224 protein-coding genes and 1 pseudogene (2 of these 225 cut by a window edge) are annotated in these 223,144 nt (G+C 64.6%); 103 read left to right on the top strand and 122 right to left on the bottom strand.

The genetic code is table 11. The annotated features are described in order from the left end of the window. Positions 1-835, bottom strand: partial view of an MBL fold metallo-hydrolase gene (locus RX330_RS21505; protein ID WP_317239725.1) — the 5' portion only. The gene continues 41 nt to the left of window position 1, outside the view; 835 of the gene's 876 nt are visible here — the first part of the coding sequence; its start codon is at positions 833-835; the stop codon falls past the left edge of the window. A 140-nt stretch (positions 836-975) separates the two neighbouring features. Between RX330_RS21505 and RX330_RS21510 the strand changes: the two genes are divergently transcribed. Further along, positions 976-1,959 (top strand): glycerophosphodiester phosphodiesterase family protein, encoded by a 984-nt coding sequence (locus tag RX330_RS21510; RefSeq protein WP_317239726.1) that lies wholly within the window; start codon positions 976-978, stop codon positions 1,957-1,959. On the opposite strand, the gene RX330_RS21515 is transcribed toward RX330_RS21510, so the two are convergent. Then, positions 1,956-3,578 carry an ABC-F family ATP-binding cassette domain-containing protein gene (locus tag RX330_RS21515; RefSeq protein WP_317239727.1) on the bottom strand — a complete coding sequence of 541 codons (1,623 nt, stop codon included), beginning with the start codon at positions 3,576-3,578 and terminating at the stop codon, positions 1,956-1,958. The genes RX330_RS21510 and RX330_RS21515 overlap by 4 nt on opposite strands. A gap of 323 nt (positions 3,579-3,901) precedes the next feature. On the opposite strand from RX330_RS21515, the gene RX330_RS21520 reads away from it, so the two are divergent. The 5 genes from RX330_RS21520 to RX330_RS21540 all read left to right on the top strand — a co-directional run bounded on the left by RX330_RS21520 (position 3,902) and on the right by RX330_RS21540 (position 8,688). Continuing rightward, positions 3,902-5,029, top strand: a complete 1,128-nt coding sequence (locus tag RX330_RS21520; protein WP_212085939.1) for a TRAP transporter substrate-binding protein — start codon at positions 3,902-3,904, stop codon at positions 5,027-5,029. Positions 5,030-5,140: 111 nt separating this feature from the next. Beyond that, positions 5,141-5,743, top strand: a complete 603-nt coding sequence (locus RX330_RS21525) for a TRAP transporter small permease subunit (protein WP_212085943.1) — start codon at positions 5,141-5,143, stop codon at positions 5,741-5,743. Next, positions 5,740-7,089, top strand: a complete 1,350-nt coding sequence (locus RX330_RS21530) for a TRAP transporter large permease subunit (protein WP_212085945.1) — start codon at positions 5,740-5,742, stop codon at positions 7,087-7,089. Before RX330_RS21525 ends, RX330_RS21530 begins: the two co-directional genes overlap by 4 nt. Before the next feature lie 31 nt (positions 7,090-7,120). After that, entirely contained in the window at positions 7,121-8,521 is a 1,401-nt protein-coding gene (locus tag RX330_RS21535; RefSeq protein WP_317239728.1) for an amidase, read from the top strand. Next, the gene (locus RX330_RS21540; RefSeq protein WP_212085949.1) at positions 8,518-8,688 is read left to right on the top strand and encodes a hypothetical protein; all 171 of its coding nucleotides are present in this window, start codon (positions 8,518-8,520) and stop codon (positions 8,686-8,688) included. Before RX330_RS21535 ends, RX330_RS21540 begins: the two co-directional genes overlap by 4 nt. Before the next feature lie 218 nt (positions 8,689-8,906). Here the strand turns inward: RX330_RS21540 and RX330_RS21545 are convergent, their stop codons facing one another. After that, positions 8,907-9,611, bottom strand: coding sequence for a hypothetical protein (locus RX330_RS21545; protein ID WP_212085951.1), 705 nt, complete (start codon positions 9,609-9,611; stop codon positions 8,907-8,909). Between the two features lie 338 nt (positions 9,612-9,949). Between RX330_RS21545 and RX330_RS21550 the strand changes: the two genes are divergently transcribed. Continuing rightward, positions 9,950-10,408, top strand: coding sequence for a hypothetical protein (locus RX330_RS21550; RefSeq protein WP_317239729.1), 459 nt, complete (start codon positions 9,950-9,952; stop codon positions 10,406-10,408). Here RX330_RS21550 and RX330_RS21555 read toward each other — a convergent pair whose 3' ends face one another. The 4 genes from RX330_RS21555 to RX330_RS21570 all read right to left on the bottom strand — a co-directional run bounded on the left by RX330_RS21555 (position 10,409) and on the right by RX330_RS21570 (position 13,898). Then, on the bottom strand, positions 10,409-11,230 hold the full coding sequence (locus RX330_RS21555) for a tetratricopeptide repeat protein (RefSeq protein ID WP_317243943.1): 822 nt from the start codon (positions 11,228-11,230) through the stop codon (positions 10,409-10,411). 32 nt (positions 11,231-11,262) lie between these two features. Continuing rightward, entirely contained in the window at positions 11,263-11,946 is a 684-nt protein-coding gene (locus tag RX330_RS21560; RefSeq protein WP_317239730.1) for a substrate-binding domain-containing protein, read from the bottom strand. An 18-nt stretch (positions 11,947-11,964) separates the two neighbouring features. After that, positions 11,965-12,666, bottom strand: a complete 702-nt coding sequence (locus RX330_RS21565; protein ID WP_317239731.1) for a GrlR family regulatory protein — start codon at positions 12,664-12,666, stop codon at positions 11,965-11,967. A gap of 197 nt (positions 12,667-12,863) precedes the next feature. Further along, the gene (locus tag RX330_RS21570) at positions 12,864-13,898 is read right to left on the bottom strand and encodes a glutamine synthetase beta-grasp domain-containing protein (protein WP_212085976.1); all 1,035 of its coding nucleotides are present in this window, start codon (positions 13,896-13,898) and stop codon (positions 12,864-12,866) included. Between the two features lie 540 nt (positions 13,899-14,438). Between RX330_RS21570 and RX330_RS21575 the strand changes: the two genes are divergently transcribed. From RX330_RS21575 to RX330_RS21585, 3 genes are all read left to right on the top strand, one after another. Continuing rightward, a complete protein-coding gene (locus RX330_RS21575; protein WP_317239732.1) occupies positions 14,439-14,639 on the top strand; it encodes a DUF2735 domain-containing protein in 201 nt (66 codons plus the stop codon). Positions 14,640-14,914: 275 nt separating this feature from the next. Next, positions 14,915-15,658, top strand: coding sequence for a tyrosine-protein phosphatase (locus RX330_RS21580; protein ID WP_317243944.1), 744 nt, complete (start codon positions 14,915-14,917; stop codon positions 15,656-15,658). Between the two features lie 23 nt (positions 15,659-15,681). Then, the gene (locus RX330_RS21585) at positions 15,682-16,362 is read left to right on the top strand and encodes an SDR family oxidoreductase (RefSeq protein WP_317239733.1); all 681 of its coding nucleotides are present in this window, start codon (positions 15,682-15,684) and stop codon (positions 16,360-16,362) included. Here RX330_RS21585 and RX330_RS21590 read toward each other — a convergent pair whose 3' ends face one another. Next, entirely contained in the window at positions 16,363-16,710 is a 348-nt protein-coding gene (locus tag RX330_RS21590) for a GrlR family regulatory protein (RefSeq protein WP_212085985.1), read from the bottom strand. It abuts the gene before it with no gap. A gap of 140 nt (positions 16,711-16,850) precedes the next feature. On the opposite strand from RX330_RS21590, the gene RX330_RS21595 reads away from it, so the two are divergent. Further along, positions 16,851-17,537, top strand: a complete 687-nt coding sequence (locus RX330_RS21595; RefSeq protein ID WP_212085988.1) for a DUF2161 domain-containing phosphodiesterase — start codon at positions 16,851-16,853, stop codon at positions 17,535-17,537. A gap of 94 nt (positions 17,538-17,631) precedes the next feature. Beyond that, positions 17,632-17,937, top strand: a complete 306-nt coding sequence (locus tag RX330_RS21600; protein WP_212085992.1) for a hypothetical protein — start codon at positions 17,632-17,634, stop codon at positions 17,935-17,937. Positions 17,938-18,016: 79 nt separating this feature from the next. Here RX330_RS21600 and RX330_RS21605 read toward each other — a convergent pair whose 3' ends face one another. The 7 genes from RX330_RS21605 to RX330_RS21635 all read right to left on the bottom strand — a co-directional run bounded on the left by RX330_RS21605 (position 18,017) and on the right by RX330_RS21635 (position 24,662). Next, positions 18,017-18,628 carry a GNAT family N-acetyltransferase gene (locus tag RX330_RS21605; protein ID WP_317239734.1) on the bottom strand — a complete coding sequence of 204 codons (612 nt, stop codon included), beginning with the start codon at positions 18,626-18,628 and terminating at the stop codon, positions 18,017-18,019. A gap of 151 nt (positions 18,629-18,779) precedes the next feature. Continuing rightward, entirely contained in the window at positions 18,780-19,181 is a 402-nt protein-coding gene (locus RX330_RS21610) for a PaaI family thioesterase (protein WP_212085998.1), read from the bottom strand. A 273-nt stretch (positions 19,182-19,454) separates the two neighbouring features. Continuing rightward, entirely contained in the window at positions 19,455-20,657 is a 1,203-nt protein-coding gene (gene kynU / locus RX330_RS21615) for a kynureninase (RefSeq protein WP_317239735.1), read from the bottom strand. 19 nt (positions 20,658-20,676) lie between these two features. Then, complete coding sequence (kynA, locus tag RX330_RS21620; protein WP_317239736.1) at positions 20,677-21,516, bottom strand: tryptophan 2,3-dioxygenase; 840 nt, start codon at positions 21,514-21,516, stop codon at positions 20,677-20,679. 36 nt (positions 21,517-21,552) lie between these two features. Further along, entirely contained in the window at positions 21,553-22,362 is an 810-nt protein-coding gene (locus RX330_RS21625) for an alpha/beta hydrolase (RefSeq protein ID WP_317239737.1), read from the bottom strand. Between the two features lie 243 nt (positions 22,363-22,605). Beyond that, positions 22,606-23,883 carry an ArgE/DapE family deacylase gene (locus RX330_RS21630; protein WP_317239738.1) on the bottom strand — a complete coding sequence of 426 codons (1,278 nt, stop codon included), beginning with the start codon at positions 23,881-23,883 and terminating at the stop codon, positions 22,606-22,608. Between the two features lie 53 nt (positions 23,884-23,936). Beyond that, the gene (locus tag RX330_RS21635; RefSeq protein ID WP_317239739.1) at positions 23,937-24,662 is read right to left on the bottom strand and encodes a pyridoxamine 5'-phosphate oxidase family protein; all 726 of its coding nucleotides are present in this window, start codon (positions 24,660-24,662) and stop codon (positions 23,937-23,939) included. Between the two features lie 75 nt (positions 24,663-24,737). On the opposite strand from RX330_RS21635, the gene RX330_RS21640 reads away from it, so the two are divergent. Beyond that, the gene (locus tag RX330_RS21640; RefSeq protein ID WP_317239740.1) at positions 24,738-26,210 is read left to right on the top strand and encodes a PLP-dependent aminotransferase family protein; all 1,473 of its coding nucleotides are present in this window, start codon (positions 24,738-24,740) and stop codon (positions 26,208-26,210) included. Positions 26,211-26,277: 67 nt separating this feature from the next. Further along, on the top strand, positions 26,278-26,523 hold the full coding sequence (locus RX330_RS21645; protein WP_212087300.1) for a DUF6719 family protein: 246 nt from the start codon (positions 26,278-26,280) through the stop codon (positions 26,521-26,523). A gap of 12 nt (positions 26,524-26,535) precedes the next feature. Here RX330_RS21645 and RX330_RS21650 read toward each other — a convergent pair whose 3' ends face one another. From RX330_RS21650 to RX330_RS21660, 3 genes are all read right to left on the bottom strand, one after another. Then, positions 26,536-26,898 (bottom strand): hypothetical protein, encoded by a 363-nt coding sequence (locus RX330_RS21650; RefSeq protein WP_212087302.1) that lies wholly within the window; start codon positions 26,896-26,898, stop codon positions 26,536-26,538. Positions 26,899-26,932: 34 nt separating this feature from the next. Then, a complete protein-coding gene (locus RX330_RS21655) occupies positions 26,933-27,097 on the bottom strand; it encodes a hypothetical protein (RefSeq protein ID WP_212086048.1) in 165 nt (54 codons plus the stop codon). Between the two features lie 628 nt (positions 27,098-27,725). Continuing rightward, a complete protein-coding gene (locus RX330_RS21660) occupies positions 27,726-28,274 on the bottom strand; it encodes a CreA family protein (RefSeq protein WP_212086051.1) in 549 nt (182 codons plus the stop codon). Between the two features lie 208 nt (positions 28,275-28,482). Between RX330_RS21660 and RX330_RS21665 the strand changes: the two genes are divergently transcribed. The 4 genes from RX330_RS21665 to RX330_RS21680 all read left to right on the top strand — a co-directional run bounded on the left by RX330_RS21665 (position 28,483) and on the right by RX330_RS21680 (position 32,471). Further along, on the top strand, positions 28,483-30,051 hold the full coding sequence (locus RX330_RS21665; protein ID WP_317239741.1) for a L,D-transpeptidase: 1,569 nt from the start codon (positions 28,483-28,485) through the stop codon (positions 30,049-30,051). A gap of 99 nt (positions 30,052-30,150) precedes the next feature. Continuing rightward, entirely contained in the window at positions 30,151-30,720 is a 570-nt protein-coding gene (locus RX330_RS21670; protein WP_317239742.1) for a glutathione peroxidase, read from the top strand. A 166-nt stretch (positions 30,721-30,886) separates the two neighbouring features. Next, positions 30,887-31,912: a polysaccharide deacetylase family protein gene (locus RX330_RS21675; RefSeq protein WP_212086059.1), complete on the top strand. Its 1,026-nt coding sequence runs from the start codon at positions 30,887-30,889 to the stop codon at positions 31,910-31,912. A gap of 7 nt (positions 31,913-31,919) precedes the next feature. Then, positions 31,920-32,471 (top strand): dihydrofolate reductase, encoded by a 552-nt coding sequence (locus RX330_RS21680; RefSeq protein ID WP_317239743.1) that lies wholly within the window; start codon positions 31,920-31,922, stop codon positions 32,469-32,471. Positions 32,472-32,473: 2 nt separating this feature from the next. Here RX330_RS21680 and RX330_RS21685 read toward each other — a convergent pair whose 3' ends face one another. Beyond that, positions 32,474-32,926 carry a DoxX family protein gene (locus tag RX330_RS21685; protein ID WP_317239744.1) on the bottom strand — a complete coding sequence of 151 codons (453 nt, stop codon included), beginning with the start codon at positions 32,924-32,926 and terminating at the stop codon, positions 32,474-32,476. 293 nt (positions 32,927-33,219) lie between these two features. Next, on the bottom strand, positions 33,220-35,529 hold the full coding sequence (locus RX330_RS21690) for an NADP-dependent malic enzyme (RefSeq protein ID WP_212086075.1): 2,310 nt from the start codon (positions 35,527-35,529) through the stop codon (positions 33,220-33,222). Positions 35,530-35,773: 244 nt separating this feature from the next. On the opposite strand from RX330_RS21690, the gene RX330_RS21695 reads away from it, so the two are divergent. Then, entirely contained in the window at positions 35,774-37,735 is a 1,962-nt protein-coding gene (locus RX330_RS21695; protein ID WP_317239745.1) for a hypothetical protein, read from the top strand. A 140-nt stretch (positions 37,736-37,875) separates the two neighbouring features. Here RX330_RS21695 and aspS read toward each other — a convergent pair whose 3' ends face one another. After that, entirely contained in the window at positions 37,876-39,648 is a 1,773-nt protein-coding gene (gene aspS / locus RX330_RS21700) for an aspartate--tRNA ligase (protein ID WP_317239746.1), read from the bottom strand. A 196-nt stretch (positions 39,649-39,844) separates the two neighbouring features. Here aspS and RX330_RS21705 point away from each other — a divergent pair, with 196 nt between their 5' ends. The 7 genes from RX330_RS21705 to rnd all read left to right on the top strand — a co-directional run bounded on the left by RX330_RS21705 (position 39,845) and on the right by rnd (position 47,344). Then, positions 39,845-41,317, top strand: a complete 1,473-nt coding sequence (locus RX330_RS21705) for a protein adenylyltransferase SelO (RefSeq protein ID WP_317239747.1) — start codon at positions 39,845-39,847, stop codon at positions 41,315-41,317. A gap of 19 nt (positions 41,318-41,336) precedes the next feature. Then, positions 41,337-41,594 (top strand): hypothetical protein, encoded by a 258-nt coding sequence (locus tag RX330_RS21710; RefSeq protein ID WP_212086089.1) that lies wholly within the window; start codon positions 41,337-41,339, stop codon positions 41,592-41,594. A 141-nt stretch (positions 41,595-41,735) separates the two neighbouring features. Further along, entirely contained in the window at positions 41,736-42,584 is an 849-nt protein-coding gene (locus RX330_RS21715) for a phosphodiesterase (protein ID WP_212086092.1), read from the top strand. A 1-nt stretch (position 42,585) separates the two neighbouring features. Then, positions 42,586-43,536, top strand: coding sequence for a carbohydrate ABC transporter permease (locus RX330_RS21720; RefSeq protein WP_317239748.1), 951 nt, complete (start codon positions 42,586-42,588; stop codon positions 43,534-43,536). After that, positions 43,533-44,402, top strand: coding sequence for a carbohydrate ABC transporter permease (locus tag RX330_RS21725; RefSeq protein WP_317239749.1), 870 nt, complete (start codon positions 43,533-43,535; stop codon positions 44,400-44,402). Before RX330_RS21720 ends, RX330_RS21725 begins: the two co-directional genes overlap by 4 nt. Before the next feature lie 11 nt (positions 44,403-44,413). Next, positions 44,414-45,745 (top strand): ABC transporter substrate-binding protein, encoded by a 1,332-nt coding sequence (locus tag RX330_RS21730; protein WP_317239750.1) that lies wholly within the window; start codon positions 44,414-44,416, stop codon positions 45,743-45,745. A gap of 447 nt (positions 45,746-46,192) precedes the next feature. Continuing rightward, positions 46,193-47,344 (top strand): ribonuclease D, encoded by a 1,152-nt coding sequence (rnd, locus tag RX330_RS21735; protein WP_317239751.1) that lies wholly within the window; start codon positions 46,193-46,195, stop codon positions 47,342-47,344. Positions 47,345-47,535: 191 nt separating this feature from the next. Here rnd and RX330_RS21740 read toward each other — a convergent pair whose 3' ends face one another. The 5 genes from RX330_RS21740 to RX330_RS21760 all read right to left on the bottom strand — a co-directional run bounded on the left by RX330_RS21740 (position 47,536) and on the right by RX330_RS21760 (position 51,097). After that, the gene (locus tag RX330_RS21740) at positions 47,536-48,918 is read right to left on the bottom strand and encodes an aspartate aminotransferase family protein (protein ID WP_212086104.1); all 1,383 of its coding nucleotides are present in this window, start codon (positions 48,916-48,918) and stop codon (positions 47,536-47,538) included. A 164-nt stretch (positions 48,919-49,082) separates the two neighbouring features. Next, positions 49,083-49,253 carry a hypothetical protein gene (locus RX330_RS21745; protein ID WP_212086107.1) on the bottom strand — a complete coding sequence of 57 codons (171 nt, stop codon included), beginning with the start codon at positions 49,251-49,253 and terminating at the stop codon, positions 49,083-49,085. A 30-nt stretch (positions 49,254-49,283) separates the two neighbouring features. Beyond that, the gene (locus tag RX330_RS21750) at positions 49,284-49,847 is read right to left on the bottom strand and encodes a cysteine hydrolase family protein (RefSeq protein WP_212086110.1); all 564 of its coding nucleotides are present in this window, start codon (positions 49,845-49,847) and stop codon (positions 49,284-49,286) included. A 25-nt stretch (positions 49,848-49,872) separates the two neighbouring features. Further along, on the bottom strand, positions 49,873-50,493 hold the full coding sequence (locus RX330_RS21755) for a GNAT family N-acetyltransferase (RefSeq protein ID WP_212086113.1): 621 nt from the start codon (positions 50,491-50,493) through the stop codon (positions 49,873-49,875). Further along, a complete protein-coding gene (locus tag RX330_RS21760) occupies positions 50,480-51,097 on the bottom strand; it encodes a hypothetical protein (RefSeq protein ID WP_212086116.1) in 618 nt (205 codons plus the stop codon). Before RX330_RS21760 ends, RX330_RS21755 begins: the two co-directional genes overlap by 14 nt. Before the next feature lie 71 nt (positions 51,098-51,168). Between RX330_RS21760 and RX330_RS21765 the strand changes: the two genes are divergently transcribed. Then, entirely contained in the window at positions 51,169-52,209 is a 1,041-nt protein-coding gene (locus RX330_RS21765) for a LysR family transcriptional regulator (protein ID WP_212086119.1), read from the top strand. Positions 52,210-52,284: 75 nt separating this feature from the next. Here the strand turns inward: RX330_RS21765 and RX330_RS21770 are convergent, their stop codons facing one another. Next, positions 52,285-53,433, bottom strand: coding sequence for an autotransporter outer membrane beta-barrel domain-containing protein (locus RX330_RS21770; RefSeq protein WP_317239752.1), 1,149 nt, complete (start codon positions 53,431-53,433; stop codon positions 52,285-52,287). Positions 53,434-53,811: 378 nt separating this feature from the next. Between RX330_RS21770 and RX330_RS21775 the strand changes: the two genes are divergently transcribed. Continuing rightward, positions 53,812-54,018 (top strand): cold-shock protein, encoded by a 207-nt coding sequence (locus RX330_RS21775; protein ID WP_007591938.1) that lies wholly within the window; start codon positions 53,812-53,814, stop codon positions 54,016-54,018. A gap of 91 nt (positions 54,019-54,109) precedes the next feature. Here the strand turns inward: RX330_RS21775 and purN are convergent, their stop codons facing one another. Together purN and purM are read right to left on the bottom strand one after the other, a co-directional pair. Further along, a complete protein-coding gene (gene purN / locus RX330_RS21780; RefSeq protein WP_317243945.1) occupies positions 54,110-54,763 on the bottom strand; it encodes a phosphoribosylglycinamide formyltransferase in 654 nt (217 codons plus the stop codon). Between the two features lie 14 nt (positions 54,764-54,777). Next, on the bottom strand, positions 54,778-55,851 hold the full coding sequence (gene purM, locus RX330_RS21785) for a phosphoribosylformylglycinamidine cyclo-ligase (protein ID WP_317239753.1): 1,074 nt from the start codon (positions 55,849-55,851) through the stop codon (positions 54,778-54,780). Positions 55,852-56,008: 157 nt separating this feature from the next. On the opposite strand from purM, the gene RX330_RS21790 reads away from it, so the two are divergent. From RX330_RS21790 to ppx, 4 genes are all read left to right on the top strand, one after another. Continuing rightward, positions 56,009-56,551, top strand: coding sequence for a CDP-alcohol phosphatidyltransferase family protein (locus tag RX330_RS21790; protein WP_212086128.1), 543 nt, complete (start codon positions 56,009-56,011; stop codon positions 56,549-56,551). A gap of 111 nt (positions 56,552-56,662) precedes the next feature. Next, positions 56,663-57,340 (top strand): DnaA ATPase domain-containing protein, encoded by a 678-nt coding sequence (locus RX330_RS21795; protein ID WP_317239754.1) that lies wholly within the window; start codon positions 56,663-56,665, stop codon positions 57,338-57,340. Positions 57,341-57,481: 141 nt separating this feature from the next. Further along, positions 57,482-59,674, top strand: coding sequence for an RNA degradosome polyphosphate kinase (locus RX330_RS21800; protein WP_317243946.1), 2,193 nt, complete (start codon positions 57,482-57,484; stop codon positions 59,672-59,674). Between the two features lie 15 nt (positions 59,675-59,689). Then, a complete protein-coding gene (ppx, locus tag RX330_RS21805; protein ID WP_212086134.1) occupies positions 59,690-61,192 on the top strand; it encodes an exopolyphosphatase in 1,503 nt (500 codons plus the stop codon). A gap of 36 nt (positions 61,193-61,228) precedes the next feature. Here the strand turns inward: ppx and RX330_RS21810 are convergent, their stop codons facing one another. Genes RX330_RS21810 through RX330_RS21820 form a run of 3 tightly spaced genes read right to left on the bottom strand, consistent with a single transcriptional unit; the run spans position 61,229 to position 63,593 of the window. Next, entirely contained in the window at positions 61,229-62,605 is a 1,377-nt protein-coding gene (locus RX330_RS21810; protein ID WP_317239755.1) for a sensor histidine kinase, read from the bottom strand. After that, positions 62,602-63,267, bottom strand: coding sequence for a response regulator transcription factor (locus RX330_RS21815; protein ID WP_317239756.1), 666 nt, complete (start codon positions 63,265-63,267; stop codon positions 62,602-62,604). The genes RX330_RS21810 and RX330_RS21815 overlap by 4 nt, the downstream gene beginning before the upstream one ends. Then, positions 63,267-63,593: a PepSY domain-containing protein gene (locus RX330_RS21820; protein ID WP_317239757.1), complete on the bottom strand. Its 327-nt coding sequence runs from the start codon at positions 63,591-63,593 to the stop codon at positions 63,267-63,269. Before RX330_RS21820 ends, RX330_RS21815 begins: the two co-directional genes overlap by 1 nt. A gap of 133 nt (positions 63,594-63,726) precedes the next feature. Between RX330_RS21820 and RX330_RS21825 the strand changes: the two genes are divergently transcribed. From RX330_RS21825 to RX330_RS21845, 5 genes are all read left to right on the top strand, one after another. Beyond that, positions 63,727-64,002 carry a PepSY domain-containing protein gene (locus RX330_RS21825; RefSeq protein ID WP_317239758.1) on the top strand — a complete coding sequence of 92 codons (276 nt, stop codon included), beginning with the start codon at positions 63,727-63,729 and terminating at the stop codon, positions 64,000-64,002. An 11-nt stretch (positions 64,003-64,013) separates the two neighbouring features. Continuing rightward, positions 64,014-64,577: a cytochrome b/b6 domain-containing protein gene (locus RX330_RS21830; protein ID WP_212086168.1), complete on the top strand. Its 564-nt coding sequence runs from the start codon at positions 64,014-64,016 to the stop codon at positions 64,575-64,577. A gap of 146 nt (positions 64,578-64,723) precedes the next feature. Then, positions 64,724-65,857 carry an efflux RND transporter periplasmic adaptor subunit gene (locus RX330_RS21835; RefSeq protein ID WP_317239759.1) on the top strand — a complete coding sequence of 378 codons (1,134 nt, stop codon included), beginning with the start codon at positions 64,724-64,726 and terminating at the stop codon, positions 65,855-65,857. Further along, positions 65,858-68,932 carry a CusA/CzcA family heavy metal efflux RND transporter gene (locus tag RX330_RS21840; protein WP_317239760.1) on the top strand — a complete coding sequence of 1,025 codons (3,075 nt, stop codon included), beginning with the start codon at positions 65,858-65,860 and terminating at the stop codon, positions 68,930-68,932. Next, entirely contained in the window at positions 68,929-69,240 is a 312-nt protein-coding gene (locus tag RX330_RS21845) for a DUF3240 family protein (protein WP_317239761.1), read from the top strand. Before RX330_RS21840 ends, RX330_RS21845 begins: the two co-directional genes overlap by 4 nt. A 5-nt stretch (positions 69,241-69,245) precedes the next feature. Here RX330_RS21845 and RX330_RS21850 read toward each other — a convergent pair whose 3' ends face one another. Both RX330_RS21850 and ndk read right to left on the bottom strand, forming a co-directional pair. Next, positions 69,246-70,109 carry a TerC family protein gene (locus tag RX330_RS21850; protein WP_317239762.1) on the bottom strand — a complete coding sequence of 288 codons (864 nt, stop codon included), beginning with the start codon at positions 70,107-70,109 and terminating at the stop codon, positions 69,246-69,248. Between the two features lie 45 nt (positions 70,110-70,154). After that, the gene (gene ndk, locus RX330_RS21855; protein ID WP_018456271.1) at positions 70,155-70,577 is read right to left on the bottom strand and encodes a nucleoside-diphosphate kinase; all 423 of its coding nucleotides are present in this window, start codon (positions 70,575-70,577) and stop codon (positions 70,155-70,157) included. A gap of 310 nt (positions 70,578-70,887) precedes the next feature. Between ndk and RX330_RS21860 the strand changes: the two genes are divergently transcribed. The 3 genes from RX330_RS21860 to RX330_RS21870 all read left to right on the top strand — a co-directional run bounded on the left by RX330_RS21860 (position 70,888) and on the right by RX330_RS21870 (position 73,466). Beyond that, positions 70,888-71,151, top strand: a complete 264-nt coding sequence (locus tag RX330_RS21860; RefSeq protein ID WP_317239764.1) for a sulfur globule protein precursor — start codon at positions 70,888-70,890, stop codon at positions 71,149-71,151. A 222-nt stretch (positions 71,152-71,373) separates the two neighbouring features. After that, positions 71,374-71,547 carry a hypothetical protein gene (locus RX330_RS21865; RefSeq protein WP_317239765.1) on the top strand — a complete coding sequence of 58 codons (174 nt, stop codon included), beginning with the start codon at positions 71,374-71,376 and terminating at the stop codon, positions 71,545-71,547. Positions 71,548-71,603: 56 nt separating this feature from the next. After that, on the top strand, positions 71,604-73,466 hold the full coding sequence (locus RX330_RS21870; protein WP_317239766.1) for an ABC-F family ATP-binding cassette domain-containing protein: 1,863 nt from the start codon (positions 71,604-71,606) through the stop codon (positions 73,464-73,466). A gap of 136 nt (positions 73,467-73,602) precedes the next feature. Here the strand turns inward: RX330_RS21870 and RX330_RS21875 are convergent, their stop codons facing one another. Further along, positions 73,603-74,568, bottom strand: coding sequence for a tripartite tricarboxylate transporter substrate-binding protein (locus RX330_RS21875; protein ID WP_317239767.1), 966 nt, complete (start codon positions 74,566-74,568; stop codon positions 73,603-73,605). Positions 74,569-74,743: 175 nt separating this feature from the next. On the opposite strand from RX330_RS21875, the gene RX330_RS21880 reads away from it, so the two are divergent. Both RX330_RS21880 and RX330_RS21885 read left to right on the top strand, forming a co-directional pair. Further along, complete coding sequence (locus tag RX330_RS21880; protein ID WP_317239768.1) at positions 74,744-75,871, top strand: helix-turn-helix transcriptional regulator; 1,128 nt, start codon at positions 74,744-74,746, stop codon at positions 75,869-75,871. A gap of 100 nt (positions 75,872-75,971) precedes the next feature. Continuing rightward, complete coding sequence (locus tag RX330_RS21885) at positions 75,972-76,943, top strand: Bug family tripartite tricarboxylate transporter substrate binding protein (RefSeq protein WP_212086203.1); 972 nt, start codon at positions 75,972-75,974, stop codon at positions 76,941-76,943. 122 nt (positions 76,944-77,065) lie between these two features. Here RX330_RS21885 and RX330_RS21890 read toward each other — a convergent pair whose 3' ends face one another. Further along, entirely contained in the window at positions 77,066-77,530 is a 465-nt protein-coding gene (locus RX330_RS21890; RefSeq protein ID WP_317239769.1) for a MarR family winged helix-turn-helix transcriptional regulator, read from the bottom strand. 97 nt (positions 77,531-77,627) lie between these two features. On the opposite strand from RX330_RS21890, the gene RX330_RS21895 reads away from it, so the two are divergent. Beyond that, positions 77,628-77,996, top strand: coding sequence for an antibiotic biosynthesis monooxygenase family protein (locus tag RX330_RS21895; protein WP_317239770.1), 369 nt, complete (start codon positions 77,628-77,630; stop codon positions 77,994-77,996). 25 nt (positions 77,997-78,021) lie between these two features. Continuing rightward, the gene (locus tag RX330_RS21900; protein ID WP_212086212.1) at positions 78,022-78,495 is read left to right on the top strand and encodes a hypothetical protein; all 474 of its coding nucleotides are present in this window, start codon (positions 78,022-78,024) and stop codon (positions 78,493-78,495) included. A 101-nt stretch (positions 78,496-78,596) separates the two neighbouring features. Here RX330_RS21900 and RX330_RS21905 read toward each other — a convergent pair whose 3' ends face one another. The 3 genes from RX330_RS21905 to RX330_RS21915 form a co-directional block, all read right to left on the bottom strand. After that, positions 78,597-79,082, bottom strand: a complete 486-nt coding sequence (locus RX330_RS21905; protein WP_317243947.1) for a hypothetical protein — start codon at positions 79,080-79,082, stop codon at positions 78,597-78,599. A gap of 165 nt (positions 79,083-79,247) precedes the next feature. After that, complete coding sequence (locus RX330_RS21910) at positions 79,248-79,700, bottom strand: DNA polymerase III subunit chi (protein ID WP_317239771.1); 453 nt, start codon at positions 79,698-79,700, stop codon at positions 79,248-79,250. A gap of 6 nt (positions 79,701-79,706) precedes the next feature. Beyond that, positions 79,707-81,206, bottom strand: coding sequence for a leucyl aminopeptidase (locus tag RX330_RS21915; protein WP_212086218.1), 1,500 nt, complete (start codon positions 81,204-81,206; stop codon positions 79,707-79,709). A 338-nt stretch (positions 81,207-81,544) separates the two neighbouring features. On the opposite strand from RX330_RS21915, the gene lptF reads away from it, so the two are divergent. The 9 genes from lptF to RX330_RS21960 all read left to right on the top strand — a co-directional run bounded on the left by lptF (position 81,545) and on the right by RX330_RS21960 (position 91,695). Continuing rightward, the gene (gene lptF, locus RX330_RS21920) at positions 81,545-82,711 is read left to right on the top strand and encodes an LPS export ABC transporter permease LptF (RefSeq protein ID WP_317239772.1); all 1,167 of its coding nucleotides are present in this window, start codon (positions 81,545-81,547) and stop codon (positions 82,709-82,711) included. Continuing rightward, on the top strand, positions 82,708-83,805 hold the full coding sequence (lptG, locus tag RX330_RS21925; protein WP_212087315.1) for an LPS export ABC transporter permease LptG: 1,098 nt from the start codon (positions 82,708-82,710) through the stop codon (positions 83,803-83,805). Before lptF ends, lptG begins: the two co-directional genes overlap by 4 nt. Further along, positions 83,805-86,294, top strand: a complete 2,490-nt coding sequence (locus RX330_RS21930; RefSeq protein ID WP_317239773.1) for an LPS-assembly protein LptD — start codon at positions 83,805-83,807, stop codon at positions 86,292-86,294. The genes lptG and RX330_RS21930 overlap by 1 nt, the downstream gene beginning before the upstream one ends. A 69-nt stretch (positions 86,295-86,363) precedes the next feature. Then, the gene (locus RX330_RS21935) at positions 86,364-87,299 is read left to right on the top strand and encodes a peptidylprolyl isomerase (protein WP_212086224.1); all 936 of its coding nucleotides are present in this window, start codon (positions 86,364-86,366) and stop codon (positions 87,297-87,299) included. Next, the gene (gene pdxA, locus RX330_RS21940) at positions 87,299-88,315 is read left to right on the top strand and encodes a 4-hydroxythreonine-4-phosphate dehydrogenase PdxA (RefSeq protein WP_317239774.1); all 1,017 of its coding nucleotides are present in this window, start codon (positions 87,299-87,301) and stop codon (positions 88,313-88,315) included. The genes RX330_RS21935 and pdxA overlap by 1 nt, the downstream gene beginning before the upstream one ends. Then, a complete protein-coding gene (gene rsmA, locus RX330_RS21945) occupies positions 88,315-89,172 on the top strand; it encodes a 16S rRNA (adenine(1518)-N(6)/adenine(1519)-N(6))-dimethyltransferase RsmA (RefSeq protein ID WP_212086228.1) in 858 nt (285 codons plus the stop codon). The genes pdxA and rsmA overlap by 1 nt, the downstream gene beginning before the upstream one ends. A 93-nt stretch (positions 89,173-89,265) precedes the next feature. Continuing rightward, the gene (locus RX330_RS21950) at positions 89,266-90,324 is read left to right on the top strand and encodes an alcohol dehydrogenase (protein WP_212086230.1); all 1,059 of its coding nucleotides are present in this window, start codon (positions 89,266-89,268) and stop codon (positions 90,322-90,324) included. A 78-nt stretch (positions 90,325-90,402) separates the two neighbouring features. Beyond that, a complete protein-coding gene (locus RX330_RS21955; protein ID WP_212086244.1) occupies positions 90,403-90,639 on the top strand; it encodes a hypothetical protein in 237 nt (78 codons plus the stop codon). Between the two features lie 336 nt (positions 90,640-90,975). Next, on the top strand, positions 90,976-91,695 hold the full coding sequence (locus RX330_RS21960; protein ID WP_212086247.1) for a Crp/Fnr family transcriptional regulator: 720 nt from the start codon (positions 90,976-90,978) through the stop codon (positions 91,693-91,695). 12 nt (positions 91,696-91,707) lie between these two features. Here RX330_RS21960 and RX330_RS21965 read toward each other — a convergent pair whose 3' ends face one another. After that, complete coding sequence (locus RX330_RS21965; protein ID WP_317239775.1) at positions 91,708-92,448, bottom strand: Crp/Fnr family transcriptional regulator; 741 nt, start codon at positions 92,446-92,448, stop codon at positions 91,708-91,710. A gap of 157 nt (positions 92,449-92,605) precedes the next feature. Between RX330_RS21965 and RX330_RS21970 the strand changes: the two genes are divergently transcribed. Further along, positions 92,606-92,794: a hypothetical protein gene (locus tag RX330_RS21970; protein ID WP_317239776.1), complete on the top strand. Its 189-nt coding sequence runs from the start codon at positions 92,606-92,608 to the stop codon at positions 92,792-92,794. A gap of 17 nt (positions 92,795-92,811) precedes the next feature. Then, entirely contained in the window at positions 92,812-93,513 is a 702-nt protein-coding gene (locus tag RX330_RS21975) for a Crp/Fnr family transcriptional regulator (protein ID WP_317239777.1), read from the top strand. Between the two features lie 40 nt (positions 93,514-93,553). Here the strand turns inward: RX330_RS21975 and RX330_RS21980 are convergent, their stop codons facing one another. Both RX330_RS21980 and RX330_RS21985 read right to left on the bottom strand, forming a co-directional pair. Then, a complete protein-coding gene (locus RX330_RS21980) occupies positions 93,554-93,775 on the bottom strand; it encodes a hypothetical protein (RefSeq protein WP_317239778.1) in 222 nt (73 codons plus the stop codon). 93 nt (positions 93,776-93,868) lie between these two features. Continuing rightward, positions 93,869-94,477, bottom strand: coding sequence for a cupin (locus RX330_RS21985; protein ID WP_317239779.1), 609 nt, complete (start codon positions 94,475-94,477; stop codon positions 93,869-93,871). A 1,103-nt stretch (positions 94,478-95,580) separates the two neighbouring features. On the opposite strand from RX330_RS21985, the gene RX330_RS21990 reads away from it, so the two are divergent. Further along, entirely contained in the window at positions 95,581-96,822 is a 1,242-nt protein-coding gene (locus RX330_RS21990; protein ID WP_317239780.1) for a hypothetical protein, read from the top strand. Here the strand turns inward: RX330_RS21990 and gmk are convergent. The 9 genes from gmk to RX330_RS22035 all read right to left on the bottom strand — a co-directional run bounded on the left by gmk (position 96,755) and on the right by RX330_RS22035 (position 105,390). Next, the gene (gmk, locus tag RX330_RS21995) at positions 96,755-97,414 is read right to left on the bottom strand and encodes a guanylate kinase (protein WP_317239781.1); all 660 of its coding nucleotides are present in this window, start codon (positions 97,412-97,414) and stop codon (positions 96,755-96,757) included. The genes RX330_RS21990 and gmk overlap by 68 nt on opposite strands. A gap of 3 nt (positions 97,415-97,417) precedes the next feature. Then, positions 97,418-98,305 carry a YicC/YloC family endoribonuclease gene (locus RX330_RS22000; RefSeq protein ID WP_212086262.1) on the bottom strand — a complete coding sequence of 296 codons (888 nt, stop codon included), beginning with the start codon at positions 98,303-98,305 and terminating at the stop codon, positions 97,418-97,420. 115 nt (positions 98,306-98,420) lie between these two features. After that, entirely contained in the window at positions 98,421-99,701 is a 1,281-nt protein-coding gene (mltG, locus tag RX330_RS22005; protein WP_212086267.1) for an endolytic transglycosylase MltG, read from the bottom strand. 124 nt (positions 99,702-99,825) lie between these two features. After that, positions 99,826-101,091, bottom strand: a complete 1,266-nt coding sequence (gene fabF / locus RX330_RS22010) for a beta-ketoacyl-ACP synthase II (protein ID WP_317239782.1) — start codon at positions 101,089-101,091, stop codon at positions 99,826-99,828. A gap of 109 nt (positions 101,092-101,200) precedes the next feature. Next, positions 101,201-101,440, bottom strand: coding sequence for an acyl carrier protein (locus RX330_RS22015; RefSeq protein WP_008130699.1), 240 nt, complete (start codon positions 101,438-101,440; stop codon positions 101,201-101,203). A gap of 315 nt (positions 101,441-101,755) precedes the next feature. Beyond that, entirely contained in the window at positions 101,756-102,493 is a 738-nt protein-coding gene (fabG, locus tag RX330_RS22020) for a 3-oxoacyl-[acyl-carrier-protein] reductase (RefSeq protein ID WP_212086272.1), read from the bottom strand. Between the two features lie 11 nt (positions 102,494-102,504). Continuing rightward, on the bottom strand, positions 102,505-103,464 hold the full coding sequence (fabD, locus tag RX330_RS22025) for an ACP S-malonyltransferase (RefSeq protein ID WP_212086276.1): 960 nt from the start codon (positions 103,462-103,464) through the stop codon (positions 102,505-102,507). A gap of 190 nt (positions 103,465-103,654) precedes the next feature. Further along, the gene (locus tag RX330_RS22030; RefSeq protein ID WP_317239785.1) at positions 103,655-104,680 is read right to left on the bottom strand and encodes a fatty acid desaturase family protein; all 1,026 of its coding nucleotides are present in this window, start codon (positions 104,678-104,680) and stop codon (positions 103,655-103,657) included. A 2-nt stretch (positions 104,681-104,682) separates the two neighbouring features. Continuing rightward, positions 104,683-105,390 carry a TetR/AcrR family transcriptional regulator C-terminal domain-containing protein gene (locus RX330_RS22035; RefSeq protein WP_317243948.1) on the bottom strand — a complete coding sequence of 236 codons (708 nt, stop codon included), beginning with the start codon at positions 105,388-105,390 and terminating at the stop codon, positions 104,683-104,685. A gap of 336 nt (positions 105,391-105,726) precedes the next feature. Here RX330_RS22035 and rpsF point away from each other — a divergent pair, with 336 nt between their 5' ends. The 4 genes from rpsF (at position 105,727) to rplI (ending at position 108,230) form a co-directional block, all read left to right on the top strand. After that, positions 105,727-106,230, top strand: coding sequence for a 30S ribosomal protein S6 (gene rpsF, locus RX330_RS22040; protein ID WP_212086282.1), 504 nt, complete (start codon positions 105,727-105,729; stop codon positions 106,228-106,230). Positions 106,231-106,235: 5 nt separating this feature from the next. Next, entirely contained in the window at positions 106,236-106,475 is a 240-nt protein-coding gene (gene rpsR, locus RX330_RS22045) for a 30S ribosomal protein S18 (RefSeq protein WP_007592020.1), read from the top strand. Positions 106,476-106,606: 131 nt separating this feature from the next. After that, positions 106,607-107,584 (top strand): hypothetical protein, encoded by a 978-nt coding sequence (locus RX330_RS22050; protein WP_317239786.1) that lies wholly within the window; start codon positions 106,607-106,609, stop codon positions 107,582-107,584. Positions 107,585-107,630: 46 nt separating this feature from the next. Continuing rightward, a complete protein-coding gene (rplI, locus tag RX330_RS22055; RefSeq protein ID WP_212086288.1) occupies positions 107,631-108,230 on the top strand; it encodes a 50S ribosomal protein L9 in 600 nt (199 codons plus the stop codon). Between the two features lie 136 nt (positions 108,231-108,366). On the opposite strand, the gene RX330_RS22060 is transcribed toward rplI, so the two are convergent. From RX330_RS22060 to RX330_RS22070, 3 genes are all read right to left on the bottom strand, one after another. Further along, the gene (locus RX330_RS22060) at positions 108,367-108,834 is read right to left on the bottom strand and encodes a PaaI family thioesterase (protein ID WP_317239787.1); all 468 of its coding nucleotides are present in this window, start codon (positions 108,832-108,834) and stop codon (positions 108,367-108,369) included. Positions 108,835-108,845: 11 nt separating this feature from the next. Continuing rightward, positions 108,846-109,442, bottom strand: a complete 597-nt coding sequence (locus RX330_RS22065) for a TetR/AcrR family transcriptional regulator (RefSeq protein ID WP_317239788.1) — start codon at positions 109,440-109,442, stop codon at positions 108,846-108,848. Between the two features lie 108 nt (positions 109,443-109,550). Next, complete coding sequence (locus tag RX330_RS22070; protein WP_317239789.1) at positions 109,551-110,483, bottom strand: hypothetical protein; 933 nt, start codon at positions 110,481-110,483, stop codon at positions 109,551-109,553. A 278-nt stretch (positions 110,484-110,761) separates the two neighbouring features. Here RX330_RS22070 and RX330_RS22075 point away from each other — a divergent pair, with 278 nt between their 5' ends. The 3 genes from RX330_RS22075 to alr all read left to right on the top strand — a co-directional run bounded on the left by RX330_RS22075 (position 110,762) and on the right by alr (position 115,604). Continuing rightward, positions 110,762-112,012, top strand: a complete 1,251-nt coding sequence (locus tag RX330_RS22075; RefSeq protein WP_317239790.1) for a cyclopropane-fatty-acyl-phospholipid synthase family protein — start codon at positions 110,762-110,764, stop codon at positions 112,010-112,012. A 759-nt stretch (positions 112,013-112,771) separates the two neighbouring features. Continuing rightward, positions 112,772-114,280 (top strand): replicative DNA helicase, encoded by a 1,509-nt coding sequence (locus tag RX330_RS22080; protein WP_212086310.1) that lies wholly within the window; start codon positions 112,772-112,774, stop codon positions 114,278-114,280. Between the two features lie 64 nt (positions 114,281-114,344). Then, positions 114,345-115,604 (top strand): alanine racemase, encoded by a 1,260-nt coding sequence (alr, locus tag RX330_RS22085; protein ID WP_410707031.1) that lies wholly within the window; start codon positions 114,345-114,347, stop codon positions 115,602-115,604. 67 nt (positions 115,605-115,671) lie between these two features. On the opposite strand, the gene RX330_RS22090 is transcribed toward alr, so the two are convergent. Then, the gene (locus RX330_RS22090; RefSeq protein ID WP_212086312.1) at positions 115,672-115,890 is read right to left on the bottom strand and encodes a hypothetical protein; all 219 of its coding nucleotides are present in this window, start codon (positions 115,888-115,890) and stop codon (positions 115,672-115,674) included. A gap of 40 nt (positions 115,891-115,930) precedes the next feature. On the opposite strand from RX330_RS22090, the gene RX330_RS22095 reads away from it, so the two are divergent. Next, complete coding sequence (locus RX330_RS22095) at positions 115,931-116,701, top strand: exodeoxyribonuclease III (RefSeq protein WP_317243950.1); 771 nt, start codon at positions 115,931-115,933, stop codon at positions 116,699-116,701. A gap of 114 nt (positions 116,702-116,815) precedes the next feature. On the opposite strand, the gene RX330_RS22100 is transcribed toward RX330_RS22095, so the two are convergent. From RX330_RS22100 to RX330_RS22120, 5 genes are all read right to left on the bottom strand, one after another. Beyond that, positions 116,816-117,187, bottom strand: a complete 372-nt coding sequence (locus RX330_RS22100; RefSeq protein ID WP_317239791.1) for a hypothetical protein — start codon at positions 117,185-117,187, stop codon at positions 116,816-116,818. 27 nt (positions 117,188-117,214) lie between these two features. Next, a complete protein-coding gene (locus RX330_RS22105; RefSeq protein ID WP_317239792.1) occupies positions 117,215-120,334 on the bottom strand; it encodes an efflux RND transporter permease subunit in 3,120 nt (1,039 codons plus the stop codon). Positions 120,335-120,343: 9 nt separating this feature from the next. Continuing rightward, positions 120,344-121,957 (bottom strand): efflux RND transporter periplasmic adaptor subunit, encoded by a 1,614-nt coding sequence (locus tag RX330_RS22110; RefSeq protein WP_317239793.1) that lies wholly within the window; start codon positions 121,955-121,957, stop codon positions 120,344-120,346. A gap of 129 nt (positions 121,958-122,086) precedes the next feature. Continuing rightward, positions 122,087-122,518, bottom strand: a complete 432-nt coding sequence (locus RX330_RS22115; protein ID WP_317243951.1) for a hypothetical protein — start codon at positions 122,516-122,518, stop codon at positions 122,087-122,089. 169 nt (positions 122,519-122,687) lie between these two features. Continuing rightward, complete coding sequence (locus RX330_RS22120) at positions 122,688-123,464, bottom strand: potassium channel family protein (RefSeq protein WP_212086330.1); 777 nt, start codon at positions 123,462-123,464, stop codon at positions 122,688-122,690. Positions 123,465-123,898: 434 nt separating this feature from the next. On the opposite strand from RX330_RS22120, the gene RX330_RS22125 reads away from it, so the two are divergent. The 16 genes from RX330_RS22125 (at position 123,899) to RX330_RS22200 (ending at position 138,565) form a co-directional block, all read left to right on the top strand. Further along, positions 123,899-124,639 carry a FadR/GntR family transcriptional regulator gene (locus tag RX330_RS22125; RefSeq protein ID WP_317239794.1) on the top strand — a complete coding sequence of 247 codons (741 nt, stop codon included), beginning with the start codon at positions 123,899-123,901 and terminating at the stop codon, positions 124,637-124,639. Positions 124,640-124,693: 54 nt separating this feature from the next. Continuing rightward, complete coding sequence (locus RX330_RS22130) at positions 124,694-125,593, top strand: NAD(P)-dependent oxidoreductase (RefSeq protein ID WP_317239795.1); 900 nt, start codon at positions 124,694-124,696, stop codon at positions 125,591-125,593. Positions 125,594-125,603: 10 nt separating this feature from the next. Continuing rightward, positions 125,604-126,287 carry an amino acid ABC transporter permease gene (locus RX330_RS22135; protein ID WP_317239796.1) on the top strand — a complete coding sequence of 228 codons (684 nt, stop codon included), beginning with the start codon at positions 125,604-125,606 and terminating at the stop codon, positions 126,285-126,287. A gap of 7 nt (positions 126,288-126,294) precedes the next feature. Continuing rightward, positions 126,295-126,963 carry an amino acid ABC transporter permease gene (locus tag RX330_RS22140; RefSeq protein WP_212086342.1) on the top strand — a complete coding sequence of 223 codons (669 nt, stop codon included), beginning with the start codon at positions 126,295-126,297 and terminating at the stop codon, positions 126,961-126,963. A gap of 1 nt (position 126,964) precedes the next feature. Then, positions 126,965-127,723 carry an amino acid ABC transporter ATP-binding protein gene (locus RX330_RS22145; protein ID WP_212087356.1) on the top strand — a complete coding sequence of 253 codons (759 nt, stop codon included), beginning with the start codon at positions 126,965-126,967 and terminating at the stop codon, positions 127,721-127,723. A gap of 18 nt (positions 127,724-127,741) precedes the next feature. Next, a complete protein-coding gene (locus RX330_RS22150; protein WP_317239797.1) occupies positions 127,742-128,536 on the top strand; it encodes a transporter substrate-binding domain-containing protein in 795 nt (264 codons plus the stop codon). A gap of 69 nt (positions 128,537-128,605) precedes the next feature. Beyond that, a complete protein-coding gene (gene rpiB, locus RX330_RS22155; RefSeq protein ID WP_212086348.1) occupies positions 128,606-129,052 on the top strand; it encodes a ribose 5-phosphate isomerase B in 447 nt (148 codons plus the stop codon). 10 nt (positions 129,053-129,062) lie between these two features. Further along, positions 129,063-129,980, top strand: a complete 918-nt coding sequence (locus RX330_RS22160; protein WP_317239798.1) for a ribokinase — start codon at positions 129,063-129,065, stop codon at positions 129,978-129,980. A gap of 59 nt (positions 129,981-130,039) precedes the next feature. Continuing rightward, the gene (locus RX330_RS22165) at positions 130,040-130,759 is read left to right on the top strand and encodes a sulfite exporter TauE/SafE family protein (RefSeq protein WP_317239799.1); all 720 of its coding nucleotides are present in this window, start codon (positions 130,040-130,042) and stop codon (positions 130,757-130,759) included. Between the two features lie 38 nt (positions 130,760-130,797). Further along, a complete protein-coding gene (locus RX330_RS22170) occupies positions 130,798-131,208 on the top strand; it encodes a hypothetical protein (protein ID WP_212086358.1) in 411 nt (136 codons plus the stop codon). 71 nt (positions 131,209-131,279) lie between these two features. Continuing rightward, positions 131,280-132,725 carry a DNA repair protein RadA gene (gene radA, locus RX330_RS22175; protein WP_317239800.1) on the top strand — a complete coding sequence of 482 codons (1,446 nt, stop codon included), beginning with the start codon at positions 131,280-131,282 and terminating at the stop codon, positions 132,723-132,725. Between the two features lie 168 nt (positions 132,726-132,893). Then, complete coding sequence (locus tag RX330_RS22180; RefSeq protein WP_063194108.1) at positions 132,894-133,523, top strand: CvpA family protein; 630 nt, start codon at positions 132,894-132,896, stop codon at positions 133,521-133,523. Between the two features lie 27 nt (positions 133,524-133,550). Beyond that, on the top strand, positions 133,551-135,074 hold the full coding sequence (gene purF / locus RX330_RS22185) for an amidophosphoribosyltransferase (RefSeq protein WP_317239801.1): 1,524 nt from the start codon (positions 133,551-133,553) through the stop codon (positions 135,072-135,074). 126 nt (positions 135,075-135,200) lie between these two features. Continuing rightward, positions 135,201-135,941, top strand: coding sequence for an SDR family NAD(P)-dependent oxidoreductase (locus tag RX330_RS22190; protein ID WP_317239802.1), 741 nt, complete (start codon positions 135,201-135,203; stop codon positions 135,939-135,941). A gap of 79 nt (positions 135,942-136,020) precedes the next feature. After that, positions 136,021-137,169: a hypothetical protein gene (locus tag RX330_RS22195; protein ID WP_317239803.1), complete on the top strand. Its 1,149-nt coding sequence runs from the start codon at positions 136,021-136,023 to the stop codon at positions 137,167-137,169. Between the two features lie 169 nt (positions 137,170-137,338). After that, complete coding sequence (locus tag RX330_RS22200; protein ID WP_212086391.1) at positions 137,339-138,565, top strand: ABC transporter substrate-binding protein; 1,227 nt, start codon at positions 137,339-137,341, stop codon at positions 138,563-138,565. Positions 138,566-138,745: 180 nt separating this feature from the next. On the opposite strand, the gene RX330_RS22205 is transcribed toward RX330_RS22200, so the two are convergent. The 9 genes from RX330_RS22205 to RX330_RS22245 all read right to left on the bottom strand — a co-directional run bounded on the left by RX330_RS22205 (position 138,746) and on the right by RX330_RS22245 (position 148,652). Next, entirely contained in the window at positions 138,746-140,002 is a 1,257-nt protein-coding gene (locus RX330_RS22205) for a TCR/Tet family MFS transporter (RefSeq protein ID WP_317239805.1), read from the bottom strand. Further along, positions 139,999-141,384, bottom strand: coding sequence for a ribosome biogenesis GTPase Der (gene der, locus RX330_RS22210; RefSeq protein WP_317239806.1), 1,386 nt, complete (start codon positions 141,382-141,384; stop codon positions 139,999-140,001). Before der ends, RX330_RS22205 begins: the two co-directional genes overlap by 4 nt. 104 nt (positions 141,385-141,488) lie before the next feature. Continuing rightward, on the bottom strand, positions 141,489-142,031 hold the full coding sequence (locus RX330_RS22215; RefSeq protein WP_317239807.1) for a hypothetical protein: 543 nt from the start codon (positions 142,029-142,031) through the stop codon (positions 141,489-141,491). A 44-nt stretch (positions 142,032-142,075) separates the two neighbouring features. Continuing rightward, on the bottom strand, positions 142,076-142,735 hold the full coding sequence (locus RX330_RS22220; protein ID WP_317239808.1) for a tetratricopeptide repeat protein: 660 nt from the start codon (positions 142,733-142,735) through the stop codon (positions 142,076-142,078). A gap of 165 nt (positions 142,736-142,900) precedes the next feature. Beyond that, a complete protein-coding gene (locus tag RX330_RS22225) occupies positions 142,901-144,493 on the bottom strand; it encodes a class I adenylate-forming enzyme family protein (protein WP_317239809.1) in 1,593 nt (530 codons plus the stop codon). Positions 144,494-144,565: 72 nt separating this feature from the next. Next, complete coding sequence (locus RX330_RS22230; RefSeq protein ID WP_317239810.1) at positions 144,566-145,150, bottom strand: NnrU family protein; 585 nt, start codon at positions 145,148-145,150, stop codon at positions 144,566-144,568. Between the two features lie 118 nt (positions 145,151-145,268). Next, positions 145,269-145,844: a hypothetical protein gene (locus tag RX330_RS22235; RefSeq protein WP_317243952.1), complete on the bottom strand. Its 576-nt coding sequence runs from the start codon at positions 145,842-145,844 to the stop codon at positions 145,269-145,271. Positions 145,845-145,998: 154 nt separating this feature from the next. Then, positions 145,999-146,994, bottom strand: coding sequence for an ABC transporter substrate-binding protein (locus RX330_RS22240; protein ID WP_317239811.1), 996 nt, complete (start codon positions 146,992-146,994; stop codon positions 145,999-146,001). Positions 146,995-147,032: 38 nt separating this feature from the next. Next, positions 147,033-148,652, bottom strand: coding sequence for a peptide chain release factor 3 (locus tag RX330_RS22245; protein WP_317239812.1), 1,620 nt, complete (start codon positions 148,650-148,652; stop codon positions 147,033-147,035). A gap of 157 nt (positions 148,653-148,809) precedes the next feature. Between RX330_RS22245 and sugE the strand changes: the two genes are divergently transcribed. Further along, on the top strand, positions 148,810-149,124 hold the full coding sequence (gene sugE, locus RX330_RS22250) for a quaternary ammonium compound efflux SMR transporter SugE (RefSeq protein WP_317239813.1): 315 nt from the start codon (positions 148,810-148,812) through the stop codon (positions 149,122-149,124). Here the strand turns inward: sugE and RX330_RS22255 are convergent. The 7 genes from RX330_RS22255 to RX330_RS22285 form a co-directional block, all read right to left on the bottom strand. Then, positions 149,117-150,124: an inorganic phosphate transporter gene (locus RX330_RS22255; RefSeq protein ID WP_212086428.1), complete on the bottom strand. Its 1,008-nt coding sequence runs from the start codon at positions 150,122-150,124 to the stop codon at positions 149,117-149,119. The two genes, sugE and RX330_RS22255, sit on opposite strands and share 8 nt — an antisense overlap. Before the next feature lie 99 nt (positions 150,125-150,223). Next, positions 150,224-150,868 (bottom strand): DUF47 domain-containing protein, encoded by a 645-nt coding sequence (locus tag RX330_RS22260; protein WP_212086431.1) that lies wholly within the window; start codon positions 150,866-150,868, stop codon positions 150,224-150,226. Positions 150,869-151,022: 154 nt separating this feature from the next. Then, complete coding sequence (locus RX330_RS22265) at positions 151,023-151,991, bottom strand: branched-chain amino acid ABC transporter permease (protein ID WP_212086435.1); 969 nt, start codon at positions 151,989-151,991, stop codon at positions 151,023-151,025. Between the two features lies 1 nt (position 151,992). Next, positions 151,993-152,856: a branched-chain amino acid ABC transporter permease gene (locus RX330_RS22270; protein WP_008551982.1), complete on the bottom strand. Its 864-nt coding sequence runs from the start codon at positions 152,854-152,856 to the stop codon at positions 151,993-151,995. 67 nt (positions 152,857-152,923) lie between these two features. Continuing rightward, on the bottom strand, positions 152,924-154,141 hold the full coding sequence (locus RX330_RS22275; RefSeq protein WP_317239814.1) for an ABC transporter substrate-binding protein: 1,218 nt from the start codon (positions 154,139-154,141) through the stop codon (positions 152,924-152,926). A gap of 40 nt (positions 154,142-154,181) precedes the next feature. Further along, complete coding sequence (locus RX330_RS22280) at positions 154,182-154,928, bottom strand: ABC transporter ATP-binding protein (RefSeq protein ID WP_317239815.1); 747 nt, start codon at positions 154,926-154,928, stop codon at positions 154,182-154,184. Next, positions 154,921-155,676: an ABC transporter ATP-binding protein gene (locus RX330_RS22285; protein WP_212086462.1), complete on the bottom strand. Its 756-nt coding sequence runs from the start codon at positions 155,674-155,676 to the stop codon at positions 154,921-154,923. The genes RX330_RS22280 and RX330_RS22285 overlap by 8 nt, the downstream gene beginning before the upstream one ends. A gap of 342 nt (positions 155,677-156,018) precedes the next feature. Between RX330_RS22285 and RX330_RS22290 the strand changes: the two genes are divergently transcribed. Continuing rightward, positions 156,019-156,660: a hypothetical protein gene (locus tag RX330_RS22290; RefSeq protein ID WP_212086464.1), complete on the top strand. Its 642-nt coding sequence runs from the start codon at positions 156,019-156,021 to the stop codon at positions 156,658-156,660. Between the two features lie 3 nt (positions 156,661-156,663). Here RX330_RS22290 and RX330_RS22295 read toward each other — a convergent pair whose 3' ends face one another. Next, on the bottom strand, positions 156,664-157,020 hold the full coding sequence (locus tag RX330_RS22295) for an ArsC family reductase (RefSeq protein WP_317239816.1): 357 nt from the start codon (positions 157,018-157,020) through the stop codon (positions 156,664-156,666). Positions 157,021-157,124: 104 nt separating this feature from the next. Between RX330_RS22295 and RX330_RS22300 the strand changes: the two genes are divergently transcribed. Then, entirely contained in the window at positions 157,125-157,496 is a 372-nt protein-coding gene (locus RX330_RS22300; RefSeq protein WP_317239817.1) for a tRNA-binding protein, read from the top strand. A gap of 7 nt (positions 157,497-157,503) precedes the next feature. Here the strand turns inward: RX330_RS22300 and RX330_RS22305 are convergent, their stop codons facing one another. The 7 genes from RX330_RS22305 to RX330_RS22335 form a co-directional block, all read right to left on the bottom strand. Next, entirely contained in the window at positions 157,504-158,208 is a 705-nt protein-coding gene (locus RX330_RS22305; protein ID WP_317239818.1) for a glutathione S-transferase family protein, read from the bottom strand. 88 nt (positions 158,209-158,296) lie between these two features. Next, entirely contained in the window at positions 158,297-158,443 is a 147-nt protein-coding gene (locus tag RX330_RS22310; RefSeq protein WP_212086476.1) for a hypothetical protein, read from the bottom strand. Positions 158,444-158,807: 364 nt separating this feature from the next. Continuing rightward, positions 158,808-159,473, bottom strand: coding sequence for a DUF429 domain-containing protein (locus RX330_RS22315; protein ID WP_317239819.1), 666 nt, complete (start codon positions 159,471-159,473; stop codon positions 158,808-158,810). 24 nt (positions 159,474-159,497) lie between these two features. Next, positions 159,498-160,682: a serine hydrolase domain-containing protein gene (locus RX330_RS22320; RefSeq protein WP_317239820.1), complete on the bottom strand. Its 1,185-nt coding sequence runs from the start codon at positions 160,680-160,682 to the stop codon at positions 159,498-159,500. 69 nt (positions 160,683-160,751) lie between these two features. Next, positions 160,752-161,444 (bottom strand): GNAT family N-acetyltransferase, encoded by a 693-nt coding sequence (locus RX330_RS22325; protein ID WP_317239821.1) that lies wholly within the window; start codon positions 161,442-161,444, stop codon positions 160,752-160,754. 4 nt (positions 161,445-161,448) lie between these two features. Beyond that, complete coding sequence (locus RX330_RS22330; protein ID WP_212086493.1) at positions 161,449-161,796, bottom strand: Lin0512 family protein; 348 nt, start codon at positions 161,794-161,796, stop codon at positions 161,449-161,451. A 135-nt stretch (positions 161,797-161,931) separates the two neighbouring features. Next, complete coding sequence (locus RX330_RS22335) at positions 161,932-163,596, bottom strand: acetolactate synthase large subunit (RefSeq protein ID WP_212086497.1); 1,665 nt, start codon at positions 163,594-163,596, stop codon at positions 161,932-161,934. Positions 163,597-163,799: 203 nt separating this feature from the next. On the opposite strand from RX330_RS22335, the gene RX330_RS22340 reads away from it, so the two are divergent. The 3 genes from RX330_RS22340 (at position 163,800) to RX330_RS22350 (ending at position 165,628) form a co-directional block, all read left to right on the top strand. Then, positions 163,800-164,153, top strand: a complete 354-nt coding sequence (locus RX330_RS22340; RefSeq protein WP_212086500.1) for an MmcQ/YjbR family DNA-binding protein — start codon at positions 163,800-163,802, stop codon at positions 164,151-164,153. A gap of 158 nt (positions 164,154-164,311) precedes the next feature. Continuing rightward, positions 164,312-165,184, top strand: coding sequence for a bifunctional helix-turn-helix transcriptional regulator/GNAT family N-acetyltransferase (locus RX330_RS22345; protein ID WP_317239822.1), 873 nt, complete (start codon positions 164,312-164,314; stop codon positions 165,182-165,184). Between the two features lie 57 nt (positions 165,185-165,241). After that, entirely contained in the window at positions 165,242-165,628 is a 387-nt protein-coding gene (locus tag RX330_RS22350) for an ester cyclase (protein WP_317239823.1), read from the top strand. 21 nt (positions 165,629-165,649) lie between these two features. Here RX330_RS22350 and RX330_RS22355 read toward each other — a convergent pair whose 3' ends face one another. The 3 genes from RX330_RS22355 to RX330_RS22365 all read right to left on the bottom strand — a co-directional run bounded on the left by RX330_RS22355 (position 165,650) and on the right by RX330_RS22365 (position 168,399). Further along, positions 165,650-166,870: an MFS transporter gene (locus RX330_RS22355; RefSeq protein WP_317239824.1), complete on the bottom strand. Its 1,221-nt coding sequence runs from the start codon at positions 166,868-166,870 to the stop codon at positions 165,650-165,652. Between the two features lie 281 nt (positions 166,871-167,151). Beyond that, positions 167,152-167,730, bottom strand: coding sequence for a DUF308 domain-containing protein (locus RX330_RS22360; RefSeq protein WP_317239825.1), 579 nt, complete (start codon positions 167,728-167,730; stop codon positions 167,152-167,154). An 84-nt stretch (positions 167,731-167,814) separates the two neighbouring features. Next, entirely contained in the window at positions 167,815-168,399 is a 585-nt protein-coding gene (locus tag RX330_RS22365) for a TetR/AcrR family transcriptional regulator (protein ID WP_317239826.1), read from the bottom strand. Positions 168,400-168,475: 76 nt separating this feature from the next. Here RX330_RS22365 and RX330_RS22370 point away from each other — a divergent pair, with 76 nt between their 5' ends. Beyond that, a complete protein-coding gene (locus RX330_RS22370; protein WP_317239827.1) occupies positions 168,476-168,973 on the top strand; it encodes a peptide deformylase in 498 nt (165 codons plus the stop codon). Positions 168,974-169,081: 108 nt separating this feature from the next. Here the strand turns inward: RX330_RS22370 and RX330_RS22375 are convergent, their stop codons facing one another. Continuing rightward, the gene (locus RX330_RS22375; protein WP_317239828.1) at positions 169,082-169,735 is read right to left on the bottom strand and encodes a hydrolase; all 654 of its coding nucleotides are present in this window, start codon (positions 169,733-169,735) and stop codon (positions 169,082-169,084) included. Between the two features lie 148 nt (positions 169,736-169,883). Here RX330_RS22375 and RX330_RS22380 point away from each other — a divergent pair, with 148 nt between their 5' ends. After that, positions 169,884-170,765 (top strand): LysR family transcriptional regulator, encoded by an 882-nt coding sequence (locus RX330_RS22380; RefSeq protein ID WP_317239829.1) that lies wholly within the window; start codon positions 169,884-169,886, stop codon positions 170,763-170,765. Positions 170,766-170,793: 28 nt separating this feature from the next. Here RX330_RS22380 and RX330_RS22385 read toward each other — a convergent pair whose 3' ends face one another. Together RX330_RS22385 and RX330_RS22390 are read right to left on the bottom strand one after the other, a co-directional pair. Further along, positions 170,794-171,156 carry an ArsR/SmtB family transcription factor gene (locus RX330_RS22385; RefSeq protein ID WP_212086523.1) on the bottom strand — a complete coding sequence of 121 codons (363 nt, stop codon included), beginning with the start codon at positions 171,154-171,156 and terminating at the stop codon, positions 170,794-170,796. Then, complete coding sequence (locus RX330_RS22390) at positions 171,156-171,818, bottom strand: SRPBCC family protein (RefSeq protein WP_317239830.1); 663 nt, start codon at positions 171,816-171,818, stop codon at positions 171,156-171,158. Before RX330_RS22390 ends, RX330_RS22385 begins: the two co-directional genes overlap by 1 nt. 176 nt (positions 171,819-171,994) lie before the next feature. On the opposite strand from RX330_RS22390, the gene RX330_RS22395 reads away from it, so the two are divergent. After that, on the top strand, positions 171,995-172,354 hold the full coding sequence (locus RX330_RS22395; protein WP_317239831.1) for a cupin domain-containing protein: 360 nt from the start codon (positions 171,995-171,997) through the stop codon (positions 172,352-172,354). 277 nt (positions 172,355-172,631) lie between these two features. Here the strand turns inward: RX330_RS22395 and RX330_RS22400 are convergent, their stop codons facing one another. The 8 genes from RX330_RS22400 to guaA form a co-directional block, all read right to left on the bottom strand. Next, positions 172,632-173,885: a serine hydrolase domain-containing protein gene (locus RX330_RS22400; RefSeq protein ID WP_317239832.1), complete on the bottom strand. Its 1,254-nt coding sequence runs from the start codon at positions 173,883-173,885 to the stop codon at positions 172,632-172,634. A 117-nt stretch (positions 173,886-174,002) separates the two neighbouring features. Beyond that, the gene (locus RX330_RS22405) at positions 174,003-176,069 is read right to left on the bottom strand and encodes a TonB-dependent siderophore receptor (RefSeq protein ID WP_317239833.1); all 2,067 of its coding nucleotides are present in this window, start codon (positions 176,067-176,069) and stop codon (positions 174,003-174,005) included. A 439-nt stretch (positions 176,070-176,508) separates the two neighbouring features. Beyond that, positions 176,509-176,718 carry a hypothetical protein gene (locus tag RX330_RS22410; RefSeq protein WP_317239834.1) on the bottom strand — a complete coding sequence of 70 codons (210 nt, stop codon included), beginning with the start codon at positions 176,716-176,718 and terminating at the stop codon, positions 176,509-176,511. Positions 176,719-177,126: 408 nt separating this feature from the next. Continuing rightward, positions 177,127-178,137, bottom strand: coding sequence for a cytochrome d ubiquinol oxidase subunit II (gene cydB / locus RX330_RS22415; protein ID WP_317239836.1), 1,011 nt, complete (start codon positions 178,135-178,137; stop codon positions 177,127-177,129). Then, complete coding sequence (locus RX330_RS22420) at positions 178,134-179,576, bottom strand: cytochrome ubiquinol oxidase subunit I (RefSeq protein ID WP_317239837.1); 1,443 nt, start codon at positions 179,574-179,576, stop codon at positions 178,134-178,136. The genes cydB and RX330_RS22420 overlap by 4 nt, the downstream gene beginning before the upstream one ends. Before the next feature lie 252 nt (positions 179,577-179,828). Beyond that, positions 179,829-181,136, bottom strand: coding sequence for a cation:proton antiporter (locus tag RX330_RS22425; protein WP_317239838.1), 1,308 nt, complete (start codon positions 181,134-181,136; stop codon positions 179,829-179,831). A 170-nt stretch (positions 181,137-181,306) separates the two neighbouring features. Further along, positions 181,307-181,675, bottom strand: coding sequence for a DUF2200 domain-containing protein (locus RX330_RS22430; RefSeq protein ID WP_317239839.1), 369 nt, complete (start codon positions 181,673-181,675; stop codon positions 181,307-181,309). 21 nt (positions 181,676-181,696) lie between these two features. Beyond that, positions 181,697-183,295 carry a glutamine-hydrolyzing GMP synthase gene (gene guaA, locus RX330_RS22435; protein WP_317239840.1) on the bottom strand — a complete coding sequence of 533 codons (1,599 nt, stop codon included), beginning with the start codon at positions 183,293-183,295 and terminating at the stop codon, positions 181,697-181,699. Between the two features lie 148 nt (positions 183,296-183,443). Between guaA and RX330_RS22440 the strand changes: the two genes are divergently transcribed. The 4 genes and pseudogenes from RX330_RS22440 (at position 183,444) to RX330_RS22455 (ending at position 185,994) form a co-directional block, all read left to right on the top strand. Then, positions 183,444-183,815, top strand: coding sequence for a nuclear transport factor 2 family protein (locus tag RX330_RS22440; RefSeq protein ID WP_317239841.1), 372 nt, complete (start codon positions 183,444-183,446; stop codon positions 183,813-183,815). Between the two features lie 153 nt (positions 183,816-183,968). Further along, the gene (locus RX330_RS22445; RefSeq protein WP_317239842.1) at positions 183,969-185,078 is read left to right on the top strand and encodes an endonuclease/exonuclease/phosphatase family protein; all 1,110 of its coding nucleotides are present in this window, start codon (positions 183,969-183,971) and stop codon (positions 185,076-185,078) included. Positions 185,079-185,187: 109 nt separating this feature from the next. Further along, positions 185,188-185,520, top strand: a pseudogene (locus tag RX330_RS22450) (DHCW motif cupin fold protein). Positions 185,521-185,784: 264 nt separating this feature from the next. Next, positions 185,785-185,994: a cold-shock protein gene (locus tag RX330_RS22455; protein ID WP_008141931.1), complete on the top strand. Its 210-nt coding sequence runs from the start codon at positions 185,785-185,787 to the stop codon at positions 185,992-185,994. 321 nt (positions 185,995-186,315) lie between these two features. Here RX330_RS22455 and RX330_RS22460 read toward each other — a convergent pair whose 3' ends face one another. Further along, positions 186,316-187,614: an RsmB/NOP family class I SAM-dependent RNA methyltransferase gene (locus RX330_RS22460; protein ID WP_317239843.1), complete on the bottom strand. Its 1,299-nt coding sequence runs from the start codon at positions 187,612-187,614 to the stop codon at positions 186,316-186,318. A 36-nt stretch (positions 187,615-187,650) separates the two neighbouring features. Further along, positions 187,651-188,073 (bottom strand): MAPEG family protein, encoded by a 423-nt coding sequence (locus RX330_RS22465; protein WP_212086591.1) that lies wholly within the window; start codon positions 188,071-188,073, stop codon positions 187,651-187,653. A gap of 161 nt (positions 188,074-188,234) precedes the next feature. Between RX330_RS22465 and RX330_RS22470 the strand changes: the two genes are divergently transcribed. Together RX330_RS22470 and RX330_RS22475 are read left to right on the top strand one after the other, a co-directional pair. Further along, positions 188,235-188,849, top strand: a complete 615-nt coding sequence (locus RX330_RS22470; RefSeq protein ID WP_317239844.1) for an acriflavin resistance protein — start codon at positions 188,235-188,237, stop codon at positions 188,847-188,849. A gap of 69 nt (positions 188,850-188,918) precedes the next feature. Then, positions 188,919-189,761, top strand: coding sequence for a metallophosphoesterase family protein (locus RX330_RS22475; protein WP_317239845.1), 843 nt, complete (start codon positions 188,919-188,921; stop codon positions 189,759-189,761). Positions 189,762-189,776: 15 nt separating this feature from the next. Here the strand turns inward: RX330_RS22475 and RX330_RS22480 are convergent, their stop codons facing one another. The 3 genes from RX330_RS22480 to guaB all read right to left on the bottom strand — a co-directional run bounded on the left by RX330_RS22480 (position 189,777) and on the right by guaB (position 193,016). After that, positions 189,777-190,079, bottom strand: coding sequence for a hypothetical protein (locus RX330_RS22480; RefSeq protein ID WP_317239846.1), 303 nt, complete (start codon positions 190,077-190,079; stop codon positions 189,777-189,779). Between the two features lie 170 nt (positions 190,080-190,249). Beyond that, positions 190,250-191,272 (bottom strand): NADP-dependent oxidoreductase, encoded by a 1,023-nt coding sequence (locus RX330_RS22485; protein ID WP_317239847.1) that lies wholly within the window; start codon positions 191,270-191,272, stop codon positions 190,250-190,252. Positions 191,273-191,525: 253 nt separating this feature from the next. Then, positions 191,526-193,016, bottom strand: a complete 1,491-nt coding sequence (gene guaB, locus RX330_RS22490; protein WP_212086614.1) for an IMP dehydrogenase — start codon at positions 193,014-193,016, stop codon at positions 191,526-191,528. Positions 193,017-193,472: 456 nt separating this feature from the next. Between guaB and RX330_RS22495 the strand changes: the two genes are divergently transcribed. Next, positions 193,473-194,963: an MFS transporter gene (locus RX330_RS22495; protein ID WP_317239848.1), complete on the top strand. Its 1,491-nt coding sequence runs from the start codon at positions 193,473-193,475 to the stop codon at positions 194,961-194,963. A 100-nt stretch (positions 194,964-195,063) separates the two neighbouring features. On the opposite strand, the gene RX330_RS22500 is transcribed toward RX330_RS22495, so the two are convergent. Both RX330_RS22500 and RX330_RS22505 read right to left on the bottom strand, forming a co-directional pair. Beyond that, on the bottom strand, positions 195,064-195,762 hold the full coding sequence (locus tag RX330_RS22500; RefSeq protein WP_317239849.1) for an RlmE family RNA methyltransferase: 699 nt from the start codon (positions 195,760-195,762) through the stop codon (positions 195,064-195,066). 1 nt (position 195,763) lies between these two features. Then, entirely contained in the window at positions 195,764-196,849 is a 1,086-nt protein-coding gene (locus RX330_RS22505; RefSeq protein ID WP_317239850.1) for a Ppx/GppA phosphatase family protein, read from the bottom strand. Positions 196,850-197,058: 209 nt separating this feature from the next. Here RX330_RS22505 and RX330_RS22510 point away from each other — a divergent pair, with 209 nt between their 5' ends. Then, complete coding sequence (locus tag RX330_RS22510) at positions 197,059-199,431, top strand: xanthine dehydrogenase family protein molybdopterin-binding subunit (RefSeq protein WP_317239851.1); 2,373 nt, start codon at positions 197,059-197,061, stop codon at positions 199,429-199,431. A 170-nt stretch (positions 199,432-199,601) separates the two neighbouring features. Here RX330_RS22510 and RX330_RS22515 read toward each other — a convergent pair whose 3' ends face one another. Continuing rightward, the gene (locus RX330_RS22515; protein WP_212086627.1) at positions 199,602-200,402 is read right to left on the bottom strand and encodes a hypothetical protein; all 801 of its coding nucleotides are present in this window, start codon (positions 200,400-200,402) and stop codon (positions 199,602-199,604) included. A gap of 105 nt (positions 200,403-200,507) precedes the next feature. Between RX330_RS22515 and RX330_RS22520 the strand changes: the two genes are divergently transcribed. The 3 genes from RX330_RS22520 to RX330_RS22530 all read left to right on the top strand — a co-directional run bounded on the left by RX330_RS22520 (position 200,508) and on the right by RX330_RS22530 (position 203,958). Beyond that, positions 200,508-200,999: a YaiI/YqxD family protein gene (locus RX330_RS22520; RefSeq protein ID WP_317239852.1), complete on the top strand. Its 492-nt coding sequence runs from the start codon at positions 200,508-200,510 to the stop codon at positions 200,997-200,999. A 2-nt stretch (positions 201,000-201,001) separates the two neighbouring features. Then, on the top strand, positions 201,002-202,813 hold the full coding sequence (locus tag RX330_RS22525; RefSeq protein ID WP_317239853.1) for an ABC-F family ATP-binding cassette domain-containing protein: 1,812 nt from the start codon (positions 201,002-201,004) through the stop codon (positions 202,811-202,813). Positions 202,814-202,878: 65 nt separating this feature from the next. Next, complete coding sequence (locus RX330_RS22530) at positions 202,879-203,958, top strand: D-TA family PLP-dependent enzyme (RefSeq protein ID WP_317239854.1); 1,080 nt, start codon at positions 202,879-202,881, stop codon at positions 203,956-203,958. 96 nt (positions 203,959-204,054) lie between these two features. Here RX330_RS22530 and RX330_RS22535 read toward each other — a convergent pair whose 3' ends face one another. The 8 genes from RX330_RS22535 to RX330_RS22570 all read right to left on the bottom strand — a co-directional run bounded on the left by RX330_RS22535 (position 204,055) and on the right by RX330_RS22570 (position 213,520). Continuing rightward, positions 204,055-205,233 carry an NAD(P)/FAD-dependent oxidoreductase gene (locus RX330_RS22535; RefSeq protein ID WP_410707557.1) on the bottom strand — a complete coding sequence of 393 codons (1,179 nt, stop codon included), beginning with the start codon at positions 205,231-205,233 and terminating at the stop codon, positions 204,055-204,057. A 192-nt stretch (positions 205,234-205,425) separates the two neighbouring features. Next, on the bottom strand, positions 205,426-206,343 hold the full coding sequence (locus RX330_RS22540; protein WP_317239856.1) for an SDR family NAD(P)-dependent oxidoreductase: 918 nt from the start codon (positions 206,341-206,343) through the stop codon (positions 205,426-205,428). A 232-nt stretch (positions 206,344-206,575) separates the two neighbouring features. Then, entirely contained in the window at positions 206,576-207,055 is a 480-nt protein-coding gene (locus RX330_RS22545) for a MaoC family dehydratase (protein WP_317239857.1), read from the bottom strand. After that, positions 207,056-208,774 carry an AMP-binding protein gene (locus tag RX330_RS22550; protein WP_317239858.1) on the bottom strand — a complete coding sequence of 573 codons (1,719 nt, stop codon included), beginning with the start codon at positions 208,772-208,774 and terminating at the stop codon, positions 207,056-207,058. Continuing rightward, the gene (gene mmsB / locus RX330_RS22555; RefSeq protein ID WP_212086684.1) at positions 208,774-209,664 is read right to left on the bottom strand and encodes a 3-hydroxyisobutyrate dehydrogenase; all 891 of its coding nucleotides are present in this window, start codon (positions 209,662-209,664) and stop codon (positions 208,774-208,776) included. The genes RX330_RS22550 and mmsB overlap by 1 nt, the downstream gene beginning before the upstream one ends. Positions 209,665-209,692: 28 nt before the next feature. Further along, the gene (locus tag RX330_RS22560) at positions 209,693-210,760 is read right to left on the bottom strand and encodes an enoyl-CoA hydratase/isomerase family protein (protein WP_317239859.1); all 1,068 of its coding nucleotides are present in this window, start codon (positions 210,758-210,760) and stop codon (positions 209,693-209,695) included. Continuing rightward, entirely contained in the window at positions 210,757-211,902 is a 1,146-nt protein-coding gene (locus RX330_RS22565; RefSeq protein ID WP_317239860.1) for an isobutyryl-CoA dehydrogenase, read from the bottom strand. The genes RX330_RS22560 and RX330_RS22565 overlap by 4 nt, the downstream gene beginning before the upstream one ends. A 121-nt stretch (positions 211,903-212,023) precedes the next feature. Further along, complete coding sequence (locus RX330_RS22570; protein WP_317239861.1) at positions 212,024-213,520, bottom strand: CoA-acylating methylmalonate-semialdehyde dehydrogenase; 1,497 nt, start codon at positions 213,518-213,520, stop codon at positions 212,024-212,026. A 102-nt stretch (positions 213,521-213,622) separates the two neighbouring features. Here RX330_RS22570 and RX330_RS22575 point away from each other — a divergent pair, with 102 nt between their 5' ends. Next, positions 213,623-214,531, top strand: a complete 909-nt coding sequence (locus tag RX330_RS22575) for a LysR family transcriptional regulator (protein WP_317239862.1) — start codon at positions 213,623-213,625, stop codon at positions 214,529-214,531. Between the two features lie 43 nt (positions 214,532-214,574). On the opposite strand, the gene RX330_RS22580 is transcribed toward RX330_RS22575, so the two are convergent. Beyond that, positions 214,575-215,195, bottom strand: coding sequence for a TetR/AcrR family transcriptional regulator (locus RX330_RS22580; RefSeq protein ID WP_317239863.1), 621 nt, complete (start codon positions 215,193-215,195; stop codon positions 214,575-214,577). A 64-nt stretch (positions 215,196-215,259) separates the two neighbouring features. Continuing rightward, a complete protein-coding gene (locus RX330_RS22585) occupies positions 215,260-215,793 on the bottom strand; it encodes a PaaI family thioesterase (protein ID WP_317239864.1) in 534 nt (177 codons plus the stop codon). A gap of 155 nt (positions 215,794-215,948) precedes the next feature. Here RX330_RS22585 and RX330_RS22590 point away from each other — a divergent pair, with 155 nt between their 5' ends. Both RX330_RS22590 and RX330_RS22595 read left to right on the top strand, forming a co-directional pair. Next, positions 215,949-216,719: an enoyl-CoA hydratase gene (locus RX330_RS22590; protein WP_212087366.1), complete on the top strand. Its 771-nt coding sequence runs from the start codon at positions 215,949-215,951 to the stop codon at positions 216,717-216,719. A 425-nt stretch (positions 216,720-217,144) separates the two neighbouring features. Beyond that, positions 217,145-218,434, top strand: coding sequence for an MFS transporter (locus RX330_RS22595; RefSeq protein ID WP_212086706.1), 1,290 nt, complete (start codon positions 217,145-217,147; stop codon positions 218,432-218,434). 868 nt (positions 218,435-219,302) lie between these two features. Here the strand turns inward: RX330_RS22595 and RX330_RS22600 are convergent. From RX330_RS22600 to RX330_RS22625, 6 genes are all read right to left on the bottom strand, one after another. Then, positions 219,303-220,049 (bottom strand): CoA-transferase, encoded by a 747-nt coding sequence (locus RX330_RS22600; protein WP_317239865.1) that lies wholly within the window; start codon positions 220,047-220,049, stop codon positions 219,303-219,305. Next, on the bottom strand, positions 220,046-220,852 hold the full coding sequence (locus RX330_RS22605) for a CoA transferase subunit A (protein ID WP_212086712.1): 807 nt from the start codon (positions 220,850-220,852) through the stop codon (positions 220,046-220,048). Before RX330_RS22605 ends, RX330_RS22600 begins: the two co-directional genes overlap by 4 nt. A gap of 105 nt (positions 220,853-220,957) precedes the next feature. Then, on the bottom strand, positions 220,958-221,533 hold the full coding sequence (locus tag RX330_RS22610) for a peroxidase-related enzyme (protein WP_212086715.1): 576 nt from the start codon (positions 221,531-221,533) through the stop codon (positions 220,958-220,960). Positions 221,534-221,740: 207 nt separating this feature from the next. After that, complete coding sequence (locus RX330_RS22615) at positions 221,741-222,388, bottom strand: TadE/TadG family type IV pilus assembly protein (protein ID WP_317239866.1); 648 nt, start codon at positions 222,386-222,388, stop codon at positions 221,741-221,743. Beyond that, complete coding sequence (locus RX330_RS22620) at positions 222,388-222,945, bottom strand: TadE/TadG family type IV pilus assembly protein (protein WP_212086719.1); 558 nt, start codon at positions 222,943-222,945, stop codon at positions 222,388-222,390. The genes RX330_RS22615 and RX330_RS22620 overlap by 1 nt, the downstream gene beginning before the upstream one ends. Positions 222,946-222,956: 11 nt before the next feature. Beyond that, positions 222,957-223,144: the 3' end of a TadE/TadG family type IV pilus assembly protein gene (locus RX330_RS22625; protein WP_212086721.1), read on the bottom strand. 1,222 nt of this gene lie beyond the right edge of the window; the window shows 188 of its 1,410 coding nt (coding positions 1,223-1,410); its start codon lies beyond the right edge, outside the window; its stop codon occupies positions 222,957-222,959.

The following is a 223,144-nucleotide window of genomic DNA, read 5'->3' on the forward strand; positions in this document are numbered from 1 at the left end:
GCTTGATCCATCCCGCCGTCGGCGCCGGAAAATGCACCGGCAGGATCAACGTGTCGGTGTCCGCAACGGACGCGAAGAATTTTCGCCGTGAGGCCGCCGACTGCTTCGGATCCCAATCGGGCTTCGCCGACCAATCCGGCTCGCGGCACTGGATCTGGTGGTGCATCAGATCGCCGGCGACCACGGCGCGCTGGCCCTTCGACAGAATGTTCACGCAGCAATGGCAGGGCGAATGCCCCGGCGTCGGCGTCAGCGTCACGGTATCGTCGAGCGCGTAATCGTCATCCACCAGCAGCGCCTGCCCCGCTTCGACGATCGGCAGGCAATTGTCGCGAAACACGGTGCCGGGCGGATTGTTGCCCCTGGCATGCTCGGCCTCCCAGGCCGCATACTCGCCCTTGTGGAAGACGTATTTCGCGTTCGGGAACGTCGGCACCCAGCGGCCGTCGCGCAAGGTCGTATTCCAGCCGGTGTGGTCGATATGCAGATGCGTGCAGAACACGTAGTCGATCTGCTCGAAGGCGATGCCGAGCGCGAACAACTCGTTGCGCCAGCGTTCCTTGCCGGGGAAGTCGAACGGCGGCGGATGGCCCTTGTCCTCACCGGTGCAGGTGTCGACCAGAATGGTGTAGCGCGGCGTGCGCACCACGAAGGTCTGATAGGTGATCACCATCAAGCCGCGCGCGGCGTCGAACACCTCCGGCTCCATCGTCGGCAGATGGCGTTTGAACACGCCCTCGTCATAGGCGGGGAAAAAATCCTGCGGCCGCCGCCATGGCCCTTCCCGCTCGATCACCGCGTCGATGGTGATGTCGCCGATTCGGAGTTGTTTCATGGGTGTTCGCTCCCTTTTTTGTGAAAGCGTAGCGAACGGGCTCAGGGCATTCAAGGCGCCGAACGCAAAGAGCTTCGGCGGGCGTGCCGCAAATCAACCTCAAATAGCGGAGAAAATGACGGTGGAATGAGGAATGTCCGGTGGGCAGGAAATTGAAAATAACCGCGGCAATCATGGTTGCCGTCGCAGCTGGCATCTACGTCAACAACGCCAGCCTTCTGGCGCCGCATCCAGACGGCACGCCGGTGCTGCTCGCCCATCGCGGCATCGCGCAGCGTTTCGACGAGCGGGACCTGAAGAACGACACCTGCACGGCCGCGCGGATGTTGCCGCCGGCGCACGATTACCTCGAGAACACGCTGCGCTCGATGCGCGCGAGCTTCGAGGCCGGTGCGGATGTCGTCGAGCTCGACGTGCACCCGACCACCGACGGCGAGTTCGCCGTCTTCCACGACTGGACGCTCGACTGCCGGACCGACGGCAACGGCGTCACACGCGCGCAGAGCATGGCGAAGCTGAAGACGCTCGACATCGGCTACGGCTACACTGCCGACGGTGGCAAGTCCTTCCCGTTCCGCGGCAAGGGTGTTGGCATGATGCCGTCATTGTCGGAGGTGTTCGCCGCCTTCCCCGGCAAGCAACTGCTCATCAACGTGAAGAGCCGGGACCCCGACGAAGGCGACAGACTTGCCGCCGTGCTGAATACGCTGCCGGCCGAGCGGCGCCGGACCATCATGGTCTATGGCGGCAACGAGCCGATCGAGGCGATCCGTCGCCTCACCCCCGATGTCCGCACGATCTCGCGCGGGGCAATCAAGAGCTGCCTGACCCGCTATATCGGCTATGGCTGGACCGGCCTGGTCCCGGCAGCCTGCCGCAATGCGATGGTGCTGGTGCCGATCAACGCCGCTCCCTGGCTATGGGGCTGGCCCGATCGTTTCCTCGCACGCATGAACGGCGTCAACAGCGCGGTCTTCGCGCTCGGTCCCTACAGCGGCGGCGAGTTCTCTACCGGCATTGATACGCCGGAAATATTCGCGCGGTTGCCGCAAGGCTATTCCGGCGGCATCTGGACCAACGAGATCGAGGCAATCGCCAAGCTCGCAGGCGGGAGCCGAGATTAGCTCCGCAACCCCGGCGCCTCCTGCCCGGTCCGCGCGACATATTCCGTATAGCCGCCACCGAACTGGTGGATACCCTCCGGCGTCAGCTCCAGCACGCGGTTCGACAGCGTCGCCAGGAAATGACGGTCATGCGAGACGAACAGCATGGTGCCCTCGAAATCCGATAGCGCGTTGATCAGCATCTCCTTGGTGGCGAGGTCGAGATGGTTGGTCGGCTCGTCCAGCACCAGGAAGTTCGGCGGGTCGAACAGCATCTTGGCCATCACCAGCCGCGCCTTCTCGCCGCCCGACAGCACCCGGCAGCGCTTCTCGACGTCGTCGCCGGAGAAGCCGAAGCAGCCGGCGAGCGCGCGCAAGGAGCCCTGCCCCGCGGTCGGAAACGCGTATTCGAGCGACTGAAACACCGTCTGCTCGCCGTCGAGCAGATCCATCGCGTGCTGGGCGAAATAGCCCATCTTGACGCTGCCGCCGACCGCCACCGTGCCCTCATCAGGCTCGCTCGCGCCCGCAACGAGCTTGAGCAGCGTCGACTTGCCGGCGCCGTTGACGCCCATCACGCACCAGCGCTCCCGACGGCGGATCATGAAATCGAGCCCGTCATAGATGCGCTTCGATCCGTAACCCTTGTGCACGTTCTTGAGCGCGACGACGTCCTCGCCCGAACGCGGCGCCGGCGGAAAGTCGAACGCGACGCTCTGGCGCCGGCGCGGCGGCTCCACCCGCTCGATCTTGTCGAGCTTCTTGACCCGGCTCTGCACCTGGGCGGCGTGCGAGGCGCGCGCCTTGAAGCGTTCGATGAACTTGATCTCCTTGGCGAGCATCGCCTGCTGGCGCTCGAACTGGGCCTGCTGCTGCTTCTCGTTCTGCGCCCGCTGCTGCTCGTAGAATTCGTAATCGCCGGTGTAGGTCGTGAGCGATCCGGAATCGATCTCGATCACCTTCGAGATCACGCGGTTGATGAACTCGCGGTCATGCGAGGTCATCAGCAGCGTGCCTTCGTAATCGTGCAGGAATTTTTCCAGCCAGATCAGGCTCTCGATATCGAGATGGTTGCTCGGCTCGTCGAGCAACATCACGTCGGGACGCATCAGAAGGATGCGCGCCAGCGCCACGCGCATCTTCCAGCCGCCGGAGAGCTTGCCGACGTCACCGTCCATCATCTCCTGGCTGAAGCCCAGGCCGGACAGCGCCTCGCGCGCGCGGCCGTCGAGCGCATAGCCGTCGAGCTCCTCGAAGCGATGCTGCACCTCGCCATAGCGGGCGATGATCTCCTCCATCTGGTCGGCCTTGTCAGGGTCGGCCATCGCAGCCTCGAGCTCGCGCAGCTCGGCCGCGACCTCGCTGACGGGACCCGCGCCATTCATCACCTCGGCGACGGCGCTGCGGCCGCTCATCTCGCCGACATCCTGGTTGAAATAGCCGATGGTGATGCCGCGATCGGTCGAGACCTGCCCCTCGTCGGGCAACTCCTCGCCGGCGATCATCCGGAACAATGTGGTCTTGCCCGCACCGTTCGGGCCGACAAGGCCGATCTTCTCGCCCTTGTTGAGGGCGGCGGAGGCTTCGATGAACAGGATCTGGTGGCCGGCTTGCTTGCTGACGTTGTCGAGGCGGATCATGGGGTCTTTATGGGGGGATTTTTGCGTTGCAGCGTCATAGGCCATGGCGGGCGCCAGGGGAAGCCCGGCGGGGCACGGATTCCGGCTCGGCAGATGGCCGCGTCGGTCATACTGCGCTGCGACAGGCGCGTGAGTATCCGGCCATGTCGAGCGCGAACGGGACCGCCTGAGACCAACAATGCGACACCGGGGCGCTTGCCGGATGGCGGCAATGTGTCCAAACTCCGATCGAAGTCGCTGGAATGCGGCATACCTCCAGCGGTGATCAACGAAAAGCGCAGGCAAAGCGCGTTCGAACAACAACGCCGCCAGGGAGGACGTCCATGACTGCAAAGTCTGACAAGACCAGAACTACGCGTCGGAAGTTCCTGCTGACCGCCGGCGCGGCCGGCGCTGCCACCATCGCCATGCCGCAAGTCAGCCGGGCGCAAACGGCGACCCTGAAGATGCAGGGTTCATGGGGCAAGGCCGATGTCTTCAACGAGATGGCCGAAGATTATGTGAAGCGCGTCAACGAGATGGCCGGAGGCCGGTTGCGCATCGACTATCTCGTCGGCGGTTCGGTCGTGCACCCGTTCCAGGTCTTCGATGGCGTTCATGGCGGCCAGCTCGACGCTGCACACACGGTCACGGTCTACTGGTACGGCAAGCACAAGGCCGCCTCGCTGTTCGGGACCGGCCCGGTGTTCGGCTTCAACGCCAACGAAGGCCTCGGCTGGATCCACAACGGCGGCGGCAAGGAGCTGTTCGAGGAGCTCCAGACCAAGATCATGAACGTCAACATCAAGAGCTTCTTCGCCATGCCGATGCCGACCCAGCCGCTCGGCTGGTTCAAGAAGCCGATCACCAGCGACGCCGATCTCAAGGGCTTGAAGTATCGCACGGTGGGCCTGGCCGCCGACCTCTTCCAGGCGATGGGCGCATCCGTCGCCCAGCTACCCGGTGGCGAGATCGTGCCCGCCATGGAGCGCGGCGTGATCGACGGGTTCGAGTTCAACAATCCGACCTCGGACCGGCGTTTCGGCGCGCAGGATGTCGCCAAGAACTACATGATGGGCAGCCATCATCAGGCGACGGAATATTTCGAGATCATGTTCAACCGGACGAAATTCAACGCGCTGCCGAAGGAACAGCAGGCGATCCTGCAATACGCAGCCGAAGCCGTGTCCTCCGCCAACGAATGGAAGGCCATGGATTATTATTCGAAGGACCTGCAGGAGCTGATCAACAAGGACAAGGTCAACGTCCAGCGGACACCGAAGTCGGTGTTCGACGCGCAGATCAAGGCGTGGGACGGTCTGATCGCCCAGCTCGGCTCGGATCCGTTCATGAAGAAGGTCATGGATTCGCAGAAGGACTGGGTGCGCCGCGTGGTTTACTACAACATGAACAACGCGACGGACTACCGCGGCGCCTTCGAGCATCACTTCCCAGGGGTACTCAAGGTCTGAGCGCTATCGCTTCATTCGCGTGAGGCCGTACAGACGGGCGGCGTAGTCGAAGCGCCGCCCACGAATGGAGGGGGACGTCCGGATGTGTCGCTCGCAGCGAGCTCGGCTCGCATGACCAAATTTCTGTTCTTCATCGACGAGCTCAGCACGTGGGTCGGCAAGGCGTTCGCATGGCTGATTCTCGTCCTTACGCTGGCTGTCAGCTACGAGGTGTTCGTGCGCTACGTGCTGCGTGCGCCGACCACCTGGGCCTTCGACATCAGCTACATCACCTATGGCGCGATGTTCCTGATGGCGGGCGCATATACGCTCTCGCGCAACGGCCATGTGCGCGCAGACGTGGTGTACCGCCTCTGGTCACCGCGCACCCAGGCGACGATGGACCTCGTCCTGTACATCCTGTTCTTCCTGCCGGCGATCGCGGCGCTGATGTATTCAGGCTGGAACTACGCCCAGATGTCCGTGCGCTTCCGCGAAGTCAGCATCTTCAGCCCGGCTGGCGTGCCGGTGTTTCCGCTGAAGGCGCTGATCCCGCTCACCGGTTTCCTTCTGTTTCTGCAAGGGTTCGCTGAAATCATTCGCTGTGTGCTGTGCATCCGCACCGGCCGATGGCCGCAGCGCCTGCACGACGTGGAAGAGACCGAGAGCCTCATCATCCGCGAACATCAGCAGCATGCGGCTGAGCCGCAGAGCGATAAGGGGCCAGGCGCATGACCGATCCACAACTCGGCATGCTGATGTTGGGACTGTTCATCTTCATCATCATGCTCGGCTTCCCGATCGCGTTCACGCTGATGGCGATGGGCGTCTCGTTCGGCTACTACGCCTATTACACCCCCGGTCAGGACTTCTTCCAGAACCGCATCTTCACGCTTCTGGTGCAGAAGACATTCGAGGTCACAACCAGCGATGTGCTGGTCGCGGTTCCGCTGTTCCTGTTCATGGGTTATTTGATCGAGCGCGCAAACATACTCGACCGCCTGTTCTACTCGCTCCAATTGTCGATGAAGAACGTGCCGGGCGCACTCGCAGTGGCCACCCTGATCACCTGCGCGATGTTCGCCACCGCCACCGGCATTGTCGGCGCGGTCGTCACGCTGATGGGCCTGCTGGCCCTGCCGGCAATGCTGCGCGCAGGTTACGACGTCAAGCTGTCGGCCGGCGTGGTCTGTGCCGGCGGCTGCCTCGGCATTCTGATCCCGCCGAGCATCCTCCTGATCGTCTATGCGGCCACCGCCGGTGTTTCGGCGGTCAAGCTTTATGCGGCTGCTTTCTTTCCGGGGTTCCTGCTGGCCGGGCTCTACGTCCTCTATGCGATGGGGCGCGCGATGATCAATCCAGCGCTCGCGCCGAAGCTGCCGCCCGAGCAGACCAATGTGCCGCTCAGGACGGTGATCTGGGCACTCGCCACATCGTTCCTTCCGCTGGCGGTGCTGATCGTTTCGGTGCTCGGCGCGATCCTGCTCGGGCTGGCGACGCCATCCGAGGCCGCCGCGGTCGGCGCACTCATGAGCATCGTTCTGGCCGCCGCCTATCGTTCGCTCAATTTCACGATGATGCGTGAATCGGTCTATCTGACGGTGCGTGCCACCGCGATGGTCTGTTACCTGTTCATCGGATCGTGGACGTTCTCCGCGGTGTTTGCCGTCCTCGGCGGACAGTCGGTGGTCGAACAGTTTTTCGCCTCAATGAACCTGTCGCCGATCCAGTTCCTGCTGCTGACCCAGGTGATCATCTTCCTGCTCGGCTGGCCGCTGGAATGGACCGAGATCATCATCATCTTCGTGCCGATCTTCCTGCCACTGCTGCCCCAGTACGGCATCGATCCGATCTTCTTCGGCATCCTTGTGGCGCTGAACACGCAAACGGCGTTCAATACGCCGCCGGTCGCGATGGCCGCGTTCTATCTAAAGGGCGTGGCGCCGCCTCAGGTGAAGCTGACCGATATCTTCTCCGGCGCGCTTCCCTTTGTCGGCCTGGTCTTCCTCACCATGGCACTGGTCTACATCTTCCCGGGGATCGCATTGTGGCTGCCTAATGCTCTCTATGGATCGCGATGAGCGGCCGCGGCAAACCGCAGAAAGACGGCGCATGAGTCTCAACACGCTCGGACTTACCGAAGCTGCAGCCGGCATCCGCGACGGCCGGTTCAGCTCGGTGGAGCTTGTCGCCGACTGCCTCAGGCGGATCGATGAGGTCGACGGCGATATCCGAGCGTGGGCGTTCCTCGATCGCGACCACGCGATGCGCCAGGCCCAGGCCGCTGACGATCATCGCAAGCATGGCAAGGCCGTGGGCCCGCTGCATGGCGTGCCCGTGGGCATCAAGGATATCTTCGACACCGGCGACATGCCGACGGAATTCGGATCGGAGCTGTGGGCCGGACGCACGCCGCGCTCCGACGCAGCAGCGGTGGCGCGTCTGCGAGCGGCCGGAGCCGTGATCCTCGGCAAGACGGTGACCACCGAGTATGCCTACTACAATCCCGGCAAGACCCGAAATCCGCACAACACCGATCACACGCCCGGCGGATCGTCCTCCGGCTCCGCCGCGGCCGTCGCGGCGCTGATGGCGCCGGGTGCCATCGGCTCGCAGACCAACGGTTCGGTGATCCGTCCTGCCGCTTTCTGCGGCGTGGTCGGCTTCAAGCCCACGCATGGCCTCATTCCACGCAGCGGTGCGCTCGAATTGTCGCGCACGCTCGATCATGTCGGCGTGTTTGGGCGCAGCGTCGCGGACGTCGCCCTGCTCGCCGAGGTCCTGGTCGGCTTCGACCAGGAGGATCCGGACACAAGACCTGTCGCGAGCCCGCCATTCTCCGCGATTGCGGCGAGCGAGCCGCCGTTACCGCCGCGATTTGCCTTCGTGCGATCTCCGGTCTGGGATCAGGCCGAACCGGTGACGCGAGCGGCCTTCCCTGAACTTGTCGAGGCTTTGGGCGAGGCTTGCAGCGAGGTCGAGCTTGGCCCGAGCTTCGACCGGGCCATCGATATGCACCGCATCATCATGGAAGTCGACATGGCGCACAATCTGCGGCGCGACTACCAGCGAGGCGGCGACAGACTGAGCACGCGGCTGCGCCAGGCGATCGAGCGCGGCCGCGCGCATCTCGCGCTGGATTACCGCGACGCCCTGTCCGCGATTGCGCCGCTCAACCAGACGCTGGATCATATCTTTGACGAATACGACGCCATCCTGACGCCCGCTGCTCCCGGCGCGGCGCCGGCAGTCGAGACGACCGGCAATCCGAGCTTCTGCACGCTTTGGACCTATCTCGGCGTGCCCGCCATCAGCCTGCCATTGATGAGCTCCGAAACCGGCCTTCCGCTGGGCCTTCAGCTTGTCGGCCGCCGCGGCAACGACGCCCGCCTCCTGCGCACGGCGCACTGGCTTGTCAGAACAATCGGACACACCGGTCGCGGCGCTCGGCGCAAGGTACCGGGCACCGGAGCGAAATCGGCTGCCGCTGCGGAACAAAGGAACATGCGATGACCAATGTGATCACCGGACTCATCGGCCTCGCGCTTGTGATGACATTCCTTGGAATTCTGGTGTTTTGGATCAAGGCCATTCCACTCATCATCATTGTTGTGGGCGTCATGATTCTGGCAGTGATCGATTTCGTGCGATCGCTGCGGGCCAACGGCGAGCTCCGCTGACTGCCGGCTTGGCCGGAGCAGCCAACAAAATCAGGGACATGAAGAAAGTCGCTCGTCACTTCGCGGAGCTTAATATCAATCCATGGCCGCCGTAGTTGGCTGCCCTCTGCGATATGAGGCCCAACCCACAATGTCGCCTTTTCGGTCCAAGTCGGACATCCAGATGCTCGACTTGAATGTCGCCTTCCGAGAGCAGACGCGACGGAACTAGCAGTAACCTACGCCCTTCGCATCAGCTTGAGCGACGCCGCAAGCCGCAAGCTGCGCTTGCCGGCGAGCGCGATGCCTTCGAGTTCGCCGCTGTCGGCCGTGCAGGTCCCGGAGAACCCGATCCCGACCTCGAAGCCGCCAAAGACGGGGTTTTCCCCTTTCGCAGGCGTGTGCTCCTGGTTCAGCATTTCGCCCTTCCAACGGCCGTCCGCCGAGGAATAGGAGCCGAGATAATAGAAGAACGCATCGCCCCCGAGGATGCGGCCGTCGATCAGCAGCATCACGCCGGAGAGGCTGGCCTGGACACCATCGAGCGCGCGCAGGCCCATTCCGTAGAGTCCATTGGCGATGCCGCCCTGCCCGATCGTGCCGCGCGGCGGCAGCGCCCCGTCGTCGAGCCGCGTGAGATTGGCCCAGAAAGGGGCACCCGGCATCGTGTTCGCACCGCCCTGAAGACGGATCTCGTTGCCGATCAGCCGGCCCCGCGCGCCGATCGTGGCGACATCGGCTCCCATCAGCGGCTTGTAGTTGGGATCGAGGTTATGCCGCTCGGTGATGACCTCGGCGACGATCTCGCCGCCCTGCTCGGCATAGGTGCCGAGATGCGCGAAGCCCGAATTGCCGCCGAGCATCTTGCCGTCATGCAGGCACATGATGCTGCGCCCGAACGCATCGTTGACGCCGTATTCAACTTTATAGAGCCCGTCCAGCAACGTCTTGAACCCGCAAAATCGGAAAACAATCGCGGCTAACTAGCATCGACACCGCGCTGAAGCCACCCTGCTTTTCCGCGCAGGACCACTCGCGGGATGCTTGCTGCCACGAGGCCTCCTGCCCCTGTTTTGCCCGGCGCGTCAAGAATAGTTCGACAAATCCGCAATCCGAAGCAGGTCCAGGCAGCCGTGTAGGCAGCTTTACTCCCGTGGGATTTCAACCACTTGGCTACTGTGCATGGGGTTGTTTTTCGACTTTTTGTGTCCGGCTCGGCGGAAGGGACGCTGACCATCAGCGCCAGCTCGAACCCGCCGAGGCCGCGGCGCGACCAAGCGGCATGAATGAGCCGCAGCCATCTGCCGAAGACGAACTCAGCGCAATCATCGCCAGGGCCGCGAAGCAGCCGCTGCTCGATGCCGCCTACGAGCTCTGGCGTCAGCGCAATCGCCTGGAGGCGATCGCAGACCCTCCCACCGACGAAGAGGTCCGCGTCAACCGCACCCTCTCGATGGAGACGTTCGGCGTCCGGTACCGTTACAAGCGCGAGCACGCCCATGAAGGACCGATGTTCCGCTATGTGAAGCGCGCCCATCCCGGCGCCGACGATCAGGCTATCAGGCAGGCCATCATCACCGCCGTCAAATTCGAAGATGCCTACAACAAGCACTTCGACTGGAACGGCGATTTTGGGAATTGCGTGGCGCGCGCGGTGGCACAGGCCGCACGAAAATATCCGCACTATCTCGAGACCACCTATCGCGACGCCCGCAACGATCTCGCCTATTACATGAAGTGATCAGAAGCACAGTGTGGTGACGAGCTTGCCCTGCTTGTCCTTGATCGCGTAGGGACAGCGAATACGCTCCAGCGCCTTCTTGGCGTCGTCGTCGCCGAGCGCCGCGGCCCGCTCGTAATAGGCCTTCGCGGCATCCTTGTCCTTCGGTCCGCCGCGGCCTTCCTGGGCGAAGGCACCCATCCGCTCCAGCGCACCGGGGTGGTTCTGCGCGGCCGCCTTCTCGAACAGCGCGCGCGCCGTGGCGTCGTCCTTCGCACCGCCTGCACCTTCGGAGAGCATCAGGCCGAGCTGGTACTGCGCCTCCGCATTGGTCTCGGCAGCCTTGCCGAGCAGCGCGCGCGCCTGGGCAGGATCGGCCGGCGCAGCGCCGCCTGCGCCGCCGAGCGCAGCGAGATTGCTGATGCCGCGGGGGTTGCCTGATTGCGCGGCCTTCTCGAACAGCTTCCGCGCTTGCGCCTCGTCCTTGGCGATACCGGAGCCCGTGCCATAGGCAACGCCGAGCTCGACCATGGCCGCACTCGATCCCTTGTCGGCCGCCTTGCGCCAGGCGGCGATCGCCTCTGCCGTCTGCCGGTTGGCCGCATAGGCGCGGCCAAGCGCGAACATCGCTCGGCGCGATGACGGCGCGGCCTGTCTGCAGAACTTGATCGCGGTCGCAACGTCGGAGGATGCGATCTCGCTCACGCCCCTCACGTCGGCCGGCTTGTCGGGATCGCTGGGATCGGCCGCCACGCGATCGCACAGAACGAGATCGGCCGATTGCGCCTGCGCAGTCAGGGGCGCGGCGAGCACAAAGAGGATGGCAAGCAGATAAGTCCGCATGGACATGACGTTGCGTCTCCACTCCGGAAAATTCAAGGCTCGAGTCCCGATCGGCGCAGGACGGGCACGACCTCCGGCGATGCCAAATAGCGCAGCAGGCGGTCGGCGCCGGCGGCATTTAGTGGGTTCGCCGTGCGGCCGGCGGAGAACACGGCCGGTGTCTGCAAGTCATGCGGAACCGGTCCAACCACATCGATGCCTTCGACCTGCTTCAGCTCACTGATCTGCTGCACGGCGAGATCGGCCTGGCCGCTGACGAGGCACAGCGCCGTAAAGCCCTGCTCCACGATGGTGGCCTTGGCGTTGATCTCGGCGGCGATCCCCATCCGCACGATCAGCTTTGCGAAATACACGCCGCTTGCGCCGAGCCGCGAATAGGCAACCGACCGCGCAGTGAGCAGCGTCTTGCGCAGCGCGGCTTCGCTTGTGATGTCCGGATGCGCCTGCCCTGCCCGCACTGCGATGCCGACGAAGGAGCGCGCGAGATCAACCGCGCTCGCGGCGACCACGCGGCCTTCATCGATCATCTCGTCGAGCCCCTCGCGCGTGAGGATGACGAGGTCGGCCGCCTCGCCGCCGCGCAACCGCTCGAGCAGCGCCAGGGTCGGCGCGAAATCGCTGTCCACGTGAACGCCGCTGGCGGCCTCGAACGCGGAGGACAGGCTGCCCATCGCCCCCATCAGACCGAGCGTCGAGAGCATGCGAACGTTGTCCATGAGCCATTCCCGTCGCGATCAGGCGCGGTGCATCAGCTTGAGCGCCGCGGTCAGGCGCAGGCTGCGCTTGCCGGCGAGCGCGGTCGCCTCCAGCACCGCCTCTTCCGCGTCGTAGCTGCCGGAGAAGCCGATGCCGACCTCGTGGCCGCCGAAGATCGGGTCGTCCTTGGCCGGCGTGTGTTCCTGGTTGAGGATCTGCCCCTTCCAGCGGCCCTTCGCGGCGGTGTAGCTGCCGAGATAGTAGAACGCGGCATCGCCGCCGAGGATGCGCCCCTGATTGAGCAGCATCACGCCGGTGAGCCCGCCGTCGAGACCGTCGAGCATACGCAGGTGAATCGAGTAGAGACCATCGGCAATGCCGGCTTCGCCGACGCCGCCGGCGATCGGCGCTTCGTCTTCCATGATCGGCGTCATCAGCGACTGGAAGGGCACGCCAGGCACCTCCTTGAGCTCGCCCTTGAAGCGATAGAGATCGCCGTCGGCCCAGCCCTTCGCGATCAAGGTCGCATCGTCGGTGCCGGCCATGGCGCGGTAGTTCGGATCCGGGTTGTGGCGGACGGTCTTGATCACGACGTCGACGCCGCTTTCGGTCTTGTCGTAGGTGCCGATATGGGCGAAGGCCGAATTGCCGCCGAGCATCTTGCCGTTGGCGGCATGCATCACGCTCCGGCCGACCGTGTCGCCGAGCTGAAATCTGACCTTGTAGAAACCTTCAATCACCAGCCGTGTCCCCGGCCCAGCGCGCATCCGAGTCCACTCTATCCCGCATTCAGACGCGATGGACAAGCTTCGCGCCGGCCGAGATCGGCGGGCCGCACGACCGGCTATCATCCAGACGCAAAAATCCGCCGGAGCCTTGCGGCTCCGGCGGATTGAAACCAACCCGGGCCAGCCCCCCAGCCCGGGCCGGGAGGATCCTAGGCCGCGGCCTTCTTGTCTGCCGGCACGGACGCGATCGTCTTCAGGATCTGCGAAGCGATCTGGTATGGGTCGCCCTGCGAGTTCGGACGGCGGTCTTCCAGATAGCCCTTGTAGCCGTTGTTGACGAAGGAGTGCGGAACGCGGATCGAGGCACCGCGGTCGGCCACGCCGTAGCTGAACTTGTTCCACGGCGCGGTCTCGTGCTTGCCGGTCAGACGCTTGTCGTTGTCCGGGCCGTAGACGGCGATGTGGTCCATCAGGTTCTTGTCGAAGGCGGCCATCAGGGCTTCGAAATATTCCTTGCCGCCGACGGTGCGCATGTACTCGGTCGAGAAGTTGGCGTGCATGCCCGAGCCGTTCCAGTCGGTGTCGCCGAGCGGCTTACAGTGGAACTCGATATCGATGCCGTACTTCTCGGTGAGGCGCAGCATCAGGTAGCGGGCCATCCACATTTCGTCGGCGGCCTTCTTGGAGCCCTTGCCGAAGATCTGGAATTCCCACTGGCCCTTGGCGACTTCCGCGTTGATGCCTTCATGGTTGATGCCGGCAGCCAGGCAGAGGTCGAGATGCTCTTCGACGATCTTGCGGGCGACGTCGCCGACGTTCGAGTAGCCGACGCCCGTGTAGTACGGGCCCTGCGGCGCCGGATAGCCGGAGGACGGGAAGCCGAGCGGGCGGCCGTCCTTGTAGAAGAAGTATTCCTGCTCGAAGCCGAACCAGGCGCCCGCGTCGTCGAGAATGGTGGCGCGCTTGTTGGAGGGGTGCGGGGTCTTGCCGTCCGGCATCATGACTTCGCACATCACGAGCACGCCGTTGGTGCGCGCGGCGTCCGGGAAGACGGCGACAGGCTTCAGCACGCAATCGGAGCTGTGGCCTTCGGCCTGCTGGGTGGAGGAGCCATCGAAGCCCCAGAGCGGAAGCTGCTCGAGCGTCGGGAACGACGCGAATTCCTTGATCTGAGTTTTGCCGCGCAAGTTCGGGGTCGGCGTATATCCGTCGAGCCAGATGTACTCGAGCTTATACTTGGTCATTGAGCCTCTCTGTAGATGATGCGAAAGGTCGGGGGGCCCGAGGGCCCCCGAACGTTTTGTACCCGGCCACCATCGGCCGGCCCTTTACAAGCATTTGTCGTGCCAAAAGGACGCAGTACGGCAGGTTTGCCACCGTCGCCGCCGTCTCCTTGCGACGAGCAGACCACCTCCCGCGATATGCGTCATAGCCGCGCACCTTCGCGTGTCGCTGCAACGCGAAAATCCCGGCGAAATCGCCCGATTCTGCAGCAGACGGCACGGTCCTGGAAGTTGCCGATGAAACGCGCATCAACGTCCAGCAATTTTCGCAAAGCGAACCACCCCTGCCTAGCAACCTTTGCAACGGCCTAGGCATTAGCCACCGACAGCGTGCCTTAGGGGATGCAGACCCAGACCTGCCTTCAAATTAGGCGGCAACTGATTTCCTTTTCAGCACTTTCCAATCCGGGGGGCACGGCCGATATGGGGATTCCGGTAACCACAATCGAACGAGTCGGGCGCACCATGGAGGCTGAGGCGCTTCGACCAAGGAGAATCGCAATGATGAACAATGGTCTGAGTCACGGATCGGCAACGATCTATCAATTCCCGGTCGGGGGCCGCGCAGCTCTCGCCGGACGCCGCTATGGCGAGACTCGCCTTCCTGCCGATCACGCCTCGCTTCCGGCGAACTCGATCTGCAGCGACAGCTGGTACCACCAGGACGCGGTCGACGAAGCCAAGCCGAAATGGGATCGCTGATGCCCGTGCTTGGTCTGAAACCGCCGCGCCGGCGGAAGCCTCCGGCGGCAGTTCAAAAAGGGTCGAAACAACGATGTTTCGGCCCTTTTTGATTCTCGCGTGAATGACGCCGTACAGATCACCGCGCAGGCCGTCGCCGGCCGCTTCAGATACTCGACCGTGGTGGTCCCGGACTTGATCGCCCCCTGAAATTAGGCCTCAACTAGACCTCAAGGACGCCACCTCGTGCGCCCAATGGAACCATAACCGAAGCCGATCCCATGCAAGCCTCTTCCCTGAGAGACTCCCCTGCCCGCCACCTCGCCCTGCAAGGCGCCAGCAATTTTCGCGATCTCGGCGGCTATCCGACGTCCGACGGCCGCACCACGCGCTGGCGGCACATCTTCCGCTCCAACCATCTCGGCCAGCTCACCGCCGCCGATGTCGAGATCGTCCGCGCGCTGGGCGTGCGAAGCGCGTTCGATTTCCGCGGGGTTGAGGAGCGCGCGGCCGGCGTCTGCGTCGTCGACGACATCACGGTGCATTCGCTGCCGATCGAGCCGAGCGTAGTCGCCGCGCTGCGCGCCGAACTCGCCAGGGGTACGCTGACGGGGCCGGTCGCCCTCGAGCTCATGCGCGAATCCTATCGCAACTACGTTCGCCACCACACGCACAGCTTTCGCAACCTGTTCGCCCATCTCCTGGAGGACCGTGCGCCGCTGGTGATCCACTGCACCGCCGGCAAGGACCGCACCGGCTTTGCGAGCGCGCTGATCCTGCATGTGCTCGGCGTGCCCGATGAAATCATCGCCGAGGACTATTTGCTCACCAACCAGCACTACAAGCGCGATGCGACGGCGGCCATCGACCTGCCGGACGACGTGCGCAATGCCATCGGCAGCGTCGAAGCCTCTTACCTTGCCGCGGCTTTCGAGGCGGTCGGCAAGGAGTACGGCGATCTCGAAAGCTATTTGCGCGACGGACTCAAGCTCGGCACGGCGGAGCGAGCCGCGCTGAAGGCGCGCTATCTGCAATCATAGGCCGCCGCGCCGGGAGAACGATGATGCAAGACAAGGTCCTGATCGTGACAGGGGCACGCGGCGCGCTCGGCAAGGTGGTTGCGGAGGTCGCGCAGTCGCGCGGCGCGCGCGTCGCCGGCATCGATCACGCACCTTCGCAAGTGCCCGCGACGCCTGAAAGCATCGAGATCGGAGGCGTCGACCTGTCCGATGCAATCCAGGCGAAGGCAGCAGTCGATGCGGCAGCAGAGCATTTCGGCCGTCTCGATGCGCTGATCAACATCGCCGGCGGCTTCGCGTTCGAGACCGTCGGCGACGGCGACCTCAAGTCCTGGCAGCGCATGTACACGCTCAATGTCCTGACCGCGCTCAACGCGTCACGCGCGACGCTGCCGCACCTCGCCGCGTCCAAAGCCGGCCGCATCGTGAATATCGGCGCCATGGGCGCGCTCCAGGCCGGCAGCGGCATGGGGCCTTATGCGGCCTCGAAGGCAGGCGTGCATCGCCTTACCGAGGCGCTCGCCAACGAGTGGAAGGGCAAGGTCACGGTGAACGCGGTGCTGCCGTCGATCATCGACACCAAGGCCAACCGCACCGACATGCCGAAAGCTGACTTCTCCAAATGGGTGACGCCGCAGGAACTCGCCGAGGTCATCCTGTTCCTGGCCAGCGACGCCGCGAGCGGCATCACCGGCGCGCTGATCCCGGTGGGCGGGCGGGTGTGATCAGTCCGGCACCAGCAGCCGCAGATGGCCTTTGAAGCGGATGCTCTGCTTGCCGGCGAGCGCGATGCCTTCGCCATAGGCGGTCTCGTCGGTGTAGGTGCCGCTGAAGCCGATGGTCACGATCTTGCGGCCCCACACCGGACGTTCGTCGAATGAGGGCGAGTGCTCCTCATTGGTCAGTTCGCCCTTCCACTTGCCGCCAGCCGAGGTGTAGCTGCCGTAGGCAAAGAAGAATGAATCGCCACCCCGCATCGTACCGTCGCGCAGGACCATGACGCCCTGATTGCCGCCCTGCACAGCATCGAGCATTTCGATACGGATATGATAGAGCCCGTTCCTGATTGTCATCTTCGTCACGCCCGGCGGTCCCCGCCCGCAGGATAACTGGACCATCCGGCTCCGATCAAATGGTGCAGATCCCCGCGTCCGATCCCGGCTAAACTGCCGACAACTGATTCTCCGATCGGATGTCACCCGGAACTTTTCCCTTGGAAACCGCACTCTACCTGCCCGTCAAACGCTTCCTCGAAGAGCTTGGCTTCACCGTGAAGGGCGAGATCGGTGGCTGCGATCTCGTGGGCCTCAGCGCCGGCGATCCGCCCGTGGTGGTGATCGGCGAGCTCAAGCTCGCCTTCAATCTCGAGCTGATCCTGCAGGCGGTCGATCGCGCATCGGCTGCCGACGAAGTCTGGATCGCGGCGAAGATGTCGATCCGCGGCAAGGGGCGCGAGAGCGATGCGCGTTACCGCAACCTCTGCCGCCGCCTTGGCTTCGGCATGCTGGGTGTCACCGATCGCGGCCAGGTCGAGGTGCTGGTGAAGCCGCCGACTTCTGCGCCGCGCCGCGAGCCGAAGGTACGTTCGCGCCTCGTCGCCGAGCACCAGCGCCGCCAGGGCGATCCCGTGCTTGGCGGCGGCACCCGCGCGCCGATCATGACGGCCTACCGGCAGCAGGCGCTGGTCTGCGCCTCGGCGCTCGCCGAGGGGCCGCGGCGGGTGGGCGAATTGCGCGAACGCTGTCCCGATGCCGGCAAGATCTTGCTTAACAATGTGTATGGCTGGTTCGAACGGGCCGACCGGGGGATTTACGGACTCACCGAAGCCGGACACGCGGCCCTGAAACGCTGGCCACAGCACCGGGTTGAGGTCGATGCCGGCGTTGCGTCGCTTCCATGACACCCGACCGGTGCATAGCTGAGATGCCACACCAATTTCATATTGCAATGCAACATTAGCAGCACTAGGTATCCCGGCATCAAACGAGGCCGTTATGAACGCAGACTGGAATACCAAATATGGCACGCGGCGCGTCCGCCATGATCCGCCCACCCTGGATGAGGCGATCTTCGCCGCCATCGGCATCACCGATGATCAGGAGCAGCAGGCCGAGATCGCCGCAGCCTTGATGGGGATGCCGCTCGATGTCGTGCAGGCCGAGGTGAAGAAGCAGGCGCGCACCAACAGCCGCGTCACTGCGACCCGCGTGATCGCCGGTGAACAGGGTGCACAGCGCTCCGTCGTGGTCGAACGCCGCGTCGTCCGCCGCTTCGGCAACGACAAGCGCACGGGCACCTGAGCGCCTGGTTGTCCACCTAATATAAAAGCGGACCGGTTTTCCCGGTCCGCTTTTTTGATTCCGGCCCTGCTCTGTTAAGTCAGGCGGCGCGATTGCCGTACATGCTGGAGATGATCTTCCAGCAAGTCGAGTTGAAGCTGAGAAGAGCGCGCCCGGCCACAAAGGGCGACGCCGCGAGATCGGCGAACTCGGCCTCAGGCGACTTGGCCAGATCAATGGTGCCGGTCGATTCCCCGTGGCGGAAAGCCAGATGCGCGCCGAACTTCCTGGCGAGCGCCCGCATGGCGTGGTTCTCGGCGCCCGTGGTGATGCGCAGGCGCTTATAGCCCTTCCAGCGCGCCTCGGCGACCAGGCGGCGGAACAGCACGGTGCCGACACCCTGGCGGCGCGCAGAGGCTTCCACGCTGAAGGCGACTTCGGGCAAAGAACCGTCTTCCTCCGGATGCAGTTCGGCCGCACCGCGGACAACGCCGTCGACGATGTAGGCGACGATCACCGTGCCATCCTCGGCACAGCGTGCGGCGTATCGCTCGATGAAGCTGTCGTCGAGAAAACCGTTGAAGCGATCATGCCTGCTTTCGGCATCGAGTCTCAGCAGGTGATCGCGCAGAAGCGGCAATTCTTCCTGCTGGCTCAAGGTCCGCACATAGCCCGGAACGGACGTCATGCGGGTCGTGTCTTCAAGTGCCACGTCAAAAACTCCTCTTGGTGTCCCTCGAGGAGGCGTTCGAATCCCTAGGCCCCCAATATTGTGCATCGCAACATACATTTCAAGTCGGGAACCTGCCCAAGTTTCGGGCATGAGGGGCGACCAATTCGTTAATGAGATCAAGGCCCCGTAGTCATACGAGGACCAGCTGGGTCTGGGTCACCACCGCGACCAGCTTGCCGTCTTCGGTCTCCAGCCGGGTGGTCCAGACCTGGGTCCGGCGGCCACGATGGACCGGGGTTGCAGTCGCAATAACCGTGGTTCCCTCCTTGGCCCCACCAATGAAATTGGTCTTGCTCTCGAGCGTGGTCGTGCCCTTGGCATCGTCAGGCAGGTTGATCACGGTCGCGGCCGCGCCAACGGAATCGGCCAGCGCCATCACGGCCCCGCCATGGATGGTGTGGTGAAGCGTGCAGAGATCGGGCCGGACCGTCATCCGCGCCACCACGCGGTCTTTCTCGGCCTCGACGAACTCGACGCCCTTGAGCTCGGCGAACGGCATCTTCATCGCTTTGAGTTTCTCGAGCTGCGTCATCAGATGTCCTCCCAAAACCTTGTCGTTTCAGCGTGAATTGTTCCGGGCGGCAAGGCAATGACGTCTGAGGTAAAGGCCGTGCTGACATCGGCGCTACAGTGCATGGGCCCTCCCGGTTCCGTCATCCTGAGGCGCGAGCTGCGCGATGCGCACGCCGTACAGAAGGCCTCGAAGGATGAACGGCCGCGATGCAGCCGGGCCGTCGCCCGTCGAGCTCCTCAGCGGCGCATCGGCGCCACCGGGCTCACGCCTCAGGGTGACGGTGATGGATTTTCACGTCACCGCATTCACGACCTGATATTCCGGCCGTCGCCACACCTCGCCGGCGATCACGTCCTCGATGATCTCGGCGGCACGGATGATCTCGCTCTCACCGATATACAGCGGCGTGATCCCGAATCTCATGATGTCGGGCGCGCGAAAATCGCCGATGAGGCCGCGGGCGATCAGCGCCTGCATGGCGGCGTAGCCGCCGCCGAAGGCGAAGGAGACCTGCGAGCCGCGGCGATCGTGCGCGCGCGGGGTGACGAGCTCGAGTTGCGGGCAACGGCGTTCGACCTCCGCAATGAGAAGATCGCCGAGCGCCAGCGAGCGCGCACGCACCTCCGCGATGTCGACACGGTCCCAGATGTCGAGCGAGGCCTCCAGCGCCGCCATCGCCAGCACCGGCGGCGTGCCGACCCGCATTCGCTCGACGCCACCTGCGGCCGCATAGGCAAGCTCGAATGCGAAGGGTTTGGCGTGGCCCATCCACCCCGACAGCGCAGCGCGCGCGCTGTCGGCGTGTCGCGGTGCGACGTAGAGGAAGGCCGGCGAGCCCGGGCCGGCATTGATGTATTTGTAGGTGCACCCCGCAGCGAAATCGGCGCCGCTCCCGGCGAGATCGACCGGCAACGCGCCGGCCGAATGCGCGAGATCCCAGACCGTAACGATGCCGAGTGCATGCGCTTTCGCAGTCAGATGCGCCATGTCGTGGCGGCGGCCGGTGCGGTAGTCGACCTCGGTGATGTAGAGCACCGCCACCTCCTCCGACAGCGCGGATTCGATCTCCTCCGGCGCGACCAGACGCAATTCATGGCCGCGCCCGAGCGTGGCGATCAGGCCTTCGGCCATGTAGAGGTCGGTCGGGAAGTTGCCCGTGTCCGACAGGACGATCTTGCGCGACGCATTCATGTCGAGCGCGGCGGCGAGCGCCTGATAGACCTTGAGCGACAACGTGTCTCCGACCATCACCGAGCCGGCTTCCGCGCCGATCAGCCGCGCGATGCGATCGCCGACATGGCGCGGCTGGGCGTACCAGCCTGCGGTGTTCCAGGCGCGGATCAGCTCATCGCCCCACTCCGTCGTAATGACGCGGTTGACGCGCTCGGCAACGCCGGATGGCAGCGCGCCAAGCGAGTTGCCGTCGAGATAGATCACGCCATCCGGCAAGTGGAACAGAGCCTTGGTGTCGTCATAGACGCGATATTTGGTCATGGATATTTCTTGGGCATTTCTACAGAATTGTCCGCACGCGCCAGAGCTCGGGGAACAGCTCCACCTCCAGCATGCGTTTGAGATAGCTGACGCCGCCGGTGCCGCCGGTTCCGCGCTTGAAGCCGATGACGCGCTCGACCGTCGTCACGTGATTGAAGCGCCAGCGGCGGAAGTAATCCTCGAAGTCGACCAGTTTTTCGGCGAGCTCGTAGAGCATCCAATGCTTCTCCGGTGCCTCGTAGACGACGCGCCAGGCCTGCAGAACGCCTTCGTTGAAGCTGTGGGTCTCGCGGACATCGCGCGCCAACACCGCGGCCGGCATCTCGAGTCCGTTGCGGTCGGCGAGCCGCAGCACTTCGTCATAGAGGCTGGGCGTCGCGAGCTCGGCTTCGAGCAGCTTCGTCGTCTCCGCATCGTGCGCGTGCGGCTTGAGCATGGCGCTGTTGCGGTTGCCGAGCAGGAATTCGATCAGCCGGTATTGCCGCGACTGAAAGCCCGAGGATTGTCCGAGCTGCGAGCGGAAGCGCGTATACTCGCTCGGCGTCATCGTGCGCAGCACGTCCCAGGCATTGTTGAGCTGCTCGAAGATCCGCGACATCCGCGCTAGCATCTTCATGGCAGGCTGCACCTCGTCGCTGGCGATGGCGCGGCGCGCGGCGCTGAGCTCGTGGATGGCGAGGCGCATCCACAGCTCCGTGGTCTGATGCTGGATGATGAACAGCATCTCGTCATGCGCTTCGGAGAGCGGATGCTGCGCGCCGAGGATCGCATCCAGCGCCAAATAGTCGCCATAGGACATGCGCCGGGCGAAATCGGTCTCGGCGCCTTCGCTCGTGGGATCGTAATCGCTGGACGTCATGGGCAGGCCCTTTCGAATGATCGTCCCCGGCTTTGCTCAGTCGAGGCCGATCAGGCGCGCGGTGATCGGCGACGACGGATCCTTCAGTCCGTCGATCACGGTAAAATGGTTCAGCCCGGGATCGACGACGAGGCGGGTCGGCACGTCAAACCCGGTCCAGACATTGGCCATCAGATCGGACTGGCGGATGAATTCGGGCCGCTCGCCGCCACCGACCCAGGCGGTGACAGGCGAATGCCCGCGCGGCAGATGCAGCGCTGCGCTTTCCAGCGTCGCCTCCTCCATCGTCATGCCGAGCGTCTCGTTCATCTTCGTCTTGAGCAGCGGACGAAGGTCGTGCAGGCCGCTGATCGAGAGCGTGCCTGCGATACGGTTGAAGACGGCAGGCTCGAGCCGGCTGTCGTCGCACAGCATGCGCGTGACGAGGTGGCCGCCGGCGGAATGGCCGGCGAGCCGGATCGGCCCTGCGACGAGCGAAGCCGCCTTGCCGATCGCGCCGGTGATCTCGACGGTGATGGCGCAGATGCTCGCAGCCGGCGTCAACGTGTAACTCGGCAACGCCACCGTCCAGCCGTGGTGGCGCGCACCTTCGGCAAGATCGGTCCATGTCGACTTGTCGAACCGCATCCAATAGCCGCCATGCACGAAGACGACGAGACCCTTGCTGTCACCGTCAGGCAGGATCAGGTCGAGGCGCTGGCGTTCGCCCGGGCCATAGGCGATGTCGGCCCGAAAATCCTTCAGCCCGGCACGATAGGCCGCGGCTCGCTCCGTCCACAGTCCTGGCATCTTGTCCGAGCCCGGGATGTGGGCCGAATTGGCATAAGCATCATCCCAATCGCGCATTGTGACTCCACTCGTCCACCGAACCGGCCGCCAGTCTGCCACCGGCGCGGGCGGCATCCTAGTCTTTATTTTAAGCTTAAAGGATTTGGAGAGGCCGATGATTTGCGCACCGGGCGCTTCGGCCGAGGTGCCGCAGGGTGGGCAAAACGGAGCGTGCCCACGCATTTGGCCATGGCGGAGAAAATGGGTGGGCGTGTTGCTTCGCGCCTTTGCCCACCCTGGGGCACCGCGAGATTTCGCTCGCTACGCCTTCTCCACGCCGCACCATTCCGCGATGAACAGCGCCATCGCCTTGGACGTCTTCTTGAGCGACTCCAGCTCGACGAATTCGTTGAAGCCGTGCATTTCGCCGCCGCTGGCGCCGAAGCACAAGCTTGGGATGCCCTCGTTGAGGCCGTAGAAACGGGTGTCGGTGAGCGCGGTGAAGACGAGATCCTCCGGCACGCCGCCGTAGACCTTGCCGAACGCGCTGGCGAACGCGGCCTCCGGCGCGGCAGCGTCGGTCAGCTCATAGCCTTCCGACAGGAAGCCCGACCACACGATCTCGGGCGGATTGTTGGCGAGGAAGCGGTGGTTGCGCGCCGCAGCCGCGACGCAGGCCGTGATCTCCTTCTGGTGATCGGCGATCGACCATCCCGGTAGCACCGCGATCCGGCAATCGACGTCGCACCAGGCCGGCACGCTGGAAGCCCAGTCGCCCCCCTTGATGATGCCGGGGTTGAAGTTGATCGGATGGTTCAACGTCTTGAAGTGCCGATCGGCTTTCGCACGCTCGTTCCACTCGATCTCGAGTTTTTGCAGCGCCTGGATCAAGTGGTACGCCGCCATGATCGCATTTGCCCCGGAGCCGGCGAAGGCCACGTGAGTCGGATGGCCCTTCACGCGCAGGCGGAACCAGATCACGCCGACCTGCGAGCGCACCATCTTGCCGCCGGTCGGCTCCGGAATGAAGCAGGCCTCGGCACGGTAGCCGCGCTGCAGCGTCGAAAGCGCACCGACGCCGGTGCTCTCTTCCTCGATCACGGATTGAAAATGGATCCGCGCCGTCGGCTTGAAGCCCGCGGCCTTGATTGCGTCCAGCGCATAGAGCGCGCCGATGGTCCCCGACTTCATGTCGCACGCGCCGCGGCCGAACATCTTGCCGTCCTTGACGACGGGCGAAAACGGCGGCGTGTCCCATAATTCCAGCGGCCCGGCCGGCACTACATCGCAGTGCCCCTGGAGGATCAGCGATTTGCCGCCGTTCGTTTGCGGGCGGTAGGTCCCCACCACCGAGCGCGCCCTGGAGAAATCATGCTCGATCGGGCCGAAGCCGCGCAGATCCTTGAGGTCGTCGACGTTGATGTGCCAATCGTCGACCTCATAGCCACGCTCGCGCAGGAGGTCGCCGATCATGTCCTGGCACGGCCCCTCCGCCCCTCGTGTCGAAGGGATCGCGACGAAATCGCGTGTGGTGGCAAGCTGGGCTTCGAAGCCGGCGTCGACGGCGTCGAGAATCCTCTGCTGCATTTCGGCATTCATCAGGCAACTCCAGGCATTCCAATGGTCCCAAGGAGTGCGCAAACTAGCCGATTTCAGCCGTTCGGGTACTCCACAAAATAAGCATCCCGCAATGCATCTTCGAGCAGCCGGCCCTCGGAATAGCCACTCAATGTCGCCGGGCGCGTGACGCCGTCGAGCAGGCGCGGGCACGGTTCCGGCGTGCCGATCACGGTGCGCACCGGGATGCGCTCGGCATAGATCGGCAAGGCATAGTCCTCGTCGTCGTCAGCGACGCCCTTGGCGCGGATCTTGGCCGAAGCTTCCTCGATCTCCATGGCGATGAAGGACGTCGCCTTGATCTCCTGCGTGGTACTTGCCCTGAGGCTGGCGGTGCGGTCCGGGAAGAAGCGGTCGACCATCGCGATGACCGCGCGTGCCTTCTCCGCGGGATCGGTGACGAGATAGGCGGTGCCGAACGCCATCACCGCCCGGTAGTCGGCGGAGTGGTTGAATCCGCAGCGCGCCAGCACGAGGCTGTCGAGATGGGCGACCGTGAGACACACGCGCTCGCCCCTGGTCTGATTGCGCAGCATCCGGCTGGCGCTCGAGCCGTGCCAGTACAGCTTCGTACCCTCGCGCCAGAAGAAGGTCGGCGTGCAATAGGGCTGGCCGTCAATGGCGTAGGAGACGTGGCAGAGCATCGAGGAATCCAGGATGCGATGGACCGTCTCGTGATCATAGAAGCCGCGGTCGTGACGGCGCTTCACCTGGTTGCGCGCCGATGTCGGATAGGAATTCGGGGTCTCGGTCTGGCTCACGACGGCTCCTGCTCGGATTGAAAGACTCTGGGAGCAGTTGTAGCGGAGCATTTGGTCTGCGATAGTTCCAATTCCATGCAAAAAATTCCGACCAATTCGCTCCCCTCTCCGGCCAGGACCGAGCTGCCGCTCGACCTCGCCGGCCCGCACGTCACGCCGGGCGCCTCCGCCGCGCACCGGCTCTATCAGGCGCTGTGCGAGATGATCGTCTCCGGCCTCGTCAAGCCCGGCGAGGCGCTGCCGCCGTCACGCACGCTGGCCAGGCAGACCGGCTTTCGGCGCAATGCCGTCGTCGCCGCCTATGAGCGCCTGATCGCCGATGGCTTTGCCGAGGCCACCGTTGGCTCCGGAACGTTCGTCGCCGCGCGCATCCCCGCGCGTGCGGCCGAACCGACGAGGCCGAGGGCGGCTGTCGCAACGCCCGGGCAAGGCGCGTTCGCACTCGGCTGCACGCATGTCGACGAACGCGCGGTGCAGCGCTTTCGCGCCTTCGTCGGCCGCCGCATGCGCGCCTTCGGCCCCGAGCACCTTCACTATGGCGATCCGCGCGGCAGCCGTGAGCTGCGCGAGGCAATCGCCGATCATTTGTTGTCGGCGCGCGGGCTGCGCTGCGATCCCGACCAGATCATGCTGACGTCGGGCACCCTGCACGCCCTGCGCATCGTGCTGAGCGCGATCCTCAAAGCGGACGACCAGGTCTGGTGCGAGGATCCCGGCTATCCCGCCGCGCGCAACACTGTCGCGCATTGCGGCTATCGCGCCGTGCCCATTCCCGTCGATGTGCACGGCATGCGCGTCGCCAAGGGCCGCGCCGCAGCGCCGTCGGCGCGAGCAGCCTATGTCACGCCGTCGCACCAGTTTCCGCTGGGCGTGCAGATGTCGATGCCGCGGCGGCTCGAGCTGCTGGATTGGGCCAAGCAAGCCGGTGCTTTCGTGCTGGAGGACGACTACGACAGCGAGTTTCGCTACGACGGCGCACCGCTGATGTCGCTCGCCGGCATTGATCGTCTCCAGCGCGTGATCTACCTGGGCACCTTTGCCAAGACGCTGTTTCCAGGTCTGCGCATCGGTTATTGCGCTCTGCCCGAACGCCTGATCACGGACGTAACGGCCGCGCGCGCGGCGCTCGACCGCTTCCCCGGGACGCTGATGGAAGGCGCGGTGGCCGACATGCTCAATTCGGGCGCGTTCGCCGCAAACCTCAGGCGCGTCCGCAAGCTCTACCGAGAGGCGCGGGACGTGCTGGCCGAAACGCTGGAAGCCGCATCCGATGGCGCGCTATCGGTGCCGGTGCCGTCACAAGGCCTGCACCTGGTCGCCCGGTTCGATCCCTCGATCGACCTGTCGGTGGCCGCGCGGGCCAAGCAGGCGGCCGGCGCGGAAGGCTGGCTGTTGGCGGACACCTATTCGCGCGCGCGCCCTCTGCCAGGCTTCGTGCTGGGATTTTCAGGGCATGCAGTTCCACAGCTCGTGGCATCTGCCGAACGGCTCGCGCGGGAATCACGGTCGGCCCTGCGCGCGAAAAGCAGGTCGGTTCGGCCGGCATAATCAAGCTTCACTATCAGAATCGCTGACCGCTCCCTACATTGCGTCGCAGCTTTCGGGAGCCTTCATGATGTCACTCCGCCACGCGACCTGCCTCTCGCTCCTGGTTTCCCTCGCGCTTGCCTCGACCGCGCGCGCTGCCACCATCGGGCGTGAGCAGGACATCGTGGATCTGAAGCTCGGCCAGCGCGTGCTGGTGGATGACGGAACCTGCCCCGCGGGACAAGTCAGGGAAGTGCGCGGCGCAAGGATGACCGACAAGGGCGTCTCGCGCACGAGCTCCTGCGTGCCGCGGCACGGGCCGAAAATAAAATGATGGCCTGAGAAGCTACTTCGCCGGATCGAACATGCACTGCAAGGTCGGCTTGGCGATCTTTGTGAAGGTCGGGCCAATCTCACCCTGCTTGGAGACCGGAACCCAGTCGGTTTCGATGGTGGGCACACCGGTCTCGCTGATGCCACGCAACAGCGCTTCGCGCAGGTCGCGGTCCTCGACGGCGGCCGCGGCGTGATCGTGCAAGCAGCCGCAGACTTGCTCCGGGTGCTCCCAGCGCCCGGTCATGTGCGGCGCGCACTGGCGCACGAATTCGCTGCGGGGATCCGGCAACCTCGTGGGCGCGCGCACCTGCGCCTGAGCGGCAGTGATCGTGAGAACAGAGACGAATACAGCGGCGCAAAATCGGACGATCATGAAGGCCTTTATCGGCTGAATCTCTTGTTGTCGATCAGAAGCGCGCTGCAACCACGATCGGCTGCGACGTCGTGGTGATGACCGGCGAGCCGCTGTACTGGAAGGTGCCGACGCCGGGCAGATTGCCGTCCGGCGAGCCCGCGAACGAGGAACCCGCAACCACGAAAGCGAAAGCAAGGATGAAGCTGAGCGTGCGCATGGTCTTGTCTCCGAATTCCGTGGCCGGCGGTGCGCCGTTCGTCGTTGTGAAGCTGATAACCATGGGCGGTTTCGCCCGTGATGCGCCAAACGCGCAAAATGGTTTCATCTTGCGTGAGAATTGTTTCGTCCGGTCCTAGCCGACGACACAATTCTCCGAAAATACCAATCATTTCAGGAAGGTCTCGCCGGAGATCAAGGTGGCCTGCCAAGTTCCGGCACCGGTACGCGAACACACCCGACGCAGCCGCCGTCATGCTCCCGCCTCACGCGCTTCACACGCATTTTACGTTTTTCTGCTGAAGAGGCTGGCAAACGAAGGCTGGGTCTTATCGAACCGGGGGCGCGTTCGCTGCGACCCAAGCCATCGAAACCTGGACGCCCGGAGCACCGGGCGCGTTGACTTGAGGATGGCCATTATGGTGGCGCAAGATCGCGCAACGCCGCGCGAGGCGGACCAACGGACGGAGAGCGGAGATCGACGACCCAGTCGCGTCGCCTCAGCCGGCGCGATGTCGCTGCAATCTGGCCGCGGCTTTGAGGCCGCTCCACAGGCATTCGTGCGGCTGACCGGCTCGCATCTTGTCAAACCCTAGGCCAGCCGCGCCTCTATCACTGGCGAAAGCGCGTCAGTGCGTGAAGAACTCGCCGCACTTCTGGACGTTTGCGTCCGCCGGTCCCCACGGCATGATCGGCACGGTCGAGGTCGAGTTCTTCGGCGAGCCTTCGATCAGCCTGTCCGAATAGACCATGTAGACCAGCACGTTGCGCTTGGCGTCGCAGCCGCGGACAATCTGCATCTTCTTGAAGAACAGCGAACGGCGCTGACGGAACATGTCGTCGCCCTGCTCCATCTTGTTCTTGAACTTGATCGGGCCGACCTGGCGGCAGGCCAGTGAGATGTCCGAGACCTCCTCGGCAAGGCCAAGCCAACCCTTGAAGCCTCCCTTCTCCGGCACCGTGAAATGACAGGCGACGCCCTCGACTTCGGGATCGTCGAGACCATAGGTCGCAAGCTTGTCGTTCGGGCTCATCCATTTGAACACGGTGGAGCGGCGGAAGATCAGATCGGGCTCGTCGGCAGCTTGGACGGACGCCGCCGGCACAGCCAAGGCCAGGAGGAATAAGGCAAGGCCTTTCAAGCGGATGCCGGCAAGACCAGGGAAACGAGATGACATGAAGTTCTCCGGTAACAAGTCCCTGCAATGTAGGAACGCGTCCGCCCGACAGGAAGACGACAGGCAGCCGGCGGTGGCCGCTGTTTACCGCTCTGTGAGGCTTTTTTGCTACGTCTTGAACAAAAGTAGCTAACGGCAGAACCGCGCTGCTGGTGAACGCGTATCCCCTTTGCGAGACTAACGTCTGATTTGGATTATGGATTCGAGGATGTTCAGCGTGAACGGGTCGGGTTTTTCTGCCAAGCCGGCGCGGCTTTGGCAGGTCGCCATCTTGACGGCGGCGGGTGCAATCGGCGCGACCAGCCAGGCAGACGCAGCCTATTATTATTGGACGGATTATTCCGACGGATCCTATTACGCTCGGCAGGGCCGGCATCCCGAGATACAGCGCCAGAAGCCCCAGAAGCGTGGCGCGGCCGGCAAGAAAGACGCTGTCGCCGAGAAGGAAGCCGGCACCAAGCCACAAGGGCCATTGGTCATCGTCGTCTCGATCGACCGACAGAAGGTGACGGTCTACGACACCAAAGGCCTGTTCGCGGAATCTCCGGTGTCAACAGGCATGAAGGGCCATTCGACGCCGATGGGTGTGTTCAGCGTCATCCAGAAGCACAAATTCCACCGCTCCAACATCTATAGCGGCGCGCCGATGCCGTACATGCAACGGATCACCTGGTCCGGGGTCGCCATGCATGCCGGCGCGTTGCCGGGCTATCCGGCCTCGCATGGCTGCATCCGCATGCCGATGGCGTTCGCGATGAAGATGTGGAATTGGACCAGGATGGGCGCGCGCGTCATCGTCGCGCCCGGCGAGGTGACGCCGCACAGCTTCTCCCATCCCCTGCTCGCCTCCGTGCGCGTGCCACCGCAGCCTGTTGCCAACCTCGAGCCGCAGACCAATGTGGGCGACAAGGCAGACAAGGGCGCCGCGCAAACCAAAGCCACCGAGATCAAGCCTGTCGAAACCAAGACCGCCAGCGCCGACAGCGGGGTCGAGCTACGCACCTCCGTCGGCCATGCCGTGATGTCGGATGTGACCACGGGGAATGCGGCCGCCCACGAGGAAGCCGCCGACAAGGCCAGGACGGCTGAGGCAACCGACGCGACCAAGCCGCAGTCGGCAGATGCCGCCAAGCCGGCCAACGAGGACAAGCCCGCCGACAAGGCCGAGCCGACCAGGACGCAAGCGGCGGGCTCCGCAAAGACGCCAGATGCACCGGCGCCTGCGCTCGCCGCCCCGCCCGATGCGAAGAAGGACGAGAGCCGCATGGCCGAGCCGGCGCCGGCCGCGAAGCCGGAGGCACCCAAGCGGGCCGGCCAGATCGCCGTCTTCATCAGCCGCAAGGATTCCAAGCTCTACGTGCGGCAGAATTTTGCGCCGCTGTTCGAGGTGCCGGTCACGATCGCCCCAAGCGACCGGCCGCTCGGCACGCATATCTTCACCGCTGAACTCGACAAGATCGATACCAATGCGCTGCGTTGGTCGGTGGTGTCTCTGCCCGTCTCCGCCCGTTCCGCGGCACGCGAGGACGATGGCCGCCTCACGCGCGGCCAGCGCGGCGCTGCCGTGATCCCCGTCGCCGCCAAGCCCGTGACTGCCAAGCCGGTGGTCACGCCGGACAGCCCGGCTGCAGCCCTCGACCGCATCTCGATCCCCGCCGACACCATGGCGAAGATCAACGAGATGCTGACCACTGGCGGCTCGATCATCATCTCCGACCAGGGCATCAACCAGGGCGAGACCGGCGAAGGCACCGACTTCATAGTCCGCCTCTATTAGGCATTAGGCCCGCTCGCCCCGCCAGATAACGCGGTGTTGACGAGGTGGATCGCACCGGCGGAGTAACATGTGCTCCGGATCATTTCGGGGGACGCCGTCATGATGAATCGCAGAACCATGCTCACCATGGCGTTTGCCGGCACGCTGGTGCCGGTCACGCGTGCTTTCGCCGAGGGCGGCATGAGCCGGATCTCGGCCTATGCCTTCTCATTCCCCGCCTTGTCGGGCGACGACATCCGTCTGGCCGCTTTCACCGGCAAGCCGCTGCTGGTGGTCAACACCGCCTCGCTTTGTGGCTACACGCCGCAATATGCCGGATTGCAGGAGGTCTGGACCGAGTTTCGCGCCCGCGGGCTCACCGTGATCGGCGTGCCGTCGAATGATTTCGGCGGTCAGGAGCCCGGCGGCCGCAGCGAAATCACTGAGACCGCGCACCACCAATATGGTGTTACGTTCCCGATCGCAGCGAAAGCCGTCGTCATCGGAGCGAAGGCGCATCCATTCTACAAATGGGCCGCCGAGGCGCGACCAAGGGAAGTTCCGCGCTGGAACTTCCACAAATACCTGATCGGCCGCGACGGTTATATCGCCGATGTCTTTCCGTCCGCGGTCGAACCGGCCGACACGCGGATCAAGACTGCCGTTGCCAGGGCGCTAGCAGACAGTTGACGCTGACGCCGCCCAATCCGGTTGGGCACAATTGGGGCGGGATGCCAAACAGCCGTTGCAATGGCGATGGCCCACCATCTAGGCTAGGATCGTTTGGGCAGGATGGGTTCTTGCCGGAGGCGAAAAGCCGCGGCAGAACAATGGGATCAATCTCGAGGACAACACCATGCGCGTGGCGGCAGGACTGATTTTGGCAAGCGCGGTATCTCTGGCGATGTCCGGCGCAGCATGGTCACAAACTCCGGCCGCAAAGCCCGCAGCCGCGACACAAGCTGCACCCGCGCCAGCACCAGCTGCGGCGACGCCCGCCCCGGTTCCGGCCGCCGCTCCCGCTGCAGCCGCCGCACCAGCCGGCTTCGTCAATCCGCCCCCGCCCAAGCAAGCGCCGCAGCCGGCCCGCGCAGCCTGCAACACGCCGGGCGCGCTCGGTGTCGCCCGCACCGTCGAGATCGACACCACGGGTGGTCCCGGCTTTGGCTTCGAGCATTTCAAGGAGCTCGACTTCCTGCGCGACAAGGAGGTGGTCCTGACCTTCGACGACGGCCCCTGGCCGCGCAACACGCCCGCGGTGCTCAAGGCGCTCGCGGACGAATGCACCACCGGCATCTTCTTCATCATCGGCAAGCACGCGACCTACGAGCCGGAGATCCTGAAGCAGGTCTACGCGGCCGGCCATACGGTCGGCGCCCACACTTGGTCGCACGCCAACCTCAACAACAAGAAGTTCACCGAGGCGCAGCGCAAGGAAGAGATCGAGAAGGGCTTTGCGGCAGTGAAGTGGGCGCTCGGCGGTGTCTCGCCGGCACCGTTCTTCCGCTTCCCCGCCCTCCAGCATCCGCCGGAGATGGTCACCTATCTCGGCAACCGCAACGTCGGGATCTTCTCCTGCGACATCGACTCCTTCGACTTCAAGGCCTCAAAACCCGAGAAGATCGTCGAGACCGTGATGAAGAAGCTCGACACCAAGGGCAAGGGTATCGTCCTGATGCACGACTTCCAGAAGCACACTGCGGAAGCCCTGCCCGAGCTGCTCAAGCGCCTGAAGGCTGGCGGCTACAAGGTGGTGGCGATGCGCGCGAAGTTCCCCGCCTCGACCCTGCCTGAGTACGACCAGGAGCTGGTCAAGGACCTCAAGCTGCCGACTGTGAGTCAGCGCCCGGTCAATTCCGTGGTGACGACCGTTTCCGAATAGACGGCCATTGTCTTTCCGCATCGAAGGCTACGTCATCGTCTCAGCGGACGGCATGCTCGCCGACGCCGGGCACGTCATGCCCGACAGGCTGAAGTTCGACGGTGACAAGCTGTTCTTCGAGCAGGCGCTCGATCGCGCCACGCTGATCGTGCATGGCCGCAACTCGCATGAGCAGCAGCCGAACTCGCCGAAGCGCAAGCGGCTGATCCTGACACGCAAGATCAAAGCGCTCACCGTCGATCCGGAGATGCCGAACGCGACACTGTGGAATCCGGAACACGCCAGCTTCGAGGAGGCCTGTGCCTTCGCCGATGTCGCCTCCGGCATGGTCGCCGTCATCGGCGGCCCCGTTGTGTTCGACATATTCATGGACCGTTACGACACGTTCTGGCTGTCGGAGGCCCCACATGTCCGCCTGCCCGGCGGCGAAGGCTGTTTCGTCGGCGTGCCCCAGCAGACTCCGCACGAGGTGCTTGCTTCACACGGGATGAAGCCGGATGCGCCCTACGTGCTCGACGCGGCGCATGACGTCACCGTCACGCCGTGGCGCAGGGCGTAGCGCTACACGTCCCCGTATGCCGCCTCGGCCGGACGCGTGGTGCGGCCGTACCCCATGATCATGAACAATGCGCCGATGATCGACAGGTTCTTGAGCGCGTCGACCAGCATCTTCGCGTTGTCGGGCGCCGCCATATTCCAGAAGTCGTAGAACAACACGGTCGCGACCGCGACGTAGATGATCATCAACAGCGCGAAAAAACGCGCGCCGAAATTCAGCGCGATCATCAAGCCAGCGATGATCTCGAGCCCGCCGACGGCAATTGCCAGCAGTTGCGGCGTGGTCATCGCGGTCGCGGCCTCGACCTGCTGGGCGTAAGGCGCGATCGCCTCGGGCACCACGACCTTGGTGGCGATGAAGTCGGCCGTCGCCTGGATGGCAAAGAGCTTGGTCGCGCCCGTGTAGATGAACAGCACGGCGAACAGGATTCGCCCGAAAGTCACGAACGCTGGCATGATCGGCCTCTTGGCAAGCTCGGAGCGTGGGGATGCTCGGCGCGATTATGAAGAGTCGCGCTCCGGTTTACAAACGGGGAAATGCAAACTGAAAGGAATTCAAGACACGTCCCACGTGGAACGCCCCCCTTTCCCCCTTGTGGAAGAAGGTGGCGCGAAGCGCCGGATGAGGGGTATCCATCCGCCAATCCAATTGTGAGAGGTGCTCGCGGAGAGAGACCCCTCACCCGTCTCGCCGCTTCGCGGCGAGCCACCCTCTCCCACAAGGGAAGAGGGCGAGCGCGACACCGCCCCTATGTAAACAACGTCGGCTGCTGCCGCGCCGCGCGCTCCTGCGCTTCCACCACGGCGACGGCCGTCATGTTGAGGATGCCGCGCGCCGTCACCGACGGCGTCAGGATATGCGCCGGGCGCGCAGGGCCGATCAGGATCGGCCCGACGGGAAGCGCGTCCGCCAACGACTTGATCATCTGATAGGCGACGTTGGCGGTGTCGAGCGTCGGCATGAGCAGGATGTTGGCCTCGCCCTCCAGCTGGGAGTGCGGCAGCACCATTTTTCGCGCAGCAGCGGAGAGCGCGGTGTCGCCCTGCATCTCGCCGTCCGCCTCGATCTCCGGATGCTTGTCCTTCAACAACTGCGTCGCTCGCCGCATCTTGAGCGACGATTCGGTGTCGTAGCTGCCGAAATCCGAGTGCGAGACGAAGGCGATCTTCGGCTTGATGTTGAAGCGCTGAACGTGGACCGCGGCGAGCGATGCGATCTCGGCGAGTTCCTCCGCGCTCGGATTGGGCCGAACCTGGGTGTCGGCGATGAAGAAGGCGCCCTTGCTGGTGATCAGCAGGGCCAGCGCCGCGTAATCGCTGATTCCCGGCGAGAAGCCGACGATCTCGCGCACATGGCGCAGATGGCTCATGTAGCGGCCCTCGACGCCGCAGAGCATGGCGTCCGCCTCGCCGCGCGTGACACCGAGCGCGGCGATCACCGTGTTGTTGGTGCGCACCACGGTGCGCGCCGCATCCGGCGTCACGCCGCGGCGGCCGGCGACCTCGACATAGGACTGCACGTAGGAGCGGTAGCGCGGATCATCCTCGGGATTGACGAGGTCGAAATCCTTGCCGGCCCGGATCGAGAGGCCGAAACGCTTGATGCGCGCCTCGACCACCGAGGGACGGCCGACCAGGATGGGCCGCGCCAGCTTCTCTTCCAGTACCACTTGCGTGGCGCGCAGCACGCGCTCGTCCTCGCCTTCGGCGTAGATCACGCGCACCGGCTGGGTCTTGGCCTTGGCGAACATCGGCTTCATGACGAGGCCGGAGCGGAAGGCGAAGCGCTCTAGCAGCGCGGTGTACTCGTCGAAATTGGTGATGGGCCGCGTCGCGACGCCGGATTCCATCGCCGCCTTCGCCACGGCAGGCGCGATGCGCAGGATCAGGCGCGGATCGAACGGGCTCGGGATCAGCGAGCCCGGACCGAAGCCTTGCGTCTCGCCGGTGTCGAAACCTTGTGCGACGGCATCCGACGGCGCCTCGCGCGCGAGCTGGGCGATCGCCTCGACGGCGGCGTGCTTCATCTCCTCGTTGATGGCGCTGGCGCCGACGTCGAGCGCACCGCGGAAGATGAAGGGAAAGCACAGGACGTTGTTGACCTGGTTCGGGTAATCGGAGCGCCCAGTGCAGATCATGGCGTCGGGGCGCACCTTGCGCGCTTCCTCCGGCATGATCTCGGGGGTCGGGTTCGCGAGCGCCATGATCAAGGGCTTGTCGCCCATCGCCTTGGCCATCTCCGGCTTGAGAACGCCCGGCGCCGAGAGGCCGATGAAAATGTCGGCGCCGCCGATGACGTCGCCGAGCGTACGCTTGTCGGTCTTCTGCGCATAGACCGCCTTCCAGCGGTCCATCGAGGTGTTGCGGCCCTCGTGCACGAGCCCGTCGATATCACAGACCCAGATGTTCTTGCGCTGCGCGCCCATCGACACCAGGAGATTGAGCGTCGCGATCGCGGCGGCCCCAGCCCCCGACGCCACGATCTTGACGTCCGACAGCTTCTTGCCGTTCAGCCTGAGACCATTGGTGATGGCGGCGGCGACGATGATCGCGGTGCCGTGCTGGTCGTCGTGGAAGACCGGGATCTTCATGCGCTCCTTCAAGCGCGTCTCGATCTCGAAGCACTCCGGTCCGCGGATGTCCTCCAGATTGATGCCGCCGAAAGTCGGCTCGAGCGCCGCCACGGTCTCGACCACGCGGTCGATCGTGTCGGCGGCGATCTCGATGTCGAACACGTCGATGCCGGCGAACTTCTTGAACAGGACGGCCTTGCCCTCCATCACCGGCTTCGAAGCCAACGGGCCGATATTGCCAAGGCCGAGCACGGCGGTACCGTTGGAGACCACGGCCACCAGATTGGCGCGGGTGGTCAGGGTGGCGGCTTCCGCCGGGTTCTTGGCGATCTCAGTGCAGGCGGCGGCGACACCCGGAGAATAGGCCAGCGCGAGGTCGCGCTGGTTGGCAAGCGGCTTGCTCGCCTGGATCTCGAGCTTTCCGGGGCGCGGCAGACGGTGATAGGCAAGCGCCGCCTGGTGGAGATCATCAGAATAGGACGACATGCGGTGTCTCGCCTCGCGTTACCCTCAAAATGCACGATCCAGAGCGGCTGTCCGAGCCGACCATATTTCCGGGTCATGGAAACGGGATGAAGCACGCCGGGCGCCCCGGTGGCAACATCCGATTGCGCGCCCATCAACAGGACGCGCGGTCAAATATTTGAAAACCATAGCTTTCTCTGGACCGCATGACGTTTCCCGAATATGGCAGGTTGCGCGGTGCAAAACGGGCAATCGGAGCAATGGAATGAAGCGAATCCTGATCGGCCTGATCGCACTCCTCGTGCTCGGCGCGGGCGGATGGTTCGGCTTCAACCTCTACGTTCAGCATCGCGCCACCGCCGAGGTCGAGGCGGCGTTCGAACGGATCCGTTCGAGCGGCGGCAAGGCGAGCCATGGCAAGATCGGGTTCGAGCTCGCGACCCGGACGCTGACGATCGAGGATATCGCGATCGCTCCCGGCGAGCAGCCGCAGGCCCAGATCAAGATCGCCGGCATCAAGGGCGTGGGCGTTCGCCTGATCGACAAGAGCAGCTTCTCGGCCGACAGCATCGACGTCACCGGTTTCGAAGTCGCGCTGGACCAGGTCGGCGCCGCGAAGCTGAAGGCGTCCTACAAGATCCCGCAACTCACCTTGCGTGACTATGCCGGCCCCGTTCGCGCCGGCAACGCGCCGATGGGCGGCGACCTGATCGAGATTTACCGCTATGTGCTCGATCAGTACGCCAGTGTCACGGCATCGTCCGTCACGGCAGCGACGCTGACGATGACCTTCGATGCGAGCGGCGCCGGCAGCGGCGAGGTCGCCTATTCCGGGCTGGCGATCCAGAATCTCAAGCACGGCAAGATCGACGCAATGAAGGCGGACCGCGCCGTGTTCACGATCGACGTGCCGCAGCCGGGCAGGCAGGACAAGCTGACCGGCGAGCTCTCCGACGTCATCGTCAACGATTTCGACGCGACCGCGATCGCCGCGGCGCTCGATCCGCAGAAGACCGGCGACGACAGCTACCATCGCGTCTACCGGCAGATCGCAACCGGCCCCTATGTGCTCAAATCGGCCCAGGGCATGCGGATGGACATCCACGGGATCACCTTCGAGGACATCGCGGTGCAGCCCTCGAAATTCCGGCCGGCCGAGATCATCGCGCTCATGCCGGCGGACAATTCGGTGCCGACGCCCGCACAATCGCGCGAGATGTTGGAAAAGCTCGCGGGATTCTATGAGGGCTTTCGCATCGGCAAGATCGAGGTCGGCAAGACCTCGATGGGCACGCCGCAGGGGACGGCCAGGATCAATGCCGTCAGATACCGGGAGGGCGAGTTCGCGGTCGAAGGCATCGACGCGCCGTCGCCGCAGGGGCAGTTCAAGATGGAGCGCATCGCGGTGAAATCGTTCAGCGCGGCAAACCTGATGCGCTGGGCGGCAGGGCTCAGCCCCCACGGACAACCGCCCTCGCCCGATCAGATGCTGGGCCTGTTCCGGGTGCTCGAAGGCGCCGAGATCAAGGGCGTGGTAGCGCCCTACAAGTCCACGCGGCAGTTCGTCACCATCGACACGATCAGCCTGAACTGGGGCCAATTGGTCGGATCGATTCCGAGCAAGGCCAATCTGGTCGTGAAGATGGTCACGCCCACCGATCCCGCCAACCCGGCGCAGCGGCCGCTGATCATGGCGGGCATCGACAAGCTCGCGATCAACCTCGATCTCGGTGCCGCCTGGACGGAGTCATCGGGTGCGTTCGCGCTCGCGCCAGCCATGATCGATGTCGGCAACCTCGCCACGGCGCAAGCCCGCCTCGCGCTCGCCAAAGTGCCGCGCGGTGTGTTCACGACCGATCCGGTGCAGGCCATGAGCGATGCCGGAAAGATCGAGACCGGGGCGATCGAGCTGTCCTTGCGCGACAGCGGCGCCGTCGACCTCATCGTGGCGCAGTTCTCGCGCATGCAAAATGTCAGCCGCGATGCCGCCCGCAGCGCCATCGTCGAGATGATCCGGGCGCAGGGAGAGAAGGTCACGGCCTCCAATCTTGATGCCAGGGCTGCGGTCGATGCGCTCGCCGGTTTCGTCGCGACGTCAGGACAGACGCTGACCATCAAGCTCGCGCCGCGCGCCAAGGTGCCGCTGATGCAATTGATGCAGCTGATCCAGACCGACCCGGAGAGCTCGCTGGCACAGTTCAGCATCGAGGCGTCGACGGGGTTGTAAAGACGCTCTCACCGCCGTCATGGCCGGGCTTGTCCCGGCCATCCACGTTCTTTCATGCAGCGGCAAAGGCGTGGATGCCCGGGACAAGCCCGGGCATGACGACTTAGAGCGTTGGATCCCCTCAAGAGAGGCAAAGAGCCTCACTTCTGCGGCAGGTTCACCCGCACATGTAGCTCGCGGAGCTGTTTCGTCGTGGCGTCCGAGGGCGCGCCCATCAGGAGGTCCATGGCCTGCTGGTTCATCGGGAACAGCGAGATCTCGCGCAGATTGTTGGTGCCACAGAGCAGCATTACGATGCGGTCGACGCCCGCGGCCATGCCGCCATGCGGCGGCGCGCCGTACTGGAAGGCGCGGTACATGCCGCCGAAGCGGTCGACCACTTCCTGCTCACCGTAGCCTGCGATTTCAAACGCCTTCACCATCGCTTCCGGCACGTGGTTGCGGATGCCGCCCGAGGCGATCTCGTAGCCGTTGCAGGTGATGTCGTACTGGAACGCCTTGATGGTCAGCGGATCCTGGCCCTTCAGCGCCTCGAGCCCGCCCTGCGGCATCGAGAACGGGTTGTGCGAGAAGTCGACCTTCTTGTCCTCCTCGTTGTACTCGTACATCGGGAAGTCGACGATCCAGGCGAGCTCGAACCGCTCCTTGTCGGTGAGGTTCAGTTCCTCGCCGACCTTGTTGCGGGCAAGGCCGGAGAACTTCCAGAACTTGTCGGGATCGCCGGCGACGAAGAAGGCAGCATCGCCCTCCTTCACGCCGATCTGCGCGCGGATCGCGGCGGTGCGCTCCGGCCCGATATTGTTCGCGAGCGGACCTGCACCCTCGCCGCCCTCGCGCCACATGATGTAGCCGAGACCGGGCTGGCCCTCGCCTTGCGCCCACGAGTTCATGCGGTCGCAGAATGCGCGGCTGCCGCCGCCCGGCGCCGGGATCGCCCAGACCTGGTTCTTGGGGTCTTCGAGCATGCGCGCGAACACCTTGAAGCCGCTTCCGCGGAAATGCTCGGAGACGTCCTGCATCTCGATGGGGTTGCGCAGATCCGGCTTGTCGCTGCCATACTTGCGCAGCGCCTCGGCGAACGGGATGCGGCGCCAGCCCTTCGTCACCGGCTTGCCCTTGGCGAACTCCTCGAACACGCCGGTGATGACAGGCTCCATCGCCGCGAACACGTCCTCCTGCGTGACGAAGCTCATCTCGACGTCGAGCTGGTAGAATTCGCCGGGCAGACGGTCGGCGCGCGGATCCTCGTCGCGGAAACATGGCGCGATCTGGAAGTAGCGGTCGAAGCCCGACATCATCAAGAGCTGCTTGTACTGCTGTGGCGCCTGCGGCAGCGCGTAGAACTTGCCGGGATGGATGCGCGAGGGCACCAGGAAGTCGCGCGCGCCTTCCGGCGAGGACGCGGTCAGGATCGGCGTGTTGAACTCGAAGAAGCCCTGCCCCTCCATCCGCCGGCGCATCGACTTGATGATCTCGACGCGCGTCATGATGTTCTGGTGCAGTTTTTCGCGGCGCAGATCCAGGAAGCGGTACTTCAGGCGGATGTCTTCAGGGTATTCCTGGTCGCCGAACACCGGCAGCGGCAAGTCGCCGGCCGGGCCCAGCACCTCGATCTCGGTGACATAGATCTCGATCTTGCCGGTCGGCAGATCGTCATTGTCGGTACCTTCGGGGCGGCGGCGGGCCTTGCCGTCCATCCGCACCACGAATTCCGAGCGCAGCTTCTCGGCCAGCGAGAACGCCGGCGAGTCCGGGTCGACCACGCATTGGGTCAGGCCGTAATGGTCGCGCAGGTCGATGAACAGCACGCCGCCATGGTCGCGAACGCGATGGACCCAGCCTGACAGGCGGACCGTCTCGCCGATGTTGCTCTCGCGGAGCGCGCCGCATGTATGTGACCGGTAGCGATGCATGGTCGTCCCAAAATCAATGTCGGAGGAAGCGAATCGAACCGCCTCTCATGGCGGGTCCGAGATTGCGGCAGGGTTTACCCGACGAGACCCAAGGCGGCAACCAAGGGAACGGCCTGTTTTGGGCCGGAAGCGTCCATTTTTGGCATATCGGGGGCCGAGCCTTTGCCATCCGGCGTTCCAACCCTATCTTGAGGCCATGACGGTCAATTTCCCCTTCCAGAACTCCTATTCGGCGCTGCCGGACAGCTTCTTCGCGCGCGTCGCGCCGACCCCGGTCGCGGCCCCCAGGCTGATCAAGCTGAACCGGCCGCTGGCGGTTCAGCTTGGGCTCGATCCCGACATGCTGGAGACGGCGGAAGGCGCGGCGATCCTGGCCGGCAAGACGGTTCCCGAGGGCGCCGACCCCATCGCCATGGCCTATGCCGGTCACCAGTTCGGGCAGTTCGTGCCGCAGCTCGGCGACGGTCGCGCCATCCTGCTCGGCGAGGTCATCGACAAGGACGGCATCCGCCGCGACATCCAGCTCAAGGGAAGCGGCCCCACCCCGTTCTCCCGCCGCGGCGACGGCCGCGCCGCGCTCGGGCCTGTGCTGCGCGAATACATCGTCAGCGAGGCGATGTATGCGCTGGGGATTCCGACCACGCGTTCGCTCGCTGCCGTTGTCACCGGCGAGCACGTCATTCGCGAGACCGCGCTGCCCGGCGCCGTGCTGACCCGCGTCGCCTCCAGCCACATCCGCGTCGGCACCTTCCAGTTCTTCGCCGTCCGCCGCGACACCGAGGCCATCCGCCGGCTCGCCGACCACGTCATCATCAGGCATTACCCGGACCTGCTTCAAGCGGAGCGGCCCTATCACGCTCTGCTCGCCGCCGTCGTCGCGCGCCAGGCCGAGTTGGTCGCGCGCTGGCTGCTGGTCGGCTTCATCCACGGCGTGATGAACACCGACAACAGCTCCATCTCCGGCGAGACCATCGACTACGGCCCCTGCGCCTTCATGGATGCCTACAATCCCGCGCAGGTGTTCTCCTCGATCGACGAGATGGGCCGCTACTCCTACGCCAACCAGCCGCGCATCGCGCTGTGGAATCTGACGCGGCTCGCCGAATGCCTGCTGCCCCTGTTCTCGGACGAGCAGGAGAAAGCGGTCGCGGAAGCCCAGGACATTCTCGGCGCTTTCTCGGATCAGTTCAGCGCCGCCTATCAGGCGGGCCTGCGCAGGAAGGTCGGCTTGTTCACGGAGCGCGACGGCGACGAGGCGCTGATCCAGGACCTGCTCGACGCCATGGCCAAGAACCAGGCCGACTTCACCCTCACCTTCCGCAAGCTGGGCGAGGCCGCAGCCGATGACGGCACCGATGTGCGCGCGCAGTTCATGGAGCCCGCAGCCTTCGACGAGTGGGCCGGCCGTTGGCGCGCGCGCATCGCGCTGGAGCCACCGACCGCAGCAGAACGGCAGGCCGCGATGCACGCCGTCAATCCCATGTTCATCCCGCGCAACCACCGCGTCGAAGCCGTGATCCGGGCTGCCGTCAACGACGACAATTACGCGCCGTTCGAGGAGCTGGTGCAGGTGCTGGCAAAACCGTTCGAGGACCAGCCGAATTACACCGCCTACGCCGATCCGCCGCTGCCGGACCAGCGCGTGCTGCAGACGTTCTGCGGGACGTGAATCTTTTCCGGATGGCCGAATGACCCAACTGCCCGCCCTGACTGAAGAAGAATTCAAAGCAATAAAGTCGCGTTGTGAACAGACGACGGCCGGTCCGTGGAAATCGTTCATCGAGAAGCGCGATAAATTCAGTGGCTCGGACTTCATCCAGACCGGCGGCGAGGACATTTATCTCACCGGTGCGACCGAGGCGGATCAGGACTTCGTCGCTCACGCGCGGCAGGATATTCCGAGGCTAATCGCCGAGATTGAGCGCCTGCGCGCGATTATTCGCTAACCCGGTCCCGCGTTGGCTGTACCCTGTGGACGCTTTGCGCCGCGGGAACCCCTGTCATCAAACTGAAACACACGCGCTCTAACCGCCTGTCAGGGTCGTCTTGCCGGAGACGTCCGTCCTCCAACCGTCCTGACAAGCGCCATGCCCTTCAAATTCATCCACCTCACCGACACGCATCTGGCCAACCCCGGCTTGAAGCTTTACGGGCTTGACCCGCGCGCCCGGCTGGATGCTGCGATTGCCGATATCAACAAGCACCAGTCCGACGCTGCATTTGCGGTCGTCACCGGCGATCTCACGCATTGGGGCGAGGCGGAATCCTACGCCAATTTCGCCGACGCGATGGCCGCGCTGAAGATCCCCTACATCGCCATGGTCGGCAATCACGACCGCCGCGTCACCTGCCTCGACGCGCTCAAGGCGGCGCCTCGAGATTCCAACGGCTTCGTGCAGGGCACTCGTACGACCGAGCACGGCCTGTTCGTTTTCCTGGACACGCTGGACGAGACCAGCCACGCCGGCGAGATGTGCTCAAAACGTCTCGGCTGGCTCGCGAACACGCTCGCAGCCGCACCGGCGGACATGCCGCTCGTCGTGTTCATGCATCATCCGCCCTTCCCGGTCGGCGTGCTCGCGATGGACGAGATCTCGCTCAAGCAGAGCGCGGAATTCACCGAGGTGATCGCGCCCTATCGCAGCCGCATCCGCCACCTCTTCTTCGGCCACGTGCATCGGCCGATCTTCGGCAGTTTTGGCAAGATTCCGTTCTCGACGCTGCGCGGCACCAATCACCAGGTCTGGTTCGAGCTCGATGCCGGCGCCCCGCATCTGGCCAGCCACGAACCGCCGGCCTATGGCGTGGTGCTGATCGACGACCAGAACATCGTCGTGCACAGCCACGACTTCCTCGACACCAGTCTGCGGTTCCCCTTCGAACCACCGGCGGGGGTGGACGGCCGCGACTATGCACTCAGCTTTCCGGCGCGGTGAGATGAGCCTCGCCGAACCCGCGGCTCTTCCGGTCGCGACATCGGCGGCGCCGCGCCCGGACGTGCTGAAGCGCCTCGTCACGCACTTCAAAGCTTCGCTGCCCGCCTATCTCCTGTTGTTGCCCTCGCTGGTCTTCCTCGCGCTGTTCACCTATGGCGCGATGGGCCGCGTGTTGATCGACGCGCTCTGCCAGCGCGCTACGCCGAAGGCCCCGGTCCGCTTCGTCGGTCTCGACAACATCGCAGCGGTGCTGGCCGACCCCGCCTTCTCCGGCGCGGTCGTCAACAATCTCGTCTATGCGGTCGGCACGGCGATTCCGAGCATCGGCCTCGCGCTTTTGTTCGCGCTGACGTTGTCGCGCACCCATGTCGTGAGCAGCGCGCTGCGCGCCGCGCTGTTCCTGCCGGTGCTGATCCCGATGGTCGCTGCCTCCGCGCTGTTCATGTTCATCTTCCTGCCCAATGTCGGTCTGCTCGATTACTATATCGGCCGCCTGCTTCCGGTGCTGCCGAACTGGCTCGGCGACCCTGACATCGCGCTTTACGCGATCATGATCATCACGATCTGGAAGAATGCCGGCTATTACATGCTGTTCTTCCTCGCCGGTCTCCAGGCCGTGCCCGAGGACGTGATGGAAGCAGCGCATCTCGACGGCGCCGGGCCCTACATGCGCCTGCGCCACATCATCCTGCCGGAGCTGAAGCCCACCTTCCTGTTCGTCACCGTCATCGCGATCCTCAACGCGGTGACGCAGGTCGACCACGTCTTCGTCATGACCCAGGGCGGCCCGTCGAATTCGACCAATCTCGTGCTGTTCTACATCTACCAGCAGGCGGTCGAGCATTACGACGTCGGCAAGGCCTCGGCGGCAACGCTGCTGACGCTGGCGGCATTGATGGGCCTGACCGCCCTCTCGTTCCGCACCATGGCGACCCGCGAGGGCGGGCCATGAAGCTGATCGACTGGCTCAGCAAGGACGTCCCGCTCGCCACAAGGGGCGAGATCACGCCAAAGCTCGGCTTTCTGCTGACCTTGCTGCTCGCGATCGTCTGGCTGATCCCGTTCCTGTGGATGGTCGTGGCGACGCTGCGCCCTGCATCCGACGGCATCAACACCATGGCTGAGTTGATACCGAGCCTGAAGCCGACGCTCGACAACGTCAGGGATGCCTGGGAGATCGGCGACTTCCCGCGCTACACGCTCAACACCACCATCATCTGCGCCGGCATTTTGCTGGTGCAGTTCGTCACGATCACGCTGGCGGGCTTTGCCTTTGCGCGCCTCGCCTTCGTCGGCAAGACCCTGATCTTCTACCTGTTCCTGATGCAGCTGATGCTGGTGCCGGTGCTGCTGATCGTGCCAAATCTGTCGCTGGTGGCGCAGCTCGGCCTCTACGACACGCTCACCGGCGTGATGATGCCGTTTTTCGCCTCGGCCTTCGGCACCTTCCTGATGCGCCAGGCTTTCGAGGCCATTCCGACCGAGCTGGAGGACGCGGCCCTGATCGATGGCGCGAGCCTCATCCAGCGCATCCGCCACATCTACGTGCCGCTGTCGATGCCGAGCTTCTCGGCCTTCGCCATCATCTCGGTCACCAGCCACTGGAACGACTTCCTGTGGCCGCTGATGGTGATCAACTCGCCGGACAAGCGGCCGCTCACGGTCGGCCTGTCCGTCTTCACCAAGACCGCCGAGGGCACGCAGGCCTGGGGCACCATCGCCGCGGGCACGCTGATGGTGATCGCGCCGCTGCTCGTCACCTTCCTGATCTTCCAGAAGCGCTTCATCAGTTCTTTCGTCACCTCAGGCATCAAATAGGAGATTTTCCGATGCTGTTTTCCCGCAGGCTCATGCTGGGACTTGCCATGGCAGGCTCCCTAGCTAGCACCCTCGCCTTCCCGGCGCAGGCCGAAGGTCCGACCGAGATCGATTTGTTCTTCCCGGTCCCCGTCGACGGCAAGCTCGCCCGCGACATGGGCACCTTGATCAAGGAATTCAACGAGGGTCATCCGAACATCAAGGCGACCGCGGTCTACACCGGCTCCTACGACGACACGCTGATCAAGACGCGCGCCGCGATCAAGGCCGGCAAGCCGCCCTCAGCCGTGATCATGTCGGCGAACTTCCTGCTCGACATGCAGATCGAGAACGAGCTCACCAATCTCGATGCGCTGATCAAGGCCGACGGCACCACCAAGGAGCAATTCCTCGGCCAGTTCTTCCCGGCGCTGCACGGCAATGCGGTGATCAGCCGCTCGGTCTACGGCGTGCCGTTCCACAATTCGACGCCGCTGCTCTACATCAACGCCGACAAGGCCAAGGAAGCCGGCCTCGATCCGAGCAAGCCGCCGCAGACCTGGGCCGAGCTCACCGACTGGGCCAAGAAGCTCACCAAGCGCGAGGGCGACAAGGTCACCCAATGGGGCATCGCGATCCCCTGCGCCTATGACTATTGCGGCTGGATGATGGAAACGCTCACCATGAGCAATGGCGGGCGCTACTACAACGAGGAGTTCGGCGGCGAGGTTTATTACGACACGCCATCGATGCTCGGCGCGCTGACCTGGTGGAACGATCTCGTCACCAAGCACAAGGTCCACGCCCCCGGCGCCACCGCCGGCCCGGCCGTCAGCACCTCCTTCATCTCGGGCAACGCCGCGATGATGATGCTGTCGACGGGCTCGCTGACCTATGTGCGCGACAACGCCAAGTTCAACTACAAGGTCGCTTTCATCCCACGCAACGTCCGCAACGCCGTGCCGATCGGCGGCGCCTCGCTGATCGTTCCGGCAGGCCTGGAGGCCGACAAGCAAAAGGCTGCCTGGACGCTGATCAAGTGGATGACCTCGCCCGAAAAGAGCGGCTGGTGGAGCCGCGCCACCGGCTATTTCGCGCCCAACATGGCCGCATACAAGACGCCTGACATGGTCGACTTCCTGAACAAGAACCCGGACGCCAAGACCGCCGTCGAGCAGCTCGACGTCGCAAAGCCCTGGTTCGCGACCTACAAGACCGTGCCCGTGCGCAAGAACCTCGAGGACGAGGTGATGCTGGTCCTCAACGGCAAGAAGCAGCCGAAGGAAGCGCTCGCCGCCGCCCAGAAGGCCGCCGACGAGACGCTGAAGCCGTACAATGCGGAGACGTCGCTGAAGCTGCCGTAAGCCTAAGATCTCGTCGTGCCCGGGCTTGTCCCGGGCATGACGAGCTTGCGCGCGGACGAAAAGAACGTGCCGGGACAAGCCCGGCCATGACGATTGAACGGAATGGAGCCATTAACTCCCCATCCACCAATCCGGCCCGCCCCGCCGCCGGTAACCATTGAAATTAACAGACCCTCAACGCGCCTCCGACAAATCTATCAATGTTTCTGGAGATTTCGCCGTGGATCTGTTGGTTATCGAGTTCCTGGGACTGGCACTGGTCGCCATGTGTGTGCTCGTGGTGGCGCTGCCCTGTGCGCGAAAATCGTCGCAGCGGGTCCGCTACGAATAGGAATTTCGTCGGAAAAAGCGATTCCGGCCCAAATGCAAGGCTCGAATTCGCATCGAGCCCCTTGACATCACAGCGCTTTCGGCAGAACGGCTGATACCAAGTGTCATGGGCCGTTCATGGATTTGATTACCACCACCGCTGACCTCGCGGCTGCCTGCAGCCGACTGGCCAAGCACCCCGTCATAACAGTCGATACCGAGTTCCTGCGCGAGACCACCTATTACCCGCTGCTGTGCGTGGTGCAGATGGCCAGCGCCGAAGAGGCCGTGGTCATCGACACCCTGGCCGAGGGCATCGATCTCAAGCCCTTCTTCGAACTGATGGGCAATGAGGGCGTGCTGAAGGTGTTTCACGCCGCCCGCCAGGACATCGAGATCATCTGGCACCAGGCGGGCATCATCCCGCATCCGGTGTTCGACACCCAGGTGGCGGCGATGGTGCTGGGGTATGGCGACAGCATCGCCTACGACGCCCTGGTCGAAAAGGTCACCGGTCACCGTCCTGACAAGACCCACCGCTTCACCGACTGGTCGCGCCGACCGCTGACCAAGGAGCAGATGCACTACGCGGTGTCCGACGTCACGCACCTGCGCGACGTGTTCGCCGCGCTCGACGCCGACCTCAAGAAGCGCCGCCGCAGCGAGTGGGTTTCCATCGAGATGGAGGTTCTCACCTCGCCCAGGACCTACGACTTTCACCCCGAGCGCGCCTGGGAGCGGCTGAAGACGCGGGTACGCAAGCCGAAGGACCTCGCGGTCCTCATGGAGGTCGCCGCCTGGCGTGAGCAGGAAGCCCAGAGCCGTGACGTCCCCCGCGGCCGCGTGCTGCGCGACGAGGCGATCACCGACATCGCAACGCATGCGCCGAACACGTTGGAGAAGCTCGCTAACTTGCGCTCCGTGCCGAAGGGGTTCGAGAAATCCAAATGGGGCGCGGATATCGTCGCTGCCGTCGAGCGCGGGCTGGCGCGGGACCACTCCACGCTGCCGAAGCTGGAAAAGCCGCGCAACAACAACAATGGCGCCGCCATCGTCGAGCTCTTGAAGGTGCTGCTGCGCATGACCGCCGAGCGCCACGCGGTCGCCAGCAAGGTGATCGCGACGGTCGACGATCTCGAAGAGATCGCAGCCGACGACGAGGCCGACGTCCCCGCCCTGCGCGGCTGGCGCCGCGAGCTGTTCGGCGAAGCCGCACTGAAGCTGAAGCGCGGCGAGCTGGCGCTGGCGGTCGAGAAGGGCCGCGTGATCGGGGTGCAGCGGTCGGAATAGTTCCCGCTCCCTCCCAGGGTGTCGTCCCGGCGAAGGCCGGGACCCATGACCCCAGGGAGGAGTTTGGCGAAGACTCTGCGTTCGGTACTCCGACCACCATAAATCGATAGATCACGCGGTATGGGTCCCGGCCTTCGCCGGGACCCATACCGCGAGTGTGGTGGGCCGCTCCGTTCGCGATGAACGCCAGCTTACGCCGGCGTCAGCTTGGCCACCTCCGCCTTCATGTCGTCCAGCACGCCCGAGATCGCACCGACCAGATCGTCGATCTGAGCCTTGGTGACGATCAGCGGCGGGCAGATGGCGATGGCGTCGAGCATGTTGCGCGAGATCACGCCGCGCTCCTGGAGCATGCGGCTGGCGATACCGCCGACCGCGCCGGGCGTCGCGGCCGCGCTCTTGCGGCCCTTGTCGAGCACGAGCTCGATCGCCGCGATCATGCCGACACCGCGGACCTCGCCGACCAGCGGATGGCTGGTGAGCTCGCGCAAGCGGCCCTGCATGTAGGCACCGAGCTCGGCGGCATGCGCGACCAGGCCGCGCTCCTCGATGATCTTGAGGTTTTCCAGCGCAATCGCCGAGCCGACGGGATGGCCGCCCGCGGTGAAACCGTGGCCGAGCACGCCGATCTTGTTGCTCTCGTCCGCGATCGGCTCGAACATGCGGTCGTTCATGATGATCGCCGAGAACGGAAAATAGCTCGAGGTGATCTGCTTGGAGACCACGAGCACGTCGGGCTTGATGCCGTAGGTCTCGCAGCCGAACATCTTGCCGGTGCGGCCGAAGCCGCAGATCACCTCGTCGGCGACCAGCAGGATGTCGTACTTCTTCAAGACCGCCTGGATCTTGTCCCAATAGGTCGCCGGCGGGACGATGACGCCGCCCGCGCCCATCACAGGCTCGCCGAAGAAGGCCGCGATCGTATCCGGTCCCTCCTTCTGGATCAGCGCGTCGAGTTCCTCGGCCCGGCGGGTCGCAAAGGCCTCCTCGCTCTCGCCGGGTGCGCCGTCCTTGTAGAAATGCGGTGAGCCCGTGTGCAGGATGTTCGGCAGCGGCAGGTCGAACGAGCGGTGATTGTTCGGCAGACCCGTGAGGCTGGCGGAGGCAATGGTGACGCCGTGATAGGCGCGCATCCGGCTGATCACCTTCTTACGCTGGGGCTGGCCGAGCGCGTTGGAGCGATAGGCGATCAGCTTCAACACGGTATCGTTGGCTTCCGAGCCGGAATTGGTGAAGAACACCTTGCTCATCGGCACAGGCGCGAGCGCGACCAGCTTCTCGGCAAGGTCGATCGAGGGCCCGTGCGATTTGGCGGAGAACGTGTGATAGAACGGCAGCGCCTGCATCTGCTTGTGCGCGGCCTCGACCAGCCGCTTCTCGTTGAAGCCGAGCCCGACGCTCCACAGCCCGGCCATCGCCTCAAAATAGCGCTTTCCCGACGCATCGAAGACGTAGGGACCATCACCGCGTTCGATCACCAGCGGACCTGCCTGCTGATGCGTGCGCGCGTTGGTATAGGGATGGAGCTGATAGGCCACATCCCGGGCCTCTTGCGAATTGGGCAGCATGGACATTTGCGAAGATCCTTGAAAGCGTCACGTCGCAGGCGGAGCCGGCGTCATCACTCGATGATCAAGCACCTTGGCTATTGCGACAGCGCGAAGCTTGCAACGCTAATTCGTCGGCAGCAAGCGCTCAGCAGCGTTGCACAAAGCCGCATGTCGGGGTTCGGCAGCGCTCACACCGCGTCGTCGTCATGCCCGTCGTCGGCACCGGCAGCGGCTTCCCTCACCTCCACCAGCGCCATCGAAAGCAGATAGACCGTCGTCGGCAGGCCAAGCCTGCGCGCCTTCTCGGCGGCATGCGACAGATCGCTCGCCAGCTCCTTGAGCTCGTCTCCCCGTGACAATCCCTCACCCCATCCACCGGTCGCGGTCGCCTAGACCGCAACGGCGCCGCTGGTTCTGATCAGTTCGGCGCTGGATTGGATTGTAGCAAAGTTCCCAATGACATTCACTACCGCATGCTTGTAAGCGGCGGCATCGCCCGTCCCCGGCTGCCGGCAAGCCACGGCGTCAGTGATCACGCTGTAGCGATGGCTGCGGTGAAACCCGTCCACGGCGGTGCCCAGAATGGTCTCGTCCAGGGAAAAACCGATCAGAATGCAGCGCATGGCGCGGATATTGGACATATGGTCCACAAACCGCGACGAGCTGTAGGCGGACGGCAGCGGGTGCTCGAACGTCATCTCGCCCGGCCTCGGCCTCGTCTCTTCGATCCAATCGGTCAGCCTGGATGCCGGATTGAACCAGGCGGCCTGCGCGATGCGCTTCAAATGCATCACCGGCCACAGATTGCCGCGCCACAGCGTCAGCAGTTCCAGGCAACGCGACGTGGCGGCATCACCGTCGAAGATGACGTGGCGGCGCCCGGGAGTCAGGTATTCGACCTGGAGATCCGCGCAAACCAGGATCGGCGGATCATCGTGGATGGAAGCCAGCATCGTGTTGCGCAGAGCTGCACCAATTTCAACGATCTGCGAGCGCGAGGTCCCGCAGCGGCGAGGTCACCGACCGCCCCGCCGAGGCGTCGAGCACGCCTGGCCGGTCCCAATCGCCCTCGGGACGGATGATGACATAGGGGTCGCTGTCGAGCGTGATCGCGTCCGGGCCCGGCTCGATCTCCAGCAGCATTTCCGTGTAGGAAAAATCCGAGAAGGTGATTTTGCGATTGTGGCCGAGCGGCTTGGCGCCGAAATGGGCCCAGAAGTCGACCAGCCTGTCCTGCGCCTGACCGTAGATCTTGCGAAAGCCCTTGCGTTTCACGTAGTCGACGCTGGCCTGCACCAGCTTGAACGAGACGCGCGAGCGCCGGTATTGGTGGCGCACCGCGAGCCGCTCCACCTTGGCGAAATCGCCGAAGAAGCGCACGCGCAGGCAGCCCGCAGGCTCGTTGCCGACGAAGCCGATGAAGTGTGCGGCGACCATGTCGTTACCGTCGAACTCCTCCTCGAACGGACAATCCTGCTCGGCGAGATAGACCGCGGAGCGGATGGCTGTGACCAGCATGAGATCGTTTGGATCGCGCGCGAGGCGGATGGTGATGGCGCGGGAACAGGGCTTGGCGACAGGAATCCTAGTACCGTGCATCTGCAAAACTCCTTGCTTGGATGATCGCGCCCGGCATGTGCATCGGCTGCCGATGCCAGGGCCGCTCGTAGCACCAGAGATCGGGCTGGAAGCTCGGGACCGGCGCAAAGCCGGTCGCCTTCATGATGTCGCGTCCGGCCACCGTTGACGGCTGCGCATAGCAATCCGCATTGTGAAACCTTAGCTGTCGCAGATGCGCCGCGGCCTTGCCGAGACCGGCGATGCCGCGCCCCGTCGCCGCGATCGCCCAGATGTAGATGGCGGCGACGTCTTCCTTCGCGGAAGCGAGATAGTGCGTCTCGGGCGCGGTGAGGCAGATCTCGTCGAGGAGCAGCGCATCGTGCCCGCGGTCATTGAGAAACAGGAAGGCCATGCCGCCGACGAGATTGCCCTTCCGGCTGAACGTCAGGATGCTCTGGGGATCGAACGTGTAGTATCGCGCAAGCGCGGCTGCCCCGATCTGGACGCCCGGCACCAGCCGGTGCGCCATCTGCGAAAGCGCGGCAATTTCGGAAAATTGCGCGCAGCGGACATCGACATCCGGGCTCAGCGGCAAAGCATCGAAATCATGCCTTGCGGCAAACGAGCCCCTTTCCATAGCCATTTCACGCCTCTATCGTCCGAGGCTTTCGTGCCCCGCTATGCCAATGAGCTTAGCGGCTGGGGATCAGGAGTATGCAACAGTTATTGCACCGGGGTGCTGCGATGATGCAGCACCGTGAAGAAGCCCTGGATGCGTCCTGGGACGATTTGAAGCTGTTTTTAGCGTGCGCAAAGTATAAAAGTTTTCGCAACGCCGCCGAGGAGCTCGGGCTCACCTCCACCACGTTGATGCGGCGGATCGACCGGCTGGAAGAGAGCATCGGCTGCAAGCTGTTCCTGCGCGACCAGAGCGGGCTCACGCTCAGCGATGAAGGCACCGCGATGATCGCGGACGTGACGCATATGGAGCGTCATGCCTTCAACGTCTTCCGCCGCGCCTCGCGATCGTCCAACGACACCTCGGGCACCGTGCGTGTCGCGGTGACGGAGGGCCCCGGCAATTTCTGGATCCTGCCGCGACTGATCGACTTCCAGAAAACCTACCGCAGGATCACCGTCGATTTGCGCTGTGCGATGGAGCAGGCCGACGTCGCACGGCTTGAATCGGACATCGCGATCCAGCTCGAGCCGCCGACCAATCCCGACCTGATCGTCGCCAAGCTCGGCCGCCTGCACATCTATCCCTTCGTCTCCAAGGAGTACGAAAGCCTCTACGGCGTGCCGGCGTCGCTGGCCGAGCTGAAGGACCATCGCATCATCAAGCAGAGCGCGCCGCAGGTCGACGACGGCGCCTATGCCCGCGTGCTCGGACTGAAGTCGCTCGACGGCATCGTCGGGATCAAGACCAATTCCTCGGTCGGCGTGCTCTACGCCGTCGAGCGCGGTGCCGGCATCGGCTTCCTGCCGACGGTCTCGATCGCGCTCGGCGCGCCGCTTGTTGCCGTCGATCTCGGCGTGAGCCACCATGCCGATCTCTGGCTCACCTATCACAAGGAATTTCGAACCTCCGAGCGCCACAAGATCGTGGTCGACTGGCTGAAGAAGATCTTCGATCCCAAGACCTATCCGTGCTTCCGCGACGAGTTCATCCATCCGAACGCACTGGTGCCGATGATGACCGCCGCGCGCGAGGGGTTTGGATTGACGGGGTATGTCGCGGCGACGCCGGCTTAGAGCGTTTTCGAGCGAAGTGGACACCGGTTCGCGTCAAGAAAACGCGTCAAAACAACAATCCAGGCGAGCTTGAGCTCACCATTTGTATTCGAAGCCGACCATGCCCTGGTGCGACGTCAGTTCGTTGCGGAACTTGCCGTCGTAATTGACGTAGAGCCGCGCCACGCTGGTCAGGTTGAGCGAAGCCGAAGCGCCGGCATCCGTGCCATAGCGGCTCTCGCCGATGCCGGGAACGACGATGCTCTGAGTTCCCAGGCTGACCTGGATCGATCCAAGGTCCTGGTGGAAATTGTCGACGAACTTGCCGTAGGCCGACAGGTCCAGGATTTTCTGATCGATGATGAAGTAGCGGCCGATCTCGGCCCCTATCATCAGGCGCGCGCGAGAGAGCGCCGTCGAGCCGACGTCGAGCGGGTCGAGACCGCCGGCCTCCTGGAACGCCGCGCTGGTGGCACGCACATATTCCAGCGCGCCCTTGGGCACGATGCGCATCTGATCCTTGGTCCAGTAATAGCTGATCTCGGTCAGCGCGCCGTCGACCGCGGCGCGATATCCTGCGGTCGCAAGGCCAAGGCCGGTGTCGCGGCTGGAGCGGACCTTGCCGAAACCGTGCACCACGGCGAAGGCCCAGGTCCAGGGACCTTTGTCGACGGAGCCGCTGAAGCCGATCTGGGTCAGATCGAGTGTCGCCGACTGGAGCGCCAGCGGCACGTCGATGTCGGTGTGGCTCTGGTCGACCGAAAAGCCGAGATTGACGCCGGGCGCAACGCGTGCGCCAAAGCCGGCGACGCCGCCGAAGGTCCTGCGCTTGTCGCCGACGAAATCGCCTTGCGGATCCGTTCGCACCGAGATGCCGTAGCCCTCGAACCAGGTGCGATAGCGCGGATCTTCCGTCGCCGCCGATGCGCCGCCGCCGCCGGGATTGGTCCGGAACGCCCGATTGACGCCGCCGGATGCTTGGTTGCCGAGCCGCTCCAGGAAGTTGGAGCCTAGATTGAGCATGCTGTTGCCGGCCGACTGGTCGTAATTGATCGAGGTCGGCGTCGGAATCGGGGTCGGTGACGGGGTCGGCGTGGGGGGCGTCGGGCTTTGCGCGAAGACTGGCGATGCGGCCGACATCGTCGCGACGATCGCAAACGCCATCGCGATCGCTGCCACGGCCCTTCCGACGCGGTCGAGCCCGATCATCTGCCGTGTTTCGGAGGGCTGCGAGGTGCAGCACATGACGACTCATCCCAAAGCGGAGGGCGCCCGCAAAAATACAACACGAGCGGTTCGCACATGCGGCGATTTGTGCTGAACTGCCACGGGGGGTCAACCGGTTGGCTCGTTGTCACCGAGCCTATTGCCCTCGATTGTGGTTCCGCGGCCACAGGTCGCAAATAGCAGATGATGGTCACCGCCCCCATCTTGAAAATTACGCGCAGCTTGCTAACGGGCGATTTTCATGTTGCAATATCGGCCACAATCGGAATTGGCCGCGCTGCTGTGTGTTTTGCGACATTGAGCCTCAAGACTCGAACAGACTTCCGGAAGCCCGTTTGTGGCGTGGCACGCGAAAAGCGGCCGCGTCTTTTTTATATCTAGTGGAGGAGACTAGCGATGCCGCAAAAGGGCACCGTCAAATGGTTCAACCCGACCAAGGGCTATGGGTTCATCAAGCCGAACGGCAGCGACAAGGACGTGTTCGTCCACATCTCCGCCGTCGAGCGTGCCGGACTCTCCACCCTCAACGAGAACCAGGTGGTTGAATACGACCTCGTGGAGAACCGCGGCAAAGCATCCGCGGAGAACCTCAAGGTCTCCTGATTTCTCTCAAGGCTGACGCGAGAGATCATGACGTTGCCCCCGGCTCTGCCGGGGGATTTTGTTTTGGAAAGACCGCCGCGAGGACAGCGCTTCAGCGCACCACCGGCGCAACCAGAAAATTCTCCGACGCCGCGCTTCCTTCCGTCCTGCACACATCGCCCTCGATCCGGACCTTGCCGGTCGCAAGCAGCCGCAACGCCTCGGGATAGATGCGGTGCTCGACTTCGAGGATGCGCTCGGACAGCGTGTCTCCCGTGTCGTGATCGCTGACGGGCACGGCGCCCTGCATCACGATCGGGCCGGCATCGGTCTCGGGGATCACGAAGTGCACCGTCGCGCCGGACAGTTTGACGCCGGCGCGCAAGGCCTGGCCGTGCGGGTCGAGGCCGGGGAAGGACGGCAGCAGGGAGGGATGGATGTTGAGCATCCGCCCGTACCAGGCCCTGGTGAACTCGGCTGTGAACAGGCGCATGAAGCCGCCGAGACAAATCAGCTCGATACCGCGCTGGTCGAGCGCCGCCTGCAGCACCTTCTCGAAGCCGGCGCGGTCCTTGCCGAACGGCTTGCTCTCGATCACCAGCGTATTCACGCCGGCCGCCTTGGCGCGCTCGAGCCCGAGCGCATCGGTCTTGTTCGAGATGACGAGCGAGATCTCGGCCGGAAAATCCGCAGCAGCGGCTGCCTTGATCAGCGCGGCCATGTTGGAGCCGCGGCCGGAGATCAGGATGGCGACGCGGCGCTTCATCACAGCGCCAGTCATTACAGTGCCATGTCGAGGTGGCCGTTATAGACGACGCGGTGCTCGCCGTCGGCCGGGATCACGGTGCCGAGCTGCACCACCGTCTCGCCGGCATCGGTAAGGACCTCGACCACCTTGTCGACCTTGTCGGGCTCGACGATCGCGATCATGCCGATGCCGCAATTGAACGTGCGCAGCATCTCCAGCTCGGCGATGCCGGCCTGCGCCGCCAGCCATTTGAACACCGGCAGCACCGGCAGGCGCGCAAGGTCGATGCCGACGCCGAGGGTCTTCGGCAGCACGCGCGGAATGTTGTCGGTAAAGCCGCCGCCGGTGATGTGGGCGAGCCCCTTCACCGCGCCGGTCTCGCGGATCGCGCGCAGGCAGGATTTGACGTAGAGCTTCGTCGGCGTCAGCAGCGCGCCGCCGAGCGTCATCACGGGCGCGAACGGCGCCTGCGCCTCGAAGCCGAGGCCGGATTGCTCCACGATCTTGCGCACCAGCGAGAAGCCGTTGGAATGCACGCCCGACGAAGCGAGACCAATCACGGCATCGCCTGCGGCGATGTCCTTGCGCGGCAACAGCGTACCCCGCTCCGCGGCACCGACGGCAAAGCCGCCGAGATCGTAATCGCCATCCTTGTACAGGCCCGGCATCTCGGCGGTCTCGCCGCCGATCAGGGCGCAGCCGGATTCGCGGCAGCCCTCCGCGACGCCCGCGACGATCGCGGCCGTGGCCTCGGGGTCGAGCTTGCCGCAGGCGAAATAGTCGAGAAAGAACAGCGGCTCGGCGCCCTGCACCACGAGGTCGTTGACGCTCATGGCGACGAGGTCGATGCCGATCCCGCCGTGCAGCCCGGTCTCGATCGCGATCTTGACCTTGGTGCCGACGCCATCGGTCGCGGCGACCAGGACGGGATCCTTGAAACCGGCCGCCTTGAGGTCGAACAGGCCGCCGAATCCGCCGATCTCGGCGTCGGCGCCGGGCCGTGCGGTGGCGCGCACCATCGGCTTGATCAGGTCGACCAGGCGGTTGCCCGCATCGATATCGACGCCTGAATCGGCGTAAGTGAGGCCGTTATTGCGGTCGGTCATGCCCGATTTCCAGTGGGTTTGCGGCTGGTTACGTCGAATTCCGGGGACGCGCAATGGCTCGCATGGCGCCCCGCCGTATACTATGTAGAGATATCAACCGGTTCAGCCTCCCGAGAGGCCGGATTCGAGGTCAGACCGGGTGTCGGGAAGCGCTTTCGTGAGTATTCCAAATATCATTACCCTGGGCCGCATCATGCTGGTCCCGATCATCGTCTGGGCCATCGTGTCGAGCCAAATGGAGGTGGCGTTTGCCGTCTTCCTGATCGCCGGTATCAGCGATGCCGTCGACGGTTTCCTGGCCAAGCGCTTCAACATGACGAGCGAGCTCGGCGCCCTGCTCGATCCGCTCGCGGACAAGGCGCTGCTGGTCTCGATCTACATGGCGCTGGGAATCTGGGGTGCGATTCCGCGCTGGATCGTGATCCTGGTGGTGTCGCGCGACATCATGATCGTCGCCGCCGTGATCGTATCCTGGCTGTTCGACCGGCCCGTCGAGATGAAGCCGTCGAAGGTGTCCAAGCTCAACACCGTGGTACAAGTGGCGTTCGCCGCCCTGGTGCTGGCGGCGCTTGCCTTCGGCTTCAAGCCGGCTCCTTATGATATCATCCTGATGGGTCTCGTCACGGTCTTCACGCTCTCCTCGGTGTCGCTCTATCTGGTCGAGTGGCTGCGGCACATGAGTACGATCGAGGCCAAGTAGCACGATCGAAGCCAAATGAGAGGGGATGCGGCCCCGCAAAAGGCCAACTCCCGCTCGATGAAGGCGAATCCTTTCCAACAAGCCGGCGCGCCGGCATGGAGCAAAGCAAGCGTGCCAGGCCGCGTCCATCCCCGACAATTGGCGTTTTCGCTTCCGCACGCGGAGAGCCTCAGCCGGGACAATTTCCTTGAAGGCCCCGCCAACGCGGCCGGTCTCGGCCTGATCGAGAGCTGGCCGGAATGGCCGAACCGGATCATGTGGCTGGCCGGTCCGGAAGGAAGCGGCAAGAGCCATCTCGCCGCGATCTGGGCCGAGGTATCAGGTGCCCGCTCGACCGCGGCCAGCGCACTGACCGCCACGGGCGTTCCGGGCGCGCTCGCCACCGGCGCGCTGGTCGTCGAGGACCTCAGGGCCGGGGAATTCGACGAACGCGCCCTCTTCCACCTGATGAACCTTGCCCGCGAGGACGGCGTCTACGTTCTCTTCACCGGACGCGAGGGGCCGGCCTCGCTGGAGATCGAGCTTCGCGACCTGCGCTCGCGCCTGCGCGCCGTGCCCGTGGTCGCGTTGCTGCCGCCCGACGACCAGCTCTTCCGCGGCCTGATCGTCAAATTCTGTGCCGACCGCCAGCTCGCCGTGGACGAGAGCGTGGTCGGCTACCTGGCCACCCGCCTGGAGCGGTCTTCAGCCGCCGCCCGCCAGGCCGTGGAACTGCTCGACGGTGAAGCCCTGCGGCTCGGCCGCCCCGTTACAAGGGCGCTGGCCGCCGAACTCTTGCGGGACGCCTGATCGGTTGCGGGCTCCAGAGCGGCTTGACGCCGCGAAGCGGCGGAACATCAATGTCATCGAAACGTCATCGCGCTAACACATGCTTCCGCCGGTTTTGCGCGTAAGTCGCAAATTGGGGCGAACTGGATGGACCGACTTCTGATGGACTCTGCGCAAGCTATTGAAGTTAAAGAGAAAGAGCCTGAGGCCGAGGGCTTGCCGGCGATCGCCTCCAGCCCCGAGCGATTCATCAACCGCGAGCTCTCCTGGCTGCATTTCAACCGCCGCGTCCTGGAGGAATCGGTCAATCCCAGCCACCCGATGCTCGAGCGGGTGCGATTCCTGTCGATTTCAGCGAATAACCTCGACGAATTCTTCATGGTCCGGGTCGCCGGCATCAAGGCCCAGGTGCGCGAGGGCATTGCCGAGCGCAGCCCCGACGGCTTGACGCCATCCGAGCAGCTCGCGCTGATCAACCGCACCGTCTCCGAACTCGCCTCCGACCAGCAGGCGATCTGGCGCGACCTGCGCAGCACGCTGGCCGATGTCGGCATCGTGCTGGTCGAGGGCAAGGAAGTCACCAAGGCGGAGCGGACCTGGATCGAGGACTACTTCCTCAGCAACGTGTTCCCGCTGCTGACGCCGCTGGCGATCGATCCGGCCCACCCCTTCCCGTTCATCCCGAGCCTCGGCTTCACCATCGCGCTCCAGCTCACGCGCGCCGCCGACGGCAAGCAGATGAACGCGCTGATCCGCATGCCCGGCAAGATCGACCGCTTCATCCGCCTGCCGGCTGACGGCAAGGCCGTCCGGCTGATCTCGCTGGAGCAGGCGACCGCGCTCTTCATCAACCGCCTTTTTCCCGGCTACAACCTGCACGGCCAGGGCGCCTTCCGCATCATCCGCGACTCCGAGCTCGAAATCGAGGAAGAGGCGGAAGACCTCGTCCGCCTGTTCGAGACCGCGCTGAAGCGCCGCCGTCGCGGATCGGTGATCCGGCTCGAGATCGACGCCAAAATGCCGGAGGAGCTGCGCAGCTTCGTGCAACACGCGCTCTCGGCCGCCGACGACGAGGTGTTCCTGGTCGACGGCGTGCTCGCCATGAACGAGCTCTCGCAGCTCACCCGCCTCGACCGGCCAGATCTCGAATTCACGCCCTACGTGCCGCGCCACCCCGAGCGCGTGCGCGAGCACGGCGGCGACATCTTTGCCGCGATCCGGCAGAAGGACCTCGTCGTCCATCACCCCTACGAATCCTTCGACGTGGTGGTGCAGTTCCTGCAGCAGGCCACGCGCGATCCCGATGTCGTCGCGATCAAGCAGACGCTCTACCGCACCTCCAACAACTCCCCGATCGTACGCGCGCTGGCGGAAGCCGCCGAGGCCGGCAAATCCGTCACGGCCTTGATCGAATTGAAGGCGCGCTTCGACGAGGAAGCCAACATCCGCTGGGCACGCGACCTCGAACGCGCCGGCGTGCAGGTCGTCTATGGCTTCCTCGAGCTGAAGACGCACGCAAAGCTCTCGATGGTGGTGCGCCGCGAGGGCGGCAGCCTCACGACTTACGTCCATACCGGCACCGGCAACTATCACCCGGTCACCGCACGCATCTACACCGACCTCTCCTACTTCACCTCCGACCCGACCATCGGCCGCGATGCCGCGCGCGTGTTCAATTTCATCACCGGCTATGCCGCACCGAGCGATCTGGAAAAGATGGCGGTGTCGCCGTTGACCTTGCGCAAGCGCATCATCGAGCACATCCAGGGCGAGACCGCGCATGCGCGGCACGGCCGACACGGCGCGGTCTGGATGAAGATGAATGCGCTGGTCGACCCCGATATCATCGACGCGCTCTACGAGGCCTCCCAGGCCGGCGTGCAGGTCGAGCTCGTGGTGCGCGGCATCTGTTGCCTGCGCCCCGGCATTCCCGGCCTGTCGGAGAACATCCGCGTCAAGTCGATCATCGGACGCTTCCTGGAACACGGCCGAATCTACTGCTTCGGCATGGGCCAGGGCCTGCCGAGCGCCAAAGCGGCTGTGTATATCTCGTCCGCCGACATGATGCCGCGCAACCTCGACCGCCGTGTCGAGGTGCTGTGTCCGCTGCAAAATCCGACGGTGCATCAGCAGGTTCTCGAACAGATCATGGTCGCCAACCTGAAGGACAATGAGCAGAGCTGGCAATTGTTGCCGGACGGGTCCTCAACGCGTATGAAGACCGCGAAGGGCGAGGAGCCCTTCAATGTCCACAACTACTTCATGACAAATCCGAGTCTGTCTGGCCGTGGAAAGTCGCTCAAGGAATCCTCGCCGCGTCGTCTCACGCGCCGGAACGAACGCCATCCATCCTGATCGGGGATTTCCGACGTGAAGAGGCCGCGCAAGCGCGGCTCGAGCGTCGCTGTCATCGACATCGGTTCCAACTCGGTCCGTCTCGTCGTCTACGAGGGGCTGACGCGCAGCCTCATTCCGATCTTCAACGAGAAGACGCTGTGCGGCCTCGGGCGCGAGGTGCAGAGCACCGGCCTGCTCGCCCCCGACGCCGTCGACAAGGCGCTGACTTCGCTGAAGCGATTCCGCGCATTGTGCCGCGTGATGCAGGTCGGACGCGTGTTCGCGATTGCCACCGCCGCCTGCCGCGACGCTTCCAACGGCCCCGATTTCATCGCCAAGGCCGAGCGCATCTGCGCCGTGAAGATCGAAATCCTGTCCGGTCCGCGCGAGGCGCGGCTGTCGGCGCTCGGCGTGATCTCGGGCATCCACCATCCCGACGGCATCGTCGGCGACCTCGGCGGCGGGTCGCTCGAATTGATCGACGTGCGCAAGAACAGCGTGCGCAGCGGCGTGACGCTGCCGCTCGGCGGGCTTGCGCTGCAGGATCTCGCGCACAAATCACTCAAGCGCGCCGACCGCATCGTGCGCGAGGCGCTCGACGGAGTGCCGCAGCTCGCCGCGGGCCGCGGCCGCACGTTCTACGCGGTCGGCGGCACCTGGCGCGCGCTCGCGCGCATTCACATCATCCAGAGCGGCTATCCGCTCCAGGTGATGCACGGTTATTCGATTTCCGCAGTTGAAGCGCTCGATTTCTCGCGTCGGCTCCGGCGCCTCGCGGCCGCGGACATGCTCGCGGACATCGAGAGCGTTGCGGACGCCCGCCGCCCGCTCCTCACCTATGCGGCGCTGGTGCTCGAGCACATCATCCGGGTGGCAAAGCCGAAGACCATCGTGTTCTCGACCTTCGGCGTGCGCGAGGGCCTGCTGCACGAGAAGCTGCCGGAGGCGGAACGCAACAAGGACGGCCTGACCTGCGCTGCCGAAGAGCTGAACCAGTTGCTGTCACGCTCGGCCAAGCACGCCCACGAGCTGATCGCATGGACCGACCGCCTTGCGCGCGTGGTGAAGCTGCGCGAGACCGAGGAGGATCGGCGGCTGCGCCACACCGCGTGCCTGCTGTCCGACATCGGTTGGCGCGTGCATCCCGATCATCGCGGCGAGCAGACGCTGAGCCTCGTCGTCAACGGCAATTTCGGCGCGATCACCCACACCGAGCGCGCCTTCGTCGGCCTGTCGGTGTTCTATCGCTATGCGGGCCTGAGCGAGGAAAACCAGCCGCCGGTCACCATGCAGGAGCTGCTGACGCCGGCGCAGCTCGAGCGCGCGCGCCTCCTGGGCGCTGCGTTCCGCGTCGCGCATCTGATCTCGGCGGCGCGGCCTGGCGTCCTGCCGGCCACGCATTTCCGGAGCCTGGGACGCAAACTGATGCTGGTGTTCGAGCACCGCCTCGGCGACCTCGTCGCCGACCGCGTCGGCAGCCGCTTCCGTCAGCTCGCCCGCCTGATCGGCCGCGCCGGCTCGATCGTGCGGCGCTGACCGCAACAGTGCGTCCAAGCGAGCGGCTGGGGGACTTCAACCAGCAGCGGCCATCCGATCGCCGCTGACCTCTGGCGCGACTATGGCTTTCAGTCCACCGAGTTCGGAATCCGCAAGAACAAGCTGCCATCCGTAGGCACTGAGCACGTCCTGAACGATGGCGAGGCCGAGGCCGGCCCCTTCGCCACGCTCATCCAGCCTGACCCCGCGTTCGTGCACGCGTGAACGTTCGGCGGGCGCGATGCCCGGACCATCGTCCTCGACCGTGATTGCCGGTTTCGCGGCATCGGAGCTGATGCGCACCTGGCTCCTGGCGTGACGGGCAGCATTTTCCAGGAGATTTCCCAGCACTTCGGCCAGATCAGTGCGATCGAGCGGCACGCTCGGCTCGCCCGTTATGCAGGTCTCGAGTTCAAGCCGCTGTACAGCGGGCGTGCGCTCCAGCATCCGCATCAGGGATTGGACCAGTGGTCTGAGGGGCGTTGAGACACCGCCGCGCTGTCGCGCCGTCCCCCGCGCCCGGGCGCGCGCCAGCTCGCGGTCGACGTGACGGCTCATCGTCTCGCCGACGGCTTCGATTGCCTGCGCGACGTCCTGCTCACCGCGCTGACGCAACAGCGCGACATCGGCCGCGAGTGCGGCAAGCGGCGTCTTCAGACCGTGCGCCAAATCAGCGGCGCGGCTGCGCGACCGCTCGATCTCGCGCTCTTGGGCGTCGATCAGGCTGTTCACCTCTTCCACCAGGGGCTTCACCTCGGTCGGGACATCGGCGGGGAGGTGCCTGCGTTGCCCGGAGCGGACGTCCGCGACGCCGCGGCGAAGTGCGTCCAGCGGGCGCAGGCCCAGCCCGACCTGGATCGAGGTGGCCGCCGCCAGCGCCAAGCCCAGCACGCCGAGTGCCAGCGCCAGATCCCTGGCGAAGTGCGCGGCGGCGGCCGATACGCGGGCGAAATCGGCAGCCACGGCAACCCGCACCGGCGCGCGGCGGCCGCCCAGGGTGAGCAGTACGCGGCGTTCACTGACCAGGAGCCGTGCGTCTGCTGGCCCAGGGATGACGTGACGGTGCAATTCGCCAGGCGACGGTTCATCCTGCGGCAGGTCCAACGCCGTGTCCCACAGCGAGCGTGAACGCACCACTTGACCGCCATCGTCCGATACCTGCCAGTACAAGCCCGAAAGAGGGTCGGCAAAACGAGGATCGGTCGGCGGCCGGCCCACCACCAGCCTGCCCTGCGCATCGGCGTCGATACCCGCGACGAGCTGCTTCAGATAGACGTCGAGATCGTCGCCGATGGTGCGCGTGACGTGGCGTTCGAACAGCAGCGTCAGCCCGGCGCCGGCAATCGTCAGCGCGATCAGGATAGCTACGAGTCCGCCAGCGACCAGTCGCAGCCGCAGCGAGCCCCAGCTCATGGCGCCGTCTCCGGTACCAGATAGCCGAAGCCGCGCCGGGTCTCGATCAGATCGGCGCCCAGTTTCCTGCGCACGCGGCCAACCAGCACTTCGAGCGCGTTCGATTCGTGGTCCTCGCCGTGGCCATAGACGTTTTCATCGAGCTCCTGCTGCGACACCACGCGTCCGCGATGGTGCAGCAGAAAGGCGATCAGGCGATATTCCAATGGCGACAACGCAACGGGTACGCCGCGCAGCGTCACCCTCATCTGACGCTCGTCGAGCTCGACGTCGCCGGCGACAATCCGTGGGGAGGCATGCCCCGCCGAGCGGCGCACGATCGAGCGCAACCGCGCCAGCAACTCCTCCAAGCGGAATGGCTTGGGCAGGTAGTCGTCGGCGCCCGCGTCGATGCCATCGACGCGCTCGGCCCAGCTGCCGCGCGCCGTCAGGATCAGCACCGGCATGGACCGCCCATTCGCACGCCAGCGCTTGAGTACCGCCAGACCGTCCATGCCGGGCAAACCGAGATCGAGGACGATCGCGCCGTAATCCTCGGTGTCACCGCGGAACCAGGCTTCCTGGCCGTTGCGGACGGTCTCGACTACGTAACCAGCCGCGCGTAGCGCCCTTTCCACATCGGCCGCGATCCGTCGGTCGTCCTCCACGAGCAGCAGGCGCATCACTTCTCCTTGATGCGTTCAATCTCGCCGCTGCGCGCGTCCACGTGCGCTTCGTAGAGGCGGCCCTTGTTGTCGACGAGGCGAAACTCGTAGATCCAGCGGCCGCGCTCACGCTCTATCTCGACCCCGGCAACCTCGCCCGGCAGCTTGCCACGAAGCGACGCGAGAATGTCGGCAAGTGACTTGATCTCGCCTGCCTCGACCGCGCGGCGAACCGCGTCGGGCGCGCCTTTATCGTGGTCGTCTGCGGCCGCAGGCATCGGCGCGAGCAGAACGCCTGCCAGCAGCGGCACCGCGAGGAATTCCAGAAGGCCACGTGATCGCATCAGTGGAGAATGCCCCAATCAACCTGACAAAATGCTGACGTGGATCAACAGGCGCCGGTCAGGGCTCTTCCGGCAATGTCCGCTCATCGCCTCGTCGCATGACGCGGCCGGACACCAAAAGCTGGAGAGAACCATGCGCAAGATCACCGTCATCGCCGCCACTGCCGCCTTGCTCGCCGCCACCACGACCGCTCATGCCGGTAGCCTCGGGCGTCCTTGCACTACGGCGCCACAGGCAAGTTGGCTGCCGCTCGAGCAATTGCAGGCCAAGATCGAAGCCCAGGGCTACAAGGTTCAGAAGGCCAAGCTCAAGAACGCCTGTGGCGAACTCTACACGATCGACAAGTCTGGCAGCCGGGTCGAATTGTTCGTCGACCCGACCAACGGCCAGATCATCGGTCAGCTGTAAAGAGCTGCACCATGAGCGCCATTCACGATACGGTTGAAGCCGGCGGCGCGAAGCCGCCGGCTTCAATCAGGGTCTGGGACCCTTTCGTGCGCGTATTCCATTGGTCGCTGGCCGGGCTGTTCCTGCTCGCTTATGGCACCGGTGACGAGATAGAAAATATCCATATCGCCGCCGGCTACACGATTGCCGGCTTGCTTGCGCTCCGGATCGTGTGGGGCTTCGTGGGACCGCGCCATGCGCGCTTCAGCGACTTCGTGCGCTCGCCGCGCACAGTGCTCGCGTATATGCGCGACGTGGCGCTACTCAGGGCGCCACGCTATCTCGGCCACAATCCAGCCGGCGGCATGATGGTCGTGACGCTGATCGTCACACTGATCGGCACCTGCACCACCGGTTACATGATGACGACCGCCAGCTTCTGGGGAGCGAAATGGGTGGAGGAGGTCCATGAGACCTTCGCCAACCTCACGATCGGCCTCGTGGTCGTCCATGTGCTTGGCGTCCTGGTGGCAAGCTTCGAGCACCGAGAGAGCCTGGCGAAGGCGATGATCACCGGCAGGAAGCGTCCATTGTGAGCGAGACTGCTTGGCCCAGCCGCCGCCTCACCGAGAGGGGCGAAGACAGCCGATTGAGGCAAATCAACTCACCCGCGCGCAACTGGAGTAAGCGAAACTTGAAATCGAGAAGCGTTTCGCTCGCCGGTGAGCGCGGGACATTCCTCATGCGGGTCCGCCACGGAAATCTCCGTCTCACCTCTTCCGGGGGCGCGCTCGCGCGTACCCTTCTTGCGATCGTATCGATTTTGTTGCCCTCGGTCTCGATGGCGCAGGACGAGGTCAAGCTCAGCGATGCGCAGGCGCGCAATCTCGGCGTCCGCGTGACCCATCCGGTCGCGAGCCGAACCGATCTAACGCTGCCCTATCCCGTCCAGATCGTGATCCCCACGCAGCAATTGCGGGTCGTCAGCGCGCCGGTAGCCGGCATGGTCGCCAATCTTCTGGTCGGACGCGGCGACCGCGTCTCGACCGGCCAGCCGCTGGTCACCCTGGAGAGTCCGAGCTTCGTCTCCCAGCAGCGCGACTATTTGCAGGCGATCGCGCAAGAGCACCTCGCCAGCCAGCAACTCAAGCGGAACGTCGATCTGTTCGAGGGCAAGGCCGTGCCGCAACGCGTGCTGGAGGCCAGCCAGGCCGAAGAGCGCCAAGCTGCTCTCGTCGTCGCCGAACGGCGTCAGATGCTGCACCTGAGCGGGATGTCCGACGATGCCATTTCCCGGCTGGCCAAGGAAGCGGCGATCAGCGCGACGCTCACGGTCAATGCGCCACAAACCGCGTCCGTGGTCGAGATCGCGGTGTCGCCAGGACAGCGGCTCGAACAATCCGCCCCGCTCGTCAAGCTGGCGCGGCTGTCGCCGCTATGGGCCGAAATCGCGGTTCCTGCCGCCAATATTCGAGCGATCCGCACCGGAGCGAAAGTCGAGATCGAAGGCTACGCCACCCCCGGCAAGGTCGTGCTGGTCTCTGAGACCATCGACACTGCCACCCAGACCATTCTGGTGCGCGCGGAAGTCCCCAACGACGGCGAGCTTCATCCCGGCCAGACCACCGCGGCCCGCATCGGCTTTCTCTCGGCGAGCGAAAGCGCCTGGGAGATTCCCTACAGCGGGCTGATACGGCGGGGCGAGCAGACGTCGGTCTTCGTCGCCTTCGACGGCGGCTTCCGCCTGGTTCCGGTCAAGCTGCTTGCGGAAGATCAGGACCACGTCGTGGTATCGGGCCCCATCGTGGACAAGGACGCGATCGCGATCGGCGGCATCTCGGCGCTTCGCGGCATTCTGTCGGGACTGGGGCAATAGATGCTCCGGCGCCTGGTTGCGTTCGCGTTGTCACAGCGGCTCTTCGTCCTGCTGGGCGTGCTGTTGGTGATCGGCGCCGGCGCCGTCCTCCTGCCCGGCCTGCCGATCGACGCCTTTCCTGATGTCTCGCCGGTGCAGGTAAAGATCATCATGAAGGCGCCGGGCCTCACCCCCGAAGAGGTCGAGCAGCGCATCACCGTCCCGGTCGAGCTCGAGCTGCTCGGATTGCCGAACAAGAAGGTGCTTCGTTCGACCACGAAATATGCGCTGGCCGACATCACCGTCGATTTCGAGGACGGCACCGACATCTACTGGGCGCGCAACCAGGTCTCGGAGCGGCTGTCGAACATCTCGCGCGATTTTCCGGACGGGGTGAGCGGAGGTCTTGCGCCGATCACGAGCCCCCTCGGCGAGATGTTCATGTTCACGATCGACAGTCCCGAGCTATCGCTGGCCGAGCGCCGGACCCTGCTCGATTGGGTGATCCGTCCCGCCCTGCGCACGGTCGCCGGCGTTGCCGACGTCAACGCCCTCGGCGGCTATGTCCGTGCCTTCGAGATCGTGCCGCGTAACGATGCGCTTGCCGCGCGTGGCATTTCCTACGACCTGTTTCGCCGGGCCATCGAGGCCAACAGCCGCAACGACGGCGCCGGGCGGGTGAACCAGGGCGAGGACAGCGCTCTGGTGCGCATCGAAGGCAGCATCCGTTCGATCGAGGACATCAAGGCCATCGTCGTCGACACCCGCGAGGGCGTGCCGATCCTGGTCAACGACGTCGCCACCGTCAAAGTCGGGACGCTGACGCGCTATGGCGCAGTCACGGCGGACGGCCGCGGCGAAACCGTCGAGGGGTTGGTTCTCGGCTTGCGCGGCGCCAACGCAGGTCAGCTCATTCGCGACGTACGTGCCCGGCTCGCCGGGCTGCAAGGCTCGCTGCCGAAGAGCGTTTCGATCAACGTGTTCTATGACCGCAGCCGCCTAGTCAACCGCGCCGTCGGCACCGTGGTGCGGGCCCTCGGCGAGGCCACCGCCCTCGTCATCGTTCTCCTGCTACTTTTCCTCGGCAATTGGCGGGCCTCGCTGGTGATCGCGCTCAGCCTGCCGCTCGCCATCGTCATCGCATTGATCATCATGCGCGTGGTGGGAATGTCGGCCAACCTGATGAGCCTCGGCGGACTTGCGATCGCGATCGGCATGCTGATCGACGCGCTGGTCGTCGTTGTCGAGAACATCGTCGGCAACCTCGGCAAGCACGAGCCGGGCACGGGTCTCCCGCTGACCCACTTGGTTTACCGTTCGGTTTGCGAAGTCCTGGAGCCGGTGGCCTCGGGCGTGCTCATCATCATCATCGTGTTCGTCCCCTTGCTGACGCTGCAGGGGTTGGAGGGCAAGCTCTTCATTCCCGTCGCGCTGGCCATCATTTTCGCGCTGGCCGCCTCGTTGCTGCTGGCGCTCACCGTGATCCCGGTCGCAACGTCCTTCGTGCTCAAGTCCGCCTCGCATCGCGATCCACTGCTGGTGCGTGCGGCCCAGCGGGTCTACGCGCCGGCATTGGACTGGGCCTTGAACAACGAGCGCAAGGTAATGGCTGCGGCGCTGATCGGCCTCGTCGCGGCGGGCTTCGCCTATACGAAGCTCGGCAAGACCTTCATGCCGACGATGGACGAAGGCGACGTCATCGTCAGCGTGGAGACGCTTCCGTCGGTCAACCTCGACGAGTCGCTTGCCATGAATGCAAGGCTCCAGACTGCGCTTCTGGCCCTACCTGATATCGCCGGCATCGTGGCCCGGACCGGATCGGACGAGCTCGGCCTCGATCCCATGGGCCCCAACCAGACCGACACGTTCCTCGTGCTCAAGCCGGCTGCCGAGAGGCAGACCGACAATCGCGAGGCCCTGCTGCAGAAGCTTCGCGAAGTCCTGATCGGCTTTCCCGGCATCTCGCTCAGCTTCACCCAGCCCATCGACATGCGCGTGCAGGAGATGATCAGCGGCGTGCGCGGCGATGTCGCCGTCAAGATATTTGGTCCCGACATCGCCAGGCTGAACGAAACCGCGGCGAAATTGTCGGCGATCCTGTCCAGCATCGACGGTGCCGAGGACGTTTACACCACACTGAACGAGGGCGCCCAGTATTATACCGTAGCGGTCAATCGCATGGAGGCCGGCCGCCTGGGCTTGACCGTGGATTCGATCGTCAATTCGCTCCGTACCCAGATCGAGGGCCGAACGATCGGCACAGCTCTTGAGGACGGACGCCGCACGCCGATTCTCGTCCGCGGCAGCGAGACGACGCGGGAAGCGCCGACGCTGCTGGCCAGCCTGCCGCTGACGCTCGGTTCCGGACAGCATGTCGCTCTGTCGCAGGTCGCCCGAATCCAGCGGGTGGATGGACCGGTGAAGATCGACCGCGAGGACGGCGCTCGCATGAGCGTGGTTCGCGCCAACATTCGCGGTCGCGACATGGTCGGCTTCGTCGAAGCCGCGCGGCAGAAGGTGGCGACCGAACTCCCGCTTCCGAACGGCTACCGGCTGACCTGGGGTGGACAGTTCGAGAACCAGCAACGCGCCGCGGCACGCCTGTCCGTCGTGGTCCCCGTCGCGATCGGCCTGATCTTCGTGCTGCTGTTCACCACCTTCGGTGCCATCCGTCAGGCGTTGCTGGTGCTCGTCAACATTCCCTTTGCCCTGATCGGCGGCGTCTTCGCCCTGGTCGTGACGGGTGAGTATCTGTCGGTGCCGGCCTCGGTCGGATTCATCGCGCTGCTCGGCATCGCCGTCCTCAATGGCGTCGTCCTGGTCTCCTATTTCAATCAGCTCCGCGCTCACGGCGTTAGCGAGGATCGTATCGTCGTCGAAGGCGCCATGCGCAGGCTGCGGCCGGTGCTGATGACTGCGAGCATCACGGCGCTTGGCTTGATCCCCCTGCTGTTCGCCTCCGGCCCCGGGTCCGAAGTGCAGCGTCCGCTCGCCATCGTCGTGATCGGAGGACTTCTGTCCTCCACCCTGCTCACGCTGATTCTGCTGCCGATCCTGTACCGCCGCTATGGCGGGACCTCGAAGGTGGCGAAATGATTGACCAGCCCGTCTGTCTCACGCTGATCGTACCGCATCAGCTCCGCGACGAGGTGTTCGACTATCTCGCCGAACAGAGCGATCTGGTTTCCGGATTCACGGCCTCCCAGGGAGCCGGTCACGGCGCCGACGTCCGATTGCATACGGCTGCCGAACGCGTGAAAGGCCATGCCGACCAGACCATCGTGCAGGTGGCGCTGGCAGGGAAAGACGCCAGCCGCCTGCTCGACCGCTTGCGGGTTTCGTTCGCCGGAACCAAGCTGGTCTATTGGACGATACCGGTGACGGAACTCGGCACGATCGACTGAGGAGCCTACTCCACCGACGACGCCCTGGCGTGCCGCTCAGACGATTGCAGTGCGGCGGCACTCAGGCTGCGGCGGCGCCAGATGGTGCCGACCACCAGCACGACGACGACGCCGAGCATCGCGCAGAGATATTCACCGCCGGCACCGCCATGGCCGAATGGCGGCGGGATGCGCAAGGCTCCGAGCATCGCGTCGAGTGAGGTTCCGAACGGACCGTCGAACAGCGTGTGGAGCTTCGGCGCGACGCCGGGATCGGTCGAGATCACCTCGCCGGCGACCCAGCCAAGCAGCGCCGCACCCGCCCAGACCAGCACCGGCAGCTTTTCGAGCAGCGCCATGATCAGCGCCGCACCGGCGACGATCAGCGGCACGCTGATGGCAAGGCCGAGGATCAGGAGCGGCACACTGCCATTGGCGGCCGCGGCCACCGCAATGACGTTGTCGAGACTCATGACGATGTCGGCGACCACGACGATCTGGATGGCATGCCATAGATGCGAGGCGGACTCGACGTCGTCCTCGTCCTCGTTTTCCGGCACCAGGAGCTTGGCCGCGATCACGATCAGTGCAAGTCCGCCGATCAGCTTGAGATACGGCAGCTCCATCAGGGAGGCGACGATGCCGGTGAAGATGATCCGCAGCGTCACGGCTGCGCCGGCACCGAAGATCATGCCCCACATCCGGTGTCGCGGCGAGAGGCCGCGGCACGCGAGCGCGATCACCAGCGCGTTGTCGCCGGAGAGCAGGATGTTGATCCAGATGATCTTGCCGACCGCGATCCAGAAGGTCGGTTCGGCCATCTCGTTGCGAAACTGGGTGAAGAATACCCCGATCGTAGCGGGATCGAAGATCTGCCAGAGCCAGCTCACAATACGTCCTTTCGCGCGTGTCGACCTAATTCATCGGCTGATGGATCAGCCGACGATCTCGTTGCCCGAGAAGAACTGCGCGATCTCGATCGCGGCGGTCTCCGGCGCATCCGAGCCGTGCGCGGAATTTTCGCCGATCGACTTGGCGTAGAGCTTGCGGATGGTGCCGTCGGCGGCCTTGGACGGATCGGTCGCGCCCATCACGTCACGATACTTGGCGACGGCGCCCTCGCCTTCCAGCACCTGGACCACGACCGGACCCGAGGTCATGAACTCGACGAGCTCGCCGAAGAACGGCCGCGCCTTGTGGACGGCATAGAAGGTCTCGGCCTGCTCCTTGGTCATGCGGATGCGCTTCTGTGCGACGATGCGCAGCCCCGCCTTTTCGATCACGGCATTGACGGCGCCGGTGAGGTTACGCGCGGTCGCGTCGGGCTTGATGATCGAGAAAGTGCGTTCGATGGCCATAATCTTGTCCCTGGAAAGAAGCGGTGGTTGTGGAGTTGCGGGGCTTATATCGGCGCCTTTGCGATCCGGCAAGCGACCGCCGGGACGACGTCACAGGCGTTCGCCGCAGGACAGGGCCGGCGATATCAGCATGGATTACAACAATTTCACCCAGATGAACCCATTCTGACACCCCCATTCAGGCTTTGGTTCAGCCCGCCGGCTTAAGCTCCTTCCATCGAAACCAAAGCCTGACCTGCAGGCGGACCGTTTCGGCGGCCTTTCCATCGACGCGGATAGCCCCCGCGCCGGCAGTTTTGAGGAGATCACGATGTTGAGGAAACTTTCGCTTGCCGCTGTCGCCGCGGTTGCGCTGGGCGCCGCGCTGGCACCGACCTCGGCTTCCGCCCATTGGCACGGTGGGGGCTGGCACGGCGGCGGCGGTGGCTGGCACCACGGCCACGGACACCGCTGGGGCGGACCGCGCTTCTATGCCGCCGGCCCCGTCTCCCACGGTTATGGCGGCTGCTACGTGCGCCGGCTGGTTCCGACCCCCTGGGGACCTCGCTGGCGGATGATCAACCGCTGCTACTGAGCCCGACAGCACCTTCCTAAAGTCCGACAGGTATCTGCGCCCCCACAGGTACCTTCCAAGAGGAGCCCCGGCGATCCCCCCGCCGGGGCTCCGCATTTTGGGCGGACATGGCGGGATTCATACAATTTTGACGAGAATGCCGGTGATCCCGAAGAATGGCGAAACCATTTTGGGGGTCAATGACTTGGTACCGTGATTGCTTTGAACACACGGAACCGCACGATGGCTGGGCCTTTTGCCAATGACAGCGAACAGATTGACCGGCGCACCAGCCGTTCGATTTGCGATGCCGTGGGCGAACGGCTCCAGCAGAGCCTGCGGCCCGAGCCCCGACTTCCCACACATCTCGAGCAGCTCCTGAACGAGCTGCAGCGGCGCGACCGCGACCCGCACTGAGCAGCGGGCCCGGAAAAACGGGTTGCGTTTGATCCCGCCTGCGGTGACAAGGCCGCATGCTGTCCATTACCGACCTCTCCATCCGCCTCGCCGGACGCCTTCTGATTGGCCAGAGTTCCGTGCAGATCACGCCCGGATCGCGCGTCGGCATGGTCGGACGCAACGGCACCGGCAAGTCGACGCTGTTCAAGGTGATCCGCGGTGAGCTCGCGGCCGAGCACGGCTCGGTGACCTTGCCGCCGCGTTGGCGAGTCGGCAGCCTCGCACAGGAAGCCCCGAACGGACCCGAAAGCCTGATCTCCGTCGTGCTCAAGGCCGATCTCGAGCGCGACGCGCTGCTCACCGAAGCCGAGAGCGCGACTGACCCGCACCGAATCGCCGAAATCCAGACCCGCCTCGTCGACATCGATGCGCATTCGGCGCCGAGCCGTGCCGCCGCGATCCTCTCCGGCCTCGGCTTCTCCGCCGCCGACCAGCTCCGCTCCTGCGCCGAATTCTCCGGCGGCTGGCGCATGCGCGTCGCGCTCGCCGCGACGCTGTTCGCGGCCCCCGATTTGCTGCTGCTCGACGAGCCCACCAACTATCTCGATCTCGAGGGCACGCTGTGGCTGGAGGATCACCTCGCCCATTATCCGCGCACGGTTATCGTGATCAGCCACGACCGCGACCTCTTGGAGAGTTCGGTCGACCAGATCCTGCATCTGGAGCGCGGCAAGCTCACGCTCTACAAGGGCACCTATTCCTCCTTCGAGGAGCAGCGCGCCGCCCGTGAGCTGCTCGACGCCAAGCAGGTCAAGCGCCAGGAAGCCGAACGCGCCCGCCTGCAGGCCTTCGTCGATCGCTTCAAGGCCAAGGCCTCGAAAGCCCGGCAGGCACAGTCCCGCGTCAAGATGCTGGAGCGGCTGAAGCCGATCACGGCGCTGGTCACCGAGGACGTGCGCGAGATCAGCTTCCCGGCGCCGGAGAAGATCCTGTCGCCGCCGATCATCGCGGTCGACGACGCCGCCGTCGGCTACGACCCGGCCAGCCCGGTGCTGAGCCGCGTCACGCTGCGCATCGACAATGACGATCGCATTGCGCTGTTAGGGGCCAACGGCAACGGCAAGTCGACCCTCGTCAAACTGCTCGCCGGAAGGCTGGCGCCGTTCTCGGGAAGAGTGACCCGCGCGGACAAGCTGTCGATCGCCTATTTCGCCCAGCACCAGCTCGACGAGCTCAACGAGGACGCCTCCGCCTACGACCACGTCCGCAAGCTGATGGGCGATGCGCCCGAAGCCAAGGTGCGGGCGCGCGCCGGCGCGATCGGCTTCTCCGGCAAGGCCGCCGACACCAAGGCCGGCAAATTGTCAGGCGGCGAGAAGGCGCGGCTGCTGCTCGGTCTCGCCACCTTCTTCGGCCCCAACATGATCATCCTGGACGAGCCGACCAACCATCTCGACATCGACAGCCGCGCCGCACTCGCGGAGGCCATCAATGAATTTCCCGGCGCCGTCATCATGGTCTCGCACGACCGCTATCTGATCGAGGCCTGCGCCGACCGGCTCTGGATCGTCGCCGACCGCACCGTCACCAATTACGACGGCGATCTCGACGAGTACCGCCGCCTGGTGCTGTCCGCGCGCAACGGCGAGCCCGCCCCGCGCGAGCGCAGCGCACCAGCCGAAAAGCCGCAGCGCGCGAGGTCGGACAATCGCGGAGGCTTGAAGAAGCGCATTGCGGAAGCCGAAGCCGAGATCGCCCGCGTCAGCGAGATCATCGCCAAGATCGACACCGCCCTCTCCCTGCCGGACATCTTCACCCGCGATCCCAAGCAGGCCGCACAGCTGTCGAAGGCCCGCGCGAATGCGGCTGACGCGTTGGCGCGCGCGGAGGAGCAGTGGCTTGAGGCCAGCACGCAGTTCGATGAGGCCACCGGGTAGCGGTCCGATCAAAATTCGGAAGAACAACCCCATGCACAGTACCGGTGTTTCAACACCGGCACCCAAGCACTTGAATTAGCTGGCCATCACCCTCCAGCCGACATCGCCCGGCCCGGCACTGGCGCGCCGGAAAGGCTCAATCCGCGTACTGCCCGGCCGCCTTGATGATCGGCGCCCAGCGGTCGATCTCACTCGTCAGCATCGCGCCGAGCGCCTCCGGCGTCGCCTTGTCCTTCGGGGCAGGCTCGGTGTTGATGTCGTTGAGCCGGGCGATCATGGTGGGATCCTGGAGTGCGGCCTGGAGCGCCGCCGTCAGCTTCTGAATGATCGCCGGCGGCGTGCCCTTCGGCGCATAGAGGCCGTGCCAGACGCCGAGTTCAAAGCCCTTGAGGCCTGCTTCGTCCGCTGTGGGCAGATCGGGCAAGCTCTTCAACCGCTCCTTGGTCGTCACCGCGTAGGCTTTGACCTGCTTGGCCGAGATCGGCCCGGTGGTGTTCGTCGCCTGGTCGCAGGTCAGATCGATCTGCTTGCCGAGCAGATCGTTCATGATCGGACCATTGCCCTTGTACGGCACCGTGGTGAGCTGCTTCTGGATCGCCGTCATGAACAGCATGCCGCACAGATGCGATGCCGCGCCTAACCCGGCATTGGCGTAGGTCAGCTTGTCGCCCTGCTGCTGGGCGTACGCGACCAGGTCCTTCAGCGTGTCGGCCGGAAAATCCGAACGCGCGATGATGGTCATCGGTGCGTTGGTCACGAGCCCGATCGGCGCAAAGGCCGTCTTCGTGTCATAGCTGAGATTGCGGTAGAGCGTCGCCGCGGTCGAGATGCCGACGTGATGGACCAGCAGCGTGTAGCCGTCCGGCTGGGCGCGCGCGGCGCGAGTCGTGCCAATCGTGCCGCCGGCGCCGGTCGCGTTCTCGACGATGACCTGCTGTCCGAGGGACTTCCCCATGCCAGCCGCGGTCAGGCGCGCGATGGTATCGGTCGGCCCGCCCGCGGCGAACGGCACCAGCACGGTGATGGGTCTCGTTGGGTAGTCCTGGGCAAAGGCCGCGCCGAACGGCAGAAACAGGGCCGATACGAGGGCAATGAACCGCATAGTTTCCTCCACGTTTTTTTGTAGCTCCATATGAGCGTATTCTCGGCCGCGGAGCCACCACGAAAGCGACTCGATCAGGAGTGTGGCGGCGTCGCGGCCTACGGTTCCCTCGAGACCAATTGGCTTGCGGATCGATACGGTATCGGCGAGTTTCGACCTCGCGGAGGGAATATGGATGCCGACCGAGCTTGAGCCAAGGCGAGATCAACTTGTCGGCCTGATCTACGATGCGGTGCTCGACGCTTCGCTCTGGAGCACCGCTCTGGAAGGCATCGCAGACATCACTCACAGCGCGGCCGCGCTTATCCACGGCTACAGCGTCGATCGCAGCGTTTACACGTTCCACGAGCTCGGGCGGATCGATCCCGAGTGCAAACGCCGCCACGAACTCTATCACGTCACCAATCCGTGGATGCGGTCGAACCGGTTTCCGGCGGGCCAGATAGTGCACACGGATGATCTGATCGAGCTGTCCCAGCTCAAGCGCACCGCCTTCTATGACGACGTGCTCCGGCCGCAGAACCTGGCGCACGGCCTGATCGTCAACGTGGTCAGCCGTCCGGAATTCCGTGTCTCGCTCAATGTCGAACGCAGCGAAGCGAGCGGACCGTTCAGCGAGCGAGACACCGCGATCTTGAGCTCGCTGCTGCCGCATTTGCGGCGTGCCAGCGAGCTGCGCTTGCGCATGCTCGACTATCAGGCGGCGGCACGGGCCGAACGCGACGCGCTCGACGCGTTGACGACAGGAATCATCACTTTCGATGCCAGCCAGCGGGTGCTGTTCGCCAATTCTGCTGCCCGGGCACAGGGCGAAGAGCTGTCGCTTCGAGTCCTCGCCGGCCGCGACCTGTCAGGCCCCTCAAGCGCCGTGAACGTCATCCGCGCGCTGTTCGCCGACGCGCTCCGCAGCGGCGCCGCAGGAACATGTCGACTGCCGCGGCCAGACGGCAGAGAAATCGGAATCACCATGACGCCGGTGCGAGGACGCGCGTTCGGTCACGCGTCACACCACAAGACGGGGAGTCCTGCGGCAGTGGCGCTCCTGGTCGATATCTCGCGTACCGGCGACGCCGCAAGCGCGTTGTTGGCCACCCGCCATGGCCTGACGGCGGCCGAATTGCGGGTCGTAACCGCGCTCGCGCAGAGCAGCGGCATGAAGACGGCTGCGGCCATGCTCGGCATCAGCCTCAACACGCTCAAATCCCATACCAAGCGGATATACGCCAAGGTCGGCGTTCGGGGACACGCCGGGCTGGTGCAGTCGATCGCCCAGATCACCCGGACGCTCGATCCGCCCGGTTGACGCTCGCACCCGAATACCCAGGCTGCGCCACCACCCGATGGGGTGACGACGAACGATCGAGCCGCGCAGACAATCGGCCGCCCACACCTGGAGACCCATCATGTTACGACGGCCAGCGCTCGTTCTGATCTCGCTTCTGTGGCTGGCGCAGCCGCTGCAGGCGGAGCCAATATACCCGCGATCGAACATTCGCATCGTGCTGGGCTTCAATGCCGGAAGTGCCCCCGACGTGGCCGCTCGAATCCTGGCCGAACGCTTCAGGGCCAAATGGGACAAGCCCGTCGTGGTCGAGAACATGCTGGGCGCGGGCGGCAACATCGCTGCGGACCATGTCGCCAAATCGGAGCCCGATGGCACCACGCTGCTGATGGCAGGCAATGCCGCGATCGTCATCAACCCGTCTCTTTACGCAAAACTGTCCTATGACCCCGCAAAGGATCTGGTCCCCGTCGCGCAGGTCACGGTTGCCCCGAACATCCTGGTCCTGAACAAGGACGTGCCGGCGACGAGCGTTCAGGATCTGGTCGATTTGGCGAGGCGCAGCCCGGGCACCCTCACCTTCGCCTCGGCCGGACTGGGCACCTCGACCCATCTGGCCGGCGAGCTGTTCCAGACCATGGCCGGAATCAAGCTGCAGCACGTGCCATATCGCGACAGCGCCGCGCTGTTGAGCGATCTCATGGCCGGCCGCGTCACGATGTTCTTCGGCAGCATCGCCTCGGTGCTGCCGCACGTCCGCGACGGTGGCCTGCGCGCTCTGGCGGTCACATCGCTGCAACGCTCGCCGGCCACGCCCGAGCTGCCGACGCTGGACGAGCTCGGCTTTCGTGGTTTCGATGCGATCGCCTGGTTCGGCCTGATGGCACCTGCGGGAACGCCGGCCTCGGTGATCGCGCTTCTGCACGATGAGGCGCAGCAGGCGGCGGCCGCACCGGCCGCGCGAGAGAAGTTCGCATCGCTCGGCATGGAATCGGTGACGCGCACGTCGGACGAATTCGCCAGCCAGATTCGGGCCGAAACGCCGAAATGGGCGGAACTGATCAGGCGGGTGGGCATCGCGCCGATTCAGTGACGGGCGCCCAACGCGTTGGCCGGCGGCATCGCTGGAAAGATTGACGATCGAGGGCACACCGATGCCGCGACCACATCGCATGCGGTGTCGCTGCGCGACCGTGCCACAAGCCGGCGCTACGTCTACCCCTCTGCCTCGCTCTCGAGCTTCGTTCGTAGGTCCGTGACGATGCGGTGAACGGTTTGCAGGTCCTTGACCGGAAGCCCCTCCGCAAGGCCGTTGACCCACGGCGCCTGCAAAACCATCGCGGCATCGAAAGCGCGCCGCCCCTTGTCAGTCAGGACGACAAGCTGCGCCCGGCGGTGATGCGGGTTGGCCTCGAAAGCAACGAGACCTTCCGCGTGCAGATCGTTGACGATCCGCTGCACGTTTTGGCGATTGGCACCGAGATCGCGCGCCAGCCAGGCCACCGGCTGGGGGCGCTCCGCGGCCACGATGGCGCCAAGAATCTGCCAGCGGGCGCTCGTGAGGCCGAGCCGGGTCACCAGGCGGTCCCCTGCGGTCAAGAGCAGGCTATTCAGCCGGAACAAGTCGAGCATGAGGTTCGTCAGGGCATCACCGGCCGGCGTTCGCAGGGATTTCGGCATCCGTCACCATAAACTCTTATTGACATCATGATGTCAAATTGCTACGTTCACATGGTACCACATTGACAACATAAAACCACTCTGAACGGAGCCGGCCATGGTGCAACTACGCCCACTGGACCCCAATTTTCCGATCGAATGTCAGCTTGGCATCGAAAGCAGACCTGCCGTTCTGGTGAACGTGTTCGCGCTCAACAAGGCCGACGAACAGAGCTTCCTCCAGATCTGGCAGGACGATGCCGCCTTCATGAAACGGCAGCCGGGCTTTATTGCCACCCAGCTTCACCGCGCGATCGGCGATAGCCCGACCTATCTGAACTACGCCGTCTGGGAATCGACTGCCCACTTCCGGGCTGCGTTCACGCACCCTGAGTTCAGATCGAAGATCTCAGCCTATCCCGCGTCCGCCGTCGCCTCTCCGCATCTCTTCCGAAAGGTCGCGGTGCCCGGCATCTGCGTCGCGTAGTTGGATTCGAAAACGGCAGGACTCGATGACCAGAATCATCCACCCATTGGCGGGCACGGTCGCGTTGACGATGATTGCGACCTTCTGGCTTTCCACTGCTCTGACCGAGCTATTTGCGACACAAGCGAGCGTGGCCATGGTCAAGACGGCCATACCCTGGGGCTTCCTGTTGCTGGTTCCAGCGCTCGCGGTGACGGGAGGTTCAGGGTTCTTCCTGGCAAAGGGGCGACGCGCTGGCCTGATCGGCGCAAAGATCAAGCGTATGCCGGTCATCGCCGGCAACGGCATCCTGGTTCTCATCCCCGCCGCGTTGTTTCTTGCCTCCAAGGCAAAGGCCGCGGAGTTCGACACCACATTCTACGTCGTACAGACTCTGGAATTGTTTGCCGGCGCGATGAACATCGTTCTCCTCGGCCTCAATATGCGTGACGGCTTCAAGATGAAGGGCCGTTTCCGCATTCGACAACCCGATCGCCTCAGCACCAAACCGTTGCTCTAACGGGGCGCCCGCGGGAGGGTCAGGGCTGGCGGATCTGCGGAGCAGCGCAACAGCTTCTACGATGCACGAAAAGCTGATCCACTGACGCAGGCAATTGCCGCTTACGCCTGCTTCTTCTTCGGCTTCCCTGCCCTCGGCACCGGCTGCGGATCGGGATTGCCCTCGATCGAGGACAGGCGGCCGGAGGTGAATGTATAGATGCCCGCACGCGGGCCGGTGGTCCAGGTCACCACGGCGACCCGCCGGCCGGCAGCATCGCTGGAGAGATTGACAGTCGACGGCGTGCCGACGCCGCGCACCACGTCGCATTCGGTGTGGCCGAGTGCGACCGTGCCGCCCATGGGCGCCGGTGCCGTCGACGATGCGTTGGCATCGGCTGGCCCGGGAGGCGGCGCCATGCCGGGACAGGCGCCGTCGGCGGTGACGAGATCCTCAGCTCCCACCGGCTTGTCGGGGGACAGCGGCGGCGACTCGATCGAGATGTTCTTGATGAAGAGGCGGCCGGGTTTCTGGAACCACTCGGCGTCCTTCGACAGCAGGTCGGTCCCGCCCGAACAGCCCGCGACCAGCGGTGCTACGGCAGCCAACGCAATGATGAGCGACTTGGGAAGCTTTTGATGTCGCACGATAAACCAAATTCCCCGCGTGAAGGACCAGCCCTAAGCAATTGTCCCAACATCACTTTGCGGCACGAAGGTGACAAAAGCCAGCATCGCACCAAAAGTGCAAATTATCATTAATTGCGATCGACGCTAATTCCGACGCTGCCACCGGCCCCGCTCGTCGGCCTGCCAATAGGTGACATCAAATCCCCGCGCCTTGCAATCCGTCCAGGTGCTGCGGGCGAGCGCGAGCGCATCCGGATCGTCGCCGTTGAACAGCAGCACCATGCGCGCATAGCCCTGCGCGTCCTCCGGCAACGCGGCATTGTCGACCAGGAAGCGGACATGGGCGCCGTTGGGATTGCCCTCCTCGATCGCCAGCACGATCGGCTGATCGGCGGCATCGCTCACGCGCCATGTCGCGTGCGGCAGGAAGGAATCGTCGCGATAGGTCCACAAATACGCGTCGAGCGCGTCGGCCCGTTCTTCCGAGGTCGACTGCACCACGACGCGCCAGCCGCGCTCGAGCGATTTCTCGAGAAGCGGCGGCAACACGTTCTCTACCGTCATGTTTTGCAGATGATAGAACAGGACTTCAGTCATCACGGGTCATTTGCGCTCGTAATGGTCGGCGACCAGACGGTCGAGCAGACGGACACCGTAGCCGCTGCCCCAGCTCTGGTTGATGTCGGTCTTCGGCGCGCCCATGGCGGTGCCGGCGATATCGAGATGGGCCCAGGGCGTGCCGTCGACGAAACGCTGCAGGAACTGCGCCGCGGTGATCGAGCCGCCGTGACGGCCGCCGGTGTTCTTCATGTCGGCGAACTGGGAATCGATCAGCTTGTCGTATTCGGGACCGAGCGGCATGCGCCAGACCTTGTCCCCGGTCTCGACGCCGGCCGTCAGCAGGCGTTCGGCAAGCTCGTCATTGTTGGAGAACATGCCGGCATGATCGGTGCCGAGCGCGACCACGATCGCGCCGGTCAGCGTCGCCAGATCCACCATGAATTTCGGCTTCACCTTCTTGGCGACGTACCAGAGCACGTCGGCCAGCACGAGGCGGCCTTCCGCGTCGGTGTTGATGATCTCGATGGTCTGGCCCGACATCGAGGTGACGATATCGCCCGGCCGCTGCGCGTTGCCGTCCGGCATGTTCTCGACGAGGCCAATGGCGCCGACCACGTTGGCCTTGGCCTTGCGCGCCGCCAGCGCGTGCATCAGGCCGACGACGCAGGCCGCTCCGCCCATGTCGCCCTTCATGTCCTCCATGCTGCCGGCCGGCTTGATCGAGATGCCGCCGGTGTCGAAGCAGACGCCCTTGCCAACGAAGGCGACCGGGGCCTCGCCTTTCTTGCCCCCGTCCCAGCGCATGATCACGGTGCGGCTCGGCCGCGCCGAGCCCTGGCCGACGCCGAGCAGCGCGCCCATGCCGAGCTTCTGCATCGCCTTGACGTCGAGCACCTCGACCTTGACGCCGAGCCTGCGAAGCTGACCGGCGCGGCGTGCGAATTCTTCCGGAAAGAGCACGTTCGGCGGCTCGTTGACGAGGTCGCGCGCGATGATCACGCCGTCGACGACGTGGCCGGCCGCGGCAAACGCCTTCTTCGCAGCGGCGGCATCGCCGACCGCAAGCGAGATGTCGGCGCGCGAGCCGCCCTCTTCGCCGTCCTTCTTCCTGGTCTTGTAACGGTCGAACTTGTAGGCGCGTAAGCGAAGGCCCGAGGCAATCGCAACCGCCTGCTCGCTCGTCATGGCGCCATCGGGCAGCTCCGCCATAATGGTCATGGTGGTCGTCCCGGTGGGAATCTTGCTCGCCGCCACACCGCCGAATTTGAGGAAATCGTTCGCCTTCAGGCCGGCTGCCTTGCCGGCGCCGATCACGAGCAAACGGGTGGCTTTCACCCCTTCCGGGGCCAGGATGTCCAGCGCGGTCCCGCTTTTGCCTTTGAAGGCAGCGGCGGTGGCCGCGCGCTTCACGAGTTCGACAGCGCCGCCCAGCGCCTTGGCCGTCGCCGGACCGACCTTCAAGCCGTCGTCGCAGAACACGACCAGGATGCCACGGGCGGCTGATGACAATGGGACGAAGCCGACCTTGATGGCATCGGACATGGGTAACTCCTTCATAAAACTGGGTCTTCTTGCCGTTATCGGCTCCGGCCGCGGCCGGACCTGAACGACGATTCACTGAGCCTTTCGCACTATGGGCCAGCGGCCCGGCAGATGCCAAGCACCCCCCGTGACCTCAAGGCCACAACCAGCGAAATATTAACCATATATTGAGGGTGCCACGGGCCAGCCATTTTGTTGACGGATCAAAGGGATGGTAGTGAGAGAGTAAGCAGGCGGAAGAGGCGCTGGCCGACCTTGGGGATCCCCTGATCGGGGATGGGTTGGACAGCGGAGTTTCGGCCGACATTGGGGCCTTGGTGGGATTCGTGCGGTAGCGCATGGGGTCGATCGATAAGTACATCTTCCGCACGACGCTGGCGTCGTTTGCGCTGATCCTGGTCAGCCTCACCGGCGTGATCTGGATTACGCAGGCGTTGCGCGGCATCGATCTGATGACGAGCCAGGGTCAGACCATCCTCACCTTCCTCGGCATCACCAGCCTCGTCGTGCCGGCCCTGGTCCTGATCATCTCGCCGATCGCGCTGATGATCGCGATCTCGCACACGCTCAACAAGCTCGCGACCGATTCCGAGATCATCGTGATGAATGCCGCCGGCTTCTCGCCGATCCGGCTGTTCCTTCCGTTCTTCTACGCCACCTGCGTGGTGTCACTGCTGGTCGCCTTCATCGCGGCCTATCTCGCCCCCGACGGCATGCGGCGGATCAAGCAGTGGGATGCCGAGATCACCGCGGACGTTCTCACCAACATCCTGCAGCCCGGCCGCTTCGCCCGGCTCGACGAGAACCTCACGATCCGGATTCGCGAACGCCAGCCCGGCGGCATCCTGTCCGGCATCTTCATCGACGACCGCCGCGACCCGAACGAGCGCGTCTCGATCGTCGCCGAACGCGGCGAGGTCGTGAAGAACGACACCGGCTCGTTCCTGGTGCTGGAGACCGGCAATCTCCAGCGCTTCGAGGCAGGCAAGCGCGATCCGGCGCTGGTGGCTTTCGGCCGCTACGGCTTCGACATGTCGAAATTCTCCAAGGGCCGCGACGTCACCCTCGGCATCCGCGAGCGCTATCTCTGGGAGTTGTTCTCGCCGTCAGAGAACGATCCCGTCTACAAGCAGATTCCCGGGCAGTTCCGCTCGGCCCTGCATGACAGCCTGCTCGCGCCGGTCTATCCCTTCGCCTTTGCGGTGCTGACCTTTGCGTTCCTCGGGGCACCGCGCACCACCCGCCAGAGCCGTAACTTCTCGATCGGCTCATCGATCATCGCGGTGTTCGGCCTGCGCATGGCGGGCTTTGCCTGTTCGGTGATGGCGGTGAAGTCGCCGAGCGCGGTGCTGCTGCAATACGCGATGGTTTTCGGCGCCATGGGCGCCGGGCTGTGGATGATCATCGGCGGCGTCGTCGTCGAGCCGCCCCCCGGCCTGATGGACGCCATCAACAGGTCGAACGCGCGCATCGCGCGGCTGTTCGGACGTCCGGCCACCGCATGAGCATGCTCACCAACACACTCGGGCGCTATTTCGCCGGCCGCTTCGTGGTCGCCGCGCTCGGCGTGTTCGCGAGCATTTTCCTGCTGCTGGTGCTGGTCGACTACATCGAGATGGTGCGCAAGACCTCTGGCCTGGCATCCGCCTCGGCGCTCATGGTGGCCGAGACCTCGCTGTTCCGGGTGCCGCAGCTGCTGGAGAAGCTGACGCCGTTCTGCATGCTGGTCGGCGCCATGACCTGCTACCTCGCCCTCTCCCGCCGGCTCGAGCTCGTGGTGGCGCGCGCCGCCGGCATTTCCGCATGGCAGTTCATCTCGCCGGCGCTCGGCAGTGCGCTCCTGATCGGAGTGATCGCTACCGTTGCCTACAATCCGATGTCGGCAAACTTGCGCGAAGCCTCCAAGCGCATGGAGGCCGAGCTGTTCGGCTCGGCGCCCGGCGGCGGCATCCAGGACGCCTCCGGCTTCTGGCTCAACCAGGTGACCAGCGACGGCCAGACCATCATCAATGCGGCGCGCAGCGAGCAGCAGGGCGTCCGGCTCACGGGGCTCACGCTGTTCCGGTTCGACCCGGAGCAGCACTTCAAGGAACGGGTCGAGGCGCGCGAGGCGACACTCGAGAGCGGCCGCTGGCTGTTCAAGGGCGTGCGCCGCTTCTCGCTGGACTCCCCGCCGGTCGATCAGGCCACCCTGGAGATTCCAACGACCCTGACCGAGGCGCAGGTCCGCAACAGCTTTTCCACCCCCGAGACTGTGTCCTTTTGGCAACTACCGAGCTACATCCGCTCTTCCGAGAGCTCAGGCTTCGCGACAGCCGGATACCGACTCCAGTATCAAAAGCTTCTGGCGCAGCCGTTTTTGCTGGCTGCAATGGTGATGCTCGCGGCCTCCGTGTCGTTGCGCTTCTTCCGGATGGGCGGCGTGCAAAAGATGGTTTTGAGTGGCGTGGGCGCAGGCTTTCTGCTCTACGTTCTGTCGAAAGTGACTGAAGACTTGAGCAAGGCTGAGTTGATGCATCCGATCGCTGCGGCGTGGTTGCCTGCAGTGGTGGGCGGCCTCACCGGCTTTTTGGCCTTGTTGTACCAGGAGGACGGTTAGTGACTGCCGTCCGTCGAGGACTCGTGTCTCGTTTGACGCGGCGCACCGTAGTGCGCGCGAACGGGAGCGGCTTGTCCATCCGCAGGCTGTTGCTCGCCGGCGTCACCGCGGCCTCGCTCGGCGGGCTGATCGATGTCGCCGCCATTGCGCCGGCGTCCGCCCAGAGCTTCACCTACAATCCGCTGCCGCCGCGTCCGAAGCCGCCCAAGGCTCCCAACGACAACCAGATGCTGGTGCAGGCGACCGAGGTCGATTACGACTACAACAATTCGCGCGTCTCGGCGGTCGGTAACGTCCAGCTGTTCTACAACGGCACCAGCGTCGAAGCCGACAGGGTCGTCTACGACCAGAAGACCAAGCGGCTGCATGCCGAAGGCAACATCCGCATGACGGATGCCGACGGCAAGATCACCTATGCCGAGATCATGGATCTCTCCGACGATTACCGCGACGGCTTCGTCGATTCGCTGCGCGTGGACACCGCCGACCAGACACGCATGGCCGCGAGCCGCGCCGACCGCTCCAGCGGCAACTACACGGTGTTCGAGAACGGCGTCTACACCGCCTGCGCGCCGTGCAAGGACGATCCGAAGAAGCCGCCGCTGTGGCAGGTCAAGGGTGCGCGCATCATCCACGACCAGCAGGAGAAGATGCTGTATTTCGAGACGGCGCAGATCGAGTTCTTCGGCGTGCCGCTCGCCTACATGCCCTATTTCTCGACGCCCGACCCGACCGTGAAGCGCAAGAGCGGCTTCCTGATGCCGGGTTACTTCCCGGGCACGACGAACACCGGCTTCGGTGCCGAGGTTCCCTATTATTGGGCGATCGCGCCCGACATGGACGCCACCTTCACCCCCCGCTTCATGTCGCGGCAGGGCGTGATGCTGCAGGGCGAATTCCGCCAGCGCCTGATCGACGGCGCCTACCAGATCCGCGCTTACGGCATCAACCAGCTCGATCCCGGAGCGTTCGCCGGACAGCCCGGCGACCGCGACTTCCGCGGCGCCGTCGACACCAAGGGTCAGTTCGCGCTGAACGACAAATGGGTCTGGGGCTGGGACGGCGTCCTGATGTCCGACTACTATTTCTTCTCGGACTACCGGCTCTACCAGTACCGCGATCCGCTCGGCTCGTTCCTGCTGCTGCCGACGGAAGCGCTGTCGCAGCTCTATCTGACCGGCGTCGGCAACCGCAGCTACTTCGATGCGCGCACGATGTACTGGCTGAGCTATTCGGGCAACCAGAGCCAGGTGCCGATCGTCTATCCGGTGATCGACTATTCCAACGTACTCAACTATCCGGTGTTCGGCGGCGAGTTCAGCTACAAGACCAATTTCGTGAACCTGTCGCGTGACGAGGCGGTGTTCGACCCGATCACGACGATCGCCAACACCAACAGTCTTTGCACCACGGCGTCGGCCGATCCGCTGGCCCGCACGCCGTCGCAGTGCCTGCTGCGCGGCTTCCCCGGCAGCTATACCCGTCTCACCGCTGAAGCGCAGTGGCGCAAATCGTTCACCGACCCGCTCGGCCAGATTTGGACGCCGTTCGCCAGCCTGCGCGCCGACGCGATCAACTCATCGGTCTCCAACCAGCCGGGCGTGTCGAACTATCTTCCCGTCGGCGACACCCAGGCGTTCCGCCTGATGCCGACCGTGGGCCTGGAATACCGCTATCCCTTCATCAACGTTCAGCCCTGGGGCTCGACCACCGTCGAGCCGATCGCGCAGATCATCATTCGCCCGAACGAGACCTATGCCGGCAGGCTCCCGAACGAGGATGCCCAGAGCATGGTGTTCGACGCCTCGAACCTGTTCAGCGTCGACAAGTTTTCCGGCTACGACCGCGTCGAGGGCGGCGGCCGCGCCAATGTCGGCGTGCAGTCCACCACGCAGTTCGACAGGGGCGGCGCCGTCAAGGCGCTGTTCGGCCAGTCCTACCAGCTGTTCGGCATGAACTCCTTCGCGGTCAATGACTCCATCAATACCGGTCTGGATTCCGGCCTGGACAAGCCGCGTTCCGATTACGTCGCGAGTGCGAGCTACTCACCCAACAGCACCTATACGTTCAGCGTCCGCTCCCGCATGGACGAGCAGACCTGGAACGTCCAGCGCTTCGAGGCGGAAGGCCGCGCCAATTTCAATCGCTGGTCCGTCTCCGTGCTGTACGGCAATTACGCGCAGCAGCCGGAACTCGGTTATCTGACCCGCCGCGAGGGCATCTTGACCTCGGGCTCGATCAAGCTCGCCACCAACTGGGTGGTATCGGGTTCGGCGCGGTGGGACCTCGAGGCCAACAAGATCAACCAGTATGTGCTCGGCGCCGGCTACGTCGACGATTGCTTCGTGCTGGCGGCGAACTACGTAACTTCGTATAGCTATTCCGCGGGCACCGCGCCGCCCGTGCTGAGCCATGCGTTCATGTTCCAGATCGGCCTGCGCACGCTGGCGACCTCGTCGACGTCCAGCAGTTCCGCCGGCCTCCAGTGAACGGTTTGAAGTGCCGGCCGCGCTTGCCCTCATCACAGGCTCGACGCGGTTGACATGCGAGCGACAATCATGACGTCCCCATTGCCCGTCTTCCGCCTCCTGCTCGCCGTCAGTGCCGGGCTGTTCCTGACCGGACTGCCCTCGCCGTCGCGCGCGCAGAACATCGTCGTCATGGTCAACGGTGATCCGATCACCGATTTCGACATCGATCAGCGCTCCAAGCTCGACCAGCTGACGACGCAAAAGGTCCCGAGCCGCGAGCAGGTCATCAACGAGCTGATCGACGACAAGGTGAAGCTCAAGGAAGGCAAGAAGTACGGGGTCGATCCCGGCGTCTCCGAGGTCAACCAGTCCTTCGAGGGGATGGCGCAGCGCATGCGCATCACGCCGGAGCAGCTCACCAAGTCGCTCGAATCCAAGGGCGTCCGCCCCGAAACGCTGAAGGGCCGCATGAAGTCCGAGATGGTCTGGACCAGCCTCGTGCGCGGCCGCTTCAAGGAGAAGCTGCTGGTCGGCGAGCGCGAGGTCGCGCAAGCCGTGCAGGCCCAGACCGGCGACAAGCTTCAGATCGAGGGCACCGAATACAAGATGCAGCCGATCGTGCTGATCGTGCCGCGCGGCTCGTCGGCGGCATTCCTGGAAACACGCAAGAAGGAAGCCGAGACTTATCGCTCGCGGGTCGGAAGCTGCGAGGAAGCCAATTCTCTGTTCCGCTCGACGCCGAACGCCACCATCCGCGACAGCGTCACCAAGACCACTGCGGAACTGCCGGAGGCGCTGCGCAAGGTGCTCGACGACACGCCGATCGGCCGTTTGACCGCGCCCGAGCTGACCAAGAACGGCATCGAGATGGTGGTGCTGTGCTCGCGCAAGCCGACCATGATCGACACGCCGAAGAAGCGCGAGGTCCGCGAGAAAATGTACCAGGAGAAGTACGAGAAGACCCAGAAGGCCTATCTCGACGACCTCCGCAAGGCGGCGATGATCGAATATCGCAACCGCTGATGGCCCATCGCGCAGCAAAGTCCCTTCCCCTTGCCCTGACTCTGGGAGAGCCCGCCGGCATCGGCCCCGACATCACGATCGCAGCCTGGCTGAGGCGCCGCGAGCTGAACCTGCCCGCCTTCTACCTGCTCGGCGACGAGGCGCTGATCGCCCGGCGTGCCAAGGCGCTCGGCGCCGATATCAGGATCGCCGCGGTGAGCCCCGGCGAAGCCGAAGCCGCCTTCGCTGACGCCCTGCCCGTCGTCGCCACCGGCGAGCGTGCGACCGCCGAGCCCGGCAAGCCCGATGCATCGAGCGCGACGGCTGCGCTCGCCTCGATCCGGCAGGCGGTCACCGATGTCCGCGAGGGCCGCGCCGGCGCGGTCGTCACCAATCCGATCGCCAAGAGCGTGCTCTACCGCGCAGGCTTCCGTCATCCCGGCCACACCGAGTTCCTTGCCGAGCTCGCAGCCGAGGACGGCCGCGTGCCGCAGCCGGTGATGATGCTGTGGTCGCCCCAGCTCGCCGTGGTGCCCGTCACCATCCACGTCTCGATGCGCGAGGCGCTGGCCCAGCTCACCAGCGAGCTGATCGTCTCGACCGTCCGCATCGTCGCAACCGAGCTGAAATCCCGCTTCGGCATCGCGCGGCCGCGCATCGCGGTTTCCGGCCTCAATCCCCATGCCGGCGAGGACGGCTCGCTCGGCCACGAGGAGCAGACCATCATCGCGCCGGCGCTCAAGGCGCTGCGCCGCGACGGCATCGAGGCAAGAGGCCCGCTGCCCGCCGACACCATGTTCCACGAAGCCGCGCGTGCTACCTACGACTGCGCCGTGTGCATGTATCACGACCAGGCGCTGATCCCGATCAAGACTGTCGCCTTCGACGACGCGGTCAACGTCACGCTCGGCCTGCCCTTGATCCGCACCTCGCCCGATCACGGCACCGCCTTCGACATCGCCGGCACGGGCAAGGCCAATCCGGCGAGCCTCATCGCGGCCTTGAGGCTCGCAAGCCGCATGGCTTCGCAAAGCTGATGAGCGCCATCGACGACCTCCCGCCGCTGCGCGAGGTCATTCGCCAGCACGCGCTGTCGGCGCGCAAATCGCTCGGCCAGAACTTTCTGCTCGACCTCAATCTCACCGCCCGCATCGCCCGTGCGGCCGCGCCGCTGGAAGACTCCACCATCGTCGAGATCGGCCCCGGCCCCGGCGGGCTGACGCGGGCGCTGCTCGCGCTCGGCGCAAGGCGCGTCATCGCCATCGAGCATGACGAGCGTGCGATCCCGGCACTGCGCGATATTTCCGCCCGCTACCCAGGCAGGCTCGAGATCGTGCACGGCGATGCCATGACCTTCGACCCGCGCCCGCTGCTCGGTGGCGAACGAGCAAAGATCGTCGCCAACCTGCCCTACAACATCGCGACCCAGCTTCTGATCAACTGGCTGACGAGCGAGCCCTGGCCGCCCTGGTACGATCTGATGGTCCTGATGTTCCAGCGCGAGGTCGGCGAACGCATCGTCGCGCGCGAGGACGAGGAGGCCTATGGCCGGCTCGGCGTGCTCGCCAACTGGCGCTGCGAGACCAAGATCCTGTTCGACATTGCGCCGTCCGCCTTCGTGCCGCCGCCGAAGGTCACCTCCTCCGTCGTGCGCCTGGTGCCGCGCGCAGAGCCGCTTGCCTGCGATCGCAAGCTGCTCGAGCAGGTCGCAGCCGCGGCCTTCGGCCAGCGCCGCAAGATGCTGCGCCAGAGCCTGAAATCGCTCGGCGTCGATCCGGCGCGGCTCGCCGCTGCCGCCGGTGTCGATGCGACGCGGCGCGCCGAGACGATTCCCATTTCCGGGTTTGTTGCCATGGCCCGTGAATTGGCCAATATACGAACCGAAGAAGCATGATCCGGACCCGAAGGGCCGCGCTAGCGCAAAGTGTGAAGCGGTTTTCCGGACGAGATCATGCTCAAACCATGAGATAATTTCGGAGGAAGAAATATGGCGTTGATGCGTCGGCAGTCCCTGGTCAAGTTCGATGCACCCTTGTGCGAGACCGTCGTCGATACGCCGAAGCCGCAAGGGCGCGAGGTGCTGGTGCGCATCGAGCGCTGCGGCCTCTGCCACTCCGATCTCCACATCCAGGACGGCTATGCCGATCTCGGCGGCGGCAAGAAGCTCGACACCACGCGCGGCATGACGCTGCCCTTCACGCTCGGCCACGAGATCGCCGGCGTGGTCGACGAGGTCGGCCCCGACGTCGCCGCCGGCCTCGTCGGCGCCAGGAAAGCCGTCTTCCCCTGGATCGGCTGCGGCCAGTGCCGCGACTGCGCCAATGGCGACGAGAACCTGTGTGTGAAGCAGCGCTTCCTCGGCGTTTCCATCGATGGCGGATTCGCCACCCACGTGCTGGTGCCCGACGCGAAATACCTGCTCGACTACGATCCGCTGCCCGTCAACCAGGCCGCGACGCTGATGTGCTCCGGCGTCACCGCCTATGGCGCGCTCAAGCGACTGGTCGACCGTCCGCGCCAACGCAACCTCCTGCTGATCGGCCTCGGCGGCGTCGGCATGATGGGCCTGTCGTTCGCGCAGGCGATGTTCAAGCAGCCGATCACCGTTGCCGACCTCTCGCCGGCGGCGCGCGACACCGCGCTGAAGAACGGTGCCGCCGTCGCCTATGATCCGTCCGAGCCCGACGTGATCAAGCGGATCCTGAAGGAGACCGAAGGCGGCTTCGACGAGATCGTCGATTTCGCCGGCAACGAGAAGTCGATGGCCTTTGCGGTCGCGGTCGCCGCGCGCGGCGGCAAGATTGTGGTCTCCGGCCTGATGGGCGGCCAGTTCACACTGCCGATGGTGCAGTGGGTCTACAAGCGCATGACCATCGAAGGCTTCATGGTCGGCACGCTCGCTGAAGCCCAGGAGCTGATGGCGCTGGCGCGCGCCGGCAAGATCAAGCCGACGCCGATGCGCGAGGAGCCGATGGGCGATGTCCAGAAATGGATCGACGAGCTTCGCGCCGGCAAGGTGGTCGGCCGCATCGTGCTGAAGAACTGACCGTTCGCGTGCGGCGGGGGCGGACGCAAGTCGCGCCCGCCGCACGGAACGCCTTCGGCCCCGCTGCGTTGGCAGCCCATGTCCATTCGCTGCACCGTCGAAAGCGCATTCTTCATCGCCTGGAGCTGCCTGGAGCAGAGCGGCGAGCTCGGCCCGCCGGACGAGAGCGCCAACGTCATTCTCGACGCGATCGAAGCCCAGCTCAGGACCGGCGAACGCCGGCAGCTGATGCTCGCCAACAAGGCGATCGATGCCTACCGCGCGCATGCGGCGCAACGCCGATCCTTAGGGGACCGCGAAGCCTGCTTCGGGTGAAGGTCATCACCGCCCTAGGACCCGCCGGCCCGGCGGCATTCGGGCAGATCACGGCCGGCGGTCCGTCGGGCAAAGCGCACGGGGCACGGCGCTCGGCGCGAACAGGGTACGCCAAACGGCGACCCCGCTATGTTCACTCCTGAACAGACTTCGCGACGATTAACGCTGCGGGGCGCGCGCATGCAACCCCGCCGCCGCGCCTTCCAAAATTCCGCAAAACCCGCTCAAGAACTTTTGGGCCTTCAACGCCCCTTGTGTACACTTTGAAACCGTTGCTTCCGCCACGGAAACGTAGGGTTCTGGCGCGCCGATTCCCGGCAGCCAAGAGAAACACCTGTGACCGGTCGGCCCCTGAACGATCTGCTCCGGCAGCTCGCCCCCCGAGATTTTGAACTCCTTGCCCCTCATCTCCAGCTGGTCGAACTCGAGGCGAGCCACATCCTGCACCATGCAGGCGATGCCGTGGCGGCGGTTCATTTCCCCTGCGGCCCCACGCTCGTGTCGTTCGCCGTACCGGTCGAGGATGACCGCGAGGTCGAGAGCCTGCTGGTGGGACGCGAGGGCGCCGTGGGCGTTGCCGCCGGCCGCAATCCTTCACTCGCTTATTCCCGTATCGTCGTGAAACTGGGCGGCGCGCTCGTTCGGCTGCCGTTGCGCGCGCTCGAGCAGGCGCAACAGAGGTCGGCCGCGCTGCAAGAGGTATTTTCGCGCTATGCCGACTGCCAGTTCGCGCAGTTGCTGCAAACAGCAGCTTGCAACGCCGCGCATTCGATCGAGCAGCGCGCCGCCAAGTGGATCATCTCCACGCAGGAACATATCGGCCAAGCGGAGATTCCCCTCACCCACGAGCAACTTGCCGGCATGCTGGGTGTCTCCCGCAGCTATGCCAGTCGCGTCATCCAGATGTTCAAGGCGAGGCGCATCCTCGCCACCCGCCGCGGTGCCATCCTGGTCCTCGACGCAGCCGCTCTCGACGCCAAGGCATGCTGCTGCAACGACTTGGTGAAGAAGCATTTTGATGAAGTGCTCGGCAGGGCGACTGCCGCCCAAGGCTAGCGCGCGGCGGTCTCACACACGCGGCGGCGCCGACTGCCGCTTCTGGTGCAGATAGACCGGGCTGAAGTCGCCGAGCCGCTGCAAGTCGCGCCATTTCTGCACGATCAGCTCGCCCTCGCGCAGATCCATGGCCCCGCTGCGCCTGAGTTCGGCCAGTGTCCGGTTCACGGTTGCGATCGCCATGCCCAGCGTCTCGCCGAGCTGCGCCAGGCTGATCGGCATGGGGCAGCGATTGCCGCGCACGAGCTGCGCGGCGCGGGCGCGGTAGAATAGCTCGCAGAACAAATGTGCCATGCGCGCCTGCATCGGCCGGGCGCTGTTGTTGGTGATGGCCTCGCGAAAGATCGCGGCATCGAGCAGCGTCTCGCGCCAGACGGCCAGCCCAAAGCTGGGCCGTCGCCGGAACGCGATGAACAATTCGCGATGCGGAATGAAGGCGACCGAGGCCGGCCCCAGCGCGCTCAATCCATGATCCATCTGGTCGATGAACAGGCCCTGCGCGTCCGGCAGGTCGCCGGTGAGATGGAACGCGAGATATTGTCGCCCGCCGCCAGCCAGCAGATGGTAGCGCGCGACCATGCCGGTGACAACCAGCACCGAATGTTCGGGTTCGTCGCCCTGACGGATGAAATCCTCGTTGGGCCCCAAATCGCGCAGCGTGAAGGTAAGCGCCCGGATTTCGGCAACGTCTTCCTCTGTGAGCGCGGTGTGCTCGCAAAGGTTCCGGATCAGCACGTCGTGGGTTTTTTCCATGAGGTCGCCAAAAATGCGCCGGTTCTATCAAATGATACGTCCGGCCAGGGTTCAGCGGACTAGAACGCGGATCGGAAGCACAGGTTGCTAACCGGTTTGCGACCGTAGCGGGTCGCATCCATCCGTCACACCGACTGCGAACCGAGCCGGCCCCTTCATGAGCCCGACCACGATCCTGGAGCGAATCCGCAGCCTGTTCACGTCGGATGCGACCGAGCCCCTCGACAACATCGGGGATGCCTTCGTCACGGCAACGCTGAAGCTCCCGGTCCAGCCGATGTCCGACCAGGAACTCGCCCGCGCCATCCGCGAGTTCCGCAAGGCGTCGGTGCCGCGCAGCGGTTGAAGCGGCACGCGAGGCTCATGCCGCATCCGAAATTCATCTCGCGTCTGCTGGCCATGGAAGGGCTGTCCGGGGACGAACGCCAGAAGGTCGCCGCCCTGCCCTCCACGCTGCGCCAGGTCGCCGACGGCGAGATCGTGTTGCGACAGGGCGAGGCCGCCTCGCGCTGCGTCTTCGTCGTGAGTGGCTTCCTCTATCAGGCCCGCATCGTCGGCGACCGCAGCCAGATCCTCGCTTTCCACGTTCCCGGCGACATGCCCTGCCTGCACTCGCTGCTGGTCTCGCCGATGGATGCGGATCTCGTCGGCCTCGGACCGACCATCGTCGGCACTGTCGCGCACGGCCAGCTCCGGCAGCTTCTCGACGGCTCGAACCATTTAACCCGCGCGTTCTGGCGCGAGACGTTGATCGATGCGGCGATCGCGCGGCAATGGATCGCCCGCCTCGGCGCGCAGGCGGCCTTGCCCAAGGTCGCGCACCTCATCTGCGAACTCGCCGCAAGGCTGGAGGTCGTCGGGCTTCTCAAGGACGGCTGCTTCCAGATGCCGATGACGCAGCGGCACGTCGCCGATGCCTGCGGGCTGTCGATCGTTCACGTCAATCGCACCATCCAGGAACTGAGGCATCGTCGATTGATCGCTTGGGAGGGCAGCGAGATCGAGCTGCTGCGACCCGAAGAGCTGCGCGAGCTTGCGGATTTCACGCCGAATTATCTGACGTGAACGCGGCGGACGAATGCCAGGTCGCGGCCCGCTGGATCAGCTACTTCTTCTCGTCCGTCCTGCGCTGTCCGGACGTGCCTTTGGTTTCGGGCTGCTTCGCCCGATCGGCATTCATGCCGGTGGTGTCCATTTTCCCTCTCTCCGTGGCACCGTTGGTATTTTCCGGCCTGTCCATGCCGGTCTGCGGAGCCGGCCCCGTATTCTGGGCAACGACCGGGCCGGACATGACTGCAAATACGGCCGCGGTAATGAGCGCTTTCATGGGCATCTCCCTTCGTCTGACGAATGACGTGGCCGCACGCGAGTTGTTCCCTGGTGTTCCGGCCGTCGTGCGCGACTGCGGCGAAGCATCGCCTCACGATCGCGGCCGCACCCATGATCCGAGCAGCGGGCCGCCGGCTCCGACCACCGGATCCGTCTTCGGCTTGCGGACCTTGGCGATGCGCTTGACGGCATCAGGACGCTCTCGCGTGTCGGTGCACTCGTCATAGGTCCCGTCCTGCGGGTACGCGCCGACGACGAGGAAGTCCCGGCTGGACTCGATGAGGCGGTGTCCCGTGCCTGCGGGAAGGACCAGAACATCGCCGGCCTTCACGCGCAGGATCCGCCCCTTGATCCCGCCGCACTCGATTCTGGCCGAGCCGCGCGCCACGCCCATCACTTCATGGACTTGCGAATGATAATGAACGAAGTCGTAGACGGTGTCGCGCCATGACCGCCCCCAGCCATTCGTATCGAACAGCGTATCGATGACGACCTCGGGCGGAAAACGCCGGGTCTTCAGGTTCACCGCGCCGCGATAGAGCAGCACGGAAAATTTCGGATTGTTCGGAACGATGCCGTCGTCGCGAAAATGCAGTTCTGCCGGTTTGCGCGATCGCACAAGCGTACGCAAAGTTGCCGCATCGGGATGGTGCTCCACCAGCTTCCTGGCGAAATTCCTGACCTGATCCTTGATGGGCATGACGTTTCCTCAGCCGCCGCGATTCAACGACGGCAGAGCCGAGAAGTTTCGGCCGCGGATTTATTCCTGCCGCTGAAATGAATGCCTTTCACCACATCCACCGTCATTCCTGGATGCGTGCGCGAGCACGCAGGCCCGGAATCCATCGGGCCGCATGCTCCGCCGCACAATGGATTCCCGGCTCGCCCCTTCAGGGCGCCCCGCAACGTCGCGTGGCGGCCGAGGCAACCGCGCGAGGCGTCGGGCAAAACACCGCGTCAAGCCGCCCTGCAAAAATATTCCACTTTCCCGAATTTCGGATTTGTGGCATGTCCCTTGCCATCCCGGCCCTTGCCAAAGGGGCGCTTCGCGATCGTCACGAGATGCGGGCCGGGCTTGCGGTGGACGCGGTAGCGCCGGCGCGACATGCCTGATGACAGGGCGGGCAACCGTGAGTCTTGAGGCGGCGCGATACGACCCGGCGCGGTCACAGCGGTCTCGTTGATGCCGGGGGCGAGCACACGCCAGCCTCCAGGTCTTTCGGCGGGATCGTCCGCGGACGGAGAAGTCGTGTGGTCCTGACGCCCGGGGTTCTGGCGTCAAGCTTTGCGGTGATGCGGCGGCCCGACCGGGTGCGCACATCGATCATCCGCAAGGCGACGGGGGCAATAGTGCAACGCTCCCCGGGGAGCACGAAGGACACCGTGAAAACCATCGCGCAGGGAAGGCCGGATGTTCGGCTTCACCTGTGATCCACCCCGTGTGCATTCCTGTCGCGCACGGATCTCGGGTGCCGCCGGCGCCCGGCCTTCCCTGCGCCCTTTGGCCTTCATCGGGCGCCGAACGACAGCAAGCCTCGGGCGAAACGCGCCGCGAGAATGCGGGGGCGCGTCGGCAATGTGAACGAGAGTTGGAGGATGCCGACGACCCCTTGCCCATCGTCGCGAGGAACCTGGCGGCGCTGCTGCGGAACCTGAGTTCGGCGAAGCAAACGCCGGCAAGGATGCCTGCTTTCGCGGCGGAACGAACGGCGCGCAAGCCCAATTCAAGCCACATCCTCTCCGGATTTGCGGCTCATTGCCACCCAAGTCTTTGATGACAAAGGGGTGGTCAAGAGTTGCGTCATGCGTAACCGGGAGACCAGGATGGGCAACCGCACCGCAAAATTCGTATCCGCGCTGGTCGGCAGCATCGTCGCCGGCCTGCCACTGGCCGCCGTGTCGCAGAACGCGCCGAACACACCGGGCATGGCCAACGCGGCCGCCGACTGCCTCGCCTCGCCGAAGGGCGCCGCGCCGCAGGGGCAGCACTGGTACTATCGCCTCGAACGCACGACCAAGCGGCAGTGCTGGTATCTGCGCGCCGCCGGCGGCAAAGCTTCCCAAACCGCGCAGGCGACGACCGACACACAAGAGGCCGATTCAGCCGCGCCCCAATCCGTGCAGAACGCGCGCGCCGAATATGTCGCGCCGCAGACCGGCGCGGCCCCCATCGCGCCGAACATGACTGCGCCGGCCGCGGCGGGTGCGCCGCCGGTCGCCCAACAGCCGGCGGCTCCCCTCGCCGAGACCACGCAGCCTGCCGTCGCCACGCGCTGGCCCGATGCCGCCATGCCGGCCGCCGCCCCCGCACCACAGCCGCAGCCTGTCGCGGCCCCCGCGCCCCAGAGCGCGAAGCCGGCAAAGGCTGCCGCCCCGATGGCTCCCGCGGCAGACAGCAGCACCGACAAGCAGACCGGCTCGCTGCAGATGCTGCTGCTCGTGATCGGCGGTGCGTTGGCGCTCGCCGGCATCCTCGCCAGCCTCATTTACCGCTTCGCCGGGGGACGCGTCCGCGGCCAGGCCGCGGACCGCCGCGGGCATTGGGACGATTGGACGCCGCAGGATCATGACGGAAGCCGCGCGCCCTGGCTCGGTACAACGCCGGCCGTCACGCCGCGCGCAGAGCCGCGCCCGGTCGACTTCGATGAAGCACGACCGCCGCAAACCGCGCAAATCGCTGCATTCACCAGGGAGATCGGCAGGATCGCAGCCCAATCCGGCTCCATTCGCAAAGCCGCCGCAGATCTCGACAAGGCCGCCACCTTCACCGGGGCGTTCGAGATCGAAGCATCGCCCCCGCGGCTCGCGGCCAAGGAGGCCGCCAGGAACGCCGCCAAAGACGCCGATGACGAAAAGCCTGCAGCTCAAGGCGAAACGAAACGCGATGAAGCTGCTCACGTCGAGGAGGCCGTCGACGTCGACGTGGTCACCGCGATGCTGGAACGACTGGCGAAGCAAGGGCCCCGGCTGCCGCAGCCTAGCCCTGAAGCTGACCTTGCAAACCTCGGACGAAACCAACGAGGCCAATCCGCCGCTCGCGCTTGAGGCGCTCGGCCTTCAGGATCGACTGCACCTCTGCGAAGGCCTCGTCGACATCGTGGTTGATCACGATGTAGTCGTACTCGGCCCAGTGGCTCATCTCGTGGCTAGCGCGGCTCATGCGCTTGCGGATGACCTCGTCGGAATCCTGCGCACGCGAATGCAGGCGCTTTTCGAGATCGGCCGCCGAGGGCGGCAGGATGAAGACGCTGACGACATCGGCGCGCGCCTTTTCACGCAGCTGCTGGGTGCCCTGCCAGTCGATGTCGAACAGCACGTCCTGCCCGGCTGACAGCGCCGCCTCGACCGGCCCGCGCGGCGTGCCGTAGCTGTTGTCGAAGACCGTCGCCCATTCCAGCAGTTCGCCAGCCTTGACCATCGCCTCGAACGTCGCCTTGTCGACGAACGAGTAATCCTTGCCGTTGACCTCGCCCGGCCGCATCTCGCGCGTCGTCGCCGAGACCGACATTTTCAAGCCGGGCATCCGCTCGATCAAGAGACGCGACAGCGTCGTCTTGCCCGCGCCCGAGGGCGAGGACAGCACGAACATCAATCCGCGCCGCTCGACACCGTCAGTTTCGTGACCGCCCGTCGTCATCGATCACTCCAGATTCTGGACCTGTTCGCGGAACTGCTCGACCACGTTTTTCATGGCGAGGCCGGTATTGGTCAGCTCGATGTCGTTCGACTTCGAGCAGCAGGTGTTGACCTCGCGATGAAATTCCTGCGCCAGGAAGTCGAGCTTGCGGCCGATCGGGCCGCCTTTGCCGATCAGCTCGCGCGCCTGCGCGATGTGGGAGGCGATGCGGTCGAGCTCCTCGCGGATGTCGGCCCTGGTGGCGATCAGGATCGCTTCCTGCATCAAGCGGTCGGAATCGAAACGGTCGGAGGTGTCGAGCAGCGCGGCGATCTGCTCGGCGAGCCTGGCCTTGATCGCCTCCGGCTTGCGGCCGGGCGCGGCTTCCGCCTTTCTTGCCAGCTGCTCGACCTCGTCGACTCGCTGGATCAGGATCTGCCCCAGCGAAGTCCCCTCGCGCTTGCGCATCGCGACGAGTTCGTCGAGCGCCTTGTCGAAGGCCTCCGCGGCGGCGGCACGGGCCGCCTTGTCCTCTTCCTCGTCGCCCTCGGGCTCGGCGACCTCGACGACGCCCTTGATGGCGAGCAGGCCGTCGACGCTCGGGGCCACCGCGTCGACCTTGCCGGCGATCACCGAGGCTGCCTTCAGGACGGCATTGAGCACGTCCTCGTTGACGCGAACCGTGGCGGCGGCGTTGGCGCGCTTGACCGTGAGATTGGCGTAGACGGTGCCGCGCGAGAGCAGCTCGCCGGCGCGCTTTTTGGCGTGGGCCTCGAGCTCGTCGAACCCTTGCGGCAGCCGCATCCTGAGGTCAAAGCCCTTGGCGTTGACCGACTTCAATTCCCATTCGAACGTGTACGGCCCGCTAGCACCGTGGCATCTCGCAAAGCCGGTCATGGACGACAGCGCCATCAGGTCAAATTCTCCAGAAACACGGGATTCGCGAGGCATCAAGCCACGCGAATCTTAAGACTATTTTGCAGGAAAGTGGAATCCGCAAAGGCCAGCAAGCAGGTCTGCAGCGCGCCTAGCGCTGGACCACCGGGGGCGAGGGTTGCACCGCGCCCTGCCGCGCCGGCGCGGGATTGGGCGGATTGGCAGGCCGCGACGGCTGCTTTTTCTGCTGGTTGGGCCGGGCCGGCGTCGTCGCCGTCGGCGCATCGGCAGGTCCGGGCGCGGCGGCGGCGGGCGGCGGCGCATCCTCGGGCGGCTCGACCGTGTCGTTCTGGATCTGCTTTTCCATCGCGCGCAGCTTGGCCACGTTCTTCTGATGCGCGTCGTAAGTCTCGGTGAAGGCATGCCCGCCGGTGCCGTCGGCAACGAAATAGAGGTCGCGGGTCCGGGCCGGGTTGGCTGCGGCCTCCAGCGAAGCGCGGCCGGGGTTGGAGATCGGGCCCGGCGGCAGGCCCTCGATCACATAGGTATTGTACGGCGAAGGCTGCGTGATCTCGCTGCGCCTGATCGGCCGGCCCAGCGTGCCCTTGCCGCCGACGATGCCGTAGATGATCGTCGGATCGGACTGCAGCTTGATCCTCTGCTTCAAGCGGTTGACGAACACGGCGGCGACGCGGCTGCGCTCGTCCGGCTTGCTGGTCTCCTTCTCGATGATGGATGCCAGCGTGACGAGCTGCTCCTGCGTCTTCACCGGAATGTCCTGATTGCGACGCTCCCAGATCTCGCCGAGCACGCGCTTGTGCGCCTGCTGCATGCGCTGGACGACCTGCTCACGCGGGGTGCCGCGCGGGAACTTGTAGGTCTCCGGCAACAGCGTGCCCTCGCGCGGCAGCTCGCGCACGCTGCCGGTGAAGATGTCGTTGTCGGACAGGCGCGCCACGATCTGCTCGGAGGTCAGGCCTTCCGGAATCGTCACCGCATGCTGCACCACCTTGCCTTCGACGATGGTGGCGATGACGTCGCGCAAGGATGCGTTCTTCTGGAACGAATATTCACCCGGCTTGAGGTCCGAGCTCGCCTTCAGCGCGGCGACGCTGGCGATGAACACCCACGGATTGATGTCGGTGACGCCTTCCCGGTTCAGCGTTTCGGCGATGTCGCGCTTGCCCGCCCGCTGCGGGATGTTGACGATCTTGTCGTCCTTGAGCGGCCCGGGCGCCTCGAGCACCTGCCGGCCGTAGTAATACACGCCGCCGGCGCCGAGCATGGCGATCAGCAGAAGGGTGATGATGGCGTTGCCGACGACCACGAAAGGATTGCGCGCACGCTCCGATCGCTTCGGCGGCGGCGGGAGTTGCTCGGGCTCGAGCGCTGCCCGCGGACTCCGGGGCGAAATGGGCGGCCTTTCACTCATCGAAACAACCTGAATCCTGCCGGTTCAATCGCGACCTGACAATCGCTTGCCCTGCCAAATGCACGCGCCCACTTCCATGACTATCGCCGAATACGGCAAAACGGTGGATTCGTCTCAAACTCAATTAACTGGCCAAGCGCCGGACGATCACCGACGCATTGGTACCGCCAAAACCAAAAGAGTTCGACAAGGCGACATTGACCTCCCGCTGCTTCGCCTTGTGCGGCACGAGGTCGATTGCGGTCTCCACTGACGGATTGTCGAGATTGATCGTCGGCGGCACGACATTATCGCGAATCGCGAGAATGGCGAAGATCGCTTCGATCGCACCGGCGGCGCCGAGGAGATGCCCTGTCGACGACTTGGTCGACGACATTGCAACCTTGGAGGCGGCATTGCCGAGCAGACGCTCGACGGCCCCGAGCTCGATCTCGTCGCCGAGCGGCGTCGAGGTACCGTGCGCGTTGATGTAGTCGAGATCGGACGCAGTGAGGCCCGCGCGCTTGAGCGCGGCCGACATGCTGCGGAAGCCGCCATCGCCGTCGGGCGACGGCGATGTGATGTGGTAGGCATCGCCCGACAGGCCATAGCCGATCACCTCGGCGTAGATCTTCGCGCCGCGGCGCCTGGCGTGATCGAGTTCCTCGAGCACCAGGACACCGGCGCCCTCGCCCATCACGAAGCCGTCGCGGTCCTTGTCATAGGGACGCGAGGCCTTCGCGGGCGTCTCGTTGAAACCGGTCGAGAGCGCGCGCGCGGCGTTGAAGCCGGCAATGCCGATGCGGCTGATCGGCGACTCGGCGCCGCCCGCGACCATCACGTCGGCATCGCCCAGCGCGATCAGCCGGGCGGCATCGCCGACGGCGTGCGCGCCGGTCGAGCAGGCGGTGACCACCGAATGGTTCGGGCCCTTTAGCCCGTGCGCGATCGAAACGTAGCCGGAGGCGAGATTGATCAGGCGGCCCGGAATGAAGAACGGCGACACGCGGCGCGGTCCGCGCTCCTTCAGGAGGATCGCGGTCTCGGCGATGCCGCTGAGGCCGCCGATGCCGGACCCGATCATGGTTCCGGTCGCGCATTTGTCCTCTTCGGACTCTGGGTGCCAGTTGGCGTCGTCGAGCGCCTGGCCGGCTGCGGCCATGCCGAAGATGATGAAGTCGTCGACCTTGCGCTGGTCCTTCGGCTCCATCCACGTGTCGGGATTGAAGGTGTCGTTGGTGCCGTCGCCGCGTACGACGGTGCAGGCGTATTTCGTCTGAAGATCGGAGACGTCGAAGCTCTCGATCAGGCGCGCGCCGCTTTCGCCGTTGAGGATGCGTTTCCAGGTCGGTTCGACGCCGCAGCCGAGCGGCGACACCATGCCGAGACCAGTAACGACAACCCGCCTCATGTCCGAAAACTCCGCATCGAAAGACTCAACGGCCAATAACAAGAAACCGGCTGACCGCTGGGAAGCGGCCCGTCCGGTTTCAATGTTGTCCCCGCGAAAATGAAGAGCCTTAGCTCTTCGCGTTCTTCTCGAGAAACTTCGTGGCGTCGCCGACGGTGAGGATAGTTTCCGCGGCGTCGTCCGGAATCTCGCAACCGAATTCCTCTTCGAACGCCATCACCAGCTCGACGGTGTCCAGACTGTCGGCGCCGAGGTCGTCGATGAAGCTCGCAGCGTCGACAACCTTCTCGGGTTCAACACCAAGGTGTTCGACCACGATCTTCTTAACCCGCTCGCCAATGTCACTCATTGCATAACCTCGTGTTGTTCCCTGTAGACCCGACCCCCCGGGACGATACGAGCCGTCGTGGTCGTGTTACTTGCCTTCGCTTACGAACTTTAGATTTGGCCCCATCCTAACCGATACAGGGCCCGGCGAACGACGGCCAAAGGCTCCGCATCGCCAATATACAGGGTTTCAAAAACCTGCAATGGCGTTCTTTGCCCATCCGTTGAGCGTCCGGTTATCATACTTCAATTGCCTTGACTACAAGCCTCATTTCGCTCCGGAAACGGCCGTTTGCGACATCCCGCAGCGCCCATGTGGGCAGTGCGGAACGAAGCATCAGATCATGGCCATGCCGCCATTGACATGGATGGTTTGCCCGGTGACGTACGCCGCTTCGTTCGAACTCAGGTAGACGGCGGCCGCTGCGATGTCCTCGGGCGTGCCCAGGCGGTTGGCCGGAACCTTGGTGAGAATCGTTTCGCGCTGCTTGTCATTGAGCGCATCCGTCATCGGCGTCTTGATGAAGCCGGGGGCGATGCAGTTCGCAGTGACGCCGCGCTTGGCGTATTCGGCGCCCAGTGTCTTGATCATGCCGATCAGGCCGGCCTTCGAGGCCGTGTAGTTGCCCTGCCCGGGATTGCCGGTGACGCCGACCACCGAGGTGATGGCGATGATGCGGCCGAAGCGCTTGCGCATCATGAGCTTGGTCGCGGCGCGCGCGAGGCGGAAGGTCGAAGTCAGATTGACGTTGATGACCTCCTCCCAATCCTCGTCGCGGAGCTGCACGAAGAGATTATCGCGGGTGATGCCGGCATTGGCGATGAGGATGTCGACCTGGCCCATCGCCGCTTCCGCAGCGGGTACCAGCGCCTCGACCTCGTCGGCCTTGGAGAGATTACAGGGCAACACAAAAGCGCGTTCGCCGAGCTTGCCGGCAAGCTCATCCAGCACTTCCTTGCGCGTTCCTGATATCGCGACGGTGGCGCCCTGGGCGTGCAGGGCCTGCGCAATCGCGCCGCCGATGCCGCCGGTGGCGCCGGTGACGAGCGCCTTTTTGCCAGTCAGATCGAACATCGATAACTCCTTTAGCCCTGCTTCGCAGCGGCCAATGCATCCTTGGCGGCGGCAATGTCATTGGGACCGCCGACCGCGACGCCGACGGCACCGTCCGCAATGCGCTTGACGAGACCCGTCAGCACCTTGCCGGCGCCGATCTCGAAGAACCGGGTGACGCCCTGCCCTGCCATATAGGCAACCGATTCCCGCCAGCGCACCGTGCCGGTGACCTGCTCGACCAGGCGGCGGCGGATCTCGTCGGGATCAGTGATCGCGCTCGCCAGCACGTTCGACACCAGCGGCGCGGCCGGCGCCTTGATCGTGACCTTCGAGAGCGCCTCCGCCATGGCGTCGGCGGCGGGCTGCATCAGCTTGCAATGGAACGGGGCGGACACCGGCAGCAGCATGGCGCGCTTGGCGCCCTTGGTCTTGGCGATCTCGACGGCGCGATCGACGGCGGCCTTGTCGCCCGAGACGACCACCTGTCCGCCGCCATTGTCGTTGGCGGCCTGGCAGACCTGCCCCTGCGCCGCTTCACCCGCGACCTCCATGGCGGCCTCGTAGTCGAGACCAAGCAGCGCGGCCATCGCGCCGGCGCCGACCGGGACCGCCTTTTGCATTGCGAGACCGCGGGTGCGAAGGAGACGGGCGGTATCCGAGACCGTCAGGCTGCCGGCCGCGGCCAGCGCCGAATATTCACCGAGCGAGTGGCCGGCCACGAAGGCCGCGTCTCGTCCCACGGAAAAACCGGCCTCAGCCTCCAGCACGCGCAGAGTGGCGATCGAGACCGCCATCAGCGCCGGCTGGGCGTTTTCGGTGAGCTGAAGGGTTTCGGCCGGACCATCCCAGATGATGGCCGTCAGCTTCTCGGAAAGCGCGGCGTCGACCTCGTCGAACACGGCGCGCGCAACCGGAAAGGCTTCGGCCAGGGCCTTGCCCATGCCAACCGCCTGGGATCCCTGCCCCGGAAATGTGAATGCTGCCGTCATCGGCGCTCCCCTGCTGGTCGGGCACGATCCCTCTCGAGAACCGGCAGCCGATTACGCACGGCCTTGGGCCAAGGTTCCCTGGGGCCATGGTTCCGGATCATGCTCCAAAGGGGGCCGTAGACACTGTCCGGGGCCGGACTGTCAAGCCGAGAAGGGAACCCTGGCCGGCATTCAACAGGGATACGCCCCGTCAAAACCCGCCGGCGGTCTGGTTGGCGTCGACCTCCACCCCCGCCTGCGCACGGCGCGCGCTGTTCACCAACTGCCCCGGCCGGTCATCCCGGTCGGGCTTCGCCGTCGCCAGCCGCAGCACGGCGGCATAGCCCGGCTGGACCTCCATACGATCCGCATGCCGGCTTGCGCTCAGCAACCGGTGCACCTTCGGCAGATTGTAGCAGGGCACATAGAACAGCAGATGATGCTCGAGGTGATAGTTCACGTAGTAGGGCGCGATGAACAGGCGCTCGAGAAAATTGGCATGCGTGGTGCGGGTGTTGCGCAAGGGATCGCTGCTGTCGGGGACGACGGCATGCTCTGCAATATTGCGGATACGGGTGATGACCATCATCCAGGTCAGGAGGGGCACCAGCCACAGCAGCGGATAGGCCCACCACACGCCGGCGGCCGCAAGCGCCGCGAACATCACGGCATTGACGATGCATTGCGGACCGAGCTTGTCCCAGAAATGCACGAGGCGCTGGCGCCACGGCCAGTCCTTCGAGCCGAGCGCGTTGAGCAGCTGCGCCTTGCGCTGCTGGTAGCCGGTCTGCCCGGTGATGTCGCGAATGAACTTGCGGCGGTAGCTCAGCTTCGTGATCGGAAACGGCGCCGACAGCACGAGATCGGGATCATCCTCCTGTTGCGTGTGCGCATGGTGCTGCAGGTGGTAACGCCGGTAGCTGCGCGTCTCCGCAAACAGCGGATAAGCACAGAACCACTGGCTCAGCGTCAGATTGGTTTTCTCGTCGGCGGACAGGCAGCCGTGCGCGCCGTCATGCATGAGGATCGTAAGCCCCAATTGGCGCGAGCCGATGATCGCAACGGCGAGGATATAGGTGATGGGATTGGGCCACCACGCGACCAGAGCGATCGCGCCAATGATCAGCGCCCAGGCGTGCGCGATCAGCGCGACACCCTTCCAGGTCACGCGCTGGCGCACGTCGACCAGTTGGTCGTCGGTCAGGAAATCGCGGGCACGCATGCGAAGCGCCGTCATGGCTAACTCTCCTCATCCGAAGTGGTTGACGTGTCGCGCTCCTCGACCAGACGCAGGCGGGCAGCATCGCCCGTGGATTTCGCCTGCTCGCCGAGCACGCGCAGCATTTCGGCGCAGAGCGCCTCGGGCGAACGGCCCATCGCATAGCCTTCGAGGATGACGCCGATGGCGACGGCCCAGAACCGCCGCGAGCTTTCGTCGGGCGCGCGCAGTGAGCGCCACCCGTGCCGCGCCACCTGGTCGGCGTAAGCACGCGCGCCCTCGCCGTGCAGGCGCTCGATGGTGCGCTCGACGAGCGGTGCGAGATCCTGGCGGCGACGCGTCAATGTCAGCGCTTCGGCGAAGAAGGCGACTGAATCGCTCGCTGTCACGGTCACCGCCAGCGCTTGTGTGTATTCAAGCGGCGTGCGCGCCTTCAGCGCCGCCTGTTCGGTGGCGCGCGCCAGATACAGCAGCTCGCGGCAGGCGCATTCGACGAACAGCGCCTCCTTGGTGCGGAAATAATAGGTGATCTGGCTGGGGAACGCGTCCGCAGCGGCGGCGATGTCGGTGATCGCCGTGCCAGACAGCCCCCGCTCCCGGAATAGCGGGCTCGCCGCATCCAACAACAGCGAGCGCATTTTGCGGCCTGCCGACCGTGTGGCTCGCGCGGCGTGCTTGGGGTCGCCAGTCGACGCTTCAAGCGGAGCCTGGACCGATTCACCCGTCATCAGCACCTCCCGTTAATCTCTTTGTATGTCATACAAACAAATAGGTCAAGCTGGTAAGTGAGGATGGATTCGGCCGCCCCATACCGGCATAAGTCTGATCGAACGAGGCGCTTAACCTTGCCAAGTCAGCCAAAATCCGTATAAGGCGCGCATCCGCAGACTCCGGCCGGGAGCTGAACGGACGGTCTCAGCAAATCATTCGTGATTTTGGTGTGGCAGGGCCAGTCGGCCCGTCGTCCCGTGTTTCCGCCTTCTGAGCTTAATCCCAGAGTCCTTTCCGAAGGCCTCTTAAGGGCTTGACGCCGGGCGATGCGCCAACATGAGGAAAGGACCACCATGGCTCTTTATGAGCATGTTTTTCTCGCGCGTCAGGACGCGAGCACGCAGCAGGTCGAAGAACTGACTGCGCAGATGACCGGCATCGTCGAGGGTCTCGGCGGCAAGGTCACCAAGACCGAGAATTGGGGCGTGCGCTCCCTCACCTACCGCATGAACAAGAACCGCAAGGCGCACTTCGTGCTGCTCAACATCGACGCGCCCTCCGCGGCGATCGCCGAGATCGAGCGCCAGGAGCGCATCAGCGAAGACGTGATCCGCTATCTCAGCGTCCGCGTCGAGGAACTCGAGGAAGGCCCGTCCGCGATGATGCGCAAGGCCGACCGTGATCGCGAGCGTGACGATCGTGGCGGCGGCTTCCGCGGCGAGCGTGAAGGCGGCTTCCGTGGTGACCGCGAGGGCGGTTTCCGTGGTGGCGATCGTGACGGTGGCGGCTTCCGCGGCGACCGCGGCCCGCGCCGCCCGCGCGAAGAAGCTGAAACCACCACGACGGATGGGGAGTAAGAACAATGGCTGAAGCTGGTGCACGCCGCCCGTTTTTCCGTCGTCGCAAGAGCTGCCCGTTCACGGGCGCCAATGCTCCCAAGATCGACTACAAGGACTCCAAGCTGCTGATGCGTTACGTCTCCGAGCGCGGCAAGATCGTGCCGAGCCGCATCACCGCGGTGTCCGCGAAGAAGCAGCGTGAGCTCGCCCGCGCCATCAAGCGCGCGCGGTTCCTGGGCCTGTTGCCCTACGTCATTCGCTGACACGACCAATTCGGCCGGCGGCCTCGAGCCGCCGGTCGCCACTTTTTCGAACTCATAAGGCTTCCGGGTCGTCCGGTTGCCGATGGTTGGGGCGAGATGCCTCTAACCGCTCGAAGGGAGCGGGACAGCTGATGATGCCATTTGTGCTGATAGCCCTGATCGCCGGCGCCGCGTCGGCCCTGATGTTCGCCTCGATCATTTCGGGCGCGCTGATCTCGCTCGTCCTGTTCTATCTCGCACCGCTGCCGCTGATGGTGGCATCGATCGGCTGGGGGCCGCTCTGCGCGAGCCTCGGCGGCATCGCCGCTGCGATCGGCCTCGGTGCCCTGTTCGGCCTGCCCTATTGCATTGCATTCGCCGTCACCGTCGCGCTGCCGGCTTGGTGGCTCGGCCATCTCGTTCTGCTCAGCCGGCCGGCGGAACATGTCGCGCCAGAGGCCGCGGCCGGACCGCCCGCAGAGCCCGAGCTGGAGTGGTATCCGGTCGGCCGCATCCTGTTGTGGCTCGCGGGCTTCGCCGCGCTGACCACGGTCGCCGCCCTGCTCACACTCGGGACCGACGCCGAGACCATCCTCGGCACGCTGCGGCGCGGCCTGATGCGTCTCCTTCGGACCACCGACCCGCAAAGCTCCGGCGAAGCCGGCCAGCTCGTCGATGCGCTGGTGCGAATCGCACCGGCCGGAGCAACCCTCATCGCGATGTTGACGCTGACCCTCAACCTCTGGCTCAGCGCCAAGATCACGGCGACGTCGGGGCGGCTGCGGCGCCCGTGGCCGAACATGATGACCGCGGAATTGCCGCCGATGACGCTGGTGGCGCTCTGCATCGCGCTCGCCTTCTGCTTCACCGGCGGACTGCTTGCGATCGTCGCGCAGATCACCGCGGCGGCACTGATGATGGGCTATGCGCTGACCGGCTTTGCCGTGCTGCATACGCTCACGCTGACACTGAAGAGCCGCACGTTCTGGCTCGGCTCGGCCTACGCCGTCGTGGTCGTGTTCGGATGGCCCGTGATCGCGGTGGTGATCCTCGGCCTTGCGGATGCCGTGTTCCGCTTCCGCGATCGCTTCCAGCGCAGCCGGCAGCCGCCGCCGCTGCCGACCCCTTAAGTCCAACCCCGAAACTGAAACTCAGTCACTTCAAAGGAGAACGAATATGGAAGTCATTTTGCTGGAACGCGTCAACAAGCTCGGCCAGATGGGCGAAGTCGTGAAGGTTCGCGACGGCTATGCCCGCAATTTCCTGCTCAAGCGCGGCAAGGCGCTGCGCGCCACCGCCGACAACCGTTCCAAGTACGACGGCATGAAGGCCGAGCTCGAAGCCCGCAACCTCCAGGCCAAGGGCGAGGCGTCCAAGGTCGCCGAGAAGATCGCAGGCAAGAACATCATCGTGATCCGCCAGGCCTCCGAAGTCGGCCAGCTGTTCGGCTCGGTCACGGTGCGCGACATCGTCATGGCGTTCGAGGCCGACGGCGTCCACCTCGATCGCCCGCAGGTGCAGCTCGATGCGCCGATCAAGACCATCGGCAAGCACACGGTCACGGTTGCCGTTCACCCCGAGGTCGAGGTCGAGATCACCGTCACGGTCGCGCGCAGCCAGGACGAGGCCGAGCGCATCAACCGCGGCGAGGACATTTCGACCCGCAACGAGGACCGCGACGCAGCCGCCGAGGCGATCGCCGCCGCCGGCGAGTTCTTCGATCCGGAAGCCGAGCCCGACGAGGCCGAGCCGGCGCCGGCCGCGGAAGAGAAGTAACCAGGCAGGCTCGTCCTTCCGGGGCGATGCGAAGCATCGAACCACAGGTGCGCAATTGCGCACCGGAGAATCTCGAGATTCCGGTTCTCGCTCCGCTAGCCCCGGAATGACAAGCATCATCAAAGGCCCGGCTGCCTCAGGCGGCCGGGCTTTTCGTTTTGGCGGCGACGTCCTCGCTCAACATCGCGATCGAGGCGAGCGCCGTTGCCGTGTGCTTCTCGACACCGTCGCTGACGCAGAACACGTCGGCTGCAACCACCGATACCTGACGGCCCGGCTTGATCACCCTGGCACGGCAGATCAGCTTCTCACCGACGGCGGGCGACAACAGATTGAGCTTGTATTCCGCCGTCAGCGCCGCTTGGCCGCGCGAGGTGGCGGCTGCGATCGTTGTGGCGTTGTCGACCAGGAAGGCGGTGACGCCGCCGTGGAAGAAGCCGTGCTGCTGCAGCAACTCCGGCCGGCGATCCACGGCAATCGTGCAGGTGCCGCGCGACAAGTCCGAGAGCTCCGCGCCGACCAGGTTCATGAATCCTTGCCGGCCGACATTGGCATGGATGTGCTCGGCAAGGGCTGCGAATTCGGGATCTGCTTCGGCGCGCATGCCGTCTCTCCTCATTGCTTGTCGATGCGATCGAATGGCCGGAGCGCGCGGATGGCGCAGGCGATCAGCGTGTCGGCCTCACACCTCGGATCGGTGCGGTCGCGTCCGGAGAGGTAGGCGCGGCAGAAAATCTGAGCCGGGCCGATCAGCTGGCTGACGAACATCACCGGTTTCATCGGCAGGAGTTCGCCGCTTGCAACCAGCGGCGCACGCCAGCGCTCGATAGCTTCGGCAAGGCGCGCGTTCTGTGCGCGCTGGGCGTCGCGCAAGTCCTCGCTCCATTCACTGCGTGATATCTCGAAGAGGTAGCGCGCCTCGCGCCGGCTGGTCACGACCCAGTCGAGATGCGCCCGGATCAAGCGATCGATGCCCTGCTCCGCATCCGGCAAAGGATCGAGCGCCGCCAGCACCGCGGCGTGATAGTGCCGCAAGACCTCCAGGAACAGCGCTCCGGCGAGTTCCTTCTTCGAGCCGAAGGCGTGGAAGAAACTGCCATTGGAGGCGCGCGCCCGGGTGCGGATGGCGGCGACCGTCGCGGCCTCGAAGCCGACGCGGTCGAACACGATCAGTCCGGCTGCCAACAATTCGTCACGCACGCTAGCCGTCATCGACATCTCTCCTAGAGCAATACTCTAGAGTACGACTCTAGCGATGGTCAACACAGTACGGGCCGCGACGAACGCGACCCGATTGTCGTCGATCAAAGAGGAGTTGGCTTAGCGCGAGATCGGCGGCGCCGGCGGACCGGACGATCCGGCTGGCGCTGCAGGCGGAGCTGCAGCGGCCGCGGGGGGTGCCGGCTCCTGTGGCTTGGGCGCCGGTTCGGAGCTGGCCGCGGGCGCGGCGGGCTTGGGTGCAGCCTCTTCCGCCGGCTTGGGCGCGGCCGGCTCGGCAGGCTTCGTGGCGGCTGGGGCTGCTGGTGAGACCGGCGGGACCGGATCGGGCCGCAGTGCCGGAGCGTCGCTGCCGCGCGGCTCGACCTTCGGGCTAGTGGCTTCGGGCTCGACTTTGGCGCTGTCGGGCTTGGTCTCTGGCTTGGCCTCGGGCTTGGACTCCGCCTTCGGCTCGCTCTTCCTGTCGTCACCGGGCGGCGCGGCGGCGTCGACCTTCGGTGTTTCCTCAGGCTTGCCCCGACGCTTGGCCTTGCGTCCCTCGGGCGCTGCCTGGCCCTCGGGCCTCACACCGTCTTCCGCCGGCCGCCCCGCACGCTTCTGGCGGCCGCCCTCGGCCGCGGGAGCAGCCTCGCCATCCGGCTTGGCCGCGTCGTGGGTACGCGGGCGGCGGCCCTGCTGCTCCCCCGCCTGTCCCGGAGCGGAGTTCGCGTCCTTCTCCCTGGCGCCGTCCTTCTTGCCGTCCTTGGCCTGGTAGCGGGTGTCGGTCGCGCCGTTGGAGACGAGATAGGAGGCGAGCACGCCCGCCATGTCCGAGCTCGTGGTGTAGTGCTGGCGCAGGAAGCCCGGCAGCGAACCCGGCGCGACGGACTTCAGAAGTCCGCGCGGGCTCTTGTGGCAGACATTGCAGGTCTGCGCGAAAAGCTGAGACGGGGTCTTGCCGGCCTCGAGGTTGGTCGCCTGCGCAAGAACGGCATCGGCCGCGCCGAAGCCGATCAGAAACAATACCGTCGCGAGGCTGAGCGCTCGGCTCGACATTCCCATCATCTCCGTTGAATTCCGAGGGGTGCAGCCGGCCTCCGGCGCGGCGGCGGGTCACCTTTTATCCGATTGAGCCGCGAATGGAAGCAGCCTCCACGCGCAAGGATGTGATTAAGCGCTTTTCGAATATCGGCCGTGAACTCAGCGCAATAGCGCGGCAGCCCCACCCTCCCCAGATTGGATGCAAACGCATAGGAACCGCTGCGGCGCCTGGGCGTCAGATGTGAAGGCCGGGTTAGTCGCATCTTTTCGGGTTCGCTCGAGAGGACATGTCGATGGACCGTTTGTTGCGTGGATTCCTGTCTCAATTCATCCGCCGCGGGTCGATGACGGTGACCGGCGCAAGCGGGGGGAAATTCACCGTCGGCGACGGCTCCGGAGTTCCGGTCGCGGTGCGCTTCGTGACCGCGGAGGCCGAGCGGAAGATTCTCGTCAATCCCGAGCTCGGGCTTGGCGAGGCCTACATGGACGGCGAGTTCGTGGTCGAACGCGGCACCATCGCTGATGCCCTCGCGATCCTGCTCGATCAACCCGACCCGTTGCCGCAGTGGGCCAAACCCTGGTGGCATCTGCGCTACCTGACGCGGCACCTGAGACAGTTCAATCTGCGCTCGCGCTCCCGCAACAACGTCGCACATCACTACGACCTCGACGCCCGGCTCTATTCGCTCTTCCTCGACGCCGACAAGCAGTACAGCTGCGCCTATTTCCCGACGCCAGAGACAACGCTCGACGATGCGCAGCTCGCCAAGAAACGGCACATTGCCGCCAAGCTGTTCATCAAGCCCGGCCAGCGCGCGCTCGACATCGGCTCGGGCTGGGGCGGGCTCGGGCTCTATCTCGCCGAGATCGCTGGCGCCGACGTCACCGGCATCACGCTCTCGGCCGAGCAGTTGCAGATTGCCAATGCGCGCGCGGTCGAAAAGGGCCTGACCGGCTCGGCCAGATTCCTGCTCCAGGACTATCGCGACATCACCGGCCCGTTCGACCGCATCGTCTCGGTCGGCATGTTCGAGCATGTCGGCGCCCGCTTCTACGACACCTACTTCCGGCGCTGCGCCGAGCTGCTCAGCGAAGACGGCGTGATGCTGCTGCATTCGATCGGCCGTTCGCAGGGCCCGGACTCGACCAATCCCTGGATCGCCAAATACATCTTCCCCGGCGGCTACATCCCGGCCTTGTCGGAGGTGCTCCCGGCGATCGAGCGCGCGGGCCTCTTGGTCTGCGACATCGAGATCCTGCGCCTGCACTATGCCGAGACGCTGAAAGCCTGGCGGGAGCGCTTCATGGCGCGGCGCGAGGAGGCCGTGCAGCTCTATGACGAGCGCTTCGCCTTGATGTGGGAATTTTATCTCGCAGCCTGTGAGATGACATTTCGCAAGCAGGACATGATGAACTTCCAGATCCAGCTCACCCGTCGCCAGGGCGTGGTGCCGTTGACCCGCGACTACATGCCGCGTGAAGAAGCCCGGCTGCGGGCTCGCGAGGACACACCCCCGTCGAGGCTGAAATTGGCTGGTGAATAGACCCTAATGACGCAGGGTCGAAATCTGGGAGGAGCGGAAAAGCGCCGTTAACGCCAATTGCGCCCGCAGCTCGACCAGAACTTCGGGTGCGACCGGCTGGCGGCGCACTTCGGGCCGTTCAGCGTGCTCCATGGCCGCAATCAGCCCCGACAACCAAAGCCGGCTACCTGCCCCGCTTCGCCCGATCTGGTGCTGCCGTTCTGGCCGCATCGCTTGCCTCGTTCCCTGTTGGACCGCGGGAGACAATTCCCAGCCCGTCCGCCTGTTCCGGTCATACCCCCGAAAGAATCCGGGAAGATGTGATCCACTTCACATAAGTCTGGTCGTGGTTGGCTTAGACCGTCGCCATGAGCAAAGAGACCCAAACCTCATTCGACGTGCAGGACGACCTCCGCACCGATTACGCCCTGATCGTCACCGGCGTCGGGGCGGCTCTGGTTGCGCTGGTCTACCTCCTGCTGGTCTGAACCAGAGCCGGAAGCACCCAGCGTGCGTCAATTCGCGCGCTTTCAGGTACGTCTGCGCGTCAATCCATTAGGTTCACGACTTCAGGATTTTTCCATGGCGCGGTCGCGGCTGCTTCCAGGCCGCACCGGTTCCGCGAAAATCCGTCAAGCGCGACGCGTGCTGCGACTGCTAATCATCCACCATTTTTACTGAGCGGTTGATAGCGGTCAGCTTTCGCTTCCGCTTTGCACCGAGGCGGCGCTTTATCCCGGCCCCGCATCCGCCCAAGAAAATTGCTAAGCACGTCCGACCATGGCCCTGACTGATTCGAACGTTCTCAAACTCGCGCCCGACGCAGGAACCCCCGCCTATCGGAGCGCGCCGCACAATATCGAGGCGGAACAGAGCCTCCTGGGCGCGATCCTGGTCAACAACGACGCGTTTTACCGCGTCTCCGACTTCCTGGAAGCGAAGCATTTTTTCGAACCGCTGCACCAGACCATCTTCGAGACCGCCGGCAGCCTGATCCGGATGGGCAAGATCGCGACGCCCGTCACGCTGAAGACGTTCCTGCCTGCCGACACCGATGTCGGCGGTATGACCATCGGGCAATATCTGGCGCGGCTCGCGGCCGAAGCGACCACCATCATCAACGCCCAGGACTATGGCCGCACCGTCTACGACCTGTCGCTGCGGCGCGACCTGATCGGCATCGGCGAGGACATGGTCAATGTCGCCTATGACGCGCCGGTCGACTTCCAGCCACGGGCACAGATCGAGGACGCCGAGCGCAAGCTTTACGAACTCGCCGAATCCGGCCGCTATGACGGCGGCTTCCAGAAATTCTCGCAGGCCCTGGCAGTCGCGGTCGATCTCGCCGCCAAGGCGTTCCAGCGCGACGGCAAGCTGTCCGGCATCTCGACGGGCATGCGCGACCTCGACACCAAGATGGGCGGCCTGCAGAGCTCCGACCTCATCATCGTCGCGGGACGTCCCGGCATGGGCAAGACGTCGCTGGCGACCAACATCGCCTACAACGTCGCGCAAGCCTATGTTCCGGAGCTCCAGGCCGACGGCACCATGAAGGCCGCCAATGGCGGCGTGATCGGCTTCTTCTCCTGCGAAATGTCGGCCGACCAGCTCGCCACGCGTATCGTGGCCGAGCGCACCGGTGTTCCCTCCTCCCACATCCGCCGCGGCGGCATCTCGGAAGCCGATTTCGAGAAGATCCGGGAGGTTTCGATCGAGCTGCAGTCGCTGCCGTTCTACGTGGATGCCACCGGCGGCCTGTCGATCGCGCAGTTGATGGCGCGCGCGCGCCGGCTGAAGCGCCAGAAGGGCCTCGACCTGCTCGTGATCGACTACATCCAGCTGCTCTCGGGCTCGGGCAAGCGGAGCGACAATCGCGTGCAGGAAATCACGGAGATCACGACCAGCCTGAAGGCGCTGGCCAAGGAGCTCAATGTTCCCGTGATCGCGCTGTCGCAGCTCTCGCGTCAGGTCGAATCGCGTGACGACAAGCGGCCGCAGCTCTCGGACCTGCGTGAATCCGGTTCGATCGAACAGGACGCCGACGTCGTGCTGTTCGTTTACCGCGAGGAATATTACCTCGCGATGAAGGAGCCCCGCCCAGGCACGCCCGAGCACGAGAAGTGGCAGCTTGACATGAGCCTTGCGCACGGAAAAGCCGAGGTCATCATCGGCAAGCAGCGCCATGGCCCGACCGGCACGGTCGATTTGGCGTTCGAAGCCTCGGTCACGCGGTTCGGCGACCTCGCGCCTGACAGTCAGGTACCGGCTCGCAGCGGCAACGACTACTGAGTTCCTTGAACCAGAACGGCCTCTTGCGTAAAACGGCGCCATGACAATGGCGTCCGACCCTAAAATGAACCCGCAATCCGGCCTTCTCTCCGCGGAGGCCAATCAGGCTGCCGCGCTCGCAGCCTATGGCGGCGTGCTGACCGTCGATCTCGACGCCATCATCGCCAACTGGCGCAAGCTCGAGAAGACGGCGGTGCCGGCCGAATGCTCGGCGGTGATCAAGGCCGACGCCTATGGCTGCGGTGCCCCCGAGGTCGCGCGTGCGCTGAGCAAGGCCGGGTGCAAGACCTTTTTCGTCGCCACCATCGAGGAGGCCCGCAAGGTACGTGCGGCCGTTCCGGAGCCTACGATCTACGTGCTCGGCGGCTATTTCCAGAACACCGGCGAGCACTACGCCAAGATCAACTGCCGCCCGGTGATCGGCGACCTCAACGAACTCGCCGAATGGGACGTGTTCTGCCGTCGCACCGGCTGGAACGGCGGCGCGGCGGTTCACATCGACACCGGCATGAACCGGCTCGGCCTCACGCTTTCCGAAGCGCAGGCCATCATCCCCCGCATCAACGCCGGCGATCACGGCATCACGCTGGTCATGAGCCATCTGGTCTCGGCCGAGCAGCTCAACAGCCCCGTGAACGCCAAGCAGCTCGCTTCCTTCCGCGCGATCGCCAGCGAATTCTCCGGCGTGCCGGCGGCGCTCGCCAACTCCTCCGGCATCTTCCTCGGCGCGCCCTTCCAGTTCGAGCTGGTGCGGCCGGGGGCTGCGCTCTACGGCGTCAACCCGACGCCGGAGGCCGACAATCCGATGCAGCCGGTGGTCGACCTCAAGGCGCGCATCGTGCAGACCCGCACCATCGATCGCGGCGAGAGCGTCGGCTATGGCGGCACCTGGACCGCGCGGCGGCCGACCAAACTGGCGATCATCGCGGTCGGCTATGCCGACGGCTATTTCCGCGCCGCCAGCTCCAACGACGGCACCCGCGGCGCCGAGGTCATCGTCGCCGGCAAGCGCTGCCCCGTCGCGGGCCGCGTCTCGATGGACCTCATCGCGATCGACATCACCGATCTGCCGCCGAATGCGGCACGGCGCGGCCATATGGTGACGCTGCTCGGCGAAGGCATCACCGTTGACGAGCTCGCGCATCATTTCGGCACCATCGGCTATGAGGTGCTGACCAGCCTCGGCCGCCGCTACGCCCGCATCTACAAGGGCGGCAATGTGGAGGAGCCGCTGGTCAAGCCGGCAGCCGCGACCGGAGCCGAGCAGCCTCCCTCACCGCCGCCGGTCGAGCAGCCGGCGGCACCGCCGCCGCTGCCGGGCTAGTCCCCACTCTCGTGCCCCTGACGCAGCGCAATGCGCCGCGGCTTGTCCGGGACACGAGGCAGGCAGCTTACTTCTTTTTCCGGCCGTCCAGCGCCGCCTTGCAGGTCGCACTGAGCTGGTCGCGCTTGCCATTGAGACATGCGACGATGCCGCCGCCCGGCGCGATGCCGGCGCAGAATTTGTCGTAATCTGTCTTGCACGCACCGCGCGGGTCGGACGATTGTGCCGACGCGAGCCCGGAGAACGCGACAGCGACGACGATGGCGGCGAAGTTCAACTTGGACATTGTGTCTCCGGTACGGGGCGGCAAGAGCCGGCAGCTCTACATGAAGATCGCGACATTCAACATCAACAACATCAACCGCCGCCTGCCCAATCTCTTGGCATGGCTGCGGGCGGCGAAGCCCGATGTCGTCGCACTTCAGGAGTTGAAGGCAAGTGATGGCGAATTTCCGGCGGCCGCGATCGAAAAGGCCGGCTATGGCGCGGTGTGGTGTGGACAAAAGACCTGGAACGGGGTCGCCATCCTCGCCCGCAAGGCCGAACCCATTCTCACCCGCGACCGCCTGCCCGGAAAAGCTGCCGATCACGAAGCCCGCTACATCGAGGCCGCCGTGCGCGGCATCATCGTCACCAGCATCTATCTGCCCAACGGCAATCCGCAGCCCGGACCGAAATTCGACTACAAGCTCGACTGGTTCGCACGGCTCAAGCGCCACGCGAAGAGCTTCATCACGCAGGATCTGCCGGTGGTGCTCGCCGGCGACTACAATGTCGCACCGATGCCGATCGACATCTATCCGACGCGCTCGTGGGACAAGGATGCGCTGATCCAGCCGAAGAGCCGCGCGGCGTTTGCCTCACTGGTCGAACAGGGCTGGTGCGATGCGATCCGCGAGTTGTACCCTGAACGGCGCATCTACACGTTCTGGGACTACAAGCGAAACCGCTGGCCGCGCGATGCGGGCCTGCGGCTCGACCATCTCCTGCTCAGCCCTGCCCTCGCCCCGCGCCTCATGAAGGCCGGTGTCGACAGAGATGTCCGCGGCGAGGACGGCGCCAGCGATCACGCCCCGGCATGGGTGGTGCTGCGGTGACCCTCACCACAGATTCCTGCCGTCGATGACGTCGACCGGCACGGCCTCCAGATCGGAATCGTCGAACAGGCGCGCATTCCGTCAAACCGTGCGGAATTCGGGCGTGCGGCACCGCTATTCCCCTGCATACCTCGCGGTCAGCGAGTGCCCGTGCAGACTTCCCGAGAAGACGACGATCGCTTTTGACGAAGGTTCTGCTTGCAGCTTTCCGGTCATCATGTTCGGACTGGCGGGGACAAGCGGAACCGTCACCGTCTTACCGCCGTCTTGGATCGTCGCGCGTCCGCGCATGTCCCTTGTCGAAAGCGGCGAACCGTCGTCGTCTCCCACATAGAAAACGATATCCAGACCCTTCCGCACAAGCTCGATCGGATGCCCTTGCGATTTGACGACGGGACCGCCGTTGCTGCCCTTTGTCTGTGCAACAGCGAGCTGGGGGATTGCCGTGCTCAAGGCGATCATGGCTGAAAAGATGTACCGTCGCATTGTTAGTCTCCTTCGGTAGTTGCAGAATCAATAGGCTTCCGCGGGCGTGAGCGCCGCTGCGCGTTCGGCCAGCAGGCGATGCAGCGGCTTCCTGGCGAGGATCAGAAACAGGATGGGGGTCACGAGCGCATCAAGTATCGTGGTGCTGAGCAGACCACCGAAGATCGTAACGGCGACCGGATGCAGGATTTCGCGACCCGGTTCGTCCGCGCCGATCAGAAGCGGGGTCAGCGCAAGTCCGGCGCAAAGTGCCGTCATCAGGACGGGGCTGAGACGTTCCATGCTTCCCCTGAGGATCAGGCCAGTCCCGAAACGCTCCCCTTCGTAGATGGCCAAATTGATGTAGTGGGAGATCTTCAGAATGCCGTTGCGCGCGGAGATGCCTGCCAGCGTAATGAAGCCGATCATCGACGCAACCGACAGCGGTTGACCGGCAATCTTCAAACCGGCGACGCTGCCGATCAGAGCCAGCGGAATGCCGCCCATGATGATGAGCGTCAGCGCAACCGATCGATACCGGCTGTAGAGCACGATGAAAATCATCGCAAATGATGCAAGCGACAGGATGGCGATGCGCCAGAAGGCCTCTTGCTGCGCCTGGAATGCTCCCTCGAGGTTGGTGGTGTAGCTCTGCGGAAAATCCAGGTGCGACACAACTCGTTGGATGTCGGCGGCGATGTCGGCAATGTCGCGGCGGCCGTCGCCGTTACCGTAAACAACGATTCGGCGCTGGGTTCCCTCGCGCTGAATCTGATTTGGACCATCCGTCTCGACAATTTCGGCCAGCGCACTCAGCGGGACGAATTCAAGGCCGGTGGGTATCAGAAGGTCTTGCAGTCCCGTCGTCGATCGGTTCTGCTCCGAGAGGCGCATGACGACGTCGAAGCGGCGATTGCCGTCCACGATCTGGGAGACCTTTCGGCCATTCGACAGCGTATCGAGCGCCTGCGTGATCGCGGCAGGCGTCAAGCCATGAAGGGCGGCGCGGGCATGATCGACCTGGACGCGCACCTGGGGAATGAGGACCTGCTTCTCGACCTGAAGATCGACCAGCCCCGGAATTGTCGAGAGGCGCTGGCGCGAGGTTTCGGCCAGCCGGCGCAATATCTCGATGTCCTGACCGTAAATTTTGAGCACGATCTGGGCGCGGATACCCGATTGCAGATGATCGAGCCGGTGACTGATGGGCTGCCCGATCGCGACCGAGGCCGGCAGTCCGGAAAGCACCTCGCGGATGCTCGCGTGGACGTCTGCCTTGTCGCGCTTCGAGCGAACGAGGTCGACATCTATTTCGCTGTAGTGGACGCCCTCGGCGTGTTCATCCAGCTCCGCCCGGCCGGTGCGGCGGCCGACGGATTTCACCTCCGGCACCCTGGCAATCAATTGCTCGGCCAGCAAGCCGAGCCGATGCGATTCGGCGAGCGAAATGCCGGGATTGTATTGCAGCGACAGAACGAGCGTCCCTTCGTTGAATGGCGGCAGAAAGCTGCGCGGCATGAGGCTCGCTGCGTAGAATGCCATCACGACCGCTGCCGCGACCGAGCCGAGCACAAGTCCGCGCCGCTCGAATGCCCAGCAAAGCAGACGTCGGTACGCCTGCTTCAACCCTCGCACGACAGCGCTTTCGCGGTCGCCTGAATGAGCCCGCCCGGACAGCAGATAGTAGGACAAGACGGGCGTCACCGTTACCGACGTCAACAGCGAAGCGAGTATCGACACCACATAGGCAATGCCGAGTGGCGTGAACAACCGGCCTTCGATTCCTGGAAGCGCGAACAGCGGTACGAATACGAGGACGACGATCATCGTCGCATAGACGATGCCGGAGCGGACTTCCTGGCTCGCTTGGGCGATCACTTCGAGAACAGGCCGCGGCGCGGCTGAAGCGGCATTCTCCCGCAGGCGCCGCAGGACGTTCTCGACATCCACCACGGCATCGTCGACCAGCTCGCCGATGGCGATGGCGAGGCCACCAAGCGTCATCGTGTTGATCGTGAAGCCGAAGGCGCGGAACACCAGAGCGGTCACGAGGATGGACAGCGGAATGGCCGTGAGCGAGACGAACGCCGCCCGTCCATTCATCAGGAAGATGAAAAGGACGACCGCGACGACGATCGCCGCCTCGACCAGGACCCGCTGGACATTATGAATCGACGTCTCGATGAAGGTGGCTTGACGGAACTGAACGCTGGTGAGGCTGATCCCTGATCGCATGGTCCGTTGCAAGTCGGCGAGCGCCGTCTCGATATTCCTGGTCAACGCGACCGTGTCCGCCGCGGGTTGCTTCATCACGCTGACGATGACAGCCGGTTTCCCGTTGTAGCCGGCGTCACCGCGCTTGGTGCGCGCGGCGAAATCCACCTTTGCGACTTGCATCAACAGGATTGGCTGCTTGTCCTGTGTCGCAACGACGGTGTTGCCGAGGTCCTCGATTTGCTTGGTGAGGCCGACGTTGCGGATCAGATATTCACGGCCATGCTGGTCCACGAATCCGCCGCCGCTGTTGGTGCCGAACTTGGCTACCGCCTGCTCGATCTGGACATGGGTGATGCCGAGAGCCTGCATGGTCGCGATGTTCGGCGTTACGCGGTATTGCCGAATCTCGCCGCCAATGGGGATCACCTGGGCCACGCCCGGGATAGCGAGTAGCTGCGGCCTGACGACGAAATCCGCGATTTCGCGAACCTCCATGGGAGAGGCCCTGCCGTCGCTGGTCATGGCGATCAGCATGATTTCGCCCATGATGGACGTCACGGGCCCCATCTGGGGATTGACGGCGGGCGGCAGTTGCTCGCGGATCAGCGCCAGCCGTTCGGAAACGAACTGCCGGGCGCGATAGACATCCACGCCCCAGTCGAACTCGACATAGACGATTGAGAGTCCGACGCCCGACACCGAGCGGACACGTATGACCCCGGGCATGCCGTTCATCGACGTTTCGATCGGGAACGTCACAAGCTGTTCGACCTCCTGCGGGGCCAGTCCTTCGGCCTCGGTCAGGACATTGACCGTCGGACGGTTGATGTCGGGCAGGACGTCAACGGATATGCTCGGCAGGACAAGCAGGCCATAGCCGGCGAGCACCGCAGCGGCCGCCAGCACGAACAGGCGATTCCGCAGGCTCGTCGTGACGATGAGCTTGAACATGCGCGGCTCCTACCGGATCTGGTTGATGAGGTCGGTGCCGCGGACGACAATCCGTTCGCTCCCGCTGAGGCCAGATGCAATCATCACGCGTGTCGCGTCCACGGGAAGAACCCGTACCGGGTGTGGCTCGAAGCGCTCGGCGGCGGTGTGCAGCCAGACAATGTTCTCCCCGTTGCTGCTTCGCGTGACGGCGTCGCGCGGAAAGATCAGGCCCGAGACAGGCGCGCCGCTCTGAAGCATCACGTTGAGCGGTTGACCGATGTTGAGGCCCGCCGGCGGCTCCGGGATGGCAAACTGAACGACGGACGCATGCTGCCGCAATGTGCGGCTCGTTCCGACGTGGGACAAGGCGATCGCCTGTCCGTTAGGCGCGATCGCCGTCGCCGCTTCAGGCGCTTTCAGCCCGATGTCCTCATAGGCCAGCGCTTCGACCCACAGGCTCCCGGGGTCGACGATCTGGAAGAGAACGTCCTGTGGCTGAATCACCTGTCCTGGCACGACCTTGGCCGCGGTGATGATGCCGTTGGTCGATGCGCGCAACTCCTCAAAGCCGGTGCGGGAATTGCGAACGGTTTCACGGCGCGCCCGCAACCCTTCCAGTTCGCTTTCGAGGTCGTGGACCTGCCCCTGCGGCACAGCGCCTCGCTCTGCCAACGGCCGCAAGCGGCGGAGCTTGTTCTCCGTGACCGCCGTCAACTGTTCGATTTCGCCAACCTTTTCGAGGATCGTCGTGCGGTCCGCGACCGGCAGATGCGGCTCGATCCGGATGAGAACGTCGCCTTTCGCGACCGTCTGCCCGATGCGCGGTATCGCGCCGCCATTGGGAATGACGCGGCCGCCGTAGATGCTTTGCACGATGCTGCTGCGGTTCGGATCGGCAATGACGCGGCCCATCAGATTGACGGCGGGGCGGATCGTGTGCGGTTCGGCCGCCGCGGTGCGTATATCAAGCAACCGCTGGGTAGATTTGGCTGCGAAGGCGGAGCCGTCCTGCAGACGCCTCGGCGCATCGCTCAGCGCCAGCGGTGCGGGTGAACCGGCAGAGCTCGCACCGGTCTGGCTTTCGTCAAACGACGTCGCGGCGAGAACAACTGATATGGCCGACACCACTGCCGAGACTGCGGCCGCGATTCTGCGGCCCGACCATATCGAATAGCCAAAAAGCAGACCGAAGCCGGCAGCGGCCCCTGCAAACGCTGCTACGAGGCGACCGGAGGAAAGCCAGCCGTGCCCATGCGCCCGAGGCGGACTGGCCGGCTGCGGCGCAGTCAGTGAGTCCACCAGGAGATCGTCGCCCTTTTGGGCGGACACCGAGAAGATGACCTCCACCGATCCGGCCGGCTGCCCTGGCATGGCCAGTGTGTAGAGCCCGCTTCCCGCCTTCGAGGCTTCGACGGCATTGGCATCGCCGACGGTCACCTGCAAGGTCGCATCCGAGACAGGCTCGTTGGTGACGGCATCGTCGAGGTAGATCGAAAGCTGGTTGTTCCTGAGGATCCCGACGATCTCATAGAGTTCGGATCGCGCCACAACTCTCGGATATGCCGATGACACCACCGGCGCTTTGTTGGCCTCTCCGTGGTCGTGCCCCTCATGCGCGCCGGAGCCGGCACAGCCAAGCATCAAGCTCGCCAGGCATGCAAGAACCGCCAGGCCAAGCCGCGGGAGCCGCCCTCTCGGGCAGCACTGTATCGTCAACATGGAGAATCCCTTCAGACATGCGAAACGGCAGCGGCGCGAAGGCCGCCCGAATTACGCGATGCTGAGGGTACTTGGTGGTCGGATCAGACCTTCGGGGCTGACGCCATCGATGGCCCGCACGGCCAGCAGTTCGACAGGACCAAGCAAGGCGAACAGGCTTGCCAGAACGGTGCATTCGGGTGACGCAATGGAGCTGCCAAACATGCTCCAGGACAGGTTTGGACCACCATCATCATCGTGGTCCGGCGCGTCGTGAACATGGCCTTCGGCATTGTCGCCGTCATGTGAGTGAACGTGACCTGCGAGCTGATCATGAAAATGCACAGAACCGCTCAAGGCGACGGCCGGCTCCGGCATGGCACCCAGGGCAGCCTCCGCCTGAGACACCGAAATCAGCGCGCCTTGAAGCACAAAGGCCGATATCGCCAGGAACATGCTTGTTCTGGCGATCTGGCGAAGGCGTTGAAGGGGGCCGTGCAGCACAGCGAACAATTAGAAGATTTTCACTGCCGTTTCAAGGCGACGCCAGCGTTTATACTTCGGCCAGCGCGGCGGCGCTGCAAGCACCACGCAGGACCTGCCCCATCGGGCAAAACGCTGGCACCATGTCACCCACGAAGAATGCCCGGCCGCGCCGGGCCGTGAGAGCGCTTCAGGTCGCCCCTTCATCGGGAATGTTGAGAACGGTGCCGCAGGCCTTGCAATGCACGGCGTCGGAATCGTGCCGCTGGAGCCCGCAGACCGGGCAAGAAAATCGCACCTTGTGCGGACTGAGGAGCGCGCGGGCGAGATTGAAGAACAGCGTGACGCCGAAAATCATGATCACGACGGTGATCAAACGACCGACCGTACCCGACAGGGTAATGTCGCCAAAGCCGGTCGTCGTGAGCGCCGTGACGGTGAAATACAGGGCATCGGCATAGTTCCGGATCTCGTCGTTCCGAAACTTCTGGGTCTCGTAGACGATCCCGGTCATGACGAAGATGAAAACGGCTAGGTTCGTGACGGCGAAGATGACGTCTTCGTTGCGACGAAAGAACGGTGAATCGAGGCGCAACCTCACCAGCATCTGGTAGTCGCGGAGCAGCCCCAACGTTCGCAGGATCCGGAGAAAGCCGCCGGCTTCGCCGGCTAGCGGTGCCAGGAAGGACACGATCGCAACCATGTCGGCCCAGGTAGCGAGTTGCGTGAATTTTCGAACCGGATGCCGATCGACGAGGAGCCGTGCCGAGAAGTCGGCAAGCAACGTCACGCCGAACAGGACATCGAGCGTCTCGATGATCTCGCTGGGAGGCAGGAACGAGGTTGCGATGATGAACAGCACCGTCACGATGTCGAAGGCGAGCAGCGCGTAGCGGAAACGCACGCCACTCGGTGTTGCGCCTTCGTAGAGGCGGCGAACGTTGCTTCTGAGAGACGTGAGGGTCACTGAATCATGATCGTGGTTTGCCTGGATGATTGCAACTCGGACCGCACGCCGCAAGATCGGAGCTGATCCTGCCACCCTCTGGATGAAACAGGAACGCAGAACACGACGCGGCGTTCAGCTCGCCTTCGTGGGCTGGCTGCCCAAACCCGAGGAATGCCGGAAGCTCGCCGAGCAATCTCGCGCGCGCCAACGATCGAAGGCGAGCCAGTTGGAGCTCCCCGAAGAGTGCCTGTCGGCGGCGCGCGCCGACACTGTCGCCAGACGCGGAGCCGAACCGCGAGCGAAGCCCGGCAGCGACATTTGCAGGACGGGCGTCCTGACATGCGGCCACAGAGCCGGGAGGGACCTACCCAGACTTGTCCGGCCAAGGCCTCTTGACCTTCGCCCCTTGGTCAGCATACTGGTCTGACCAAGATCAGACCAATGAGATCGGGATGGAACTCAAGCGGGCCAGCGAGGGTGAAAAAGGGTTCGAGAAGGTCTTCGCCTTTTTGCGCGAACGCCTTCTGGCAGGCTCGCTCAGGCCCGGCGACCGCCTGATCTCCGAGCGCGAGCTGGCAACCCTGCTTGGGGTCAGCCGGCCGATCGTCCGCGAGGCGCTGCGGGCCCTTACCGTGCTGGGCATCGTCGAGATTCGCGACCGCATCGGCACCGTGGTGACGCGACCGGATGTCTCGGTGCTGAACGATTTTTTCACCTTCGCGCTCGCCCAGCAGGCGGACATGCTCGACGACGTCATGCAGGCGCGCGTCGCGATCGAATGCCAGGCGATCCGGCTTGCATGCGAACGCGCCAACATCGCCGATTTCGAACGGCTACAGCACGCACTCGCCAAGATCGGAGAGACGATCGACGAAGCGGATGCGGGCGGCATGGCCGACTTCGACTTCCATCGCGCCATCGTGGTCGCCTCGCATTCGGAAACGCTGACTGTGCTGCATAGCTCGCTGGCGGGCTTGTTGACGCATTCGCACCGCAGCCGCCGCGAGCTGGTTCAGGCCTTTCCGTCGATGAAGACTTATCTCATCGACGATCACCGCCGCATCTTCGATGCGCTCATTGCGCGCGATCCCGAGCGCGCCGATGCGACGCTGCGCAAGCATTTCGCCATCGGCGACGAATACCGCAGGCGCGCCGTCGTCGGCGACATCGACAAGACCAGCGCCTCGGGCTGATCGCAGACTGCCAATCGATCAAGAAGCCTATCAAACAAGAAACGGACTGATGACATGGGACGGAACGACAAGGGCAATGTCGGCTTCATCGGCATCGGCACGATGGGCCGGGAGATGGTGCGCAATCTCCTGGTGGCCGGCCACGCGGTCCGCGTCTTCGATCTGAACGAAGCCGCGCTGGCCGACAGCATCGAGGAAGGCGCGAGACGTGCCGAGAATCCCGCCGATGCCGCGCGAGGCGCCGATATCGTCATTACGATGCTGCCCGACACCCCCCATGTCGAGGCGACCGTTTACGGCGAACACGGCCTGCTGAAGTCTCCACCGCCCGGCAAGCTCATCGTCGACATGAGCACGATCTCGCCGGTCGCGGTCCGCCGCATCCATGCCGATCTGCAAAAGGCTGGCGTCGACTTCATCGACGCCCCGGTCTCGGGCGGCCCCGTGGGCGCCAAGAACGCTGCGCTCTCGATCATGGCCGGCGGCGATGCCGAAGCCTTTGCCAAAGCCGAGCCGTTCTTCCGCGCGATGGGCACGACCATCACGCATGTCGGCGCATCCGGCGCCGGCCAGACCGTCAAGCTGTGCAATCAGCTGATCTGCGGAATCAACATCCAGGCGATCTGCGAGGCGCTGGCGCTCGGCCGCGCGTCGGGCCTCGATCTCAATCTACTGCGCCGGGTGCTGCTTGGTGGCTCCGCGGCGTCCTGGATGCTCGACAAGCTCGGCCCGGCGATGATCGCGGGCGACGTCTCTGCCGGCTTCCGCATCGATCTGCAGCTCAAGGACCTTCGCCTCGTGCAGGAGCACGCGCAGGCGCTGAACGTGCCGCTGCCCGGCACCGCGCTCATCACCAGCCAATACATCGACGCGCGTGCCCACGGCGAAGGCAGCAACGGCAATCAGGCGCTATTCCGCGTCTATGACCGCATGACCAACCAGACAACCGGCTGAACTTGATACGATGAGCCTTCAACTCGACTTTCCCGCAGTGCTGGAGCGTTGGCCGAGTTTTCTCGCCGGCGCTGTCCTCACGCTGGAGCTTGCGGCCTTCGCGACGGTGCTTGGCGCGCTCCTCGGCACGCTCGCGGCGGTCGCGCGCGGCACGCATAACGCGTTGATCGCGGGCGCCTGCAAAGTCTATGTCGAGACGATCCGCAACACGCCGCTCCTGGTGCAGATCTTCCTGGTCTATTTCGGCTTGGCCAGTCTCGGCCTGAAGTACTCCGCCTTCACCGTGGCCGTGGCCGCGCTGACCATCAATGTCGGCGCCTATACCGCCGAGATCATGCGCGCCGGCTTCGAGGCGATCCCGCGCGGGCAGATCGAAGCCGCCGAGGGGCTGGCGCTGTCGCGCCTGCAGATCTACTGGCACATCATCCTGCTGCCGGCGATCGAGAAGGTCTATCCCGCGCTGACGAGCCAGTTCGTGCTCTTGATGCTGGCCTCCTCGGTCTGTTCGCAGATCTCGGCCGAGGAGCTCACCGCCGTCGCGAACTACATCCAGTCGGACACTTATCGCGCGTTCGAAACCTACATCATCGTCGCCGTGCTCTACGTCATCCTGTCACTGGTGATGCGTGCCGGCTTCTGGGGCCTCGGCCTCGTGCTGTTTCCGCGCCGGCGGCGGCTCGGCACACCATTGTGAGATGACCATGGGCGGACATCTCAACATCAACCATTTGATGTTCCTCGGCCAAGGCGCGCTGTGGACGATCGGCCTGTCCATGATAGCGCTGATTGGCGGCGGTATCGTCGGCTTCGTGATCGCGCTCGCGCGGATCTCGCCGCTCAAATCGGTACGGATCGCGAGCGCCGTCTACGTTCAGCTCATCCAGGGCACGCCGCTGCTCGTCATTCTCTTCCTCGGCTATTTTGGTCTTGCCGCCATCGGCCTGCAGGTCTCGCCGCTTGCGGCTGCCGGCGCCTCGCTGACGCTCTATGTCGCCGCCTATTTGGGCGAGATCTGGCGCGGCTGCATCCAGTCGGTGCCGAAGCCGCAATGGGAGGCGGCCGAGGGCCTGGCGCTGAGCCGGACCCAGCGCATGATCAAGGTGATCCTGCCGCAGGCGATCCGCATCGCGACGCCGCCGACCGTCGGCTTCATGGTGCAGATCATCAAGAACACCTCGCTCGCCTCCGTCGTCGGCTTCGTCGAGCTGATGCGCTCCGGGCAGATCGTCAACAACTCGCTGTTCGAGCCGTTCGCCATCTACGCCATCATCGCCGTCACCTACTTCGCCATGTGCTATCCACTGTCGCTGTTCAGCCAGAGGCTGGAGCGGCGGATGGGGCGTGGCAGGTCCAACCTCGCGCCAGCCTGACATGCAGCAGACCCCCTCCCCATCCGAACCGATCGTTTCGCTTCGCGACGTGCAGAAGAGCTTTGGCTCGCTCCGCGTGCTCGACGGCGTCTCCTTTGCCGTGGCACGCGGCGAGGTGCTGGCGCTGATCGGCCGCTCCGGCTCCGGCAAGAGCACGGCGCTGCGCTGCATCGACCGTTTCGAGAAGGTCGACGGCGGCGAGATCGTCGTCTGCGGGCATCGCGTCGACCGCCCCGACGTGAACCTGCGCGCGCTGCGCCAGGACGTCGGCATCGTGTTTCAGAGCTACAATCTGTTTCCGCACCTCACCATCGAACAGAACATCACGCTCGCCCCCTGCGCCGTAAAGGGCATGTCCGGCTCGCAGGCCAAAGACCTCGCCAGAAAAGTGCTCGCCCAGGTCGGGCTCGAGGAGAAGCTGCACGCCTATCCAGAACAGCTCTCGGGCGGCCAGCAGCAGCGCGCCGCGATTGCCCGCTCACTCGCCATGCAGCCCAAGGTCATGCTGTTCGACGAGGTCACTTCCGCGCTCGATCCCGAGCTCACCGGCGAAGTGCTGAAGGTGATCGAGCAGCTCGCGGCTGACGGCATGACCATGGTGATGGTCACCCACGAGATGGGATTTGCCAAAGGCATCGCCGACCGGATCGTCTTCATGCATCGCGGCAAGGTCCACGAGACCGGACCCGCCTCGATCCTGACCTCGCCGGCGACGCCTGAACTCACGCAATTCGTGGGCACTGGAAACTTAAAATCATAACAGGAGAGGAGACCAGGAATGACCAACAAGACCTTGCTGGGAACGGTTACCGCTTTGTGCGGCCTCATCGCGATGACGGCCACGCCCGCTTCCGCCGATCTGCTCGACGACATCATGAAAGCGAAGAAGATCCGTATCTCGACGGATCTCGCCATCCCGCCTTCGGGCATGATGGACAGCACGATGACGCCGACCGGCTCCGACGTCGAAGTGGCCCAGTTGCTCGCCAAGGACTGGGGGCTCCAGCTCGAGTTCATCCAGACCACCGGGGCGACCCGCATCCCGAACGTCCTGACCGGCAAGGCCGACATCATCATCTCGACCCTGTCGGTGACTGCCGAGCGCGCCAAGGTGATCGACTTCACCAAGCGCTATGCGACGCTGCAATCCGACGTCGGCTGCCTGAAATCATCGACGATCAAGGACTGGCCGGACCTCAAGGACAAGCCGATCGGCGTCTCGCGCGGCACCACGCAGGACACCACTCTCTCCAACATGAAGGACAAGGACCTCAAGATCGCCCGCTACGACGACGACGCCACCATGGTGACGGCGGCGGTCTCAGGCCAGGTCGACTGCGTCGGCTCGTCCGCGACGATCATCAACCAGATCGGTGTGAAGAACCCCTCGCGCGTGTTTGAATCCCGGATTCCGCTGGCGACCTTCGATCTCGCCATCGGCCTGAAGAAGGGCGAGCAGCCCTTGATGGACAAGCTCAACGCCTGGATCACCGAGAACGTCAAGAACGGCAAGCTCAACGCGATCTACAGGAAGTTCCATGGGGTGGATCTGCCGCCCGACATGCGCAGCTGAACCAAACGAAAGAAAACGTGACAGCCACACGCGGCTGTCACGTTCATGCAAGATCAAGAAGGACATTACATGCGTCTCGTCATCGGATCCGACCACGCCGGCTGGCCACTCAAGCAGACCGTCATCGACCACATCCGCAAGCTCGGCCACGAAATCATCGACGTCGGCTCCCATGACGACAAGCCGGTGGATTTCCCCGATATCGCGCGGGCCGTTGCGGCGAAGGTGACATCGGGCGAAGCCACGCGCGGCATCATGGTCTGCGGCACCGGCGTCGGCGCCTCGATCGCCGCCAACAAGATGAAGGGCATCCGCGCCGCAGTCTGCCACGACGTTCACTCCGCCCATCAGAGCGTCGAGCATGACGACGTCAACGTCATGTGCATCGGCGCGCAGATTGTTGGCGCCTGGCTCGCGGTGGACCTCGTGTCTTCCTACCTGTCCGCCGAATTCTCCACCGACGAGGATTTCCGCCGCCGCGTCGAGAAACTGCGCGTCATGGACGAGCAAGGCTGACGGTCTCTCCATGATCCTGGTGTTCGGATCGCTCAACGTCGATCTGGTCGCAGAGGTGCCGATCATTCCAGGCCCGGGCCGGACGGTGCTGGCACCATCCTACCGGACCCACTTCGGCGGCAAGGGCGCCAATCAGGCCGTCGCCGCCGCGCGGATCGCCGGACCTGGACGCGTGCGCATGGCGGGCCGCGTCGGCCGCGACGGATTTGGCGACAGCGCGATCGAAAACCTTCGAGCCAATGGCGTCGATGCCGACCTGGTCATCAGGGCCGATGAGCCGACCGGCTGTGCGTTCATCACGGTCGATCAGGCCGGCGAGAATGCGATCACGGTGGCAAGCGGCGCCAACATGACGGCGAGCGCCAGTGATCTTGCCGCCGAGCTGTACAGCTCCGACACCGTGCTGATGCTTCAGATGGAAGTGCCGTTCGCGCAAGCGAAGGAAGCCGCGCGCAGAACCTCGGCGGCCTCCGGCACCGTCATCTGGAATCTCGCGCCCGTTCCGGACAAGATGACCCGCGAAATGGTGACGGAGCTTCTCGCCGTCACCGACTATCTCCTGGTCAACGAGCATGAAGCGCTCGATGCCGCCGCCGCCGTCGGCCTTGCTTGCGACGACCACGAAATGGCAGCAGCCGGGCTCGCCAGAGCCGGCAACCTCACCTGCATCGTCACTGCCGGCGCGCAAGGCGCGCTCGCCATGACGGCCGAGGGAACCTGCCTGCGCGCGGCCGCCCCGCGCATCACGCCGGTGGATACGACCGGCGCCGGCGACACCTTCGTCGGCGCATTCGCGGCCATACTCAGCGAAGGCGTGTCGCTACAGCACGCGCTGGAGGTGAGCTGCGAAGCCGCGGCGTTGAAATGCCTCAAGGCCGGCGCCCAGACCGGCATGCCGATGCGCAGCGCGATAGGTTCCATCGCCTAGGACGGATCGCCCGCATCGCCGGCCACGGCTAAACTCTCCCGATTCGTGGAGCGCTGCCCTTGGCCTTCCTCTTCGTCCTCACCGTCGGCCTCGTCGCCGGCACCATTTCCGGCATCGTCGGCACGGGCTCGTCGATCATGCTGATGCCGGTGCTGGTCTATGCCTATGGGCCGAAGGAGGCCGTGCCGATCATGGCCGTGGCCTCCGTCATGGCGAATTTCTCGCGGATCCTGGCCTGGTGGCGCGAGGTCGACTGGCGGGCCTGCGCGGCCTATTCCGTGACAGGCATTCCAGCCGCAGCGCTCGGCGCGCGCACGCTGCTGGCGCTGCCTTCGCATGCGGTCGATATTGCCATCGGCCTCTTCCTGATCGCGATGGTACCGGTGCGGCACTTCCTGGCGCGGCACGACCTCAAGGCCAATCTCTGGCACCTCGCGATCGGCGGCGCCGTCATCGGCTATCTCACCGGCATCGTGGTCTCGACCGGCCCGCTCAGCGTGCCGCTGTTCCTGTTCTACGGCCTCAGCAAGGGCGCCTTCCTCGCCACCGAAGCCGCCTCGTCGCTGGGGCTCTACCTCAGCAAGTCGGTGACGTTCGAGCGCTTCGGGGCGCTGACCGCCGACGTTGCTCTGAAAGGATTGGTGGCCGGCTCGTCGCTGATGATCGGTGCCTTCGTCGCAAAACGCTTCGTGCTGCACCTGAAGCCGGAGATGTTTCGCCTGCTGATGGACGGCATCATGCTGGCGGCGGGCATGTCGATGCTGTTGAACGCATTCTGACCTCTGAGAGACATACCGCCGAGCAAAGGACCCAATGAATGCGCACCGTCTCCCTGATCGCCGCCGCCGGCATCGTCCTCTTCGCAATACAGCCGGTGTCCGCCGCGCAGACGTTCGACGGCTTATGGGCCTCGACGAAAAAGGACTGCCGCGACAGCGAGGCCCCGGACAGCAAAACGATGATCGACCTCGACAACGTCATCAAGGGCAAGCCGGCCCCGCTGGTCGATCGGTACGAGAACCATTGCCGCATCGACCGCAAGACGCCGGCCGGCGACGGCCTCGTGCTGTCCGCCACCTGCTTCGAGTTCTGGGACGATTACACCAAGGGCGTGAACGGCAGTAAGGTCACGATCAAGCTGGCGCCGGGCGCCAACGGCACGATCAAGATCGACGGGAAGCCCTATCTGCTGTGCAAGCGCAAGGACGAGCTGCCGAAAGCCCGCTAGCGCGGAACGCGTCGCACTCCCATCTCCGATCGTGCTAAGCACCCACAGCAGAGCAACGACTCAACACATCCATGGCCAAGAACACGCTTTCCTTCGTCTGCCAGAACTGCGGCGCGGCCTATAACCGCTGGCAGGGCAAGTGCGAGTCCTGCGGCGAGTGGAATACGCTCGCCGAGGAGGACACCAGCGGCAGCGTGCCGGTGTCGATCCGCTCCAAACGCAAGGGGCGGACGTTCGCGCTGGAGAGTCTTTCCGGCAAGAGCCCGGATGCGCCGCGCCTGTCCTCGGGGATGAGCGAGCTCGACCGCGTCACCGGCGGCGGCTTCGTCCGCGGCTCGGTGCTGCTGCTCGGCGGCGATCCCGGTATCGGCAAATCGACGCTGCTGACGCAGGCGACCAGCCTGCTGGCGCGCGCCGGCCACCGCGTCGTCTACATCTCCGGCGAAGAGGCGGTCGCGCAGGTGCGCCTGCGCGCCGAACGGCTCGGCCTGTCGGACGCACCGGTACAGCTCGCCGCCGAGACCTCGGTCGAGGACATCGTCTCGACGCTGTCGGAGGGCGCGGTGCCCCGGCTCATCGTGATCGATTCGATCCAGACCATGTGGACCGACACCGTGGAATCGGCGCCCGGCACGGTGACGCAGGTGCGCGCCTCGGCGCAGGCGCTGATCCGTTTCGCCAAGAAGACCGGCGCGGCCATCATCCTGGTCGGCCATGTCACCAAGGACGGCCAGATCGCCGGTCCCCGCGTGGTCGAGCACATGGTCGACGCGGTGATGTCGTTCGAGGGCGAAGGCTCGCAGCAGTTCCGCATCCTGCGCGCCGTGAAGAACCGTTTCGGGCCGACCGACGAGATCGGCGTGTTCGAGATGACCGGCCTGGGCCTGCGCGAGGTCACCAACCCCTCGGAGCTGTTCCTGTCCGAGCGCGATCTCGGCACGCCCGGCACCGCAGTCTTCGCGGGTATCGAGGGCACGCGGCCCGTCCTGGTCGAATTGCAGGCACTGGTGGCCCCGACCTCGCTGGGCACGCCCAGGCGCGCGGTGGTCGGCTGGGATCCGAGCCGGCTGTCGATGGTGCTGGCGGTGCTGGAGGCCCATTGCGGGGTCAAGCTCTCCGGCCACGACGTTTATCTGAACGTCGCCGGCGGCCTGCGCATCCACGAGCCGGCGGCGGATCTGGCCGCTGCGGCGGCATTGGTCTCATCCCTGGTTAACGCGCAATTGCCGAGCGATGCGGTCTATTTCGGCGAGATCTCGCTGTCCGGCGTGGTGCGCCCGGTGGCACAGACCCCGGCACGGCTGAAGGAGGCGGCAAAACTCGGCTTTCAGCGTGCCGTGTTGCCCGAATCGGCCCGCGGTGAGAGCGGCGGCGATGCCGGATTGACGCTGAATGCGGTCAACAGCCTGACGACATTGGTGGCCGAGATCGCGGCCCGCGGCTCCCGCCGGGGCGAATCGAACGCGCAGGCCGAGAAAAATGCCACACCGGCAAGATTCCGCCGTGGAGAGGGTTAGCCGGAGGTGACGCCGGAGGTGTCCGCCGCTATACACCCGTCACAAAAGCAGCATGGGATTGCGTGGTTGCGGCCTTGCCGGGAACGCCGTCTGCCCCTCTTTTAAGGCAGCGGCCAAATACCGATTCGGCTAAAGCACCTTGGAAGTACGAGCGGACCAGACCAGCCGATGCCAGTTACCATCCTCGACCTGATCCTGCTCGGTGTGATGCTGATTTCGGGCCTGCTTGCCTTGGTCCGCGGCTTCATGCGCGAAATCCTGTCGATCGCGGCCTGGGGCGCGGCGGCGATCGTGACGCTGTACTCGTTCTCGAAGCTGCTGCCGACCGCAAAGACCTACTTCAACAACGACACCGTCGCGACCGTGGTCGTGATCGCCGGCGTGTTCATCGGCACCCTCGTCGTGGTCTCCGTGATCACGGTCCGGATCTCCGACATGATCCTGGATTCGCGCATCGGCGCGCTGGACCGCACCCTTGGCTTCCTGTTTGGCCTTGCTCGCGGCCTTTTGATCGTGGTCGTCGCCTACCAGTTCTTCATCTGGCTGGTTCCCGACAAGCAGCAGCCGGATTGGGTTCGCGGCGCAAAGTCCCGAACCGTGCTCGATTCGACCGGAGATTGGCTGAAGTCGCTCTTGCCGGATGACCCCGAGAACACCATCTTGAAGAGATTCAAGAAAAACAAACCAGATGATGATCAAGCTGATTCCGAACAGCAGCCTTCGGGCAGTGGCGACGGATACAGTAAACCTGCTCGTGACAGTTTGAAGAAACTGATCGAGAAACCTGCGGCGCGTTGATTGCCCCTAAAGAGAGGCGTGGACGAGATGCGACACCCTGACCAGGACGCCCGACTTGATCTCGATCCGAACGCCGGTCCAGGCCCGGCCGCGCTAGAGGTTCAGGACGATCTGGAGGGGGATACGCTGCGCGAGGAATGCGGCGTCTTCGGCATCTACGGTCATCCCGACGCCGCCGCCATCACCGCGCTCGGCCTGCACGCTCTTCAACACCGCGGCCAGGAAGCCGCCGGCATCGTCTCCTACGACGGCAGCCGTTTCCATTCAGAGCGCCGGCTCGGCCTCGTCGGCGACACTTTCTCCCGCCGCGAGGTGATCGACCGCCTGCCCGGCAACATGGCCGTCGGCCATGTCCGCTACTCCACCACCGGCGCCACCATCCTGCGCAACGTGCAGCCGCTGTTCGCCGAGCTCAATGCCGGCGGTCTCGCTGTCGCCCATAACGGCAACCTCACCAACGGCCTGACGCTGCGCCGCGAGCTCGTAAAGAACGGCGCGATGATGCAGTCGACCACCGACACCGAGGTGATCCTGCACCTGGTGGCGCGCTCCAGGCGCAGCCGCTTCATCGAGCGCTATGTCGACGCGCTGCGCGAGATCGAGGGCGCCTATGCGCTGGTGTCGCTGACCAACAAGAAGCTGGTCGGCGCGCGCGATCCGCGCGGCATCCGTCCGCTGGTGCTCGGCGACCTCGACGGCTGCCCGATCCTGACGTCGGAGACCTGCGCGCTCGACATCATCGGCGCGCGCTTCATCCGCGACATCGAGCCGGGCGAAGTCATCGTTTTCGACGAGAACGGCCAGGACATCCACAAACCGTTCCCTCCGATGGCGCCGCGCCCCTGCATCTTCGAATACATCTACTTCTCCCGTCCGGATTCCATCGTCCATGGCCGGTCGGTGTATGAAGTGCGCAAGGCCTTCGGCGCCCAGCTCGCGCGCGAGAGTCATGTGCCGATCGACGTCGTGGTGCCGGTGCCGGATTCCGGCGTGCCCGCCGCGGTCGGCTACAGCCAGCATTCCGGCGTGCCGTTCGAGCTCGGCATCATCCGCAACCACTATGTCGGCCGCACCTTCATCCAGCCGACGCAGGCGATCCGCGAATCCGGCGTGCGCATGAAGCATTCGGCCAACCGCGCCGCGATCGAGGGCAAGCGCATCATCCTGATCGACGACTCGCTGGTGCGCGGCACCACCTCGAAGAAGATCGTGCGCATGATGCGCGATGCCGGCGCCAAGGAAGTGCATTTCCGCCTCGCCTCGCCGCCGATCCTCTATCCCGATTATTACGGCATCGACCTGCCCGATCGTGGTGGTCTTCTGGCGGCGACGCATTCGCTGGAAGAGATGCGCGAGATCATCGGCGCCGACTCGCTCGCCTTCCTGTCGATCGACGGCATGTACCGCGCGATGGGCGAGCCCGGCCGCGACCCCGCCAATCCGAAATTCTCGGATCATTGTTTTACCGGCGCGTATCCGACTCACCTCACCGACCAGACCCAGACCGAGCAGCAACCGCGGCAATTGTCGCTGCTGGCGGAAGCGAGCTGACGCTGGGGCGTTCGGAGGCCTCTTTTCGTCATGGCCGGGCTTGTCCCGGCCATCCACGTCTGTAATACCCGCCGCAAGGAACGTGGATGCCCGGGACAAGCCCGGGCATGACGGAAGTATTCGACGATGACAAAACCTCTCACCTCCCGCATCGCTCTCGTCACCGGCGCCTCGCGCGGCATCGGCTTTGCCACCGCGCGTGCGCTGGCCAAGGCCGGTGCGCATATCGTGGCGGTGGCGCGCACGCAGGGCGGGCTCGAGGAACTCGACGACGAGATCCGGAAAGACGGCGGCAGCGCCACCCTGGTGCCGCTCAACCTCACTGATTCCGACGGTATCGCGCGTCTCGGCGCCGGCCTGCACGAGCGCTACGGCAAGCTCGACATCCTCGTCGGCAATGCCGGCGTGCTCGGCCCGTCCTCGCCAATCGGCCATATCGAGCTCAAGACCTTCAACGACGTGATGGCCGTCAACGTCTCCGCGAACTTCCAGCTGATCCGCTGCATGGAGCCGTTGCTCAAGCAATCCGACGCCGGCCGCGCTGTGTTCGTCACCTCGGGCGCCGCCAACAAGGCGACCGCTTATGTCAGCCCCTACGCCGCGTCCAAGGCCGCGCTGGAGACGCTGGCGCGCGTCTGGGCGCAGGAGACCGCGAACACGAAGCTGCGCGTGAACCTGTTCAACCCCGGCCCGGTCCGCACCCGCATGCGCGCCACGCTGATGCCGGGCGAAGACCCCGCGACGCTCGATCTGCCCGAGCAGGTCGCCGAATTCATCGTGCCGATGTGCGCGCCCGATTGGACCGAGACCGGCAAGTTCTACGACTACAAGACCCGCAGCCTCATGAGCTTCCGTTCGCCGGCCTGATTGACTTGACCGCCTCCCCGCGATTGACTGCTGCTGCTCAAGCGGCAGCAGGCCGTAAAACCAAAAAAGGGAGGTTGCCATGGCTCCATGGCATGGCGGCGCGGATCTTGCGCGTGCACTCGCAAATGTCTCTCGCACCGTCTCCCTTCTGATCACGGCCGTCGCGCTTGTGCTTCCTGGAACGGCGACTGCGGGTGACGTGCCGACATTCGCGGTCGATGCCGCCTGGCCAAAGCCGCTGCCCAACAACTGGATCCTCGGCCAGGTCGGCGGCATCACCGTCGACGCGCAGGGCCACATCTGGGTGATCCATCGCCCGCGCTCGCTCACCGACGACGAGAAAGGCGCAAGCCTCACCCCGCCGCGCTCCAAATGCTGCGTGTCCGCGCCGCCTGTGCTCGAATTCGACAGCGACGGCAATCTGCTGCGGTCCTGGGGCGGTCCGGGCCAGGGCTACGAGTGGGTCGGGCGCGAGCACGGCATCGAGGTCGACGAACGCGGCTTCGTCTGGATCGGCGGCAATGCCGACAACGACAATGCGATCCTGAAATTCACGCTCGACGGCAAGTTCGTCGCCCAGATCGGCAAGATGGCGCCGAGCCTCGGCAGCAACGACACGACGCAGCTCGGCAAGCCCGCCGAAACCGCAATCGACAAGGAGGCGAACGAAATCTACGTCGCCGACGGCTATGGCAACCGCCGCATCATCGTATTCGATGCGACCACGCTCGCCTACAAGCGTCACTGGGGCGCCTACGGCAACAAGCCCAACGACGACAAGCAAGGTCCGTATGATCCCAAGGCGCCGGTTGCTCAGCAATTCGGCAATCCCGTCCACTGCGTGAAGCTCGCCAATGACGGGCTAGTCTATGTCTGCGACCGCATCAACAACCGTATCCAGGTCTTCAGGAAGGACGGCAGCTTTGTGAAGGAGTTCTTCTTCGAGAAGAACACGCTCGGCAACGGCGCGGTGTGGGACATCGCGATCTGGCCCGATCCGAAGCAGACCTATCTGCTCAGCGCGGACGGCGAGAACAACGAGATCCGGGTGATCAAGCGCGAGGACGGCAGCGTGGTCGGCAGCTTCGGGCACAGCGGCCGCAACGCCGGACAATTCCACTGGGTCCATGCCATGGCGATCGACGCCAAGGGTAACGTCTATACCGCCGAGGTCGATACCGGAAAGCGCATCCAGAAATTCAAGCTGACATCGGACGCGCTGAAATAGCGTCTGGACGCATTTTGACCAAAAGTTAACCGACGGATGACGCTACGACGCAGTGTCATCCGGCTTTAGGTGCATTGCCGCCGGGCGTGGGACACGCTAGAGCCATCAGCCGGAAAGAAAAGCTTCGCAAGAGAGCCGTCCGCATATTTGACAATGGAGGAAACCTTTTATGACGACGACGTTCGCACGCCGTTCCGCGGCCCTTCTGGCCTGTGCCGCCTTCGGTTTTGCCACATCTGCTTTCGCCCAGGACAAGACCATCAAGATCGGCGTGCTCAACGACATGTCGAGCCTCTATGCCGACATCGGTGGCCCGAACTCGGTCGCGGCGGTCAAGATGGCGGTCGAGGATTCCGGCCTGAAGGCCAAGGGCTGGACCATCGAGGTCCTCTCCGGCGACCACCAGAACAAGCCCGACATCGGCGTCAACATCGCCCGGCAATGGATCGACGCCGACAAGGTCGACGCCATCGCTGACACGCCGAGCTCCGGCGTTGCCCTCGCCGTGAGCAACCTCGTCAAGGAAAAGAACGCGGTGCTGCTCAATTCGGGCGCGGCCACCGCAGACCTCACCGGCAAGGCCTGCACGCCCAACACCGTGTCCTTTACTTACGACACCTACATGCTCGCCAACGGCACCGGCAAGGCGCTGACCAAGGCGGGCGGCGACAGCTGGTTCTTCCTCACCGCGGACTACGCCTTCGGCCATGCGCTGGAGCGTGATACCGGCGCGGTCGTCACGGCCACGGGCGGCAAGGTGCTCGGCGGCGTCAAGCACCCGCTCAACACGGCGGACTTCTCCTCCTTCCTGCTCCAGGCACAGTCCTCAAAGGCCAAGATCATCGGCCTCGCCAATGCGGGCGGCGACACCACCAACGCGATCAAGCAGGCCGCCGAGTTCGGCATCGTCCAGGGCGGTCAGAAGCTCGCCGCCCTGCTGCTGTTCATCAACGACGTGCACTCGCTCGGCCTGAAGACCGCGCAGGGCCTGACCTTCACCGAGTCCTTCTATTGGGACCTCAACGACCAGACTCGCGAATGGTCGAAGCGCTTCCAGAAGGTCTCTCCCAAGGGCTCGATGCCCTCGATGACGGTTGCAGGCCTCTATGCCGAGATCCTGCATTACCTGAAGGCGATGGACGCGCTCGGCAGCAATCCGCGTGACGGCGCCAAGGTCGTCGCCAAGATGAAGGAGCTGCCGACCGACGATCCGCTGTTCGGCAAGGGCCCGCTGCGCCAGGACGGACGCCGCCTCATCCCCGCCTATCTGTTCGAGGTGAAGAAGCCCGAGGAATCGAAGGGGCCGTGGGACTATTACAAGCTGGTCTCCACCATCGCGCCGGAAGATGCGGCCAAGCCGCTCAAGGACAGCGACTGTCCGCTGGTGAAGAAGTGACCGCGTAGCGGTCGCGCGCTATCTCCGTAATATCATGCCCGGGGCTTGCCCCGGGCATTTGCATCTTTGCCTCGAAAAACGCTGCCGCAGGATGGGCTAAGCGAAGCGTGTCCACGGCCATTCTATGGTTGTGGAGAGATGGCGGGCACGGCGCGGGCGCCTTGGCCCACCCGACGAGACCTACGAAACCGGCTTGATCCCGCCCAGCGATCGCACCGCGATCATCACGCAGACCGCCATCAACGCCGCCGCGAGCAGGAACGGCGCGCCGGGCAGATGCAGCGGCGCGCCGGCGCCGATGAAATAGGAAAAAGTCAGTGTGAACAGGAACGGGCCGACGAGCTGCGACACGCTCTGCACGCTCGCGGTCGCGCCCTGCAACTGGCCCTGCTGATCGGGCGCAACCAGCCGCGTCATCAGCGATTGCGAGGCGGCCCCGGAGATGCCCCACAGCGACAAGACCGGAATCCCGAGCCAGGACAGCGGTCCGGTCGGCGCAGCGCCCAGGATCACGAATCCGAGCGCGCCACAGCACAGGCCGAGCAACAGCGCGTTCCGCTCGCCGAGCGCGCGCACGATCGGGCCAATTGCGAGTCCCTGCACCACCATGGCGCAGATGCCGACCATCGCCAGCGTCAACCCCACGGTCTTGGAATCCCAGCCATAGCGGTAGGTTGCATAGAGCACGAAGGTCGAGGGCAGCACGACATGGGCGACCTGCGCGATGAAATTGACGACCGACAAAGCGGCCAGCAGCGGATTGGATCGCAACAGACGCAGCGCCCCGAGCGGACTGGCACTTCGCCAGCGGAACGGCGCGCGCTTGTCCGGCGCGAGCGATTCCGGCAGGACGAAGAGCCCGTAAAGCGCATTGGCGAAGCTGAGAGCTGCCGAGGCCCAGAAGGGCAGGCGCGGATCGAGGTCGCCGAGCAGGCCGCCGAGCGCCGGCCCCAGGATGAAGCCGGCACCGAAGGCCGCGCCAATCCTGCCGAAGACCGCCGCGCGCCGCTCCGGCGGCGTGACATCCGAGATGTAGGCGAATGCGGTCGAGATGCTCGCCGAGGTGATGCCCGAGATCACGCGGCCGATGAACAGCCAGACCAGAGACGGCGCCAGCGCCATCAGCACGTAGTCGGCCGCGAGGCCGAAATTCGACAGCAGCACCACCGGCCGACGGCCGAAGCGGTCCGACAGCGCGCCGAGCAGCGGCGAGAACACGAACTGCATCAGGGCCCAGGCGGTGCCGAACAGGCCGAAGATGCGGGCTGCGTGCGCCGTGTCGTTGTCGACGAAGCTCTCGATCAGCTTGGGCAGGATCGGCATGATCACGCCGAGCGCGAGCATATCCAGCAGGATGGTGACGAAGATGAAGACCACCGCGCCGCGACGGACCGGCGGCGCGCTCTGCGCCGTCGCCTCGCCGGCGCCGTCACTCACGACGGGCGCTTGCGCTTGTGCGCAAAGGGATTGGCCTTCTCGCGCAAGGTGATGCGCACCGGCGTGCCCGGCAAGTCGAAGGACTCTCGCATGGAATTGGTGAGGTAGCGCAAATAGGACTGCGGTACCGCGTCGGCGCGCGAGCAGAACAGCACGAAGCTCGGCGGGCGTGCCTTGTTCTGCGTGATATAGTTCAGCTTCAGCCTGCGGCCGGACACGGCGGGCGGCGGATTGGCCTGGACCGCCTGCTCGAACCAGCGGTTGAGCGCCGAGGTCGGCACGCGCCTATTCCAGACCGCATAGGCGTCCTGGATCGCCTGCATCAGGCGGTCGATGCCCTCGCCCATCAGGCCCGAGACCGCGACGATCGGCACGCCCTTGACCTGCGGCAGCCAGTGATCGGCATCACGACGCAGGCTCGAGATCGCGCCGCCGCCCTTGGTCTCCATCAGATCCCATTTGTTGACGGCGAGCACGATTGCCCGGCCCTCGCGCTCGATCAGATCCGCAATACGGAGATCCTGCTCCTCAAAACGGTTCTGCGTGTCCATCATCAGGACGACGACTTCGGCAAAGCGCACCGCGCGCAGCGCGTCGGCGACCGAGAGCTTTTCCAGCTTCTCCTCGATGCGCGAACGGCGGCGCAGGCCCGCGGTGTCGAACACGCGAAAATCGCGGCCCTTCCAGTTGATCTCGACTGCGATGGAATCGCGCGTGGTGCCGGCCTCAGGGCTCGTCAGCAGGCGCTCCTCGCCAAGCAGATGATTGATCAGCGTCGACTTGCCGGCATTTGGCCGGCCGACGATGGCGACCCGGATCGGGCGCGTCGCGGCCTCTTCCTCGGTGAGCTGTGAGTCGTCGTCCTCCGTCTCGTCTTCGTGGACGGGCTCGGGCATCAGCTTGGCGAGCTCATCGTAGAGCTCGCCCATGCCCTCGCCGTGTTCGGCCGAGATCTGAATGGGATCGCCGAGGCCGAGCGCAAAGGCTTCCATCGCGCCGGCATCGCCGTGCTTGCCCTCGCTCTTGTTGGCGACCAGCAGCACCGGCTTGTTGGCTTTGCGGGCGAAATCGGCGAAGGCGCGATCGGTGGGCGTGAGGCCGACGCGAGCGTCGATGACGAAGAACAGCGCATCCGCCCGCGCGATCGCGGTCTCGGTCTGCTCCTGCATGCGCGCGGTCAGTGAGCCCTTGGCGCCCTCGTCGAGGCCGGCGGTATCGATGATGGTGAATTCGAGATCGCCGAGCCTGGCATCCCCCTCGCGGCGGTCGCGGGTGACGCCCGGCAGGTCATCGACGAGCGCGAGCTTCTGTCCGACCAGACGGTTGAACAGCGTCGACTTGCCGACATTGGGCCGGCCGATGATGGCGATTGTGAAGGGCATCGGTCATTCGTGCGCTGCCGGGGCAGTGCCTGTCAATGTATTGGAGACAATTGTTTGAGCACGATCTTTTCGGAAAACCGCTTCACGCTTTTCCGGACCATGCTCTAGCGCGAGAAGCTGCCGCTCGGCAGCGGCGCCGGGAAACCGCCCTGCGGCTGCTGCTGAGTGGTCTGGGTCGGTTGCCCCTGCTGGTCCGGCGGCGGCGCGGTGGTGCGCTTGCGGACGATCTTGTGCTTGGGCGGCGGAGCGGCCGTGGGCGGCGCCGCCTCCGGCTGGGCCTCGCCGTCGACTTCGCCGGCAGGTGCCTCAGCCGGCGCAACTGCCGCTGCGGCCGGCTGTCTGGTGTGCTTCGCCTTGGAGCCCTTCCCCGGCCTGGCCGGCTCGGGCGGCGGCTCCGCAGGCAAAGCCGCGACCGCAGGCGCGTTCGGATCGGGCTGTTGCTGCGCGCCCTTGTAAAGGTCTCTCGGTACGCCCTGCTCGAGGCCAGGCACCCCCTCCGGGAACACCGGCTTGCGGTCGCCCGGCAGCTTTTTCTTGGTATCGAGGAAGTCGAGCATATCGCTTGGATCGAAGCTGGAGCAGCCGCCCAGGACGCCTGTGAAGGCGATCAGGACGGCGGCTGCGATCAAGCGTGGCGTGCGGCGCATCGTGTGTCTCGTTACGTCAGAGGGCCCGTCGGTCAGCTTCTTGGTCAGCTCTTGGCGACGGGCGGCAGCAAGGCCTGGAGAGCTTCGGCGCGCGAGCGCAGGCCGGGCGGCGTTTCGCCGTCTTCGCCAATCGCGTCGAGCCATTTGCGGGCCGCGGTCATGTCGTTGTTGCGCCAGGCCGACAGCGCCAGCATCTCGCGGGCGGTGTGCCGGAAGGTCGATTTCGATTTCGGCGCGCCAGCGGCCTCCAGCCGCTGCTGCATATCGGCATAGCTGGCGCTGTCGAGCAGCAGGCCGGCGGCACGGATCTTCGCCAGATCCTGCCACTCACCGCCCACGCCGCGGTCGGCAGCAATGTCGTCATAGATCTTGGCGGCGGCCTTCGGATCGCGGCTGGCGGCCTCGGCGGCGGCGCGCAGCCGCGCCAGGGTGCGATAGCCCGACGGCGCCTTGGCGGCCAGCTCGGTGAAGGCGGCCTCCGCCTCTGCGTGCTTGTCCTGCTCGGACAGCTCGGCGGCCTTCTCGAAGGCAGCGCCGGCCTCGGCGGCCTTCCGGGCCTCCAGATACTTATAACCCTGCCAGCCAGCGGCGGCGGCCACGACCAGCACCATCAAGGCGATGAAGACAATCGAATACTTGTCCCACAGCTTCTTGAACTGTTCGCGACGTACTTCCTCGTCGACTTCGTCAAATAATTCAGACACTTATGCTAATCCCATGCCCGTCCGGGTGCGCGCGCCAAAGCGTCCGCGTCAGGAATCCCGTCCCCACGTGGCGGCGAGGTACCCTAACGATATGGCGGTGGCAAGGCAAAGCGAGCCCGATCAAGGTGTTAACCACCCGGGAGGAGCCCGGGTGCGGCTGCCCGGTCAGGCTCCCAAGAGCTCCCGCAGCTGCCGCTTCAGTACCTTGCCGTTGGCATTGCGCGGCAGCGGGTCCGCCGTGATCGCCACGGTCTCGGGAACCTTGTAGTCGGACAGGCGCTCCGCACACCAGGCACGCAGCGCCTCACCGGCGACGGGCTCCCGCGTCACCACCACGGCGTGAACGCGCTCGCCCAGCACGGGGCAAGCCCTGGCGATGATCGCACTCTCGACCACCGCGGGATGGCCGGCCAGCACGGATTCGACCTCGGCCGAATAGATCTTCAGGCCGCCGCGATTGATCATGTCCTTCTGCCGGTCGAACACGCGGACGAACCCTTCCGCATCGACCGAACCGAGATCGCCCGAGTGCCAGAATCCGCCGGTGAAGCTCTCGGCGGTCGCCTTCGGATTGTTCCAATAGCCCTTGATGACGGAGGCGCTCCGGATCCAGAGCTCGCCGATCTCGCCATGGGGCAGCTCGCGCCCGTCCGGATCCATCGCCACGATGCGCGTGCCGGGACACGGCAGGCCGACGCTGTCGATGTGGCTCTCGGTCAGTTCGCCCGGCATGATCGTCGAAGGTGACGTCGTCTCGGTCGCGCCGTAGCAGTTCATCAGCTTCAGGCCGGGGATCTTCGCCTTGAGCTTTTCGATGGTCGCGACCGGCATCGGCGCGCCGCCGAACCCGCCGATGCGCCAGCTCGACAGATCGTAGCTGTCGAAGTCAGGCTGAAGCAGACAGAGATTGTACATCGCCGGCACCATCACCGTGTAGGTGACACGCTCGCGCGCGGCGAGCTTGAGGTAATCGGCGGCCCTGAACTCGGGCATGATGATCAGCGCACCACTGCAGCGGACCATGGTCGTGATGTTGGCGACGATTCCGGTGACATGACCGAGCGGCACGGCAGCGATCGAGCGGTCCGCTTCCGTCAATTGCAGGCAGGACACGAACACCATCGAGGAATGGATGATGTTGCAATGGGCCAGCATCGCGCCCTTCGGCTTGCCTGTCGTGCCCGAGGTGTAGAGGATCATCGCGGTATCCTCCTCGCTCGTTTCGACCGGTGCCGATGCCGGATCGTTATCGCAGAGCGCAGCGAAGCGCGAGCGAGCCGGATCGTCGTCGATGGCGAGGCGGTGGACCAGGTCGGGCACGTCCTGCGCGTCGGGCAGCCGCTCTGCGAGCCCTGCTTCGTGGATCAGGATCTTCGCGCCGCAATCGGCGAGGACATAGGCGATCTCCGGCTTCTGCTGGCGCGTGCTGAGCAGCACGGTGACCAGCCCCTCATGCGCGGCGGCGAAGAGCAGCAGCGGAAATTCGATGCGGTTGCCGAGCAGGATCGCGACGCGGTCGCCGCGCCGCAATCCCAGCTTGCGAAAACCCGCCGCGATCCGCGTCGCCTGCTCGACGGCCTGCCGCCAGCTCAGCCGGACATTGCCTGCGATCAGCGCCTCGCCATCGGCGTTGCGGGCGCGGGCGTCCGCGATCATCGCCCACAGGTTTGCCGGCCGGTCGCAAAAGGCCGACACCACTCGATCGCCAAAGCGCGTCTCGCGCCGCATCGGCGGGATCTCAGATTGCGACCAGTCCATCGGAACGTCCTCGGCTTGTCGTTTTGTCAACTTCCGCGCACTTATGTCCGGATCGCGTCTTGCGCTGACCGGCTAGACGCCGATGACGGGCACGCCGATCACGACCGGATGGAACGCGAAGGCCAGTGCGAGATAGGCGACGAGACCGACTGCGACGGCGATCAGATCGTTGCTGACGCCGCCGACCGGTATAGGCGGGCCGCCGGCGTCGGTGCGATGCTTCAGCGAGATGCGATCATATACCGCCCAGCCCAGGAACGAGCCGAACAGGATGATGGAGCCGAGGTCGCCATTGGCGAGCAGATGCGCCGCCGCCCACAGCTTGATGCCGGCCAGCATCGGATGCTTCAGCGTCGCATAGATGCGGCCGCGCAAATAAGAGGCGACCACCAGGATCACGGCAGGCAGCATCAGCGCGAGCGCGATGTGCTTCATCGCCTTCGGCGGGTACCAGACATCGATCCAGCCGGAGCTGCGATAGTGAGCGAAGCCCCAGATGATCAGCGCGAGCCCCGCCAGCGAGATCAGGCTGTAGAGGATCTTGTAGGTCCCCTCGCCCAGCCTCGCGATTGCCCGCGCGCGCGCCTCACGTTTCGTCGTGAAAGTATGGGCCGCGAAGAACAGCACCAACCCCAGGACCATCACCAGCAGACCCATGGCATCCTTCCCCCAAGCAGCCCCCAGCAATGGCTATCATCGATTGGCCGATGGTCGCAACTCTCCCCCTCATGGTGAGGAGCGCGCCCTTGCGCACGGGCTGCAGCAATCCTCGCGGCTACTTGCCGAGCTCGCGATTATCGACATACCGGATCGCAATCGGTCGGCCGGCCAGCGCCCCACCGAGGCCGGCCGTGAATTTCAGCGGCAGGCATGCATTCAGCGACGCGTTGATCGCTTTGAGATAGGTGGTTCGGGTTTCTACCGGAACGCCAGGGGTCACGAAGGTCAGGCGCGGCGGGCCGATCAGGCCACCCGCCTTGTTGAAGCTGAAGCGCACCGACATCTGCGTGCCCGCGCGCGCATTGTCCGATGGCGGCGACCAGCAGCTGCGCAACTCGGCGAAGAGATCGCCGATCGTATCCAGATCGTGATCGGGCTTCTGGTATTTGGCGCGATCAGACTCTGATGGAATGCTCTGGATGGTGAGCTGGAGGTTCTGGCCGTAGGGATAATCGATCTCTGGAATGCAGGGACCGGGCTCGAGCGGGCTGCAATAGGACGGCGTGCAGGGCCGGCCGTCGAGCACGCTGCACGGCTCGTGCGCAAACGGGATCGGATTGATCTGCCGGGGCCGCGCATCGGCGGCGGCTGATGCCGCCAGCAGCAGGAGAATCAGGATGCCGCGCCACATGTGACGAGACCGCATTGGCATTTGCACCACAGGTGGCGACGCTTGTGAACGGATCAAGTGGGACGACCGGCTTGCACCGGAACGTGAGAAAGCAACCCCGCGCAAAGTAGATGGTCCGCAGCCGAACACGCTCGGTCGGGAGCGCAAACTCGCATCACTCGACGACTTGGTCCGCTTGTGCCACCAGCGTAGGCGGTACACTCAGGCCCAGCGCATTGGCTGTCTTGAGATTGATTAGGAATTGGAATTCATTCGGCTGCTGGACTGGCAAATCCGCAGGACGCGCTCCTCTCAACACGCGGTCGACATAGTCCGCCGAGCGACCGACGAGGTGCGAAATCGAGACCCCGTACGACATCAGCCCGCCATCCGTGACGAAGAAAGGGAACGGATACATCGCCGGCAGGCGGTGGGCGGCCGCGAGATCGAGAATCAATCGCCGGTGAACGATTGGAAACGCGTCGGGAAAGATCAGCAGGCCCCCGTATGGCTGCTCTGCAAAGCGGGAGATCGCCCGGTCGAGCTCGGCGGCGTTGTGCGCCGGCGCGGGAACAAGCTGGAGCTGGACCGCCGGAATGACCGCCTCCACGGAGGGCATCAGGATCATGGGAGCTGTTCGCGGATTGAAGACCGCGGCGACCCTTTGCACCTGTGGCGCCGCCTGCTTGAGTAATTGCAACCACTTGCCGGCCATTTCGGGCTCGAAAGTCGTGAAACCCGTAATATTTCCACCAGGCTTGCTCAGACTTTGAACGAAACCGGCACCCACTGGATCGGCGACAACCGCGAAGACGATCGGCAAAGTTGGCGCGCGTCGCCTCAAGGCTTCCACGGACGGAGTGCTGATTGCAACAAGCACGTCCGGCCGCATATCCACTAGCTCAGCCGCTTGGGCATCCGCCAAATTCGGATCGCCGGCCCACCAGCGATATTCGATATGGATGTTGCGTCCCTGCTCCCAACCGAGTTCACCCAGACGCTGCCTCAGTTTCTGGTAGCTGGCCTGGCTCTCCGCATCCGTGGGCCTGCCCCCCGCCAGCGCACCGATCCGCCGCACACTACCTTGCGCGGATGCGCCAAACGGGTAGGTTGCCGCGCCTGCAGCAAGCGTGATGAATTCGCGCCGCCTCATGACCGTCGACCTCGCCATGCGTTGCCGTCCTGCATCAGGAGAACGTCTAAGAAAGACTATCCCTTTTTCTTGACGTCCTTGACGTTGGTGAACTCGATGCCCTCGGCGCGCTCCTTGGTGTAGCCGAGATAGAACTCGTTCCGCGCCAGATACACGGGATCGCCGTCGACGTCGTCGGCGATGCTGGAGGTGTTGGCGGCAATGAAGGTATCGAGTTTCTTGCGGTCGTCCGAGGAGACCCAGCGCGCCAGCTGGAACTCGCTGACCTCGAACTCGACCGGCAGCGAATATTCCGCCTCCAGCCTCGCCTTCAGCACGTCGAGCTGCAGCGCGCCGACCACGCCGACCAGCGCCGGTGCACCATCGCGCGGGCGGAACACCTGCACGACCCCCTCTTCCGACATCTGCTGAAGCGCTTCCTTCAGCTTCTTCGCCTTCATCGCGTCGGTGAGCCGTACGCGGCGGACGATTTCCGGCGCGAAGCTCGGCACGCCGACGAAATTGAAATCCTCGCCCTCGGTTAACGTGTCGCCGATGCGCAGCGTGCCGTGATTAGGAATGCCGACGACGTCGCCGGCGAAGGCTTCATCCGCGACGGAGCGATCCTGAGCGAAGAAGAACTGCGGGCTCGACAGCGGCATGCTCTTGCCGGTGCGCACGAGCTTGGCTTTCATGCCGCGGCTGAGCTTGCCCGAGCACAGGCGCGCGAAGGCGATGCGATCGCGGTGGTTCGGATCCATATTGGCCTGGATCTTGAAGACGAAGGCGCTCATGCGCGGATCGGTAGCCTCGACCTTGCGCTGGTCGCTGTCCTGCGCGCGCGGCTCGGGCGCGAACTTGCCGAGACCCTCCAGGAGGTCGCCGACGCCGAAATTGCGCAGCGCGCTGCCGAAATAGACCGGCGTCAGATGCCCCTCGCGAAACGCTTCGAGCTCGAACGGTTTCGACGCTTCGGTGACGAGTTCGAGCTCGTCCTTCACGGCTGTTACGTCGAGATTGGCGTTGAGCTTGGCGAGTTCCTCGATCTCGATCTGCTGCGCCGCGCCGGTCTTGGCGCCGCCGCCTTCGAGCAGGCGCACGCCGCCATTGGCGACGTCATAGGTGCCCAGGAAGTCGCGGCCACGACCGACCGGCCAGGTCATCGGCGTGGTGTCGAGCGCCAGCGTCTTCTCGATCTCGTCGAGCAGCTCGAACACGTCCCGGCTCTCGCGGTCCATCTTGTTGATGAAGGTGATGATCGGGATATCCCGAAGACGACAGACCTCGAACAGCTTCCGGGTGCGCGCCTCGATGCCCTTGGCGGCGTCGATCACCATCACGGCGGAATCGACCGCCGTCAGCGTGCGGTAGGTATCTTCCGAGAAGTCCTCGTGGCCCGGCGTGTCCAAGAGGTTGAACACCAGCCCTTCGAACTCGAAGGTCATCACCGAGGTCACGACCGAGATGCCGCGCTCACGCTCGATTTTCATCCAGTCCGATCGCGTGTTGCGCCGCTCGCCCTTGGCCTTGACCTGGCCGGCGAGATTGATGGCGCCGCCGAACAGCAGCAGCTTTTCGGTCAGCGTGGTCTTGCCGGCGTCGGGATGGGAGATGATCGCAAAGGTCCGCCGCCGCGCCACTTCAGCGGCAAGCGGGGAACGGGCCGGCGATTCGGCTGAGGTGGCGATGTCGGACATGGCGGGAGCGTGTGGCAGGGAAAACGGGCCTGATCAAGCCTCATTTGGTGATTGCGGAGCCCCTCGGCCAGCCCCATATGGCCCTCCGGGAGGGACGGCCCTCCTGCTCATCAGCCTGTAGCCGCGGGGACGACCCTGCCTTGAACGGAGGGTCGTCATGGCCTGGAGCATCCTGTTCGTTGCCGGTCTTCTCGAGATCACCTGGGCGATCGGCCTGAAATATACCGAGGGCTTTACCAGGCTTGTTCCGTCCCTCGTCACGCTCGTGGCCATGGCCGGCAGCGTCATCCTGCTCGGCTTCGCTCTCAAGTCGCTGCCCGTCGGAACCGCCTATGCGGTCTGGACCGGCATCGGGGCCGTCGGCACCGCGACGCTGGGCATCTTCCTGTTCGGCGAGCCCGCCACCGCCCTCCGCCTTGCCAGCATTGGGCTGATCGTCGCCGGGATTATCGGGCTGAAGCTCGTTACCTGAAGAAGATCTGGACCGCCCACCAGGTCAGCGCTGCAACGATCGCGGAGGCCGGGATCGTGATCACCCAGGCATAGACGATCGAGCTCGCGACGTTCCAGCGCACCGCCGAAACGCGGCGGGCGGCGCCGACGCCGACGATGGCGCCGGTGATGGTGTGAGTGGTCGAGACGGGAACGCCGAGGAAGGTAGCCATGAAGAGGGTCACGGCGCCCCCCGTCTCGGCGCAGAAGCCCTGCATTGGCGTCAATTTGGTGATGCGCAGGCCCATGGTGCGGACGATGCGCCAGCCGCCCATCAGCGTCCCCAGCGCCATCGCCGCCTGGCAGGACAGCACCACCCAGAACGGCACGGAGAATTCGCTGCCGAGATGGCCCTGCGAATAGAGCAGCACCGCGATGATGCCCATGGTCTTCTGCGCGTCGTTGCCGCCATGGCCGAGCGAATAGAGCGAGGCGGAGGCGAATTGCAGAATACGGAAGGCGCGATCGACCGCGAATGGCGTCGAGCGCACCGATGCCCAGGACACGATCGCAACCAGCATCATCGCGAGCAAGAAGCCGACCAGCGGCGACAGCACGATCGCAAGCACCGTCTTCGTCAAGCCACTCCACACCGCGGCCGAAATCCCGGCCTTAGCCATGCCGCCGCCGACCAGTCCGCCGATCAACGCGTGCGATGACGAAGACGGGATGCCGAGCGCCCAGGTCACGAGGTTCCAGACGATGGCGCCGACGAGCGCCGCGAAGATCACCTGAGCATCGACGATCGCGGGATCAATGATTCCGGTGCCGATGGTCTGGGCGACGTGCAGCCCGAACACCATGAAGGCGATGAAATTGAAGAACGCGGCCCAGAATACCGCGAATTGCGGCCGCAGCACGCGGGTCGAGACGATGGTCGCGATCGAATTGGCGGCGTCATGCAGGCCGTTCAGGAAGTCGAACAGCAGCGCGACGGCGATCAAGCCGACCAGGATGGGAAGAGCCAACGCAGCATCCACGGCGCGGCCCCTGCCCTAAGCTTTGCGCATGATGTCCGCGCAAACGCGTTCAGCGTTTGTCGCGACGGAAAACCGCTGCACACTTTTACCGATCATGTGCTAAACCTGCTCGATGACGATGCTGTTGATCTCGTTCGCGACGTCGTCGAAGCGATCGGCCACCTTCTCGAGGTGGTCGTAGATCTCGGCGCCGACGATGAAGTCCATCGCGTTGCCATCGCGATGCTTGAGAAACAGCTCCTTCAGCCCGATGTCGTGGAGATCATCGACGCGGCCCTCCAGCTTGCCCAGCTCTTCCGTGATGGCGGTCAGCATGGCGACGTTCGGGCCGATCGATTGCATGAGCGGCAGCGCACGGCCGACCAGATTGGCGCATTCGATCAGGAGTCCGCCGATCTCGCGCATCGGCGGCTCGAAGCTGCGGACCTCGAACAGCATCACGGCCTTGGCGGTCTGCTGCATCTGGTCGATGGCGTCGTCCAACGACGTTATCAGGTTCTTGATGTCGCCGCGGTCGAACGGGGTGATGAAGGTGCGCCGCACCGCCGTCAGCACCTCGCGGGTGATGTTGTCGGCGTCGTTCTCGAACTGGTTGACGCGCTGGCAATAGACCGGCGTCTCCTCGCCCCCGTTGAGCATGCCCTGGAGCGCGATCGAGCCCTGGATCACCGTCTGGGCATGGCGGTCGAACAGGTCGAAGAACCGTTCTTCCTTGGGCAGGAAAGCGCGAAACCATCGCATCATGGGGATAGGCTACCGGTTGGAAATGGCCCGGCCCGAGGGCCGTCATGAAGCTGTCATAAACCATTTCCGATCCGCGCGCGTGTCATCTCACGCCCGCGGAGCCGGATCATCCACCGCTTTCAAGCAGCAATTAAATCGAAGTCAAATCAGCTATTTAGAGCGATCGCCGGAAGTAATGGGCGATTTCGCCGATAACGCCGCGGCGGAAGGTGAGCACGCAGATCACGAAGATCGAGCCCTGGATCACCGTCACCCACTGGCCGAAGCCCGCCAGGTACTGCTGCATCGCGATGATCACGAAGGCCCCGACCACCGGTCCGAAGACGGTCCCGAGGCCACCGACCAGCGTCATCAGCACGACTTCGCCAGACATCGACCAGTGGACGTCGGTGAGCGATGCGTTTTGCGCCACGAACACCTTCAGCGCACCGGCAAATCCGGCCAGCGTGCCCGACAGGACGAAGGCCAGGAACTTGTACTGGTCGGTCCGGTAGCCCAGCGAGATCGCGCGCGGCTCGTTCTCGCGGATCGCTTTCAGGACCTCGCCGAACGGCGAGTTGATGATGCGGAAGATCAAGAGAAAGCCGGCGAGGAAGCCGACCAGCACGACGTAATACAGCACCGTCGGCTTGGAGAGATCGAGCACGCCGAACATGCGCCCCTGCGGGATGCCCTGGATGCCGTCCTCGCCGTGGGTGAACGGGGCCTGGAGATAGATGAAGTACAGGAGCTGGGACAGCGCCAGCGTGATCATCGAGAAATAGATGCCCTGGCGGCGGATCGAGATGTAGCCGGTGATGATCGAGAGCACGAAAGCCGCGGCGATGCCGACGAGGATGCCGAGCTCGGGTGGAAGGGCCCACACTTTCAGTGCATGCGCGCTGCAATAGCCCGCCGTTCCCAAGAACATCGCGTGGCCGAACGACAGCAATCCGCCATAGCCGACCAACAGGTTGAAGGCGCAGGCGAGCAGCGCGAAGCACAGCGCCTGCATCACGAAGAACGGGTAGACTCCCGTGAACGGCACAGCCGCCAGCAGGAGCGCCATCACCACGAAAACGATCATCTCGTCCCGCATTGCACGCGGGGTTGCCGGCAGCGTGTCGTCCGTCAGGGTTGTCATATCAGGCCGCCCTTCCCGTCAATCCCGTTGGCTTCACCAAGAGCACCAGCACCATCAGCACGAACACCACGGTGTTGGACGCCTCGGGGTAGAAATATTTGGTCAGCCCCTCGATCACGCCGAGCGCAAAGCCGGTGATGATCGAGCCCATGATCGATCCCATGCCGCCGATCACCACCACCGCGAACACGACGATGATGAGGTCGGCGCCCATCAGCGGCCGCACCTGATTGATCGGCGCCGAGAGCACGCCGGCAAGCGCGGCAAGGCCGACGCCGAGACCGTAGGTCAGCGTGATCATGCGTGGAACGTTGATGCCGAAGGCGCGCACAAGCGTCGGATTCTCAGTGGCGGCGCGCAGGTAAGCGCCGAGCTGCGTCTTCTCGATCAGGAACCAGGTCGCAAGGCAAACCACCAGCGAGAACACGACGACCCAGCCGCGATAGATCGGCAGGAACATGAAGCCGAGGTTCATGCCGCCCTTGAGCTGGTCCGGAATGGCATAAGGCAGGCCCGAGGAGCCGAAATAGTTCTGGAACACACCCTGTACGATCAGCGCGATGCCGAAGGTCAGGAGCAGGCCGTAGAGGTGATCGAGCCCGGTCAGCCATTGCAGCATGGTCCGTTCCAGGATCATGCCGAAGATGCCGACGATGATCGGCGCCAGCAGCAACGCCCACCAATAGTTGATGCCGCCGAGGTTCAACAGGAAATAGGCGACGAAGGCGCCCATCATGTAGAGCGCGCCGTGGGCGAAATTGATGATGTTGAGCATGCCGAAGATCACGGCAAGCCCGAGACTGAGCAACGCATAGAACGAGCCGTTGATCAATCCTACCAGTAACTGTGCGTAGAGAGCCTGCATCGGGATTAGCTTCCGCCACCAAAATGAAAGCCCGCCGGCGGCACGACCGCGCGGCGGGCCACGAGAGTTACTTCTTCACCAGCGGACAGGCGCTCTCGGAGAGCGGCCGGAATGCCTGGTCCGCAGCAACGGTGCCCACCAGCTTGTAATAGTCCCACGGCCCCTTCGACTCCGAGGGCTTCTTGACCTCGAACAGATAGGCCGGGTGAATCTTGCGGCCATCGACCCGGATACTGCCCTGACCGAACAGCGGATCGTCGGTCGGCATCGACTTCATCTTCTCGACCGCCTTGACGCCGTCATGCGGATTGCTGCCCATCGCCTCCAGCGCCTTGAAGTAATGGATCAGTCCCGAATAGACACCGGCCTGCACCATCGAAGGCATCGCCTTGTTCTTCATGCGCTCGGAAAAGCGCTTGGCGAAGGCGCGCGTTCCGTCGTTGAGATCCCAATAGAAGGTCTCGGTGAAATTGAGCCCTTGCGCCACGTTGAGGCCGAGCGAATGAACGTCGGTGATGAACAAGAGCAGTCCGGCAAGCTTCTGCCCGCCAGCGACGATGCCGAATTCGGCGGCCTGCTTGATCGAATTGGTGGTGTCGCCGCCGGCATTCGCAAGTCCGACGATCTTCGCCTTCGATGCCTGCGCCTGCAGAAGGAACGAGGAGAAGTCCGAGGAATTGAGCGGGTGCTTGACGCTGCCGAGCACCTTGCCGCCCGCCTTTTGCACCACCGCCGTGGTGTCGCGCTCCAGCGCCGCGCCGAACGCATAGTCGGCCGTGAGGAAGTACCAGGTATCGCCGCCGGCCTTCACCAGCGCCTGACCGGTGCTGTTCGCCAGCATATAGGTGTCGTAGACCCAATGGACGGTGTTCGGCGAACATTGGGCGTTCGTCAGATCCGAGGTCGCCGCGCCGGTGTCGATCAGGATCGAATTCTTCTCCTTGACGACATTGTTGACCGCGAGTGCGACACCGGAGTTCAGCACGTCCATGAAGATGTCGACCTTCTCGACGTCGATCCATTGGCGCGCGATGGTGGTGGCGATATCGGGCTTGTTCTGATGGTCGGCGGAGATGAGGTCGATCTTCCAGCCCTTGGCGGCAAGCCCGGAATCCTCGATCGCCATTTGAGCGGCCAGCGTGGAGCCCGCACCACCGAGATCGGAATAAAGACCGGAATTATCGGTCAGCACGCCGATCTTGACGGTCTTGTCCTGTGCCGACGCGCCGCTCGCGACCAATCCCAACGCCACGCCGAGAAAAAGTGCCGAAAAACGCTGTTTCATAATTCCCTCCGGGAAATCCACTATTGAATGCGCCGAGCCGTCAGACGCCGAGATAGGTATGCAGCTTGTCCATGTTCGCGGACAGTTCCGAATTCGCGAAACCGTCGATCACCTTGCCGTGCTCGACGATGTAATATCTGTCGGCCACGGTCGATGCGAAGCGGAAGTTCTGCTCGACCAGGAGGATGGTGAAGCCCTCTTTCTTGAGCCGCGCGATAGTGTGGCCGATCTGCTGGATGATGACGGGCGCCAGGCCCTCGGTCGGCTCGTCCAGCATCAGGAAGCTCGCACCGGTGCGCAGGATGCGCGCGATCGCCAGCATCTGCTGCTCGCCGCCCGACAGCTTGGTGCCCTGGCTGTTGAGCCGCTCCTTCAGGTTCGGGAACAGATCGAAGATCTGATCGAGCGGCAGCCCGCCTTCACGGACCACCGGCGGTAGCATCAAATTCTCCCGCACGTCGAGGCTGGCGAATATCCCCCGCTCCTCCGGGCAGAAGGCGATGCCCATGCGCGCGATCTTGTCGGAGGTCGCGCGGATGATCTCCTGGTTGTTGAACTTCACCGAACCGGTACGCTTGCCGATGATCCCCATGATCGACTTCAGCGTGGTCGTCTTGCCGGCGCCGTTGCGCCCGAGCAAGGTGACGACCTCGCCCGCATTCACGTCGAAATTGATCCCGTGAAGGATGTGAGACTCGCCGTACCAGGACTCCAGGTTGCGGACCTGAAGGATTTGTCCGCCGGCCGCAGTCTTTGCCGGAGCCTCGGCGATCGCAGTGTCAGGCATGACCGGCTCCCAGATAGGCTTCCTTGACGCGCTCGTCCTTGGTGAGCTCGGAGTAATGGCCTTGCGCGAGCACCTGCCCGCGCGTCAGCACGGTGATGATGTCGGAGAGATGGGCCACGACACTCAGATTATGCTCGACCATCAGGATGGTATATTTCGCGGAGATGCGCTTGATCAGCGCCGCGATCTTGTCGATGTCCTCGTGACCCATACCGGCCATCGGCTCGTCCAGCAGCATCATCTCAGGGTCGAGTGCCAGCGTCGTTGCGATCTCCAGTGCGCGCTTGCGCCCATAGGGCATCTCGACTGCCGGCGTGTTGGCAAACTCGTTCAGGCCGACATCGTTCAGCAATTCGCGCGCGCGATCGTTGAAGCGGTTGAGAACCGACTTGGAGCGCCAGAAATCGAACGAAGAGCCGTGCTGGCGCTGAAGCGCGACACGGACGTTCTCCTGCGCGGTGAGATGGGGAAACACCGCCGAAATCTGGAACGAGCGAACGAGCCCCAGCCGCGCCACGTCGGCCGGCGCCATCGCGGTGATATCCTGCCCCTTGTACAGGATCTTCCCGGCTGACGGTTTGAGGAACTTGGTCAGAAGATTGAAGCAGGTCGTCTTGCCGGCCCCGTTCGGGCCGATCAACGCATGAATGCTCCCACGGCGGACCTTGAGCGCAACGTCGCGGACAGCGAAGAAGCCCGCGAATTCCTTGGTCAAGCCTTCCGTTTCGAGAATAAACTCATCGGCCAAACAAATTTCCCCCTGCCCGCACTAGCTGCGTGGCTATCCTTGTTGCTTCGGCTTTCCGGAGACCCTGGAGCCCATCCGGAACGCCGTCTCCGGGCGCGGAATATGCCGGAGGTGACGGGGGTTAGGCAAGGCGGAAAGCTGAGCAGATCAAGCCTCCGGCTGGGATACAAATCCTCCCTTAGTCGGAGACGTTTGATGTCGTGCCCGCCCGGCCCCCCGGTTCGCGAAGGCACCGGTCGTCAAGCCGTCGTTAACGGTCTTTCGTCCGGCGCGCCAGCCTTCATCAAAAATTTTCCCCCAAGGGGGATCATGAGCGGGTTCTGACGTCCCGGGAATACTGTCTTGGATTTCGCAAGCGCCGCTCCTTCCGTCGTCAAATCGATCAGGCAGCGTGATCTCCTGAACACGTGGCTGCGACTTTATGCGCGCCAGCAGATCGTGCCGGCGGTCTGGGAATATCAGCCTGCGCGGCTCGAGGAAGAGCTGTCCGATCTCATCTATTACACGGTCGACACTGCGACGCCGGCGCCGCGCCTCACCATCCAGAGCGAAAACACGCGCATCTCGCGCGCCTATGGACATACCGGCAAGGGCGTTCTGCTCGACGATTATCTCGGGCCGAGACTCGCGCCGTTTGTCATGCCGATTTATCACGAATGCGTGGCACGCGGGCTGCCGGTCTACAGCGTTGCCGATGTCGACGACGTCTACGGGCGAATCGTCGCTTATGAACGGCTGCTGCTGCCTTTCCAGACCGACGGCGCGGTCTGCCACATCATCGCCTCGGTCAAGACGTTCTGCGAGGACGGCGGCTTCGAGATCAAGAACCTGATGCGCGGAAATGACGCGCTGCCCCGTCCAAAGCTGCGCGCCGTGATCGATCGCGAGCTGTTTCATCGGGCCCCCGGTCGTATCGCCACGGCCGAATTGGTCGAGTTCGCGGACCAACCCGGCGTCGCCACCGAGATCATCGAGTTGAACTAGCGGTCAGCCTGATTTGCCGACTTCCTTGGCATAGATGTCCGGCTTGAAGCCAACCAGCAGCTTGCCGCCGATTTCCAGCACCGGCCGCTTGATCATCGATGGTTGCGCTAGCATCAGCGCCAGTGCCTTCTTCTCGCTCAAACCCTCCTTGTCGGAATCGGGGAGCTTCTTGAACGTTGTCCCGGCGCGATTGAGCAGCGTCTCCCAGCCGACCTTGTCGCTCCACTGCTTGAGCTTGTCCTTGTCCACACCGGCCGTCTTGTAGTCGTGGAATGCGTAGGCGACACCATGGCTGTCGAGCCAGCCGCGCGCCTTCTTCATGGTGTCGCAGTTCTTGATGCCGTAGATGATGTTGGGCAAGACGTTCCTCGCGCATGGCATATCGTGATGGAGGTGGCGTTGTACGAAACTCCGGTTCGCGCGACAATATTGCGAACGATGCCAACCCGCCGAACGGACATCCCATGCACGTCACTCACGATCCCGCGGCCACCGCCGCGCCGACCATCGACTTCAACAGCTTCCTCGCGGTCGATATCCGCGTCGGCACCATCGTCGATGCCAAGCCGTTCCCCGAGGCGCGCAAGCCGGCCTTTCGGCTATGGATCGACTTCGGGCCTGCAATCGGTGTGCGCAAGAGCTCGGCCCAGATCCCGGAAAACCATCCGCTCGAGACACTGGTGGGGCAACAGGTCGCGGCCGTCGTCAACTTCCCGCCGCGCCAGATCGGACCTGTCATCTCGGAGGTGCTGACGCTCGGTTTCCCCGATGCCGACGGCAAGGTCGTGCTGATGCAGCCGAGCAAGCCGGTGCCGAACGGGGGGCGACTGTTCTAGATGCGCGTTAGGGCCGCTGCGGAATGTTCAGCCCGCGCTGCACCGCCGGACGCGCAAGGCCGCGTTCGAGCCAGGCACCGACCGCTTTGAACCGGCGGAATTCGACGAGATCACCGGCGCCGTAGAAACCGATGAGATTGCGCACCCAGCCCAGCATGGAGATGTCGGCAATGGTGTAGTCGTCATCCATGAACCATTGCCGGCCGGCCAAATGCGTCTCCATCACGCCGAGCAGGCGCTTGGCTTCGGCGACGTAACGGTCGCGCGGCCGCTTGTCCTCGAAATCCTTGCCGGCGAATTTGTGGAAGAAGCCGACCTGGCCGAACATCGGCCCGACGCCACCCATTTGGAAGTGCACCCACTGAATGGTCTGGTAGCGGCGCGCGGCGTCCATCGGCAACAGCTTGCCGGTCTTCTCGGCGAGATATTGCAGGATCGCTCCGGACTCGAACAACGGCAACGGCCTGCCGCCGGGACCATTGGGATCGAGGATGGCCGGGATCTTGCCGTTGGGATTGAGCGACAGGAATTCAGCCGTCGTCTGGTCGTCCTTGCCGAAGTCGACGAGATGGACCTCGTAAGGCAGTCCGATCTCCTCCAGCATGATCGAGACCTTGACGCCGTTCGGCGTCGGCAACGAATAGAGCTGAAGCAATTCGGGATACTTGGCCGGCCAGCGCTTGGTGATGAGAAATGCGGACAGATCGGACATCGGGACCTTCGGTGCATGGACTGAGGCGCACCCAATCTAGGCCAGACGCCGCACGGCGCAAGTCACTCTTCGTCCCGGCACTCCTGCATTAGGGCGGCAGCGTCGCCATCGCCACGATCGGCGTCCCTGCTTGATGTTGCAGTCGGTCCTCGGTGAAACGCTTCCCTGTCGTCAACAGCAAGATCGTAAAGGCAATCGCTAGCATCGCGGTCGCCAGTTGGCAGACGTCGTTCATGGTGTTGCGTCCCTCAGCGGCTCATTGCCTAAACGTCGGTGCACGGACCATGTTCCTGCACTGCTCAGGAATATTGCTACTTTTTCCCGATCGATGACGTGAGAACATCGCGCCCGAAGGGACCATTACGCCGTCCAAGCGTTGTCGCCGGATGAGCATCGAAAAGCGCGCCCTACTCGACCATGCTGAACGATGTCGTAGCGTCGCCGACGGCCTCGCGCATGACGAAGCTGCGCACAGATTGCGGGCAATGGCCGCGGAGTATGAAGAGAGAGCAGCAAGTCTGGACGACGATGGCGCCGGCCGGCAGCCAAGCCATCATCATCGCGGCTCGCCGGGAGGCGCGCGCGAGAGATGACCGGATTCAATAGTTGATCTCCATACGCAATCCCCGCGGATCGATCTCGTCGCCGCCGACGCGCTGCGTGCTGTCACGTGCGGCGACCGCGCAGGCGCAGGCATCGATGAGATCGTCGCGGCCGATGCCGGTGCCATGGCGAAGCGTCAGCCAACGTTCGATCCTGGTGAAGCCTCGGTCTCTCAGCAGCGCAATGCGTTGCGCTCGACCGCGCGGCGACGTCTTTGGTTCGAGCCGAGTCCGGCCGGCGAGATTCCAGAAGATCAATTCCGGATGCGCTTCGCCGATCATCGCTTGTCGCGCCGGCGTCATGACATCGTCGACCTCCCTGAGCTTGTCTCTGATGTTCCAGAGCTGCGCCGACACGCCCCTGCCCTTGCCTTCGTGCTTCCAGTAATGGCGATTGGCGGCCGCCATGTCGGCAAACGTCCAGAGGTCGCGGCGCGCGCCGAGAAACACGGCGGGGCCGATCAACTCACGCGCACGCAGATCGCAAAGACGATAGCCGCTCAGGTTCAATCCGATCGGCATATCGATCATCGCACGCGCATGCTCGATCGCAAGCAGCCGCGCAAGGCCCGGCGAATAGTCGAAGCCGTGATCGCCGCGCTCGTCGATCCAGGCCGCGACCCAGCCGAAGCGAAATCCGTCGAGACCGAGATAGTTGGGCACGTCGCGACCAACAGGATTCGCGGGTCAGCCTCCAGCGGCCTGGTACGCCAGGCGCTTGAACTCGAAGAAGAAGGGATTCCAGAAACCCATGTAGCGCTGGGTCATCAGCACGCCCGCTGTATTGGCCTCGGGGCAGATCCACCAATGGGTGCCGGCAAGGCCGCCCCACTGGAACTCGCCGGTCGAGTTCGGGGGATCGAACGGCGTCGGCGCGAAGGTGACGGCACCGCCGAGGCCAAAGCCCTTGCCGGGGATCGGACCGAGATTGGCGAAGCGAATGGTTTGGCCCGCGGGCAGCTGGTTCGTCATCATCAGCCGCACCGTCTCCGGCTTCAGCAGCGCATCCGAACCGGGCAGCAGCGCACGGACCAGCGCGAGCATGTCGGGCAAGGTCGAGACCAAGCCGCCGCCGCCGGACAGCCGCGGGAACGGCCGCCGATAGGCCTGCGGAAAGGGAAGATTGTCGGCCCGCGTGAGGCCGGGCTTCATCGGATCGAACACGTCAGCGCCGTTATAGAGCGCGACCAGCCTGCCCTGCTCGGCTTCGGGCACGTGGAAACCGGTGTCGGTCATGCCGAGCGCATCGAAGATGCGCAGCTTCAAAAAGGCATCGAGCGCCTGGCTGGAGACGACCTCCACGACACGGCCGAGCACGTCGGTTGCCACCGAATACTCCCAGGACATACCCGGGTGATAGGACAGTGGCAGATCGGCGAGCCTGTCGATCAGGTCGGTGAGCGGCGTCAGCGGATTGAGCACGCGCGCTTCATTATAGCCTTTGAACAGCACCGTGCCGGGGTCGAAGATGCCGTAGCTGAGGCCGGAGGTGTGGGTCAAAAGGTGGCGGATCGTGATGGAGCCCTTGGCGGGCTCGGCGTCGGAAAGACCAGCTGCGCCCTGCTTCAGCACCTTGCGATTGCCGAGCTGCGGCAGGAATTTCTCGATCGGATCATCGAGCCCGATGCGGCCTTCCTCGACCAGCAGCATGATCGCGCAGGTGACGAAGATCTTGGTGTTGGAGAACGCGCGGAAGATGTGGTCGGGCCGCAGCGCCGTCTTGGCCTCGCGGTCGGCAAAGCCGACGCATTGCTGGTCGACCACCTCGCGGCCCCGCAGCACGGCCCAGGATGCGCCCGGAATGATCTCCTGATCGACATAGCGCAGCATTGCCGTCCGCGCGGCGGAAAAATCAGGTGTCCTGGCGTCCATGCGTTTCCCCCAATTATGGTTGCGACCGATATAGCGCGAATTCGCCGGATATGAAGCCTCCGGCGCGGCTTATTCCTGCTTCATCAGCGCGGTGATGTGCAGACGACGGCGGATTGTCATGCCCTGTCGCTGGTAGAGCGCGATAGCGGACGTATTGTGCGAAAACACGTGCAGGAATGGAATTTCGCCGCGCCTCTCGACCTGCCGCGCGACCGTCGCGAGCAACGCCTGCGCGTAGCCGCGGCCGCGATGACCGGGATGGACGCAGACGGCCGTCATCTCAACGAACCTTCCCGGCCTCATCCGCTCACCCGCCATGGCAACCAGCTCGCCGCCGGTGCGGATGCCGAAGAACGTGCCGAGCTCGTGCGTCCGCGCAGCGAACGGACCTGGCTTCGTCAGCTCCGTCAGCGCCATCATCGCGGGAACGTCGGCAGCCCCCAACGTGACGATCTCGGCATCGCGAAGCGGACTGTCGGCGGGTGAGCCGATCATCTGCTCGCCGGTCTCGGCCAGCACGACCTTGAAACCGGCGGGAACTTGGACAGGCTCAAGCGTGAACAGCGCAGCGACCTGCGAGGGCGCCATGAGATCGCCGAGCGCCGCGAAGCTTGCCGGGGACATGTCGACCATGTCGGCAAACGGCGTCATGTCGACGGGATAGCGCAGCGCACGCGGGCCGCCCTGGGCCAGATGCTTCTGGCCGGTTGTCAGCGCGCTCCAGATTGGACGATCCAGCAGCGCCACATCGCTGTCGGACACCGGCCTAGTCCTTCTCGAAGCTGACGATGACAGCGGCGTTGGCGATCAGGATGGGATCGTTGGCCACTTCCGTGGCCGAGGGAATCTCCAGCCCGCCCTTGACCGCGGTGACGGTCACGGTGCCGTAAGGCAGCTCCTTTGCAACCGCATCCTTGTCGACGGCTTCCGGATTTGGCACCGCGATCGTGACGTCGACGAACATGTCGTTGGCGGTCTTGCCGATCATCCGGAAGAATCCGAGGCTGGAATGCCTGATGGCATCCGACACGGCCCGCTTCGCCGCCTTGGTGGCGTCCCTGCCGTGGACGTCGACGCCCATGCCCATCTCGGTGACACAGCGAACACGAGTCATTTCATATTCCTGTCATTGGTTCGGTGATTGGGAGTGTCGGTGATTGAGCCGCTCCGTACAAGATCTCTCGTGCCGCGGCTCTGCAGCGCACCGCCAAGGGGCGCTGCGCTGCGTCCGGGACACGACCTCCATCGATCACGCCTTCGCCTTCTCATGCGCCCGCAGTTCGTCGACCAGCACCCGCACATTCTCCGAATAGTCGATCGGGATCGAAACGAGATGCACGCCGCCTTCCTTGAAAGCGGCGTCGAGCGTCGGACCAAAGCTGTCGATGCTCTCGATCCGGTGGCCCTTCGCACCATAGGCCTTCGCGTACTGGACAAAGTCCGGATTCCCAAAGGTCATGCCGTAGTCGGCGAAATGATCGACGGCCTGCTTCCACCGGATCATGCCGTAGGCGTTGTCCTCAAGCACCAGCACGACGAGGTTGAGCTTGAGGCGGACGGCGGTTTCCATTTCCTGGCTGTTCATCATGAAGCCGCCGTCGCCGGCGACCGCGAGCACGCGGCGGTCGGGATGGAGCATCGCGGCCATCATCGCCGACGGCAGGCCGGCGCCCATGGTCGCCAGCGCATTGTCGAGCAGCAGCGTGTTGGCGACGCGAGTGCGGTAGTTGCGCGCGAACCAGATCTTGTACATGCCGTTGTCGAGCGCAACGATCCCGTTCTCGGGGATCACCTGGCGGACGTCGTGCACGATGCGCTGCGGCGTCGGCGGCCAGCGCGCCTCGGTGGCGCGGTCTGCGATGTGCCTGAGAATTTCTTCGCGTAGCGGCAGCAGCGCCGCGGCCTGCGGCAACTTGCCTTCGAGCCGATCGGCGAGCAGCTCCAGGCTCGGGCCGACATCGCCGACCACCTCGGCATCGGGAAAATAAACCTGTTCGACGCTGGCTGACGTATAGCTGACGTGAATGACCTTCGGCCCCGACGAGCCCATGATGAAGGGCGGCTTCTCGATCGAGTCGTGGCCGATCGCGACGATCAGGTCGGCGGCTTCAATTGCGTCGTGGACATAGTCGCGCTCGGACAGCGCTGCGGTGCCCATATAAAGATTGGTGCCGCCGGGTACGGTGCCCTTGCCCATCTGCGTCGTGAAGAACGGAATGCCGGTCCGCCGCACGAAGCTGGCGATGCCATGCGTCGACCGCGGCCGGCTGGTCGCCGCGCCCATCATCACCAATGGATGTTTTGCGGCCAGGATCATCTCGGCGGCGCGATCGAGCGCGGCACGATGGGCGACCGGAATTTCGATCGGATGAACCGGGATCACGGGAACGGGCGGCACTTCGTCACCGGCAATGTCCTCGGGCAATTCGAGATGCACCGGTCCCGGCCGCTCCTCCATTGCCACGCGAAACGCGTCGCGCACCACGGTCGGGATGCTGGAGGCGCTGACGATCTGCCGCGACAGCTTCGTCAAGGGCTTCATGGTCGCGACCACGTCGACGATCTGGAAGCGCGCCTGCCGGCTGCTCATGATCGGCTTCTGGCCGGTGATCAGGATCATCGGCATCGCGCCGAGATGCGCATAGGCGGCACCCGTCGACAAATTGAGAGCACCCGGGCCGAGCGTCGACAGGCACACGCCGGGCTTGCCGGTCAGCCGCCCATGCGTGGCCGCCATGAACGCGGCAGCCTGCTCGTGGCGGGTCAGGACCAGCTCGATCCTGGAGGTGCGGAGCGATTCGACCAGATCGAGATTCTCCTCGCCCGGGACGCCGAAGATGCGATCGACGCCTTCGTTCTCGAGCGCCGCGACAAACAGATCCGATCCCTTCACCTTGTGGTCCTGTCCGTTCATGTCGCCTCCGCTTCCGTTCGCTTACGTGTTCCAAAGCAGCCGGCGCATGGTAGCGGCCTGCAGCTCCGGCACAACTCACAATGAGCGGCACACGGCATCGACGTCGACATCGCCATGCGACCCAAGCAAACAGTCGAGCGTCCCGCCACGAGGTCACTGGCGCGAACGTTGCATGCCCCACGCAACCTGCTATCGCTCGCGTCATGACACCCAAGACCTTCGAAACCCGCTGCCTGCGCCTGCCCGCCGTAACCAAGGTGGTGCAGTGGGAAGGCACGTCCGTGTTCAAGGTCGGCGGCAAGATGTTCGCGCTGGGCGGCGGCTTTGCAGCGCGTTCCGGCGGCTACATGTTCAAGGTCTCCGACATGGCCTATACCATGCTGATCGAGCACGGCCTCGCGCGACCGGCGCCGTATCTGGCGCGCGCCAAATGGGTGCAACTCGTCGGCAACGGCGCGCTGTCGGACGCTGAGCTGACGAGCTATCTCGCGCAGGCCCATGCGCTGATCGTGGCCAAGCTGACGCGAAAGACGCGCAAGGTGCTGGGGCTCGACTGAGCGCAAGCATCGACCCGTCGCCTCACGCTATCTCCTAGGGCTCCAGCCTCCTCCTCGGCGGTCACGGCCTCGCCGGCCCGCACGCTTCCAGCGTTCCTCCTCCGGATCAACGAACGTTCGATTGACCCGCACGATATATCTGACTAAAGTCAGACATCATGCTCGACCCCGTTTCCCGTGTCCGCCGCTTCAATCGCGCCGTAACCTCTGCCGTCGGTGCGCTCGATACCTCGTTCCTCGGACGCGGCCGGCCGCTTGGGGCGGCGCGTGTGCTCAACGCGATCGGGCATGGGCGCTCGGACGTGGCAGAGATCCGCGACTATCTCGGTCTCGATTCCGGGCTGATGAGCCGGCTGCTCCGCAGCCTCGAGGACGAAGGGCTGGTGGAGACCACCACGCATCAGGACGATGCACGGCGGCGGATAGCAAAGCTCACGCGCGCGGGCCGGCGCGAGTTCGCGGCGTATGAGGCTCTGTCCAATGCGCAGGCCGAAGGCTTCCTCGCGCAACATTCGCAACGCGAGGCGCTCCTGGCGGCGATGGATCTGATCGCCGCCACCCTGACGCGCGAGCGAATTGCGCTCGAGGAGATGGACCCGCAAAGCGAGGAGGCCTGCTATTGCCTCGGCGAGTACTATGCCGAGCTTGGCCGGCGCTTCAAACAAGGCTTCGACGTCTCGCGCTCGCGCGATCCCGACGCCAAGGACATGCGCCGCCCGCGCGGCACGTTCATCGTCGCAATGTCCGACACGCTGCCGATCGGCTGCGTCGGGCTGAAGGGCACCGATCACGGCTATGCCGAGATCAAGCGGCTGTGGGTCGCTCCGGCCGCGCGCGGATTGCGGCTCGGCCGCCGCCTGATGGACGCGGCCGAGAATGCCGCGCGCGGGCTCGGAAACGCGCTGCTGCGGCTCGACACCAACAGCGCGCTGCCCGAGGCCGGCCGGCTCTATCGCACCACCGGCTGGCGCGAGATCCCGCGCTTCAACGACGACCCCTATCCGGATCTATTCTTCGAAAAACGGCTGTGACGCCGCGCGACCAATCTGCCGCCTGCTGCGTTGTGCTTCCAGCATGGGAGCTTCGCGATGAGCAGCGCCGATCTCGCCGACCTCTACCGCAATTACATCGCCTGCCTGAACCGGCAGGACTGGCCGGCCCTTGGCCAGTTCGTGCATGACGCTGTCGTCCACAACAGCCGGCCTCTCGGCCTGCTCGGCTATCGCGCGATGCTGGAGCAGGATTTTCGCAACATTCCGGATCTGCACTTCGACATCGCGCTGCTGGTCTCCGAGCCGCCCAGGATTGCAGCGCGGCTGAAGTTCGACTGCTCGCCGGTCGGGACGTTCCTGGGGCTGGCGGTCAACGGGAAGCACGTGTCCTTCTGCGAGAACGTGTTCTACGAATTTCGCGATGAAAGGATTGCGCAGGTCTGGTCGGTGATCGACAAGGCCGCGATCGAGGCGCAGCTCTGAGACCGCGCCTCGATCTCGAACTCACGCTGGCGCCGGTGCCGCCTCGCCTTGCGGCTTGGGGAAGGGCCGGAACGTCATCGCCATCAGGAAGGCGCCGAGGCCCATCGCCCAGGAGGCGATGTAGAGCCAGGCGTAGCTGGAGAACGCGTCGTAGATCAGGCCTCCTGCAAGCGGGCCGGTGGCCATGCCGAGGCTGCCGGCCATCGCCGTGCCGCCGATCACCGTGCCCATCATCTTGAGCGGAAAATTCTCGCGGATGAGAACGGCGTAGAGCGGCATGGTGCCGGCATAGATGAAGCCGAAGGCTGCTCCGACCACATAGAACGTCGTGAGTTGATTAGCGAAGACATAGGCGAGCGCACCGAAGGCCTGGAGCAGCAGGCCGGAGACCAGCACGCGCTTGGCGCCGAAGCGGTCACCGAGCAAGCCGAAGGCGATGCGGCCGCCGAGACCGGCAAAACCCTCGATGCTGTAGATCGTCACCGCCGCGACCAGCGGAATGCCGCAGCTCACCGCATAGCTCACCGTATGGATGATCGGTCCCGAATGGGTGGCGCAGCAGAAGAAGTTGGTGGCGAGCAGGATGATGAATTGCGGCGAGCGCAGCGCCTCACCCATCGACATCTCGGTTTGCGCAGCGCCCTCACCCTTTGGCGCAGCCGCCGCTTGCGCGAGCGCAGGCGGACGGCGCACCAGGAACGAGACCGGGATCATGATGGCGCCGACCACCAGTGCCACGATCTGCATCGAGGTGCGCCAGTCGTAGCCCGAGACCAGCCAGGCCGCGAACGGGGCCATCGTCATCGGCGCCATGCCCATGCCGGCCGAGACGAGCGACACTGCGAGACTGCGCTGGGTCTCGAACCAGCCAGTCACTGCCGCCATCATCGGTGCGAAGATCGCAGCGCACGCCGCGCCGGTCAAAAGGCCGAACACGATCTGGAACACGATCAGCGAGGTCGCGAGGCTGGCGGCGAACAGGCTCAGCGTCAGCACGATCGATCCGGTCAGCACGACTGGAAGCGGCCCGAACCGGTCGGACAGCGTGCCCCAGACCATGCTGGTGAAGGCCATGGCCAGAAAGCCGATCGTCATCGCGCCGGAAATGCCGGTCACCGACCAGCCGGTCTCCTTGGCGATCGGCTGCAGGAACACCGGCAGCGAAAACATGCCGCCGATGGCGACGCAGCCGAGCAGCCCGCCGGCGGCGACGATCACCCAGCGATAGGGGGATTGGGTCATCTTTGTCTCCCGAGATGATCTTGTCTGATTGGAAGACGAATGGGAACCGCACCGGCCGACAGCGTCGCCACGTTTTTGAAGGGCATCGCCAAACAAAAATTGCGAAAACAACCCCATGCACAGTAGATGGTCCCAGCGGGATCAATGACTTAGCGGAGAGCGAAATGAGCGGCCGGCGGCCCGCGAAGGCTCGCTGTTGTTTGACGCGTCGGGCAAAACATCACGGCCTCATCCCGCCAATCCACCTCGCCTTCGCTCGTGTGACCGTCCGCGATCAAAGCTCACACGGCCGCTCTGCGGCGCCAGATGCTGACCGTGAGCCAGATTGCCGAGACCAGAAAATAGAGTGCGCCGACCGCAGCATAGCCCGCGACGTTCGCGATCGATGGAGCCGCGGGCATCGTGGCCTGAAAGATGAAGAAACCGCCTGCGAGGGCCGACTGGCCACCGCTCAGCACCATGGCCCATTGTGCGCCAAAGAGCTTCCAGCGCCGCACGGCCGTGCCGAGCTGGAGCAACCCGGATAGGATCGCCCACGCCCCGAAGATCCCGAGCACCCAGTTCATGCTGACCTGCAAGGCCAGCACGACCGCGATGGTCGTCGCGAGGCTGACCAGCACGTTCAGGCCCTGCGTGCGGTTTTGGTTCAACCCGCCGCTGCAGAGCGCGTCGAGATAATTGGCTGCGGCGTCCCACGCCGGATACGCGACGAGCAGCGCTGCTGCGACGATCGCCGACGACGGCGCGATCGCAAAAGCCGCAATGACCCAGGCGACGGAAAACGCGGCCCGCAGAAAATAATACTGCTTCAGCCATTGCGCGTGCTCGACGATGTCCGAAGTTGTCTCACGGTCTCTCATGTCTTCTCCTTACCTACTAGTTGGTAGTTAACACCAGACAAGTCGACGCCGGACGGTTTTGCGCCCAGCGTTGCGCCTCGTCATTCAGTGCCTGGTGGTCAGCCGGTCGAGCAGCGGCCGGGTAATGGTCCCGAACATCCTGGGATCGCCATAGGCGCGCGCCGATAGCATTGCGCCGTGAACGGTCGCCATGAATCCTTCAGCCTCGACCTTCGCAGTGCTGGAAAGATGCAGCCGCCCCTTCCGCTTGCCGCGCTCCAGCACCGAGGTCAGCCACGACGCCAGGAAACGGAAATGCGCGCGAACCTCCAGCGCCACCTCCTCGGGGAGGATGGGAAGCTCGCTGGCGAGCAGCGCGCAAACGCAGAAGGGAGCGGTCGCGTCAGTGATACACGCCTCCCAATAGGCGACATAGTTTTCGAGCTGGTCGCGCGCGTCCGGGATGTTGCGCTCAAGCGCCGCCAAACCCGCCTGCGCCTCCTCGCGATAGCGCGACACCAGGGTGCGGACCAGATCGACCTTGCTGGCGAAATGATGGTGGATGCTCGGCTTGCGAATGCCGACCACGTCGGCGATGTCGGCATAGCTGAAGCCGTTATAGCCGCCGGCAATGATCAGCGAGCGGGCGCAGGCCAGGATGTCGTCGGCGGTGGTGGAGACGTTGCTCATGCAGGTTAGCTACCTTCCAGTTGGTAGGGCGTCAAGGAGGGATGCTTCAACGATGCGTGAGTGGTAGGAGCCTCTCATGACCATCCGCCCCATCGTCCGCTACCCCGACCGCCGGCTCGCACTGCCGGCCCGCCCCGTCACCGCGTTCGACGATGGCTTACGAGAGCTTGCGGCGGACTTGCTGGAGACGATGCGCGCCGCACCCGGGATCGGGATTACCGCGCCGCATATCGGCGTGCCCTTGCGCGTCGTCGTGCTCGAGCTCGACGGCAAGGACGGGCCCCTCACCTACGTCAATCCGGTCATTGAGTGGGCCTCCCCCGAGATGATCATGCACCGCGAGGGCAGCGTCTCGATGCCCGGGGTCAACGACGAGGTGCAGCGCCACGCGCGCGTGCGGATCAGCTACAACGATCTCAGCGGCAACACGCAAAGCGAGGAATCGGAGGGCTTGCGCGCCGTGTGTCACCAGCACGAGATCGACCAGCTCGACGGCATGTTCTGGATCCAGCGACTGTCGCGGCTGAAGCGGGAGCGGCTGGTGAAGACGTACGAGAAGATGCACAGACCTTGAGGGGATCAGCCAAATGAATTCGCTATCCGCCAGCGCCGAAAGCTAGACGGATGGACTACGCCAGCGGCCCTCGCTTTCGCTCAGCCGCTGGCGCCTCACACGCTCAGATCATCCGGCCTTGGCGGGTACGGGCGTGTTGAGCAGCTGCTGCTCCCACAGGTACGCGATGCCGCTACCGCCGGCATGCTGGATGATCACCTCCGTCAGCGCGGCAGCTTGGTCGATCCGCGCCCAGTCGCGCTGCCATTCGGCCGCGACCGCCAGCCAGGTCATCATATTGACGCCCGCCGCGATCATGCGCTGGATTGCGACCTGGTGGGCCTCCACCGAAACGGCGCCAGAGGCGTCGGTGACCACCGTGACATCCCAGCCCTCGCCGCGAGCCTGAATCGCCGGCATCGCAACGCAAATTTCGGTCCACAGGCCAGCAATGATGAGCTGCTTGCGACCAGTTGCCTTGACTGCGTCCACCACCTTGCGATCCTCCCAGGTGTTGATGAACGTCCGGTCGATCACTTCCTGGCCAGGGCAAACGTCGGTGATCTGAGGAAAAAGGAGACCACCCCGTTCAGCGATCACCGTGGTCAGGATCGTGGGGACACCGAAGGCTTTGGCGGCCTTGGCCAGCCCGGCCGTATTGTTGATCACCATCTGCGGTTCGTGGCTGTTCACGTTCGCAAGTTGGTACGGCTGGTGGTCGATCAGAACGAGGACGGAGTCTTCGGGACGAAGGAGCGAAGCAAGGCCGTTACGAAAAGTCATCGTTGCATCCTTTACTGCCGCTGTGAGCGGCACTGGTTCGGAGACGTACGCCAACAGCGACGTAGCCCAACGCGAGATTGATGGTCTCGGATGCGATACGGTAGTGTCAGGTCGCGACACGCTGTGTCGCCGAATGAGGAACGCTGAATTGGATATTGAAGAGATACGGACGTTCGTCGAAATCGCCGACGCCGGGGGGATTTCGTCCGCCGCGACACGGCTGGGCGTCGCCAAATCGATCGTCAGTCGTCGGCTCCTCCGGCTTGAAGCGGAACTTGGCGTTCAACTGCTTGCAAGAACGACCCGCGGGGCTGCCCTCACGGAGGCCGGCGTCACCTTCCGAGACCATGCAGCCAGAGTCCACGCGGAGATCGAGGCAGCAAAGCAGGCAGTTTTACCCGCCGGAGAACTGCGCGGCCGCTTGCGAGTTGCAGTGCCGCTTTCTTTCGGCCCGACCCACTTCGCTCCCATCCTAGCGGAAATGGGCCGGCGCCATCCCCATCTCCAGATCCAGACCTGCTACAGCGATCGCTTCGTCGATCTCATCGCAGAAGGATATGATTGCGCGATACGCGTTGGCCATCTTCAGGACTCCAATCTGATCGCAAGGCGCGTCGGTCCCGTCTATGGGAAGCTTCTCGCCAGCCCGGACTACATCAAGACCCATGGGTCGCCTGAATCGCCGGAGGAACTCCTCGGCCACGAAGCGCTCATGCAGGGCACCGAAGCGTGGCAACTCATGGATGGCGACAAGATCATCACAGTGCGTCCGCAGGGGCGCTTCAAGGCCGACAACGGCACAGCTCTGGTTTTTGCTGCCTTGGCAGGACTTGGGGTCGCCTACCTTCCCGACAGGCTCACCCAAGAATACGTAGCGTCCGGCGCGCTCGTGCCCGTCATGACACGATATCCCCCGTCGCCGGCGGGTGCGTATGTGATCCGCCCGCCGGGTCAGCATCCCGCGCGGAAGATACGGGTTCTCACCGAGTTGCTGATCGAGTATTGCGAGCCGGCTCCGCAGCCGGCGTAACCTCGCCTCACCCAATGTCGCGATCGGCTCAAGCTCTCTTCCCGCTCCTTTTGCTGAGCGGCGCGTTGCGACGCTCGCGCTTGCCGCGCGCGATCTCGGTGGCCAGCGCGTCCAGCTTCGGCTCCCAGAAACTCCGGAACTGACCGATCCACGCATCCACCGCGCGAAGGCCTGCAACATCGACCGAATAGAGGCGCCTTTGCGCCTCCGCCCGAACGTTGGCAAAGCCGCACTCTCGCAACACCTTCAGATGCTGCGAGACCGCCGCCTGGGTGATGCCGAACTCGGCCCCGATGGCTTCGACGACCTCACCGGACGCCATCTCCCCGGGCGCGAGCAGCTCGAGGATGCGGCGGCGCACGGGATCGGCGAGGACCTCGAAGATTTGCATCAGCTTCCTGTGCCGGGATGAGCGATGTCGGGCGGCATCTCGCCGCGATAGAACGCGATGGTGCGGTCCGAGCGCTGCTTCGCCGTGTCGGGATCGACCCCGCTGGCGACATGCGCCGCGCGCCAGAATTCGCCGCTGGTCGTCATGAAGTCCTTGCCCTCCGGCGAGACCATCCACGCCTCCGCCGTCTCGTGGTCGACCGACGCCCCGGTCGCAAGATATCGCTCGAGCCCCGCGAGCGCGAGATCCCAGCCGATCCCAACTGCACCCGGGCCGAATTGATTCCAATGATCCTCGATGATCGCGGTGTGTTCAAGCGTCAAACGCGCCTGACTTCGTTCCGCGCTCAGCTTGACGTCGATCCAGCTCACAGCGCCGCCGAACTCCCATGTCGCGGCGAAATGGCTCGGCGGCGTGCAGGCCGTGATGGTGCCGCCCGCATTGCCCTTGACCTGATACCTTCCGCCGAGCTGGAGCTCTCCCTCGACCGGCGCGAACCAGCGCGGAATGCGCTCTTTGCTCGTTACCGCGTCCCAGAGATCGTCGACACCAGTGTCGTAGAGCCGCGTCAGCGTGACGACACTCGCCGGCTTTCCATCCTTGTCGAAATTGCGCACCGAACGCGCAACAAGCCCCAAGACTTTGGCGACGTCGATTTCCATTACGCTTCTCCCTGGCGTTTCGCGGGTGAATATCGGCCGCCACGAATATAAGTCAATACTTATATTAATCCGTCTCGCTGCGTCAAACCGCCTCGCAGCCGGCGTGAACAAAACAGCCGTTTCGGCGTCTATCGGTGTCCCACCCCGCCAAGCCTGGCATAAGACGGAAGAACCTCATGAAAGTTCGCAAATTCGCCATCTCCGATGCTTCGCTCGAACGCTCGCCGGGACAGGACGCCGATATCTTCGTCAGCAATATGGTCGACCAACGACACGGCGGACCGATCACGATCGGCTACGGGCGCTACGCACCGAACCAGACTCTGGACGAAACGATGAAGGTCGACGATGTCATGTTCGTCATCGAGGGGAAGCTCTCGGTCACGAGCGGCGGCAGCACCGTCACCGCGGGGCCCGGCGAGATCGTCTACATGCCGAAGGGTGAGACGGTCACGATCCGCTCACACGAGCAAGGCGCCCTCACCGGCTACGTCACCTATCCACATTGGCAGGAGGCGCATGACGGCGCCGGTTAGCCGCTGACGGCCAGACCTGCTGGATTGATCATGCGGTCTGGCGTGAATGAACGAGACAATGGTTGATTTCCGCTGTCGTCGCCCGGCTTGCCGTCTTCGCTCAAGCTACGCCGGCCCGACACCGAGAGCCCGGCGAAGCCTTGGCGTAGCCGGGACCGGGCGACCCAGTACGCCGCGGCCTGGCGGTTCAATCATGATCGCCTCTGGAATGCTGGATGCCCCGGTCAAGCCGGGGCATGAAGCGAGTGCTCAGCGCGAACGACGGCAATGCGGCTGGTTACCCGCCCGCCATCAGCGCCTTCGCCAGCGCCATATAGGCCGGCAGCGTCACGGGATCGTTGGCGGCGTTGCCGGCCATGGGATGCGATGCATAACGCGCGATCACCATTTCAGCCTTGGGATCGATGTAGATGCCCTGGCCGTGGACGCCGCGCGCCATGTAGGCGCCGTGGGCATTGTGCGTCACCCACCATTGGTTGCGATACGACGCGCCCGGCAGGGTGGCGTAGCCGGCCGGCTTGAATTTTTCGGGATCGCCGCCGCGCGCGATGTCCTCGACCACTTGTGATGGCACGATCTGGCGGCCGTTGAAGCGGCCGTGATTGCGCATGGTCTCGCCGAAACGGGCGAGATCGCGCAGTGTCGTGGAGAGCCCGCCGCCGCCGCTCTCGGTGCCGATGCGGTCGACGTGATAGTGCGCATCCTCCTCCGCCCCCATCGGCTGCCAGATGCGCTCGGACATCAGCTCGGACAAGGTCATGCCGCTGGCGCGGCGGCAGATCCACGCGAGCACGTCGGTGTTGACGGTCTTGTAGGCGAAAGCCCTGCCGTGCTCGCCCTGCTTTGTCTGCGCCATCAGAAAATTGAAGATGGTGGTCGCGCCGTCGTAGTCCGGCGGGATCGGCGCCATGCCGTTCGCCCGCCGCAGGCCCCAGACATCAGAATTCTTGTCGGTATAGACTTCGGTGTAGAGAAGCCCCGTGGTCATATCCATGACCTCGTGCACGCGCGCGTCCCCAAACGCGCTCGTCTTCAGCTCCGGCACGTAGTCGGTGACCGGCGCCTGCGGATCGATCCTGCCCTCGGCGACCAGAATCCCTGCGAGCACGCCGGTGAACGATTTCGTCACGGACATCGCGATATGCGGCTTGTGCGGCTTCAACGCACCAAAATAGCGCTCATAGATCAGCTTCCCCCGATGCAGCACCGCGATGCCGTCGGTGTAGGTCTCCTCCAGCATCTTTTCAAAGGTCATGGGCCGGCCATCCATCGTGGTCGAGGCGACCGCGCCGATGTCCTGCTCCGCGCGCGGCAGCACCGACGCCGGCCCTGCGCCGCGCCAGACGTTCACCGTCGGCACCAGCTGGCGGATGTTGGACCACGCCCAGCGCAGCTCGGGGAAATTGCGGAACGAGCCGTCCTGGAAGGTGATGGTGCGGTCGGACGATGGGGGGAAACCGCGCATCCAGCCGAGGGAGTTGGGGTCGGTGGAGGTGGCGGGCTGTTGGCTGGGCGCGATCGCGGTGGACATGCAAGGTGGCTCCGGAGAGGACGACGCGGATGTCGTATCACGGCGGAACGTGACGGACATCCGACGTTTGCGCCGGGTCCCTGCGCGCCGATCAGGACACCGCAGCGCAAATCCGTTTCACCACCGCGCTGTCGCACTCCCGAGCACGGTCCGTCCCTGCGTGAAGGAGCAGGTCCCGGCGTTGCAGATCGGCACGCGTTCATCCGACAGGTTGCGCGCATTCACGGCGAGCCGCATGCCGCGATAGTCGTGATGCGCCCCCGCGTCGAACGCCATGATGGCGGGATTTCTGATCGTGTTGACCTCGTCCGCCCAGGTCTGCCCGATCCAGCGCGCACCGGCACCGATGCCAAAGCCTGCAAGCGGGCCGGTCTGCCAGGTGTAGTCGAGGAAGATCGCGGCCTGCTGCAACGGCACGCCGATCGGCACCTTGCCAAGATCGAGGCCATTGCTGCGCGTGACGGTCGCATCGGTGTAGCTGTAGGACGCGATGCCCTTGAGTCCCTCGGCCAACGACAGCACGGCTTCGAGCTCCGCGCCGCGCGATCGGACTTGGCCGGTCTGCACCGAGAAGGTGGGAAAGGCCGGATCGATGGTCAGCACGTTGTCCTTGGTCAGGTTGAACCAGGTCGCCGTGAAGTAGCTATTCCAGCCGAGAGGTTGATATTTGATGCCGGCTTCGAAAGATTCACCCGTTGTCGGCGCGAACGGCGTGCTGCCGCGCGGTGGGGCCGTCGTGCCGGTTAGCGGCAGAAACGACGTCGCATAGTTCACATAAGGAGCAAGGCCGGACTCGAACAGATACAACAATCCGGCGCGGCCAGTGAACTTGCCGGGCGCGCTATCGCTCGTCACGCCCGTAAGGTCGTTGCGGTTCGACAGCGCGGCAAAGTCCTGCCGGCCGCCGATGGTCAGCCGCCAGCCGCCCCAGGCCATCTGATCCTGTGCGTAGAGCCCGACCTGGCCGAGCGTTTGGCTGTTGGCGCTCATCAGCCCCAGAGGGGTCGTCGGCGCCGAGCTGCCGTAGACCGGATTGGTCAGATCGAGCGACGGCGCCAGGCCCGCATAATAGTCCAGCGTCGTGCCTTGCCGGAAATAGTCGACGCCGGCGAGCACCGTATGCTTGACCGGACCTGTGACCAGCTTGGCCTCGATCTGATTATCGACGTTGAACGTGTTCAGCCATTCCCGGAACGTCGCACCATAGCGATTGAGCGTGCGCCCGTCGGGCGAGAGGCTGAGAGCATCGACCATGTTGCCCTCGAACGACACGTGCCCGATCCGGACATGCTGCCGGAAGGCCAGCGCCTCATTGATGCGATGGTCGAGCCTGTATCCGATCGAGGCTTGCCATTGCGTAAGCGCGTCGAATGCGGGGTCGCCGAGACGAATATTGGTGACCACGCCCGTCACCGGGTTGCGCAGATAATACGGCCACATCGAGGTCTTGCTGCGCTCATACTCGGCCAGCACGGTGAGTGTCGTATCCTCACCCAGCTTGGCGGTAAAGCTCGGGGCGAGAAACACGCGGTCATCCCAGGTCCCCGGGATTTGCGTGCCGCTGTCACGCACCAGGCCGGTGAAGCGGTAAAGCAGCTTGTCGTTGTCGAGCGTTGGCCCGCTGAAGTCGAACCTGCCCTGATAGCGATCGAAATTTCCGATATCGAGGCCGACCTCATTGAACCGCTTATCGAGCGGCATCTTGCTCACATAGTTCACCATGCCGCCGGCTTCGTTGGCGCCGTACAGCACCGATGACGGGCCGCGCATCACCTCGATTCGCTCGGCTCCGTAGGGTTCGTTGCGAAAATAGGCGAACGAACCATTGCCCTGCCGCAAGCCGTCACGATAGTTGCCATACACGTTGGCCGCAAATCCCCGGATCAGAAACTGATCATAACGGGGATCGAAACCGTAGGGCTGCGTCTGCACACCGGCCGTGTAGGCCAACGCCTCGCCGACCGTTCGCGCACCGGTGTCGCGGATCTGATCTTGCGTCACGACCGAGATGGATTGCGGCGTCTCGATCAACGCCGTGTTCGTCTTGGTGCCGGTGGCGCTGCGCGTCGCGACGAAGCCCTGCACGGGACCGATCGCGCTCTGCAGCGTCGGGGCCGATGCCGGAGCTCCCGCCGCAAGCTGTGCTGGCCGTGGTGGATTGGCGCGTTGGGGCGGTCGCCGCACGCTGCTTGCGGCTCCAGCTCGCGCGGCTTGCGCGCGGCGGGCCTGCGCCGGAGCTTCAACGGTCACTGGAGGTAGCTGAGCTTGAGCGTAACTCTTGCCGTCAAAGCCTGCATCCAACACAAACAAACTGCAGGTCGCGAGAAAACCACGCCTCACGGCATTCAAACCCAGCATTCCAATCCCCGGTTAGAGAACAACCTCAGCTGCTGACTTATGGGCACACGGAGACGGGGAAGCGAAGTTGAATGGGTCTAAACAATGCTCTCTGGTCGCGACTGTGACATAGTTGCGACTCCGGTGCTGTAAGCGCAGCACGCGACAAGTTGCACGTCGCGCCTGCTTCCAGAGAATTCACAGGCGCCACGCGGAATAATCCGTGACAGCCGATGCGACAACCTCATCCGGCTTCCGCGCCAACGCATCCATCTGCGTCAGACAATCAGGTCGGCGGCAATTCACCGAAAAGATCGAGCACGGGTACGCCGAGCAGCTCGAAGTGCCTGACGTTGCGGGACGGGATCGTCAGCGTATGCTGGCGCGCTGTGGCAGCAATGATGATATCGGCAAACCCCGGCGCATGCCCCCTGCCCGCGAGCCCGATCCGATAACTCTTCCGCAAGCGGCGCAGCCGCAGTGTCGAACGGATCACCTTTGATCATCGGCAGATAGGGGTCGGACGGCCCCAGTCGCCTAACCAGCCCTCGAGACCGCACGTTAGACAGGCAGCTAGAATCAACGCGCCGCAGAACCATCGTCCAAACATTCGGCTAGCGAACAGAGGGTAGCGCCTGACGGTCAAGCTGGGACCGCCTTCCACAACACAAACAGAGCAGGCAAAAATAACCGCCGAAAGCCGCGACGTCGGACGTATCATACGCCGCTTGTCAACTTATAGCCGAGAGATGGGTGGCCTGCCGATCCTGCGCGCCCCCCAATCCTCATCCCGCCTTGAGCAGCCACCGGATTGGCAATGCGACCACGAAGAGCGTGGCCACACCTGCGGCCCACAGCGCAGCGAACCACAGCCACTGCCGCCAGGCGCGAGACATCCGCGGCATCAATGATATCCCTCGCCGTGCCGCACCTTCCCGCGAAACAGCCAATAGACGTATCCGGTGTAGACGAGGATTACCGGCACCAGCACCGCCGCGCCGATGAGCAAGAACAACTGGCTGCTGGGATGCGTGGCTGCCTGCCAGATCGTGATCGAGGGCGGCACGATCATCGGCCACATGCTGATGCCCAGCCCGGCATAGGAAAGCAGGAAAAAGCCGAGCGCGCACAGGAACGGCATCGCATCCTCGCCCTTTGCGAGCGCGCGATGAAAGCGCCATGCCAGCAGGGCCAGAAGGATCGGCACCGGCGCTGCGTAAAGCATGTTCGGCAGCGTCAGCCAGCGCTCGCGAAACGCCGCGCTTTGGACGACCATCATCAGTGATATGAGGGCGATGAAGCTGAGTGTCACAAACCCGAGAACGCGTGCGTAATTGCGGCAGCGTGACTGAAGCGCTCCGTCGGTCTTCCATATCAGCCAGCATGCGCCGAGCAGGCCGTAGCCGACGACGAGGGCAACACCGGTCAGAATCGAGAACGGTGTCAGCCAGTCCCACCAGCCGCCGGCGTAAGCACGCCCCTCCACGCGGATGCCCTGCACGATGGCGCCAAGGCAAACGCCCTGGAGGAACGCCGCGGCAAAGCTGCCCCAGGAGAAGGCGCGGTCCCACCATACTTCACCGGCGGATGTGCGGGCCCGAAACCGCATTTCGAAGGCCACCCCGCGAAACACCAATGCAAGCAGCATCAGAATGAGCGGCATGTAGAGTGCGGGGAAGATGGTCGCATAGGCCAGCGGAAACACGGCGAACAATCCGCCGCCGCCCAGGACGAGCCAGGTTTCGTTGCCATCCCAGACCGGTGCCACGGAGTTGACCATGACATCGCGGTCGGCTCTCGCCGCCTCGGCCGGGAACAGGATGCCCACGCCGAGGTCGAAGCCGTCCATCACCACGTAGAGCAACACGGCCGTGGCAATCAGCAGCGCCCAAATCAGTGTGAGGTCGATGCTCATGGACTGATCCCCGCCTGCCTCGGTTCTGCTCCGTGCGTCCCACGACTAACCAGGCCTGGCGCCGGCGTGATGCCCGCCGTACGCACCGGCTGGCCTTGCGGCGGTCCGTGCTCGCCGGCTTCAGGCGTCTGGCGGAAGAGGTGAAACAGATATGCGATACCCGCGCCGAACACGACGAAGTACACGACGACGAATGCGGCGAGTGATGCAGCGACGGCCGGCGCGGCAATCGGCGCGACGCTGTCCGCGGTCCTCAGCAATCCATAGACGGTGAAAGGCTGTCGCCCAGCCTCTGTCACCGTCCATCCAGCGGTCACCGCAATCAGCCCGGACGGCCCCATGGCCACGGCGAAGCGGTGTAGCCATGGCGTGTCGTAGAGCCTGTTGCGCCGGCGCAGCCAAAGCGAGGCGACGCCCAGCGCGATCATCAGAAGACCCAAGCCGACCATGATGCGGAATGCCCAGAAGACCAGTGGAATGTTGGTCGGCCATGTGTCCTTCGGGAAAGCCTTGAGCCCCTTGACCTCTCCATCGAGGCTGTGCGTCAGGTAAAGGCTCGCGAAGCCAGGGATGGCGATTTGGCCGCGGGTCACCCCGGCTCCGGCATCCGGCATGCCGAACAGGATGGAAGGCGCGCGGCGCTCGGTCTCGAAGTGGCCTTCCATGGCGGCAACCTTGGTGGGCTGGTGGTGATACGAATTCACGCCATGAAGATCGCCGATAAAAAGCTGCATCGGGGCCACGATTGCGGCCGTCCACATCGCCATCGAAAACATGATGCGTGCGCGTTCGTTCATCCTGTCCCGCAGAAGGTGCCAGGCGCCCACGGCCCCCACGATCATCGCGGTCGTCAGGTAAGCCGCCGTTACCGTGTGAGCGAAGCGATAGGGGAACGAGGGATTGAAGATGATCGCGAACCAGCTCTCCGGAATGAACTGGCCGTCCGGTCCCATTGCATGCCCGGTCGGCGTTTGCATCCAGGAATTGGCGGCGAGAATCCAGAACGCCGAGAGCAAGGTGCCGCCCGCGACGAAGCAGGTCGCGACGAAATGCAGGCGCGGACCGACGCGGCCAAGGCCAAAGAGCATCACCCCGAGGAAGCCGGCCTCGAGAAAGAATGCCGTCAGCACTTCGTAGCCAAGGAGCGGTCCGAGCACCGGCGATGTCTTGTCGGCGAACACCGACCAGTTCGTGCCGAACTGGTAGGACATGACGATCCCCGACACCACGCCCATGGCGAAGGCGACAGCGAAAATCTTGAGCCAATAGCGATAGGTATCGAGATAGGCGGCGCGGCCCGTCCACAGCCACAGACCTTCGAGCACGGCAAGATAGCTCGCCAGTCCGATGGTGAAGGCCGGAAACAGGAAGTGCCAGACCACCGTGAAGGCAAACTGGAAGCGCGCAAGATCCAATGCGCTGGGCAGTAAGTCGGACATAGCTCCGCCCCCGTCATCAAGTGCGGCCCGCAGCTAACGCTTTCAACTTAAGCGGGTTCCAGCTGCCTCGATCATCCGGATCCAGGGTGTAACCATTCTGCGCGCACTGTCCTTGGAGGGTATCGTCGGCAGACCATGGTCTCAAGAGGCCCGAATGTCCTACCCCCCCTGCAGCCGGCGAACTGCGATTGAGTTCGACGCGCAGCTGCGCGCTCGCGTGGCCGAAGCGCCGCTGCCGAGCATCGTTCGATCCTAAGCCGACGCCGGTCTCTGCACGTTTGGCGGTGGCGCCGCATCATCGGCGTCCGGATCCCGCCCCTGACTCCTGTCGAGTTGTCGCATGACCGGCGTGACAGTCAGTCCGTGAAGCAGAATCGACAACAGCGCCACGAGGCCAACGATAGCCCACATCCGCTCACCGTCGGCCATCTCCATATGGTTGAGCCCATAGGCCAGATAGTAGAACGAGCCAACACCTCGGATTCCGAAAAAGGCCAGCGTCATCTTCTCCGAAAAGCGGGCATTGAACCCGGCCAGCGCAATTAAGCCGCCGATCGGCCGGATGATGAGCAGCATCGCCGCCGCCGCCGCTACGTCCACCAGCTGGAGCGGGCGCAGCAAACCGCTGACCAGTGCCCCGCCGAACAGCAGCAGCAGGACCATCATGGCTAGCCGCTCGACCTGCTCGGTGATGTCGTGCATTTGTCGGTTGAATTCGTGGTCGCGGTGCGATCGGCGTAGCGTCAGTGCGGTGACGAAAACGGCAAGGAAGCCGTAGCAGTGGATCAGTTCGGTCACACCGTAAGAAACGAACGTGGCCGCGATCGCGATGAGACCGTCTCCCGTCTTCGACAGCTTCGTGTCGCTGGGAACGTGGAAGGTGAGCCAGCCGAACAGCCGACCAATGAGCCAGCCGCCGATGAGGCCGGCGCCAATCTCCCACAGCACATTGTGGAGCAGCCACTGCCCGGCCCAGGGTTCCCCCGTTGCCGTCGCCAAACTGAGGGCGATCGCAAGATTCACGAACGGGAAGGCGAAGCCGTCGTTCAAGCCTGCCTCGGATGTCAGCCCGAAGCGAACCTCATCCTCTTCCCCGGTCTTCGGAGGCCCGACCTGAACGTCGGATGCGAGCACCGGATCGGTCGGCGCCAGGCTTGCCCCCAACAGCAGTGCTGCGATCCAGGACAGGCCCAGCAACCACCCTCCCATTGCTGTGATTGTGAGGATTCCAATCGGCATTGTGATCGCCAGCAATCGCCAGGTGACGCCCCACTTCCGCCAACTGAACGGGCGATCGAGCTTCAAGCCGGCCCCCATCAGCGCAATGATCACAACGAACTCGGTGAAACGCTCGGTGAAGTCGGGGTAATCGAGCGGCAGCGGCCGGAGCGTGACTGCCGGCAGCGAGAAGATCGCAGCTCCGATCCCGATGCAGACGATCGGCAGAGACAGGGGCAGCCGCTTCAGGACGAGTGGTAGCCAGGCGACCAGCGCGATCAGCAGGCCCGCTCCCGTCAGGATCAGAATGTATGGCTCTGGAGCTAAGGAGGAGACTTGCACCGTCCTTCAACGCCGCAGAGCTGTGAACAGTTCACACGGGAATTGGGATTCTGTGGACTGTCGAGCCCTATCGAACATTTTCGGCGAGCCGGCGCAGCAGCAGGGGCGTGGTCTGAAAAAGCCGCCCGATAAGTCAGCTTCAGGATGCGGAACGATCCTCGATCGACTGCTCAGCTCGACGCGGCAGCCACCTTGCTCCGGAGGATCGTTTTCATCGCTTTGCCCTTGGCGAGTTCGTCGACCAGTTTGTCGAGATACCGGATTTCGCGCATGATCGGTTCTTCGATATTTTCGACGCGGACGCCGCAGATCGTGCCCGTGATGAGCGAACGCGAGGCATTCATGCGAGGGGCCTGAGCGAAGAAATCCTCAAGGGAGGTTTTCTTGGCGAGTTCCTTGTCCAGTGTCTTCCGCGTATGGCCGGTCAGCCAGCAGATGATCTCATCGACCTCCGCCTTCGTGCGCCCCTTCTTCTCTGCCTTCGCGACGTAGTGCGGATAGACGCTCGCAAAACTCATCATGTAAATTTTGTGCGCCATGCGTCCTCAAAGGGCTTTTCCCTACTCCCACTCAATCGTCCCAGGCGGTTTGCTCGTAACGTCATACACCACCCGGTTCACGCCCTTCACCTCGTTGATGATGCGCGTGGCGGTCTCTCCTAAGAACTTCATGTCGAACTGGTAGAAATCGGCGGTCATGCCGTCGGTCGAGGTGACGGCGCGCAGGCCGACCACATAATCATACGTGCGGCCGTCGCCCATGACACCGACCGTCTTCACCGGGAGCAGCACGGCAAAGGCCTGCCAGATCTCGTCGTAGAGGCCGTGCTTGCGGATCTGGTCGATGTAGACGGCATCGGCCTTGCGCAGGATGTCGAGCTTGTCGCGGGTGATATCGCCAGGGCAGCGGATGGCGAGGCCCGGGCCGGGGAACGGGTGGCGGCCGACGAAGATTTCGGGAAGGCCGAGCTCGCGCCCCAGCTTGCGCACCTCGTCCTTGAACAGCTCGCGCAGCGGCTCGACGAGCTTCATGTTCATGCGTTCAGGCAGGCCGCCGACATTGTGGTGCGACTTGATCGTGACGGAAGGTCCGCCGGTAAAGGAGACGCTCTCGATCACGTCAGGATAGAGCGTACCCTGCGCGAGGAAATCGGCGCCGCCTATCTTCTTGGCTTCCGCTTCGAACACCTCGATGAAGAGGCGACCGATGGTCTTGCGCTTGGTTTCGGGATCGGTGATGCCTTCGAGCTCGCCCAAGAACTGCTTCGAGGCGTCCACGTGCACGAGCGGGATGTTGTAGTGGTGGCGGAACAGGTCGACGACCTGCTCGGCCTCGTTGAGCCGCATCAGGCCATGATCGACGAACACGCATGTGAGCTGGTCGCCGATGGCTTCGTGGATCAGCACGGCTGCGACGGCGGAATCGACGCCGCCGGAGAGGCCGCAGATCACCCTGCCCTTGCCGACCTGCGCGCGGATCTTTGCGATCTCCTCCTCGCGGAAGGCGCGCATGGTCCAGTCGCCGGACAGGCCTGCGATCTTGCGCACGAAATTGCGGATGAGCTGGGCGCCGTCGGGCGTGTGCACCACTTCGGGGTGGAACATCAGGCCGTAATATTTGCGTGTCTCGTCCTGGATGATCGCGAACGGCGCGTTCGGCGAGGTGCCGGCGACGGAGAAGCCCGGCGGCATCTTCGTAATGCGGTCGCCATGGCTCATCCAGACCTGGTTCTTGCTGCCTGACGACCAGACGTCCGCGAACAGCTGGCTCTCGGCCTTGACCTCGACATCGGCGCGGCCGAACTCGCGGTGATGGCCGCCCTCGACGGTGCCGCCGAGTTGGGCTGCCATGGTCATCTGGCCGTAGCAGATGCCCATCACGGGCACGCCGGAATCGAAGATGGCTTGCGGCGCGCGGGGCGAACCGGCCTCGTGCACCGATTCAGGGCCGCCGGAGAGGATCACCGCTTTCGGCTTCATCTCGTTGAAGGCGGCTTCGGCCTTGTTGAACGGGACGATCTCGCAATAGACGCCGTCCTCGCGCACGCGACGCGCGATCAGCTGCGTCACCTGGCTGCCGAAGTCGACGATGAGAATCTTGTCGTGCGCCGAGGCCACCGAGGGCGTCGACGCGGAGCGGTCGTTCTGTGCTGCTGTCATGGCCAGCAAATACGCTGGCGCGGCCCGGCCCGCAACCGCGGTAGCTGCGCGCCCACATGCTTCTTTGGGCATGGACAAACGGATATAGGTAAGTAATATTGACCCATTATGCTCCGCTATCAAACAGGGGCGATCAGGGAGAACGCTTGTGCCACAGTACCACCAGCCATCGACGCTCGCCGCCCTCGGCCGGACCTGGATCGAGGCCTGGAATTCGCGCGACCTCGAGCGCGTGCTCACGCTCTATGACGAGGCGGCCGTGATGACCTCGGACCGCATCCCGGCGCTGGGGTTCGACGCCAGCGGAACGTTGTGCGGCAAGGACGCCTTGCGCGCCTATTGGGGCAAGGCGCTCGGGCTCGTGCCGGAACTGCACTTCTCGCTGATCGAATTGTTTGTGAGCCCCGACAGCGTCGTGGTGTTTTACGCGAATGAGCGCGGGAAGAAGATCTGCGAGTATCTGCGCGTCGATGCGGCCGGAAAGATCGTGCAGGGATCGGCGAACCATCTGGCGGAGTGACGATCACCGCTCCTCGATTGTGACACTATGACGAAGGCCGGCGCCGCGCACCGCGCGCGGCCCTGCGACCATCCGCGCGCCTCGACTTAATGCGAGGCTTTTGATAATCTCTACCATTGATTGAATTTCGTTTTTCATCCCCGGGAGATTTTCATGAAGCTCGCATCCTTCAACGTTGAAAACCTTTTCATGCGCGCACGTGCGCTCAGCGGTCCCGGCTTCTCGGAGGAAGGCAGGACCATCCTGAAGGCGCAGGCCGACATCAACGCCATCCTCGGCAAGGACAAATACACTGCGAACGACAAGAAGAAGATCGTCGAGCTGCTGGGTGTGCTCGGCCTCAAGAAGTCGGACGAGAACAAATACGCGATCCTGCGCCAGAATCGCGGCCATCTCGTCAAGCGACCGCAAAGCGGACCGATCCAGGTCGTTGCAGACGGACGGGACGACTGGATCGGATGGGTCGATCTGACGGTGGAGCAGGTCAACGAAGAGGCAACACGCAACACTGCGCGGGTCATGAAGGAGATCGATGCGGACGTGCTCGGCGTGGTGGAAGCGGAAAGCCGGCCTGCCCTCGTCCGGTTCTGCAAGGACGTGATGCCCTCCGTCGAGGCAACGTCCTACGACCACATCATGCTGATCGACGGCAATGACGACCGCGGCATCGACGTCGGCCTCATGACCAGGAAGAAATTCGATATCGTCTCGATCGCGAGCCACGTCGATGACGAGGACGAGGACGGCCTCATCTTCAGCCGGGATTGCGCGCAATTCGAGATCCAGACGGCGGCGGGAAATTCGCTCATCGTCCTCGCCAATCACTTCAAGAGCAAGGGATTCGGCTCCCAGGCGACGTCGAACACCAAGCGCAAGCGTCAGGCCTCACGCACCGCGACCATCTATCGCCAGCTCCGCCAGAAGCATGATTTCATCGCGGTGATCGGCGACCTCAACGACACGCCGGACAGCGATCCGATGAGCCCGCTGTTTCATCAAACCGGGCTGAAGGACATCAGCGAGCTCGACGGGTTCGAGGATGGCGGCCGTCCCGGCACGTTCAAGAACGGCACCGCGTCGAACAAGATCGACTACATCCTGCTGTCACCGGCCCTGTTCGACAAGGCGACCGCCGGCGGCATCTTCCGCATGGGCGTCTGGGGCGGCAAGAACGGCGACTTGTTTCCTCATTTTCCGACAATCACCAGGGAAATCGAGGCCGCCTCCGACCATGCCGCAATCTGGGCCGAGCTCGACATCTAGCAGCACGTCCATCGGCGCCAGCTCCTTTTGGCCGGCGCTGACGGCTTGCGACTCTCGCGTTTGCAGCTATCAGGGAGACTGCACAACCGCACTGACCGGATTCTCCCGCATGAAACTCCCCGCCTCCCCCTTCACCGTCACGGACTGGAGCAAGGTCGAGGCGACCACGCACCCCGGCGAGAGCGGACAGGCGTTGTGGCGCACGCTCAATATCGGCGACCTCCGGGTGCGGATGGTGTAGTATTCGCCGGGCTACCTGGCCGACCATTGGTGCGATCGCGGCCACGTGCTCTTTGTGCTGAAGGGCGAGATCGACAGCGAGCTGCGTGACGGGCGCACATTCAAGCTCACGGCGGGCATGAGCTACCAGGTCTCGGATTTCGGCGACGCCGCGCACCGCTCCTCCACCGCGACCGGCGCCACGCTCTTCATCGTGGACTGACATGCACCCGACGGTGACTTTGCACCGCAAAATAGAAAAGTCGCGTGAGATCCCGGGCCACGGGTGGTGCCTTGAACTGGCCCCAAATTCTCGCTATATTGTGATCATCGATCTTGGCCGAACGACTGGGCCGCTTCGCTTCGTTGCTGACGGGCGCGCACGCTTCAGATGACTTCTCCAAACATCGACTGAACAGGGCTATGGGCGCAATGCTGCGTACCGGTCCACGTGCGTACTCTCTCTAACTAACTAAAGGAAATTCCCATGGCTATGGGCACCGTGAAGTGGTTCAACACCCAAAAGGGTTATGGTTTCATCCAGCCGGACGACGGCCAGAAGGACGTGTTCGTGCACATCAGCGCCGTCGAGCGCGCTGGCCTCTCCTCCCTCAACGAGGGCCAGAAGGTCTCGTTCGACATCGTCGCCGACCGCCGCAGCGGCAAGTCGTCGGCTGACAATCTCCGCGTCGGCTAACGCCCGCGCAGCGTTCTGACCACGGACGTACCGGCAGAACGTCAGAGCTCCAAGGCCCCGCGACCGGGATCCGGTCGCGGGGCTTTTGTTTTGGCCCGTCATTCCGGGGCGCCCGCAGGGCGAGCCCGGAAATCCACGGCGCGACAATCTCTGCGGCGCGATGGATTCCGGGTTCTCGCTTCGCGAGCCCCGGAATGACAGCGTTGATCAACGGTGCCGCAGGGTGGGCAAAGGCTCGCTCTTCGCGCGCCGTGCCCACCATCTCTCAGTAACGGCATGTCGTGGGCACGGCGCTTCGCGCCTTTGCGCACCCTACAAGAGCTACGTTTTCTTCAACACCGAAACGAAAAACCCGTCGGTTCCCGTGCGGCGCGGCGTCAATAGCCAGCCCTCGTCCGATCGGAGCGCGGCCTCCGCGAAAGCCTCCGCCTTGTCCCAGAGCACACTTGCGGTCTGCTCGGGCGGCGTCACCGAAAACTCGGGGTGGCGGCCGACGAATGCCCTCACCTGCTCGCCATTCTCTTCCGACAGCACCGAACAGGTGATGTAGGCGATGCGGCCGCCGGCCTTCACCAGTGGCATCGCGCGCTCCAGCACCTCAGCCTGGTCACGCAGGCGGATCTCCAGCGCGCCCGGCCGCATGCGCCATTTGGCGTCGGGATTGCGGCGCCATGTTCCGGTTCCCGTGCAGGGCGCATCGATCACGACGAGGTCGGCCGTGCTGCTTATATCGGCCAGCGGATCGGCGTCGCCCTTGGGCGTGCGGACATCGGCGTTGTGGACGCCGGCGCGCGACAGCCGTTCGTAGATCGGCGCGAGCTGGCGCTTGTCGCGATCGGTCGCGATCAGCCGGCCCTTGCCCTGCATCAGGGCGGCGAGCGCCAGCGTCTTGCCGCCCGCGCCGGCGCAGAGGTCGATCACCTGCTCGCCGGGCTTTGCCGCGGTGAATTGGGCCGCAAGCTGCGATCCCTCATCCTGGACCTCGATTCCACCCTTGATGAAAAGCTCCTCGGCCTGAATGCCGGGATTGCGCGCATCGGCCGAAAGCTCGATGCGCAGACCCGTTGCCGACCATGGCGTCGGTTTCGCATGAAGATGAGCAAGCGACGCCAGCGCCTTCTCGCGATTGGATTTTAGCGTGTTGACGCGCAGGTCCAGCGGCGCCCGGCTCGCCATCGCGGCCGCCTCGGCGGCGCGGTCCTCGCCGAACACTTTTGCAAGGTGGGGATCCAGCCATTCGGGATAGTCGCCGGCGATCGCTGGCGGCGCTTCCTCGAGGGAGCGATCGCTGAGCGCCGCCTGCTCGGCCTCGGTCAGCGGCGCCGGCGCAAAGCGGCTACCGTCGAACAAGGCGTCCATCGTCGCCCCGTCCATGTTGCGCTCGAGCCGGAGCATGCCGATCAGCCTGGCACGCGCGGTGTCGGAATCCATCAGGAACGCGCTCGAGGCGTAGCGGCGCAGCACGTCCCAGACCAGGCCGGCGATGGCGGCACGGTCACCGGAACCGGCAAAGCGGTGCGCGGTGCCCCACTCCTTCAGCGCCTTGGCCGCGGGCACGCGGTCCTTCTCGATGGTGTCGATGAGTTCGATGGCTGCGGACAGCCGGGCAGCGGGGGTCATTCTCAATCTTTCAGATCAAAATCGGCGGGCAAGCGCCTAGATCAGCAACAAGAGCTTCAGGGCGAAGTAGATCCACATCGCCAGCAGCACGAGCACGCCGGCGAGCCAGACCATGGAGCGCCGGCCGAGATCGTTGGAGGAGACGAAGACCCCGGCATGGGCAAAGCGCGTCACCACGAACACCCAGGACATCAGCACGATGAAGAGATCGGCGCGGCGCAGCGGCAAGGCCAGCGCGATCAGGACATAGAACAGCACCGGCAGCTCGAACTGGTTGCGGTAGCAATTGGCGATTTGTGTGGCGCCCTTGGGCCAGTTCGGCTCGCCCAGCGCAATGTCGCGGATCTTCGTCTCGCCTGCGACCAGCGTCTTGCGGCGTGCGAGCACCATGCCGATCAGAAGCGCGAAGGTGAGCCCGATCTGGACGAAGACCGGCAGCAAGACCATTTGAACGGACATCTGAGCTTTCCCATCCGGCGGAGGTCGCCGGACCGTCCATTAGCCGCCGCTCCTCGTCCTGACAATCAACCAGTTGAACCGGCCTTCCCGGTCTTACGACCAACCACCGATCATTAAAGCGATTTCGGCCCGTTTCGAGGGCCCCAAGGCGAGACGGCGCCATGACCATCCTGACCAGCCTTTGGACCGAATCCGCCGACGGCCGGATCGGCATCCTGATGTCGGCGCTATCAGGGATCGCGATGGCGCTCGCGGTCGCGCTGGCGATGACGGTCTATTTCCGCCTGAGCTACCGGACCTGGCGGGACGTTGCCAGACATGGCCTTGGCGTGCTCGCCGCGGTCGCCCTGTTCGCCTTCGCCGCCTACGACATGCGCCATGCTGCGCTGGCCTATCTCGGCCTCAATCCGTCCAAGCCCGCGATCGAGTTTGAGATCCGCATGCCCCGGGAGATGCTGACGGCCGCGACCGACACCCAGATCGAGTTGCACACCGATCGTAACCAGACGCTGGCCTTGGTCGACGGCGTGCGCGACCTCTCCGACGGCCGCACGATGCTGCGCGGCGCGGTCGCGCTCAACCACCGCACCGCGGACCGCGTGCTGGTCGTGAACCTGCCGGGCAAAGGCATTTTCGAGTTCCGTCTCCGACTGCCGGCCGAGCCGCATCGCTCCGAGCAGTTCGGCCCCTGGCACCTCGCCGACCGCATCGCCTCGCCGCTCGCCGGCCCCGTGGCGCCGCAGGACGCCTACACGATCCGCTACCGCGTGCTTTAAACTTTGTTCGTTGCGATCCATGCCGGCGCCGTCATCGTTCCGAGGCGCGACAAGGGGTAGGATGATCGCATGCCCGAATTTCGCCTGACGCAGATTTCCGACACGCATCTCGGCCGCCGCTTCCCTGGCCTCGTCGCCAACTTCCATCGCGTTTGCGAGCACATCGACGCCGACAGGCCCGACCTCGTCGTCAACAGCGGCGACGTCGCCTTCGACGGGCCGACCAGCCGCGAGGATGTCGTCTTCGCAAAGGGCCTGCATGACGCGCTGCCCGTCGCGTGCCGCTACCTGCCCGGCAATCACGACATCGGCGACAATCCGACCGCGATCGGGCCGGCGCCGAAGCCGCCGGTCAGCGAAGCGCACCGCCGGCAATTCTGCGATATCATCGGCGAAGACCATTGGTCGTTCGAGGCCGCAGGCTGGCGCTTCATCGGCCTCAACTCACTGGTGATGAATTCAGGGCTCGCCTTCGAGGCAGAACAGTTCGACTGGCTGGCATCCGAGATCGCGCAGACGAACGGCAAACCGGTCGCGCTGTTCCTGCACAAGCCGGTGTTTCTCAACCTGCCCGACGATCCCGAGCTGCCTGAGACCTCGATCCGCTACGTGCCGCAGCCGGCACGGGCGCGGTTGATCGAGATGTTTGAGCGCGTCGATCTGCGTCTCATCGCCAGCGGCCACGTGCACCAGCGGCGCGATTTCAGCTACCGCCACACCCGCCATGTCTGGGCGCCATCGGCCGGCTTCGTCATCAACGACCAGCGCCAGGATCGCATCGCGATCAAAGAGGTCGGCCTGGTCGAGTATCGCTTCCGGCCCGACAGTTTCGAGGTTCGCCACGTCAGGGCCGCAGGCCAGGTCGATGTCGACATCGAAGAGCTCCTCGCCCAGATGGGCGGCGAGCATTGAGGCGCGCCGATCGACTCAAGCGACGCTCTTGAGGTCCTGCTGGATCGCGGCGAGCAAGGATTGCAGCGCCGCGCTGTTCACCGGCTTGCCCGCCAGATCATTGGCAACCGGCCGCCTGGCAGGCTGGGCCGTCTTGAGCGGACGCTTCGGGAACGGCGGCGGGGGCGGTGCCGGCACTGCAGGTCGCGCAAATTCGCCGTCCTCCTCGGAGCGCACGAACTTGCCGTGAATGACGTCGTCATGGCGGCCCATGACGAACATCGCCACCCAATAGCCGGCAGCAAGCAGGATTACACAGAAAATACCAATCTCTAACATCGCAGCACCTGAAATATGCGCGATGATTCAATGCCTTCGTCGGCGCGTCAATGAACGGACGGTCACACACGCGGCTTTTGCCATGAGGTGTGACCATTTGGTGACTCTTTCTTAACTATCTGCACGCCGCATGTGGCCTCGGAGCCACGGGAGTCCCAGTCCTTGTCGTGCTAGGCCTTGTCTTGCCCGACCCGGACCAGCTGCTTACCGAAATTGGCGCCCTTCAGCAGCCCCATGAAGGCGCCGGGCGCGCTCTCCAGGCCCTCGGTGACGAACTCCTTGTATTTGACCTTGCCGTCGCGGACCCAGGCCGACATGTCGCGCAGGAAGTCGCCATGGCGGGCTGCGAAGTCGGAGACGATGAAGCCGCGAAAGGTCAGCCGCTTGGTCAGCGTCGCGCGCATCATGGATGCGGCCCATTTCGGCGGCTTGGCCTCGGTGTCGTTGTAGTGCGCGATCAGGCCGCAGACCGGCACGCGGGCGAACGGGTTGAGCAGCGGGAACACCGCCTCGAACACGGCGCCGCCGACATTCTCGAAATAGACGTCGATGCCCTTCGGGCAGGCGTCCTTCAGTTTCGCGGCGAGATCGGGATCGCGATGATCGATACAGGCGTCGAAGCCGAGCTCTTTCACCACGTAATCGCACTTGTCCTTGCCGCCGGCGATGCCGACCGCACGGGCGCCCTTGATCTTCGCGATCTGGCCGACGGCCGAGCCGACCGCGCCGGACGCACCGGCAACGACGACGGTCTCGCCGGCTTGCGGCTTGCCGATGTCGAGCAGGCCCGTGTAGGCGGTCATGCCGGGCATGCCGAGCACGCCGACCGACGTCGAGATCGGGCCGAGCTTGGGATCAACCTTGGCCAGGCCCTTGCCGCTGGAGATCGCATGCGTCTGCCAGCCGGAACGGATGCGCACGATGTCGCCTTTGGCGAAATCCGGATTGTTGGACGCCGCAACCTCGCTGACCGCCTCGCCTTCCATCACCCCGCCGATCGGCACTGGAGCCGCGTAGGAGGGCCCTTCGCTCATGCGCCCGCGCATATAGGGATCGAGCGACAGCCAGATCGTGCGCAGCAAGACCTCGCCCGGCCCTGGCGTTGGAACAGCAAATTCCTCCAGACGAAAATCAGACGGCTTGGGTTCGCCGACGGGACGCGCGGCGAGAACGATGCGCTTGGCTTGGGACATGGCTTCCTCCGAATTGTGTTTCGGCGTGAACGGAAGCGGAGGCAGCGAGGCGCGTCAATACAAAAGCGAAGGAGCGATTGGACGCAGCGGCTCGCACAGCTCGCGTGTCCCGGACGCGCAGCAACGTGAAACGTTGCTGCGCAGAGCCTGGAGCCAGATAGCAACAGGACAAGATGCGGAGACGTGGGCCCCGGCTCTGCAGCACATCACCGAAGAGGTGCTGCGCCGCGTCCGGGGCACGAGATCGGAGGTACTAGCTCGCGCCCGGGTAATTCGGGCTCTCGCGCGTAATCGTCACGTCGTGGACGTGGCTTTCGCGCAGGCCGGCGCCGGTGATGCGGACGAAATTCGCCTTCTCGTGCAGCTCCTTCATGTCCTTTGCGCCGACATAGCCCATCGCGGCACGGAGGCCGCCGGCAAGCTGGTGCATGACGTTGCCGACAGGACCCTTGTAGGGCACCTGGCCCTCGATGCCTTCGGGCACGAGCTTGAGCGTGTCCTTGATGTCCTGCTGGAAGTAGCGGTCGGCAGAGCCGCGCGCCATCGCGCCGACCGAGCCCATGCCGCGATAGGCCTTGTAGGAACGGCCCTGCCACAGGAAGACTTCGCCGGGTGTCTCGTCGGTGCCGGCGAGCAGCGAGCCGACCATCGCGATGTCGGCACCGGCGGCGAGCGCTTTGGCAAGGTCGCCGGAGAACTTGATGCCGCCGTCGGCGATGACGGGGATATCGGCCTTCTTCGCGGCTTCCACCGCATCCATGATCGCGGTGAGCTGCGGCACGCCGACGCCGGCGACGATGCGCGTGGTGCAGATCGAGCCCGGGCCGATGCCGACCTTGATGCAGTCCGCGCCCGCGTCGATCAGCGCCTGTGCGCCTTCGGTGGTGGCGACGTTGCCGGCAACGACCTGCACGGAATTGGAGAGACGCTTGATGCGGTTCACCGCATGCAGCACGTGCCGGGAATGGCCGTGCGCGGTGTCGACGACGACGAGATCGACGCCGGCATCGATCAGCCGCTCGGTACGCTCGAAGCCGGTGTCGCCGACGGTGGTTGCGGCGGCGACGCGCAGGCGCCCCTGCGCATCCTTGCAGGCGAGCGGATGGGCGACCGCCTTCTCCATGTCCTTGACGGTGATCAGGCCGACGCAGCGATATTGCTCGTCGACCACGAGCAGCTTCTCGATGCGATGCTGGTGCAGCATCCGCCGCGCCTCGTCCTGGCTGACATTCTCGCGCACCGTGACGAGGCCTTCATGCGTCATCAGCTCGGAGACTTTTTGCCGGCGGTCGGTGGCAAAGCGCACGTCGCGATTGGTGAGGATGCCGACCAGCTTGCCCGGAATGTTCTTGCCGGCGCCGGTGACGACGGGAATGCCGGAGATGCCGTGATCGCTCATCAGCTTGAGCGCATCGTCGAGCGAGGCCTCGGGGCTGATGGTCAGCGGATTCACCACCATGCCCGACTCGTAGCGCTTGACCTGCCGCACCTGGGCGGCCTGCCCTTCGGGATCGAAATTGCGGTGGATGACGCCGAGGCCGCCGGCCTGCGCCATGGCGATCGCCATGCGGGATTCGGTGACGGTGTCCATGGCTGAGGCCATGATCGGGATGTTGAGCGGAATGGCGCGGGTGACGCGGGAGCGGATATCGACCTCGCCCGGCATGACGTCCGACAGGCCCGGCTTCAACAGCACGTCGTCGAACGTAAAGGCTTCGCGAATGCCTGGTTGTACCGTGGCCATGTGCCAACTCCTTCCGCGGCCCTGCCGCAAATAGCTATGGATGAGCGCCGCCCTCGGCGTACCTTGCGGCATCGCCGGAGAATCGGAGCCCATCGGTGGGGTTGACGCGGGTCGATAGCACGGCCGCGTGACGAATCAAAGCGAATCGAACCGCCGGCCAGCCATGCACAGGCTTTTTGAGTAAATTCCGCGTGGATAGCCGGGAATGATGTCCCAACCCACAGTCGTTCCGGGCGCGACGAAGTCGCGAGCCCGGAATCCATCCCGCAGCCATCCCTGCGGCCCAATGGATTCCGGGCTCGCGCTTATGGGGCGTCCCCCGGAATGACGACAGAGGGTCACACCGTTGTTACGCAGGATTTAGGTGCTATGCGTTGATGCGCAATGGTCGCAGCCGAGCGGCGGTGTTAAGCCGCAATTCGCACCCTTCCTTCCGATTTTCATTACCAATCCGACATGGTCGATAAGCAACGCGTCATCCCGCTGATCGTGGCCACCGCGCTCTTCATGGAGAACATGGACTCCACGGTGATCGCCACTTCGCTGCCGGCGATCGCGGCCGACATCGGCACAAGTCCGCTGACGCTCAAGCTCGCAATCACGTCCTACCTGCTGTCGCTCGCGGTGTTCATCCCGGCGAGCGGCTGGACCGCCGACCGCTTCGGCGCGCGGATGGTGTTCGCGGTCGCGGTGGGCGTGTTCATGGTCGGCTCGGTCGGCTGCGCGCTCTCCACCTCGGTCACCGATTTCGTGTTCGCGCGCATCCTGCAAGGCATGGGCGGGGCGATGATGACGCCGGTCGGGCGCCTCGTGCTGCTGCGCTCGGTCGACAAGAGCGCCCTGGTCAATGCGATGGCGTGGGTCACAGTCCCTGCCCTGATCGGCCCCGTGATCGGCCCGCCGCTCGGCGGCTTCATCACCACCTACGCGTCCTGGCACTGGATCTTTCTGATCAACATCCCGATCGGGCTGCTCGGCATCTTCATGGCGCTGCGCTTCATCGATCCCATCAAGAGCGAGACGCAGGAGCCGTTCGATCTCTACGGCATGGTGCTCGCTGGGATCGGGCTTGCCGGCATCGCGTTCGGACTCTCCGTTGCCGGACTGAACCTTCTGCCGTGGAGCACGGTCGCCGCCCTGGTCGTGGGTGGCGCGATCTCCATGACACTCTATGTCCTGCACGCCCGGCGCACGGGCTCGCCGGTGCTCGATTTCTCGCTTCTGAAGCTGCCGACGCTGCGCGCGGCCGTGTTCGGCGGCTTCCTGTTCCGCCTCGGCATCGGCGCACTGCCCTTCCTGCTGCCGCTCTTGATGCAGATCGGCTTCGGCCTGTCGCCGTTCCATTCGGGCCTCGTCACCTTCGCCTCCTCGCTCGGTGCCATGGGCATGAAGACGCTGGCGGCGCGCATCATCCGTACCTTCGGCTTCCGCAATCTGATGACGGTGAACGCGCTCGTCAGCGCGTTCTTCCTCGGCGTCTGCGCGCTGTTCACGGTGACGACGCCGCTGCTCATCATCATGGTCATCCTGGTGGTCGGCGGCTTCTTCCGCTCGCTCGAGTTCACCGCGATCAACACGGTCGCCTACGCCGACGTCGAGACCGCGCAGATGAGCCGCGCCACCACGCTCGTCAGCGTCAACCAGCAACTGGCGGTCTCGGCCGGCGTCGCGGTCGGCGCGGCCTGCGTGGAAACGACGATGTGGTTCAGCCATGCCAGCGAGATCAATGCCACCGTGTTCGCGCCCGCCTTCATCGTGGTCGCGCTGACCTCGGCGGCGTCGAGCTGGTTCTTCTGGCAGATGCCCGCTGACGCCGGAAACGAGATCTCCGGCCGCAAGGCCGTGGAAATCGCGAGCCGCAAGGGCGCCGGCAAGGGTGCCGAGAAGGCGGCCGTCAAGGCGGCGAGCGAGGATACGCAGGACGTGCGGGACCAGCGGCTGGGGTAGCCTCTCTCCCCGTCATTGCGAGCGTAGCGAAGCAATCCAGGATCTTTCCGCGGAGGGATTCTGGATTGCTTCGTCGCTTCGCTCCTCGCAATGACGGAGGCTACTCCTGTGCCCCGCCCCGAAACCCCGTCGCCAGCACGTAGCGCTCCGAGGAATCCTGCCGGCTTGCCGCGGGCTTCACATGCCGCACCGTGGCGAAGTCGCGCTTGAGCTGGGCGAGCAGATCGGCGTCGGCGCCGCTCTGAAACGTTTTGGCCAGAAACGTGCCGCCGGGCTTGAGCACGTCGCAGGCAAAGGCCGCCGCGGTCTCGACGAGGCCGACGATGCGGAGCTGGTCGGTCTTGCGGTGGCCGGTGGTGTTGGCGGCCATGTCGGACATCACGATGTCGGCCCCGCCGCCCAGCATCGCGGTGAGCTTTTCGGGCGCGTCATTGTCCATGAAATCGAGCTGGGCGAAATCGACGCCGGGAATCTCAGGCATCTCCAACAGATCGATCGCGACGACCTTGCCCTTGCCTTCCGTGGAGCCGACGCGCTTGGCGGCGATCTGGCTCCAGCCGCCGGGCGCCGCGCCGAGATCGACCACGGCCAAGCCGGGCTTGAGAAACCGGAACTTGTCGTCGATCTCGAGCAGCTTGAACGCCGCGCGGGAGCGGTATCCGGCCGCCTTCGCTTTGACGACATAGGGATCGTTGAGCTGCCGCTCCAGCCAGAGCTTCGACGACAATTTGCGCTTGCCGCCGGTCTTGACCTTGGTCTTGACTTGGACGTGCAAGCGGCCGGTGGTGTCCTTGGCCATCTCACCAGCTCCTGAGCGCGCCGTCCTCGCGCATCATCTCGACCAGCATGCCTTCGCGCAGGCCCCGGTCGGCGACGCGCAGGCGCGGCAGCGGAAAGGCGCGGCGGATGGCATCGAGGATGGCGCAGCCGGCGAGCACGAGATCGGCGCGCTCGACGCTGATGCAGTTGTTGCCGGCGCGCTCCTCGTAGCTCATGCCGAGCAGCTTGTTGATGGTCGCGGTGATGTCGGAATCGTCCATCCAGATGCTGTCGATGCGGCGGCGGTCGTAGCGCGCGAGGTTGAGATGGATACCGGCGAGCGTCGTCACCGTGCCTGATGTGCCCAGCAGGTGCATGTCGGCGAGATCGCCGCCATGTTCTTCCGCGAACGGCGCGACATGGTTTGCGACCGCCTGCTCCATCGCAGCATAGATCTCCGGCGTCACGTCGCGGCCGCCGAACTGCTCGGCGAGCGTGACCACACCATAGGGAATCGACATCCAGGCCTTGATGCGCGGCTCCGGATTCTCCGCGTCGCGCTCGATCCGCACCAGCTCGGTCGAGCCGCCGCCGATGTCGAACAGGATCGCGCCGCGCCCCCTGGGGTCGACCAGCGGCGAGCAGCCGAGCACGGCGAGCGCGGCCTCGGTCTCGCGGTCGATCACCTCGAGCTCGATGCCGGTCTCGGCCGCGACGCGGCTGCGGAAGCCCTCCGCATTCGAGGCCGCGCGGCAGGCCTCGGTTGCGATCAGCCGGAGCCGGCGCGCTTTCCGCAAGTTGATCTTGTCGCGGCAGATGCTGAGCGCGGCGATGGCGCGCTCGATCGCGGCCTCGCTGATGCACCCTGTCGCCGAGACACCTTCCCCAAGCCGGATGATGCGCGAGAAGGAATCGACGACGCGAAAGCCGTCCTGGGTCGGACAGGCGATCAGCAGCCTGCAATTGTTGGTCCCGAGGTCCAGCGCCGCATAGATGCCGGTTCCCGGCGCCTGTGCGGGGACGGAAGGTTCGGTGGCCAAAGCCACCGCCGCCATCGACCCCTCCAGCTCACCGTGCGGCCCATGTTGGCTTACATGGCCGTCGCGGAGCCGCGTGTGGTCATTCATGCAAACTGTCTTTCCGCGGCCGGTCGGGCCGGTCTGGAATTGCTTTTTCGCCTGAAACATTAGCAGCGCGGCGGGTATGCGCAACAACGCATCACATGGGACCATGCCCATTCGTGCGTTGTCGTGAACAGGGTGGTGGGTTATCTCAGGGGAGTCCGGTGCCCTGCTGCCGCGAAAATGCGCAAATGCCGGCTTTTCAGGTCAATTCCATGCAAGAACACACCAAATCGTCCACGCTCGAGAACGCTATTGCACTGCAAAAATACGGCGTCGGGCAGCCCGTCCGCCGCAAGGAGGACGACACGCTGGTGCGCGGCAAGGGCCGCTATACCGACGATTTCAACCTGCCCGGCCAGGCCTATGCCGTGGTCGTCCGTTCCACCCATGCCCATGGCATCATCCGCGGTATCGGCATTGACGCCGCCAAGACGATGCCTGGCGTGTTGGGGGTTTGGACCGGCAAGGATCTCGATGCCGCCGGCTACGGCCCCTTCACCTGCGGCCTGCCGCTGAAGAGCCGCGACGGCTCGCCCCTGCTTCAGACCAACCGTCAGCCGCTCGCCACCGACAAGGTCCGCTTCGTCGGCGATCCCGTCGCCTTCGTGGTGGCCGAGACGCTGGCGCAGGCGCGCGATGCTGCCGAGGCGGTCGAGCTCGACGTCGAGCCGCTGCCGGCCGTGACGGACCCCGAGGAAGCCGCCAGGCCCGGCGCGCCGCGGCTCTATGACCATATCCCCGATAACGTGGCGCTCGACTACCACTATGGCGACATGGAGAAGGTCAACGCAGCCTTCGCCAGCGCCGCCCATGTCACCAGGATCGACATCGAGAACACCCGCGTCGCCGTGGTCTCGATGGAGCCGCGCGTCGGCCTTGCCTCCTACGACAAGAAGACCGAGCGTTACACGCTGCAGGTGCCGACGCAGGGCGTCGCAGGCAACCGCGCGAACCTCGCCAAGAACCTGAAAGTGCCGAACGAGAAGGTGCGCATTCTCACCGCCAATGTCGGCGGCTCCTTCGGCATGAAGAACATCAACTATCCCGAATACATGTGCATCCTGTATGCGGCGAAGGCACTGGGCCGGCCGGTGAAATGGCTCGACGAGCGCTCGACCGCCTTCCTCTCCGACAGCCACGGCCGCGCGCAGAAGATCCATGCCGAGCTGGCGCTCGATGCCGAGGGGCATTTCCTCGCGGCCAAGCTGTCCGGCTACGGCAATGTCGGCGCCTACATCACCGGCGTCGCGCCGGGGCCGCTCTCGCTCAACACCGGCAAGAATTTTTCCAGCGTCTATCGCACCCCGCTGATGGGCGTCGACATCAAGGTGGTGCTGACCAACACCACGCTGATGGGGGCTTATCGCGGCGCCGGCCGGCCCGAGGCGAACTACTACATGGAGCGGCTGATCGACCGCGCCGCCGACGAGATGGGCATCAACCGCCTGACCCTGCGCAAGCGCAACTTCATCAAGCCGAACCAGATCCCGTTCGCGGCCTCCTCCGGCGTCACCTATGACAGCGGCGACTTCCAGGCCGTGTTCAACAAGGCTCTCGAAATCTCCGACCACGAGAATTTCGCCAAACGCAAGAAAGAGAGCAAAAAGGCCGGCAAGCTGCGCGGCATCGCGGTCGGCTCCTATCTCGAGGTCACCGCGCCTCCCGGCGTCGAGCTCGGCAAGATCGTGTTCGACCCCGACGGCACCGTGCAGCTCATTACCGGCACGCTCGATTACGGCCAGGGCCATGCGACGCCGTTCGCTCAGGTGCTGTGCGGGCAACTCGGCGTTCCCTTCGAGAGCGTCAAGCTGGTGCAGGGAGACAGCGACATCGTCCACACCGGCAACGGCACCGGCGGCTCGCGCTCGATCACGGCAACCGGCCAGGCCATCGTGGGAGCTGCCAAGCTCGTCATCGAGAAAGGCAAACGCGCGGCGGCACACATGCTCGAAGCGTCCGAAGCCGACATCGAATTCGCCGATGGCAGCTTCACGATCGCCGGCACCGATCGCAGCATCGACATCATGGAGCTGGCAAAACGCCTGCATGACGGCAAGATGCCGGAGGGCGTGCCTGACAGCCTCGACGTCGATCACACCAGCGAACCGGTCGCCTCGGCGTTCCCGAACGGCTGCCACGTCGCCGAAGTGGAGATCGACCCGGAGACCGGCGTGGTGCAGATCGTGCGCTACAGCGCGGTCAACGATTTCGGCACCGTGATCAACCCGCTGCTGGTCGCGGGTCAGCTCCATGGCGGCGTCGTCCAGGGCATCGGACAGGCGCTGATGGAACACATCCGCTACGACGAGAGCGGCCAGCCGATCACGGGCTCGCTGATGGACTACGCCCTGCCCCGCGCCGAGGACGTGCCGAACATGACGGTCGGCGATCACCCGGTGCCGGCCACGACCAATCCGCTCGGCAGCAAGGGCTGCGGCGAAGCCGGCTGCGCCGGCAGCCTGTCGACCGTGGTGAACGCCGTGCTCGATGCGCTCTCGGACTACGGCATCAAGCACATCGACATGCCGCTGACCCCCGAGCGCGTGTGGCGCGCGATCCAGGACGCGAAGAGCAAAGCGGCGTAGGGCAGCGTTCAGCATCCACAACAATGCTGTCATCGCCCGGCTTGACCGGGCGATCCAGTACTCCGAGGCCGTCGTGATTCACGGATAAGCCGCGGCGTACTGGATGCCCCGGACAAGCCGGGGCATGACACTGTCTGTGGCGCGGCTAGCGTCGCCTTGCCCGGTCTTCCCTAAGCCGCCGCCTGCTCGCGCGGCTGGTAGATCGCGGTATGCTGGCAATGCGCGATCGGCGTCGTGCCGTTGGCGACGACGAGGGCGTCGAGCTCGACGAAACGGTGGCCCTTCTTCTCGTAATTGGCGGTCACCCTGGCCCGCGCCGTGATCTCGTCGCCGGCGCGCGCGGCCGACAACAGCTGCATGCGGCTGCCAACGTGGATCCAGGGGCCCAGAATGGTGTTGTCGACCAGCACGCGGTTCATCACGCGCTGGATCAGGCCGGGATGGCCAAGCCCCTCACGCGCGAAGATCGGATCGGTCTCCCTGATGTCGGCGAGATAGTCGGCCGCGTCCTGCCCGGCCCAGCGACGCGGAGAGGTGCCGAGCCATTTGCCGGTCTCGAAGGTTGCCGGGCTGACGGGCCTGCGCTCGGCCACCACGGGCACCGCGACATAGTCGCTCAACGACACCGCCGGCGCAGCGGCCGGCAGCGCGGCCGTGCCGGTGGCGCACAGCTCGGTGCGGCTGAACACCTCGATCGTCAGCAACTCGTTGTGCTCGGTTGCATCGACATCGGCGGCCTCGCCGTCATACACCGGCTTGATGAAGCGCGCCTCGACCAGCCCGCGCGCCAGGAAGTCGCGCCCCCAGCGGGCAATCGGCACGTGCATCATGTAGGCGAAGACATCGACGCCCGGGACCAGCCCGCCGGAGAAACCGAAGCGGCGCGCCACATTGTCGTCATGCATCTTGTTTTCGGATTGCTTGGCGGTGTTGTAGGCCTCGACGCGGTAGGTTTCGAGCCGGTTCGGCATGATGGGCGTTCCCTGGAGTCTTGTTGTCTCGGTCCGATCGTAGGCCTCGGGGAACACCGGTCAATCCCCTCGCCTTTGCAGCCCGAATGGGGTACCACGCGGCCAATGACCGACGCTCCCACCCGCATTTATGTCGACGCCGACGCCTGTCCGGTGAAGGACGAGATCTACCGCGTCGCGCTCCGGCACGGCGTGCCCGTGAGCGTCGTCGCAGGCAATTTCATCCGCGTGCCGCAGGACCCGCTGATCGAGCGTATCGCGGCCGGCGCCGGCATGGACGCCGCAGACGACTGGATCGCCGAGCGCGCCCGGCCCGGCGACGTCGTCGTGACATCGGACATTCCGCTTGCGAGCCGCTGCGTGAAGGCCGGCGCCGACGTGATCGCGCCGAATGGAAAGCCGTTCACGGAAGAGTCGATCGGCATGACGCTGGCGGTGCGCAACCTGATGACGGATCTACGTTCGGCCGGCGAAGTCACCGGCGGCCCGCGCTCGTTCTCACCGCGCGATCGCTCTACCTTCCTCGCGGCGCTCGACCAGACCCTGCGCCGCATCCAGCGCCGCCGCGCTGACCAGACCGCCACCAGCCAGGGCTGATCATGGCGCCGCCGCTGATCCAACTGAAAGACATCAGGCTGACCTTTGGCGGCACCCCGCTGCTATCGGGCGTCGAGCTCAATGTCGCTCCAAGCGAGCGCGTCTGCCTGATCGGCCGCAACGGCTCCGGCAAGTCGACGCTGCTCAGAATCGCAGCCGGCCTCGTCGAGCCCGACGGCGGCACACGCTTCGTGCAGCCCGGTGCCACCGTGCGCTATCTGCCGCAGGAGCCGGATTTCGGAGACCACAAGACCACGCTGGCCTATGTCGAGTCGGGCCTTGCGCCCGGCGACGACCAGCATCAGGCACGCTATCTCCTGGAGCAGCTCGGGCTCACGGGTGAGGAGGACCCGCACAACGTCTCCGGCGGTGAAGCCCGGCGCGCGGCGCTGGCCTATGTGCTGGCGCCCTCGCCCGACATTCTGCTGCTGGACGAGCCGACCAACCATCTCGACCTCTCCACCATCGAATGGCTGGAGAAGGAGCTGGACAACCGCCGTAGCGCGCTGGTGATCATCAGCCACGACCGCCGCTTCCTGACCAATCTGTCGCGCTCCACGGCGTGGCTCGACCGCGGCAAGATCAAGCAGATCGATCGCGGCTTTGCCTCGTTCGAGGGCTGGCGCGACGAGGTGCTGGCGGAGGAAGAGCGCGACCAGCACAAGCTCGACCGCAAGATCGTCGACGAGGAGCACTGGCTGCGCCACGGCGTCTCCGGCCGGCGCAAGCGCAACGTCAAGCGCCTCGCCAATCTGCACACGCTGCGCGACCAGCGCCGCAACTATCGCGGCACGGCCGGCACCGCCAGTCTCGCAGCAGCCGAAGCGGAGCAGTCCGGCAAGCTGGTCATCGAGGCCAAGGGCGTCACCAAGGCCTATGGCGAGCGCAAGATCGTCGAGAATTTCTCCACCCGCATCCAGCGCGGCGACCGCCTCGGCATCATCGGGCCGAACGGCGCCGGCAAGACCACGCTGGTCAATCTGCTCACCGGCGGCATGCAGCCGGATTCCGGCACGATACGTCTCGGCGCCAATCTGGAGACGGCCACGCTCGACCAGCACCGCGAAAGCCTCGATCCCAAGTCGACGCTGGCGGAAGCCCTCACCGGCGGCCGCGGCGACCAGATCATGGTCGGCGGCAAGCCGAAGCACGTCGTCGGCTACATGAAGGACTTCCTGTTCGCGCAGGAGCAGCGCGGCACGCCGGTGGAGGTGCTCTCCGGCGGCGAGCGCGGCCGGCTGATGCTGGCGCGCGCCCTGGCAAAGCCATCGAACCTTCTGGTGCTGGACGAGCCGACCAACGATCTCGATCTCGAAACCCTCGACGTGCTCGAGGACATGCTCGGCGACTACGAGGGCACCGTCATCCTGATCAGCCACGACCGCGACTTCCTCGACCGCGTCGTCACCTCCGTGATCGCGCCCGAAGGCAACGGCAAGTGGACCGAATATGCCGGCGGCTACAGCGACATGCTGGCGCAGCGCGGCGCGGACCTGAAGCGCGAGACGGCGAAGGCACAGGCTCCCGCCGAGAGGAAAGAGGAGCGCGCAACCGCTCTTGCCTCGGCGCCCAAGCGGAAGCTCAGCTTCAACGAGAAGCACGCGCTGGAGACGCTGCCGAAGAAGATGGAAACGCTGCAGGCCGACATCGCCAAGCTGCAGCGCGTGCTGGACGATCCCAACCTCTACGCCAAGGATCGCAGAAAATTCGACGATACATCCGCCGCAATTGCCAAGGCGCATGAAGAATTGTCCGCCGCCGAGGAGCGGTGGCTCGAACTTGAAATGCTTCGCGAAGAAATAGAGCAGGCTTAGCGCGTATTCCGCAAGAGCGGGGCACCGGTTTTGCGATCAGGATACGCGCCAACTAGAGGACTTCCATGACAACTCCCCTCGCCGCCAAGATCGCCCGCGAATACGGCACGCCCTGCGCCGTCATCGACATGGACAGGGTCGAGCGCAACATTGCGCGGATCCAGAAGGCTTGCGACGAGGCCGGCATTGCCAACCGGCCGCACATCAAGACGCACAAGAATCCGACCATCGCGAAGATGCAGGTCGCGGCCGGCGCGAAGGGCATCACCTGTCAGAAGCTGGGTGAGGCCGAGATCATGGCCAACGCCGGCATCGACGACATCCTGATCAGCTACAATCTTCTCGGCGAGGAGAAGATGGCGCGGCTCGGCGCGCTCCAGGGCAAGGCCAACATGACGGTTGCCGCCGACAATTCGACGGTCGTTGCCGGCCTGCCCAAGGCAGCCGCCGCATCCGGCCGTCCACTCTCCGTCGTGGTGGAATGCGACACGGGCCGCAAGCGCGCCGGCGTCGAGACGCCGGCTGAAGCCATTGCGCTGGCGCGTGAGATCGCCGCGTCGAAGGGACTCGAATTCGCGGGCTTCATGATGTACCCGACGGAGACCGGCTGGGCGGACGCACAGAAATTCTACGACGAGGCGCTCGCCGGCGTGCGCGCGCACGGGCTGGATGCGAAGATCGTCTCGACCGGCGGCACGCCGAACCTGAAAAATCTCGGCAAGCTCAAGGGCGGCACCGAACACCGCTTCGGCACCTACATCTACAACGATCGCATGCAGGTCGCCGCCGGCGTCGCCAGCTGGGACGATTGCGCCCTGCACATCTATTCAACCGTGGTGAGCCGCGCCGCGTCCGAGCGCGGCATCCTCGATGCCGGCTCGAAGACGCTGACCTCTGACACCGGCGGCCTCGACGGCCATGGCCTGATCCTCGAGTACCCCGAAGCCAAGATCGCGAAATTCGCGGAAGAGCACGGCTTCCTCGACCTCTCCCGCAGCAACACGCGGCCCAATGTCGGCGACGTCGTCCGCATCGTGCCGAACCACGTCTGCGTCGTCGTCAACATGATGGACGAGGTGCTGATGGTCCGCGGCGAGGAGATCATCGGCACGCTGCCGGTCGCGGCGCGGGGGAAGCTGCGGTAGAGGCAGGCTGCCGTAGGGTGGGCAAGCGAAGCCGCCCACGACTTCCCGTCGTAATCGAAGGATCGTGGGCACGGCGCTTCGCGCGTTTTGCCCACGCTACGATTTCTTGAGCCAGCCCAGCACGCCCCTGCCCGCGGCCGCGCCCGTTGCAAACGAGGCTTGCAGCAGATAGCCGCCCGTCGGCGCCTCCCAGTCCAGCATTTCGCCGGCTGCGAACACGCCCGGCTGCTTGCGCAGCATGAAATGTTCGTCGAGTTCGTCGAAAGTTATTCCGCCGGCGGTCGAGATCGCGCGCTCGATCGGGGCAACGCCCGTGAGCTGAATCGGGATCGCGTTTACGAGGTGCGCGAGTTCCGCCGGCGAGAACGTCGCCAGCGGCCGGCCGGATGCGATGGCGGCCTCCTGCATCAGGCCGATGCCGACCGGCGACAATTGCGCGGCCTTGCGCAGGAAATTCGCGAGCGATTGCTTGCCGCGCGTCCCTGAAAGCCGCGAGGTCAGCGCGGCAACGTCGAGGTCGGGCCGCAACGCGATCGAAAGCCGCGCCTGCCCGAGACCCAGCATCGCGTCCCGCAACTCCGCCGACAGCGCGTAGATCGCGCCGCCTTCGATGCCCGCGCGCGTGATCATCGCTTCGCCGCGCACCGTGTATGCACCAGCCGTCAGCGCCACGCCCTTGAGCGGCTGACCCTCGAAGCGGTCCCGGAAGACGTCGGACCACGCGACCGCAAAGCCGGAATTCGCTGGCCGCAGTTTTGAAACGGCGATGCCTCTTGCCGCGAGAATATCAATCCAGCCGCCATCCGACCCGAGCCGCGGCCAACTCGCGCCGCCGAGCGCGAGGACCGTGGCGTCGGCAGCGACGGCCGTCTCGCCATCCGCCGTCCGAAACAGCAGCCGCCCATCGCCGTCCCAACCCGTCCAGCGATGACGAAACGCAAAGCGCACGCCGCCGGCATCGAGCCGCCGCAGCCAGGCGCGCAGCAAGGGCGAGGCCTTGAACGCTCTTGGGAACACCCTTCCGCTGGTGCCGACGAAGGTCGGCTCGCCCAGCGCCTCGCTCCAGGCGCGGAGTGCGTCCGGCGGAAACGCCGCGATCGCCGCTTGCAGCTTGGGCGCCGCCTCTCGATAGCGCGCCATGAACTGAGCAAGCTGCTCGCTGTGAGTGAGATTGAGCCCGCCGCGGCCCGCCATCAGGAACTTGCGGCCGGCGGACGGCATCGCATCGTAGACGGTGACGCGGGCGCCGCCCTGCGCCAGCACCTCTGCCGCCATCAGCCCGGCTGGACCGGCGCCGATGATTGCGACGTGGGAGTCGGTTGAGGTCATGGCGGGAGTTTAGGACAATTTCTCGCGCCTAGCCCGTCATTCCGGGGCGCGCCCCTCGGCGCGAACCCGGAAATCCATCAGGCGGCAGATTTTGAGGAGCGATGGATTCCGGGCGCGCGCCCCGGAACGACGGCGGAGTTACAGCTTGATCCCCGCCCGCGCCGCGGCCTGCGCCACGTATTTCTGCGTCTGCTCGAACGCGCCCGTGAGCGCCTTCGCCTTCGACATGTCGCTGATCTCAGCGAAATGGGCGGCAACCGCGTCCGGCGTCCATTCGGACTCCGGCAGGTTGATGCCCTCGCTTTCCATGATCTTGATCACGGCGAAGGAGCCGGCGCCTGCGCCCATGATGGTGCGGGTCGGCGCGTCCTCGCTCAGCATGTATTCGACCGCCGGCGTGATCGCGTTCGGTTTCATCAACTGCAGCGCCTGCGGCGGCAGCAGCTCCTCGGTCATGCGGGTCGCCGCCGTCGGCGAGATGATGTTGACACGGATGTTGTTCTTTCGGCCTTCCTCGGCGAGCACGTTCATCAATCCGACCATGCCGGATTTCGCCGCGCCGTAATTGGCCTGGCCGAAATTGCCGTAGAGGCCGGAGGACGAGGTGGTCAGCACGATGCGGCCGTAATTGCGATCGCGCATGCCGGCCCAGGCTGCCTTGCAGCAATAGAAGGTGCCGACGAGGTGCACGTCGAGCACTTTCTGGAAATCGGCGGCTTCCATCTTGCCGAAAGATTTGTCGCGCAGGATGCCGGCATTGGCGCACATCAGATCGACGCTGCCCCACTCCTTGGTGGCGCGCTCGACCATCGCGGTGACCTGCTCGAAGTTCGAAACGTCGGCGCCGTCGGCCATCGCGGTGCCGCCGGCCTTGCGGATCTCCTCCACCACGGCTTCCGCCGGCGACAGCGAACCACCGGTGCCGTCACGCGCGCCGCCGAAATCGTTGACCACGACTTTCGCGCCGCGGCTGGCCAATCCCAGCGCATGCGCCTTGCCCAGACCATTGCCCGCGCCGGTGACGATGGCGACGCGTCCGTCGAACCTGATTGCCATGAGTAAAGGTCTCTATTTTTCTTCCCATCTCCCCTTGCGGGAGAAGGTGGCGCGAAGCGCCGGATGAGGGGTCTCTCTCGGCAGATGCGCTCGCGGAGAGAGACCCCTCACCCGCCTCGCGTTCCGCGAGGCACCCTCTCCCACAAGGGGGAGAGGGGTGAAACCCCGCTCTGGGTTGCCTTTTTGAGCAGCGAAGCCCCGCCGGGTCAAGCCCGGCAGCGACGCCTCGGGCCTACGCCAAATAGATCAACCCCAGCCAGTCAGCGACCAGCGCGGGCTTGTCCTCGCCTTCGATCTCCACGGTCACGTTGGTGCGGGACTGCAATTCATTCGGCTTGCGCAGCCTGGCTTCCGCCAGCACGAAGCGGCCGCGGACGCGCTTGCCGGAACGCACCGGCGAGATGAAGCGCAGCTTGTCGAAACCATAATTGACGCCCATCGTGGTGCCCGCAATCGCCGGCATCACTTCGTAGGACATCACCGATAGCATCGACATCGTCAGGAAGCCGTGCGCAATGGTGGTGCCGAAGGCGGTTTCCTTCCTGGCTCTTTCAGGGTCGACATGAATGAACTGATGATCTTCGGTCACGTCGGCATAGGTGTCGATACGGGGCTGGTCGATCAGGTGCCAGGACGACACTCCGATCTCCTTGCCGACCATGGCTTGATAAGCCTCGCGCGTGATCGGCGCCGACTTCCAGATTTGGTTCACTTAGGTCTCACTCCGTGTTTTCGGCAACTCGGGAAAATCCTCCTCACGGAATTCCCGGCCGCGCAGCGGATCGTTGCGATCATCGTCGCGCTCGAGCCTGCGTAGCTGGACCCGTCGGATTTTGCCAGAGATCGTCTTCGGCAGCTCGGTGACGATTTCGAGGCGGCGGATCCGCTTGAACGGCGCAAGGCGCATGTGCAGATGCCTGAAGATGGACAGCGCCGTCTCCGGCGAGCGCTCCGCGCCCGAGGTCAGCAGCACGAATGCCTTGGGGATGGCAAGGCGGATCGGATCCGGGCTCGGCACCACCGCGGCTTCCGCGACAAGCTCGTGCTCGAGCAACACGCTCTCGAGCTCGAACGGACTGATGCGGTAATCGGACGATTTGAACACGTCGTCGGAGCGACCGACGAAGGTGAGATAGCCCTCCTCGTCCTCGAACACGACATCGCCGCTGCGATAGAGCTCGCCCTCGGCGCCGGACAGCTTGCCGTCGTCGCCCTGATAGCCCTGCATCAGACCGGCGGGGCGCTCAGCGCCGAGCAGCAGCGTCACCTCGCCCTCTTTCGCCGGGTTGCCGTCGGCGTCGCTGATCTGCACGCGATAGCCCGGCAGCGGCCGGCCCATCGAGCCGATCTTGATCTTCTGGCCCGGCGAGTTGCCGGCCAGCGCGGTGGTTTCAGTTTGGCCGTAGCCGTCACGGATGGTGAGGCCCCAGGCCGCCCGCACCTGGTCGATCACTTCAGGGTTCAGCGGCTCGCCGGCGCCGCAGACCTCGCGCAGGGCCACTTTGAACGATGCGAGATTCTCCTGGATGAACAGCCGCCACACCGTCGGCGGCGCGCACAGGGTGGTGACGCCGCAGCGGCCGATGGTGGCGAGCAGCGCTTTGGCGTCGAAGCGCGGCTGGTTGACCACGAACACGGTGGCGCCCGCATTCCACGGCGCAAAGAAGCAGCTCCAGGCGTGCTTGGCCCAGCCGGGCGAGGAGATGTTGAGATGGACATCGCCGGGTTTCAGCCCGATCCAGTACATGGTCGACAGATGCCCAACGGGATAGCTGCGCTGGCTGTGCCGGACAAGCTTCGGTTTCGCCGTGGTGCCCGAGGTGAAATAGAGCAGCATCGGGTCGTCGGCGTTGGTCGGACCGTCGGCGCTGAAACTCTCCGAAGCCTTCGCCGCTTCATCGTATGAAAGCCATCCGTCGGAGGCGGCGCCGACGACGATGCGAGCGACGTTCTCCGCGCCAAGGCTTGCGAATTTCGCGACTTGATCTTGCGCGGCGATGACCGCCTTCGCCTTGCCGCGATCGAGCCGGTCGCGCAGCTCGTCCGCCGTGAGCAGTGTGGTCGCGGGGATCACGACGACGCCGAGCTTCATTGCCGCCAGCATCGTCTCCCATAGCGGCACCACATTGCCGAGCAGCAGCAGGAGATGATCGCCGCGCTTCAAGCCATGCGCGCGGAGGAAGTTTGCGACCTGGTTCGAGCGCTTCGAAAGCGCCGCAAAGGACAGCTTGGTCTGCTTGTCCTGCGCGGCGTCGACGATCCAGAGCGCGGGCCGGTCCTTGCTGTCCGCATTGGTCGCCAGCTCGGCGTCGAACCAGTCGAGCGCCCAGTTGAAGGGAACCGTATCCGGCCAGCGGAAGCCTTTGACCGCGGCCTCGTAATCCGTCCGGTGTTGCAGCAGAAACGCGCGCGCTTCCTGGAATGTCGTCATCAAGCTTTCCCGGCTAGGCTCCTAACGTGCTTGATAATTCCGGAAAAATCCACCCCACCCTGACCGGCTGCGTCGAAAGACTGATAAATCTCCTGCGCATGCTTGCCGAGCGGCGTCGCAGCGCCGGCAGCCTTTGCAGCGTCCTGCGCCAGCGTCAAATCCTTCACCATCAGCGCCGAGGCAAAGCCCGGCTTGTAGTCGTTGTTCGCAGGCGAGGTCGGCACCGGGCCCGGCACCGGGCAATAGGTCGTCAGCGACCAGCACTGGCCCGAGGAGGTCGAGGCGACGTCGAACAACGCCTGATGCGAAAGGCCGAGCTTCTCGCCCAGCGCAAAGGCTTCGCTGACCGCGATCATGGAAATGCCGAGGATCATGTTGTTGCAGATCTTGGCCGCCTGGCCAGCGCCGGCGCTGCCGCAATGCACGATCTTCTTGCCCATGTTTTCCAGCACGGGCTTGGCCGCGGCAAACGCGTTCTCTTCGCCGCCGCACATGAAGGTGAGCGTTGCGCCCTTGGCGCCGCCGGTGCCGCCGGAGACCGGCGCGTCGACCGAAAGCACGCCGTGCTTCGTCGCCAGCGCATGGGCCTGGCGCGCGCTCTCGACGTCGATGGTGGAGCTATCGATGATCACCGCGCCCTTGGCCATGACAGGGACGACCTCACTCCAGACGCCCAGCACATGCTTGCCGGCCGGCAGCATGGTGACGACGACATCGGCGCCCTTCACCGCGGCAGGCGCGCTGTCGGCAATGCCGGCGCCGTCCGCCTTGGCTTGCGCGCGCGAGGCCTCGACGAGATCGAACGCCACCACCTTGTGGCCAGCCTTGACCAGATTGGCCGCCATCGGGCCGCCCATGTTGCCCAGACCAATAAATGCGATCGTGGCCATTGTCGTATCCTCCCCTTGAACGTCGTTGTCAGCTAAACTTCAGCTCATCAGTACCGATTTCGGCGAGATACGGCGCAAGCATCTGCGGCGTCACATCCTCGACCCGCGACGGCGACCAGGTTGGGTTGCGGTCCTTGTCGATCACGGCCGCGCGCACGCCCTCGCGAAAATCATCACTGCGGAAGACTTCCAGCGCGGCCCGATATTCCCGCACCAGACACTCTTCCAGGCTCGATGCGGTACGTGCCAATCGCAGAAGCTTCAGCGTCACCACCATGCCGCGCGGCGATTTTTCGTTCAGCGTCTTTAGTGTGGCCAGCGCGAACTCGGAGCCATCGCGCTCCAGCGCAGCGAAAATGTCCTCCATGCGGTCGAAGCCGAACAGCGCATCGATGATCGGCTCCTTGGCGGCGACCGGCCCGGCCGTCTCGCCGGTCGCAACGCCGTTGATGAGCTTGCTGACCTCGGTCGCAGTCACGCCTGGACGAACCCTGGTCAGTGCCTCGCGCAGCTCGGGCCATTTGGCCACCGGCACCACGGCATCGGCGAATTTCGCGTGGATGGCGTCGGGCCCGTTCATGGTCTGGCCGGTCAGGCCAAAGTAAGTGCCGATCTCGCCGGGCGAGCGCGACAGCAAGAAGGTGCCCCCGACATCGGGGAAGAAGCCGAGGCCGACCTCGGGCATCGCCAGTTTGGTGCGTTCCGTGACGACACGATGGCTCGCATGTGCGGAGAGACCGACGCCGCCGCCCATCACGATGCCGTCCATGAACGCGACATACGGCTTCGGAAACGTCTTGATGCGGGCGTTGAGGATGTATTCTTCCCGCCAGAGGATCTTGCCGAGGTCGCCATTGACCTTCGAGCTTTCCCAGAGCGTTCGAATGTCGCCGCCTGCGCAAAAGCCGCGCTCGCCGGCGCCCTCCAGGACGATCACGGCGACATCAGGATCAGCCTCGAAACGATCGAGCGCTTTGTCGATGTCGCGAAACATCTCCAGCGTCACGGCGTTGATCGCCTTGGGACGGTTGAGGCGGATGACGCCGACCGAGCCCTCGATGCGAGCGACCAGATCGCCCTCTTCCACTGCATTCATCGCGCGCCCTCGATCAGTTTGCGCGCCACGATCAGCCGCATGATTTCATTGGTGCCTTCGAGGATCTGGTGCACGCGCAGATCGCGCACGATCTTCTCGATGCCGTACTCGCTCAAGTAGCCGTAGCCGCCGTGAAGCTGGAGCGCGTGGTTGGCGACCTCGAAGCCGACATCCGTGCCGAACCGCTTGGCCATCGCACACAGCATGGTGGCATCGGGATCCTTCCGGTCCAGCGCCGCCGCCGCACGCCACAGGAAGGTGCGCGCGGCCTCCAGCTCGATCGCCATGTCGGCAAGGCGGAACTGCAGCGCCTGGAATTCGTCGAGCCGCTTTCCGAACGCCTTGCGCTCCTTCATGTAGGCGCGCGCCTTGTCGAGCGCGGTCTGCGCACCACCGAGCGAACACGCCGTGATGTTGAGGCGACCGCCGTCGAGGCCGGCCATCGCGATCTTGAAGCCGACGCCCTCTTCGCTGAGGCGATTGGCGACGGGCACGCGGGCGTTCTCGAACATGACGGCACGGGTCGGCTGCGCGTTCCAGCCCATCTTGCGCTCGTTGGCACCGAATGAGACGCCCGGCGTCTTGCCGTCGATGACAAGGGTCGAGATGCCGCCGGGGCCATCCCCGCCGGTGCGCACCATCGCGACCAAGAGGTCGGTACCGCCGGCGCCGGAGATGAACTGCTTCTGGCCGTTGAGGACGTAATGATCGCCGTCGCGCACGGCGCGGGTGCGCAGCGCCGCGGCATCCGACCCCGCGCCGGGCTCGGTCAGGCAATAGCTCGCGATCAGCTCCATGGAACAGAGCTTCGGTAGCCATTGATGGCGCTGGGTGTCGCTGCCGTAGGCATCGATCATCCAGGACGCCATGTTGTGGATGGAGATAAAGGCGGACGTGGTCGGGCAGCCCGTCGCCAGCGCCTCGAAGATCAGCGCCGCGTCGAACCGCGTCATGGCCGAGCCGCCGACATCCTCGCGGATGTAGATGCCGCCCATGCCGAGTGTTGCCGCCTCGCGCATGACCTCGACGGGGAAATGCTTTTCCTCGTCCCAGCGCAGCGCGTGCGGCGCGATCTTCTCCGCCGCAAACGCCAGCGCCATGTCGCGGATTGCGATCTGATCCTCGTTCAGAGCGAACTGCATGCTGGGCTCCTCACCATCCTCGTCATTGCGAGGAGCGAAGCGACGAAGCAATCCAGACTGTCTCTGCGGAAAGATACTGGATTGCTTCGCTGCGCTCGCAATGACGGGCTAGGCTACAGCCTCACTTCATCAGCGGGATCGAGAATTCCGCACCTTCCTTGACGCCGGACGGCCAGCGCGAGGTCACCGTCTTGGTCTTGGTGTAGAAGCGGACTGAATCCGGACCGTGCTGGTTGAGGTCGCCGAAGCCCGACTTCTTCCAGCCGCCGAAGGTATAATAGGCGATCGGCACCGGGATCGGCACGTTGATGCCGACCATGCCGACATTGACCTTGGCCGCGAAGTCGCGCGCGGCATCGCCGTCGCGGGTGAAGATCGCAACGCCGTTGCCGTAGTCATGATCCGACGGCAGCGCCAGCGCTTCCTTGTAGTCGTGCGCCCTCACGACCGAGAGCACCGGGCCAAAGATCTCTTCCTTGTAGATCCGCATGTCCTTGGTGACGTTGTCGAACAGCGAACCGCCGAGATAAAAGCCCTTCTCGTAGCCCTGCATCTTGAAGCCGCGGCCGTCGACGGCGAGCGTCGCGCCTTCCTTGATGCCGATGTCGATGTAGCTCTTGACCTTCTCGACCGCCTCGCGCGTCACCAGCGGACCGTAATCGGCCGAAGGATCGATCGAGGTGCCGATCTTCAGGGACTCGACGCGCGGGATCAGCTTCTCCATCAGCCGGTCGGCGGTGGACTTGCCGACGGGGACGGCGACCGAGACGGCCATGCAGCGCTCGCCGGCCGAGCCGTAGCCTGCGCCGATCAGTGCGTCGACCGCCTGGTCCATGTCGGCATCCGGCATGATGATGGCGTGGTTCTTGGCGCCGCCGAAACACTGGCAGCGCTTGCCGGTCTGCGCGGCGCGCTCGTAGATGTACTGCGCGATGGGCGTCGAGCCGACGAAACCGACGGCCTTGATGTCGGGATCGTCGAGAATGGCATCGACCGCCTCCTTGTCGCCGTTGACGACATTGAGGATGCCGGCCGGCAGGCCCGCCTCGATCATGAGCTCGGCGAGCAGCATCGGCACGCCGGGATCGCGCTCCGACGGCTTCAGGATGAAGGCGTTGCCGCAGGCGATCGCGGGCGCGAACTTCCACATCGGGATCATTGCCGGGAAGTTGAACGGCGTGATGCCGGCGACGACGCCGAGTGCCTGGCGCATGGAATAGATGTCGATGCCGGGGCCGGCGCCTTCGGTGTACTCGCCCTTCATCAGATGCGGGATGCCGCAGGCGAATTCCGCGACCTCGAGGCCGCGCTGGATGTCGCCCTTGGCGTCGGGCACGGTCTTGCCGTGCTCGCGCGCGAGCAGCTCGGCGAGCTTGTCGTAGTCGCGCTGCACCAGCTCCACGAATTTCATCATCACGCGGGCGCGGCGCTGCGGGTTGGTCGCGGCCCACTCGGGCTGCGCTGCGCGCGCATTCTCGACGGCGGCGCGGACCTCGGCCTTGGACGCCAGCGCCACCTTGGCCTGGACGTCACCGGTCATGGGCTCGAAAACGTCGGCGGTACGGCCCGACGTGCCCTTCACTTCCTTGCCACCGATGAAATGTCCGACTGAACGCATGGAATGATCTCCTTGAGGCCGAGCTTGAACGCTTTGACAAATCCTATCGACCTGCATTTATTGGGATTCAAGTCTGAGATAATGCACCATAGATGTGCGAAAATGCTGGATCAAGGCGCTATCGATTGGGACGACTTCCGCTTCGTGCTGGCCATCGTGCGGGGCGGCTCGGTCTCGGCTGCGGCAAAACAGCTCGGCGTCGACCATGCCACGGTGATCCGACGCGTCGACCGGCTGGAAAAGCACCTCTCGGCAAAACTGTTCGACCGGCGCAAGACCGGCTATCTCCTCACCGAGGCCGGCCAGCGCGTCGCCGACAGCGCGGAAGCCATGGAATCGACCATCGTCGCCAACCAGGAGCAAGTCGGCGGGTCGGTGGCCCGGCTGACCGGCACGGTGCGGATCGGCGCGCCTGACGGGTTCGGTACCGCTTTCCTGGCGCCGCGGCTGGCGCCCTTCGCCGACCGGTATCCCGATCTCGATCTGCAGCTTGTGGCCACCGCGCGGCTGTTCAGTCTCTCCAAGCGCGAGGCCGATATCGCCATCAGCCTGACCATGCCGAAGGAAGGCCGCATCGTCGGCCGCAAGCTGCTCGACTACCGCCTCGGTCTCTATGCGGCCCCCACCTATCTCGATCGCTTCCCTGAAATCACCTCGCGCCAGGACCTGACGCAGCACCGGTTCGTCGGCTACATCGAGGAGCTGCTGTTCACCCCGGAGCTCGACTACCTGCCGCAGGTGTCACCCCGGATCTCCGCGCGCTTCCGCAGCGCCAATCTGATCGCCCAGCTCAACGCCACGCTCTCCGGTTTCGGCATCGCGGTGCTGCCCCACTTCATGGCGAGCGATTATCCGCAACTGGTGGCCGTGCTGCCGGAGGAGATCTCGATCACGCGGACGTTCTGGATGCTGATGCATGCCGACAGCAAGGATCTGGCACGAATCCGGGCCGTGGCCGATTACATCGGCGAGATCGTGGAGCGCGAACGGGCGCTGTTTGCGGGGCGGTGAGGCACGGCGCCGACGCGCCTTTGCCCACCCTACGGCAGCTCGCCTAGTTCTTCGTCTTCCTAACAGTTCCAGGCTTTGTCGGCTCCCGCTTGGCGCCATCCAGCGCACTATCCCTGCCCGCCTTCAGTACCTCGTCCGAGAGTTCGCTCGACCCGGCCACGCGGGCCAGCAGCATGGTTCCGGCCATCGTCGCCAACGTCGCGATCGCCTGCTTGCGTGCGGCCTTGCGCGGGATGTTCGGGATGTAGTCCGCCAGCAGCTCGATCATCTCGTCAAGCTTGCCGGCAAATGCCTTGCGCGTCTTCGGGCTCTCGCGGGCGATCTCGGCCCCGAGGGCGGGGATCGAGCAGCCGGTGCCGGGATTGTCGCGGTGCAGCGTGGAGAGATAGCTATCTGCGACCAGCGCCAAACGCTTTTCAGGCGCGGCCTCGTCGGCGAGCTTGCGCCAATGATCCATGGACCGATCCATGGCGTAGGCGAAGGCTTCCATCACCAGCGCCTCGCGAGAGTCGAAATGCGCATAGAAGCCGCCATGGGTCAGGCCCGCCTCTTTCATGAGATCGGCGACGCCGATGCCGTGGGCCCCCTTCTCGCGCAGCCGCACCGAAGCCTTCTTCACGATGCGATCGTGAGTTTCCTGCTTGTGTTCCCGGGAGTAGCGCATGCGGATCTCATTGGATGTCGACGGTCATCTCATAACACGCAAATGACGAAATGGGTGCATTAATTCATGTTAAGTTGCTTCCGATCATGGAAAACGTCGCAGTTGCGTGCACCGCGAGAGCACCCTTGCCGTCCCTGACGAAGCCCTCGGCGTAGCTGGTCTGCCGCCCCAGCTTGATCACCTTCCCTTCGGCCGAGATCAGCCCCGACCGGACCGAGAGCGGGCGCAGGAAGGCCAGCTTCAGGTCGAGAGTGACCGAGCTCCGGCCGGCCTCGAGCCGGGTCGAAATGGCGCAGCCCATTGCGGTATCGAGCAGCGCGGCGGCGGTCGCTCCGTGGATGAGACCGACGGTGTTCTCGAGATCCTCGCGCGGCTCCAGTTCCATGACGATCCGCCCCGGCTCGACCGCCGCCACCGTGAAACCGATCAGCTTCGCGAAGGGCGGCGGCGGCAGCCGGCCGTCGCGAATGCCCTCCATAGCATCCATGCCCGAAAGGCCCATCGCCACTTTCGCCACTGTCGCAGGCACCTGCCACTCCACCACGCGCTCGCGCCGCTGCGCGGGCGAAAACAGGTCGAGTTGATCGCTATCGGTCATGTCAGCCTCTTTATATGATTTATATCATACTATGGTGCGGACTTCGCGATGGCAACTCCATCACCGGACCCGCTTGACAAGCCGGCCGTTTCGCCCCGGAAGTGATCATGACCGGCGCGCCCCGCGCATGGTCCACGAAAGCTTCGAGTGCCACGATGGAAATGCTCAACACCCACTGCGGCGTGACGCGCGACGCGCGCGGCGTCGTCCATGTCGCGATCTGCAACGCCGGCCCGCTCAACATCCTGGGCTCGCCCGTGACCGACGCCGTGCGTGAAGGCCTGCAGCAGCTCGGCTCCGACCGCAGCATCCGCGTCGTGGTGCTGCGCGGCCAGAGTGAAAAGAGCATGATCGGCGGCGCCGACATCAAGGAGATGGCTAGGCTCGACCAGACATCGGCCGAAGCCTTCATCAGCCGCCTGCGCGACCTCTGCGAAGCCGTGCGTGCTTTCCCTGCCCCAGTGATCGCGCGCATGCCCGGCTGGTGCCTCGGTGGCGGGCTCGAGGTCGCCGCGGCCTGCGATTTCCGCATCGCCGCGCATGATGCGCATTTCGGCATGCCGGAGGTGCGCGTCGGCATTCCCTCGGTGATCCACGCAGCGCTCTTGCCACGCCTGATCGGCTGGGCTCGCGCGCGCTGGCTGGTGATGACGGCGGAGAACATCGACGCGCCGACGGCGCTGGCCTGGGGACTGGTCGACAAGGTCGCGGCGGAGGGCGAATTGGACGCGGCCGTCGAGCACGTGGTGAGCGCGTTGCTCGCATGCGGCCCCGAAGCGCTGCGGTCGCAGAAGGCGCTGCTGCGGCAGTGGGAGGAACTGCCGCTGACGGAGTCCGTGAATTTGAGCGTGAAAGTGTTCGGCGAGTCGTTCCTGACAGATGAACCCACGCGCCTGATGCAGGCGTTCGTGAACAGGAAGCGGTAGACCCCCTCGCTGCTGCAATAGGCTTTCCAGAATGAGAATGTTCATGCCTCGGCTCGACCGGCGCATCCAGCACGCCGCAGCGCCAATTGCATGAGCGAGTTCGCCAACGCATTCCTCTGAATACTGGATTGCCCGCTTTCGCGGGCATGTTGACGCCGAAGCCTCGATGTTGGCACCAACTCTCCTTTCGACCGACCAAATCTCATCGGAGCCACGACAATTTCTCATCCCTGGCGCGGTTGCTTCTTTCCGCACCGCATCATATGATGATCATAATTCTATTTCATCACCGAAAGGAGCCTTGGCGCAAAATCCGGACCAAGGCTGAAATTGAGGGAAGTATGTCATTTCAGACTTCCCTTCCCCATGCCATGCTCAAACAATGACGCAGGTCCCTCGGGATCCGCCAAGAACAATGAGGCCCAATGATCTCGAACTGGCTCGCGGCAGCATTGTCCCGCCGCAACATCCATTACGGCTGGGTGATGGTCGGGGTGACCTTCCTCGCTGCGCTGATCAGCGCCGGCACGGTTGGCGCGCCAGGCGTGTTCATCGTCCCCCTGCAGAAGGAGTTCGGCTGGAGCACGGCGGAGATCTCCTCCGCGCTGTCGATCCGCTTCATCCTGTTCGGGCTGATGGCGCCGTTCGCGGCCGCCCTGCTCAACCGCTACGGCCTGCGCAACGTCACGCTGATCGCGCAGTTGGTCGTGGTCTCGGCGCTGGTGCTCTCGCTCGGCATGACCGAGGTCTGGCAGCTCATTGCGCTGTGGGGCGTGGTGGTCGGCCTCGGTACCGGCATGACCGCGATGGTGCTGGGCGCCACCATCGCGACGCGCTGGTTCGCCGCGCGGCGGGGGCTCGTTATCGGTATCCTGACCGCGAGCGTCGCCACCGGCCAGCTCGTGTTCCTGCCGCTGCTGGCGAGCCTCACCGAACGCTACGGCTGGCGGCTTGCGCTCGGCTTCGTCTGCATCATGCTCGGCGTCTCCGCCCTGGCCATCCTGCTCGTGATGCGCGACCGTCCGGGCGATCTGGGCCTGCGCCCGTTCGGCGACGAAGGCACCACACCCCTGCCCGCCCCGCCTGTCAGCCATGGCTCGATCACGGGCGTTGCGCTCGGCACGCTGCGCGACGCTTCGAAATCGACGACGTTCTGGATCCTGTTTGCGACGTTCTTCGTCTGTGGTGCATCGACCGCCGGCCTCGTGCAGGTGCATCTGATCCCGATGTGCCTCGATTTCGGCATCCCGCAGGTACAGGCCGCGAGCCTGCTCGCCGCGATGGGCGTCTTCGACTTCGTCGGCACCATCATATCGGGCTGGCTGTCGGACCGCTACGACAACCGCTGGCTGCTGTTCTGGTACTACGGCCTGCGCGGGCTCTCGCTGATCTTCCTGCCCTTCAGCGATTTCTCGTTCTACGGCCTCTCGATCTTCGCGATGTTCTACGGCCTCGACTGGATCGCGACGGTGCCGCCGACGGTGCGGATCACCGCGCAGAAATTCGGACCCGAGCGCGCCAATCTGGTGTTCGGCTGGATCTTTGCCGGCCATCAGCTCGGCGCTGGCGCGGCCGCCTTCGGCGCCGGTTTGTCGCGAACGGTCTATCAGAGCTACTTGCCTGCATTCTTCATTGCCGGTGCGCTCTGCGTGTTCGCCGCGCTGATCGTGCTGGCGCTGTCGCGGCAGCCGAAGGCGCAGCCGGCGATGGCATAAGCAGCGGAGCAAGCTGCGTCGTCGCATTCTCTCGCGCTTCGCTCGCAGACACATCTTCGCGTTCTCGCGGCTCATTTCGCCCGAGCTTTGCTCTCTTCGTTGCGCCCTTCTTGAGAAAGGGCGCAGGGAAGGCCGGGCGCCGGCTGGCACCCGCGGTCCCGTGTGCGAACAAGATGCGCACGGGGTGGACTACAGGTGACGCCGGAACGCCCGGCCTTCCCTGCGCGAATGGTTTTACGGCTTATGGCGTGCTCTCCCCGGGGAGCGATGCACTATTGCCCCGTCGTCTTGCGGATGGCTGATGCGCGAACCCGGTTGGGCCGCCGCAATCACCGCAACACTTGACGCACAGACCCCGGGCGTCAGGACCACACGATTTTGCCGTCCGCGCACATCCTCAGCTCCTGTCCGCGACGGCTGGCGTGCGCTCGCCATCGCGGCCGAACGAAGACGCTGTCAGCGCCGTGTCGTATCGCGCGAGCCGCTGCTCACGGGGATTCCCGCCCTGCAAGCTGCCCGGCGCGCCGACGCCGTCGCGGCCACCGCCTCCCGGCCCGCGTCTCATGACGATCGCGAAACGCCCCTTGTGGCGGGCGGGATATGTCGACGTCTACGCCAATTCCGAATTCTTGTAAAGCGAATTCTTGATTGGGTGGCGATCGGGCGACGAGAGATTACGCTGGACCGATCCACCCGGCCGCGGGCACGCGAACAAAAATGCGAAAACAACCCCATGCACAGTAGCCGAGGCATGAGAGATCAATGACTTGGCGGGGAAGGAGTGTGCGGCTGCAGTGCACATCGAACCAAGAAGGACGAGGCGTGCGCGCCGTGGGCGGCAACAAGTGATGTGCCATAGCGCCCGCCCTCAATCGGGACCCGGCATATGGCCTGCGAACTGCGGATAACATTCGCACAGTTCCTCGCGGATCCTCCCCCGGATCAGAGCCAGCGTCGCCTCGTCCGGCACCGGCGTCGTGGCCTCGCATCGCTCGTTGTCGTACGCGAAGCCCGTCGTGCCGCGAATGTCGCGCCAATCGAAGCCGGGATGCGTGCTCTCGAGGCGAAAACGTCCCGCCTCCCGCTCGAAGGAAAACAACGCCGCATTGGTCAGCAGCGCATGAGGCCCGCCCCGCCGATAAACCGTTTCGTCGGTCACGCCCGGCGCGGACACGAAGTCGACGCGCTCGACCAGGGATCGCAGGCTGTGCTCTTCACGGAACAGAATGACGCGCGGAACGAGGAAATACAGGTAGGCGGAGCCGAACGAGCCGGGCCATCGGACCGGATTGTTCGGATAGTCCCCGGTGCCGACGAGGTTGATGTTGCCCTGGCCGTCGATCTGGCCTCCGCCGAGAAAGAAGGCGTCGAGGCGCCCCTGCGCGGCGCAATCGAACAGCTCCTCGGCCCCGCCGGTGAAGGAATTGTGCTTGACCGACCCGAGGATCGAGACCTGCACGTGCTCCAGTCCGTCACGCTGGTTGATCGCACGCAACAGCATCGCTCCAGCCGCCGGCATCGGCGACGATTGACCGACCGCAACATGCCGCACGCCCTTCAGCAGCCGCGAGATCGTGTAGATCATCAACTCACGGCTGGTGCACGCCTCACTCATGCGACGCTCCTGGCCTCCCGGACGTAGGCCAAAAATCCTTCCGGCGAGCGCGCCGCTCGCGCGTATTTCTCGATCTCCTGCCCATCCCTGGGATACTCGGCGTAAAGCCCCGTGGGCCACCCACCGTTTTCAAGCTGCGCCACCGCACTCACGTAGATCGCGGGCAAGACCCCCGCAGCCATCTTCTCGTCGTCGAGCAACGACACCTCGGATATGCGCTCGACAGTCACGAAGGCCTTCTTCGACGCATGCGCCAGCAACATCACCTCGCGCCGACGCCCCAGCCGAACGTTGCCGAACCGGTCCGCTTCAGGCGCATGAAACAACGCGATGTCGGGCTGGATCGCGGAGACCACGACGATCTTCTCGCCATCGTCGAACGGGTTGGACATCACCTTCCAGTCGTCTCGCTTCTCCAGGACGTCGCTACCGATGATGCCGCGGATCGGCATGAACGGAACTCCCTTCTCCGCGGCCGTCAGGCCCGCGAACACGGCGGGACAAGTGGCGTCGCGGAGGCGAATGGATCCGTCGCGGACAGCCCGGTTGAAACAGGGCGCACCGCCCGCCTCGCCGAGACTGACCGCACTCGTCTCCAGCGTTGCCACGGCGCCGGCGCCGACCAGCATATCGACCTGCATGCCGCCGATCGGCGCACAGACGACATGGAGATCGCGAATGCCTCGATCGATCAGCATCCGGACCAGGCCGGGAGACGCGCCGTAGTCGTCCGGCGCCAAACCGAGCTTGCACCCCGACGGAATCATCTCCGCCATCTTCTGCGGCGTTACGAAGTCTGTCATCTCTTCACCTCTCCCAATCAAGACGCCGATCGAACACGGTCAACTTCCGGATTCGTTCGCAGCACCTGGGCCGCGCTGCCCCCGATCGTGAACATGCGGATTCGGTCAGCCGCGTCCCATGCTGTAGAATTCCGAGTTCGGACGCATGCTGGTGACGTTGGCAATCCGGTTGGAGAGGCCGAAGAAAGCCGAGATCGCTGCAATGTCCCAGATGTCTTCTTCCGTGAAGGCGTGCGATTTCAGAGTGGCGAAATCGGCTTCGGACACCTTGTAGGCCTCGGTCGAGACGCGGACGGCGAAGTCGAGCATCGCCTTCTGCCGGTCGGTGATATCAGCCTTGCGATAATTGACTGCGACCTGATCGGCGACCAGCGGATCCTTCGCCCGGATGCGCAGGATCGCGCCATGCGCGATGACGCAATACTGGCATTGATTGAGATTGCTGGTCGCAACCACGATCATCTCCCGCTCGGCCTTGGTGAGATTGCCGGGCTTGTCCATCAGCGCATCGTGGTAGGCAAAGAACGCGCGAAACTCGTCCGGCCGATGCGCGAGCACGAGAAAAACGTTCGGGATGAAGCCGGACTTCTCCTGGACGGCCAGGATACGGGCCCGGATGTCGTCTGGCATGTCGGCCAGATCAGGAACGGGGAAGCGACTGATGGCAAGTGCCTGGGTCATGAGGTGAATATCCTTGGGGCTGGACGATGGAAATCGCCACGATCACGCGTTCCGCGCCGCGCCAGCCATGGGAGGGTCCGCAACGGGCAATCCTACCTCTGAGTAGTCATATCATGAAGAGGCGCGCAAGCGCCGCGTCGAAGGACGCGGCGCACGCTCAGTTCGCGCAAAATGGAGGCTGGGGGGCCCTGCCGGCTCGGGCGGGGACTAGCAGATCTTCTGCTGCAAGTGCTGGACGCAGGTGCAGGTGGTCACCCCCGGTCCGTATTTGATGTCGTAAAAGGGAAAGCTCGAGGAGTTGGTCGAGCAGCGCGGGAACAGATAGTAGCTGTCGGACAGCTTGACAGTGCCCGCGATGGCGCCGCCGAGGTTGGGCTTGTAGTCGTAGGACACCTCGCTCAGGATGAGGGAGATCTTGGCATTCTTGGTGCCGCCCGCAGCGGTAAAGGCCGACAAGGTCATCGCGGCACCCGGCGTTCTCGCCCCTGACGCGTTGGTCGACTTGCTCCATCGCACCGTCGCGTTGCCGCTGGTGTCGGTCGAGACTTCCGAGACGGTGATCGTCATCAAGGGAGTGCTGCCATTCTTGGTGGGATATGGAGCCATGATGGCACTGGCAGCCGCGAGGATGCCGTCCATCTGGGCCTCGCTGACCTGCGTGTTCTGCGTGACCATGTCGGCGACACTGTGCGCGGTCGCGCTGACCTTGACGTTCATGGAAAGGCCGGTGCCGAGCTCGACGCCACCGAGATAGAGCACCAGCATGAACGGCGTCACGATGGCGAACTCCGTCGCTGCGACGGCGCGGACATCGGTCAACAGGTGCCGGGCGCGAGACGTCAGGGCGGAGATCATCAGGTAGCTCCTGGCTCGTTCTGGAACGCGGCGGTCGACATGATCAGCCGGTTGCCGTTGCTGAGGTTCGAGAGGTTGAAACCGAGTGGACCGAGCACGACCGGCCACACATACATGACGCGGAGCACGACGATGTCGCCGGCATTACCCGGGTTGTATTGCCAGGTATTGGTGACCTTGCCGGACCCGTCGTAGGTCAGGGCGGGCATTCCCGTGTTCGCCGACGTCCACGAGGTCGCCACCTGCATATCGATCATCAGGCCGCTGCAGTTGAACAGGATGACGATCTGGTCGCAAACCTTCTGTTTGAAAACCGCCTCGCTCATCTGCGCAGATTGAACCTGTCCGGTCATGACCAGGCGGCCCGACTGGCGCACGACGGTTTCGAGCATCTGCTGGGCGAAGAAGACCAGAAACGTCTGGATCAGCGCGATGATGAGCGCGAGAAACGGCGCGGCGACCAGCGCGAACTCCACGGCCGTGGCACCCCTGCTGTCCCGCGCGAATGCGGCGCACCGATTGCGGCGTCTCATTGTTGTCTCGGCTGGGCCGGTCATGACGCGTCTCTCTACTTCACAAGGCTGGCCGTACTGGACGCGACCTTGAGGAACAGGTTCGTCAGCGCCTCGGAAATATCACCGCCGGTCTGAACGCTCGCATACAAACCAGGCGAGGCGCATGACTGCAGCCTCTGAGCGATCTGGCCTGTGGACGAGGACGGATTGTTGAACTGCGCGATACGGCTGTTGTACCAGC

Origin of the sequence: Bradyrhizobium sp. NDS-1, assembly GCF_032918005.1 — a bacterium.
GTDB lineage: Bacteria > Pseudomonadota > Alphaproteobacteria > Rhizobiales > Xanthobacteraceae > Bradyrhizobium > Bradyrhizobium tunisiense.

What these genes read in the sequence shown, in the direction of transcription:
- RX330_RS21515 (WP_317239727.1), bottom strand. Translation starts at nt 3,578, where the DNA reads ATGATCCGCCTCGACAACGTCAGCAAGCAAGCCGGCCACCAGATCCTG.
- RX330_RS21520 (WP_212085939.1), top strand. Translation starts at nt 3,902, where the DNA reads ATGACTGCAAAGTCTGACAAGACCAGAACTACGCGTCGGAAGTTCCTG.
- RX330_RS21525 (WP_212085943.1), top strand. Translation starts at nt 5,141, where the DNA reads ATGACCAAATTTCTGTTCTTCATCGACGAGCTCAGCACGTGGGTCGGC.
- RX330_RS21530 (WP_212085945.1), top strand. Translation starts at nt 5,740, where the DNA reads ATGACCGATCCACAACTCGGCATGCTGATGTTGGGACTGTTCATCTTC.
- RX330_RS21535 (WP_317239728.1), top strand. Translation starts at nt 7,121, where the DNA reads ATGAGTCTCAACACGCTCGGACTTACCGAAGCTGCAGCCGGCATCCGC.
- RX330_RS21540 (WP_212085949.1), top strand. Translation starts at nt 8,518, where the DNA reads ATGACCAATGTGATCACCGGACTCATCGGCCTCGCGCTTGTGATGACA.
- RX330_RS21550 (WP_317239729.1), top strand. Translation starts at nt 9,950, where the DNA reads ATGAATGAGCCGCAGCCATCTGCCGAAGACGAACTCAGCGCAATCATC.
- RX330_RS21555 (WP_317243943.1), bottom strand. Translation starts at nt 11,230, where the DNA reads ATGCGGACTTATCTGCTTGCCATCCTCTTTGTGCTCGCCGCGCCCCTG.
- RX330_RS21560 (WP_317239730.1), bottom strand. Translation starts at nt 11,946, where the DNA reads ATGGACAACGTTCGCATGCTCTCGACGCTCGGTCTGATGGGGGCGATG.
- RX330_RS21570 (WP_212085976.1), bottom strand. Translation starts at nt 13,898, where the DNA reads ATGACCAAGTATAAGCTCGAGTACATCTGGCTCGACGGATATACGCCG.
- RX330_RS21575 (WP_317239732.1), top strand. Translation starts at nt 14,439, where the DNA reads ATGATGAACAATGGTCTGAGTCACGGATCGGCAACGATCTATCAATTC.
- RX330_RS21585 (WP_317239733.1), top strand. Translation starts at nt 15,682, where the DNA reads ATGCAAGACAAGGTCCTGATCGTGACAGGGGCACGCGGCGCGCTCGGC.
- RX330_RS21590 (WP_212085985.1), bottom strand. Translation starts at nt 16,710, where the DNA reads ATGACAATCAGGAACGGGCTCTATCATATCCGTATCGAAATGCTCGAT.
- RX330_RS21600 (WP_212085992.1), top strand. Translation starts at nt 17,632, where the DNA reads ATGAACGCAGACTGGAATACCAAATATGGCACGCGGCGCGTCCGCCAT.
- RX330_RS21610 (WP_212085998.1), bottom strand. Translation starts at nt 19,181, where the DNA reads ATGACGCAGCTCGAGAAACTCAAAGCGATGAAGATGCCGTTCGCCGAG.
- kynU (WP_317239735.1), bottom strand. Translation starts at nt 20,657, where the DNA reads ATGACCAAATATCGCGTCTATGACGACACCAAGGCTCTGTTCCACTTG.
- kynA (WP_317239736.1), bottom strand. Translation starts at nt 21,516, where the DNA reads ATGACGTCCAGCGATTACGATCCCACGAGCGAAGGCGCCGAGACCGAT.
- RX330_RS21625 (WP_317239737.1), bottom strand. Translation starts at nt 22,362, where the DNA reads ATGCGCGATTGGGATGATGCTTATGCCAATTCGGCCCACATCCCGGGC.
- RX330_RS21630 (WP_317239738.1), bottom strand. Translation starts at nt 23,883, where the DNA reads ATGAATGCCGAAATGCAGCAGAGGATTCTCGACGCCGTCGACGCCGGC.
- RX330_RS21640 (WP_317239740.1), top strand. Translation starts at nt 24,738, where the DNA reads ATGCAAAAAATTCCGACCAATTCGCTCCCCTCTCCGGCCAGGACCGAG.
- RX330_RS21645 (WP_212087300.1), top strand. Translation starts at nt 26,278, where the DNA reads ATGTCACTCCGCCACGCGACCTGCCTCTCGCTCCTGGTTTCCCTCGCG.
- RX330_RS21650 (WP_212087302.1), bottom strand. Translation starts at nt 26,898, where the DNA reads ATGATCGTCCGATTTTGCGCCGCTGTATTCGTCTCTGTTCTCACGATC.
- RX330_RS21655 (WP_212086048.1), bottom strand. Translation starts at nt 27,097, where the DNA reads ATGCGCACGCTCAGCTTCATCCTTGCTTTCGCTTTCGTGGTTGCGGGT.
- RX330_RS21660 (WP_212086051.1), bottom strand. Translation starts at nt 28,274, where the DNA reads ATGTCATCTCGTTTCCCTGGTCTTGCCGGCATCCGCTTGAAAGGCCTT.
- RX330_RS21665 (WP_317239741.1), top strand. Translation starts at nt 28,483, where the DNA reads ATGTTCAGCGTGAACGGGTCGGGTTTTTCTGCCAAGCCGGCGCGGCTT.
- RX330_RS21670 (WP_317239742.1), top strand. Translation starts at nt 30,151, where the DNA reads ATGATGAATCGCAGAACCATGCTCACCATGGCGTTTGCCGGCACGCTG.
- RX330_RS21675 (WP_212086059.1), top strand. Translation starts at nt 30,887, where the DNA reads ATGCGCGTGGCGGCAGGACTGATTTTGGCAAGCGCGGTATCTCTGGCG.
- RX330_RS21685 (WP_317239744.1), bottom strand. Translation starts at nt 32,926, where the DNA reads ATGCCAGCGTTCGTGACTTTCGGGCGAATCCTGTTCGCCGTGCTGTTC.
- RX330_RS21690 (WP_212086075.1), bottom strand. Translation starts at nt 35,529, where the DNA reads ATGTCGTCCTATTCTGATGATCTCCACCAGGCGGCGCTTGCCTATCAC.
- RX330_RS21695 (WP_317239745.1), top strand. Translation starts at nt 35,774, where the DNA reads ATGAAGCGAATCCTGATCGGCCTGATCGCACTCCTCGTGCTCGGCGCG.
- aspS (WP_317239746.1), bottom strand. Translation starts at nt 39,648, where the DNA reads ATGCATCGCTACCGGTCACATACATGCGGCGCGCTCCGCGAGAGCAAC.
- RX330_RS21705 (WP_317239747.1), top strand. Translation starts at nt 39,845, where the DNA reads ATGACGGTCAATTTCCCCTTCCAGAACTCCTATTCGGCGCTGCCGGAC.
- RX330_RS21710 (WP_212086089.1), top strand. Translation starts at nt 41,337, where the DNA reads ATGACCCAACTGCCCGCCCTGACTGAAGAAGAATTCAAAGCAATAAAG.
- RX330_RS21715 (WP_212086092.1), top strand. Translation starts at nt 41,736, where the DNA reads ATGCCCTTCAAATTCATCCACCTCACCGACACGCATCTGGCCAACCCC.
- RX330_RS21720 (WP_317239748.1), top strand. Translation starts at nt 42,586, where the DNA reads ATGAGCCTCGCCGAACCCGCGGCTCTTCCGGTCGCGACATCGGCGGCG.
- RX330_RS21725 (WP_317239749.1), top strand. Translation starts at nt 43,533, where the DNA reads ATGAAGCTGATCGACTGGCTCAGCAAGGACGTCCCGCTCGCCACAAGG.
- RX330_RS21730 (WP_317239750.1), top strand. Translation starts at nt 44,414, where the DNA reads ATGCTGTTTTCCCGCAGGCTCATGCTGGGACTTGCCATGGCAGGCTCC.
- rnd (WP_317239751.1), top strand. Translation starts at nt 46,193, where the DNA reads ATGGATTTGATTACCACCACCGCTGACCTCGCGGCTGCCTGCAGCCGA.
- RX330_RS21740 (WP_212086104.1), bottom strand. Translation starts at nt 48,918, where the DNA reads ATGTCCATGCTGCCCAATTCGCAAGAGGCCCGGGATGTGGCCTATCAG.
- RX330_RS21750 (WP_212086110.1), bottom strand. Translation starts at nt 49,847, where the DNA reads ATGCTGGCTTCCATCCACGATGATCCGCCGATCCTGGTTTGCGCGGAT.
- RX330_RS21755 (WP_212086113.1), bottom strand. Translation starts at nt 50,493, where the DNA reads ATGCACGGTACTAGGATTCCTGTCGCCAAGCCCTGTTCCCGCGCCATC.
- RX330_RS21760 (WP_212086116.1), bottom strand. Translation starts at nt 51,097, where the DNA reads ATGGCTATGGAAAGGGGCTCGTTTGCCGCAAGGCATGATTTCGATGCT.
- RX330_RS21765 (WP_212086119.1), top strand. Translation starts at nt 51,169, where the DNA reads ATGCAACAGTTATTGCACCGGGGTGCTGCGATGATGCAGCACCGTGAA.
- RX330_RS21770 (WP_317239752.1), bottom strand. Translation starts at nt 53,433, where the DNA reads ATGTGCTGCACCTCGCAGCCCTCCGAAACACGGCAGATGATCGGGCTC.
- RX330_RS21775 (WP_007591938.1), top strand. Translation starts at nt 53,812, where the DNA reads ATGCCGCAAAAGGGCACCGTCAAATGGTTCAACCCGACCAAGGGCTAT.
- purN (WP_317243945.1), bottom strand. Translation starts at nt 54,763, where the DNA reads ATGAAGCGCCGCGTCGCCATCCTGATCTCCGGCCGCGGCTCCAACATG.
- purM (WP_317239753.1), bottom strand. Translation starts at nt 55,851, where the DNA reads ATGACCGACCGCAATAACGGCCTCACTTACGCCGATTCAGGCGTCGAT.
- RX330_RS21800 (WP_317243946.1), top strand. Translation starts at nt 57,482, where the DNA reads ATGGACTCTGCGCAAGCTATTGAAGTTAAAGAGAAAGAGCCTGAGGCC.
- RX330_RS21810 (WP_317239755.1), bottom strand. Translation starts at nt 62,605, where the DNA reads ATGAGCTGGGGCTCGCTGCGGCTGCGACTGGTCGCTGGCGGACTCGTA.
- RX330_RS21815 (WP_317239756.1), bottom strand. Translation starts at nt 63,267, where the DNA reads ATGCGCCTGCTGCTCGTGGAGGACGACCGACGGATCGCGGCCGATGTG.
- RX330_RS21820 (WP_317239757.1), bottom strand. Translation starts at nt 63,593, where the DNA reads ATGCGATCACGTGGCCTTCTGGAATTCCTCGCGGTGCCGCTGCTGGCA.
- RX330_RS21825 (WP_317239758.1), top strand. Translation starts at nt 63,727, where the DNA reads ATGCGCAAGATCACCGTCATCGCCGCCACTGCCGCCTTGCTCGCCGCC.
- RX330_RS21830 (WP_212086168.1), top strand. Translation starts at nt 64,014, where the DNA reads ATGAGCGCCATTCACGATACGGTTGAAGCCGGCGGCGCGAAGCCGCCG.
- RX330_RS21835 (WP_317239759.1), top strand. Translation starts at nt 64,724, where the DNA reads ATGCGGGTCCGCCACGGAAATCTCCGTCTCACCTCTTCCGGGGGCGCG.
- RX330_RS21840 (WP_317239760.1), top strand. Translation starts at nt 65,858, where the DNA reads ATGCTCCGGCGCCTGGTTGCGTTCGCGTTGTCACAGCGGCTCTTCGTC.
- RX330_RS21845 (WP_317239761.1), top strand. Translation starts at nt 68,929, where the DNA reads ATGATTGACCAGCCCGTCTGTCTCACGCTGATCGTACCGCATCAGCTC.
- ndk (WP_018456271.1), bottom strand. Translation starts at nt 70,577, where the DNA reads ATGGCCATCGAACGCACTTTCTCGATCATCAAGCCCGACGCGACCGCG.
- RX330_RS21860 (WP_317239764.1), top strand. Translation starts at nt 70,888, where the DNA reads ATGTTGAGGAAACTTTCGCTTGCCGCTGTCGCCGCGGTTGCGCTGGGC.
- RX330_RS21865 (WP_317239765.1), top strand. Translation starts at nt 71,374, where the DNA reads ATGGCTGGGCCTTTTGCCAATGACAGCGAACAGATTGACCGGCGCACC.
- RX330_RS21870 (WP_317239766.1), top strand. Translation starts at nt 71,604, where the DNA reads ATGCTGTCCATTACCGACCTCTCCATCCGCCTCGCCGGACGCCTTCTG.
- RX330_RS21875 (WP_317239767.1), bottom strand. Translation starts at nt 74,568, where the DNA reads ATGCGGTTCATTGCCCTCGTATCGGCCCTGTTTCTGCCGTTCGGCGCG.
- RX330_RS21880 (WP_317239768.1), top strand. Translation starts at nt 74,744, where the DNA reads ATGCCGACCGAGCTTGAGCCAAGGCGAGATCAACTTGTCGGCCTGATC.
- RX330_RS21885 (WP_212086203.1), top strand. Translation starts at nt 75,972, where the DNA reads ATGTTACGACGGCCAGCGCTCGTTCTGATCTCGCTTCTGTGGCTGGCG.
- RX330_RS21890 (WP_317239769.1), bottom strand. Translation starts at nt 77,530, where the DNA reads ATGCCGAAATCCCTGCGAACGCCGGCCGGTGATGCCCTGACGAACCTC.
- RX330_RS21895 (WP_317239770.1), top strand. Translation starts at nt 77,628, where the DNA reads ATGGTGCAACTACGCCCACTGGACCCCAATTTTCCGATCGAATGTCAG.
- RX330_RS21900 (WP_212086212.1), top strand. Translation starts at nt 78,022, where the DNA reads ATGACCAGAATCATCCACCCATTGGCGGGCACGGTCGCGTTGACGATG.
- RX330_RS21910 (WP_317239771.1), bottom strand. Translation starts at nt 79,700, where the DNA reads ATGACTGAAGTCCTGTTCTATCATCTGCAAAACATGACGGTAGAGAAC.
- RX330_RS21915 (WP_212086218.1), bottom strand. Translation starts at nt 81,206, where the DNA reads ATGTCCGATGCCATCAAGGTCGGCTTCGTCCCATTGTCATCAGCCGCC.
- lptF (WP_317239772.1), top strand. Translation starts at nt 81,545, where the DNA reads ATGGGGTCGATCGATAAGTACATCTTCCGCACGACGCTGGCGTCGTTT.
- lptG (WP_212087315.1), top strand. Translation starts at nt 82,708, where the DNA reads ATGAGCATGCTCACCAACACACTCGGGCGCTATTTCGCCGGCCGCTTC.
- RX330_RS21935 (WP_212086224.1), top strand. Translation starts at nt 86,364, where the DNA reads ATGACGTCCCCATTGCCCGTCTTCCGCCTCCTGCTCGCCGTCAGTGCC.
- pdxA (WP_317239774.1), top strand. Translation starts at nt 87,299, where the DNA reads ATGGCCCATCGCGCAGCAAAGTCCCTTCCCCTTGCCCTGACTCTGGGA.
- rsmA (WP_212086228.1), top strand. Translation starts at nt 88,315, where the DNA reads ATGAGCGCCATCGACGACCTCCCGCCGCTGCGCGAGGTCATTCGCCAG.
- RX330_RS21950 (WP_212086230.1), top strand. Translation starts at nt 89,266, where the DNA reads ATGGCGTTGATGCGTCGGCAGTCCCTGGTCAAGTTCGATGCACCCTTG.
- RX330_RS21955 (WP_212086244.1), top strand. Translation starts at nt 90,403, where the DNA reads ATGTCCATTCGCTGCACCGTCGAAAGCGCATTCTTCATCGCCTGGAGC.
- RX330_RS21965 (WP_317239775.1), bottom strand. Translation starts at nt 92,448, where the DNA reads ATGGAAAAAACCCACGACGTGCTGATCCGGAACCTTTGCGAGCACACC.
- RX330_RS21970 (WP_317239776.1), top strand. Translation starts at nt 92,606, where the DNA reads ATGAGCCCGACCACGATCCTGGAGCGAATCCGCAGCCTGTTCACGTCG.
- RX330_RS21975 (WP_317239777.1), top strand. Translation starts at nt 92,812, where the DNA reads ATGCCGCATCCGAAATTCATCTCGCGTCTGCTGGCCATGGAAGGGCTG.
- RX330_RS21980 (WP_317239778.1), bottom strand. Translation starts at nt 93,775, where the DNA reads ATGAAAGCGCTCATTACCGCGGCCGTATTTGCAGTCATGTCCGGCCCG.
- RX330_RS21985 (WP_317239779.1), bottom strand. Translation starts at nt 94,477, where the DNA reads ATGCCCATCAAGGATCAGGTCAGGAATTTCGCCAGGAAGCTGGTGGAG.
- RX330_RS21990 (WP_317239780.1), top strand. Translation starts at nt 95,581, where the DNA reads ATGCGTAACCGGGAGACCAGGATGGGCAACCGCACCGCAAAATTCGTA.
- gmk (WP_317239781.1), bottom strand. Translation starts at nt 97,414, where the DNA reads ATGACGACGGGCGGTCACGAAACTGACGGTGTCGAGCGGCGCGGATTG.
- RX330_RS22000 (WP_212086262.1), bottom strand. Translation starts at nt 98,305, where the DNA reads ATGGCGCTGTCGTCCATGACCGGCTTTGCGAGATGCCACGGTGCTAGC.
- mltG (WP_212086267.1), bottom strand. Translation starts at nt 99,701, where the DNA reads ATGAGTGAAAGGCCGCCCATTTCGCCCCGGAGTCCGCGGGCAGCGCTC.
- fabF (WP_317239782.1), bottom strand. Translation starts at nt 101,091, where the DNA reads ATGAGGCGGGTTGTCGTTACTGGTCTCGGCATGGTGTCGCCGCTCGGC.
- RX330_RS22015 (WP_008130699.1), bottom strand. Translation starts at nt 101,440, where the DNA reads ATGAGTGACATTGGCGAGCGGGTTAAGAAGATCGTGGTCGAACACCTT.
- fabG (WP_212086272.1), bottom strand. Translation starts at nt 102,493, where the DNA reads ATGTTCGATCTGACTGGCAAAAAGGCGCTCGTCACCGGCGCCACCGGC.
- fabD (WP_212086276.1), bottom strand. Translation starts at nt 103,464, where the DNA reads ATGACGGCAGCATTCACATTTCCGGGGCAGGGATCCCAGGCGGTTGGC.
- RX330_RS22030 (WP_317239785.1), bottom strand. Translation starts at nt 104,680, where the DNA reads ATGACGGCGCTTCGCATGCGTGCCCGCGATTTCCTGACCGACGACCAA.
- RX330_RS22035 (WP_317243948.1), bottom strand. Translation starts at nt 105,390, where the DNA reads ATGACGGGTGAATCGGTCCAGGCTCCGCTTGAAGCGTCGACTGGCGAC.
- rpsF (WP_212086282.1), top strand. Translation starts at nt 105,727, where the DNA reads ATGGCTCTTTATGAGCATGTTTTTCTCGCGCGTCAGGACGCGAGCACG.
- rpsR (WP_007592020.1), top strand. Translation starts at nt 106,236, where the DNA reads ATGGCTGAAGCTGGTGCACGCCGCCCGTTTTTCCGTCGTCGCAAGAGC.
- RX330_RS22050 (WP_317239786.1), top strand. Translation starts at nt 106,607, where the DNA reads ATGATGCCATTTGTGCTGATAGCCCTGATCGCCGGCGCCGCGTCGGCC.
- rplI (WP_212086288.1), top strand. Translation starts at nt 107,631, where the DNA reads ATGGAAGTCATTTTGCTGGAACGCGTCAACAAGCTCGGCCAGATGGGC.
- RX330_RS22060 (WP_317239787.1), bottom strand. Translation starts at nt 108,834, where the DNA reads ATGCGCGCCGAAGCAGATCCCGAATTCGCAGCCCTTGCCGAGCACATC.
- RX330_RS22065 (WP_317239788.1), bottom strand. Translation starts at nt 109,442, where the DNA reads ATGACGGCTAGCGTGCGTGACGAATTGTTGGCAGCCGGACTGATCGTG.
- RX330_RS22070 (WP_317239789.1), bottom strand. Translation starts at nt 110,483, where the DNA reads ATGTCGAGCCGAGCGCTCAGCCTCGCGACGGTATTGTTTCTGATCGGC.
- RX330_RS22075 (WP_317239790.1), top strand. Translation starts at nt 110,762, where the DNA reads ATGGACCGTTTGTTGCGTGGATTCCTGTCTCAATTCATCCGCCGCGGG.
- RX330_RS22080 (WP_212086310.1), top strand. Translation starts at nt 112,772, where the DNA reads ATGGCCCTGACTGATTCGAACGTTCTCAAACTCGCGCCCGACGCAGGA.
- alr (WP_410707031.1), top strand. Translation starts at nt 114,345, where the DNA reads ATGAACCCGCAATCCGGCCTTCTCTCCGCGGAGGCCAATCAGGCTGCC.
- RX330_RS22090 (WP_212086312.1), bottom strand. Translation starts at nt 115,890, where the DNA reads ATGTCCAAGTTGAACTTCGCCGCCATCGTCGTCGCTGTCGCGTTCTCC.
- RX330_RS22095 (WP_317243950.1), top strand. Translation starts at nt 115,931, where the DNA reads ATGAAGATCGCGACATTCAACATCAACAACATCAACCGCCGCCTGCCC.
- RX330_RS22100 (WP_317239791.1), bottom strand. Translation starts at nt 117,187, where the DNA reads ATGCGACGGTACATCTTTTCAGCCATGATCGCCTTGAGCACGGCAATC.
- RX330_RS22105 (WP_317239792.1), bottom strand. Translation starts at nt 120,334, where the DNA reads ATGTTCAAGCTCATCGTCACGACGAGCCTGCGGAATCGCCTGTTCGTG.
- RX330_RS22110 (WP_317239793.1), bottom strand. Translation starts at nt 121,957, where the DNA reads ATGCTTGGCTGTGCCGGCTCCGGCGCGCATGAGGGGCACGACCACGGA.
- RX330_RS22125 (WP_317239794.1), top strand. Translation starts at nt 123,899, where the DNA reads ATGGAACTCAAGCGGGCCAGCGAGGGTGAAAAAGGGTTCGAGAAGGTC.
- RX330_RS22130 (WP_317239795.1), top strand. Translation starts at nt 124,694, where the DNA reads ATGGGACGGAACGACAAGGGCAATGTCGGCTTCATCGGCATCGGCACG.
- RX330_RS22135 (WP_317239796.1), top strand. Translation starts at nt 125,604, where the DNA reads ATGAGCCTTCAACTCGACTTTCCCGCAGTGCTGGAGCGTTGGCCGAGT.
- RX330_RS22140 (WP_212086342.1), top strand. Translation starts at nt 126,295, where the DNA reads ATGGGCGGACATCTCAACATCAACCATTTGATGTTCCTCGGCCAAGGC.
- RX330_RS22145 (WP_212087356.1), top strand. Translation starts at nt 126,965, where the DNA reads ATGCAGCAGACCCCCTCCCCATCCGAACCGATCGTTTCGCTTCGCGAC.
- RX330_RS22150 (WP_317239797.1), top strand. Translation starts at nt 127,742, where the DNA reads ATGACCAACAAGACCTTGCTGGGAACGGTTACCGCTTTGTGCGGCCTC.
- rpiB (WP_212086348.1), top strand. Translation starts at nt 128,606, where the DNA reads ATGCGTCTCGTCATCGGATCCGACCACGCCGGCTGGCCACTCAAGCAG.
- RX330_RS22160 (WP_317239798.1), top strand. Translation starts at nt 129,063, where the DNA reads ATGATCCTGGTGTTCGGATCGCTCAACGTCGATCTGGTCGCAGAGGTG.
- RX330_RS22170 (WP_212086358.1), top strand. Translation starts at nt 130,798, where the DNA reads ATGCGCACCGTCTCCCTGATCGCCGCCGCCGGCATCGTCCTCTTCGCA.
- radA (WP_317239800.1), top strand. Translation starts at nt 131,280, where the DNA reads ATGGCCAAGAACACGCTTTCCTTCGTCTGCCAGAACTGCGGCGCGGCC.
- RX330_RS22180 (WP_063194108.1), top strand. Translation starts at nt 132,894, where the DNA reads ATGCCAGTTACCATCCTCGACCTGATCCTGCTCGGTGTGATGCTGATT.
- purF (WP_317239801.1), top strand. Translation starts at nt 133,551, where the DNA reads ATGCGACACCCTGACCAGGACGCCCGACTTGATCTCGATCCGAACGCC.
- RX330_RS22190 (WP_317239802.1), top strand. Translation starts at nt 135,201, where the DNA reads ATGACAAAACCTCTCACCTCCCGCATCGCTCTCGTCACCGGCGCCTCG.
- RX330_RS22195 (WP_317239803.1), top strand. Translation starts at nt 136,021, where the DNA reads ATGGCTCCATGGCATGGCGGCGCGGATCTTGCGCGTGCACTCGCAAAT.
- RX330_RS22200 (WP_212086391.1), top strand. Translation starts at nt 137,339, where the DNA reads ATGACGACGACGTTCGCACGCCGTTCCGCGGCCCTTCTGGCCTGTGCC.
- der (WP_317239806.1), bottom strand. Translation starts at nt 141,384, where the DNA reads ATGCCCTTCACAATCGCCATCATCGGCCGGCCCAATGTCGGCAAGTCG.
- RX330_RS22215 (WP_317239807.1), bottom strand. Translation starts at nt 142,031, where the DNA reads ATGCGCCGCACGCCACGCTTGATCGCAGCCGCCGTCCTGATCGCCTTC.
- RX330_RS22225 (WP_317239809.1), bottom strand. Translation starts at nt 144,493, where the DNA reads ATGGACTGGTCGCAATCTGAGATCCCGCCGATGCGGCGCGAGACGCGC.
- RX330_RS22230 (WP_317239810.1), bottom strand. Translation starts at nt 145,150, where the DNA reads ATGGGTCTGCTGGTGATGGTCCTGGGGTTGGTGCTGTTCTTCGCGGCC.
- RX330_RS22235 (WP_317243952.1), bottom strand. Translation starts at nt 145,844, where the DNA reads ATGTGGCGCGGCATCCTGATTCTCCTGCTGCTGGCGGCATCAGCCGCC.
- RX330_RS22240 (WP_317239811.1), bottom strand. Translation starts at nt 146,994, where the DNA reads ATGGCGAGGTCGACGGTCATGAGGCGGCGCGAATTCATCACGCTTGCT.
- RX330_RS22245 (WP_317239812.1), bottom strand. Translation starts at nt 148,652, where the DNA reads ATGTCCGACATCGCCACCTCAGCCGAATCGCCGGCCCGTTCCCCGCTT.
- sugE (WP_317239813.1), top strand. Translation starts at nt 148,810, where the DNA reads ATGGCCTGGAGCATCCTGTTCGTTGCCGGTCTTCTCGAGATCACCTGG.
- RX330_RS22260 (WP_212086431.1), bottom strand. Translation starts at nt 150,868, where the DNA reads ATGATGCGATGGTTTCGCGCTTTCCTGCCCAAGGAAGAACGGTTCTTC.
- RX330_RS22265 (WP_212086435.1), bottom strand. Translation starts at nt 151,991, where the DNA reads ATGACAACCCTGACGGACGACACGCTGCCGGCAACCCCGCGTGCAATG.
- RX330_RS22270 (WP_008551982.1), bottom strand. Translation starts at nt 152,856, where the DNA reads ATGCAGGCTCTCTACGCACAGTTACTGGTAGGATTGATCAACGGCTCG.
- RX330_RS22275 (WP_317239814.1), bottom strand. Translation starts at nt 154,141, where the DNA reads ATGAAACAGCGTTTTTCGGCACTTTTTCTCGGCGTGGCGTTGGGATTG.
- RX330_RS22280 (WP_317239815.1), bottom strand. Translation starts at nt 154,928, where the DNA reads ATGCCTGACACTGCGATCGCCGAGGCTCCGGCAAAGACTGCGGCCGGC.
- RX330_RS22300 (WP_317239817.1), top strand. Translation starts at nt 157,125, where the DNA reads ATGCACGTCACTCACGATCCCGCGGCCACCGCCGCGCCGACCATCGAC.
- RX330_RS22305 (WP_317239818.1), bottom strand. Translation starts at nt 158,208, where the DNA reads ATGTCCGATCTGTCCGCATTTCTCATCACCAAGCGCTGGCCGGCCAAG.
- RX330_RS22310 (WP_212086476.1), bottom strand. Translation starts at nt 158,443, where the DNA reads ATGAACGACGTCTGCCAACTGGCGACCGCGATGCTAGCGATTGCCTTT.
- RX330_RS22320 (WP_317239820.1), bottom strand. Translation starts at nt 160,682, where the DNA reads ATGGACGCCAGGACACCTGATTTTTCCGCCGCGCGGACGGCAATGCTG.
- RX330_RS22330 (WP_212086493.1), bottom strand. Translation starts at nt 161,796, where the DNA reads ATGACTCGTGTTCGCTGTGTCACCGAGATGGGCATGGGCGTCGACGTC.
- RX330_RS22335 (WP_212086497.1), bottom strand. Translation starts at nt 163,596, where the DNA reads ATGAACGGACAGGACCACAAGGTGAAGGGATCGGATCTGTTTGTCGCG.
- RX330_RS22340 (WP_212086500.1), top strand. Translation starts at nt 163,800, where the DNA reads ATGACACCCAAGACCTTCGAAACCCGCTGCCTGCGCCTGCCCGCCGTA.
- RX330_RS22345 (WP_317239822.1), top strand. Translation starts at nt 164,312, where the DNA reads ATGCTCGACCCCGTTTCCCGTGTCCGCCGCTTCAATCGCGCCGTAACC.
- RX330_RS22350 (WP_317239823.1), top strand. Translation starts at nt 165,242, where the DNA reads ATGAGCAGCGCCGATCTCGCCGACCTCTACCGCAATTACATCGCCTGC.
- RX330_RS22355 (WP_317239824.1), bottom strand. Translation starts at nt 166,870, where the DNA reads ATGACCCAATCCCCCTATCGCTGGGTGATCGTCGCCGCCGGCGGGCTG.
- RX330_RS22360 (WP_317239825.1), bottom strand. Translation starts at nt 167,730, where the DNA reads ATGAGAGACCGTGAGACAACTTCGGACATCGTCGAGCACGCGCAATGG.
- RX330_RS22365 (WP_317239826.1), bottom strand. Translation starts at nt 168,399, where the DNA reads ATGAGCAACGTCTCCACCACCGCCGACGACATCCTGGCCTGCGCCCGC.
- RX330_RS22370 (WP_317239827.1), top strand. Translation starts at nt 168,476, where the DNA reads ATGACCATCCGCCCCATCGTCCGCTACCCCGACCGCCGGCTCGCACTG.
- RX330_RS22375 (WP_317239828.1), bottom strand. Translation starts at nt 169,735, where the DNA reads ATGACTTTTCGTAACGGCCTTGCTTCGCTCCTTCGTCCCGAAGACTCC.
- RX330_RS22385 (WP_212086523.1), bottom strand. Translation starts at nt 171,156, where the DNA reads ATGCAAATCTTCGAGGTCCTCGCCGATCCCGTGCGCCGCCGCATCCTC.
- RX330_RS22390 (WP_317239830.1), bottom strand. Translation starts at nt 171,818, where the DNA reads ATGGAAATCGACGTCGCCAAAGTCTTGGGGCTTGTTGCGCGTTCGGTG.
- RX330_RS22395 (WP_317239831.1), top strand. Translation starts at nt 171,995, where the DNA reads ATGAAAGTTCGCAAATTCGCCATCTCCGATGCTTCGCTCGAACGCTCG.
- RX330_RS22400 (WP_317239832.1), bottom strand. Translation starts at nt 173,885, where the DNA reads ATGTCCACCGCGATCGCGCCCAGCCAACAGCCCGCCACCTCCACCGAC.
- cydB (WP_317239836.1), bottom strand. Translation starts at nt 178,137, where the DNA reads ATGAGCATCGACCTCACACTGATTTGGGCGCTGCTGATTGCCACGGCC.
- RX330_RS22420 (WP_317239837.1), bottom strand. Translation starts at nt 179,576, where the DNA reads ATGTCCGACTTACTGCCCAGCGCATTGGATCTTGCGCGCTTCCAGTTT.
- RX330_RS22430 (WP_317239839.1), bottom strand. Translation starts at nt 181,675, where the DNA reads ATGGCGCACAAAATTTACATGATGAGTTTTGCGAGCGTCTATCCGCAC.
- guaA (WP_317239840.1), bottom strand. Translation starts at nt 183,295, where the DNA reads ATGACAGCAGCACAGAACGACCGCTCCGCGTCGACGCCCTCGGTGGCC.
- RX330_RS22445 (WP_317239842.1), top strand. Translation starts at nt 183,969, where the DNA reads ATGAAGCTCGCATCCTTCAACGTTGAAAACCTTTTCATGCGCGCACGT.
- RX330_RS22455 (WP_008141931.1), top strand. Translation starts at nt 185,785, where the DNA reads ATGGCTATGGGCACCGTGAAGTGGTTCAACACCCAAAAGGGTTATGGT.
- RX330_RS22460 (WP_317239843.1), bottom strand. Translation starts at nt 187,614, where the DNA reads ATGACCCCCGCTGCCCGGCTGTCCGCAGCCATCGAACTCATCGACACC.
- RX330_RS22465 (WP_212086591.1), bottom strand. Translation starts at nt 188,073, where the DNA reads ATGTCCGTTCAAATGGTCTTGCTGCCGGTCTTCGTCCAGATCGGGCTC.
- RX330_RS22470 (WP_317239844.1), top strand. Translation starts at nt 188,235, where the DNA reads ATGACCATCCTGACCAGCCTTTGGACCGAATCCGCCGACGGCCGGATC.
- RX330_RS22475 (WP_317239845.1), top strand. Translation starts at nt 188,919, where the DNA reads ATGCCCGAATTTCGCCTGACGCAGATTTCCGACACGCATCTCGGCCGC.
- RX330_RS22480 (WP_317239846.1), bottom strand. Translation starts at nt 190,079, where the DNA reads ATGTTAGAGATTGGTATTTTCTGTGTAATCCTGCTTGCTGCCGGCTAT.
- RX330_RS22485 (WP_317239847.1), bottom strand. Translation starts at nt 191,272, where the DNA reads ATGTCCCAAGCCAAGCGCATCGTTCTCGCCGCGCGTCCCGTCGGCGAA.
- guaB (WP_212086614.1), bottom strand. Translation starts at nt 193,016, where the DNA reads ATGGCCACGGTACAACCAGGCATTCGCGAAGCCTTTACGTTCGACGAC.
- RX330_RS22495 (WP_317239848.1), top strand. Translation starts at nt 193,473, where the DNA reads ATGGTCGATAAGCAACGCGTCATCCCGCTGATCGTGGCCACCGCGCTC.
- RX330_RS22500 (WP_317239849.1), bottom strand. Translation starts at nt 195,762, where the DNA reads ATGGCCAAGGACACCACCGGCCGCTTGCACGTCCAAGTCAAGACCAAG.
- RX330_RS22505 (WP_317239850.1), bottom strand. Translation starts at nt 196,849, where the DNA reads ATGAATGACCACACGCGGCTCCGCGACGGCCATGTAAGCCAACATGGG.
- RX330_RS22510 (WP_317239851.1), top strand. Translation starts at nt 197,059, where the DNA reads ATGCAAGAACACACCAAATCGTCCACGCTCGAGAACGCTATTGCACTG.
- RX330_RS22515 (WP_212086627.1), bottom strand. Translation starts at nt 200,402, where the DNA reads ATGCCGAACCGGCTCGAAACCTACCGCGTCGAGGCCTACAACACCGCC.
- RX330_RS22520 (WP_317239852.1), top strand. Translation starts at nt 200,508, where the DNA reads ATGACCGACGCTCCCACCCGCATTTATGTCGACGCCGACGCCTGTCCG.
- RX330_RS22525 (WP_317239853.1), top strand. Translation starts at nt 201,002, where the DNA reads ATGGCGCCGCCGCTGATCCAACTGAAAGACATCAGGCTGACCTTTGGC.
- RX330_RS22530 (WP_317239854.1), top strand. Translation starts at nt 202,879, where the DNA reads ATGACAACTCCCCTCGCCGCCAAGATCGCCCGCGAATACGGCACGCCC.
- RX330_RS22535 (WP_410707557.1), bottom strand. Translation starts at nt 205,233, where the DNA reads ATGGCGGCAGAGGTGCTGGCGCAGGGCGGCGCCCGCGTCACCGTCTAC.
- RX330_RS22540 (WP_317239856.1), bottom strand. Translation starts at nt 206,343, where the DNA reads ATGGCAATCAGGTTCGACGGACGCGTCGCCATCGTCACCGGCGCGGGC.
- RX330_RS22550 (WP_317239858.1), bottom strand. Translation starts at nt 208,774, where the DNA reads ATGACGACATTCCAGGAAGCGCGCGCGTTTCTGCTGCAACACCGGACG.
- mmsB (WP_212086684.1), bottom strand. Translation starts at nt 209,664, where the DNA reads ATGGCCACGATCGCATTTATTGGTCTGGGCAACATGGGCGGCCCGATG.
- RX330_RS22560 (WP_317239859.1), bottom strand. Translation starts at nt 210,760, where the DNA reads ATGAATGCAGTGGAAGAGGGCGATCTGGTCGCTCGCATCGAGGGCTCG.
- RX330_RS22565 (WP_317239860.1), bottom strand. Translation starts at nt 211,902, where the DNA reads ATGCAGTTCGCTCTGAACGAGGATCAGATCGCAATCCGCGACATGGCG.
- RX330_RS22570 (WP_317239861.1), bottom strand. Translation starts at nt 213,520, where the DNA reads ATGCGTTCAGTCGGACATTTCATCGGTGGCAAGGAAGTGAAGGGCACG.
- RX330_RS22575 (WP_317239862.1), top strand. Translation starts at nt 213,623, where the DNA reads ATGCTGGATCAAGGCGCTATCGATTGGGACGACTTCCGCTTCGTGCTG.
- RX330_RS22580 (WP_317239863.1), bottom strand. Translation starts at nt 215,195, where the DNA reads ATGCGCTACTCCCGGGAACACAAGCAGGAAACTCACGATCGCATCGTG.
- RX330_RS22585 (WP_317239864.1), bottom strand. Translation starts at nt 215,793, where the DNA reads ATGACCGATAGCGATCAACTCGACCTGTTTTCGCCCGCGCAGCGGCGC.
- RX330_RS22590 (WP_212087366.1), top strand. Translation starts at nt 215,949, where the DNA reads ATGGAAATGCTCAACACCCACTGCGGCGTGACGCGCGACGCGCGCGGC.
- RX330_RS22595 (WP_212086706.1), top strand. Translation starts at nt 217,145, where the DNA reads ATGATCTCGAACTGGCTCGCGGCAGCATTGTCCCGCCGCAACATCCAT.
- RX330_RS22600 (WP_317239865.1), bottom strand. Translation starts at nt 220,049, where the DNA reads ATGAGTGAGGCGTGCACCAGCCGTGAGTTGATGATCTACACGATCTCG.
- RX330_RS22605 (WP_212086712.1), bottom strand. Translation starts at nt 220,852, where the DNA reads ATGACAGACTTCGTAACGCCGCAGAAGATGGCGGAGATGATTCCGTCG.
- RX330_RS22610 (WP_212086715.1), bottom strand. Translation starts at nt 221,533, where the DNA reads ATGACCCAGGCACTTGCCATCAGTCGCTTCCCCGTTCCTGATCTGGCC.
- RX330_RS22615 (WP_317239866.1), bottom strand. Translation starts at nt 222,388, where the DNA reads ATGATCTCCGCCCTGACGTCTCGCGCCCGGCACCTGTTGACCGATGTC.
- RX330_RS22620 (WP_212086719.1), bottom strand. Translation starts at nt 222,945, where the DNA reads ATGACCGGCCCAGCCGAGACAACAATGAGACGCCGCAATCGGTGCGCC.